Origin of the sequence: Streptomyces tibetensis (genome assembly GCF_007655005.1) — a bacterium.
GTDB classification, from domain to species: Bacteria; Actinomycetota; Actinomycetes; order Streptomycetales; family Streptomycetaceae; genus Streptomyces; species Streptomyces tibetensis.
Window position 1 is genome coordinate 1 of the sequence record NZ_SZVW01000003.1, and the last position, 230,686, is coordinate 230,686.

201 protein-coding genes, 1 tRNA gene, 1 rRNA gene and 5 pseudogenes (1 of these 208 cut by a window edge) are annotated in these 230,686 nt (G+C 71.9%); 127 read left to right on the forward strand and 81 right to left on the reverse strand.

Annotated features, from left to right (window positions below; genetic code table 11):
- Positions 1-140: 140 nt before the first annotated feature.
- The 3 genes and pseudogenes from rrf (at position 141) to FDO69_RS04875 (ending at position 2,965) form a co-directional block, all read left to right on the forward strand.
- Positions 141-257, forward strand: a 5S ribosomal RNA gene (rrf, locus tag FDO69_RS04860).
- A 281-nt stretch (positions 258-538) separates the two neighbouring features.
- Positions 539-1,333 (forward strand): annotated as a pseudogene (locus tag FDO69_RS43225) (tetratricopeptide repeat protein); the annotation flags it as partial.
- Between the two features lie 780 nt (positions 1,334-2,113).
- Complete coding sequence (locus FDO69_RS04875) at positions 2,114-2,965, forward strand: tetratricopeptide repeat protein (protein ID WP_170320850.1); 852 nt, start codon at positions 2,114-2,116, stop codon at positions 2,963-2,965.
- 170 nt (positions 2,966-3,135) lie between these two features.
- Here FDO69_RS04875 and FDO69_RS04880 read toward each other — a convergent pair whose 3' ends face one another.
- Entirely contained in the window at positions 3,136-4,428 is a 1,293-nt protein-coding gene (locus FDO69_RS04880) for a DUF1015 domain-containing protein (RefSeq protein WP_104778512.1), read from the reverse strand.
- A 72-nt stretch (positions 4,429-4,500) separates the two neighbouring features.
- Between FDO69_RS04880 and FDO69_RS04885 the strand changes: the two genes are divergently transcribed.
- From FDO69_RS04885 to FDO69_RS04900, 4 genes are all read left to right on the forward strand, one after another.
- The gene (locus tag FDO69_RS04885) at positions 4,501-5,532 is read left to right on the forward strand and encodes an HAD hydrolase-like protein (RefSeq protein WP_104778513.1); all 1,032 of its coding nucleotides are present in this window, start codon (positions 4,501-4,503) and stop codon (positions 5,530-5,532) included.
- A gap of 86 nt (positions 5,533-5,618) precedes the next feature.
- On the forward strand, positions 5,619-6,662 hold the full coding sequence (locus tag FDO69_RS04890; RefSeq protein ID WP_104778514.1) for a FecCD family ABC transporter permease: 1,044 nt from the start codon (positions 5,619-5,621) through the stop codon (positions 6,660-6,662).
- On the forward strand, positions 6,659-7,696 hold the full coding sequence (locus tag FDO69_RS04895) for a FecCD family ABC transporter permease (RefSeq protein WP_104778515.1): 1,038 nt from the start codon (positions 6,659-6,661) through the stop codon (positions 7,694-7,696). Before FDO69_RS04890 ends, FDO69_RS04895 begins: the two co-directional genes overlap by 4 nt.
- Before the next feature lie 8 nt (positions 7,697-7,704).
- Positions 7,705-8,601: an ABC transporter ATP-binding protein gene (locus FDO69_RS04900; RefSeq protein ID WP_104778516.1), complete on the forward strand. Its 897-nt coding sequence runs from the start codon at positions 7,705-7,707 to the stop codon at positions 8,599-8,601.
- Here FDO69_RS04900 and FDO69_RS04905 read toward each other — a convergent pair.
- Positions 8,585-8,932 (reverse strand): SCP2 sterol-binding domain-containing protein, encoded by a 348-nt coding sequence (locus FDO69_RS04905; RefSeq protein ID WP_104778517.1) that lies wholly within the window; start codon positions 8,930-8,932, stop codon positions 8,585-8,587. The genes FDO69_RS04900 and FDO69_RS04905 overlap by 17 nt on opposite strands.
- Positions 8,933-8,974: 42 nt before the next feature.
- Between FDO69_RS04905 and FDO69_RS04910 the strand changes: the two genes are divergently transcribed.
- The 5 genes from FDO69_RS04910 (at position 8,975) to FDO69_RS04930 (ending at position 14,321) form a co-directional block, all read left to right on the forward strand.
- A complete protein-coding gene (locus FDO69_RS04910; protein WP_104778518.1) occupies positions 8,975-9,274 on the forward strand; it encodes a hypothetical protein in 300 nt (99 codons plus the stop codon).
- Positions 9,275-9,305: 31 nt separating this feature from the next.
- Positions 9,306-10,121, forward strand: coding sequence for a TlyA family RNA methyltransferase (locus tag FDO69_RS04915; RefSeq protein WP_104778519.1), 816 nt, complete (start codon positions 9,306-9,308; stop codon positions 10,119-10,121).
- Complete coding sequence (locus FDO69_RS04920) at positions 10,118-11,023, forward strand: NAD kinase (RefSeq protein ID WP_104778520.1); 906 nt, start codon at positions 10,118-10,120, stop codon at positions 11,021-11,023. The genes FDO69_RS04915 and FDO69_RS04920 overlap by 4 nt, the downstream gene beginning before the upstream one ends.
- Before the next feature lie 171 nt (positions 11,024-11,194).
- A complete protein-coding gene (gene recN, locus FDO69_RS04925) occupies positions 11,195-12,913 on the forward strand; it encodes a DNA repair protein RecN (protein WP_104778521.1) in 1,719 nt (572 codons plus the stop codon).
- Between the two features lie 265 nt (positions 12,914-13,178).
- A complete protein-coding gene (locus tag FDO69_RS04930) occupies positions 13,179-14,321 on the forward strand; it encodes a glycosyltransferase family 4 protein (protein ID WP_104778522.1) in 1,143 nt (380 codons plus the stop codon).
- A gap of 4 nt (positions 14,322-14,325) precedes the next feature.
- Here the strand turns inward: FDO69_RS04930 and FDO69_RS04935 are convergent, their stop codons facing one another.
- On the reverse strand, positions 14,326-15,972 hold the full coding sequence (locus FDO69_RS04935) for a PucR family transcriptional regulator (protein ID WP_104778523.1): 1,647 nt from the start codon (positions 15,970-15,972) through the stop codon (positions 14,326-14,328).
- Positions 15,973-16,097: 125 nt separating this feature from the next.
- Here FDO69_RS04935 and FDO69_RS04940 point away from each other — a divergent pair, with 125 nt between their 5' ends.
- Positions 16,098-17,054, forward strand: a complete 957-nt coding sequence (locus tag FDO69_RS04940; RefSeq protein WP_104778524.1) for an LLM class F420-dependent oxidoreductase — start codon at positions 16,098-16,100, stop codon at positions 17,052-17,054.
- Between the two features lie 185 nt (positions 17,055-17,239).
- On the opposite strand, the gene FDO69_RS04945 is transcribed toward FDO69_RS04940, so the two are convergent.
- On the reverse strand, positions 17,240-19,042 hold the full coding sequence (locus FDO69_RS04945) for a glycoside hydrolase family 15 protein (protein WP_104778525.1): 1,803 nt from the start codon (positions 19,040-19,042) through the stop codon (positions 17,240-17,242).
- Between the two features lie 528 nt (positions 19,043-19,570).
- Here FDO69_RS04945 and FDO69_RS04955 point away from each other — a divergent pair.
- The 11 genes from FDO69_RS04955 (at position 19,571) to FDO69_RS05005 (ending at position 32,834) form a co-directional block, all read left to right on the forward strand.
- A complete protein-coding gene (locus FDO69_RS04955; RefSeq protein ID WP_104778526.1) occupies positions 19,571-21,229 on the forward strand; it encodes a CTP synthase in 1,659 nt (552 codons plus the stop codon).
- A gap of 94 nt (positions 21,230-21,323) precedes the next feature.
- The gene (locus FDO69_RS04960; RefSeq protein ID WP_104778527.1) at positions 21,324-21,950 is read left to right on the forward strand and encodes an NUDIX domain-containing protein; all 627 of its coding nucleotides are present in this window, start codon (positions 21,324-21,326) and stop codon (positions 21,948-21,950) included.
- 340 nt (positions 21,951-22,290) lie between these two features.
- Positions 22,291-24,330 (forward strand): tetratricopeptide repeat protein, encoded by a 2,040-nt coding sequence (locus FDO69_RS04965; RefSeq protein ID WP_104778528.1) that lies wholly within the window; start codon positions 22,291-22,293, stop codon positions 24,328-24,330.
- Positions 24,331-24,468: 138 nt separating this feature from the next.
- A complete protein-coding gene (gene ald / locus FDO69_RS04970) occupies positions 24,469-25,593 on the forward strand; it encodes an alanine dehydrogenase (protein WP_167526526.1) in 1,125 nt (374 codons plus the stop codon).
- Between the two features lie 425 nt (positions 25,594-26,018).
- On the forward strand, positions 26,019-27,146 hold the full coding sequence (locus tag FDO69_RS04975) for a ParA family protein (RefSeq protein WP_078615342.1): 1,128 nt from the start codon (positions 26,019-26,021) through the stop codon (positions 27,144-27,146).
- Positions 27,131-27,718 carry a hypothetical protein gene (locus tag FDO69_RS04980; protein ID WP_104778529.1) on the forward strand — a complete coding sequence of 196 codons (588 nt, stop codon included), beginning with the start codon at positions 27,131-27,133 and terminating at the stop codon, positions 27,716-27,718. Before FDO69_RS04975 ends, FDO69_RS04980 begins: the two co-directional genes overlap by 16 nt.
- A 543-nt stretch (positions 27,719-28,261) precedes the next feature.
- Positions 28,262-29,197, forward strand: a complete 936-nt coding sequence (locus FDO69_RS41775; protein ID WP_234387859.1) for a segregation and condensation protein A — start codon at positions 28,262-28,264, stop codon at positions 29,195-29,197.
- Complete coding sequence (gene scpB / locus FDO69_RS04990; RefSeq protein WP_104778531.1) at positions 29,194-29,877, forward strand: SMC-Scp complex subunit ScpB; 684 nt, start codon at positions 29,194-29,196, stop codon at positions 29,875-29,877. The genes FDO69_RS41775 and scpB overlap by 4 nt, the downstream gene beginning before the upstream one ends.
- A complete protein-coding gene (locus tag FDO69_RS04995) occupies positions 29,877-30,995 on the forward strand; it encodes a pseudouridine synthase (RefSeq protein WP_104778532.1) in 1,119 nt (372 codons plus the stop codon). The genes scpB and FDO69_RS04995 overlap by 1 nt, the downstream gene beginning before the upstream one ends.
- A 103-nt stretch (positions 30,996-31,098) precedes the next feature.
- Positions 31,099-31,818 carry an NUDIX hydrolase gene (locus FDO69_RS05000; RefSeq protein ID WP_104778533.1) on the forward strand — a complete coding sequence of 240 codons (720 nt, stop codon included), beginning with the start codon at positions 31,099-31,101 and terminating at the stop codon, positions 31,816-31,818.
- The gene (locus FDO69_RS05005; protein WP_104778534.1) at positions 31,815-32,834 is read left to right on the forward strand and encodes an ADP-ribosylglycohydrolase family protein; all 1,020 of its coding nucleotides are present in this window, start codon (positions 31,815-31,817) and stop codon (positions 32,832-32,834) included. The genes FDO69_RS05000 and FDO69_RS05005 overlap by 4 nt, the downstream gene beginning before the upstream one ends.
- 24 nt (positions 32,835-32,858) lie before the next feature.
- On the opposite strand, the gene FDO69_RS05010 is transcribed toward FDO69_RS05005, so the two are convergent.
- Positions 32,859-33,299, reverse strand: coding sequence for a Rieske (2Fe-2S) protein (locus tag FDO69_RS05010; RefSeq protein ID WP_104778535.1), 441 nt, complete (start codon positions 33,297-33,299; stop codon positions 32,859-32,861).
- A 179-nt stretch (positions 33,300-33,478) separates the two neighbouring features.
- Between FDO69_RS05010 and aroH the strand changes: the two genes are divergently transcribed.
- The 5 genes from aroH (at position 33,479) to der (ending at position 38,197) form a co-directional block, all read left to right on the forward strand.
- On the forward strand, positions 33,479-33,841 hold the full coding sequence (gene aroH, locus FDO69_RS05015; protein ID WP_104778536.1) for a chorismate mutase: 363 nt from the start codon (positions 33,479-33,481) through the stop codon (positions 33,839-33,841).
- The gene (locus tag FDO69_RS05020; protein ID WP_104778537.1) at positions 33,838-34,923 is read left to right on the forward strand and encodes a prephenate dehydrogenase; all 1,086 of its coding nucleotides are present in this window, start codon (positions 33,838-33,840) and stop codon (positions 34,921-34,923) included. The genes aroH and FDO69_RS05020 overlap by 4 nt, the downstream gene beginning before the upstream one ends.
- A 395-nt stretch (positions 34,924-35,318) precedes the next feature.
- A complete protein-coding gene (gene cmk, locus FDO69_RS05025) occupies positions 35,319-35,981 on the forward strand; it encodes a (d)CMP kinase (RefSeq protein WP_389969151.1) in 663 nt (220 codons plus the stop codon).
- Positions 35,978-36,625 carry a lysophospholipid acyltransferase family protein gene (locus FDO69_RS05030; RefSeq protein WP_104778539.1) on the forward strand — a complete coding sequence of 216 codons (648 nt, stop codon included), beginning with the start codon at positions 35,978-35,980 and terminating at the stop codon, positions 36,623-36,625. The genes cmk and FDO69_RS05030 overlap by 4 nt, the downstream gene beginning before the upstream one ends.
- 78 nt (positions 36,626-36,703) lie before the next feature.
- Positions 36,704-38,197 (forward strand): ribosome biogenesis GTPase Der, encoded by a 1,494-nt coding sequence (gene der / locus FDO69_RS05035; protein ID WP_104778540.1) that lies wholly within the window; start codon positions 36,704-36,706, stop codon positions 38,195-38,197.
- A 61-nt stretch (positions 38,198-38,258) separates the two neighbouring features.
- On the opposite strand, the gene FDO69_RS05040 is transcribed toward der, so the two are convergent.
- Together FDO69_RS05040 and FDO69_RS05045 are read right to left on the reverse strand one after the other, a co-directional pair.
- A complete protein-coding gene (locus FDO69_RS05040) occupies positions 38,259-38,723 on the reverse strand; it encodes a hypothetical protein (protein ID WP_104778541.1) in 465 nt (154 codons plus the stop codon).
- An 85-nt stretch (positions 38,724-38,808) separates the two neighbouring features.
- On the reverse strand, positions 38,809-39,591 hold the full coding sequence (locus FDO69_RS05045; protein ID WP_104778542.1) for a hypothetical protein: 783 nt from the start codon (positions 39,589-39,591) through the stop codon (positions 38,809-38,811).
- A gap of 543 nt (positions 39,592-40,134) precedes the next feature.
- On the opposite strand from FDO69_RS05045, the gene FDO69_RS05050 reads away from it, so the two are divergent.
- Positions 40,135-40,767 carry a LysM peptidoglycan-binding domain-containing protein gene (locus tag FDO69_RS05050; protein WP_104778543.1) on the forward strand — a complete coding sequence of 211 codons (633 nt, stop codon included), beginning with the start codon at positions 40,135-40,137 and terminating at the stop codon, positions 40,765-40,767.
- A gap of 269 nt (positions 40,768-41,036) precedes the next feature.
- Here FDO69_RS05050 and FDO69_RS05055 read toward each other — a convergent pair whose 3' ends face one another.
- The 3 genes from FDO69_RS05055 to FDO69_RS05065 are packed head-to-tail and all read right to left on the reverse strand — an operon-like array spanning position 41,037 to position 44,943.
- Positions 41,037-41,678 (reverse strand): ATP-binding cassette domain-containing protein, encoded by a 642-nt coding sequence (locus FDO69_RS05055; RefSeq protein ID WP_104778544.1) that lies wholly within the window; start codon positions 41,676-41,678, stop codon positions 41,037-41,039.
- The gene (locus FDO69_RS05060; protein ID WP_104778545.1) at positions 41,675-44,467 is read right to left on the reverse strand and encodes an ABC transporter permease subunit; all 2,793 of its coding nucleotides are present in this window, start codon (positions 44,465-44,467) and stop codon (positions 41,675-41,677) included. The genes FDO69_RS05055 and FDO69_RS05060 overlap by 4 nt, the downstream gene beginning before the upstream one ends.
- Positions 44,467-44,943, reverse strand: a complete 477-nt coding sequence (locus FDO69_RS05065; protein ID WP_104778546.1) for a hypothetical protein — start codon at positions 44,941-44,943, stop codon at positions 44,467-44,469. Before FDO69_RS05065 ends, FDO69_RS05060 begins: the two co-directional genes overlap by 1 nt.
- Before the next feature lie 145 nt (positions 44,944-45,088).
- On the opposite strand from FDO69_RS05065, the gene FDO69_RS05070 reads away from it, so the two are divergent.
- The 3 genes from FDO69_RS05070 to FDO69_RS05080 are packed head-to-tail and all read left to right on the forward strand — an operon-like array spanning position 45,089 to position 47,992.
- Positions 45,089-45,652, forward strand: a complete 564-nt coding sequence (locus FDO69_RS05070; RefSeq protein WP_170320842.1) for an MTB12 C-terminal domain-containing protein — start codon at positions 45,089-45,091, stop codon at positions 45,650-45,652.
- On the forward strand, positions 45,627-46,913 hold the full coding sequence (locus FDO69_RS05075; RefSeq protein ID WP_104778547.1) for an ABC transporter substrate-binding protein: 1,287 nt from the start codon (positions 45,627-45,629) through the stop codon (positions 46,911-46,913). Before FDO69_RS05070 ends, FDO69_RS05075 begins: the two co-directional genes overlap by 26 nt.
- Before the next feature lie 38 nt (positions 46,914-46,951).
- A complete protein-coding gene (locus FDO69_RS05080; RefSeq protein WP_107502204.1) occupies positions 46,952-47,992 on the forward strand; it encodes a helix-turn-helix transcriptional regulator in 1,041 nt (346 codons plus the stop codon).
- On the opposite strand, the pseudogene ctaD reads toward FDO69_RS05080, so the two are convergent.
- Positions 47,991-49,562, reverse strand: a pseudogene (gene ctaD / locus FDO69_RS05085) (aa3-type cytochrome oxidase subunit I); the annotation flags it as partial. The gene FDO69_RS05080 and the pseudogene ctaD overlap by 2 nt on opposite strands.
- A 446-nt stretch (positions 49,563-50,008) precedes the next feature.
- On the opposite strand from ctaD, the gene FDO69_RS05090 reads away from it, so the two are divergent.
- Positions 50,009-50,224 carry an I78 family peptidase inhibitor gene (locus tag FDO69_RS05090; RefSeq protein ID WP_104778549.1) on the forward strand — a complete coding sequence of 72 codons (216 nt, stop codon included), beginning with the start codon at positions 50,009-50,011 and terminating at the stop codon, positions 50,222-50,224.
- 76 nt (positions 50,225-50,300) lie between these two features.
- Here the strand turns inward: FDO69_RS05090 and FDO69_RS05095 are convergent, their stop codons facing one another.
- Positions 50,301-51,293 (reverse strand): phosphatase PAP2 family protein, encoded by a 993-nt coding sequence (locus tag FDO69_RS05095; RefSeq protein ID WP_104778550.1) that lies wholly within the window; start codon positions 51,291-51,293, stop codon positions 50,301-50,303.
- A gap of 227 nt (positions 51,294-51,520) precedes the next feature.
- Complete coding sequence (locus tag FDO69_RS05100; RefSeq protein WP_104778551.1) at positions 51,521-52,708, reverse strand: glycosyltransferase family protein; 1,188 nt, start codon at positions 52,706-52,708, stop codon at positions 51,521-51,523.
- Positions 52,709-52,971: 263 nt separating this feature from the next.
- Here FDO69_RS05100 and FDO69_RS05105 point away from each other — a divergent pair, with 263 nt between their 5' ends.
- Entirely contained in the window at positions 52,972-54,573 is a 1,602-nt protein-coding gene (locus FDO69_RS05105; protein ID WP_104778552.1) for an MFS transporter, read from the forward strand.
- Between the two features lie 301 nt (positions 54,574-54,874).
- A complete protein-coding gene (locus FDO69_RS05110) occupies positions 54,875-56,065 on the forward strand; it encodes an acyl-CoA dehydrogenase family protein (protein WP_104778885.1) in 1,191 nt (396 codons plus the stop codon).
- Positions 56,066-56,114: 49 nt separating this feature from the next.
- Here FDO69_RS05110 and FDO69_RS05115 read toward each other — a convergent pair whose 3' ends face one another.
- Positions 56,115-56,555, reverse strand: coding sequence for a cell division protein SepF (locus FDO69_RS05115; RefSeq protein WP_053672325.1), 441 nt, complete (start codon positions 56,553-56,555; stop codon positions 56,115-56,117).
- A 290-nt stretch (positions 56,556-56,845) separates the two neighbouring features.
- On the opposite strand from FDO69_RS05115, the gene FDO69_RS05120 reads away from it, so the two are divergent.
- From FDO69_RS05120 to FDO69_RS05135, 4 genes are all read left to right on the forward strand, one after another.
- Entirely contained in the window at positions 56,846-58,117 is a 1,272-nt protein-coding gene (locus FDO69_RS05120; RefSeq protein ID WP_170320843.1) for a DUF5685 family protein, read from the forward strand.
- 27 nt (positions 58,118-58,144) lie between these two features.
- A complete protein-coding gene (locus FDO69_RS05125; RefSeq protein WP_104778554.1) occupies positions 58,145-58,927 on the forward strand; it encodes a DUF1684 domain-containing protein in 783 nt (260 codons plus the stop codon).
- Positions 58,928-59,153: 226 nt separating this feature from the next.
- Positions 59,154-60,059 carry a S1 family peptidase gene (locus FDO69_RS05130; protein ID WP_104778555.1) on the forward strand — a complete coding sequence of 302 codons (906 nt, stop codon included), beginning with the start codon at positions 59,154-59,156 and terminating at the stop codon, positions 60,057-60,059.
- A 416-nt stretch (positions 60,060-60,475) separates the two neighbouring features.
- Positions 60,476-61,558 carry a S1 family peptidase gene (locus tag FDO69_RS05135; protein ID WP_104778556.1) on the forward strand — a complete coding sequence of 361 codons (1,083 nt, stop codon included), beginning with the start codon at positions 60,476-60,478 and terminating at the stop codon, positions 61,556-61,558.
- A gap of 243 nt (positions 61,559-61,801) precedes the next feature.
- Here the strand turns inward: FDO69_RS05135 and FDO69_RS05140 are convergent, their stop codons facing one another.
- On the reverse strand, positions 61,802-62,824 hold the full coding sequence (locus tag FDO69_RS05140; protein WP_104778557.1) for a DUF3533 domain-containing protein: 1,023 nt from the start codon (positions 62,822-62,824) through the stop codon (positions 61,802-61,804).
- A 154-nt stretch (positions 62,825-62,978) separates the two neighbouring features.
- On the opposite strand from FDO69_RS05140, the gene FDO69_RS05145 reads away from it, so the two are divergent.
- Together FDO69_RS05145 and FDO69_RS05150 are read left to right on the forward strand one after the other, a co-directional pair.
- Positions 62,979-66,527, forward strand: coding sequence for a DNA polymerase III subunit alpha (locus FDO69_RS05145; RefSeq protein ID WP_104778558.1), 3,549 nt, complete (start codon positions 62,979-62,981; stop codon positions 66,525-66,527).
- A complete protein-coding gene (locus FDO69_RS05150) occupies positions 66,524-67,522 on the forward strand; it encodes a DNA polymerase Y family protein (protein ID WP_104778559.1) in 999 nt (332 codons plus the stop codon). The genes FDO69_RS05145 and FDO69_RS05150 overlap by 4 nt, the downstream gene beginning before the upstream one ends.
- Positions 67,523-67,609: 87 nt before the next feature.
- Here the strand turns inward: FDO69_RS05150 and FDO69_RS05155 are convergent, their stop codons facing one another.
- Complete coding sequence (locus FDO69_RS05155; protein WP_104778560.1) at positions 67,610-67,984, reverse strand: cupin domain-containing protein; 375 nt, start codon at positions 67,982-67,984, stop codon at positions 67,610-67,612.
- Positions 67,985-68,063: 79 nt separating this feature from the next.
- Here FDO69_RS05155 and FDO69_RS05160 point away from each other — a divergent pair, with 79 nt between their 5' ends.
- Together FDO69_RS05160 and FDO69_RS05165 are read left to right on the forward strand one after the other, a co-directional pair.
- Positions 68,064-68,510: a MarR family winged helix-turn-helix transcriptional regulator gene (locus FDO69_RS05160; protein ID WP_104778561.1), complete on the forward strand. Its 447-nt coding sequence runs from the start codon at positions 68,064-68,066 to the stop codon at positions 68,508-68,510.
- 172 nt (positions 68,511-68,682) lie between these two features.
- A complete protein-coding gene (locus tag FDO69_RS05165) occupies positions 68,683-69,543 on the forward strand; it encodes an esterase/lipase family protein (RefSeq protein WP_104778562.1) in 861 nt (286 codons plus the stop codon).
- Between the two features lie 176 nt (positions 69,544-69,719).
- Here FDO69_RS05165 and FDO69_RS05170 read toward each other — a convergent pair whose 3' ends face one another.
- Positions 69,720-70,724, reverse strand: a complete 1,005-nt coding sequence (locus tag FDO69_RS05170) for a lytic polysaccharide monooxygenase auxiliary activity family 9 protein (protein WP_104778563.1) — start codon at positions 70,722-70,724, stop codon at positions 69,720-69,722.
- A 181-nt stretch (positions 70,725-70,905) separates the two neighbouring features.
- Here FDO69_RS05170 and FDO69_RS05175 point away from each other — a divergent pair, with 181 nt between their 5' ends.
- A complete protein-coding gene (locus tag FDO69_RS05175) occupies positions 70,906-71,355 on the forward strand; it encodes a GNAT family N-acetyltransferase (protein WP_104778564.1) in 450 nt (149 codons plus the stop codon).
- Between the two features lie 30 nt (positions 71,356-71,385).
- Here FDO69_RS05175 and FDO69_RS42650 read toward each other — a convergent pair whose 3' ends face one another.
- The gene (locus tag FDO69_RS42650) at positions 71,386-71,520 is read right to left on the reverse strand and encodes a hypothetical protein (RefSeq protein ID WP_104778565.1); all 135 of its coding nucleotides are present in this window, start codon (positions 71,518-71,520) and stop codon (positions 71,386-71,388) included.
- 139 nt (positions 71,521-71,659) lie between these two features.
- Between FDO69_RS42650 and FDO69_RS05185 the strand changes: the two genes are divergently transcribed.
- On the forward strand, positions 71,660-72,292 hold the full coding sequence (locus FDO69_RS05185) for a class I SAM-dependent methyltransferase (protein ID WP_104778566.1): 633 nt from the start codon (positions 71,660-71,662) through the stop codon (positions 72,290-72,292).
- On the opposite strand, the gene FDO69_RS05190 is transcribed toward FDO69_RS05185, so the two are convergent.
- Both FDO69_RS05190 and FDO69_RS05195 read right to left on the reverse strand, forming a co-directional pair.
- Positions 72,251-72,772: a ribonuclease FAU-1 family protein gene (locus FDO69_RS05190; RefSeq protein WP_104778567.1), complete on the reverse strand. Its 522-nt coding sequence runs from the start codon at positions 72,770-72,772 to the stop codon at positions 72,251-72,253. The genes FDO69_RS05185 and FDO69_RS05190 overlap by 42 nt on opposite strands.
- A complete protein-coding gene (locus FDO69_RS05195) occupies positions 72,753-73,682 on the reverse strand; it encodes a GNAT family N-acetyltransferase (protein WP_104778568.1) in 930 nt (309 codons plus the stop codon). Before FDO69_RS05195 ends, FDO69_RS05190 begins: the two co-directional genes overlap by 20 nt.
- A gap of 71 nt (positions 73,683-73,753) precedes the next feature.
- Here FDO69_RS05195 and FDO69_RS05200 point away from each other — a divergent pair, with 71 nt between their 5' ends.
- Positions 73,754-74,131 carry a GntR family transcriptional regulator gene (locus tag FDO69_RS05200; RefSeq protein WP_170320844.1) on the forward strand — a complete coding sequence of 126 codons (378 nt, stop codon included), beginning with the start codon at positions 73,754-73,756 and terminating at the stop codon, positions 74,129-74,131.
- A gap of 131 nt (positions 74,132-74,262) precedes the next feature.
- On the opposite strand, the pseudogene FDO69_RS05205 reads toward FDO69_RS05200, so the two are convergent.
- From FDO69_RS05205 to FDO69_RS05235, 7 genes and pseudogenes are all read right to left on the reverse strand, one after another.
- Positions 74,263-75,027: pseudogene (locus FDO69_RS05205) on the reverse strand (DUF72 domain-containing protein); the annotation flags it as partial.
- 25 nt (positions 75,028-75,052) lie between these two features.
- Positions 75,053-75,448, reverse strand: a complete 396-nt coding sequence (locus FDO69_RS05210; protein WP_104778570.1) for a hypothetical protein — start codon at positions 75,446-75,448, stop codon at positions 75,053-75,055.
- Between the two features lie 161 nt (positions 75,449-75,609).
- The gene (locus FDO69_RS05215; protein ID WP_104778887.1) at positions 75,610-76,704 is read right to left on the reverse strand and encodes a DUF5925 domain-containing protein; all 1,095 of its coding nucleotides are present in this window, start codon (positions 76,702-76,704) and stop codon (positions 75,610-75,612) included.
- 76 nt (positions 76,705-76,780) lie between these two features.
- Positions 76,781-77,581 carry a polysaccharide deacetylase family protein gene (locus FDO69_RS05220; RefSeq protein WP_234387848.1) on the reverse strand — a complete coding sequence of 267 codons (801 nt, stop codon included), beginning with the start codon at positions 77,579-77,581 and terminating at the stop codon, positions 76,781-76,783.
- Positions 77,574-78,590, reverse strand: a complete 1,017-nt coding sequence (locus FDO69_RS05225; RefSeq protein ID WP_104778571.1) for a glycosyltransferase family 2 protein — start codon at positions 78,588-78,590, stop codon at positions 77,574-77,576. The genes FDO69_RS05220 and FDO69_RS05225 overlap by 8 nt, the downstream gene beginning before the upstream one ends.
- Entirely contained in the window at positions 78,587-79,408 is an 822-nt protein-coding gene (locus tag FDO69_RS05230) for a glycosyltransferase family 2 protein (RefSeq protein ID WP_104778572.1), read from the reverse strand. Before FDO69_RS05230 ends, FDO69_RS05225 begins: the two co-directional genes overlap by 4 nt.
- Positions 79,409-79,902: 494 nt before the next feature.
- Entirely contained in the window at positions 79,903-81,108 is a 1,206-nt protein-coding gene (locus FDO69_RS05235; protein ID WP_104778573.1) for a S8 family peptidase, read from the reverse strand.
- A 337-nt stretch (positions 81,109-81,445) separates the two neighbouring features.
- Between FDO69_RS05235 and FDO69_RS05240 the strand changes: the two genes are divergently transcribed.
- The gene (locus FDO69_RS05240; protein ID WP_104778574.1) at positions 81,446-82,252 is read left to right on the forward strand and encodes an SGNH/GDSL hydrolase family protein; all 807 of its coding nucleotides are present in this window, start codon (positions 81,446-81,448) and stop codon (positions 82,250-82,252) included.
- 4 nt (positions 82,253-82,256) lie between these two features.
- On the opposite strand, the gene FDO69_RS05245 is transcribed toward FDO69_RS05240, so the two are convergent.
- From FDO69_RS05245 to FDO69_RS05260, 4 genes are all read right to left on the reverse strand, one after another.
- The gene (locus FDO69_RS05245) at positions 82,257-83,906 is read right to left on the reverse strand and encodes a serine/threonine-protein kinase (protein ID WP_234387849.1); all 1,650 of its coding nucleotides are present in this window, start codon (positions 83,904-83,906) and stop codon (positions 82,257-82,259) included.
- Between the two features lie 114 nt (positions 83,907-84,020).
- Positions 84,021-85,643 carry a nickel transporter gene (locus FDO69_RS05250; protein WP_104778575.1) on the reverse strand — a complete coding sequence of 541 codons (1,623 nt, stop codon included), beginning with the start codon at positions 85,641-85,643 and terminating at the stop codon, positions 84,021-84,023.
- The gene (locus FDO69_RS05255; RefSeq protein WP_104778890.1) at positions 85,640-87,223 is read right to left on the reverse strand and encodes a tetratricopeptide repeat protein; all 1,584 of its coding nucleotides are present in this window, start codon (positions 87,221-87,223) and stop codon (positions 85,640-85,642) included. Before FDO69_RS05255 ends, FDO69_RS05250 begins: the two co-directional genes overlap by 4 nt.
- A 101-nt stretch (positions 87,224-87,324) precedes the next feature.
- Entirely contained in the window at positions 87,325-88,857 is a 1,533-nt protein-coding gene (locus tag FDO69_RS05260; protein WP_104778576.1) for a DUF4331 domain-containing protein, read from the reverse strand.
- 227 nt (positions 88,858-89,084) lie between these two features.
- Here FDO69_RS05260 and FDO69_RS05265 point away from each other — a divergent pair, with 227 nt between their 5' ends.
- The 3 genes from FDO69_RS05265 to FDO69_RS05275 all read left to right on the forward strand — a co-directional run bounded on the left by FDO69_RS05265 (position 89,085) and on the right by FDO69_RS05275 (position 90,838).
- Entirely contained in the window at positions 89,085-89,627 is a 543-nt protein-coding gene (locus FDO69_RS05265) for a sigma-70 family RNA polymerase sigma factor (RefSeq protein WP_104778577.1), read from the forward strand.
- Complete coding sequence (locus tag FDO69_RS05270; RefSeq protein ID WP_104778578.1) at positions 89,624-90,445, forward strand: anti-sigma factor; 822 nt, start codon at positions 89,624-89,626, stop codon at positions 90,443-90,445. The genes FDO69_RS05265 and FDO69_RS05270 overlap by 4 nt, the downstream gene beginning before the upstream one ends.
- Positions 90,446-90,571: 126 nt before the next feature.
- Positions 90,572-90,838, forward strand: a complete 267-nt coding sequence (locus FDO69_RS05275; protein WP_033312817.1) for a hypothetical protein — start codon at positions 90,572-90,574, stop codon at positions 90,836-90,838.
- 177 nt (positions 90,839-91,015) lie between these two features.
- On the opposite strand, the gene FDO69_RS05280 is transcribed toward FDO69_RS05275, so the two are convergent.
- On the reverse strand, positions 91,016-91,798 hold the full coding sequence (locus FDO69_RS05280) for an ABC transporter permease (protein ID WP_104778579.1): 783 nt from the start codon (positions 91,796-91,798) through the stop codon (positions 91,016-91,018).
- Entirely contained in the window at positions 91,795-92,781 is a 987-nt protein-coding gene (locus FDO69_RS05285; RefSeq protein ID WP_104778580.1) for an ATP-binding cassette domain-containing protein, read from the reverse strand. The genes FDO69_RS05280 and FDO69_RS05285 overlap by 4 nt, the downstream gene beginning before the upstream one ends.
- A 63-nt stretch (positions 92,782-92,844) precedes the next feature.
- Here FDO69_RS05285 and FDO69_RS05290 point away from each other — a divergent pair, with 63 nt between their 5' ends.
- Positions 92,845-93,561, forward strand: a complete 717-nt coding sequence (locus tag FDO69_RS05290) for a TetR/AcrR family transcriptional regulator (protein ID WP_104778581.1) — start codon at positions 92,845-92,847, stop codon at positions 93,559-93,561.
- Between the two features lie 21 nt (positions 93,562-93,582).
- Here FDO69_RS05290 and FDO69_RS05295 read toward each other — a convergent pair whose 3' ends face one another.
- The 3 genes from FDO69_RS05295 to hmgA all read right to left on the reverse strand — a co-directional run bounded on the left by FDO69_RS05295 (position 93,583) and on the right by hmgA (position 97,009).
- A complete protein-coding gene (locus FDO69_RS05295) occupies positions 93,583-94,737 on the reverse strand; it encodes a type ISP restriction/modification enzyme (RefSeq protein ID WP_104778582.1) in 1,155 nt (384 codons plus the stop codon).
- Positions 94,738-94,831: 94 nt separating this feature from the next.
- Entirely contained in the window at positions 94,832-95,581 is a 750-nt protein-coding gene (locus FDO69_RS05300; RefSeq protein WP_104778583.1) for a GntR family transcriptional regulator, read from the reverse strand.
- A gap of 81 nt (positions 95,582-95,662) precedes the next feature.
- A complete protein-coding gene (hmgA, locus tag FDO69_RS05305) occupies positions 95,663-97,009 on the reverse strand; it encodes a homogentisate 1,2-dioxygenase (RefSeq protein ID WP_104778584.1) in 1,347 nt (448 codons plus the stop codon).
- 154 nt (positions 97,010-97,163) lie between these two features.
- Here hmgA and FDO69_RS05310 point away from each other — a divergent pair, with 154 nt between their 5' ends.
- The 7 genes from FDO69_RS05310 to FDO69_RS42655 all read left to right on the forward strand — a co-directional run bounded on the left by FDO69_RS05310 (position 97,164) and on the right by FDO69_RS42655 (position 107,313).
- Positions 97,164-97,838, forward strand: a complete 675-nt coding sequence (locus tag FDO69_RS05310) for a hypothetical protein (protein WP_104778585.1) — start codon at positions 97,164-97,166, stop codon at positions 97,836-97,838.
- Positions 97,835-98,455 (forward strand): TetR/AcrR family transcriptional regulator, encoded by a 621-nt coding sequence (locus tag FDO69_RS05315; RefSeq protein ID WP_104778586.1) that lies wholly within the window; start codon positions 97,835-97,837, stop codon positions 98,453-98,455. Before FDO69_RS05310 ends, FDO69_RS05315 begins: the two co-directional genes overlap by 4 nt.
- A 94-nt stretch (positions 98,456-98,549) precedes the next feature.
- Positions 98,550-100,817 (forward strand): molybdopterin oxidoreductase family protein, encoded by a 2,268-nt coding sequence (locus tag FDO69_RS05320; RefSeq protein WP_104778587.1) that lies wholly within the window; start codon positions 98,550-98,552, stop codon positions 100,815-100,817.
- A gap of 99 nt (positions 100,818-100,916) precedes the next feature.
- The gene (locus FDO69_RS05325; RefSeq protein WP_324826345.1) at positions 100,917-102,395 is read left to right on the forward strand and encodes a CitMHS family transporter; all 1,479 of its coding nucleotides are present in this window, start codon (positions 100,917-100,919) and stop codon (positions 102,393-102,395) included.
- Positions 102,396-102,418: 23 nt separating this feature from the next.
- A complete protein-coding gene (locus FDO69_RS05330; RefSeq protein ID WP_234387850.1) occupies positions 102,419-103,768 on the forward strand; it encodes an MFS transporter in 1,350 nt (449 codons plus the stop codon).
- A gap of 100 nt (positions 103,769-103,868) precedes the next feature.
- The gene (locus FDO69_RS05335; protein ID WP_167526527.1) at positions 103,869-104,456 is read left to right on the forward strand and encodes a hypothetical protein; all 588 of its coding nucleotides are present in this window, start codon (positions 103,869-103,871) and stop codon (positions 104,454-104,456) included.
- 868 nt (positions 104,457-105,324) lie between these two features.
- A complete protein-coding gene (locus FDO69_RS42655) occupies positions 105,325-107,313 on the forward strand; it encodes a class F sortase (RefSeq protein ID WP_104778590.1) in 1,989 nt (662 codons plus the stop codon).
- 73 nt (positions 107,314-107,386) lie between these two features.
- Here FDO69_RS42655 and FDO69_RS05345 read toward each other — a convergent pair whose 3' ends face one another.
- Complete coding sequence (locus tag FDO69_RS05345; RefSeq protein WP_138430058.1) at positions 107,387-108,373, reverse strand: hypothetical protein; 987 nt, start codon at positions 108,371-108,373, stop codon at positions 107,387-107,389.
- A 148-nt stretch (positions 108,374-108,521) separates the two neighbouring features.
- Here FDO69_RS05345 and FDO69_RS05350 point away from each other — a divergent pair, with 148 nt between their 5' ends.
- The 4 genes from FDO69_RS05350 to FDO69_RS05365 all read left to right on the forward strand — a co-directional run bounded on the left by FDO69_RS05350 (position 108,522) and on the right by FDO69_RS05365 (position 114,119).
- The gene (locus tag FDO69_RS05350) at positions 108,522-109,865 is read left to right on the forward strand and encodes an ABC transporter ATP-binding protein (RefSeq protein WP_104778592.1); all 1,344 of its coding nucleotides are present in this window, start codon (positions 108,522-108,524) and stop codon (positions 109,863-109,865) included.
- 152 nt (positions 109,866-110,017) lie between these two features.
- A complete protein-coding gene (locus FDO69_RS05355; protein WP_104778593.1) occupies positions 110,018-111,406 on the forward strand; it encodes an aldehyde dehydrogenase family protein in 1,389 nt (462 codons plus the stop codon).
- Between the two features lie 20 nt (positions 111,407-111,426).
- A complete protein-coding gene (locus FDO69_RS05360) occupies positions 111,427-112,509 on the forward strand; it encodes a Zn-dependent alcohol dehydrogenase (protein WP_104778594.1) in 1,083 nt (360 codons plus the stop codon).
- 194 nt (positions 112,510-112,703) lie between these two features.
- Positions 112,704-114,119 (forward strand): MFS transporter, encoded by a 1,416-nt coding sequence (locus tag FDO69_RS05365; RefSeq protein ID WP_104778595.1) that lies wholly within the window; start codon positions 112,704-112,706, stop codon positions 114,117-114,119.
- Here FDO69_RS05365 and FDO69_RS05370 read toward each other — a convergent pair.
- The 3 genes from FDO69_RS05370 to FDO69_RS05380 form a co-directional block, all read right to left on the reverse strand.
- Positions 114,108-115,076, reverse strand: coding sequence for a DMT family transporter (locus FDO69_RS05370; RefSeq protein ID WP_167526535.1), 969 nt, complete (start codon positions 115,074-115,076; stop codon positions 114,108-114,110). The genes FDO69_RS05365 and FDO69_RS05370 overlap by 12 nt on opposite strands.
- A gap of 174 nt (positions 115,077-115,250) precedes the next feature.
- A complete protein-coding gene (locus FDO69_RS05375) occupies positions 115,251-115,973 on the reverse strand; it encodes an ArsR/SmtB family transcription factor (RefSeq protein ID WP_170320845.1) in 723 nt (240 codons plus the stop codon).
- A 35-nt stretch (positions 115,974-116,008) separates the two neighbouring features.
- Entirely contained in the window at positions 116,009-116,650 is a 642-nt protein-coding gene (locus FDO69_RS05380) for a TetR/AcrR family transcriptional regulator (protein ID WP_104778597.1), read from the reverse strand.
- Between the two features lie 82 nt (positions 116,651-116,732).
- On the opposite strand from FDO69_RS05380, the gene FDO69_RS05385 reads away from it, so the two are divergent.
- From FDO69_RS05385 to FDO69_RS05395, 3 genes are all read left to right on the forward strand, one after another.
- Positions 116,733-117,884 (forward strand): acyl-CoA dehydrogenase family protein, encoded by a 1,152-nt coding sequence (locus FDO69_RS05385; RefSeq protein WP_104778892.1) that lies wholly within the window; start codon positions 116,733-116,735, stop codon positions 117,882-117,884.
- A gap of 59 nt (positions 117,885-117,943) precedes the next feature.
- A complete protein-coding gene (locus FDO69_RS05390; protein ID WP_104778598.1) occupies positions 117,944-118,189 on the forward strand; it encodes a YiaA/YiaB family inner membrane protein in 246 nt (81 codons plus the stop codon).
- A gap of 70 nt (positions 118,190-118,259) precedes the next feature.
- Complete coding sequence (locus FDO69_RS05395; protein ID WP_104778599.1) at positions 118,260-118,895, forward strand: TetR/AcrR family transcriptional regulator; 636 nt, start codon at positions 118,260-118,262, stop codon at positions 118,893-118,895.
- An 18-nt stretch (positions 118,896-118,913) separates the two neighbouring features.
- Here the strand turns inward: FDO69_RS05395 and FDO69_RS05400 are convergent, their stop codons facing one another.
- Positions 118,914-119,375, reverse strand: coding sequence for a MaoC family dehydratase (locus tag FDO69_RS05400; RefSeq protein WP_104778600.1), 462 nt, complete (start codon positions 119,373-119,375; stop codon positions 118,914-118,916).
- Positions 119,376-119,484: 109 nt separating this feature from the next.
- Here FDO69_RS05400 and soxR point away from each other — a divergent pair, with 109 nt between their 5' ends.
- Entirely contained in the window at positions 119,485-119,952 is a 468-nt protein-coding gene (gene soxR / locus FDO69_RS05405; protein ID WP_104778601.1) for a redox-sensitive transcriptional activator SoxR, read from the forward strand.
- A gap of 28 nt (positions 119,953-119,980) precedes the next feature.
- Here the strand turns inward: soxR and FDO69_RS05410 are convergent, their stop codons facing one another.
- Together FDO69_RS05410 and FDO69_RS05415 are read right to left on the reverse strand one after the other, a co-directional pair.
- Positions 119,981-120,772: a 3-keto-5-aminohexanoate cleavage protein gene (locus FDO69_RS05410; RefSeq protein WP_167526536.1), complete on the reverse strand. Its 792-nt coding sequence runs from the start codon at positions 120,770-120,772 to the stop codon at positions 119,981-119,983.
- 75 nt (positions 120,773-120,847) lie between these two features.
- Complete coding sequence (locus FDO69_RS05415) at positions 120,848-121,450, reverse strand: hypothetical protein (protein ID WP_104778602.1); 603 nt, start codon at positions 121,448-121,450, stop codon at positions 120,848-120,850.
- 264 nt (positions 121,451-121,714) lie between these two features.
- Here FDO69_RS05415 and FDO69_RS05420 point away from each other — a divergent pair, with 264 nt between their 5' ends.
- The gene (locus FDO69_RS05420; protein ID WP_104778603.1) at positions 121,715-124,513 is read left to right on the forward strand and encodes a penicillin acylase family protein; all 2,799 of its coding nucleotides are present in this window, start codon (positions 121,715-121,717) and stop codon (positions 124,511-124,513) included.
- 20 nt (positions 124,514-124,533) lie between these two features.
- On the opposite strand, the gene FDO69_RS05425 is transcribed toward FDO69_RS05420, so the two are convergent.
- Together FDO69_RS05425 and FDO69_RS05430 are read right to left on the reverse strand one after the other, a co-directional pair.
- Positions 124,534-125,850 (reverse strand): serine-threonine protein kinase, encoded by a 1,317-nt coding sequence (locus FDO69_RS05425; protein ID WP_104778604.1) that lies wholly within the window; start codon positions 125,848-125,850, stop codon positions 124,534-124,536.
- Positions 125,851-126,011: 161 nt separating this feature from the next.
- Entirely contained in the window at positions 126,012-127,247 is a 1,236-nt protein-coding gene (locus FDO69_RS05430; RefSeq protein ID WP_104778605.1) for an exo-beta-N-acetylmuramidase NamZ family protein, read from the reverse strand.
- A gap of 223 nt (positions 127,248-127,470) precedes the next feature.
- On the opposite strand from FDO69_RS05430, the gene FDO69_RS05435 reads away from it, so the two are divergent.
- Genes FDO69_RS05435 through FDO69_RS05445 form a run of 3 tightly spaced genes read left to right on the forward strand, consistent with a single transcriptional unit; the run spans position 127,471 to position 130,524 of the window.
- The gene (locus FDO69_RS05435) at positions 127,471-128,241 is read left to right on the forward strand and encodes an SDR family oxidoreductase (protein ID WP_104778606.1); all 771 of its coding nucleotides are present in this window, start codon (positions 127,471-127,473) and stop codon (positions 128,239-128,241) included.
- Positions 128,238-129,902, forward strand: a complete 1,665-nt coding sequence (locus FDO69_RS05440) for a class I adenylate-forming enzyme family protein (RefSeq protein WP_104778607.1) — start codon at positions 128,238-128,240, stop codon at positions 129,900-129,902. Before FDO69_RS05435 ends, FDO69_RS05440 begins: the two co-directional genes overlap by 4 nt.
- A gap of 28 nt (positions 129,903-129,930) precedes the next feature.
- A complete protein-coding gene (locus tag FDO69_RS05445) occupies positions 129,931-130,524 on the forward strand; it encodes a TetR/AcrR family transcriptional regulator (RefSeq protein ID WP_104778894.1) in 594 nt (197 codons plus the stop codon).
- 138 nt (positions 130,525-130,662) lie between these two features.
- Here FDO69_RS05445 and FDO69_RS05450 read toward each other — a convergent pair whose 3' ends face one another.
- The 3 genes from FDO69_RS05450 to FDO69_RS05460 are packed head-to-tail and all read right to left on the reverse strand — an operon-like array spanning position 130,663 to position 133,127.
- Complete coding sequence (locus tag FDO69_RS05450) at positions 130,663-131,877, reverse strand: acyl-CoA dehydrogenase (protein ID WP_104778608.1); 1,215 nt, start codon at positions 131,875-131,877, stop codon at positions 130,663-130,665.
- 5 nt (positions 131,878-131,882) lie between these two features.
- The gene (locus tag FDO69_RS05455) at positions 131,883-132,917 is read right to left on the reverse strand and encodes a phosphotransferase family protein (RefSeq protein WP_104778609.1); all 1,035 of its coding nucleotides are present in this window, start codon (positions 132,915-132,917) and stop codon (positions 131,883-131,885) included.
- 9 nt (positions 132,918-132,926) lie between these two features.
- A complete protein-coding gene (locus FDO69_RS05460) occupies positions 132,927-133,127 on the reverse strand; it encodes a hypothetical protein (protein ID WP_138430061.1) in 201 nt (66 codons plus the stop codon).
- Between FDO69_RS05460 and FDO69_RS05465 the strand changes: the two genes are divergently transcribed.
- Positions 133,117-134,061 (forward strand): NADP-dependent oxidoreductase, encoded by a 945-nt coding sequence (locus FDO69_RS05465; protein ID WP_104778610.1) that lies wholly within the window; start codon positions 133,117-133,119, stop codon positions 134,059-134,061. The two genes, FDO69_RS05460 and FDO69_RS05465, sit on opposite strands and share 11 nt — an antisense overlap.
- Before the next feature lie 141 nt (positions 134,062-134,202).
- Here the strand turns inward: FDO69_RS05465 and FDO69_RS05470 are convergent, their stop codons facing one another.
- The 4 genes from FDO69_RS05470 to FDO69_RS05485 are packed head-to-tail and all read right to left on the reverse strand — an operon-like array spanning position 134,203 to position 136,431.
- On the reverse strand, positions 134,203-134,538 hold the full coding sequence (locus tag FDO69_RS05470; RefSeq protein ID WP_104778611.1) for a DUF202 domain-containing protein: 336 nt from the start codon (positions 134,536-134,538) through the stop codon (positions 134,203-134,205).
- Positions 134,535-134,927 carry a YidH family protein gene (locus tag FDO69_RS05475; protein ID WP_104778612.1) on the reverse strand — a complete coding sequence of 131 codons (393 nt, stop codon included), beginning with the start codon at positions 134,925-134,927 and terminating at the stop codon, positions 134,535-134,537. The genes FDO69_RS05470 and FDO69_RS05475 overlap by 4 nt, the downstream gene beginning before the upstream one ends.
- A 37-nt stretch (positions 134,928-134,964) precedes the next feature.
- Complete coding sequence (locus FDO69_RS05480) at positions 134,965-135,480, reverse strand: NUDIX hydrolase (protein WP_104778613.1); 516 nt, start codon at positions 135,478-135,480, stop codon at positions 134,965-134,967.
- Between the two features lie 45 nt (positions 135,481-135,525).
- Positions 135,526-136,431 (reverse strand): DMT family transporter, encoded by a 906-nt coding sequence (locus FDO69_RS05485; protein ID WP_104778614.1) that lies wholly within the window; start codon positions 136,429-136,431, stop codon positions 135,526-135,528.
- Positions 136,432-136,795: 364 nt separating this feature from the next.
- On the opposite strand from FDO69_RS05485, the gene FDO69_RS05490 reads away from it, so the two are divergent.
- The 4 genes from FDO69_RS05490 (at position 136,796) to FDO69_RS05505 (ending at position 140,764) form a co-directional block, all read left to right on the forward strand.
- A complete protein-coding gene (locus tag FDO69_RS05490) occupies positions 136,796-137,746 on the forward strand; it encodes a hypothetical protein (protein ID WP_104778615.1) in 951 nt (316 codons plus the stop codon).
- A 38-nt stretch (positions 137,747-137,784) separates the two neighbouring features.
- On the forward strand, positions 137,785-139,320 hold the full coding sequence (locus tag FDO69_RS05495; protein ID WP_104778616.1) for an APC family permease: 1,536 nt from the start codon (positions 137,785-137,787) through the stop codon (positions 139,318-139,320).
- Positions 139,321-139,431: 111 nt separating this feature from the next.
- On the forward strand, positions 139,432-140,157 hold the full coding sequence (locus FDO69_RS05500; RefSeq protein ID WP_104778895.1) for a molybdopterin-dependent oxidoreductase: 726 nt from the start codon (positions 139,432-139,434) through the stop codon (positions 140,155-140,157).
- Positions 140,141-140,764: a cytochrome b/b6 domain-containing protein gene (locus FDO69_RS05505; protein ID WP_104778617.1), complete on the forward strand. Its 624-nt coding sequence runs from the start codon at positions 140,141-140,143 to the stop codon at positions 140,762-140,764. The genes FDO69_RS05500 and FDO69_RS05505 overlap by 17 nt, the downstream gene beginning before the upstream one ends.
- A 363-nt stretch (positions 140,765-141,127) precedes the next feature.
- Here the strand turns inward: FDO69_RS05505 and FDO69_RS05510 are convergent, their stop codons facing one another.
- The 4 genes from FDO69_RS05510 to FDO69_RS05525 are packed head-to-tail and all read right to left on the reverse strand — an operon-like array spanning position 141,128 to position 144,919.
- Complete coding sequence (locus FDO69_RS05510) at positions 141,128-142,159, reverse strand: L-idonate 5-dehydrogenase (RefSeq protein ID WP_104778896.1); 1,032 nt, start codon at positions 142,157-142,159, stop codon at positions 141,128-141,130.
- Between the two features lie 17 nt (positions 142,160-142,176).
- Positions 142,177-142,941 carry an SDR family oxidoreductase gene (locus FDO69_RS05515; RefSeq protein ID WP_104778618.1) on the reverse strand — a complete coding sequence of 255 codons (765 nt, stop codon included), beginning with the start codon at positions 142,939-142,941 and terminating at the stop codon, positions 142,177-142,179.
- Between the two features lie 10 nt (positions 142,942-142,951).
- The gene (locus FDO69_RS05520) at positions 142,952-144,349 is read right to left on the reverse strand and encodes a GntP family permease (RefSeq protein ID WP_104778619.1); all 1,398 of its coding nucleotides are present in this window, start codon (positions 144,347-144,349) and stop codon (positions 142,952-142,954) included.
- Positions 144,350-144,400: 51 nt separating this feature from the next.
- Positions 144,401-144,919: a gluconokinase gene (locus tag FDO69_RS05525; protein ID WP_104778620.1), complete on the reverse strand. Its 519-nt coding sequence runs from the start codon at positions 144,917-144,919 to the stop codon at positions 144,401-144,403.
- Positions 144,920-145,057: 138 nt separating this feature from the next.
- Between FDO69_RS05525 and FDO69_RS05530 the strand changes: the two genes are divergently transcribed.
- Complete coding sequence (locus tag FDO69_RS05530) at positions 145,058-145,759, forward strand: FadR/GntR family transcriptional regulator (RefSeq protein WP_104778621.1); 702 nt, start codon at positions 145,058-145,060, stop codon at positions 145,757-145,759.
- An 83-nt stretch (positions 145,760-145,842) separates the two neighbouring features.
- Here FDO69_RS05530 and FDO69_RS05535 read toward each other — a convergent pair whose 3' ends face one another.
- On the reverse strand, positions 145,843-146,217 hold the full coding sequence (locus FDO69_RS05535; protein WP_104778622.1) for a YchJ family protein: 375 nt from the start codon (positions 146,215-146,217) through the stop codon (positions 145,843-145,845).
- A 63-nt stretch (positions 146,218-146,280) separates the two neighbouring features.
- Positions 146,281-146,365 (reverse strand) — tRNA-Leu (locus tag FDO69_RS05540).
- A gap of 196 nt (positions 146,366-146,561) precedes the next feature.
- On the opposite strand from FDO69_RS05540, the gene FDO69_RS05545 reads away from it, so the two are divergent.
- The 3 genes from FDO69_RS05545 to FDO69_RS41575 all read left to right on the forward strand — a co-directional run bounded on the left by FDO69_RS05545 (position 146,562) and on the right by FDO69_RS41575 (position 149,307).
- A complete protein-coding gene (locus tag FDO69_RS05545) occupies positions 146,562-147,887 on the forward strand; it encodes a M20/M25/M40 family metallo-hydrolase (RefSeq protein ID WP_104778623.1) in 1,326 nt (441 codons plus the stop codon).
- A 149-nt stretch (positions 147,888-148,036) separates the two neighbouring features.
- Positions 148,037-148,270, forward strand: coding sequence for a chaplin ChpH (chpH, locus tag FDO69_RS05550; protein WP_030608446.1), 234 nt, complete (start codon positions 148,037-148,039; stop codon positions 148,268-148,270).
- 131 nt (positions 148,271-148,401) lie between these two features.
- Positions 148,402-149,307: a chaplin gene (locus FDO69_RS41575; protein ID WP_167526528.1), complete on the forward strand. Its 906-nt coding sequence runs from the start codon at positions 148,402-148,404 to the stop codon at positions 149,305-149,307.
- A gap of 76 nt (positions 149,308-149,383) precedes the next feature.
- Here FDO69_RS41575 and FDO69_RS05560 read toward each other — a convergent pair whose 3' ends face one another.
- Positions 149,384-149,572: a DUF5703 family protein gene (locus tag FDO69_RS05560; protein ID WP_010045410.1), complete on the reverse strand. Its 189-nt coding sequence runs from the start codon at positions 149,570-149,572 to the stop codon at positions 149,384-149,386.
- Between the two features lie 47 nt (positions 149,573-149,619).
- Between FDO69_RS05560 and FDO69_RS05565 the strand changes: the two genes are divergently transcribed.
- Positions 149,620-150,327 carry a hypothetical protein gene (locus FDO69_RS05565; RefSeq protein WP_104778625.1) on the forward strand — a complete coding sequence of 236 codons (708 nt, stop codon included), beginning with the start codon at positions 149,620-149,622 and terminating at the stop codon, positions 150,325-150,327.
- Between the two features lie 63 nt (positions 150,328-150,390).
- Here FDO69_RS05565 and FDO69_RS05570 read toward each other — a convergent pair whose 3' ends face one another.
- The 3 genes and pseudogenes from FDO69_RS05570 to FDO69_RS05580 form a co-directional block, all read right to left on the reverse strand.
- Entirely contained in the window at positions 150,391-153,012 is a 2,622-nt protein-coding gene (locus tag FDO69_RS05570) for a helix-hairpin-helix domain-containing protein (protein WP_167526529.1), read from the reverse strand.
- Entirely contained in the window at positions 153,009-153,995 is a 987-nt protein-coding gene (locus tag FDO69_RS05575) for an aldo/keto reductase (protein WP_104778626.1), read from the reverse strand. The genes FDO69_RS05570 and FDO69_RS05575 overlap by 4 nt, the downstream gene beginning before the upstream one ends.
- Before the next feature lie 145 nt (positions 153,996-154,140).
- A pseudogene (locus tag FDO69_RS05580) lies at positions 154,141-155,241 on the reverse strand (pectate lyase family protein); the annotation flags it as partial.
- Positions 155,242-155,451: 210 nt separating this feature from the next.
- Here FDO69_RS05580 and FDO69_RS05585 point away from each other — a divergent pair.
- Positions 155,452-156,507 carry an LLM class F420-dependent oxidoreductase gene (locus FDO69_RS05585; RefSeq protein WP_053673940.1) on the forward strand — a complete coding sequence of 352 codons (1,056 nt, stop codon included), beginning with the start codon at positions 155,452-155,454 and terminating at the stop codon, positions 156,505-156,507.
- A 264-nt stretch (positions 156,508-156,771) separates the two neighbouring features.
- On the forward strand, positions 156,772-157,560 hold the full coding sequence (locus tag FDO69_RS05590; RefSeq protein WP_104778628.1) for a hypothetical protein: 789 nt from the start codon (positions 156,772-156,774) through the stop codon (positions 157,558-157,560).
- Positions 157,561-157,570: 10 nt separating this feature from the next.
- Here the strand turns inward: FDO69_RS05590 and FDO69_RS05595 are convergent, their stop codons facing one another.
- Positions 157,571-158,566 carry a magnesium and cobalt transport protein CorA gene (locus FDO69_RS05595; RefSeq protein ID WP_104778629.1) on the reverse strand — a complete coding sequence of 332 codons (996 nt, stop codon included), beginning with the start codon at positions 158,564-158,566 and terminating at the stop codon, positions 157,571-157,573.
- A gap of 61 nt (positions 158,567-158,627) precedes the next feature.
- Here FDO69_RS05595 and FDO69_RS05600 point away from each other — a divergent pair, with 61 nt between their 5' ends.
- From FDO69_RS05600 to mshC, 4 genes are all read left to right on the forward strand, one after another.
- The gene (locus tag FDO69_RS05600; RefSeq protein ID WP_104778630.1) at positions 158,628-159,314 is read left to right on the forward strand and encodes a histidine phosphatase family protein; all 687 of its coding nucleotides are present in this window, start codon (positions 158,628-158,630) and stop codon (positions 159,312-159,314) included.
- A gap of 78 nt (positions 159,315-159,392) precedes the next feature.
- Complete coding sequence (locus FDO69_RS05605) at positions 159,393-159,980, forward strand: DUF3090 domain-containing protein (RefSeq protein ID WP_104778631.1); 588 nt, start codon at positions 159,393-159,395, stop codon at positions 159,978-159,980.
- Positions 159,944-160,774 (forward strand): SCO1664 family protein, encoded by an 831-nt coding sequence (locus FDO69_RS05610; protein ID WP_170320846.1) that lies wholly within the window; start codon positions 159,944-159,946, stop codon positions 160,772-160,774. The genes FDO69_RS05605 and FDO69_RS05610 overlap by 37 nt, the downstream gene beginning before the upstream one ends.
- Before the next feature lie 95 nt (positions 160,775-160,869).
- Positions 160,870-162,099, forward strand: a complete 1,230-nt coding sequence (gene mshC, locus FDO69_RS05615) for a cysteine--1-D-myo-inosityl 2-amino-2-deoxy-alpha-D-glucopyranoside ligase (protein WP_104778633.1) — start codon at positions 160,870-160,872, stop codon at positions 162,097-162,099.
- A gap of 76 nt (positions 162,100-162,175) precedes the next feature.
- Here the strand turns inward: mshC and FDO69_RS05620 are convergent, their stop codons facing one another.
- From FDO69_RS05620 to FDO69_RS05645, 6 genes are all read right to left on the reverse strand, one after another.
- Positions 162,176-163,159, reverse strand: coding sequence for a PAC2 family protein (locus tag FDO69_RS05620; protein ID WP_104778634.1), 984 nt, complete (start codon positions 163,157-163,159; stop codon positions 162,176-162,178).
- A 158-nt stretch (positions 163,160-163,317) separates the two neighbouring features.
- Entirely contained in the window at positions 163,318-163,989 is a 672-nt protein-coding gene (locus FDO69_RS05625; RefSeq protein ID WP_104778635.1) for a FadR/GntR family transcriptional regulator, read from the reverse strand.
- Positions 163,990-164,118: 129 nt separating this feature from the next.
- Positions 164,119-165,735, reverse strand: coding sequence for a glycerol-3-phosphate dehydrogenase/oxidase (locus FDO69_RS05630; protein ID WP_104778636.1), 1,617 nt, complete (start codon positions 165,733-165,735; stop codon positions 164,119-164,121).
- An 8-nt stretch (positions 165,736-165,743) separates the two neighbouring features.
- A complete protein-coding gene (gene glpK / locus FDO69_RS05635) occupies positions 165,744-167,282 on the reverse strand; it encodes a glycerol kinase GlpK (RefSeq protein WP_104778637.1) in 1,539 nt (512 codons plus the stop codon).
- An 83-nt stretch (positions 167,283-167,365) separates the two neighbouring features.
- Positions 167,366-168,160, reverse strand: a complete 795-nt coding sequence (locus tag FDO69_RS05640; protein ID WP_104778638.1) for an MIP/aquaporin family protein — start codon at positions 168,158-168,160, stop codon at positions 167,366-167,368.
- A 262-nt stretch (positions 168,161-168,422) separates the two neighbouring features.
- Positions 168,423-169,196, reverse strand: a complete 774-nt coding sequence (locus FDO69_RS05645) for an IclR family transcriptional regulator (RefSeq protein WP_104778639.1) — start codon at positions 169,194-169,196, stop codon at positions 168,423-168,425.
- A gap of 304 nt (positions 169,197-169,500) precedes the next feature.
- Between FDO69_RS05645 and metH the strand changes: the two genes are divergently transcribed.
- The 4 genes from metH to FDO69_RS05665 all read left to right on the forward strand — a co-directional run bounded on the left by metH (position 169,501) and on the right by FDO69_RS05665 (position 177,593).
- The gene (gene metH, locus FDO69_RS05650) at positions 169,501-173,016 is read left to right on the forward strand and encodes a methionine synthase (RefSeq protein WP_104778640.1); all 3,516 of its coding nucleotides are present in this window, start codon (positions 169,501-169,503) and stop codon (positions 173,014-173,016) included.
- A 170-nt stretch (positions 173,017-173,186) separates the two neighbouring features.
- Positions 173,187-173,888, forward strand: a complete 702-nt coding sequence (locus FDO69_RS05655; RefSeq protein WP_104778641.1) for an HAD family hydrolase — start codon at positions 173,187-173,189, stop codon at positions 173,886-173,888.
- Positions 173,889-174,297: 409 nt separating this feature from the next.
- Positions 174,298-175,902 carry an ABC transporter substrate-binding protein gene (locus tag FDO69_RS05660; RefSeq protein WP_104778642.1) on the forward strand — a complete coding sequence of 535 codons (1,605 nt, stop codon included), beginning with the start codon at positions 174,298-174,300 and terminating at the stop codon, positions 175,900-175,902.
- Positions 175,903-176,009: 107 nt separating this feature from the next.
- A complete protein-coding gene (locus FDO69_RS05665) occupies positions 176,010-177,593 on the forward strand; it encodes an ABC transporter substrate-binding protein (RefSeq protein WP_104778643.1) in 1,584 nt (527 codons plus the stop codon).
- A 70-nt stretch (positions 177,594-177,663) separates the two neighbouring features.
- On the opposite strand, the gene FDO69_RS05670 is transcribed toward FDO69_RS05665, so the two are convergent.
- Together FDO69_RS05670 and FDO69_RS05675 are read right to left on the reverse strand one after the other, a co-directional pair.
- The gene (locus tag FDO69_RS05670) at positions 177,664-178,335 is read right to left on the reverse strand and encodes a response regulator (protein ID WP_104778644.1); all 672 of its coding nucleotides are present in this window, start codon (positions 178,333-178,335) and stop codon (positions 177,664-177,666) included.
- Between the two features lie 14 nt (positions 178,336-178,349).
- Positions 178,350-179,295, reverse strand: a pseudogene (locus FDO69_RS05675) (RecB family exonuclease).
- A 419-nt stretch (positions 179,296-179,714) separates the two neighbouring features.
- Here FDO69_RS05675 and FDO69_RS05680 point away from each other — a divergent pair.
- From FDO69_RS05680 to FDO69_RS05690, 3 genes are all read left to right on the forward strand, one after another.
- On the forward strand, positions 179,715-181,607 hold the full coding sequence (locus FDO69_RS05680; protein ID WP_104778645.1) for a site-2 protease family protein: 1,893 nt from the start codon (positions 179,715-179,717) through the stop codon (positions 181,605-181,607).
- Positions 181,608-181,646: 39 nt separating this feature from the next.
- The gene (locus FDO69_RS05685) at positions 181,647-182,549 is read left to right on the forward strand and encodes a tRNA (adenine-N1)-methyltransferase (protein ID WP_104778646.1); all 903 of its coding nucleotides are present in this window, start codon (positions 181,647-181,649) and stop codon (positions 182,547-182,549) included.
- A 328-nt stretch (positions 182,550-182,877) separates the two neighbouring features.
- Complete coding sequence (locus tag FDO69_RS05690; RefSeq protein WP_104778647.1) at positions 182,878-183,456, forward strand: hypothetical protein; 579 nt, start codon at positions 182,878-182,880, stop codon at positions 183,454-183,456.
- A gap of 59 nt (positions 183,457-183,515) precedes the next feature.
- On the opposite strand, the gene FDO69_RS05695 is transcribed toward FDO69_RS05690, so the two are convergent.
- Positions 183,516-183,821 (reverse strand): ferredoxin, encoded by a 306-nt coding sequence (locus tag FDO69_RS05695; RefSeq protein ID WP_104778648.1) that lies wholly within the window; start codon positions 183,819-183,821, stop codon positions 183,516-183,518.
- 245 nt (positions 183,822-184,066) lie between these two features.
- On the opposite strand from FDO69_RS05695, the gene arc reads away from it, so the two are divergent.
- The 5 genes from arc (at position 184,067) to prcA (ending at position 189,969) form a co-directional block, all read left to right on the forward strand.
- A complete protein-coding gene (gene arc, locus FDO69_RS05705; protein ID WP_104778650.1) occupies positions 184,067-185,833 on the forward strand; it encodes a proteasome ATPase in 1,767 nt (588 codons plus the stop codon).
- A 234-nt stretch (positions 185,834-186,067) separates the two neighbouring features.
- Complete coding sequence (dop, locus tag FDO69_RS05710; protein WP_338105734.1) at positions 186,068-187,579, forward strand: depupylase/deamidase Dop; 1,512 nt, start codon at positions 186,068-186,070, stop codon at positions 187,577-187,579.
- A gap of 178 nt (positions 187,580-187,757) precedes the next feature.
- Positions 187,758-187,976 (forward strand): ubiquitin-like protein Pup, encoded by a 219-nt coding sequence (locus FDO69_RS05715; RefSeq protein WP_019757212.1) that lies wholly within the window; start codon positions 187,758-187,760, stop codon positions 187,974-187,976.
- 336 nt (positions 187,977-188,312) lie between these two features.
- Entirely contained in the window at positions 188,313-189,158 is an 846-nt protein-coding gene (gene prcB, locus FDO69_RS05720) for a proteasome subunit beta (RefSeq protein WP_104778652.1), read from the forward strand.
- 67 nt (positions 189,159-189,225) lie between these two features.
- The gene (prcA, locus tag FDO69_RS05725) at positions 189,226-189,969 is read left to right on the forward strand and encodes a proteasome subunit alpha (protein ID WP_104778653.1); all 744 of its coding nucleotides are present in this window, start codon (positions 189,226-189,228) and stop codon (positions 189,967-189,969) included.
- A gap of 99 nt (positions 189,970-190,068) precedes the next feature.
- On the opposite strand, the gene FDO69_RS05730 is transcribed toward prcA, so the two are convergent.
- Entirely contained in the window at positions 190,069-191,121 is a 1,053-nt protein-coding gene (locus FDO69_RS05730; protein ID WP_104778654.1) for a LacI family DNA-binding transcriptional regulator, read from the reverse strand.
- Positions 191,122-191,167: 46 nt separating this feature from the next.
- On the opposite strand from FDO69_RS05730, the gene FDO69_RS05735 reads away from it, so the two are divergent.
- From FDO69_RS05735 to FDO69_RS05820, 17 genes are all read left to right on the forward strand, one after another.
- Positions 191,168-192,427 carry an MFS transporter gene (locus tag FDO69_RS05735; protein ID WP_104778655.1) on the forward strand — a complete coding sequence of 420 codons (1,260 nt, stop codon included), beginning with the start codon at positions 191,168-191,170 and terminating at the stop codon, positions 192,425-192,427.
- A 9-nt stretch (positions 192,428-192,436) separates the two neighbouring features.
- Entirely contained in the window at positions 192,437-193,798 is a 1,362-nt protein-coding gene (gene pafA, locus FDO69_RS05740) for a Pup--protein ligase (RefSeq protein ID WP_104778656.1), read from the forward strand.
- 190 nt (positions 193,799-193,988) lie between these two features.
- Positions 193,989-194,969 carry an FKBP-type peptidyl-prolyl cis-trans isomerase gene (locus tag FDO69_RS05745; RefSeq protein ID WP_104778657.1) on the forward strand — a complete coding sequence of 327 codons (981 nt, stop codon included), beginning with the start codon at positions 193,989-193,991 and terminating at the stop codon, positions 194,967-194,969.
- A 56-nt stretch (positions 194,970-195,025) separates the two neighbouring features.
- Entirely contained in the window at positions 195,026-195,397 is a 372-nt protein-coding gene (locus FDO69_RS05750) for an FKBP-type peptidyl-prolyl cis-trans isomerase (protein WP_030848632.1), read from the forward strand.
- Between the two features lie 128 nt (positions 195,398-195,525).
- The gene (locus FDO69_RS05755) at positions 195,526-196,503 is read left to right on the forward strand and encodes a helix-turn-helix transcriptional regulator (protein WP_104778658.1); all 978 of its coding nucleotides are present in this window, start codon (positions 195,526-195,528) and stop codon (positions 196,501-196,503) included.
- Positions 196,504-196,520: 17 nt separating this feature from the next.
- Positions 196,521-197,594: a helix-turn-helix transcriptional regulator gene (locus FDO69_RS05760; RefSeq protein ID WP_234387852.1), complete on the forward strand. Its 1,074-nt coding sequence runs from the start codon at positions 196,521-196,523 to the stop codon at positions 197,592-197,594.
- Between the two features lie 100 nt (positions 197,595-197,694).
- A complete protein-coding gene (locus FDO69_RS05765; RefSeq protein WP_104778660.1) occupies positions 197,695-197,991 on the forward strand; it encodes a hypothetical protein in 297 nt (98 codons plus the stop codon).
- A gap of 57 nt (positions 197,992-198,048) precedes the next feature.
- Complete coding sequence (locus FDO69_RS05770) at positions 198,049-198,243, forward strand: hypothetical protein (protein WP_104778661.1); 195 nt, start codon at positions 198,049-198,051, stop codon at positions 198,241-198,243.
- A gap of 259 nt (positions 198,244-198,502) precedes the next feature.
- The gene (gene tatA / locus FDO69_RS05775; protein ID WP_104778662.1) at positions 198,503-198,784 is read left to right on the forward strand and encodes a Sec-independent protein translocase subunit TatA; all 282 of its coding nucleotides are present in this window, start codon (positions 198,503-198,505) and stop codon (positions 198,782-198,784) included.
- A gap of 47 nt (positions 198,785-198,831) precedes the next feature.
- Positions 198,832-199,794, forward strand: coding sequence for a twin-arginine translocase subunit TatC (gene tatC / locus FDO69_RS05780; protein ID WP_104778663.1), 963 nt, complete (start codon positions 198,832-198,834; stop codon positions 199,792-199,794).
- 31 nt (positions 199,795-199,825) lie between these two features.
- On the forward strand, positions 199,826-200,716 hold the full coding sequence (locus FDO69_RS05785) for a diacylglycerol kinase (protein ID WP_104778664.1): 891 nt from the start codon (positions 199,826-199,828) through the stop codon (positions 200,714-200,716).
- A gap of 40 nt (positions 200,717-200,756) precedes the next feature.
- On the forward strand, positions 200,757-203,606 hold the full coding sequence (locus FDO69_RS05790) for a DEAD/DEAH box helicase (protein WP_104778665.1): 2,850 nt from the start codon (positions 200,757-200,759) through the stop codon (positions 203,604-203,606).
- A gap of 373 nt (positions 203,607-203,979) precedes the next feature.
- Positions 203,980-205,623, forward strand: coding sequence for a sensor histidine kinase (locus FDO69_RS05800; RefSeq protein ID WP_104778666.1), 1,644 nt, complete (start codon positions 203,980-203,982; stop codon positions 205,621-205,623).
- Positions 205,620-206,027 carry a roadblock/LC7 domain-containing protein gene (locus FDO69_RS05805; protein WP_104778667.1) on the forward strand — a complete coding sequence of 136 codons (408 nt, stop codon included), beginning with the start codon at positions 205,620-205,622 and terminating at the stop codon, positions 206,025-206,027. The genes FDO69_RS05800 and FDO69_RS05805 overlap by 4 nt, the downstream gene beginning before the upstream one ends.
- Positions 206,024-206,422, forward strand: coding sequence for a DUF742 domain-containing protein (locus FDO69_RS05810; protein ID WP_104778668.1), 399 nt, complete (start codon positions 206,024-206,026; stop codon positions 206,420-206,422). Before FDO69_RS05805 ends, FDO69_RS05810 begins: the two co-directional genes overlap by 4 nt.
- Complete coding sequence (locus FDO69_RS05815) at positions 206,403-207,023, forward strand: GTP-binding protein (protein ID WP_104778669.1); 621 nt, start codon at positions 206,403-206,405, stop codon at positions 207,021-207,023. The genes FDO69_RS05810 and FDO69_RS05815 overlap by 20 nt, the downstream gene beginning before the upstream one ends.
- Positions 207,024-207,091: 68 nt before the next feature.
- Entirely contained in the window at positions 207,092-208,621 is a 1,530-nt protein-coding gene (locus tag FDO69_RS05820) for a cytochrome P450 (RefSeq protein WP_104778670.1), read from the forward strand.
- Here FDO69_RS05820 and FDO69_RS05825 read toward each other — a convergent pair.
- Entirely contained in the window at positions 208,615-209,619 is a 1,005-nt protein-coding gene (locus FDO69_RS05825; RefSeq protein WP_104778671.1) for an RluA family pseudouridine synthase, read from the reverse strand. The two genes, FDO69_RS05820 and FDO69_RS05825, sit on opposite strands and share 7 nt — an antisense overlap.
- 80 nt (positions 209,620-209,699) lie before the next feature.
- Between FDO69_RS05825 and FDO69_RS05830 the strand changes: the two genes are divergently transcribed.
- Complete coding sequence (locus FDO69_RS05830; RefSeq protein ID WP_104778672.1) at positions 209,700-210,281, forward strand: GNAT family N-acetyltransferase; 582 nt, start codon at positions 209,700-209,702, stop codon at positions 210,279-210,281.
- 126 nt (positions 210,282-210,407) lie between these two features.
- Here FDO69_RS05830 and FDO69_RS05835 read toward each other — a convergent pair whose 3' ends face one another.
- Both FDO69_RS05835 and FDO69_RS05840 read right to left on the reverse strand, forming a co-directional pair.
- Entirely contained in the window at positions 210,408-211,250 is an 843-nt protein-coding gene (locus FDO69_RS05835; RefSeq protein WP_104778673.1) for a siderophore-interacting protein, read from the reverse strand.
- Between the two features lie 114 nt (positions 211,251-211,364).
- The gene (locus tag FDO69_RS05840; RefSeq protein ID WP_234387861.1) at positions 211,365-212,294 is read right to left on the reverse strand and encodes a 5'-3' exonuclease; all 930 of its coding nucleotides are present in this window, start codon (positions 212,292-212,294) and stop codon (positions 211,365-211,367) included.
- Positions 212,295-212,490: 196 nt separating this feature from the next.
- Here FDO69_RS05840 and FDO69_RS05845 point away from each other — a divergent pair, with 196 nt between their 5' ends.
- The 4 genes from FDO69_RS05845 (at position 212,491) to FDO69_RS05860 (ending at position 217,809) form a co-directional block, all read left to right on the forward strand.
- Complete coding sequence (locus tag FDO69_RS05845; protein ID WP_104778900.1) at positions 212,491-213,582, forward strand: quaternary amine ABC transporter ATP-binding protein; 1,092 nt, start codon at positions 212,491-212,493, stop codon at positions 213,580-213,582.
- Complete coding sequence (locus FDO69_RS05850; protein WP_104778674.1) at positions 213,575-216,193, forward strand: ABC transporter permease/substrate binding protein; 2,619 nt, start codon at positions 213,575-213,577, stop codon at positions 216,191-216,193. The genes FDO69_RS05845 and FDO69_RS05850 overlap by 8 nt, the downstream gene beginning before the upstream one ends.
- A 330-nt stretch (positions 216,194-216,523) precedes the next feature.
- A complete protein-coding gene (locus FDO69_RS05855) occupies positions 216,524-217,093 on the forward strand; it encodes a helix-turn-helix domain-containing protein (RefSeq protein ID WP_104778675.1) in 570 nt (189 codons plus the stop codon).
- Entirely contained in the window at positions 217,090-217,809 is a 720-nt protein-coding gene (locus FDO69_RS05860; protein WP_104778676.1) for a helical backbone metal receptor, read from the forward strand. The genes FDO69_RS05855 and FDO69_RS05860 overlap by 4 nt, the downstream gene beginning before the upstream one ends.
- On the opposite strand, the gene FDO69_RS05865 is transcribed toward FDO69_RS05860, so the two are convergent.
- Positions 217,721-218,872: a TDT family transporter gene (locus FDO69_RS05865; RefSeq protein WP_104778677.1), complete on the reverse strand. Its 1,152-nt coding sequence runs from the start codon at positions 218,870-218,872 to the stop codon at positions 217,721-217,723. The two genes, FDO69_RS05860 and FDO69_RS05865, sit on opposite strands and share 89 nt — an antisense overlap.
- 70 nt (positions 218,873-218,942) lie before the next feature.
- On the opposite strand from FDO69_RS05865, the gene FDO69_RS05870 reads away from it, so the two are divergent.
- On the forward strand, positions 218,943-219,872 hold the full coding sequence (locus FDO69_RS05870) for a LysR family transcriptional regulator (protein ID WP_104778678.1): 930 nt from the start codon (positions 218,943-218,945) through the stop codon (positions 219,870-219,872).
- A 383-nt stretch (positions 219,873-220,255) separates the two neighbouring features.
- Here FDO69_RS05870 and FDO69_RS05880 read toward each other — a convergent pair whose 3' ends face one another.
- From FDO69_RS05880 to FDO69_RS05890, 3 genes are all read right to left on the reverse strand, one after another.
- Complete coding sequence (locus tag FDO69_RS05880; protein ID WP_167526537.1) at positions 220,256-220,930, reverse strand: gamma-glutamyl-gamma-aminobutyrate hydrolase family protein; 675 nt, start codon at positions 220,928-220,930, stop codon at positions 220,256-220,258.
- A gap of 37 nt (positions 220,931-220,967) precedes the next feature.
- Positions 220,968-222,413, reverse strand: coding sequence for an ethanolamine permease (gene eat / locus FDO69_RS05885; protein ID WP_104778680.1), 1,446 nt, complete (start codon positions 222,411-222,413; stop codon positions 220,968-220,970).
- A 156-nt stretch (positions 222,414-222,569) separates the two neighbouring features.
- On the reverse strand, positions 222,570-223,307 hold the full coding sequence (locus tag FDO69_RS05890; protein ID WP_104778681.1) for a FadR/GntR family transcriptional regulator: 738 nt from the start codon (positions 223,305-223,307) through the stop codon (positions 222,570-222,572).
- A 98-nt stretch (positions 223,308-223,405) separates the two neighbouring features.
- Between FDO69_RS05890 and FDO69_RS05895 the strand changes: the two genes are divergently transcribed.
- From FDO69_RS05895 to FDO69_RS05910, 4 genes are read left to right on the forward strand one after another with little or no spacing between them, the layout of a single operon-like run.
- On the forward strand, positions 223,406-224,770 hold the full coding sequence (locus FDO69_RS05895) for a glutamine synthetase family protein (protein WP_104778682.1): 1,365 nt from the start codon (positions 223,406-223,408) through the stop codon (positions 224,768-224,770).
- A gap of 8 nt (positions 224,771-224,778) precedes the next feature.
- On the forward strand, positions 224,779-226,152 hold the full coding sequence (locus FDO69_RS05900) for an aldehyde dehydrogenase family protein (RefSeq protein WP_104778683.1): 1,374 nt from the start codon (positions 224,779-224,781) through the stop codon (positions 226,150-226,152).
- Entirely contained in the window at positions 226,149-226,934 is a 786-nt protein-coding gene (locus FDO69_RS05905) for a 3-oxoacyl-ACP reductase (protein WP_104778684.1), read from the forward strand. The genes FDO69_RS05900 and FDO69_RS05905 overlap by 4 nt, the downstream gene beginning before the upstream one ends.
- A gap of 47 nt (positions 226,935-226,981) precedes the next feature.
- Complete coding sequence (locus tag FDO69_RS05910) at positions 226,982-227,881, forward strand: DUF2510 domain-containing protein (protein ID WP_104778901.1); 900 nt, start codon at positions 226,982-226,984, stop codon at positions 227,879-227,881.
- A gap of 3 nt (positions 227,882-227,884) precedes the next feature.
- Here FDO69_RS05910 and FDO69_RS05915 read toward each other — a convergent pair whose 3' ends face one another.
- The gene (locus FDO69_RS05915) at positions 227,885-229,087 is read right to left on the reverse strand and encodes an amino acid deaminase/aldolase (protein ID WP_104778685.1); all 1,203 of its coding nucleotides are present in this window, start codon (positions 229,085-229,087) and stop codon (positions 227,885-227,887) included.
- A gap of 849 nt (positions 229,088-229,936) precedes the next feature.
- Between FDO69_RS05915 and FDO69_RS41780 the strand changes: the two genes are divergently transcribed.
- Positions 229,937-230,686: the 5' portion of a hypothetical protein gene (locus tag FDO69_RS41780; protein ID WP_234387853.1), read on the forward strand. 606 nt of this gene lie beyond the right edge of the window; only the first 750 of its 1,356 coding nucleotides appear in the window; it begins with the start codon at positions 229,937-229,939; its stop codon lies off the right edge, out of view.

Here is a 230,686-nt window from a genome sequence, read left to right on the forward strand (position 1 = left end):
GTTGACCGGTACTAATAGGCCGAGGGCTTGTCCTCAGTTGCTCGCGTCCACTGTGTTAGTTCTGAGACAACGAACAGTTGTCGGCTTTGAGCTGAACTCACAATTGAAGAGTGTGCTTGTTCGCTCGAAACCATTAGGGTTTCGGTGGTTATAGCGTAGGGGAAACGCCCGGTTACATTCCGAACCCGGAAGCTAAGCCTTACAGCGCCGATGGTACTGCAGGGGGGACCCTGTGGGAGAGTAGGACGCCGCCGAACAATTTTTGGGAAAACCCCCGCATCTTCGGATGCGGGGGTTTTCTGCGTTTAGGGTCCGGAAGCTAAGCCTTACAGCGCCGATGGTACTGCAGGGGGGACCCTGTGGGAGAGTAGGACGCCGCCGAACAATCTTTGGAAGGACCCTTGGTCCCAGCGTTCAGCTGGGACCAAGGGTCCTTTTTGTTTTTGCAGTGCGCGCTGGGCACCCGGCTGCGCGAGAATGACTTGCGGTACCGAAGACAGGAGTCACCATGTCCACCAACTCTCCCGACGACCGACCGGAGCGCGACCAGCAGCGACGGGAGGGGGACCGGAGCGACCGGAACGACCGCGGCGGTCAGCGCGGGGGCCGCGGAGACCGTGGAGGCTTCCGCCGTGACAACGACCGTGGCGGCAACGACCGTGGAGGGTACGGGCGTCGTGAAGGCGACCGCGGCGATCGTCCCGACCGGGGCGAGCGTCGGGACGACCGTGACCGTGGTGGCTTCCGGCGTGACGACAACCGTGGCGGTGGCTTCGGCCGGCGTGACGACCGTGACCGCGGGCCGCGCAGGGACGATCGTGACCGCGGTGGGTTCCGGCGCGACGACCGGGGGGAGCGTCCGCCCTTCCGCCGTGACGACCGTGACAACCGGGGGGAGCGTCCGCCCTTCCGGCGCGATGACCGTGACAACCGGGGGGAGCGTCCGCCCTTCCGGCGCGATGACCGTGACAACCGGGGCGAGCGTCCAAACGACCGCGACCGTGGCGGTTTCCGGCGTGACGACAACCGTGGCGGTGGCTTCGGCCGGCGTGACGACCGTGACCGCGGGCCGCGCGGGGACGATCGTGCCCGCGGTGGGTTCCGGCGCGACGACCGGGGGGAGCGTCCGCCCTTCCGCCGTGACGACCGTGACAACCGGGGGGAGCGCCCGCCCTTCCGGCGCGATGACCGTGACAAGCGTGGTGAGCGTCCGCCCTTCCGGCGCGACGACCGTGACAACCGGGGCGAGCGTCGAAACGACCGCGACCGTGGCGGCTTCCGGCGTGACGACAACCGTGGCGGGGGCGTCGGCCGGCGTGACGACCGTGACCGCGGGCCGCGCAGGGACGATCGTGACCGGGGTGGGTTCCGTCGCGACGACCGTGGTGAGCGTCCGCCCTTCCGGCGTGACGACCGTGACAACCGTGGTGAGCGTCCGCCCTTCCGGCGCGATGACCGTGACAACCGTGGTGAGCGTCCGCCCTTCCGGCGTGACGACCGTGACAACCGCGGTGAGCGTCCCGCCTTCCGCCGTGACGATCGGCGTGACGACCGCAGGGACGACCGGCGCGACGGCGACCGCGGTGGGTTCCCCCGCCGTGACGACCGGGACCGTGGCGGTTTCCGCCGCGACGACAACCGCGACCGTGGCTTCCGCGGCGACGACCGGGACCGTCCGCGCGACGGCGACCGCGGTGACCGCGGCGGCTTCCGCCGCGACGACCGCGGTGGTTTCCGGGGCCGTGACGAGCGCCGGGACGAGCGCCGCGGGGACGACCGCGGAGAGCGCGGCGGCTTCCGGCGCGACGACGGCGGCCGGGGCGGGCGTCCCGAGTTCCGTCGCGAGGACGGCCCCCGTGGCGAGCGCAGTGACTTCCGCCGGGACGACAACCGGGGCGACCGCGGTGACTTCCGCCGGGACGACAACCGCGGCGACCGCGGTGGTTTCCGGGGCCGTGACGACCGCGGCAGGGGCGGGCCCCGGCGGGACGACCGCGGTGACCGTGGCTTCCGGCGTGACGGCGATCGTGGTGGTTTCCGCGGCCGGGACGACCGGAGTGGCCCCGGCCGGTTCCGTGAGGACCGCGAGCGGGACCGGGAGCCGATCAAGCGGCTGCCGATCCCCGAGGACGTCACGGGTGACGAGATCGACAAGGACGTACGGCAGGAGCTGCAGAGCCTGCCCAAGACGCTCGCGGACGATGTCGCCAGGAACCTCGTGATGGTCGCGCGGCTCCTCGACGAGGACCCCGAGGGCGCCTACGGCTACTCCAGGGTCGCGCTGCGGCTGGCCTCGCGTGTCGCCGCCGTGCGGGAGGCCGCCGGTTTCGCCGCGTACGCCAGCCAGAAGTACAGCGAGGCGCTGGCCGAGTTCCGGGCCGCCAAGCGGATGACCGGAAACGTCGACCTGTGGCCCGTCATGGCCGACTGCGAGCGCGGGCTCGGCCGGCCGGAGAAGGCGCTGGACATGGCCGGGGCCCCCGAGGTGCACAAGCTCGACAAGGCCGGCCAGGTCGAGATGCGGCTCGTCGCGGCCGGTGCCCGGCGGGACATGGGGCAGCTGGACGCGGCCATCGTGACGCTGCAGAGCCCCGAGCTGGCTGCGAACTCCGTGCAGCCGTGGACCGCGCGCCTGCGGTACGCCTACGCCGACGCGCTGCTCGCCGCCGGGCGGGAGAGCGAGGCGCGGGAGTGGTTCGCGAAGGCCGTCGAGGCCGACCGTGACGGCAGCACCGACGCGTCGGACCGGCTCGCCGAGCTGGACGGCGTGGAGTTCGTCGACGCCATGGTCGAGGACGAGGACGACGAGGCTCCGGCCCCGCTGAAGGCGAACGAGGCCGCGGTCGAGAACGAGGCCGAGGCCGAGGCCGAGGTCGAGGTCGAGAGCGAGGTCGAGGTCGAGGTCGAGAGCGAGAACGACGTCGAGAGCGAGAACGACGTCAAGAGCGAGAACGACAAGGACTGACGTCCGTAGGGAAGGACTGATGTTCCTGGGGGAGGACTGACGTCCCTGGGAAAAGACTGACGTCCGTAGAAGAAGGGGCGGGACCCAGGCTGTGAGGCCTCGGGTTCCGCCCCTTCGTCGTGTCGGTGTGTCATGTCGTCGGCGTCGTGTCGGCGCCGGTTTCCGTCCTGTCAGAGGTCCAGCGCCCGCAGGACCAGGCCCGTCGCCGGTTTCGGGCCGAACGACGTCGACTTGCGGGGCATCGTCACGCCCTGGCGGGCCAGCTCGCGGACGACCTCCTCGCGGACCGGGTGCATCAGGACGGCCGTGCCGCCGTCGCGTTCCGCCTTCTCGACCGTCGCCGCCGTGTCGTGGATGTAGGCGATGTGAGCGGGGGAGTCCTCGGAGATGCGCCAGACATGTTCGAGGAGCGTGGCGTGCAGCACCGTCGCGTCCAGGGTGCGCCAGGCCGCGGGGCGGTCGGCGGGGATCGTACGGGCCAGCAGGTCCGGGTCCGGGTGGTCGACGAGGTGGAAGGCGCCGTCGCCGGCCAGCAGGAACGCGTTGCCGGCGCAGGCCGCGTCGGCCAGGGTGTCGAGGGCCTCGGGCAACGACACGTCGAGGCGGCGCACGCGGAAGCGGCCCTCCAGGGCGGCCACGGCGTCGGCGACCGGCAGGTCGTGCAGGAGGCGGTGGATGGCGCGGACCCGGAGGGGGTAGCGGGCCGTGTCGACGAGGAGGACCAGGCCGTGGTCCCACGGGCTGGGGGAGGGGTGCTCCGCGCGGAGGCGGCGGTAGGTCGCCCAGCGGTGGTGGCCGTCGGCGATCAGGGCCTGGTGCCGGCCGAGGTCCGTCTGGATCGTGGCCAGGTCCTCGGGGGCGGTGACCGACCACAGGCGGTGGCGAAAACCGTCCTCCGTGGTGGTGGCCAGGAGCGGCGGCAGGGTCGCGGTGCGCTCGATCAGATCGGCTGTGGAGGTCGTCGAGCCGTCGCCCCGGTAGGTGAGCAGGAGGGGTTCGAGGTTGGCCGAGGTGGCCCGCATGAGGGCCGCGCGGTCGGCGACGACGTGCGGCATGACGTCCTCGTGCGGCAGCACCAGCTGCTCGGCCGGATCCGACACGCGCAGGGCACCGATGATGCCGCGTTGCAGCATGCCGTCGCCGTCCTGCTGCTCGTAGACGTAGAGGCCCGGTTCCGGGTCGGTGGTCAGGACGCCCTCGGACAGCCAGCGGCGCAGGGTGTCGGCGGCCCGTTCGTTGCGGGCGCTGGGTGTGGCGGCCTGGGGGAGGATCAGACGGACGATGTTGTACGGGTCGGCGGACTCGAGGTGGTGCAGGCCGTCGGGGCGCACCACGACGTCGTACGGCGGAGATGTGACGGCGGCAAGGCTGCCGACCCGGTCGGGGTCGTAACGAAGGCCTCGGAACGGGGTGAGTTCCAGGCCTCGGTGCGCCGTTGCCTCCGAGTGACCTGCTGAGTTCATCCCGGCATCGTACGGCTGTCGGTGGCATGGGGGATGATCGGGGGAAAGCCGTCGAACGAGGAGCGATGCGGGATGAGCCGAAGCGTCAGGACGAGGCCCGAGGGCAGTGGGCAGGCCCTGAGCGAGGCGTACGACACGGCGCTGCTCGATCTGGACGGTGTGGTGTACGCGGGCGGGAGCGCGATCGCGCACGCGGTCGAGTCGCTCGCCACGGCCCGGGAGGGCGGGATGCGCCTGGCGTACGTGACGAACAACGCGCTGCGGACCCCCGACACCGTGGCCGGGCACCTGACGGAATTGGGGATACCCACGGACGCGGAGGACGTCATCACCTCGGCGCAGGCGGTCGCGCGGCTGATCAGCGAGCAGGTGCCGCAGGGTGCCCGGGTGCTGGTGATCGGCGGTGAGGGGCTGCGGGTCGCGCTGCGCGAGCGAGGGCTGGTGCCCGTGGAGTCGGCCGACGACGATCCGGCGGCGGTGGTGCAGGGGTTCGGCGGGCCCGATCTGCCGTGGGGCCGGTTCGCCGAGGCCTCCTACGCGGTGGCCCGGGGCGTGCCGTGGTTCGCGTCCAACACCGACCTGACGATTCCGAGCGGGCGCGGGATCGCGCCGGGCAACGGGGCCGCGGTGGAGGTCGTCCGGATCGCCACGGGTGCCGAGCCTCAGGTCGCGGGCAAGCCGTTGCCCCCGATGCACCGCGAGACCATCCTGCGGACCGGGGCGCAGCGGCCGTTGGTGGTCGGGGACCGGCTGGACACGGACATCGAGGGTGCGTTCAACGGGGAGGTCGACTCGCTGCTCGTCCTGACCGGTGTCACCGACGGGGCGCAGCTGCTGGCCGCGCCACCGCAGCACCGGCCGACGTATGTGGACGCCGATCTGCGCGGGATGCTCGCCGGTCAGCCGGAGGTCGTCGCCGCGGGCGAGGGCGGCTTCCGATGCGGTGGCTGGACGGCGACGGCCGGGGCGGACCGGCTGGAGCTCGACGGGGAGGGCGAGGCGCTGGACGGACTGCGCGCGCTGTGTGCCGTGGCGTGGACGGCGGCCGGTGAGGGCGTATGCGAGCTGGACGGGGGGAAGGCGCTGGCGCGGCTGGGCATCTGAGCGCCTGTCAGTGCCCGGGCGGGGTATCCGAGGCGAGGCGGGACGCCGAATCCTGCTCCAATGCGAGGGTAGGCTAACCTAACTGCGTGTTGGTCGAGAGTCCCCCCGAACAGCGCGCGGAGACCGCCCCCGCGCCCCCGACCCGACGGGCGGTTCGAGCCTTCGGGCTCCTCCTGTCCGTCGTGCTCCTCGTGCTCGTCGCGCTGGCGAGTATCGCGATCGGAGCGAAAGAGCTGTCCCTCGGGCAGGTCTGGCACGGCTTGTTCGAGGACTCGGGGACCTACGGCGATGTCGTCGTGGCGGAGCGGCTGTCGCGGACCCTGCTCGGGCTGCTCGCCGGTGCCGCGCTCGGTCTGGCCGGGGCGGTCCTGCAGGCCCTCACGCGCAACCCGCTGGCCGACCCCGGACTGCTCGGCATCAACGCCGGTGCCTCCGCCGCGGTCGTCACGGCCATCACGTACTTCGGGGTCACCTCGCTGACCGGCTACGTCTGGTTCGCGTTCTTCGGCGCCGCCGCGGTCGGGGCGCTGGTCTGGTTCCTCGGCGGGTCCCGGGGTGCGACGCCGGTGCGGCTCGCGCTCGCCGGCACGGCCGTCAGCGCCGCGCTGTACGGCTATCTCCAGGCCGTGATGATCATGGACGAGGCGGCGCTCGGCAAGATGCGCTTCTGGACGGTCGGTTCGCTGGCCTCGGCAACGAACTCGACCATCACGCAGGTCCTGCCGTTCCTGCTGACCGGCACGGTCCTGGCCCTGGCCCTGGCCCGGCCGCTCAACGCGATGGCCATGGGCGACGACACCGCGAAGGCCCTCGGCGCCAACCTCAACCGCACCCGGGCGCTGTCGATGCTGGCCGCGACCGTGCTGTGCGGGGCCGCGACCGCCGCCTGCGGTCCGATCGTGTTCGTCGGGCTGATGGTGCCGCACGTCGTGCGCTCCTTCACCGGACCCGACCTGCGCTGGATCCTGCCGTACGCGGCGATCCTGTCGCCCGTGCTGCTGCTCGGCGCCGATGTCATCGGACGCATCGTGGCCCGGCCCTCGGAGCTCCAGGTGGGCATCGTCACCGCGATCCTCGGCGGACCGGTGTTCATCTTTCTCGTACGACGGCGGAGGACGGCGCAGCTGTGAAGACCACCAACCGTGCCGTGCGGACCGGCGGGCTCTCGATACGCCTGGACGTGCGGGCCCTCACCGTCGTGCTCCTGCTGATCGTCGCGGCGCTCGTGGCGAGTGTCGTGCTCATCGGCACCGGCGACTTCCCGATCCCGGCCGCCGACGTGCTGCGGACGCTGGTCGGCGAGGGCAATCCGGGTCAGGAGTTCATCGTCAACGAGCTGCGGCTGCCGCGGGTCCTGGTCGGGCTGCTGGTCGGCGCCTCGCTGGGACTGGGCGGCGCGCTGTTCCAGGCCATCTCCCGCAACCCGCTGGGCAGTCCGGACGTGCTCGGCCTCGGGCAGGGAGCGACGGCCGGGGCGCTCGTGGTGATCGTGCTGACCTCGGGCAGCGCGGGCCAGGTCGCCGTCGGGGCGCTGGTCGGCGGCCTGGTGACCGGGCTCGCCATCTACCTGCTCGCCTGGAAGCGGGGCGTGCACGGCTATCGGCTGGTCCTGGTCGGCATCGGCGTCTCCGCGATCGTCACGGCGGTCAACGGCTACCTGCTGACCAAGTCCGACATCGTGGACGCCGCCCGCGCGGTCGTGTGGATGACCGGCTCCCTGGACGGCCGGGACTGGGACCAGGTGTGGCCGCTGCTCGCGCTGACCGCCGTGCTCGTGCCGCTCGTCCTGGTCAACGCGCGCGGGCTGCGGATGATGGAGATGGGCGACGACGTGTCGTACGCCCTCGGGGTGCGGGTCGAGCGCGTACGCCTGCTGCTCATGGTGGCGGCCGTGCTGCTCACCGCGTCCGCCACCGCAGCGGCCGGCCCCGTCAGCTTCGTGGCGCTCACCGCGCCGCAGCTGGCCCGGCACCTGACCCGCTCGCCCGGGCCGAACCTGCTGCCCTCGCTGTGCATGGGCGCCACCCTGCTGGTCGTGGCCGACTGGGTCTCGCAGCGGGCCTTCGGCGCCGAGCAGCTGCCCGTGGGCGTGGTCACCGGCGTGCTCGGCGGGGTCTACCTGCTCTGGCTGCTGGTCAGTGAGCGCCGGGCGGGCCGGATATGAGGGCGGGCATGCGCGCCGAGAGCAGTACCAGCAGCGGACTGAACAACCAAGGGAGCACCGTGAACCGCCTGTCCGCCGAGAACGTCACCCTCGCCTACGACCAGCGGGTCATCGCCGAGCAGCTGTCGGTGGAGATACCCGACCAGTCGTTCACGGTGATCGTCGGTCCCAACGCCTGCGGCAAGTCGACGCTGCTGCGGGCGCTGTCGCGGATGCTCAAGCCGAGTGCGGGCCGGGTGCTGCTGGACGGGAACGTCATCCAGTCGATGCCGGCCAAGAAGGTCGCGCGGACCCTCGGTCTGCTGCCCCAGTCGTCCGTGGCGCCCGACGGCATCACCGTCGCCGACCTGGTCGGCCGCGGCCGCTACCCGCACCAGGGCATCCTGCGTCAGTGGTCCACCGAGGACGAGCGGGTCGTCAAGGAGTCCATGCGGCAGACCGGCGTCGCCGAGCTCGGCGACCGCTACGTCGACGAACTCTCGGGCGGCCAGTGTCAGCGCGTGTGGATCGCCATGGCCCTCGCCCAGCAGACGCCGTTGCTGCTGCTCGACGAGCCGACGACGTTCCTGGACATTCAGCACCAGATCGATGTCCTGGACCTGTGCGCGGAGCTGCACGAGGAGCAGGGGCGCACGCTCGTCGCCGTGCTGCACGACCTGAACCACGCCGCCCGGTACGCCACCCACCTCATCGCGCTGCGCGAGGGCCGGGTCATCGCCGAGGGCGCGCCGAAGGACATCGTCACGGCCGAGCTGGTCGAGGAGGTATTCGGGCTGCGCTGCCAGGTCATCGACGACCCGGAGACGGGCACACCGCTGGTCGTGCCGGCGGCCCGCAAGGCCCGCGTTCCGAGCACGGCCGGGCAGGGGACGGCCCGGAAGGCCGCGGCTACAGAAGCTTCCTGAGCTGGAGCAGGTCACGCACACCGGCGTGCAGCTTCACCCGGCCCGAGCCCCAGGCCTTGGCGAAGTGCAGCTCGCCGCCGACCAGGGCCACCAGGTCGTCGCCGGTCATGGCGAGTCTGATCTCGGCCTTGGCGGGCGGGGGCCCCTGCACGGTGTCGTGCACCTCGATCCGCCCGCCGCGCATCCGGCCGGTGAAGGTGACGTCGAGGTCCGTGATGTGGCAGCTCACCGAGCGGTCCAGGGCCGCGGCGTCGCGGACGTCCCCTTCGGCGCGCTGCATGTTGTCCGAGAGCTTGTCGAGTGCGCTGCGGCACTCCTCGATCGTGGCCATCGCGGTCGACGGTACCGCAGCGGTTCGCGGTAGCGTCGGGGCATGGACGACGCAGTTCCCGAGCTCCCGCCGGCGGCGGAGGAAGAGCCGGCGTACGACCCCGCCGGCCCCGCTCCCCTGAACGTGCCCCGCACGCCCACCGGTGCCGCCGAGGTGGACGCCGCCCTGGGCCGGCTCGGCGACGCGGACCACCTCGCCACGGACGGGCATCTCGAGGTGTACGAGGATGTACACCGGGGGCTGCGCGACGCGCTCACCGCGCTCGACGTACGCCCGGGACCTCCGGTTCCCGCCCGTCACCCGACCACCCCTCAACGAGACCCTTCGGGTCGCCCCCTCTGATCGCCGCACGCACCTAGGAGCTGAACCGAACGTGGCAGGAGTCGCACGTCGCCGTCTGGACGCGGAGCTGGTCCGCCGGAAACTCGCGCGCTCGCGTGAGCACGCCGCGCAGCTGATCGCCGCGGGGCGGGTCTCCGTCGGCAAAACCGTCGCGACCAAACCCGCCACACAGGTGGAGACCGCGGCCGCGATCCTGGTGGCCCAGGACGACAGCGACCCCGACTACGTCTCGCGCGGCGGTCACAAGCTGGCCGGCGCGCTCGCGGTGTTCGGGCCGCAGGGGCTGGCCGTCGAGGGGCGCTGGGCGCTCGACGCGGGCGCGTCCACCGGCGGTTTCACCGACGTCCTGCTCCGGGCGGGCGCCGCCCATGTCGTCGCCGTGGACGTCGGATACGGACAACTCGCGTGGTCCCTCCAGAAGGATGAACGCGTCACCGTCAAGGACCGTACGAACGTACGCGAGTTGACGCTTGAAGCGATCGATGGGGAGCCAGTGGATCTTGTCGTGGGGGATTTGTCCTTCATCCCGCTCGGGCTGGTCCTGCCCGCCCTGGTGCGGTGCGTGAAACCGGATGCCGACCTGGTGATGATGGTCAAACCGCAGTTCGAGGTCGGTAAGGAGCGCCTCGGCAGCGGGGGAGTGGTACGCAGCACCCAGCTGCGGGCCGAAGCGGTACGGGGGGTGGCCGAGAAGGCCTGGGGGCTGGGGCTCGGGGTGAAGGGCGTGACGGCCAGTCCGCTGCCCGGGCCGTCGGGCAATGTCGAATACTTTCTGTGGCTGCGGTCCGGGGCACCGGCACTGGACCCGGCCGAGGCAGACCGTGCAGTGGCGGAGGGGCCGCGTTGACCGAGAACCGAGCTCGTACTGTTTTCCTGCTGGCCCACACGGGCCGGCCCGCGGCCGTGCGCAGTGCCGAGCTCGTCGTGAAGGGGCTGCTGCGCTCCGGTCTCGGTGTGCGCGTCCTGGAGGCCGAGGCGCGCGACCTGCCGCTGCCGTCGGAGGTGGAGCTGGTCAGGGAGGCCACTCCGCAGTGCCTCGACGGGTGTGAGCTGCTGATCGTGCTGGGCGGCGACGGCACGCTGCTGCGTGGTGCCGAGTTCGCCCGGGCCTCGGGTGTGCCGATGCTCGGCGTCAACCTCGGGCGGGTCGGGTTCCTCGCGGAGGCCGAGCGGGACGACCTCGACAAGGTCGTCGACCGGGTGGTGACCAAGGCGTACGAGGTCGAGGAGCGGATGACCGTCGACGTCGTGGTGCATCAGAACGGCGACATCGTGCACACGGACTGGGCGCTGAACGAGGCGGCCGTGCAGAAGGTGTCCGCCGAGCGGATGCTGGAGATCGTCCTGGAGATCGACGGACGGCCGGTCACGGGCTTCGGCTGCGACGGGATCGTCTGTGCCACGCCCACGGGGTCGACGGCGTACGCCTTCTCGGCGGGCGGGCCGGTGGTGTGGCCGGAGGTCGAGGCGCTGCTCATGGTGCCGATCTCCGCGCACGCGCTGTTTGCGAAGCCGCTCGTGACGTCGCCGGATTCTGTGTTGGCTGTGGAGGTTCTGCCCCACATTCCGCCCGGGGTGCTGTGGTGCGACGGGCGGCGGACGGTGGAATTGCCCGCCGGGGCGCGGGTGGAGGTGCGGCGCGGGGCCGTGCCGGTGCGGCTGGCCCGGCTGCATCACGCGTCCTTCACGGACCGGCTGGTGGCCAAGTTCGCGCTGCCTGTTTCCGGGTGGCGGGGGGCTCCTCACTAGCGTTTTGTGGGGATGGTTTCGCTTCGTCGGCGGGTGCGGGGAGTCTGTGGCTTGTCGCGCAGTTCCCCGCGCCCCTGAAAAACAGGGCGTCGCCACTCTCGTGGGTGACAAGGGCAGGCCAGTCGCAATCCCTGGCCCGGACCTCGTAAGGTCGTGTCCGTGTTGGAGGAGATGCGGATACGGTCGCTGGGCGTGATCGACGACGCCGTCGTCGAGCTGTCGCCCGGGTTCACCGCGGTCACCGGTGAGACGGGTGCGGGCAAGACCATGGTGGTCACCAGCCTGGGGTTGCTGCTGGGCGGGCGGGCCGACCCCGCGCTCGTGCGGATCGGGGCCGGCAAGGCCGTCGTGGAGGGGCGGATCACCGTTGCCCGCGACGCCACGGCCGCGGTGCGCGCCGAGGAGGCCGGGGCCGAGCTGGACGACGGGGCCCTGCTGATCAGCCGCACCGTCTCCGCCGAGGGGCGCTCGCGGGCGCACCTGGGCGGGCGCAGCGTGCCCGTGGGCGTGCTCGCCGAGCTCGCCGACGAGCTGGTGGCCGTGCACGGGCAGACCGACCAGCAGGGGCTGCTCAAGCTGTCCCGGCAGCGGCAGGCGCTCGACCGGTACGCGGGCGACGCGGTCGCCGGGCCGCTGGCCAAGTACGGCGAGGCGTACAAGCGGCTGCGGGCCGTGGCCACCGAGCTCGACGAGATCACCACCCGGGCGCGGGAACGGGCCCAGGAGGCCGACCTGCTGCGCTTCGGGCTCGACGAGATCGCCGCCGTCGAGCCCCGGGCCGGTGAGGACGTGGAGCTGGCCGAGGAGGCCGAGCGGCTCGGGCACGCCGAAGCGCTGGCATCCGCCGCGGCGGCCGCGCACGCCGCCCTCGCGGGCAACCCGGAGGATCCGGAGGGCATCGACGCCGGAACCCTCGTCGCGGGCGCCCAGCGGGCCCTGGACGCCGTACGGTCGCACGACTCGGCGCTGGCCGCGCTCGCCGACCGCGTCGGGGAGATCGGGATCCTGCTGCGCGACGCGGCGGGCGACCTGGCGGGGTACGCCGACGACCTGGACGCCGATCCGCTGCGGCTCGCGGCCGTCGAGGAGCGGCGGGCCGCGCTCACCGGGCTGACCCGGAAGTACGGCGAGGACATCGCCACCGTGCTGGCCTGGGCCGAGCAGAGCGCCGCGCGGCTCACCGAACTCGACGGCGACGACGAGCGGATCGGGGAGCTGACGGCCGAGCGGGACGCGCTGCGGTCGGAACTGGGCGGGCTGGCGCAGGCGTTGACGGACGCCCGGACGGAGGCCGCCGAGCGGTTCGCCGCCGCCGTGACCGCCGAGCTGGCCTCGCTCGCCATGCCGCACGCGCGCGTGTCCTTCGACATCCGGCAGACCGAGGACCCCGACGGCGTCGAGGTCGGCGGCCGTCCGGTCGCCTACGGCCCCGCGGGCGCCGACGAGGTGGAGCTGCTGCTGGCCCCGCACCCGGGCGCCCCGCCCCGGCCGATCGCCAAGGGCGCGTCCGGCGGCGAGCTGTCGCGGGTGATGCTGGCCGTGGAGGTCGTGTTCGCGGGGACGGACCCCGTGCCGACGTACCTCTTCGACGAGGTCGACGCCGGGGTCGGCGGCAAGGCGGCGGTCGAGATCGGCCGGCGGCTCGCGCGGCTGGCGAAGACCGCGCAGGTCGTGGTCGTGACGCATCTGCCGCAGGTGGCCGCCTTCGCCGACCGGCAGTTGCTGGTCGAGAAGACCAACGACGGGTCCGTGACCCGCTCCGGCGTCAAGGTCCTCGAGGGCGAGGAACGGGTCCGGGAGCTGTCCCGCATGCTCGCCGGCCAGGAGGACTCCGAGACGGCCCGGGCGCACGCGGAGGAGCTGCTCGCGGCGGCCAGGGCGGACGCTTAGGCCATGTCGTTGGGATCATGTCGGCGGCGCGGGGCCCTGACCGGGAGCGGCGCCACCGGCGGTGGTGCGGCCAAGGCCGGGCGGGTCGCCCGATTTCACTCGTGTGGGTGACCCGGCCCGGCGCACACCCCCGTTGCCGCGCCCCCGCTGTCGCGTAGTGGGGGCTCCGGCGTTCCCGGAACCCCCGTACGTCCTGGCATCCTTGGCGGAGTACGCGTGCGAAACCGCGTCGTGACCGCCCGACCCGAACCAGGAGCCCGGCCACGTGACCCCCGTGAGCAGCCACTCACCGCACGGCCAATTGCCGCTGCGCACCGTGCAGGTGCTGGGCGGAGGCAATGCCGCCAGCAGTGCGCATGTGCGCTCGCTGGCCGCGGGGCTCGTCGCGCGGGGCGTGAAAGTCACGGTGTGCGCCCCTTACGAGGCCGATCGCGCCTATGACTTCAGCGGAGCCGGTGCCGATCACGTGCACGTGCCGCGCAGCAGCGACCCGGTGTCGGTGGCGGCCCTGCGCGCGGCCTGCGCCCACGCCGATCTGGTGCACGCGCATGGCCTGCACGCCTCCTTCCGTGCCGTCCTCGCCCTCAGCGGGCGGCGCGTGCGCACACCGCTGGTGGTGACGTGGCACGACCGGGCGCACGCCGACGGGGCCCGTGCCCACATGCTGCGGGTGCTGGAGCGCAGGGTCGTGAAGGCGGCCACCGTCGTGCTGGGCACGACCTCGCCGCTCGTGGACCGGGCCCGGCTCACCGGCGCGCGGGACGCCCGGCTCGCGGCCGTCGCACTGCCCGGTCCCCGCAGCCCCCGCGAGCCCGACGACCCCGACCGGCTGCGGCCCAAGGTGCGAGCCGAACTCGGCGCCATCGGCAGGCCGTTGCTGATGGCCGTCGGCTCCCTGGAACGGCACCGAGGGTACGACGTGCTGCTGGACGCCGCGCGCGCCTGGCGCCGGCTCGATCCCGTGCCGCTGGTCGTGATCGCCGGGGAGGGGCCGCTGCGCGGTGAACTCCAGAGCCGGATCGAGGAGGAGGGGCTGCCGGTCCGGCTCATCGGGCGGCGCGAGGACATCACCGACCTGCTCGCCGCCGCCGACCTCGCCCTGCTGCCGAGCCGCTGGGAGGCACGCTCCGTCCTCGCCCAGGAGGCCCTCCACGCGCGCGTGCCGCTCGTCGCGACGGAGGTCGGCGGCATCCCCGAACTCGTCGGCGACGCGGCCGAACTCGTCCCGTACGGCGACGCCAAGGCCCTCGCCGACGCCGTCGTACGGCTGCTCGACGACCCGGCGCGCCGGGAACTGCTGACGGCCAGGGGCGCCCGGCAGGCCGCCACCTGGCCCACCGAGGACGAGACGGTCGCCCAGGTGCTGAGCGTGTACGACGAGCTGACGCAGCCCCGCCCCCTCGCGTAGAGCGCTACGGGACGTGCCTGCGGGCCCGCAGGGCCAGGCTCAGGGCCAGGACCGTCTGCGGGTCGTCGAGGTCCGTGCCGAGCAACTCCCCGATGCGGGCCAGGCGGTTGTACAGGGTCTGCCGGTTCAGGTGCAGCTCCCGGGCCGTCTCCGCCTTGCGTCCCGCGTGGGCCAGGTAGGTCGTCAACGTGGGCAGCAGCGGCGGCCGGGATCGGCGGTCGTGTTCCAGCAGCGGGCCGAGGGCGCGGTCGACGAAGGCCGCCAGGTCCGGATGGTCGCGCAGCCGCCACAGCAGCAAGTCGATGTCGAGCCGGCGGGCGTCGTACCAGGGCCGGTCCGCGAGCCCCTGGGCCGCCGTGGCCGTCTCGGCCGCGTGCCGCAGGCCCGCTGCCGCCGCCGGCCAGCCGCCGGCCGTCCCCACGACCACCACGGGAGGCTGCCCGCCCGGCCGCGGTATCCCGGCCCGGCCCACACCCGCCCGCAGCGCCGCCGCGACCCGGTCCGCGACCGCCGCCCGCTCCGACTCCGCGCGCAGCCCGAGCAGCACCAGCACGCGGCCCTCCAGCGGCCGCACGCCGAGCAGCACCGGCACGCCCACCGAGGCCAGCTCCTCCGAGATCGCCCGGGCCGGCACGGCCCAGCCTCCCCCGCCCGGGGACAGGGCTTCCCCGAGCCGCATGACCACCGGCAGCAGCGGCCCCTCGCCCGGCCGGAAGCCCAGCACGCGGGCCTGAGCCGGGGCGTCCTCGGCCGTCACCCGGCCCTCGGCGAGGTCGGTGAGGAAGTCGCCCCGCCCGCGCGCCGCCAGCTCTTCCTCCTGGCGCGCCTGCATCAGCACCACGGCCAGGATGCCCGCGGCCCGTTCGGCCGCCATCCGGTGCACCGGCGCCGGCGCGGTGCGCACCGGCAGCAGGACGAGACGCGCCCGGACGCCCCCGCTGCCGGGCCCGCCGCCCGGCACGTCCACCAGCACCGACCCCGCGAGCGGCGGCTCGTCCTTGTGCTGGCCGCGCAGCCCCTCCCACACCTGGAGCGGGTCCGCGCCCTCGGGACCGGACCCGGCGGCGTACAGCAACTGCCCGTCCGCCGTCTCCAGGAACACGGGGTTGCCGGCGAAGTCGGCCAGGATGCCGAGGACCTGCGGCACGCCGCCACCGCCCAGCACGGCCTGCGTGCAGCGCCGGTGCACCTCCTCGGCCCGCTGCAGCAGGGCGTAGTGGCCGTTGACGATCTCGGTGTGCACCTCCTCCGTGACCGTGACGAACGCCACCTCGCGGTGCAGCTGGACCAGCGGCAGCCCGGCCGCGCGCGCCGTGTCGACGAGGGCGGCGGGCAGCCGGGTGAAGCGCGGGCCGAGCTCCACGACCAGGGCCGCGATGCCGCGCTCGGCCAGGGTGCGTACGAACGCCCGCTGTTCGGCGGGCCGGGTGCCGAGACCGTAGCCCGTGGTCAGCAGCAGCTCTCCGCCCTTGAGCAGCGAGGCGATGTGCGGCACCTCGCCCGCGTGCACCCAGCGCACGGTCCGCCCGAGCCGCTCGGCGCCCGCCAGTACCTCCGGCAGCCCGCTGCGCAGCCCCGGCAGCTCCAGCGCCCGCCGCACGGTGATCCCGGCGCCCTGGGTGTCGTGCGCGCTGTCCGTCCCGCTGTCCATGTGCCGGACGCTACCCGCGCGGGTGCCTCGCGGACATCTCCGGAGGGGCAGCGGGACGATCAGCGACCGGATCCCGTCGTGGAGCGCCCCGGATTACGGGGTGATCGGCCGGGTAGGGCGCCGTCATGGACATGAGCGTGGTGGCGGTGGGGCGGGAGGACGACAGTCCGGTCGAGGAGCCCTTGCGGGTCGCGGTGCTCGCCGACCGGCTCGGGTACCGGGAGGTGTGGGCGGGCGAGGGGCCCACGTGGGACTCGTTCGTCCTGGCCGCGGCGATCGGCGCGGCCACCGAGCAGGTCGCGCTGACCGCCGGGCCCGTGCCGGTGTCGGTGCGGGACCCGCTCACGATCGTGCGGGGCGCCGCCTCGACCGCGGCCGTCACCGGCCGGCCCGTCGGGGTGGCCCTGGGCACTTCCAGCAAGCGCGTCGTCCAGGGTGTGCACGGCCGACCGCGCACCCGGCCCGCCGCCGCCCTCGCGGAGTCGGCGGCCGCCGTGCGGACGCTGATGCACAGCGTGCCCGGCGAGCCGATCGTGCCCGGCAGCGGCTTACTCCGCCGGCTCCCGCCGCCCGGAGGCACGGTCACCGTCGCCGCGTTCGGGGAGCGGACGGTGGCCGCGGCCGTCGCGCACGCCGACCGGATGCTGCTCGACCTCGTCTCGCCCGGGCAGGTCCGCATGCTGCGGGCCAGGATGCTCGCCGCCGCCGAGAAGGCGGGCCGTACACCGCCGCGGCTGGCCGCCTGGCTGCCCGCCGCCGTCGACCCGGAGCCGGAGTCGCTCACGCAGGTCCTGCGCAGCGTCGTGGGCTACCTCGCCGTGCCGGGCTACAGCGACATGTTCGTCGACGCGGGGTTCGCCCCCGTCGTCGAGCTGGCCGCCAAGGGCGCCGACCCGGACACCCTGCTGTGGGCCCTGCCGCCCGAGGCCGCCGGCACCGTCGCCCTGGTCGGCGACCCGGACACCGTCCGCGCCCGCATCGCCGCCTACGCCGAGGCCGGACTCGACGAGATCGCCCTCGTCCCGGCCACGGCCGGCGACCCCGCGGGGGAGCGCACGCTCACGGCCCTCAGGCCCGAGTGACACCCCGGTGCCACTCGGCCCTCAGACCGTGGTGGCACTCCGGCTGAACGCTGGGCCCTCAGATCGCGGTGACACGCCTGCTGCACACCCGGCCCTCAGGCCCCGGTGGCACTCCGGGTGCACGCTCGCGGCCCTTCGAGCAGCAGTGACGCCCCCCGAGGCACCCCCCGAGGCAGCCGCCCCGCTCAGCCGCCGTACGCGCCCGAAGCGGTCAGGCGCAGTGCCGTGTCGATCAGCGGCACGTGGCTGAACGCCTGCGGGAAGTTGCCCACCTGGCGCTGCAGGCGCGGGTCCCACTCCTCGGCCAGCAGACCGAGGTCGTTGCGCAGCGACAGCAGCTTCTCGAACAGCTTGCGGGCCTCGTCCACGCGGCCGATCATCGCCAGATCGTCGGCCATCCAGAACGAGCAGGCCAGGAAGGCTCCTTCGTCGCCGGGCAGGCCGTCGACGTTCTCGTCGCCGCTGGTGGTCGGGTAGCGCAGGATGAAGCCGTCCGACGTGGACAGCTCACGCTGGATCGCCTCGATCGTGCCGATGACCCGCTTGTCGTCCGGCGGCAGGAAGCCCATCTGCGGGATCAGCAGCAGGGAGGCGTCCAGCTCCTTCGAGCCGTACGACTGCGTGAAGGTGTTGCGCTCCTTGTCGTAGCCCCGCTCGCACACGTCCCGGTGGATGTCGTCGCGCAGCTCCCGCCAGCGCTCCAGCGGGCCGTCCGCGTCGCCCGACTCGATCAGCTTGATCGTGCGGTCGACCGCGACCCAGGCCATCACCTTGGAGTGCACGAAGTGGCGGCGCGGGCCGCGCACCTCCCAGATGCCTTCGTCCGGGTTCTGCCAGTGGTCCTCCAGGTAGCGGATCAGCTTCAGCTGGAGCAGGGAGGCGTAGTCGTTGCGGGCGAGGCCCGTCATGTGGGCCAGGTGCAGGGCCTCGGTGACCTCGCCGTAGACGTCCAGCTGGAGCTGGTGGGCCGCGCCGTTGCCGACCCGGACCGGGGTGGAGTTCTCGTAGCCCGGCAGCCAGTCCAGCTCCGCCTCACCGAGCTCGCGCTCACCGGCGATGCCGTACATGATCTGCAGGTTCTCCGGGTCGCCGGCCACCGCGCGCAGCAGCCACTCGCGCCATGCGCGGGCCTCCTCGCGGTATCCGGTGCGCAGCAGCGAGGACAGGGTGATCGCCGCGTCGCGCAGCCAGGTGTAGCGGTAGTCCCAGTTGCGGACGCCGCCGATGTCCTCCGGCAGGGAGGTGGTCGGCGCGGCGACGATGCCGCCGGTCGGGGCGTACGTCAGGGCCTTCAGCGTGATCAGGGAGCGGACCACGGCCTCCCGGTAGGGCCCGTGGTACGTGCAGTGGTCGACCCACTCGCGCCAGAAGTCCTCCGTCGCCTCCAGCGACTGCTCCGGCTCGGGCAGCGGCGGCGGCTCCTTGTGCGAGGGCTGCCAGGAGATCGTGAACGCGATCCGGTCACCCGGCGCGACCGTGAAGTCCGCGTACGTCGTCAGCGACTTGCCGTAGGTCTCCGCGGATGTGTCGAACCACACGGAGTCGGGACCCGCGACGGCCACCGTGCGCCCCTCGTGCTTGTGCACCCACGGCACCACCCGTCCGTAGGAGAACCGCATCCTGAGCGCCGAGCGCATCGGCACCCGGCCGGAGACGCCCTCCACGATCCGGATCAGCTGCGGGGCACCGTCACGCGGCGGCATGAAGTCGGTCACCCGGACCGTGCCCCGCTGGGTGTCCCACTCGGACTCCAGGATCAGCGAGTCGCCCCGGTAGCTGCGCCGCGCGGCGGTGGGGGGCTCCTGGTCGGAGGCGTAGGCGGGCCCGAGCCGCCAGAAGCCGTGCTCCTCGTTGCCCAGCAGGCCGGCGAAGATGGCGTGCGAGTCGAAGCGGGGCAGGCACAGCCAGTCGACTGTGCCGTCCCGGCAGACCAGGGCAGCGGTCTGCATGTCTCCGATGAGTGCGTAGTCTTCGATGCGCCCGGCCACGTGCAACTCCAGTCGAACGGCCACGTCACCCCACGAGGGGGCTGTCGCTAGTGCGGTCAAGGGGAATTTCTGCAGGTCTTGCAATGCGTCATTGAGCGATGAAGCAAAACAGGTCGCTCAGCCGTGATGCAAAGCGCCAATTGTTGCTCAACGAACTGACGAGCTCACGTTGTTCCGGTGGTTACGGGCGGGGGGTGGTGCCGTGGGGCCGGACGGGCTCGGCAGCGAGTGTCCGAGCAGGATACGACGCACGCAGATGATCCGGGTGCCCGTCCAGGCAAGGTGGGTACGCCGAACGAGTGAGCAACGGGTGAGGGACCCGTGACGGTGGTCGCCTCCGTGTCGGGATGTGTGCGGAGCGTGGCCGGAAGCCATCGCCTCGCGGCGCTGATACGCTGGTAGCCCGTGGACCGGTGGGCCCCTGCCCGGCAGGAAACCCCCGAACCGCAGCGACGGCACCCCGGAGATCTCCGGCGGGCAGCCGCACTCGCACCCCCAGACCGCGACCACGGGAGCCCCGTCTTGGCCATGCCGCCCGCCGCATTTCGTAATTCGACGACCAAGCACATCTTCGTCACCGGGGGTGTCGCCTCCTCGCTCGGCAAGGGCCTGACGGCCTCCAGCCTCGGCATGCTGCTCAAGGCCCGCGGTCTGCGTGTCGTGATGCAGAAGCTCGACCCGTATCTGAACGTGGACCCGGGCACGATGAACCCCTTCCAGCACGGTGAGGTGTTCGTCACCAACGACGGCGCCGAGACCGACCTGGACATCGGCCACTACGAGCGTTTCCTCGACCGCGACCTCGACGGCTCCGCGAACGTCACCACCGGCCAGGTCTACAACACCGTGATCGCCAAGGAGCGGCGCGGTGAGTACCTGGGCGACACCGTGCAGGTCATCCCGCACATCACCAACGAGATCAAGCACCGCATCCGCCGCATGGCGACGGACGAGGTCGACGTCGTGATCACCGAGGTCGGCGGCACGGTCGGCGACATCGAGTCGCTGCCGTTCCTGGAGACCGTCCGCCAGGTCCGTCACGAGGTCGGCCGGGACAACGTCTTCGTCGTCCATATCTCGCTCCTGCCGTACATCGGCCCCTCGGGTGAGCTGAAGACGAAGCCCACCCAGCACTCGGTTGCGGCCCTGCGCAACATCGGTATCCAGCCGGACGCGATCGTGCTGCGCTGCGACCGCGAGGTGCCCACCGCGATCAAGCGGAAGATCTCGCTGATGTGCGACGTCGACGAGGCCGCCGTCGTGGCCTGCCCCGACGCCCGCTCGATCTACGACATCCCGAAGACCGTGCACGGCGAGGGCCTGGACGCCTATGTGGTCCGCAAGCTGGACCTGCCGTTCCGCGACGTCGACTGGACGACCTGGGACGACCTGCTCGACCGCGTCCACAACCCCGACCACGAGATCACCCTCGCGCTGGTCGGCAAGTACATCGACCTGCCCGACGCCTACCTGTCGGTCACCGAGGCGCTGCGCGCCGGCGGTTTCGCCAACCGGGCCCGCGTGAAGATCAAGTGGGTCACCTCCGACGACTGCAAGACCCCGGCCGGTGCCGCCCAGCAGCTCGGCGACGTCGACGGCATCTGCATCCCCGGCGGCTTCGGCGACCGCGGTGTGCTCGGCAAGGTCGGTGCGATCAAGTACGCCCGCGAGAACAAGATCCCGCTGCTCGGCCTCTGTCTCGGCCTGCAGTGCATCGTGATCGAGGCCGCGCGCAACCTGGCCGACATCACCGACGCCAACTCCACCGAGTTCGACCCGGCCACCGGCCACCCCGTCATCTCCACGATGGCCGAGCAGCTCGACATCGTCGCCGGTGAGGGTGACATGGGCGGCACCATGCGGCTCGGCATGTACCCGGCGAAGCTGGCCGAGGGGTCGATCGTGCGCGAGGTGTACGACGACAAGGAGTACGTCGAGGAGCGGCACCGGCACCGCTACGAGGTGAACAACGCGTACCGCGCCGAGCTGGAGAAGAAGACGGGCATCCAGTTCTCCGGCACCTCCCCGGACGGCAAGCTCGTCGAGTACGTCGAGTACCCGCGCGACGTCCACCCGTACCTGGTCGCGACGCAGGCCCACCCGGAGCTGCGCTCCCGGCCGACGCGTCCGCACCCGCTGTTCGCCGGGCTCGTCAAGGCCTCGGTCGAGCGGAAGACTTCGAAGTAACACACCAGTTGTACGGTGGCCGGGGTGCATCCCTTCAAAGGGTGTGCACCCCGGTTTCGTTTCAGCAGGTCGTGTGGCACGTGGAAGGACAGGCATGACGATCAAGGACACCCCGCAGGAGTGGGAGATCCGGGCGACGGCGACCCCCTTCACGGGCAACAAGACCTCCGTCCGCACCGACGACGTGGTCATGCCCGACGGCACCGTGGTCGGCCGTGACTACCAGGTCCACCCCGGCTCCGTGGCCGTCCTCGCCCTCGACGAGGCCGACCGTGTGCTGGTGCTGCGCCAGTACCGGCACCCCGTGCGCCACAAGCTGTGGGAGATCCCGGCCGGCCTGCTCGACGTGCCCGGCGAGAACCCGCTGCACGCCGCGCAGCGCGAGCTGTACGAGGAGGCCCACGTCAAGGCCGAGGACTGGCGGGTGCTGACCGACGTCTACACCACGCCCGGCGGCTGCGACGAGGCCGTCCGGATCTTCCTCGCGCGGGACCTGTCCGAGGCCGAGGGGGAGCGCTTCGCGGTTGCGGAGGAAGAGGCCGACATGGAACTCGACCGGGTGCCGGTCGAGGACCTCGTGCGGGGTGTGCTGGCCGGTGAGCTCCACAACAACTGCCTCGCCGTGGGCGTGCTGTCTCTGGTCGCCGCGCGGACCGGTGATGGGCTGGACGCCCTGCGTCCGGCCCAGGCGCCGTGGCCGGCCCGCCCGTTCGAGGCGTAGCGCTCCGCTGGGGGTGCCGGGACGGGTGGGGTGCCGCAGAGGTCGTCGGGTCGGGTGCGGCCGTCGTCGTGGCTGGACGCGCCGTTCTCCGCGCCCCTGTCGGACGGGGTCGTCGGTCGGGTGCGGCCGTCGTCGTGGCTGTTCGCCCCGTTCCCCTCGCCTCCTTTCAGGGGCGATCGTGACGTCCTCAGTCCTACGATCTGCTGATCCGATCGGGGGAAGTGGCCGTCCCCCCGCCGTGCTCCACCCGGACCGTTGCAGAGCGTGAACTAGGCTCTGGGGCACGCCCGAACCGGAGTCCCGGCGGGCTTGCGTGTGCGGTGGGACGGGAGTGTGGCCCGTGACGGATCAGGTCGTGGAGACAGGCGACGTGCGGCCGGCCGGGTCCGCTGCCGGGGCGAGCGAGTTCCTCGGCCGCACACGGGAGTTGAAGGAACTGCGCGCCGACATCGAGCGCGCCGGACTGGACACCCTGGCCGGACGCAAGGCACCCCGCGCACGCGTGCTGCTCATCGCCGGCCGGCCCGGCTCGGGCCGCACCGCACTCGCCGAGGAACTCGTCCGGCAGGTCGCTGACCGTTACCCCGACGGAGTCCTGCGCGCCCGCCTCACCGACCCCGACGGCACCCCCGTACCCGTCGGACGAGTTGCCCGGGACCTCCTCACCGCCCTGGACGAGCAGGCTCCCGCCGGGGCCTGCGAGGACGACCTCACCGACGCCCTGCGCACCGCCCTGGCCGACCGCCGCACCCTGCTGCTGCTGGACGACGCGGCCGACGCCGAGCAGGTCGACGCCCTGCTGCCCGACACCCCCGACTGCCTCGTCGTCGCGGTCTCCGAGGGCCCGCTGACCGGCATCTCCGACGTCCGCCCCTGCACCCTGGGCGGCCTCGACGCCAAGTCCGGAGTGGAACTGCTGACCCGGCACACCGGCTCGGTCCGCATCACCGTCGATCCCCGGGCCGCCGAGGGCCTCGCCGAGGAGTGCCAGGGGCAGCCCGCCGCACTGATGCTGGCGGGCGGCTGGCTCGCGGCCCGACCCAAGGCCGCCGTCTCCGACCTGGCCAAGCAGCTGCGCGCCGACGACTCCGAGGGCACCGCCCTGACCCGGGTCCTCCGGTTCGCCCATGCCGCCCTGACCACGACCGCCGCCCGGATGCTGCGGCTGCTCGCCCTCGCCCCGGCCGGCCTCGTCGACCCGCAGACCGCCTCCGCGCTCGTCGGCTGCTCGGTCGACAGCGCCCGCAGCACCCTCGAGGACTTCGTCGCCCTGGGCTTCCTGCACGCGGTGGACTCCCCGCTGCCGCAGTACGAGGTGCCCGGCTGTCTGCACCCGCAGCTGCGGATCCTCGCCGAGCACCACGAACGCCCGGCCGATCTCCAGCTGGCCCGCGCCCGCATGCTGGAGCGCACCGTCCGGCTGCTCCAGGCCTGCCGGGCGATCACCGAGACCGACAGCCCGCAGGCCCGCCAGAAACTCCTCGACATGCCACGCGCGCTGCGCTTCCCCACTCCGCGGGCGGCCGCCGACTGGCTCCGACTGACCCGGCCCGCCCTGCTGGCCTCGGCCCGGCTCGCGGTCGCCGACGGGGAGCTGGACACCCTGGCCCGACGGCTGATGTCCCAACTGGTCCGGGCGATGGCGGCGCACATCGGCACCCGGGCCGCCGCCCCCGACCTCTACGAGATCCACGACATGGTCCTCGATGTCGCCGAGCGCCGGAACCTGTCCCGCGAGCGGGCCGCCGCCTTGCTGAACCTCGGCGACCTGGACGCCCGCACCGGCCGCACGACCGACGCCCTGACGCGCTACCGGGCCGCGCTGGACGCCGGGCGTGAGGTGAACGACCCGTACGCGACCGGCCGCGCGATGGAATCCGTAGGCGGCGCGCACCAGGAGCTCGGCGACTTCGACCGGGCCGCCGACTGGTTCGGCCGTGCCCTGGTCGAACGGCTCGCCCGGGGTGAGCGCGCCGAGGCCGCCCGGCTCTACGGGCGCATCGCCGCCGCCCACACGCTCGCCGGCCGCTACGGCGAGGCCCTGCGGAACTGGCGCGCGGCGATCGCCGGTCACCGCAAGAACGGCGACGTGGCCGCCCAGGCGCGGGCCCTGAGCGAGCTGGCACGGGTCCAGGAGTACGCGGGCCGCCCCGAGGAGTCGCTGCGCACCTGCCGGGAGGCCGTCGAGTGGGCGCGCCGCGCCGAGGACCCGCGGCTGCAGGCGGCCCTGCACCTGCGGGTCGCCGACGCCCTCGAACGCCTGGGCGATCCCGCGTCGGCGGGGCTGCACCGGGGCGCCGCCGAGGGGCTTCTCGGCGACTCAAACCTTCAAAATGACCCTGACGCCTGCGAAATCCGTACCGCATCAGCTGAAGATTGATGCAATGAAAGGCTAGACAGCGAGAACACCTTCATTAGACTGGCTCTGCCGCACGTTCTCCTGCGGTCTCTCCCGGTGTGCCCGTGCGTGCCCGGGTATGTCTAAGTAAGACCCCCCATACCCTCTGAGCCAAGGACCGTGATCGACGTGAAGGTCGGCATCCCCCGCGAGGTCAAGAACAACGAGTTCCGGGTGGCCATCACCCCCGCCGGCGTGCACGAGCTGGTGCGCCACGGCCACCAGGTCGTCATCGAGCGCGACGCCGGCGTCGGCTCCTCGATCACGAACGAGGAGTACGTCGCCGCGGGTGCGCAGATCCTGGGCACCGCGGACGAGGTGTGGGCCGCCGCCGACCTGCTGCTGAAGGTCAAGGAGCCCATCGCCGAGGAGTACCACCGCCTCCGCAAGGACCAGACGCTCTTCACCTACCTGCACCTGGCCGCCTCCAAGGAGTGCACGGACGCCCTGCTGGAGTCCGGCACCACGGCCATCGCCTACGAGACCGTCGAGCTGCCGAGCCGCGCGCTCCCGCTGCTCGCCCCCATGTCCGAGGTCGCGGGCCGGCTGGCCCCGCAGGTCGGCGCCTACCACCTGATGCGTGCCAACGGCGGCCGCGGTGTGCTGCCCGGCGGCGTCCCCGGCGTGCTGGCCGGCCGAGCCGTCGTGATCGGCGGCGGCGTCTCCGGCTGGAACGCCGCGCAGATCGCCATCGGCATGGGCTTCCACGTGACCCTGCTCGACAAGGACATCAACAAGCTCCGCGAGGCCGACAAGGTCTTCGGCACGAAGATCCAGACCGTCGTCTCGAACGCCTTCGAGCTGGAGAAGGCCTGCCTGGAGGCCGACCTCGTCATCGGCGCGGTGCTGATCCCCGGCGCCAAGGCCCCGAAGCTGGTCACCAACGAGCTCGTCTCGCGCATGAAGCCCGGAAGTGTCCTTGTCGACATCGCGATCGACCAGGGCGGCTGCTTCGAGGACTCCCGCCCGACCACCCACGCCGAGCCGGCCTTCCGGGTCCACAACTCGGTCTTCTACTGCGTCGCCAACATGCCCGGAGCGGTGCCGAACACCTCCACCTACGCGCTGACCAACGCCACGCTGCCGTACATCGTCGAGCTGGCCAACCATGGCTGGGCGGACGCGCTGCGCCGCGACCCGGCGCTGGCCAAGGGTCTCAACACCCATGACGGCAAGGTCGTTTACCGCGAGGTCGCCGAGGCGCACGGCGTGGAGCACGTGGAGCTGGCCTCGCTGCTCGGCTGAGCCGCCGACCGACACCCGTCGGCCGCTAAGTCGGCTAACCAACCAACCGGCAAAGGCGATACGTCAACACGCGTCGTCAACGCCACGCACCAGGCCGGACCTTGCCCGACAAGGTCCGGCCGGATGTGTGTATGGTCACTTCGCGATTCTCGCGCAACTCGCCTCGAACGTAACCCTTCAACCGATTCGCACACCGGTGAAACCTGCCGTGCGACGGCCGTACGCCCTTGACAGCGGGATGTTTCATTGCCGACACATCGGGCCGGGTCCGGCGGATTGTGTTGCTGCGGACGCCCGACACGCCATAGAGTCGCCAGCTGTCGGCATGGTGCCACGCTGACCTGTCTAGAAGTTTCCTGGTCACCAAGGAGGTAAGACGACTTGTGAATGAGTCGACATTTACTCCCGGGGGTGGCCAACCAGGAATGCCTGCACGGGACCAGGAGCCCGCGGGATTCGCGGCTGTCGGCTCCGTCGCTGTGCGCACCTTCGCAGCCCACCAGAGTCAGCAGGCGACTCACACAGCACACCAGAAGATGGATGGCCATCACGTGAACGCCATGGCCGGCGACGGAAGTGGCGCGCCCCACAACCACTTCGCCGACTACGACGAACTGCCCGAGGGGCACTTCTACGACCCCGACGCGGAGTACGAGCCCGACCCCGAGTACGCGGCCACTCTCGCGCCCGACGCGGCCAGACAGCGCCGCGAGCGCGTCGGCCCGACCGGGCGCCCGCTGCCGTACTTCCCGATCCCGGGCCCGCTGCCCGACCACGGACCCGCGAAGATCATCGCGATGTGCAACCAGAAGGGCGGCGTCGGCAAGACCACGTCGACCATCAACCTGGGTGCCGCGCTCGCGGAGTACGGACGCCGGGTCCTGCTCGTGGACTTCGACCCGCAGGGCGCGCTGTCGGTCGGACTCGGCGTCAACCCGATGGAACTCGACCTCACCGTCTACAACCTGCTCATGGAGCGGGGGATGGCGGCCGACGAGGTGCTGCTGAAGACGGCGGTCCCCAACATGGACCTGCTGCCCAGCAACATCGACCTGTCGGCGGCCGAGGTCCAGCTGGTCTCCGAGGTCGCCCGCGAGTCGACGCTGCAGCGCGCCCTGAAGCCGCTGCTGCCCGACTACGACTTCATCGTCATCGACTGCCAGCCTTCGCTCGGACTGCTCACGGTGAACGCCCTGACGGCCGCGCACAAGGTGATAGTGCCGCTGGAGTGCGAGTTCTTCGCGCTGCGCGGTGTGGCCCTGCTGACGGAGACCATCGAGAAGGTCCAGGAACGGCTCAACCCGGAGCTGGAGCTCGACGGCATCCTCGCCACGATGTACGACTCGCGCACGGTGCACAGCCGTGAGGTGCTCGCGCGGGTGGTCGAGGCCTTCGACGACCACGTCTACCACACGGTCATCGGGCGCACGGTCCGCTTCCCGGAGACCACGGTCGCCGGTGAGCCGATCACCACCTACGCCTCCAACTCCGTCGGCGCCGCCGCCTACCGCCAGCTCGCCAGGGAGGTGCTCGCCCGGTGTCACGCCGAGTGAGTCTGCCGGGGGCCGACGAACTCTTCCGTACGACAGGGGGGATGGCGCTTCAGTCGTCCCAGCCCAGGCGTCAGGCGGGCGGCGACGCCCGGGTGCCCGCTCCGGCGGGGGAGGGCGACGCGGCGGCCGCCGCTGCGGAGGACGCGCCGCAGGCGGTGCCCGCGCAGGGCGGTGACGGCGAGGGTCCGGAGCATGTCGCGGCGGACGCGGAGCCGGCCGAGGCCGGGGAGGGCCACAGCCGTTCCGCGGCCGCCGAGCGCTCCGGCGCCGCCCGCCGGCAGGCGGCGCAGGAAGGTTCTGCCGCCGGTGCGGCAGCGGCCGCGCCCCGCAAGCGCGGGCGGAACCCCTCGCGCCGCCCCAGCGGCCGTGAGCGGCACGACGAGAAGATCACGGTGTACGTGTCGGCCGAGGAGCTCATGGACCTCGAGCACGCCCGTCTCGTCCTCCGTGGTGAGCACGGTCTGGCCGTGGACCGCGGGCGCATCGTCCGCGAGGCGGTCGCGGTGGTCCTCGCCGACCTGGAGACCCGCGGGGACGCCAGCATCCTCGTACGACGACTGCGCGGGCGGTAGCGGTAGCCTGCGGGGGCCATGACCTCGAACGCTTCCCCACCTCCCCCCGGCGGCCCGGCCGGCCGCCGGCGTGCGCTGGGGAGGGGGCCGGGGTCTTCGCCGGCTGAACGGCCGGAGGTCGATCCGCCCCCTGCGCCGGAGGAGGCCGGTCCCGCCGCTCCGTCGGCCGAGCGGCCCGGGGCCGAGGCGGCCGAGTCGCCCATGCCTCCCGCGGAGAGTGACGGGACGGCCCCGGCGGTGGAGCTGCGGGCGGAGACGGTCCAGTACGGAGCGTCGCCTGCGAGCGAGGCGCCCGCGCATGCGGGGCCCGCCGCCCCGGTGGCCGTGCCGGGCTTCTCCCCCCACAGCGCCGGGCCCGCGGCTTCATGGGCAGAATCCCTGAAAACCGGGGTCCGCGAGCTGGTGGACACGGTCGAGGCCACGACACCGCCAGCGGACGCGGCCGGGCCGGTGATCGTGGCCGAATCCCTGAAAACCGGGGCCAGCGAGCTGGTGGACACGGTCGAGGCCACGACACCGCCAGCCGACGCGGCCGGGCCGGTGATGGTGGGTGAGCCGAGCGGCACTGCTACCGAGACGCGGCCCGCGGATGCGGCGACCGCATCCGGGAGGCCTTCCGCGCCCGTTCCGGGCCCCCAGGCCCCGGCCGGCGACGTCGAGTCCGCCGGCGACGGGGTCTTCAAAGTCCGGCTCGCCAACTTCGAGGGGCCCTTCGATCTGCTGTTGCAGTTGATCTCGCGGCACAAGCTGGATGTCACCGAGGTCGCGCTGTCGAAGGTGACCGACGAGTTCATGGCGTACATCCGGGCGATGGGGCCGGACTGGGACCTGGACGAGACGACCGAGTTCCTGGTCGTCGCCGCCACCCTGCTCGACCTGAAGGCCGCGCGGCTGCTGCCCGCAGCCGAGGTGGAGGACGAGGGCGATCTCGCGCTGCTCGAAGCACGGGACCTGCTGTTCGCACGGCTGCTGCAGTACCGCGCGTACAAGCAGATCGCCGACATCTTCAGCGGGCGGCTCGACGACGAGGCCCGGCGCTACCCCCGGACCGTCGGCCTCGAAGCGCACCACGCCGAGCTGCTGCCCGACGTCGTCATCAGCATCGGCGCGGAGGGCTTCGCCAAGCTCGCCGTGAAGGCGATGCAGCCGCGGCCCAAGCCGCAGGTCTACGTGGACCACATCCACGCCCCGCTGGTCAGCGTGCAGGAGCAGGCGCAGATCGTCGTGGCCCGGCTCAGGGAGCTCGGCGAGGCCAGCTTCCGGTCCCTGGTGGCGGACACCGATGACACCCTGACCGTCGTGGCGAGGTTCCTCGCCCTGCTGGAGCTGTACCGCGAGAAAGCCGTGGCCCTGGAGCAGGAGACCGCGCTCGGGGACCTGCGGGTGCGGTGGACCGGCGGCGACGGGGACGAGACACCGACCGTCACCGACGAGTTCGACCGGCCGCCCGAGCCGCCGAAGGAGGAGAAGAAGGCGTGAGCGAGCCAACCACCGACCTGCCGGCCGGGCAGCGTACCGTCGCCGATCTCGACCTCAAGCCCGCCTTGGAGGCCGTCCTCATGGTCGTGGACGAGCCCGCGACCGAGGAGCACCTCGCGAAGATACTGGAGCGGCCGAGGCGCCAGATCGCGGACGCGCTGCGTGAGCTGGCCGACGAGTACACCGTCCAGGGCCGCGGTTTCGAGCTGCGCTACGTCGCGAACGGCTGGCGTTTCTACACCCGGGCCGCCTTCGCGCCGGCCGTGGAACGCTTCGTCCTGGACGGCCAGCAGGCCCGCCTCACCCAGGCCGCCCTGGAGACCCTGGCCGTCGTCGCCTACCGCCAGCCGGTCAGCCGCAGCAGGGTCTCGGCGGTGCGCGGGGTGAACTGCGACGGCGTCATGCGCACCCTCCTCCAGCGCGGACTGATAGAGGAGGCGGGCACGGAACCCGAAACAGGTGCGATCCTGTACAGGACGACGAACTACTTCCTGGAGCGGATGGGCCTGCGCGGTCTGGACGAGCTCCCGGAGCTCGCGCCCTTCCTCCCGGAGGCGGAGGCGATCGAGGCCGAGACCCAGGAGGGCGTACCGTCGTTCGACCCGGACGCGCCCGACGACGCGCCGGGCCGCCCGGTGAGCCGGGGGACCCACGACGAAGACGACCAGACGGAACTTTGATGCGAAGCAGCAGCGGCAGGAACAGCAGCGGAAACAACGGCGGGAGCCGTGGTGGCAACAGCGGCGGCCGCGGCGGGAGTGGTGGTGGTCGCGGCAACTTCCGCGGCGCCGGCAACGACCGCGACGACAAGCAGGGCAGTGGCCGTCCGAAGAAGCCGCGCCCCGAGGAGCGCCGCTACGACGTGGGCCCCGGGGCGACCAAGGACGGCCCCAAGGCCGGACGTGGCGGCGCGGCCCGGGGTGGTGCCAAGGGCGGGCCCAAGCAGCCCCAGCGGCAGGGGCGTACGGCCCCGGCGCGCCCCCGGGAGTACGAGGCGCAGGTCGAGGAGCGCAACCGCGACCGGTACGCCGGGAAGAAGGAGGTCAAGCTTCCGAAGACCTTCCCCGGCGCGGAGCAGGAGGGCGAGCGGCTGCAGAAGGTCCTCGCCCGCGCGGGCTTCGGCTCCCGGCGTTCCTGTGAGGAGCTGATCGAGCAGGCCCGGGTCGAGATCAACGGCGAGATCGTCCTGGAGCAGGGGCGGCGCGTCGACCCGGAGAAGGACGAGATCAAGGTCGACGGCCTGACCGTCGCCACACAGAGCTACCAGTTCTTCTCGCTCAACAAGCCCGCCGGGGTCGTGTCGACGATGGAGGACCCCGAGGGCCGGCAGTGCCTCGGTGACTACGTCACCAACCGCGAGACGCGGCTCTTCCACGTCGGCCGGCTCGACACCGAGACCGAGGGCGTCATCCTGCTCACCAACCACGGCGAGCTGGCCCACCGGCTGACGCACCCGAAGTACGGCGTGAAGAAGACCTACCTCGCGCACATCGTCGGGCCCATCCCGCGCGACCTGGGCAAGCAGCTCAAGGACGGCATCCAGCTGGAGGACGGCTACGCCCGCGCGGACCACTTCCGCGTCGTCCAGCAGACCGGCAAGAACTACCTCGTCGAGGTCACCCTCCACGAGGGCCGCAAGCACATCGTGCGCCGGATGCTCGCGGAGGCCGGCTTCCCGGTCGACAAGCTGGTCCGGGTCGCCTTCGGGCCGATCACCCTGGGCGACCAGAAGTCGGGCTGGCTGCGGCGGCTGTCCAACACGGAGGTCGGGATGCTGATGCAGGAGGTCGACCTCTAGAGATCGCGTCCCTCCCAGGCATGTGAGCGGCGAGGGCTTGTGAGCGAACCGCACCCCCTTTTATAGTCGTGCTGACTATAAAAGGGGGTGTTCGGTGTCCGCCATGAACGGCTACGACAAGTACGCCCATGAACCCTTCGCCGTCACCGTCGACCTCGCGGTGTTCACCGTGCGGGAGGGCACGCTGCACGTGCTGCTCGTCGAGCGCGGGCAGGAGCCGTACGCCGGGCGCTGGGCCCTGCCCGGCGGGTTCGTGCAGCCGGACGAGTCCGCGGAGACGGCCGCCCGGCGCGAACTCGCCGAGGAGACCGGCCTGTCCGACGTCTCCGGGCTGCATCTGGAGCAGCTGCGGACCTACAGCGAGCCCGGCCGCGACCCCCGGATGCGGGTCGTGTCGGTCGCCTTCACCGCGCTGCTGCCCGACGCACCCGAGGCGCACGGCGGCAGCGACGCCGCGCAGGCCCGCTGGGTGCCGTACGGGACGGCCGGGCCGCTCGCCTTCGACCACGACCGCATCCTGGCCGACGCCCACGAGCGCGTCGGCGCCAAGTTCGAGTACACCTGCCTCGCCACCGCCTTCTGTCCGCCCGAGTTCACCCTCGGCGAGCTCCAGCAGGTCTACGAGACCGTGTGGGGCACCGAGCTCGACCGGCCCAACTTCCGGCGCAAGGTGCTCGCCACACCCGGCTTCGTCGAAGCCGTCCCGGGCGCCGCGCGACTGACCGGCGGCCGCGGCAAGCCCGCCGCGCTGTACCGCGCCGGAACCGCCGCCGCCCTCCATCCACCCCTCCTCCGGCCCACCCGGGAAGGACGCCCCGCATGACCATGCTCGTCCACAAGCAGGCCGCCACCGGAACGCTCACGGGTCTCGCCCTCGGGGATGCGCTGGGCTTCCCGACCGAGTTCAACGATGTCCCCTCGATCCTCGCCAAGTGCGGGCCGTGGCGGCAGATGGAGCTACCGAGGCGCGCCTTCGTCTCGGACGACACCCAGATGACCCTGGCGCTCGGCCGGGCGGTACGGACGGCGATGGACCGGGGGCTGCTCACCCCGCTGCGGCTGGCCCGGCCCCTGCGGGAGGAGTTCGTGGACTGGTACCAGTCCCCCGAGAACAACCGGGCTCCCGGCCGTACCTGTATGAAGGCCTGCTACCTGCTGAAGGACGAATCCCGCCCCTGGCAGGAGGCCAGCCAGGTCGAATCCAAGGGCTGCGGCGCGAACATGCGCGTCGCGCCCCTGGGCCTGGTCTCCGGCCTCAGTGACGAACAGCGCGCGGGTGCCGCCCAGTTGCAGTCCGCCCTCACCCACGGGCACCCCACCGCGCTCGCCGCGTCCGACCTCACCGCGCACGCCGTACGCCTGCTCGCGCAGGGCGCCGAGCCGACCGGGCTGATCGGCCTGCTCCGCTCGTACGCCCTGGAGAACCGCAGTCACTACCACGAGCGCTGGCTCGGTGACCTGTGGCGGCGGGCCGGGGATCCGAGCCCCGGGCAGTTCATCGCCCGCGGCTGGGACGAGTGCCTGGAGGCCCTCGAACGGCTCCGGCACGCCGTGCGCACCGTCTCGCCGGAGACCGACCCCTGCCTGGCCACCGGTGAGGGCTGGATCGCCGAGGAGGCCCTGTCGACCGGGCTGTTGTGCTTCCTGCTCTTCGTCGACGAGCCGGTGACGGCCCTGCGCCGCGCCGCCTGCACCGCCGGCGACTCGGACTCGATCGCCTGCCTGACGGGCGCCTTCGCGGGCGCGTACCTGGGCGCCAAGGCCTGGCCCACCGAGTGGGCCGACCGCGTCGAGTACCGGAGCGACCTGCTCACCCTCGGGGCGCTCTGGGACGCGTGACGACCCGGTGCCGGGCGCGGGCCCTCAGGCCAAACGGATCGAGTTACCCTCCACGGTGATCTGCTCGGCGGGCAGCGGCTGGGTCGCCGGGCCGTGGGCCACCGCGCCGTCGGCGATCTTGAACTTGCTGCCGTGGCAGGGGCAGTTGATGGTGCCGTCGGAGACGGACCCCACCAGGCACTGCATATGGGTGCAGATCGCCGAGAAGGCCTTGAGCCGGCCCTGCTCCGGCTGGGTCACCACGACCTTCTCGTCCGCGAAGATCTTGCCGCCGCCGACCGGGATCTCGTCGAGGTCGGCCAGGACCTGCCCGGCGGGGCCGCGCGTCGTGGCCTGGCCGGTGGGGGAGCCCGTCGACGCGGAACCGCCGTCGTCGCCGCCCCCGCCGCAGGCCCCGACGAGTGCCGCCGCACCCGTGGCGCCGGTGGCGAGGAGCATCGTGCGGCGCGTGGTCTCGTAGGTCATGTCGTCACTCCGAACGTGCCAAAGGGGGTAAATCGGAATTTGCGTCGCCTTAAGCACTGAACTTACCCAAAGGTGACGTTCCTGGCGTCTCGCCGGGCGGGCGCCGCGCACCCGGGTCGCGCGGGCTGACTAGGCTGGTCGGAGGTAGAGCGACACGCACGTCAGCAAGGAGCATCGCCGTGGCGGTACGAGCGGTCCGGGGCGCCGTCCAACTGGAACGGGACGAGGCCGGGCACATGGACGAGCAGGTCGGAGCCCTGCTCACGGAGATCCTGGAGCGCAACGATCTCGCCGCCGACGACCTGATCAGCATCTGGTTCACGGCCACGCCCGATCTGCACAGCGACTTCCCGGCCGCGGCCGCCCGCAAGCTGGGCATCGTCGACGTGCCGTTGATCTGCGCTCAGGAACTGGACATCGAGGGCGCCATGCCCCGGGTCGTCCGCGTCCTCGCGCACATCGAGTCCGACCGGCCCCGGGCCGGCATCGCCCACGTCTACCTCGGTGCCGCCGCCACCCTGCGCAAGGACATCGCCCAGTGAGGACCGCACTCGTCATCGGCACCGGCCTCATCGGCACGTCCGCCGCCCTGGCCCTGTCCCAGCGGGGCGTCACCGTGCACCTCGCCGACCCGGACCCCGAGCAGGCCCGTACGGCGGCCGCGCTCGGCGCCGGCACGGACGAGGCGCCGGACGGGCCCGTCGACCTCGTGATCGTCGCAGCCCCGCCCGCACACGTGGCCGACGTGCTCGCCGACGCGCTGCGCCGCGGTGCGGGACGCGGCTACCTGGACGTCGCCAGCGTCAAGGGCGGGCCGCGCCGCGAGCTGGAGGCACGCGGCCTCGACCTGTCCGCTTACATCGGCTCGCACCCCATGTCGGGCCGGGAGAAGTCCGGCCCGCTGGCCGCGACCGGCGACCTCTTCGAGGGCCGTCCCTGGGTGCTCACCCCGACCCGGGACACCGACACCGAGGTGCTGAACCTCGCCCTGGAGCTCGTCTCGCACTGCCGCGCCGTGCCGGTGGTGATGGACGCCGACGCCCACGACCGTGCCGTCGCCCTCGTCTCGCACATGCCCCACCTGGTCTCCAGCCTGGTCGCCGCGCGCCTGGAGCACGCCGAGGAGGCCGCCGTACGGCTGTGCGGGCAGGGCATCCGGGATGTGACGAGGATCGCCGCCTCCGACCCCCGGATGTGGATCGACATCCTCTCCGCGAACCCCGCGCCGGTCGCCGACCTGCTCACGGACGTCGCCGCGGACCTGGAGGAGACCGTCCGGGCCTTGCGTGCCCTGCAGTCGTCCGACGACCACAAGCGCCGCGAGGGCGCCGGCGGGGTCGAAAACCTGCTGCGGCGCGGCAACGCCGGCCAGGTCCGCGTCCCCGGCAAGCACGGGTCCGCGCCGCGCGCCTACGAGGTCGTGGCCGTGCTCATCGACGACCAGCCGGGGCAGCTGGCCCGGATCTTCGCCGACGCGGGCCTGGCCGGCGTCAACATCGAGGACGTACGCATCGAGCATGCGACGGGGCAGCAGGCCGGTCTGGTGCAGCTGATGGTGGAGCCGAAGGCGGCCCCGGTGCTGAGTGCCGCGCTGCGGGAGAGGGGCTGGGCTCTCCGGCAGTAGGGGTGAGGTCGGCGGGCCGGTCGAGGGTGCCGCCGCCCGGCCGGTTCCCGGGACCGCCGCCCCGGGCCCCCGCGTCGGCCTGAACGGCCTCGTCCTCAAGCGCCGGACGGGCTGGGTGGGCTGGGCGCCGTGGTCGGCTGTGCCGGACGGGCTGGGTGGGGCTGGGCGCCGTGGTCGGGCGCGCCGGTGGAGTGGATCGGCTGACGCCGCGTGCCGGCCGCGGTCTGTGGCCTGGCGGGCCGGTGGGCCGGGCGCCGTCGGCAGTCCCGCGCGGCCGCCCCGGACGCGCGGCCGGACGAGTGACGCGCACCCAGTAACCTTGTGCGGGGCACTCGCGCCCTCACCCCCGCCGAGCCCGGTTCAGGAAGGTCCCCACTGTGGAAAGCGCCACGCCAGTGATTGTCGCCATCGACGGCCCCGCCGGCACCGGCAAGTCGAGCACCTCGAAGGCCGTGGCGGCCCAGCTCGGGCTGAGCTATCTGGACACCGGCGCCCAGTACCGGGCGATCACCTGGTGGATGGTGAGCAACGGCATCGACATAGACGACCCGTCCGCCATCGCCGCCGTGGCGGGCAAGCCCGAGATCGTCTCCGGCACCGACCCGGAGGGGCCTGCCATCACGGTCGACGGTGTGGACGTCTCGGCTCCGATCCGCACCCAGGAGGTGTCCTCCAAGGTCAGCGCGGTCAGCGCGGTGCCCGAGGTGCGCGCCCGGATCACCGAACTGCAGCGCTCGATCGCCGCCTCCGCCGAGAAGGGCATCGTCGTCGAGGGCCGGGACATCGGCACGACCGTGCTGCCCGACGCCGACCTCAAGATCTTCCTCACCGCCTCCCCGGAGGCGCGCGCCGCCCGCCGCAGCGGTGAGCTGAAGGGCTCCGACGTCCACAGCACCCGCGAGGCCCTGATCAAGCGGGACGCCGCCGACTCCAGCCGCAAGACCTCCCCGCTCGCCAAGGCGGACGACGCCGTCGAGGTGGACACCACCGAGCTCACGCTGGCCCAGGTCATCGAGTGCGTCGTCACCCTCGTCGAGGAGAAGCGGGCCGGAAAGTGACCGAACTGCCTTCGGCGCGGGGCGCCGAGGTCGGGCGGCGCATCGGCGTCGGCCTGATGTACGGGCTGTGGAAGCCGCGGGTGCTCGGCGCCTGGCGGGTGCCCGCGAGCGGCCCGGTGATCCTCGCCGTCAACCACTCCCACAACATCGACGGCCCGATGGTCATGGGCGTGGCGCCCCGGCCGACGCACTTCCTGATCAAGAAGGAAGCCTTCATCGGTCCGCTGGACCCCTTCCTGCTCGGCATCGGGCAGGTCAAGGTCGACCGCGACACCACCGACCGCACGGCGATCACCGGGGCGCTGGGCGTCCTGGACAGCGGCGGCGTGCTCGGCATCTTCCCGGAGGGCACCCGGGGCGAGGGCGACTTCGCCTCGCTGCGCGCCGGCCTGGCGTACTTCGCGGTGCGCAGCGGCGCCCCGATCGTCCCGGTGGCCGTGCTGGGAAGTTCCGAGAAGCCCGGACGGTTGATAAAGGCGCTGCCTCCGCTTCGCTCCCGCGTCGACGTCGTCTTCGGAGAGCCCTTCGAGGCGGGCGACGGCAGCGGCCGCCGGACGCGCAAGGCGCTGGACGAGGCGACCGGGCGCATCCAGAAGCAGCTCGCGGCTCACCTGGAAAACGCCAGGCGCCTCACCGGGCGCTAGACGACACTGAGTAGTGGATCAGCCCGCAACAGCGGGTACTCCACCGACCACCACGATGAACGACGAGGTACGGACTTCATGAACGACCACATCCAGCCCGACGGCTCGGACGCGTCCGAGGGCGCGCTCGAGCATGACCACGGGGCGCTCGGCGACGCCGAGTTCGCGGAGTTCATGGAGCTCGCCGCGGAGGAGGGCTTCGACCTCGAGGACGTCGAGGGCGCCATCGAGGAGGCGGGTCACGGCCCGCTTCCCGTGCTCGCCGTCGTCGGCCGCCCCAATGTCGGCAAGTCGACCCTGGTGAACCGCATCATCGGGCGCCGTGAGGCGGTCGTCGAGGACAAGCCCGGAGTGACCCGCGACCGGGTGACCTACGAGGCCGAGTGGGCGGGCCGCCGCTTCAAGGTCGTCGACACCGGCGGCTGGGAGCAGGACGTCCTCGGTATCGACGCCTCCGTCGCCGCCCAGGCCGAGTACGCCATCGAGGCCGCCGACGCGGTCGTCTTCGTCGTCGACGCCAAGGTCGGCGCCACCGACACCGACGAGGCCGTCGTCCGGCTGCTGCGCAAGGCCGGCAAGCCGGTCGTGCTCTGTGCGAACAAGGTGGACGGCCCGAGCGGCGAGGCCGACGCGTCCTACCTGTGGGCACTGGGCCTGGGGGAGCCGCACCCGGTCTCCGCGCTGCACGGCCGGGGCACCGGCGACATGCTCGACCAGGTCCTGGAGGTGCTCCCCGACGCGCCGCGGCAGACCTTCGGCGGGGGCGGCCTCGGCGGCCCGCGGCGCATCGCCCTGATCGGCCGCCCGAACGTCGGCAAGTCCTCCCTGCTGAACAAGGTGGCGGGCGAGGAGCGCGTCGTCGTCAACGAGCTGGCGGGCACCACCCGCGACCCCGTCGACGAGTTGATCGAACTCGGCGGCGTCACCTGGAAGTTCGTCGACACGGCGGGCATCCGCAAGCGCGTCCACCTCCAGCAGGGCGCCGACTACTACGCCTCGCTGCGCACCGCCGCCGCCGTCGAGAAGGCAGAGGTCGCGGTCATCCTGATCGACGGCTCCGAGTCCATCTCGGTGCAGGACCAGCGGATCGTCACCATGGCCGTCGAGGCGGGCCGCGCGATCGTCCTCGCGTACAACAAGTGGGACACCCTCGACGAGGAGCGCCGCTACTACCTGGAGCGGGAGATCGAGACGGAGCTCGGCCAGGTGGCGTGGGCGCCGCGGGTCAACGTCTCGGCGCGCACCGGCCGGCACATGGAGAAGCTGGTCCCGGCGATCGAGACCGCCCTGGCGGGCTGGGAGACCCGGGTCCCGACGGGACGGCTGAACGCCTTCCTCGGTGAGCTGGTCGCCGCCCACCCGCACCCGGTCCGGGGCGGCAAGCAGCCGCGCATCCTGTTCGGCACGCAGGCGGGCACCAAGCCGCCGCGGTTCGTGCTGTTCGCCTCCGGCTTCATCGAGGCGGGCTACCGGCGCTTCATCGAGCGCCGCCTGCGCGAGGAGTTCGGCTTCGACGGGACGCCGATCCACATCTCCGTGCGGGTGCGCGAGAAGCGCGGCAAGAAGAAGTAGCGCGAAGCACCGGAAAGGGCGGCCCCGACCGGGGCCGCCCTTTCCGGTGTCCGGTGCTCGCTCAGCTGCCGCCGCGCCGTCCCGGCGGCAGCGCGGCCGGGACGTAGTGCATCCCCGTGCCGTACGTGCCCGTGCCGTACGTGCCCGTGCCGTACGCGCCGGTGCCGTACGCGCCCGCGCCATACGTGCCCGTGCCGTGCGTGCCGACGGTCCCGACGCGCTGCCACTGCGGCTGCTGCCCGGCGGCGTGGCGGGCGCTCTGGGCGCCCGCGCTGTAGGCGCTGTACGAGCTGCCGTACGCCCCTGCGTACGAGCCCGAACCGTACGGCGTGTTCCCGAAGGCGGTGAAGCCCAGCTTCTCCTCGCCGCTGCGGTCGCCTGGCAGTGCGCGGAAGGACTTGACGTACTCGGCGTAGAGCGCGTCGTAGATCGGCGTGGCCGATGGGCCGCACTGGGAGTCCTGAGCCGATCGCGCGGACGGGATCGGCGAGAAGGACTGGCGGCGGGGAACGTCGTATGCGTGCACGTATGTCCAAACGACCCCGCGGGTCAAGGGATGCGGCCCGGGTACGGCTTTCGCAGGTGGACGGCGTGGACGGGTGACGTGCGGCTCAGGTACCGGCCAGCGGCAGCGCCGAGGCGACCAGCTGTCCGTTCGCCGCCGCCTTGTCCAGCGCGTCCCGCAGCAGGTCCTCGCGGGGCTGGCGGCCGATCGAGCCGGCCGGCGCGGCGAACATCAGCACCTGCTGGTGCTTGTTGGCGGCCGCGCGCCACCCCTCGGTCACCTGGAGCGGCTGGTGCGCCTGCCACCAGGCCACCGGCTGGCCGCCGCCCGCGCCCGGCTGGAGCACCGCGTGCAGCTGGCCCACGGCGAGCAGCACCGACCAGCCGTGCAGCACCGGCGGTACGGCGGACAGCTCCGTCAGCGGCATGAAGCCCTGCTCGATGAGCAGCGGCAGGAATTCGTCGCCGCCGCCGGTCGTGCCGGGCCGGGCGATGGCCCCGGTCGGCTCGACCACCAGGGCCGGGTGCAGCTCTCCGCCGATCAGGACGAGCCCACTGGTCACGCCGAGCACCGCCTGCTCGGGCACCACCTTGTCGGGCTCCAGGTCGACCGTGTCGCCGGTGATGGACTTCACGGCGCCCCGCAGCTGCTCCTCGGTGACCTGCACGACCTGCGAGGGCAGGCAGCCGGCGTGGGCGAAGGCGAGGACGGCGGTCTCGTCCCCGATGAACAGGACGGTGCTGGTGCGCTCCTGCGCGGAGTCGCCCGGAGTGCGGCAGGACGTGCAGTCGTAACTGCCCGGGGCGGTCTCTCCGGCGAGCAGGCGGTCTGCTTCTTCGTCGCCGATCTCGGCGCGTACCTCGTCGCTGACGTCGAGCATGCGCGGCACGGGTGGCTCCCTCGGGGATGCGGTGCGTGGCAAAGCCGGGTGGCTCCCGGCCCGTGGTCCGGGTAGGTCCCGGCTCATGCAGAAGACAACGGGCGATCTGTGGCGGGAGTCACGCCCCAGGGCGAACGGAATCGAACCATCCAGCGCACGGAGTCACGCTTCGCGCGGAATCGCGCACTCACCGTCAACTCGCCGTGCTGTAAAGGGCGTTGAGTGGGTGAAGTGGGTCACAGATCGTCAGGGCGGGTGGTCGACAAATCCGGAAATCCGCGAATGAAGTGGGTGTCCGGAAATCGCCGTTACCCGAGGTATCGGTGAACTGGCCTGCCCGGACGGGCGGCTGGTTGATGCCGGGCGCCCACCTCCTTAGATTCCTCCGCCGTGTGCAACGAGCACCGCTCGGGTACGTCCACCGGCCGCCGGGTTCCCAGGAACCGGGCACGGCACCGCTCCGGTGGACGGGGCGAGCGCGGCCCTCGCGCCCCATGGCGCGGGAGCAGCGCTCCGCCTTGGGGGATCCCGGGTGTTTCGAAAGGGACCTACATGTCCGAATGTGCCGATACCACTCGCTCCAACGCCCGGAAGCACCAGGTTCGTACGACGGCGGTCCTCGCCGGGGCGGCACTGCTCGCGCCCCTCGGACTGCTGGCCGCGACCGGAAACGCCGCGGCGGCCGACAGCGGAGTGTGGGACCGCATCGCCCAGTGCGAGAGCGGCGGCGACTGGCACATCAACACCGGCAACGGCTACTACGGCGGACTCCAGTTCGCCCCCTCCACCTGGAACGCCTACGGCGGCACGGCCCACGCGCCCACCGCCGACCGGGCGAGCAGGTCCCAGCAGATCGCCGTCGCCACCAAGGTCCAGCGCGCCCAGGGATGGGGCGCCTGGCCCGTCTGCTCGGCACGCGCCGGGGCGAGCGGCGGCGCACCCGCCGCCGACCCGGGCACGTCCACCGAGCCCTCGGCGGCGAAGCCGTCGAAGGCCCCCGCCCGCGCGGCGGAACACGCGGACCGCGGCGCCTCCCGCGGTGACCACACCGTCCGCCCTGGCGACACACTGAGCGGCGTCGCCGCCCGGCACGGCACCACCTGGCAGCGCCTCTACGCCGCCAACAAGACCGCCATCGGGGCGAACCCCGACGTGATCGTGCCCGGCCTGCGCCTCAGGTTCTGAGCCGCTGCTCCCCCTCGCCGGGACACGGGCCCCGTCCGGTCGGCCGAACGGACGGGGTTCAGACGTGGTGCCGTCCGCCCGGCCGAACGGACGGGGTTCAGACGTGGTGCCGTCCGCCCGGCCGACCGGACGGGGTTCAGACGTGATGCCGCCCGGCCGACTGGACAAGGTCTGGGCCTGATGCCCTCCGCCCGGCAGACCGGACAAGGTCCGGGTCTGGTGCCATCCGCCCGACCGTGCCACGACGCCGGGCACGCGGGCGTCCCGGATCAGCCCGCGAGCTCACCCGCCTCCCCTGCGAACACGACCGCCCCGCGGCGCAGTTCGTAGACGACGGCCGGCCGCCCCCGCAGGGCGGGCGGCAACCGCTGCTCGGCGATCACCACACAGGCGTCGAGCGCGCCCAGCAGCTCGTACGTCCGGGCCGCGACCGAGGGGGACATGCCCTGGGCGGGCTCGTCGACGAGCACCACGCGCGCGCGTGCGAGCAGCGCCCGGGAGAGGGCGAGCATGCGCTGCTCCCCGCCGGAGAGGGTGCCGGCGCGCCGCTCCAGCAGTGGTCGCAGCTGCGGGTAGGCGTCCAGGGCCACGGTGTGGTCGCGTGCGGCGAGTTCGAGGTTCTCGCGCACGGTGAGCGAGCCGAAGACGGCCTGCCGCGCCGGCACCAGGCACATCCCGCGCCGGGCGCGTTCGTACGCCGGGACGCGGGTCACGTCCGTGCCGTCCCACACCACCGTGCCGCCCGACAGGGGCAGCGTGCCGGCCAGGGCGTCGAGGGCGGTGGTGCGGCCGGAGCCGTTGCGGCCCAGCAGCACGGTGAGGCCCGGGCCGTGAGCGGCGAGGGTGATGCCGTGCAGGGCCTCCAAGGGGCCGTAGCGCACGCGTGCGTGGCGCAGGGAGAGCGTCGTCATGGGCCGGTCCCTTGCTCCAGGATGTCCAGGGCGTCCAGGATGTGCCCGGGCGGACCGGAGGCGACGATGCGGCCCGCGGTCATCACCTGCACGACGTCCGCGAGACCGGCCACCAGGTCCAGATCGTGCTCGACGACGAGGAGGGCCGTGCCGTCGGCTGCCAGGGCCTTCAGGACCCGGGCCAGGGCTGCCACTTCGGCGGTGTCCAGACCGGCGGCGGGCTCGTCCAGGAGGAGGACGCGGGGGCTGCCCGCGAGGAGCCGGGCCAGCTCCACGCGGCGCAGCGTCCCGGTGGGCAGTGAGGTGGCGGGCCGTGAGCGGACGGGTCCGTCGAGCCCGAACAGCCTGAGGGTGCGCTCGACCGCGCTCGGGTCGGCCACCCGGCCCTGCTCGGCGCCCACCCACACGTTCTCGGCCACGGTCAGCGAGGGGAAGACGGCCAGCTGCTGGAAGGTCCGTGCGACACCGAGGCGGGTGCGGGCCTGGGCGGGCAGCGCGGTGATGTCCCGCCCGCCGAGCCGCACGGTCCCGCGCGCGGGCCGCAGCGTCCCGGCCAGACAGTGGAACAGGGTGCTCTTCCCGGCCCCGTTGGGCCCGACGACCGCGGTGATCCGGCCGGGGGAGAGGTCCAGGTCCACCCCGCCGAGGGCGGTGAAGCCGCCGTAACGGACGTGGAGGTCCCGGGCGGTGAGGAGGGGCGCGGCAGCGGGGGCCGTGGCCATCGGGCGGCCTTCCGGACCGCCCTCGCCGTCTCGGGGTTTGCCGCCTCGAGGTTCGTCGTTCCGGGGTTTGCCCTCTCGGGGTTCGTCGTTCCGGGGTTCGTCGTCTCGGGGTTCGCGCACACCGACGGATCCCGCCGCTCCCGCCTCCTTCGCCCTGCGCGCCACGCCCGTCGCCCCCGTCGACACCGGTGCCCTCCGTGCCGGTCGCGGATCTGCCGGGTGCAGCAGCGCGCGGGCCCGCATGCCCGCCTCCATCAGCGCCGGGGTACGGCGCAGCCGCAGGTGTTCCACCGTCGTGCGCAGCGCCTCGTACGGGCCGCCCGGGAAGCGGCCCACCAGGATCGCCAGGATGCCGACGAGGGCCGCCGCGACCCCGCCGCGGGTGCCCGCGTCCAGCCCGACCAGGAGGGCCGCGGCGGCGAGGGCGCCGAGCGTGCTGTCGGCGCCCAGCACCACCACCGCCGCGAACCACAGCAGGCCCCGCACCGGGTCGTAGGCGCCCGCGTCGAAGGCACGCAGCCCCATGCCGAGCATGGCGCCGCCCAGCGCGGCCAGCGCGGCGCCCGCGACGAACGCCAGCAGCTTCAGGGACGGCACCCGCACGCCCGCCGCCTGCGCGCCCCGCTCGTGATCCCGCATGGCGGCGAGGGCCCGGCCCGTCCGCCCCCGGCGCAGCGCGTGTGTCGCCAGCAGGGCGACGGCCAGCAGGAGCAGCTCCAGGACGTAGTACGCCCGGTCGCCGTCGAAGCCCGCCGGGCGGCCGAGGGCGAGGCCCGCCGTGGCGTACGGCTGGGCGAAGACGAAGCGGCTCACCCCCACACCGACCGCGAACGTCGCCAGTGCCAGGGCCAGGCCCCGGCGGCTGATCGCCGGCCAGCCCGTCAGCAGGCCGAGCGGCGCCACCAGCACGACCGCCACCGCGAGGGCCGCCAGTTCCGGCAGACGGGGCAGGCCCGGGAAGCGGCCCGACGCCAGCAGCGCCGTGAACAGGGCGCCCAGCCCCGCGTACGCCGCCTGCCCCAGGGAGATCTGGCCGCCGCGTCCGGTGACCACCACCAGGGACAGCAGGATCACGGCCAGCGCCGGTACCTGGACCGAGGTGTGCAGATCCCGGCCCGCCAGCCCCAGCGGCAGCAGGAACAGCACCAGCACCACGAGCCAGGCACCCGGCGGGGTCGGCACCCGCGCCGTGGCCGTGCGCGGCAGCACGTCCCGCTCCCCGACGCCCGGCAGGACCAGCGCCGCGACCAGCAGCGTGACGACGAACAGGTTCGTGCCCACCGCCTGGAGCAACGGTTCCGCCCAGCCCGAGGGATGCAGCCGCGTCAGCTGGCTCTGCGCCACACCGATGCCCAGCGCCACCACCACCGCGACCGGCAGGCTCCGCATCCGGGCGGCCACCGCGACCGCCACGACCTCCATCACGAGCAGCGAGAGACCGTACGGGTCGAGCCGCACGTACGGCGCCAGCAGCACACCCGTCACACCGGCCGTGAACGAGCCGAACGCCCAGCCGGTGGCCGCGACCCGGTCCGCGTCGATGCCGCCCAGCACCGCGAGCCGCCGGTCGTCCACCACGGCCCGCAGCTCCCGCCCGAACCGCGTCCGGCGGACCACCACCGCGACCCCGCCGGCCAGCACCAGCACCACCGCCAGCTGCCCCCACGGCTCGTCCGGCACCAGCACCGGGACGTCGTCGCGTGCCCCCTGCCCCCACAGCAGCGCCGCCCCGCCCACCAGCAGCACGAACACCCCGATGGACGCCACCAGCGTCTGCGCGGGATCGCCGCCCAGGACCGCCAGAGGCCGGAAGACGAACCGTTCCAGGACCACCCCCAGCCCCGGCGCCAGCACCAGCAGCGTCACCGCGGCCCCGAGCCACAGCGGCCAGCCCCACTCGACCACGCACTGGCGCAGCACGTACGCGCACACCATCGCGATCGCGCCGTGCGCGAAGTTCAGCACCCCCGTCGCGCGGTACGTCACGATCAGGCCGATCCCGGTGAGCGCCGCCGCGCTGCCGACCGAGAGCCCGGCGAGCGTGAGGTCGTACGTCAGCGAGGACATCAGTCGGTTTCTTCGGCCGGCTCGCAGATCGGGCAGGGGTCCAGCTCACCGCTCGCCACCAGCTTGGAGTCCACCGGGACCGCCTCCGCCTTGCCCGCGACCAGCGGGCAGTCCGAGCGGTGCCACAGCGTGCCGCCCGGCACCATCAGCAGGTCGCCGCTGACCGCGAGGGGCGCGAGCGCCGCCCGGCCGGTCGCCTCCGGCTCGGCCGGCTCGGCCGCCACCAGCAGGCCGTACAGCTCCTCCACGCGCGCGGCGGCGACCGAACCCCTGCCCTGGGCCAGCAGCACCGCCCCGGCGATGATCAGCGCCGCCCCGGGGATGGTGCAGGAGGCGAGGTAGGGCAGCTGCCGTTCGGCGTACCGCTCGCCGGAGACTCCGTACCAGCCCACGGCGCACAGCACCGCGCCGGCGGCCAGGGCGGCCCAGCCGGCCCACAGGACGGGATGCACGGTCCGCAGTCGGCTGGTCCGCATCGCTGGCTCCCACACGTCGGATTCGGCTGTGCGTGCGTCGGGCTGCCTGTTCAAGTCCGCCGATCGCTTGCACTATGCCCTGTGGAAGCTGACCCTGAAAGCACCGGGCGCACATGGCCCGGACCGACACCCGGTGGTGAGCCAGATGGTTCTCGGCAGCGACCTCAGGCGGGGGAACGCGACGGGGGGTCCACGCACCGCGGGACGGGGAACGGCGATCGCGGCCGCCCTGGTCCTGGCCCTCGCCCCGGCCCTCGCGGCATGCAGCGACGACTACGGCGGCGGCAGCGCGAGCACCCCGTCCACACCGACCGCGGAGCGCACCACGAGCGCACCGGCCAGTGCACCGGCGGACCGGGCCGCGGCCGAGACGGAGATCAAGCAGAACTGGGAGAAGTTCTTCGACCCGAAGACCCTGCCCGAGGACAAGCTGGCCGTCCTGGAGAACGGCGAGCGGATGGCACCCGTCCTCAAGGCCTTCAGCGGTGACGCGCGTGGCGGGCAGGTCGAGGCGAAGGTCACCAAGGTCCAGTTCACCTCGGCGACCGGGGCGGACGTGACGTACACGCTCACCCTCAAGGGCGCCACCGCCCTGCCGGACGCCTCCGGTACGGCCGTCGAACAGGACGGCGTGTGGAAGGTGTCCGTCAAGACGCTGTGCTCGCTGGTGCAGATGAGCGGTAATGGGTCGCCGGTCCCGGGTTGCTGAGATTCTCACCGCGGTCCTGTTGTTCTCCCTGAGCGCGGCCTGCGGCAGCCGGCTCCCGGAGAGCGACTTCCGGCACGACGACCGCACCCCGCCGCCCCGCGAGTCCGCACCCCTGCGGGTCGGCATCATCACCAGCGCCACCAGCCCCGTCGGCGGCAGTGCCTTCACCGGCCCGCGCGACGGCGCGGTGGCCTTCTTCGAGCGGCTCGACGCGCGCGGCGGCATCGACGGGCGCCGCATCGAGGTGCGCCGTTGCGACGACGGCGGCAGCGGCGTCGGCAACAACGAGTGTGTGCACAAGCTCGTCGAGGAGGACGAGGTCGTCGCCCTGGTCGCCACCACCGCCCTCGACTACGCGGGCGCCTCCCGCGTCTCCCGCGCGGGCGTGCCCGACATCGGCGGCCAGCCCGTCGGCGCCGCCTACGACACCTACCCGCACCTCTACGGCATCTACGGCAGCCTCGCGCCTCGCGACGGCACCCCCGGCTGGGACGGCAGGCTGTACGGCGGCACCGAGGTCTACCGCTACTTCAAACGCGAGCACGGCGCCCGCACCGCCGCCGTCGTCTCCTACAACCAGTCCGCCTCGGCCGCCTACGCCCGGCTGGTCGAGCGGGGCCTGCGCGCCGAGGGCTACAAGGTCGTCACCGAGCAGGTCGACTTCGCCCTGCCCAACTTCCGCGCCGTCGCCGCCGATCTGAAGGAGCAGGGCGCCGACCTGGTGTTCGACGCCATCGACGGGCACGGCAACGCACAGCTCTGCCAGGCCATGGACGAGGCCGGCGCCCACGTCACCGCCAAGGTGACCAACGTGCAGAACTGGACGTCCACCGTCACCGACGACTACAAGGACGCCCCGCGCTGCCGCAACGCCCTCTGGGCGACGGGCGCCAGCCGCAACTTCGAGGACACCGGCGACGCGGCCGTACGCGAGTTCCGCGAGGCGACGAAGGACCTGAAGACACACTCCCAGTGGCAGCTGGAGGGGTGGGCGGCCGCACGGTGGTTCACGGACGCGGCGAAGTCCTGCGCGGCGACGGGCATCACGCGCGCGTGCGTCGACTCGTACATGAACCGCAGCCAGGGCTACACCGCCCAAGGGCTGCTGCTCCCCGTCCGATTCGAACGCCTCCCCGCGCCGCCGACGACGAGCAGGACCTGTCTGTCGGTGGCCCGCTGGCAGGACGGCAGGGGCTGGGTGGGCCAGGGGGACATGAACCGCACCTGCTTCACCGTCCCGCAACTGGCCTACGAGCCTTGAGGACAGTGGCTGTCCGCAAGGCCTGGCAGACTCGCCCCATGTTGGAGACCTCGGCCCGTCTGCTGCGTCTGCTGTCCCTGCTCCAGGCCCACCGCGAGTGGTCCGGCGCCGACCTGGCCGGCCGGCTCGGCGTCAGCGCCCGCACCCTGCGCCGGGACGTCGACCGGTTGCGCGAACTCGGCTACCCGGTCAACGCCAGCCCCGGCACCGGCGGCGGCTACCAGCTCGGCGCCGGCGCCGAACTGCCACCGCTGCTCCTGGACGACGACGAGGCGGTCGCCGTGGCGGTCGGACTGCGCACGGCCGCCGGGCAGGGCATCGACGGCATCGGGGAGACCTCGGTCCGGGCCCTCGCCAAGCTGGAACAGGTGCTGCCGAGCCGGCTCCGCCGCCGGGTGAGCGCCCTGAACGCCGTCACCGTGCCGATGCTGCGCAGCACGCTGCCCTCCTCGGTCGACCCGGCCGTGCTCACCGAACTCGCCCATCTGTGCCGGGACGCCGAGCGGCTGCGCTTCGAGTACCGCGGCCACGACGGCACCCCCTCCCGACGCACCGTCGAACCGCACCGGCTGGTGTGCACCGAGCGCCGCTGGTACCTGGTCGCCTGGGACCTCGACCGGGAGGACTGGCGCACGTTCCGCGTGGACCGTGTCACGCCCAAGCCGCCGCACGGCCCGCGCTTCACTCCTCGCAAGCCCCCCGCGGAGGACCTCGCCGCCTACGTCTCCCAGGGCGTCTCCACGCGCGCGTACGCCACCCACGCCGTCGTGCGGCTCCTGGTACCACTGGAGGAGGCCGCCGAGCACATCTCGCCCTCGGCCGGGGTGCTGGAGGCCGAGGGCCCGGACAGCTGCCTGCTGCGCTGCGGCGCCGGCAGCCTCGATGTGATGGTCATCCACGTGATGATGCTGGGCTTCGACTTCGAGGTGCTGGAGCCGGTCGAGCTGATCGAGGCGATCAGGAGGACTCGGGACCGGCTTGATGGCGCTCTGGCTCGGGCTGCGCAGTCACCGCCGCGTACTGCGGATGGTGCAGGTCGAACGCCGGAGACTCGGAGCGGATCCGGGGCAGCGTCGTGAAGTTGTGCCGCGGCGGCGGACACGAGGTCGCCCACTCCAGGGAGCGGCCGTAGCCCCAGGGGTCGTCGACCTCGACCTTCTCGCCGTACTTGGCGGTCTTCCACACGTTGTAGAGGAACGGCAGCGTCGACATGCCGAGCAGGAAGGCGCCGATCGTCGACACCGTGTTGAGCGCCGTGAACCCGTCAGCGGCGAGGTAGTCCGCGTACCGGCGGGGCATGCCCTCGGCGCCCAGCCAGTGCTGCACCAGGAACGTGGTGTGGAAGCCGACGAAGAGCGTCCAGAACTGGATCTTGCCCAGCCGTTCGTCGAGCATCTTCCCGGTGAACTTCGGCCACCAGAAGGAGAAGCCGGCGAAGACCGCGAAGACGACCGTGCCGAAGACGACGTAGTGGAAGTGCGCGACCACGAAGTACGAGTCCGTCACATGGAAGTCCATCGGCGGCGACGCGAGGATCACCCCGGTCAGCCCGCCGAACAGGAACGTCACCAGGAAGCCCGTCGCCCACAGCATCGGCGTCTCGAACGACAGCGACCCCTTGAGCATGGTGCCGGCCCAGTTGAAGAACTTCACGCCCGTCGGCACCGCGATCAGGAAGCTCATGAAGGAGAAGAACGGCAGCAGCACCGCACCCGTGGCGAACATGTGGTGCGCCCACACGATCATCGACAGACCGGTGATCGCCATCGTCGCGCCGACCAGCGTCAGATAGCCGAACAACGGCTTGCGGCTGAAGACCGGGATGATCTCCGTGATGATCCCGAAGAACGGCAGCGCGATGATGTACACCTCGGGATGGCCGAAGAACCAGAACAGGTGCTGCCACAGGATCGCGCCGCCGTTGGCCGCGTCGAAGACCTGCGCACCGAACCGCCGGTCCGCCTCCAGCACCAGCAGCGCCGCCGCCAGCACCGGGAACGCCATCAGGATCAGGATCGACGTGAACAGGGTGTTCCACACGAAGATCGGCATCCGGAACATCGTCATGCCCGGGGCACGCATCCCGATGATCGTGGTGATGAAGTTGACCGCGCCGAGGATCGTGCCGAAGCCGGCCAGGGCGAGCCCCATGATCCACAGATCGGGTCCGAGTCCCGGCGAACGCTCCGCGCTGTTGAGCGGCGCGTAGGCGAACCAGCCGAAGTCGGCGGGCCCGGAGGGCACGAGCAGCGAGCCGAGCACGATCAGCCCGCCGAACAGGAACAGCCAGTACGAGAACATGTTCAGCCGTGGGAAGGCGACGTCGGGCGCCCCGATCTGCAGCGGCATCAGCTCGTTGGCGAAGCCCGCGAAGCTCGGCGTCGCGAAGAGCAGCAGCATGATCGTGCCGTGCATCGTGAACGCCTGGTTGAACTGTTCGTTGTCGATGATCTGCAGGCCCGGCCGGGCGAGCTCCGCGCGCATCAGCAGCGCCATCATCCCGGCGATCAGGAAGAACAGGAACGAGGTGACCAGGTAGAGGTGGCCGATCTTCTTGTGGTCCGTCGTCGTCAGCCAGTCGACCACCACCCGCCCGTGCCGGGTGCGCGGCTCGGGCGGCGTCACCGCCTGTACGGTCTGCGTCCCCATCGCTCGCTCGCCCCTTCGCTCATCGCGTACCGGGCCGCCGTAGCCCGCGCCTGACGTCCTCGCGAGCTCACGCCATGATGCTCGCGCCACCGCCGCTTCGACAGGGGGCGTACCGGCCTCTCTGTGCCGGAGCCATGCATTTCCTGTATCGCGCCGACTTCACCGGGCCGGTCCGGCAGCGGAAAGGAGCGGAGCTCGGAAGGCACTTCTCCCGGAACTTTCCGCCGGGCTTTTCCATGAGCTCATGGGACACGCGGGAATTACGATCGAATGCCTGCGGAAGGCGTACGGAACCGCTCGTCCGTGTGACGGACAGCTCCCCAAACGCCTGTCGTGATCTTGTGACAGAAGCGTGACGGGAGGCGGACAGTGACCGGCCGCGACCCGGACTGGCGCGGTCGCCGCCCGGGCTTCCGCGGTCGCCGGGCAGGACATAGCGTGGCGGCATGGCACCGACTCCGACACCTTCCGCCGAACCCGACGACAGCCCGGACACCTATGTCGGCCTGGAGGCCGGCCGGGCCGAACGCCTCGCGCGTGAGCGCGGCTGGTCGACGGTGCGCGCGCTGCCACCAGGGGCGATCATCACGATGGAGTACCGCGTGGGCCGGCTGAACTTCGAGGTCAAGGGCGGCCGGGTGGCGCGGGCCTGGAAGGGCTGAGATCCGGGGAAGGCCCCGGTTCCGCTCCGGAACCGGGGCCTTCCCCGTGCCGGGTGGGTTGCGTACCGGCCGGTGGTCAGCCGCCCGTCACGGGCCGGGCCGACGAGGCGGAACCCCGTGGGTGGCGCTCGGCGTGCGGTGGCCGGCGGCTGCCGGCCGGGGTGACCGGCGAGCGCTCCGAGCGGACCGTGTGCGGGCCGGGCGCCAGATGGACCGGGGCCCGCGACGAGCTGGCAGCGACGTCGTCACGGTCGGGCAAGGGCGTGACCACGACGGGCGGCGTGCCGACCGGAACCGCCGAGGTACGGCGCCTGCGGGCCCGCAGACGGTCGCGCAGGTCGAAGATCGCGTCCTCGGCGCGGGCGATCAGCGGCTCGAACCACGGCAGGCCGAGCAGGATCAGCAGACCCGCGGTCCAGCCGAGGAGCACATCGCTCAGCCAGTGCGTACCGAGGTAGACGGTGGCCATCCCGACGCCGAGCGACGTCACCGCGGACACGGCGGACAGCCAGCGCTGCGCTCTGGCGCCGGAGGCCAGATAGGCCAGGATTCCCCAGGTCACCACGGCATTGGCGGTGTGACCGCTCGGAAATATATCGCCGCCGAGCCACATCTCGTTCGAGCCGATGATGGTCGCGTAGTGCGGTCCGAGGCGGCCCATGCCGTACTTGGCGGCGCCGACGGTGATGTTCAGCAGCAGCAGCGAGACGCCGAGCGCGAGCAGGGGCCGCAGGGTGTGCTGCCGCCAGGAGCGCCAGCCCAGCCAGGCCGCGACCATCACGGCGGTCGGGCCGCGCTGTCCGAGGACCACGTAGTAGTCGACGAACCAGTGGATCTCCGACCACTGCTGGTAGGGGCGGAAGAACATGACCTGCCAGTCGAGCCGGACCAGCCAGGACGTGATCACCACGGCCCACACGATCGCGCCGTAGAAGGCCAGGGTCGCCGCGAAGAGCACGATGCGGTGCCTGCTCATCTTCGGCACATCGATGTGGGCCGGTCGTTCCGGCTCACGGTCCAGCCGGGCGAAGACCCGGTCCAGACGGGTGAGCTTCGGTTCGGTACGCACCCAATCGACGTTACAGCGAGTGAGCTGAGATCCCGGGCGAATCAACGGCTTTGTGATGACGATGTGATGTGGGATTCCTCTCAGGAGGAGGTTTATTTCCAGTGAATCTGCAATCGACGGGCGTTGTGGCCTTCAATTCCTTTGATCATTTCGGATGCGGGTTTTATTGCGCTTTTGAATTCGTTCACCCTGGCATGGCCCCGAATTCCCCCGACGCTCACAGCGGGTCAGGGCGGGCCGGAGCCGTTCAGCCAGAACGCCCCGTACACCGCGGAGGCCACCGCCACGCACCCCAGTGCAGCCGCTGACCTGCGGATACGCGTCCTGGCCAAGGCCACGGCGAGGGGCAGCAGCAGGGGGAAGGCGGGCAGCAGCAGCCGAGGTTTCGAGCCGAAGTAGCTCGACGCGCACAGGGCGAGCGCGGTCACGACCCCGGTGTAGACCAGCAGCGGCAGCGGCTGGCGCTGACGTACTCCGGTCACATACAGCCAGACGACTGACGCGACCCCGAGGATCAGCCCCACGCCGGCCAGGACGGCCGGGAACGACGTGAACTTTTCGGCGACGAACCGAGCGAAGGCGTACCCGCCGTCGAAGCCGTTGCGCCATCCGGCCTGGACGTCCAGATACCCCAGCGGCCCCCTGCCCGTGTGGTGGCCGACCCAGAAGACGTAGCCGGCGGCCCCCAGGGGGGACAAAAGTATGGCGAGGACGCGCCGGGTCCGGGTCCTGTCGTCGGCCGGGGTGCCCGTGACGTCCGGACCGGCCGTGCGCCCCTCCCGCAGGAAGGCGGCCGCCGCCGACACCCATACCGCCGCCACCACGGCCAGGCCCACCGGGCGGGTCAGTCCCGCGAGCAGGGCCAGCGTGCCCGCCGTCACCCACCGGCCGGTCAGCACCGCGTACAGCGACCAGGCCGCGAGCGCCGTGAACAGGGACTCGCTGTACGCCATCGACTGCACGATCCCGACCGGCAGGACGGCCCACAGCAACACCGCGCACACGCCCGCCCGGCGGCCGTACACATGGTCCGCGACCGCGAAGATCCCCCACGCGGCAGCCGGCGAGGCGAGCAGGCTGACGAGGAACCCCCCGTCCGCGTACGACAGCGGCGAGACCGCCGCCACCAGCCGCTCCAGCCAGGGCAGCAGCGGGAAGAACGCCAGGTCCGAGTGCACGTCCCCGTTCGCGAGGCGCACCTCGTAGCCGTAACCGAGCTCGGCGACCCTGGCGTACCAGAGCGCGTCCCAGCGGGCGGTCAGCAGCGTGTACGCGTTCTTGTCCCGCGCCTCGCTCCACAGGAACAGGGCGAGCAGGCCCAGGACGCGGACGGCCGCGTACCCGGCGAGCGCCGGGGCCGCCCGGTGCAGCGCCCCGGCGCGGGACGGGGCCGCGCGCGTCTCGAGATCGGTCACCCGCCCGATTATCGACCCAGGGCGGAACCACCCGGTCGGCCGACGCGTCGACGACACGGGAGGACGTGGCGTACGCCACATCCATCCGCCGGAGGTGTGAGAGGTCCGCCACTGGCCTCCGCCGGGGACTCGCGTACGCTGACGTGTCACTCGCTTTTCGTTTGCGCCGACCGGAGACCGCCGCTCCTCTCCGGCCGAGTCGCGGGGGCGTCCCCCACCCCGTGAGCCCGCCGATCGCGAGGGAACATCTGGGAGGTACGTACATGTCCGGGACGACCACGGCCGCCGCTGCGCTGCGCCGTCGGGCGGCCGGGGCCGGTGCCAACCGCTGGGTGGTCCTCGTCGTCCTCTGCGTCAGCCTGCTGCTGGTCGCCGTCGACGCCACCGTGCTGCACGTGGCGGTCCCCGCCGTCACCGAGGACCTCAAGCCCGGCGGGATGGAGCTGCTCTGGATCGTCGACGTCTACCCGCTGGTCTGCGCCTCGCTGCTGATCCTGTTCGGCACACTGGGCGACCGCGTCGGCCGCCGGAGAGTCCTGCTCCTCGGATACGCGTTGTTCGGTGTCGCCTCCGGCCTCGCGGCCCTGGCCGACACCGCCCAGGTACTGATCGTGGCGCGGGCGCTGCTCGGCGTGGGCGGCGCGATGATCATGCCCGCCACCCTGTCGATCCTTCGGCAGGTCTTTCCCGACCGGCGCGAGCGGGCGCTCGCGATAGGCATCTGGAGTGCCGTGGCCGCGGTGGGCGCGGCGGTCGGTCCGCTGCTCGGCGGCTTCCTGCTGGAGCACTTCTGGTGGGGCTCGGTGTTCCTCGTCAACATTCCGTTGATGCTGGTCAGTCTCCCGGTGGGACGGCTGCTGCTGCCCGAGTCGAAGGGGGACGGCAAGGGTCCCTGGGACGTGGTGGGCGCGCTGATGGCCGCGGCCGGACTGTTCGGTGTCGTGCTGGGCGTGAAGCGGCTCGGCAGCGGGGGGTCGCTGGGCAGCCTGCTCACCGTGCTGCCGCTGGTGGTGGGCGCCGCGCTGCTGGTCGGCTTCGTACGACGGCAGCGGCGGCGGAGGTATCCGCTGGTGGACCTCACGATGTTCGCGCGGCCGGCGTTCAGCACGTCCGTCGGGTGCATCGTGCTGGCGATGCTCGCGCTGGTGGGTCTGGAACTGATCGCCGCGCAGTATCTGCAGCTGGTGCTCGGGCTGTCGCCGCTGGAGACCGGACTGCGGTTGCTGCCACTGACGCTCGCGGCGATGGCGGCCGGGCTGGCCGGGGCGCGGATGCTGCGGCGGTTCGGGCCGCGCCGGATGGTGTGCGCCGGGTTCTGCCTCACGGCGTTCGCCGTGGTGCTGCTGACGGCGCTGGGGCGGACGGACGACTGGGCGCTGATGCTGAGCGGGTTCGTGCTGCTCGGCTTCGGGCTGGAGACGACGCTGTTCGGGGCGTACGAGTCGATGCTGAGCGAGGCGCCGCAGGAGCAGGCCGGTGGGGCGGCGGCGATCGGGGAGACGTCGTACCAGCTCGGGGCGGGCATAGGCATCGCGCTGCTCGGCACCGTGATGAACGCGGCCTATACGCCCGGACTGTCGGGTGTGCCGGGGGTCCCGGCGGCGGCATCCGCGTCGGCGGGGCATTCGCTGGGGGAGGCGTACGAGGTTGCCGCGCAGCTGGGCGGGTCCGCCGGTGCCGCTCTGCGGCATGCCGCCCGGGACGCGTTCGTGCACGGGCTGCATGTGACGTTGCTGGTGAGCGCGGGGTTGTTGCTGCTCGGGGCGGCGATGGCGTTGCGGCTGCCGCGGGTGATGCAGTGTGAGCCGGAGAAGGTTGACCTGCCCGCCCCCAGGGACGCGGCGGAGTCACGCGTCTCGGTGTGATTCCCCTTTGCCCACCCACGCGGGTGACTGTCGACCGAGAAGTCGGGGCCGTGGGGGTACCGCGCTGTCGGCGGCATGCGGTGGGAGGGCTGCGGGGGGCGGGTCGTCCGCCGCGCGCTGCGGCTGGGGAGCCGGGGTCGGGCCGCACGCAGGGGAAGCTGGGGGAGCGGCGTTCCTGGTGTGGTGGTGGCCACGGGTGAGTTCCGCTTTCAGTCGGCGGTTACGGGTGGTGCGTCGGTGGGCCGGCGTCGTAGCGTCTTGATTAGCAGTGCTAGTTAAAGAGCTTCGGAGGGTGTCGATCATGTCCGGTTCATCCAAGCTGCCTCCCTTCGATCCCGGCGATCCCCTCGGTCTGGACGACCTGCTGGAGCCCGAGGACCTCGGGATCAGGGACACCGTGCGGGCCTGGGCCGCGGACCGGGTGCTGCCGTACGTCGCCGAGTGGTACGAGAAGGGGGAGCTGCCGGGGATCCGGGAGCTGGCCAAGGAGCTCGGCGGCATCGGAGCCCTCGGGATGTCCCTGGACGGGTACGGCTGTGCCGGTGCGTCCGCGGTGCAGTACGGGCTCGCCTGCCTGGAGCTGGAGGCCGCCGACTCCGGCATCCGTTCCCTCGTCTCCGTGCAGGGCTCCCTCGCCATGTACGCGATCCACCGCTTCGGCAGCGAGGAGCAGAAGCAGCAGTGGCTGCCACGTATGGCCGCCGGCGAGGTCATCGGCTGCTTCGGGCTCACCGAGCCCGACCACGGCTCCGACCCCGCCGCCATGCGGACGTACGCCAAGCGCGACGGCTCCGACTGGATCCTCAACGGCCGCAAGATGTGGATCACCAACGGGTCGGTCGCCGGTGTCGCGGTCGTATGGGCGCAGACCGAGGAGGGGATCCGCGGCTTCGCGGTGCCCACCGACAGCGGCGGGTTCTCCGCTCCCGAGATCAAGCACAAGTGGTCCCTCAGGGCCTCCGTCACCAGCGAGCTCGTCCTCGACGACGTGCGGCTGCCCGCCGACGCCGTCCTCCCGGAGGTCACCGGCCTGCGCGGGCCCCTCAGCTGTCTGTCGCACGCCCGGTACGGAATCGTCTGGGGCGCCATGGGCGCGGCCCGCGCCAGTTTCGAGGCCGCGGTCGACTACGCGAAGTCGCGGGAGCAGTTCGGGCGGCCCATCGGCGGCTTCCAGCTCACCCAGGCCAAACTCGCCGACATGGCGGTCGAACTGCACAAGGGGATTCTGCTCGCCCATCATCTGGGGCGGCGTATGGATGCCGGCCGCCTGCGTCCCGAGCAGGTCAGCTTCGGCAAGCTCAACAACGTCCGGGAGGCGATCGAGATCTGCCGCACGGCCCGGACGATTCTCGGGGCCAACGGGATCTCGCTCGAATATCCCGTGATGCGACACGCGACCAACCTCGAGTCGGTGCTCACCTATGAGGGCACCGTCGAGATGCACCAGCTCGTGCTGGGCAAGGCGCTCACCGGACTCGATGCCTTCCGGTAGGCCGGTCCGGTAACCCTGCGCGGGGGCAGGGCCGGTGAGCGGCCCTGCCTCAGCTCTGGTTGAAGAAGCCGTCCGTGCGATGTCCGGCCGGGTCGCCGTTGACGATCTCCGTGTGGGCCGGGGTCAGCAGGAACACGCGGGTCGAGACTCTCTCGATCGAACCGCGCAGGCCGAAGATCAGCCCGGCCGCGAAGTCCACCACGCGCTTGGCGTCGGAGGCCTCCATGGCCGTGAGGTTCATGATGACCGGCACGCCCTCGCGGAACAGCTCGCCGATGGCGCGTGCGTCCCGGAAGCTGTCCGGGGTCACCGTGCCGATGCGGCGGCCCTTCTCCTCGGCGACGTCCGAGGCCACCTTGACGCGCGGATCGGTGACCCAGGCCTCCCCGGGCTCGTTTCCGTCGGAGTAGTCGTCGTCGTCGTAGTAACGCTCGTCTTCGTTGTCGTCGACGAGGCCAAGCCAGGCACTTGCCTTGCGTACCGATCCCATGGACGCCTCCTCTCACAGCGGTCTTTCTGCTTTCCGCATCCCTATGGTCGTCCATGATGCGGATGGCGCGCCAAGTGGATAGACGCCGCACGGGGGGTTTGTGACGGTACTGGTGCACAGCGATTCCGTCGAGAGTCCGTGTGTCCCAAGGGCCGTTTCCCAAACGGCTGCTGACTGTGAGTGAAATATGATTCTTCCCGGCGTACGGGTGATGGCCGGGGCGTACGGGTGAATGCCGGGGTCGGTACGATGCCGCAGCTCAGCGGCGTCACGAAGTTCGGGGGAGCGTTGTGTTCGGAATCGTCAGGCCGTGCAGACACCGGCTCGGAGACAGGCTCGCCGGTCAGTGGATGGCGCATTTGTGCGGGCTCTGCCTCGCTCTGCGCGGTGACCACGGGCAGTTCGCCCGGATAGTCACGAATTATGACGGGCTGCTTCTCTCGGTTCTGACGGAGGCTCAGACGGAGAGCGGGGCCGGGGCGGGCCGGCGTACGGCCGGACCGTGCCCGTTGCGCGGCATGCGCACCGCCTCCGTCGCGGACGGCGAGGGAGCCCGGCTCGCGGCGGCCGTTTCCCTGGTGCTGGCCTCGGCGAAGGTGCGCGATCACGTCACCGACGGTGACGGGCTGTTGGCCCGCAGGCCGGTGGCGCGTGCCGCGCGACGGGTCGCCGCGAGCTGGGACACGGCCGGTGCCCGGAGCGGCACCGCTGTGGGATTCGACACCTCGCTCCTGGTCGACGCGGTGGACCGGCAGGTCGGGATCGAGCTACTGGCCGGGCCCGGGACGCCGATCCTGACGGTCACCGAGCCGACCGAGACCGCCACCGCCGCCGCCTTCGCGCACACGGCGGTCCTCGCCGGCCGGCCGCGCAACGCCGGACCGCTCTGTGAGGCCGGGCGGCTCTTCGGACGCCTCGCTCACCTGCTGGACGCCGTGGAGGACCTGCACACTGACGCCGCGTCAGGCGCCTGGAACCCGATCGCCGCGACCGGCACCTCCCTGGAGGAGGCCAGGCGGCTCGCCGACGACGCGGTGCACGGAGTGCGGCTCGCGCTGCGCGACGCCGAGTTCACCGACGGGCAGCTGGTGCATCTGCTGCTGGTGCACGAACTGCGGCGCTCGGTGGACCGGGCGTTCGGCACGGTGCCGGTGTGCGCCTCCCACCAGGGCGGCGGGCCCTACGGACCGCAGGGACCCCACGGACAGCAGCCGCCGGGGCCCTACGGCTCCCCGCAGCACCCGAGCGCGGGCGGTGGCGCACACCCGTACACGGGCGGTGGTGCACACCCGTACGCCGGTGGCGGCGGGCCGTACGGCGGGGACGGATTCGGCGGCGGCTTCGGTGGGGGCGGTTTCGGCGGGGGCGCTCCGGTGCCGCAGCCGCCCCGCCGGCGTGGGTTCTGGGCCGGCTGCGGGATGTTCTGGCTGCTGTGCTGCACCTGCAAGCTGTGCTGTGCCAAGGAGTACGAGGGGCCGTGGTCCCGCAAGAAGCGCGAGGGCGTCTGCCGGGACTGCGACGACTGCGACGGGTGCGACTGCTGCTGCCCCTGCGACGGCTGACCCGCCCCGTGTGGCAGGGTCGTCCGTATGACGACCGACGCATCCGGGGACTGGCAGCGGTGGCACGAGCGGCGCGTCGCGGCGGTGTCGGCGCCGTACGGGCCGCTCGCGCTCACCGGCACGTACTGGCTTGAGGACTATCCGGACGGTCTACTTCCGGACATCCCCGGGTCCTGGCGGGCCGACGGTGACGCGGTCGTGCTGACCGCCGCCGAGCCGGACGGTCTCACCGTGGACGGGCGGCCCTTCGGCGGTGAGGTGCGGCTCGCGGCCGACCCGGGCCCTGCGAGCGCGGCCAGGGTGGCGTACGGCGAGCGGCGCCAGGTCGTGCTGGTGCGCGAGGGGGCGTGGGGCGTGCGGGACTTCGACCCGGAATCCTCCACGCGCCGGGCGTTCGGTGGTCTGCGCGTCACGCCGTACGACCCGCGCTGGGCGGTGCCGGGGCGCTTCACGCCGTACGACACCGGCCGTACCGTCCGGGTGCCGAACGCCGATGGACGGGAGCGCGGGCTCGGGCTCGGCGGGGAACTGGCCTTCGCACTGGAAGGGCGGGAACTGACCCTTCAGGTGACGCTCCGGGAGGACGGCTCGCTGTGGGCCGTCTTCGCCGACGCCACCAGCGGGAACGGCAGTTACCGCTTCCGGTTCCTGTATCCGGCGGCGCCGGACGCCGAGGGGATCACCACGGTCGACTTCAACCGGGCGCTGCTGCCGCCGTGCGCCTTCGCCGACCACTTCGTCTGCCCCTTCCCGCCGCCGGGGAACACGCTGGACATCGAGGTCGCGGCGGGGGAGCGCACGCTGGTGTGAGGTGCGGCCGGGGGTGAAAGGCGCCGCTGCGGCACTTCGTAAAGATCCATCAAAGGCGGGAGTCCGAAAGGCACTCTTGCGCCGACCGGCCGTTCGGCCGAATACTCCCCCTCAGCGCTTGTCAGGGGCACGGCGTGTTCGGAATCCGGACGGCCGGTCCCAGGCTGCGCCTCACGGGCCTGAAACCCCACGAGGGCCCCCGACTTCCTTTGTGGAGGAACGAAAAGTGAGGATCAAGCGCACCACCCCCCGCAGTGGCATTTCGAGACGGACCCGGCTGATCGCCGTTTCCACCGGCCTCGTTGCCGCCGCAGCGATCGCGATCCCCAGCGCGAACGCCTCCGACGCCCCCACCACCTTCAGCGCCGCCGAGCTCAAGAGCGCCAGCGGCTCGCTGCTGAAGGCCGACATCCCGGGCACCGCCTGGGCCGTCGACAGCAAGAACAACCGGGTGCTCCTGACCGTGGACAGCACGGTCACGCAGGCCGAGATAGCGAAGATCAAGCAGCAGGCCGGCGGCAACGCCGACGCGCTCACGATCAAGCGCACCCCCGGCAAGTTCAACAAGCTCATCCAGGGCGGCGACGCCATCTATGCGAGTAGCTGGCGCTGCTCCCTCGGCTTCAACGTCCAGAACAGCAGCGGCCAGCAGTTCTTCCTGACCGCCGGTCACTGCACCGACGGCGCGGGCACCTGGTACTCCAACTCCGGCCGCACCACGGTCATCGGCTCGACCGCCGGCTCCAGCTTCCCGGGCAACGACTACGGCCTCGTGCGCTACAGCGGGTCCGTCAGCCGCCCCGGCACCGCCAACGGCGTGGACATCACGCGTGCGGCCACCCCGAGCGTGGGCACCACCGTCATCCGCGACGGTTCCACGACCGGTACGCACAGCGGCCGTGTCACCGCCCTCAACGCCACCGTCAACTACGGCGGCGGGGACATCGTCTCCGGCCTGATCCAGACCACCGTCTGCGCCGAGCCCGGCGACTCCGGCGGTTCGCTCTACGGCAGCAACGGCACGGCGTACGGTCTGACCTCGGGCGGCAGCGGCAACTGCTCCTCCGGTGGTACGACGTTCTTCCAGCCCGTCACGGAGGCCCTGAGCGCCTACGGCGTCAGCGTCTACTAGGCCCCGGCGGCACGTTCGCGGCACCTGTCTTCGCAGCACTTCTCGTGGCCCCCGCGCGCATCGCGTGCGGGGGCTTCGTGCTGTGTGCGGGTCGCACGCGGCCTCCCTGCGGGCCCCTCGGGGCCTCTCTCCGAACCGCCCGTGGGAGGGGCGAAATTCGGCCACGTGTAGACGTCACAGAGTGGGCACACATTACTCACGCGTAATGTTTGCACTGTGAACGCACGGGAGTTGGGTCCGATTTGATCGTGGACGGTCAAAATGGGGAGGCGTGCGAAGCGCTGTCTACGCGCGTCTCGAACTCACCCTTGTGTGCTCCCCGTCGTCCTCGGAATAGTGGGCGCTCGTCAACGAAGCCTTCCGGCTCGTGAGGTCCCCACAACCTCTCGTGCCGACCCCCCACAGGAGGACGAAAGTTGAAGCACCGACGCATACCCAAGCGGCGTGCAGCCGTGGCAGGTGCGGGCATCGCCGCGCTGGTCGCCGCGGGAGTGACGTTCCAGACCGCGAACGCCAGTGAGACCCCTGAGACGTCCGCACCCCGGACCCTGTCGGTCACCGCGGCCGGAAAGCTCGCCTCGTCGCTGGCCGAGGACCTGGGCGGCGACGCGGCCGGGACGTACTACGACACCAAGAGCAAGAGCCTCGTGGTGAACGTGCTCGACGAGAGTGCCGCGCAGGCCGTGGAGAAGGCCGGCGCCAAGGCGAGAGTCGTGGCGAACTCCCTCGCCGAACTCAAGAGCGCCCGCGGCACGCTGAAGAAGGACGCGACGATCCCCGGCACCGCCTGGGTGACCGACCCGACGACGAACAAGGTCGTCGTGACCGCCGACCGTACGGTCTCCAAGGCCGAGTGGGCGACGCTGACGAAGGTCGTGGACGGGCTCGGGGCGAAGGCCGAACTCAAGCGGTCCAAGGGGGAGTACAAGCCCTTCGTCGCCGGTGGCGACGCGATCACCGGTGGCAGCGGGCGCTGCTCGCTGGGCTTCAACGTGGTCAAGGGCGGTGAGCCGTTCTTCCTGACCGCGGGTCACTGCACCGAGGGCATCTCCACGTGGTCGGACTCCAGCGGCAAGGAGATCGGCACCAACGCGGACTCCAGCTTCCCGGACAACGACTACGGGCTGGTCAAGTACACCGCGGAGGTCGACCACCCGAGCGAGGTGAACCTGTACAACGGGTCCGCCCAGAAGATCTCGGGCGCCGCGGACGCGACCGTCGGCATGGCGGTCACCCGGAGCGGGTCGACCACGCAGGTGCACGACGGCAAGGTCACGGGGCTGGACGCCACCGTGAACTACGGCAACGGCGACATCGTGAACGGGCTGATCCAGACCGACGTGTGCGCGGAGCCGGGTGACAGTGGCGGGTCGCTGTTCTCCGGGGACAAGGCGGTCGGCCTCACGTCCGGCGGCAGCGGTGACTGCACCTCGGGCGGGGAGACGTTCTTCCAGCCGGTGACCGAGGCGCTGTCGGCGACCGGGACCGAGATCGGCTGACGCTCGGAGTTTGTGGAGCCTCGCCCCTTTTGTGGGGGCGGGGCTCTTCGCTGTGTGCGGCCGCGTTCGCTTTGCCTTCGCTCGGGGTGGGTCGGGGCCGCGCCGGGGGGTGTCCGTCCTCGGAACGGCGCGATGGACCCACTTACCGACTGACTGGGGTCGACGCGCCAACCGCTGCGGGCGGACACCCCCCGACACGGCCCCTTCTCGCCGTACGCGAGTGCGGGTCGGCTCCGGCGGGGGTCACGGCGGCTGCGTTGCGGTCGCGCGCTTTCGTACCGTGGCCGCCGCCAGGGTGATCGCTGTTCCTGCCACCGCCCATGCCGACAGGACCAGGAGGGGGCCGGTCATCGCGTTGTCGTCGAAGTAGGCGATGGAGCGCGTCGACCAGGTGCCGGCGCCGGGGGGCAGGGCCGGGCCGATCGCCTTCCAGAAGGGCGGGAGGAGGGGTGGGGGCAGGGCGCCGCCCGCGCTGGGGTTGCCGAGGATGACCACCAGCAGGATGACCAGGCCGATGCCGACCGTGCCGAAGACGCCCTGAAGAGCGAGGGTGGCCGCGCCCACGGCGAAGATGATCAGGGTGCCCAGGCCCCAGAGGGCCGCGGTGCCGCCCGGCAGGGCGTCCAGGATCGGCCCGGCGATGAGGGCTCCGCCGAGACCGCCGATGATCGCGACCAGGGCCATGACCGCGAGGCGGATCGCGGCGCGTGTGGGGTTGGAGGGTTTCGCCCCGGCGCTGATGGCGAGGGCCGCGGCGCCCAGGTAACCGCCGACGCACCAGCCGATCACCAGGTAGAAGGACGAGAGCCTGTTGGGGTCGTGGGGTGCGGACGGGATCACGTCGATCGTCCGGATGGTGCGCCGCTCGGACTTCTCCAGGGTGGTGACGAGGGCCGTCAGCGTGGTGGAGAGGACCCTGCCGCCCCCGGAGGCGACCAGGAGGGTGTCGGTGCTGCCCCGGGGGTCGATGATCAGGGCCGCGTCGATGTCGCGGTGGGCGAGCCGGGTGCGGGCCGCTGCCGCGTTCGGCAGTGCGCGGGGGTCCAGGGGGGAGCCGGGGAGCTGTTCCAGTCGGCCGACCGCCTGGCCGGCCGCGGCCTGTGGGGCGACCACGCCGAAGGGCACGTCCCTGGGCTTCGGGTCGTGCAGTGCTCCCACGTACGAGGCGATGAACAGCAGCTGGAGCGCGATCACGCCGACGACGAGCAGGGTGGCCCGCGGTGTGACGGCGTCTCTCACCTCGGCGAGGAAGGAGCTGTGCGGCATGCCTCCACCGTCGGGGGATTCGGGGTGTTTTCGCAGGTGGGGCGGGGCCGAACGGATGTCGCACATACATTCGAGGATGGGGGTATGGTGGGGGTGAGGTAGCTGGGAACAGATGTTCGAGAGCTGGTGTGGCTCACGAGTGCGGGAGGTGCGTGTGCCGGGGTTCACGCATCTGCACACCGTCTCCGGATTCTCGTTGCGTCATGGAGCCTCGCACCCGGAGCGGCTGGCCGAGCGTGCCTCCGAGCGGGGGATGGACGCCCTTGCGCTGACCGATCGCGACACGCTCGCCGGCGCGGTCCGGTTCTCGAAGGCCTGCGGGAAGGCGGGGGTCCGGCCGCTGTTCGGGGTCGATCTGGCGGTGGGGAGTGCGGAGCCCGGGGCCGAACGGCGGGGGCGGCGGCGGACCCCGGTGCGGGGTGGTGCCTTTGTCGACGAGTCGGCTCCTCGGGTGACCTTTCTCGCCCGGGACGGTGCACGGGGGTGGGGCGGGCTGTGCCGGCTCGTCTCGGCCGCCCATGAGGGGGAGGGGGCGCCCCTGCTGCCCTGGGAGCGCAATCATGCCCAGGGGGTGACCGTGCTGCTCGGGCCCGCGTCGGACGTCGGGCGTGCCCTGGCCGCGGGGCGGCCCGACCGTGCGGCGCGGCTGCTCGCGCCCTGGCGGGACGCCTACGGCGACGACCTGCGACTGGAGGCCGTCTGGCACGGCCGGGAGGGTACGGGGCCGGGGTCGCTGCGGCTGGCCGCCCGTACCGTCGGGTTCGCCGCCGAGCAGCGCATCCGGCCCGTGCTCACCAACGCCGTACGGTACGCCGACCCGGGTCTCGGGCCGGTCGCCGACGTGCTGGACGCCGCCCGGCGGCTGGTGCCCATCGACCCGGCCAAGGGGCTGGACTCCGGCGAGGCCTGGCTCAAGGGCGCCGGGGACATGGCCGGGGTGGCGGAGCGGATCGTGGAGGCGGCGGGATTCCGGCGGGAGACCGCTCACCGGCTGGTGGAGCAGACGCAGGCCACGGCCGCCGAATGCCTGGTCGACCCCGAGGACGACCTCGGGATCGGTACCGTCCACTTTCCCGAGCCGCATCTGGTCGGCGCCGGACACCGCACCGCCCAGCGGACGCTGGCCTCGCGGGCGGTGGCCGGGATGGTGCTGCACGGGTACGACCGGCGGCGGGAGTACTGGGAGCGGATGCACCAGGAACTGGACATCATCGCCCACCACGGGTTCGCCTCCTATTTCCTGACCGTCGCCCAGGTCGTGGACGACGTCCGGAAAATGGGCGTCCGGGTCGCCGCCCGGGGGTCCGGGGCCGGGTCGCTCGTCAATCACCTGCTCGGTATCGCGCACGCCGATCCGATCGAGCACCGGCTGCTGATGGAGCGGTTCCTGTCGAAGGAGCGGGTCGTGCTGCCCGACATCGACATCGACGTGGAGTCCGCGCGCCGGCTGGAGGTCTACCGCGCGATCATCGACCGGTTCGGCACCGAGCGGGTCGCGACGGTGGCGATGCCGGAGACGTATCGCGTACGGCACGCCATCCGTGACGTGGGGGCCGCCCTGTCCATGGACCCGGCCGAGATCGACCGGGTCGCCAAGTCCTTTCCTCATATCCGGGCACGAGACGCCCGTGCGGCACTGGAGGAGCTGCCCGAGCTGCGCGCGCTGGCCGGGGAGAGGGAGAAGTACGGAAGGCTGTGGGAGCTGGTCGAGGCGCTGGACGCCCTGCCGCGCGGCGTGGCCATGCACCCGTGCGGGGTGTTGCTGTCGGATGCCTCGCTGCTCGCGCGTACCCCGGTCATGCCGACCAGTGGCGAGGGCTTTCCGATGTCCCAGTTCGACAAGGACGACGTCGAGGACCTCGGGCTGCTGAAGCTCGACGTGCTGGGCGTGCGGATGCAGTCGGCCATGGCGCACGCGGTGGAGGAGGTGCGGCGGGTGTCGGGCGCCCGGGTGGACCTGGACGCCCTGGCGCCGGAGGATCCGGAGACGTACCGGCTGATTCGGTCCACCGAGACGCTCGGATGCTTCCAGATCGAGTCACCCGGCCAGCGGGACCTGGTCGGGCGGCTCCAGCCGGCCGGCTTCCACGATCTCGTCGTCGACATCTCGCTGTTCCGGCCCGGGCCGGTCGCCGCCGACATGGTGCGGCCGTTCATCGAGGCGCGGCACGGGCGGGCGCCGATCCGGTATCCGCACCCGGACCTGGAGGGGCCGCTGAAGGAGACCTACGGGGTCGTCGTCTTCCACGAGCAGATCATCGACATCGTCGACATCATGACCGGCTGCGGGCGCGGCGAGGCCGACCGGGTGCGGCGCGGGCTGTCGGACCCGGAGTCGCAGGCGCGGATCAAGGTGTGGTTCGCCCGGCACGCGGCGGCGAACGGCTATGACGCGGAAACCATCCAGCGGACCTGGGAGATCGTCGAGGCCTTCGGGTCGTACGGCTTCTGCAAGGCGCACGCGGTCGCCTTCGCCGTGCCGACCTACCAGTCGGCGTGGCTGAAAACGCATCATCCGGCCGCCTTTTACGCCGGGCTGCTCACGCACGATCCCGGGATGTATCCGAAGCGGCTGCTGCTGGCGGACGCGCGGCGTCGTGGAGTGCCCGTGCTGCCGTTGGATGTGAACACGTCGGGGGTCGCACACCGTATCGAACTGGTGTCCGGTAAGTGGGGGCTGCGGCTGGCTCTCTCCGATGTGCACGGCATCAGCGAGGCCGAGGCGGCGCGGATCGCCGAGGGGCAGCCGTACGCCTCGCTGGTCGACTTCTGGGAGCGGGGCAGGCCCAGCCGTCCGGTGGCCCAGCGGCTCGCACAGGTGGGAGCGCTGGACGCGTTCGGCGCCAACCGCCGTGATCTGCAACTGCATCTGACCGAGCTGCACCGGGGCGCCCGGGGCTCGGGCGGAGGTCAATTGCCGTTGGCCGGGGGGCGGAAGACCGCACCGGCCGGGCTGCCCGACCTCACCTCCTCTGAGCGGCTCAGCGCCGAGCTGGGCGTGCTGTCCATGGACGCCTCACGCAATCTGATGGACGATCACCGGCAGTTCCTCGACGAGCTGGGCGTGGTGTCGGCGCGGCGGCTGCGGGAGGCGAGGCACGGGGAGACGGTGCTGGTCGCGGGCGCCAAGGCGGCCACCCAGACGCCGCCGATCCGCTCCGGCAGGCGCGTCATCTTCTCCACCCTGGACGACGGCACGGGCCTGGTCGACCTCGCCTTCTTCGACGACTCCCACGACGCCTGCGCCCACACCGTCTTCCACTCCTGGCTGCTGCTGGTGCGCGGGGTGGTGCAGCGCCGCGGCCCGCGCAGCCTCAGCGTGGTGGGAGCCGCCGCCTGGAACCTCGCGGACCTGCTCGAAGTGCGCCGGGAGGAGGGGCTGGAGGGGGTCGCGGCCCGGCTGGCCGACTCCCGCCCCGGTGGGTCCGGCGAAGGCGGTCCCGGCGAGAAGGATTCGGGCGGCGACGCTTCCGGTGGCGACGGTTCCGGCGACGACGGTGAGGGGCCCGCGCGGCGGCGGCTCGCCGGGTCGGACGGCGTGCCCGCGCCGACCGGTTCCGCGGCCAGGGATCCGATGGAGCAACGGAAGATCCGTATGTCCACGGGGTACGAGATGCACCCCTGGGCCGATCTGCGTCCGGCGGGCGAAGAGCCCGCGAACACAAGGAAGTTGTGGCACCAGAGTCCGGGGAGTGCGGGATGACCATCCTCTGCGTACGTTTCCAGCTGCCTCCGACGAGCGAGGCGGACCTGCCCCGTCTGCTCGGGATGCTCGAGGAGTTCACCCCCGTCGTCCAGGCCCTGCCACCGGACGGGGCGCTGGCCGACCTGCGCGGCGCCGAGCGGTACTTCGGGCGGGACGCCGTCGAACTGGCCTCGGTGATCCGGGTGCGGTCGCTCGCACTCCACGGCGTCGACTGCGTGATCGGAGCCGGACCCGGGCCGATGCTGGCCCGGATGGCACTGCGCGAGGCCGTGCCCGGGGTGACGCGTGCGGTGCCCGACGAGCCGGACGCCGTCGCGGAGTTCCTCGCGGACCAGCCCGTCGCCGCGCTGCCCGGTGTGGGCACCGCGACCGCCCGCACCCTGGGCGACTACGGGCTCGACACCCTCGGCCGGGTCGCCGCCGCACCGCTGTCCACGCTGCAGCGGCTGATCGGCGCGAAGGCCGGCCGTGAGCTGCGGGAGAAGGCCAACGGCCTCGACCGCGGCCGGGTCGTGCCGAACGCCGTCTCCCGGTCCCTGGCGACGGAACGCCCCTTCGGGCGCGACGAACTGGACCCCGACCGGCACCGACGGGCGCTGCTGTCGGCCGCCGAGGAGATCGGCGCCCGGCTGCGCGCCCTGGAGAAGGTCTGCCGCACGCTCACCCTCACCGTGCGCTACGCCGACCGGTCCGCCACCACCCGCAGCCGCACCCTGACCGAACCGACCGCGCACTCCCCGGCACTGACCAGGGCCGCCTACGGGATGTACGAGGCGCTCGGGCTGCAGCGGGCCAGGGTGCGGGCGATCGCCCTGCGCGCCGAGGGGCTCGACCCCGCCGACCAGGCCTCCCACCAGCTGACCTTCGACCCGGTGGACGAGAAGGTCCGCCGCATCGAGGAGGTCGCGGACCGGGCACGGGCGAAGTTCGGGCCGCGGGCGGTGATGCCCGGGGGACTAGGGGGAGCCCGCCGTGGGGGGCGGGCGGCGTAGGCCCTTCCGCATGACGGCGCCTTCCGTATGGCGTCAGCCCTCCGTATGGCGTCGGCCTTCCGTATGGCGTCGGCCTTCCGCGTGACGTCAGTTGGCCCACGGCGGCACGATGCGGGTGCCGTCGGCCAGCCGCGCCTCCAGGCCGATCGAGGTGGTGACCCAGGAGTACGCGGTCCGGTCGGTCGGGTTCTCGACGGTCAGGGTGGCGCCGGGATTGATGATCACCGTGTCGCCCGCCGCGATCCGCTCGGTGCGGCCGTCGAGAGTGATCAGCAGCTCGCCTTCGAGCAGATGGAAGATCTCCTCCCGGCTGACCGTGTGCGCGGGTGCCTTGAGGCCGGCCGGGATCTCACCGCGCCAGGCGCACAGTTCCTTGCTGCCGCTGCCCGGGGTGGCGTACGAGACGAAACGGGCGCCGTGGATCTCGTGGGTGACGGCTTCGGACGATCGGACGACGGGCATGAGGCCTCCAGGTGGTCAAGTAGCTTGACTATATGGTCAAGCTACTTGACCGTCGCGTCAAGGGTGTTTCAATGCATGCGTGCAGAACTCCGAGGCCATGGCCCTGTCCGCCGCCCTGCTCGCCGTCGCCGGCGGGCTCACGCAGCGCATCAACGACGGCGTGATCGCTCGCGGCTTCGAAGGGGTGCGGCCCGCGCACGGGTTCGCCTTCGCCCGGCTCGCCCCGGACGGGGCGACGGTCACCGACCTCGCCGTCCACCTCGGGGTGACCAAGCAGGCCGCGAGCCAACTCGTCGACGAGCTGGTGCGCAAGGGGTACGCCGAGCGGCGGCCGCATCCCGAGGACGCGCGGGCGCGGCTGGTCGTGCTGACCGAGCGAGGGTGGGCTTGCACCCGGGCCGCGGAGGAGGCGGCCGCGGAAGCCGTGCGGGAATGGAGTGACCTGCTGGGGGAGCGCGAAGTGCGGTCGCTGCGGGAACAGTTGCTGCGCATCGCTCCGCACGGGCCCCTCAAGCCCGCCTGGTGACGGGGGGTCGGCCGGTGGGCGCGGCGCCGGCTGCGCGGCGAGTTTTTACTGACGCGTAACTTCCCAGTTCGGCTACTCGCTCGTAACTTGACGAGTGAACAGCATCCTCGTGATCCGGATCACAGGGCCCCGTGCCGTCGCACCTCCCCCTGAGCCGCAAGGAGATCACCCGATGCTGCCCTGGAATCGAGCGCTCAGACCTCTGGCCGCGCTGCTGCTGACCGCCGCCGCCGTCACCGTCCCCGCCACCACGGCCCAGGCCGCGGGCGCCCCGGGTTCCGGCTGGAACGACTACTCCTGCAAGCCGTCCGCCGCCCACCCCCGCCCCGTCGTCCTCGTCCACGGCACCCTCGGGAACTCCGTCGACAACTGGCTGGGCCTCGCCCCCTATCTGAAGGTCCGCGGCTACTGCGTCTTCTCCCTCGACTACGGCCAGTTGGAGGGAGTCCCCTTCTTCCACGGCCTCGGACCCGTCGAGAAGTCCGCCGCACAGCTGAAGGACTTCGTGGACAAGGTGCTCGCGGCCACCGGCGCCGACGAGACCGACGTCGTCGGGCACTCGCAGGGCGGCATGATGCCCCGCTACTACCTCAAGTTCCTCGGTGGCGCCGCCGAGGTGCACGCCCTGGTCGGCATCGCGCCCAGCAACCACGGCACCGACCTGAACGGCTTCACCCACCTGCTGCCGTACTTCCCCGGCGCCGGTGACCTGCTCTCGAAGAACACTCCCGCCCTCGCCGACCAGGTCACCGGCTCCGCCTTCCTCACCAAGCTCAACGCGGGCGGCGACACCGTGCCCGGCGTGCGCTACACCGTCATCGCCACCCGGTACGACGAGGTGGTCACGCCGTGGCGCAGCCAGTACCTGAGCGGACCGGACGTGCGCAACGTCCTGCTCCAGGACCTGTGCCCCGTCGACCTGTCCGAGCACGTGGCCGTGGGGCTGCTCGACCGGGTCGTCTTCCACGAGGTGGCCAACGCCCTCGATCCGGGCCGGGCCACGCCCACCACCTGCGCATCGGCCTTCGAATGACACGTGTCACCGATTGACACGTGCAACCGATCGACACGTGCAACCGATCGACACGTGCAACCGATCGACATGTGCAACCGGTTGACACGTGTTATCGGTTGCACGCGTCGGAGGAACGTTTCGGGGCCTGTCCGGCCTGAGCCGCCGGACAGGCCCCGAAGCGTGGGGCGGTGGGGTCAGCGGTCGTGCCGGCCGCCGCTCACCGTCCGGCGCCGGGCGGACAGGAACAGGGCCGAGGCGCCCAGCGCCAGCGCTGCCGCACCACCGATCGCGAGGTACGGGGTGGTGGCGTCACCGCCGGTCTCGGCGAGGTTCTCCGTGGCACCGGCCGCCTTCGGCCGGTTCGGCGCCGGTGCGGCGGCCCTCGCCCGGTCCGCAGTGGCCTTCTTCTTGGGAGCCGCGGCCGGCGCCGCGGAGGTGCGGGGGTCGTCGTCGCCGTGCCCGTGGTGCTCGATGGTCGACCTGTCGTTGCCGTCCTCGATCTGCTTCTCGCTGGGAGCGGAGGCGGACGGGGCCGGAGCCGCGCCGCCCGCCGCGCCGCCACCGCCGCCGAAGCTGACGTCCGAGCAGGAGTAGAACGCCTCCGGACTGTCCGACCGCTGCCAGACCGCGTACAGCAGGTGCTTGCCGGAGCGCTGGGGCAGTTTGCCGGAGAAAGTGTAGAAACCGCCGGTGGCGGCCGGGTCGGTGGACGTCGCGACCGGGTGCGCGAGATCCAGGTCCTTCCAGGCGAGCGGCTTGGCCGGGTCGTAGCCGGGCTTGGTGAGGTACACCTTGAACGTGCCCTTGTGCGGGGCCGTCACGCGGTACTTGAAGGTGTGCGGGCCGCTGCGGACGGCGGTCGCGGGCCAGTCGGCGCGAGGGAGGTCGAGGCCCTTGAACTCCGCGCTGTTCGCGCTGCAGAGCTTGCCGTCCGGTATGAGCTGCCGGTGCCGGCCGCCCGCGTCGCCGATGCGGATGCCGTTCCAGTCGTAGAGGGCCTGGGTGCCGCCCGCCGCGACCGCCGCCTTGCACGCGGCCGACTTCGGGCTCTCGGGGCCCTCGGCGTAGCACTGCGAGACCCGGCTGACCGGGGCGCCCATCGAACCGTGCGCGGCGGCCGGGGCGGCGGTCAGCGCGGTCAGGGCGAGCGGGAGGCTGCCGAGGGCGGCGACGGAGGCGACCTTGCGGCGTGCGGGCATGCGGGAACTCCTCGAAACGGTGCATGGGGCAGGTCCGGGCCGACGCGGTCCGGAATCCCGTGGGGTGCTTCGAAGCTAGCCCCTGAGAACCGTGAAATCGCCTGCTGAGGGCGGGTGGAGGAGATCCTTATGGCCCGCTTAAGGGAGTGTTCGGACTGGCATCAGGTATTACCGTCGCGTCATGGCAGACGAGGAGATCCGACCGGCCCGCGCCGCCGACGTACCGGTCGTCGCGGAGGTGGTCGACGCGGCCTTCCGCCCCTACATCGAGCGCATCGGGCGGGTGCCCCAGCCCATGGAGGAGGACCACGCGGCGAACGTGGCCGCGGGCAAGGTGTTCGTGACGGGCGATCCGGTGACCGGGCTCGTCGTGGTCGAGGCGTTCGACGACCACCTCTTCCTCGACACCATCGCCGTCCGCCCCGCCGCGCACGGCAGGGGAGTGGGGCGGCGACTGCTCCGGTTCGTGGACGCACACGCGCGTACGCTCGGCCTGCCCGAGGTGAGGCTCTACACGAACGCACTGATGTGGGAGAACCAGCGGATCTATCCGAAGTACGGCTACGAACTCGTGGAGCGCCGCGTGGACGGGCCCTACGACCGCGTCCACTACCGCAAACGGCTGCTCTGAGCGTTGCGTCTCATGACCGGCACCGGCCGCTCAGGCGTCCGGCCACCAGGTGCGTGCGATGTCCTTGCGGACCTCCGGGCGCCCGGCGGGACGCTCGTCGGCCTCCTCGCGGACCCGGCGGACGTCCGACTTCTTCAGGGGCTTCTGCACGGTCACACGGCGCATGACTGCCTCCTTAAGGGGCTACCGGGTTCCGCGTTCTCACGGAGGTAGACCTTTCGGGGGAGGGTTACTCATCGCTCCTGGTCTGTCAGTGGCGGCCGTCACGATTCGGTTGTCAGTGGCGGGTGTCACTCTGGGGTCCATGACGAACGTGGACTGGGACGCCGAGGCCGCCTCCTTCGACGAGGAGCCGGACCACGGCCTGCGCGACCCCGTGGTGCGTCGCGCCTGGGACGGGCGGCTGCGCGACTGGCTGCCGGGGCGCGCGGGCGACGTACTCGATCTCGGCTGCGGCACCGGCAGTCTGTCACTCCTCGCGTCCGAGCAGGGGCATCGCGTGACGGGCGTGGACCTCTCCCCGGCGATGGTGACGCTCGCCCGGGAAAAACTCGCCGGGCGCGACGCCGTGTTCCTCGTCGGTGACGCCGCGGCGCCGCCGGTCGGGGAGCAGCGCTTCGACGCCGTGCTCGTCCGGCACGTCCTGTGGGCCCTGCCCGACCCCGCCCGCGCCCTCGGGCACTGGCGCGGACTGCTGCGGCCGGGCGGGCGGCTGGTGCTGGTCGAGGGCGTGTGGGGGAGCATCGAGCCGGTCGGCATACCCGTCGGGCGGCTCACCGGCCTGCTCGCCCCGCTCGCCGGGCAGGTGCGTGTGCAGCGGCTCTCGGACGATCCGCTGCTGTGGGGCGGGCCGGTGACGGACGAGCGGTACGCGGTGGTCGCGGAGACCGGCGGCTCAGGCCAGGAGGGCCGCGAAGCCGTCGCCGCGGGCCAGTGACTCCAGTTCGTCGAGCGCGGCCAGCGCGGCGGACGCCGCCTCCGGGTCCGACTCGCCGAGGCCGCTCTCGGCGAACTCGTCCTCGTCCAGGCGCCGCACGTCCGTGCCGTCAGCCGAGCGCCACAGGTCGAGGTCGAGATCCTCCACCACCAGCTCCGGGCCGGAGCGCCGGGCGGGGCGGGTGACGTCGCAGTACCAGCCCTTCAGCGCGCCCGTGCCGGAGCGGACCTCCTTCACCGCGTACCACCGGTCGCGCCAGTAGTACTCCGTGAAGACGTCACCGGGCTCGAAGCGGACGAACCCGAAGTCGCGGACACCGGAGCCCGCCCACGCGGCGCGGACCGCCACGCGCGTGCCGTCGTCCGCCAGCAGCTCGCCGCTGTAACGGATCTTCGTGCGGCCCGCCTTGACGAGGACGACGTCCAGCTGCGGGTTCCTGTCGGCCGGCTGCGGGTTCCGGTCAGCCGAGTTCGCGGACATAACGCACTTCCTTCGCGCAGATCTCATAGCCGAACCACTTGTTGATGGCGATCATCGGCTCGTTCCCCGTGTCGTTGCCGGTGAACGCCTCCGTGCACCCCGCCGCGCGGGCGCGGTGCAGCGAGTCGTTCTTGGCGAGCTTCGCCAGACCTCGGCCGCGGAACTCCCGGGCGGTGCCGGTCATCGCGGTGGCGTAGCGGGAGTCGCCGTCCGTGTAGGCCACGCTGAAGGCGGCGGGCCGGCCGTCGACGAGCGCGACGGTGGTCAGGTCGCGGTTCAGTAGCGGGTGCTTCCAGTGTTCCTCGAGCCAGGCCTCGTAGTCCGTGAACTCCACGTCGATGTCGCTCGGTTCGTCGGACGACGTCGCCGCGTCCAGTTCGAACACGGGGCGCGGGTCGTCCGCGAAGTCGGCGGCCGTGCGCAACTCGACGCCGGACGGTGGCTCCTGCCGGGGCGGGAGCGTGCCGCCCGCCAGGTCCAGTCGCAGGAACCAGGCGGAGCGGCTGGCCCGGAAGCCGTGGCGCTCGGCGAAGGCGCGGTTGTCCGGCTCGTCCAGGACCCAGGCGAAGAGCTTCGTGACGCCCAGGCGGCCCAGGCGCTCCTGCGCCGTACGCAGCAGCAGCGAACCGGCGCCGCGGTTCCTGCGGTCGGGGCGTACATAGATGTTGGCCGAGCCCTGGCCGGGTTCCGGGCTGTCGTGGGCGACGCTGACCTGGGCGGTGCCGATGATCTCGCCGTCCTCCTCGGCGATGAGCTGCCCGAAATGGGCGTCCGGGTGGACGTGCGTCAGGGTGTGCACCACCGATTCGGGGGTGGACAACATGTAGGGCAGGGCGAGGCGGCGGGTGTCGGAGAACCCCTCGGCATCGGCTCGGACGTCGGGACGCAGGTCGCGCACGATCACGGTCATGAGGGCGCACGCTACGCGTGGAGCCGTCCGGGGTGCCTCTCATTTTCCGCCCGGTGCGCGACAATCGGCCTGTGACCTTGAAGATCGACATCGACGACAGTGCCCCGCCCTACGAGCAGGTGAGGGCGCGGATCTCCGAGCAGGCGCGGTCCGGTGCGCTGCCCGTGGGCTACCGGCTGCCGACCGTGCGGGGGCTGGCCGAGTCGCTGGGCCTCGCCGCGAACACGGTCGCCAAGGCGTACCGGGCGCTGGAGGCGGACGGGGTGATCGAGACGCGGGGCCGCAACGGCACGTTCGTCGCCGCGGCCGGATCGGCGGCGGACCGCGAGCTGGCCTCGGCCGCACAGGTCTATGTGGAGCGGGCCAGGCGGCTCGGGCTGGGCGAGGAGGTCGCGCTCGCCGCGATCCGGGACGCCCTGCGGGCGGCCTACGGGGACCAGATGCAGTGATCACGAGCGTCGCCGACGCCGGTGGGGCTTGATCCGCACGGCAGGCCGGCTCCGGGCGCTCGCCGGGGGCTGCGGGAGTCCGTCTGCCCGCTCGCGTCCCGCGAGGCCTGGCGAGTGCCCCGACCCGACGGCCGCGTCAGTCGCTCCGGGGTGCGTGTGATGTCCAGCCCCGCCGACCTGCCCGCCCGTGCGAACGCCGTCGCGTCCGCCACCGCCGCGCCGCCCGGGTCGTTGTTGAAGTACGCGTAGACGTCCTCGCCGTCGGTCCAGGTCGTGGCGATGCGGTCGAGCCAGGTGGCCAGCGAGCGCCGGCCGTAGCGCGGCCAGGGCTCGGCGCGGCCCTGGTGGAAGCGGACGTAGCCCCAGTCGGCGGTGCGCCACAGCGGCGTCGCCGGGCGGGCCAGGATGTCGGCCCAGCACAGGGCGGCGCGTCGGGACTCCAGGACGCGGCGGACCTCCGGTGTCCACCAGGAGTCGTGGCGCGGCTCGACCGCGACCCGGGTCGTGGCCGGGAAGCAGGCCAGGCAAGCGTCCAGCAGGCCCGGGTCGGCGCGCAGCGTGGGCGGGAGCTGGAGCAGGACCGGACCGAGGCGGTCGCCGAGGCCCGCCGCGTGGCTCATCAGGCGGTGCACCGGCTCCTCGGGTTCCTTCAGCCGCTTGATGTGGGTCAGATAGCGACTCGCCTTGACCGCGACGACGAAGTCACCGGGCACCCTCCGCCGCCAGTCCTCGAACGTCTCCCGGGCCGGCAGCCGGTAGAAGGCGTTGTTGATCTCGACGGTGGCGAAGTGCCCCGTGTACTCCTCCAGCCACAGCCGCATCGGCAGCCCGGACGGGTACAGGACGTCCCGCCAGTCCTTGTACTGCCACCCGGACGTGCCGACGAACAGGGTCATACCCCTATCAAAGCACCGGGCCCCGCTACGCGTCGGCGCGCGTGTGGAAGCGGTAGAACAACAGCAGGAAGACGGCCGCCGTGACCAGCACCGATGTGATGACCACGGGACGGACGTCGTCGCCGGTCTGGCTGTAGAGGAAGCCCAGTGCGGTACCGGCGAACGCGGCCCGGAGCAGGGCGTGCAGGGCGTGCAGGTCGCGCCTGAGACGCCGGGTCGCCTGGACCACGGCGATGCAGAGGGCCATGAAGGCGAGCGCGCTCCACACACCCGACGCCACGTCCGGCCCGGTGATCGGACCGCCGTGACGCCGGTTCACCGCGACCCAGTTGCCGTAGACGACACCGAGCACGACGGGCAGGACCCATCGCGCGAGACGGTGGGCGGGTTCGCTGAACACGGTGGGCGCCGGGTGCGCCATCAGAGCCTCCCTGGTCCATGCGGAGCTCGGCGTCGCTCCGCCGCACACCTTGGCACGCCTGGGTAACAGGCGGGTGAGAGGCGGTTGTGACCGGAACCGACGGGGGACCCCGCTACGGATCCCGGCGGTCGACCCGCCACAGACCCCGGCGGTTGACGCCGCTACAGATAAAGCCCCGCGTCCACGCCCCCGCGCGGCTCCGGCAGGGACGTCGGGGACGTGCCCCGGCGCAGCGCGTACAGCTCCGCCAGCGTCGCGCCCTCACGGCCGACGCCGTCCTCCTGGCCCAGCCAGTTCACCGCCTCGGAGCGGGTCAGCGGGCCGACCTCGATCCGGGCGAGGCAGCGGCCCGGACGGACCACGGCCGGGTGCAGGCGCTCCAGGTCCTCGTTGGTCGTGACGCCGACCAGGACGTTGCGGCCCTGGCCGAGCAGGCCGTCCGTCAGGTTCAGCAGCCTCGACAGGGCCTGGCCGGCCGTGTGCTTGGCCTCGCCGCGGATCAGCTCGTCGCAGTCCTCCAGGAGCAGCAGCCGCCAGCGGCCCTTGCCCGTCGCGTCCTCCTCGCCGATGGCGATGTCCATGAGATAGCCGACGTCGGAGAAGAGCCGCTCGGGGTCCAGGACGCAGTCCACCTGACACCAGTCGCGCCAGGAGCGGGCCAGGGTGCGCAGCGCCGAGGTCTTGCCGGTGCCCGGCGGGCCGTGCAGCAGGAGCAGCCGGCCCGCGATGTCCTCCGGGGTCGTCTTCATCAGGCGGTCCATGGCGTCCGCCACCGGCGCGGTGTAGTTGGGCCGGACCTCGTCCCAGGTGCCCGCCGCGATCTGGCGGGTGGTGCGATGCGGGCCGCGGCGCGGGGAGACGTACCAGAAGCCCATCGTGACGTTCTCCGGCTGCGGTTCGGGTTCGTCCGCCGCGCCGTCCGTGGCCTGGTCGAGGATCTTCTTCGCGAGCTCCTCGCCGGTCGCCGTGACGGTGACGTCGGCGCCCCGGTTCCAGCGGGAGACCAGCAGCGTCCAGCCGTCGCCCTCGGCGAGGGTCGCGCTGCGGTCGTCGTCCCGGGCGACGCGCAGCACCCGGGCACCCGGTGGCATCAGCGTCGCCCCGGACCGCACGCGGTCGATGTTCACCGCGTGGGAGTACGGCTGCTCGCCCGTCGCGAAGCGGCCGAGGAACAGCGCGTCGACGACGTCGGACGGGGAGTCGGAGTCGTCGACGTTGAGCCGGATCGGCAGCGCCTCGTGCGGGTTTCCAGACATGCCCGCCATGATCCGGCACGGGGACGCCGCGTGCACCCGGTTTCCGCGTGCACGCGGCATGTCGGCCCTGTGCTGGTCAGGCCCCGGCGCGGGAGACCAGCCGGCGCGCCCGCCGGGCCCGGCGGACCACGGCGTACCCCTTGGTCAGGGCACGGTCCGCGGCGAACGTACGGGCGATCGCGCGCCCGTCGATCATCCGCTCGAACTCCTCGATTCCCGTGCTGCGGCGCACCGTCACCCGTCGCAGCGCGTACGGCCCCTGCGCGCGCCGCGCGAGGCCGTTGCCGACGGCGAGGGCCTGGGCCCAGCCCGTCTCGCGCACCGCCTGCCGGACCCGGCGGCTGGAGTAGCCGTAGGGGTAGGCGAAAGAGGCGGGTACGGAGCCCAGTTGGTCCGAGACGATCTCCTTGGAGTGGATCAGCTCGAACCGCAGGGTGGCGTCGGATACCTGGTCGAGCTGCGGGTGGCTGTGGCTGTGCCCGCCGATCTCGACTCCGGCCGCCGCGAGTGCGCGGACCTGGCCCCAGTCCAGCATGGTGTCCAGGCCGCCGCCGGTGTCGTACGGCCCCTTGAGCCACCCGGTCGAGACGAACAGGGTGGCCGGGAAGCCGTGCTTGGCGAGCGCGGGGAGGGCGTGCCGGTGCACGCCCTCGTAGCCGTCGTCGAAGGTGATCAGGACCGGCCGCTCGGGCAGCGCGCGGCCGGAGCGCCAGCACGCCGCCAGTGCGGCCGTGGTGAGCGGTGTGAGCCCCCGGTCGTCGAGCACCGCCATCTGCTCGGCGAACGCCTCCGGGGTCACGGACAGGGCGCGCGTCTCCTCGTTCGGGTCGGTCGCGACCGCGTGGTACATGAGGATCGGGACGCGGGCGTCACTCACGGGCCGTCACCTCCACTTCGGGCACCCGGAACGTGGTCCCGCCCCGGCGCGCCCGGACGCTGCCGACGACGTAACCGCCCGCCGCAGTCAGCACCCCGGCCACGATCGCGCCGGCCCGTCCCGCACCGCCCGACCGGGCCAGCAGGGCGTCCCGCAGGCCCCGGGCCACTCCGGCGGGCAGGACCCGCGTGGCGTACCGGCGCTCCGACTCCAGCCCCTTCTCCGCCCCGACGCTCCGGGCCACCAGGGCCTTGGACAGGCCCTCGGCCCAGGCGCGGCTGCGGAAGTACCGGAAGTGCTCGCGGACCTCGGGCACCCGGTGGTGGATGACCGCCCGGTCGTCGATCAGCAGGACCGCGTCCGGCCGGGCCCGGGACAGCCGGATGCACAGTTCCGTCTCCTCGCAGCCCAGCGGGCGTTTGTCGCCGTCCCTGCCGATGCCGGTGGCGAAACCGCCCGCCGCGTCGAAGGCGCTGCGCCGGAACGAGGCGTTGCCGCCGAGTACGTTGCGCACCCGGACCCGGCCGCGCGGCAGGCCCCGGTAGGTGCAGCCCACGACCCAGTCGAACTCCTCCGGGAACCAGTCGGGCCGCCGTCCGGACGCCCAGACCGGCTCCGTGCGCCCGCCGACCGCCATCACCCGCGGGTCGGTGTACGCCTCGGCGAAGTGCCGCAGCCAGTCGCGCTCGGCGACGGCGTCGTCGTCGAGGAAGGCCACGACCTCGCCCCGGGCCGCGGCGATGCCGGTGTTGCGGCCGGCGGACAGGCCGCGGGGGCCCGCGTTGGCGAGCACCCGCACCACGGCACCGTCGGCGGTCTCCGTGTGCTCCTGGTGTTCCTTGTACTCCTTGGCCAGACGCTCCCGGAGCGTGTCGTTGTGATCGACGACCAGCAGCGTCTCCAGGGCCGGCCGCGACTGCGCGCGGACCGAGGAGACCGCCGCGAGGATGTCCTCCCAGCGGTCCTCGGTGTACGCGCAGATCACGACGGAGATGCCGGGACCGCTCAAGACACCTCTCCCCGCATCGCGGCCGGCATCGACGACCGGGGCGAACGGCGGCGCAGCGCACGGCGGTTGGAGCGTTCCTGAAGGATCACCTTCAGCACGCGCAGCCCGTCCCGCACGGCCCGCAGATTGCTCACGCCGTGGATGCGCAGGTACTCGTGGCTCGGGATCTCCTGCACCTTGAGGCCGGCCTTGACGACCCGGATGTTCATCAGGGTCTCGACCTCGAAGCCGGTGCAGTCGAGGTCGATCTTGTCGAGGCAGTGCCGCCAGAACGCGTTGTAGCCGTAGCACAGGTCGGTGTAGCGGGCTCCGAACTTGCGGTTGACGGCCGTGCACAGCGCCCAGTTGCCCATCTTGCGGATGAAGGTCATGTCGTCGGTGCCGCCGCCGTTGGCGAAGCGGGAGCCCTTGGCGAAGTCCGCGCCGGAGAGCAGGGCGGAGACGTAGCTGAGGATCTCCCCGCCGTCCGCCGAGCCGTCCGCGTCGACCATCACGATGATGTCGCCGGTGCAGGCCTGGAACCCGGTGATCAGGGCGTCGCCCTTGCCCTTGCCGCGCTGCTCGACGACCTTCACCTCGGGCCACAGCTCGCGGGCCACCTCGACGGTGTTGTCGGTGGAGTTGCCGTCGACCAGGACCACTTCATGTATCCAGTCGGGCAGGGTCTTGAAGACGTACGGCAGGTTCTCCGCCTCGTTCATCGCCGGGATGACCACGCTCACCGGCGGCGCGATGGCCAGGTGAGAGGAGACGGGCCGGTACTTGGAGGCGGTCGGCGGACGCTGCTGCGTCGCGGCCGGCTGCAGAACTGAGCTCATGAGTCTGGTCCCTCTCGTCCGGTGGACCGCCCCCCCAGGGCAGTCCGGATCCAGTCCGGTTCGAAAGGGGGGTTCTCACCCGAGGCACGCCGAGATGGCGAGGCAGGCCGGGATGACGCTCCGGCACGCCGGGTGAGCTGGCAAAGCTGGCCGGCCGCAAAAACGGCAGCCGACCGCGCGGCACGGCCCGGAGACCATTGCGGTCACCGAGCACGGCACCCCCCTACCGCGCCCCGCGCCGGTTCGTCGCGGTCCTTGAGCCCTCCCCTAGAGCCGCGTACTACGGACCGATGCGGGTGAGATGTATGACGGTATTGACGATTGAACCCGTATGGCAAGACCTGGAACGGCCTCTCACGTTTTTGTTGGTTTGGTCGTTGCGAGGGACCGCTCGTGCGACGCAAGTTGCACGTTCCCGTCGTATAAACATGCGTTCCCCGGAAGCGATCAGGGCCTCCGGGGAACGTGTGTTCAGGTGCTGATGCGGGCGTTCGTCACGGGACGATCTGCAGCAGGCGGTTCGGCGAACCGGACCCCGCGCTGGTGACCTTGCCGGTGACGGCGCCGTTCACCAGGGCCGTCGCGACCTGCGCCGGGGTCGACGAGGTGTGACCCGCCAGGTAGACCGCCGCCGCGCCCGCGACGTGCGGGGTCGCCATCGAGGTGCCGGAGATGGTGTTGGTCGCGGTGTCGCTGGTGTGCCAGCCGGCCGTGATCGACGAGCCGGGCGCGAAGATGTCCAGGGCGGAGCCGTAGTTGGAGTAGCTCGCCTTGGCGTCCGTGCTGGTGGTGGCGCCGACCGTGATGGCCTCGGCGACCCGGGCCGGGGAGGACGAGGAGGCGGAGGTGCTGCTGTTGCCCGCGGCGACGGCGTACGTGACACCGCCGGCTATGGAGTTGCGGACCGCCGTGTCCAGGGTCGCGGAGGCGCCGCCGCCGAGCGACATGTTGGCGACCGAGGGGCCGGAGTGGTTCTTCGTCACCCAGTCGATGCCCGCGATCACGCCGGCCGTGGTGCCGGAGCCGCTGTTGTTCAGCACGCGCACACCCACGATCTTCGCCTTCTTGGCCACGCCGTAGGTCGAGCCCGCGATCGTGGTGGCGACGTGGGTGCCGTGGCCGTTGCCGTCGGAGGCGTCGTTGTCACCGTCGACGGCGTCGTAGCCGTGTGAGGCACGGCCGCTGATCTGCTGGTGGGTGATGCGCACGCCGGTGTCGATCACATAGACCGTCACACCGCTGCCCGCGCTGTCCGGGTAGGTGTAGGTGCCGGACAGCGGCAGCGAGGCCTGGTCGATGCGGTCCAGGCCCCACGGGGCGTTGGTCTGGGTGGCGGCGAGCGTGACGCGCTGGTTCTGCTCGACGGAGGCCACCGCAGGGTCGGCGGCCAGCCGCCGGGCCTCGGTGGCGGAGAGGGTGGCGGACCAGCCGTTCAGCGCCGTGCCGAACGTCTTGTCGACCGAGCCGCCGTACTCCTTCACCAGGCCCTTGCCCGCGGCCGAGGACGCCTTGAGGCCCGCGCTCTTCTTGAGCGTGACGAGGTAGCTGTCCTTGATCGCGGTCGGGGAGTCCGCGGCGAGCACCCGCCCCTCGGCGGGTGCGGCCTGGGCGGGAAGGGTGGTGAGCCCGCCCACGAGGGCGGCGGTCGCCAGCGAGGTGAGTGCGGCGAACCCGAGTCTCTTGCTACGCAGTTGTGCCATTACGAGGGAGTCCTCCTCTAGGCGGCGCGCGCCAGGGTGGGACGCGCGTCATGTGGGGGGTGTGCGCGTGTCCGCGCACACGAGCCGAGGAGCGTCGCGTTCCGCTCCCGGCCGGAGTAAAGCGTCGACCAACTACCGGCGTAGAACAAGAGAGTTGAGCATCAGTCAACAAATCTGTCATGGGCACGTAACAAGAGAGGTCCGGCGCGTAACACGAGCCGTGGTGAACGCGCCAGGCATCCGGGGAGAGGCCGAAAAGACTTGGCATGGACACTTCCTGTCAACACGCGTAGCTGCTACGACGGTTATGGCAGAGATCCTGCTAAAGGGAGGTTCCATGAGACGTTCCCGACTTGTCGTCCTCGTGAGCTCGCTCCTCCTCGCCGTCGGCACCGCCCTCACCGGGGCAGCGACGGCGCAGGCGTCCTCACTCGCCGCAACGGGCGGCTATGTGGCCCTCGGTGACTCCTACTCCTCCGGAGTCGGAGCCGGCAGCTACATCAGCTCCAGCGGCGACTGCAAGCGCAGCACCAAGGCGTACCCCTACCTCTGGGCCGCCGCCCACTCACCCTCGAGCTTCGACTTCACCGCCTGCTCGGGCGCCCGAACGAGTGATGTTCTGGCGAGTCAGCTCACTCCGCTCAGCGCCTCCACCGCCCTCGTCTCGATCACTGTCGGGGGCAACGACGCCGGCTTCGCCGACGTCATGACGACCTGTGTGACCCAGTCCGACAGCGCCTGCGTCTCGCGTATCAACACCGCCCGGGCGTACGTCGACTCCACGCTGCCCGGCAAGCTCGACAGCGTGTACTCGGCGATCCGCTCCAAGGCACCCGCCGCCCGGGTCGTCGTCCTCGGCTACCCCCGCTTCTACCAGCTCGGCACCACCTGTCTCGGCCTGTCCGAGACCAAGCGCAAGGCCATCAACGACGCCTCCGACTACCTCGACACCGCCGTCGCCAAGCGCGCCGCGGACCACGGCTTCGCCTTCGGTGACGTCCGCGCCACCTTCACCGGCCACGAGATCTGCTCCGGCGACTCCTGGCTGCACAGCGTCAGCTGGCTCAACATCGGCGAGTCGTACCACCCGAAGGCCCCCGGCCAGTCCGGCGGCTATCTGCCCGTGCTCAACAGCAACGACTGACCGCTCAGCCGGAGTCCGAGTCCGCGTCCGAGTCCGACCCCGGATTCGAGCCGGTCTGCGCGTCCGGATCCGTGCCGGAAGGAGAAGGGGAGGCCCCGCCCGTCGGGGTCTCCGTCTCGCACGTCACCGAGAAGGGCACCGACTCGGACGTCTCCCGTACCGGCTCCCGCACCTCGACGCTGATCTCGTTCTCGAACGTCCCGGTCTCCTCCCGCGTCGTCACCCGCACCGTGTCCCGCTTCGAACGGGCGCCGCCCTCCGTGAACGACAGCGTCTTCCAGCCCCCGTCGAGCACCTGGCCGTCCTGCGTCACCCAGCGGTAGCTGACCTCGGCCGGGAGCCGCCCCACCGTGAGCGTCGCCGTGAACTCGGGCGCCTGGGCGTTCGGCGGCGGACACGGGCCCGAGTAATCCGTGCGCCGTCCCTGCAGGGCGACCCGCACCGACTGCGGCGGCGGACTGCTTTCCTTCGACTCGCTCGGGGGCGGCGACGGGCTGGACTTCTCCTGCCCGGTGCTGCGCGGCGGGCTCTTGGTCGCCGCGGGCGTACCGTCCCCGGCCCCCTGGTCGTTGCCGTCGGAACCGTCCCCGTTGTTGAGCAGTGCGTACGTCAGCCCGCCCACCGCGAGCGCCAGCGCGATCACGCCCGCCACCAGCACCCGGCCGGCCCGGCGGTCCCGGTCCCGGCCCGTGGCCGTCGTGGTGGCACCCGCACCGGATGCCGCCGACCGACCCGGGTACGGCATCGGCGGTGTGGGCGCGGGCTCGGGGTGACCCACGACCGTCGGCGGCACCGGAACCGCCCGCGTGGTGTCCGCACGCGGTGAGCCGCCCGCGGCGACGACCCGCAGATCCTCCTCGGCCCGCTCGGGCGGCAGCCGCTGCTCGGGATCCTTGCGCAGCAGCCCCTCGATCACCGGGGCGAGCGGACCGGCGCGGTACGGCGGCGGCAGCTCCTCGTCGACGATCGCCCGCAGGGTGCTCAGCGGGGTGTCGTGCCGGAAGGGGGAGTGGCCCTCGACCGCCGCGTACAACAGCACGCCCAGCGACCAGAGGTCGGACTCAGGGCCCGGCGTACGGCCGAGCGCCCGCTCCGGGGCGAGGAATTCGGGCGAGCCGATGACCTCGCCGGTCATGGTCAGTGCCGAACTGCCCTCGACCATGGCGATGCCGAAGTCGGTGAGCACGATCCGGCCGTCGTTCGAGATCAGCACGTTGGCCGGCTTCACGTCGCGGTGCAGCACCCCGGCCTCGTGCGCGGACCGCAGCGCGGCCAGCACCTCGGCGCCGACGTGTGCGGCACGCTGTGGCGCCATCGGGCCCTCGGCGTCCAGGACCTCGGCGAGGGAGAGACCGCGGACCAGCTCCATGACGATCCACGGGCGCCCGTCGTCCGTCGCCACGTCGTACACCGTCACCACGTTGCGGTTGGCGACCCGGGCCGCCGCCCACGCCTCCCGCTCCAGCCGCGCGTACATCCGCTGTACGTCGTCGCCCGCCAGTCCGGACGGGGCGCGGACCTCCTTGACGGCGACCTCGCGGTGCAGGATCTCGTCGCGGGCGCGCCACACCGTCCCCATACCGCCCTCGCCGAGCGGTGCGAGGAGCCGGTAGCGGTCGGCGATCACACGCTCATGGCCCGGTTCTTCGAACACGGTGCCCCCATTCGCAGCCGGGCGAAATCTCCATGGGGTGTGTCTTCCCCACGCGGTCGGTTTTCCTCACGACGTCCGCTTTTCTCCGGACATCCGATGCCTCACGAACGTAACTCAGCCGAGTGCGGATGCCGCCCCCTTGAACACCAGTCCGGCCCCGAGAACCAGTACGGCGAAGGCCGAACCGAGCGGGGCGGTCCGGCGCACCAGGGCCGCCATCGGGCCCGCCGACCAGCGCGGGCGGCGGTCCAGGAGCCGGGTCATACCGCTGCCCGCCTTGACGACCGCGTACCCGGCGGCCGTGAGGGTGAGGGCCAGCCCGACGCCGTAGGCGACGACGAGCAGCAGACCGAACCAGGCCTGCCCGAGCGCGGCGGCGCCGACCAGCACCACCACGGCGGACGGGCTGGGCACGAGGCCGCCCGCGAAGCCCATGAGGATCGTGCCGCGGAGGGTGGGGGCGGCGGGGTGGGAGTGGGTGAAGCCGCCGTGGGTGTGCTCGATCGTGTGGGGGTGGGAGTGCGGGTGGGCGTGATCGTGCGGGTGGTCGTGGTCGTGGTCGTGGTCGTGGGGGTGGTGATCCTTGTCGTCGTGCGAGTGACCATGGTGGTCGCCGTCGTGGTCGTGGGTGGGGTCGTGGGTGTGGCTTCCGTGGCCGTGATGGTGGCCGTGATGATGACCGTGCGGGTGGTGGGTGTGCGCGCGGTTGCGCAGGGCGCGGCGGACCAGGCTCGCGCCCGCCAGGGTCACCAGCAGGCCGCTGGCGACACCGAGCCAGGCGATCACCGAGGGTGCCGCCGCCGAGCCGGCCGTGACCAGCATGCCCAGGGCGACCACGCCGAGGGTGTGCGTGACGGTCACCGAGGCGGCCATGGGCAGGACGTCCCTCATCCGGGCCTGGCCGCCCCGGGCCGCCGCCGTCGCGGCCATGATGGTCTTCCCGTGGCCCGGGGCGAGTGCGTGCATGGCACCGAGGACGACGGCGATGAGGAGAGCCAGCGCCGCGAAGCCGGCGGTGAGGTCCTGCCGGGCCACCAGGTCGTCCAGGGCGCGTGTCCAGCGGTCGGCGCCGCGCGGGAGCACGGAGGCCGCGGGCGCGTCGGACTCCTCGTCGGCCAGGGCGGCGCCGCCGGGGCGCACCCGCAGGGCGGCCGACGCGGTGTCGGCCGGGGAGGACAGCAACTCCTCCGGGTAGCTGGTGAGTTCGTCCGATACCGACTTCTCCGGCACGTCCGACGCGGCGAGTGTCATACGGTCGCCCCGCGCGGTGATCTCCCGCCAGCCCGGTCCGGTGGAGGCACCAGCGCCGCGGAAGCCGAGGGACAGGGTCTTCTCGTCCGACGGGAGGGGCGCGGTCAGCTCGCACTCCACACGGAGGGTGTCGAGTCCCGCCTGCCCTGGCCGCACGCGCGCGTGGCTGCGCTCGGTGGTGAGGGCGACCGCGCGTCCGTCGACGGACGCGCGGCTGTCCTCGGCGGCCGTGGCGCACCGCTCGCGGGCCCACATGGCGATGCCCAGCCGTTCGATGTCCGGCCCCGCCTGGGTCGCCGGGATCTCCGCGAGGTCCTCCACGTGGTGGACGCGCAGTTCACCGGGGGCGGCGACGAGGCCGTCGTAGCGGTTGACGGTGAAGTTGCCCAGCGGGTGGGCGCTCGCCGTGGCGGCGGGCAGCAGGGTGAGCGCGCAGGCGGCCGTGAGGACGGCGGCACCGGACGCGAACAGCCGGCGCAGGGTCACCGGTTCCCCTCCAGGTCCTCGAGTGCGGTACGGGCCTCGCGTGCGCCGAGCGGCGAGAAGCCGGGGTTCAGGTCCAGCGCGGCCTTCAGATGCGTGCGGGCCCCGCGGTCGTCGCCGGTGGCACGCTCGATGACGCCGCGGTGGTAGAGGAAGACGGCGCTGCGGTAGCCGGTGGCCGTGGCCCGGCGGGCGTACGGCAGGGCCTCCTCGTCGCGGCCGTTGACGTGCAGGGCCCAGGCGAGGGCGTCGGCGGTGTGCACGCTGTGCCGGCGGTCCCACTCGGCGCGGGCGGCGCGCAGGGCCTCCTTCTTGTCGCCGTGATCGGCGGCGGCCATGGCCGTTTCGAGGTCGGTGTTGGCGCCGCCGGCGCGGGCGAGGGCCGTCCAGGCGTCGACGAGGGCGTACTGGTCGCCGGCCTTCGCCCGGTCGCCGTCGGCGCCGCGGTCCTCGTACAGCTCGCCGAGGGCGACGAGCGGGCCGGGCAGCGGGAACCGGGCGACGACCTGCTCCAGCCCCCGTACGGCGGCCTTCCGGTCGCCGCTCGCGGCCTGGGCGCGGGCGCGGCCCTCCAGAGCGGGCAGGTACGCGTCGTCGGCGGCGAGGGCCCGGGCGTAGTGGCCGAGGGCCCTCTTGTACTCACCCTGGTTCCAGGCGAGCTGCCCGAGGGCGGTGGCGACGTAGGCGACGTCTGCGGGCGCGTCGGCCGAGCTCAGGGCGCGCTCCAGTACAGCGCGCGCCGTACGGACGTCGCCGCGCAGCTCGTGCACGTACGCGTACCGCGTGAAGACGGGGATGCCCGGGCGCCTGTCGTCGGCGGTGTCGGCGGCCTTCGCGGCGTCGTCGTACCGGCCGAGTTCGACGAGGGCGTCGATACGGGTGCACAGGGCGCGTTCGTTGTAGGGGTTCTGCTTCAGGGCCCGGCCGGCGTAGGTCAGGGCGCCGGGGAAGTCGTGCCGGGCGGCGGCGAGGGCGGCCTGCCCGGCCAGGGCCTGGTCGTTGCCCGGCTCCAGCCCGAGGGACCGCTTCAGGGCGCGCTCGGCCTGCGGATACCGGGAGGGGTCGCCCTTGGTGCGGGCCTGCTCGACGTAGGCGACTGCGAGGGTGGCCCAACTGCCGAAGTCCCTCGGCTGGGCCCGCAGATGCTTCTGCAGGGACGCGATCCCCGCGTCGAGATCCCCGCGCGCGAGGTCGCCGGGCGACAGCGCGCCGGCCGCCGACACGGCGTCGACCCCGGCCCCCCGGTCCCGCACACCCCCGACCGCGATGGCCCCGCCGGTCACCGCGACCGCCAGCAGCACCGCACACCCCGCGACATGCAGTCCCCGCCACCGCCGCCCCCCGTCGGCGGCCCGCCGCAACGCGGCGACCCGCGGACCGGCGCCCGGCTCGGAGCCGTTCTCGCCCGCGTCTGTTCGGGCGCCGGATGTGACGTCGCTGTCGCCACCGGTGCCGGAGTCGGCCCCCGCTCCGGCGGCAGAACCACCCCGCGGCCCGTCGGGCTCCGGGTGCACCGGGGACGTCGACGGCTCTCGGCCGTCGTCGGGGGGTCCCGGTGTGCTGTCGGTCGTACGCGGAGGCATGACCTCTCCTCGGTCGGGTGTGCTGGTGGGGAAGGAGGCGGCGCGGCCCGCGCCGTGGGGGATGTGGAACGGGCCGCGCCGGTCGGTGGGAGCGGAGCGGGTCAGTACGCCCGGTTCCGCATGCGGCGCCACCACATCAGGGCCGCGCCGATCAGGACGATGCCGCCCGCCCCGGCGCCCGCGGAGGCGGCCATCAGGCCCATGTCGTCCGAACCCTGTGTGCCGGCCGGCTGGAGCGCGTCGCCCAGCTGGCTGCGGACGTCGTTGCCGCCGTCCACGCCCTTGGCGAGCGGGCCGCGCGAGCCCTCCGTCGGCAGAGCCACGTACGGGAAGTACTTCTCGAACTTCTTGTCGTTCTTGTCGACCGCGTCACCGAGGTCGTTCTTCGCACCGAGCAGCTCGCCCTCGACGACCTGGAGCGACGCGTCGATCACGTCGTCGGTGAGGCGACGGCCGTTCGGGAAGCCCGCGTTGTCACCGTCCAGGACACCGAGCCGCTTGGGCTTGGCGGCCGGCTTGATGGACGTGTTGAGCCGCAGCTGCTCCGACGGCGTCACGTGCGGCGGCTGGTTGAGGTCCTTGACGCCCTTGAGGAACACGTCGACCAGGTCGTTGCGCGGCTCGGCGGGCGCCGGGATCTTGTAGATCGCCTCGATGAGCTTCGGCAGCTCCGGGTTGGTGACGTTCTTCAGGAACTGGGCGTCGTCGCGCGGCGTGGACGCGTTGAACGTGTCCTTGTCCTTGATCGGGTTGACGACTTCGTTGACCAGCGGGTTGCCCAGGCGCGAGACCTGCGAGAAGTAGCCCTTGGCGTTCTTGCGCTGCGTCGTCGACCAGACGCCGACGACCGGCTGCTCGTGCGACTCGGTGATGAAGCTGTTGGGGACCTGCAGGGCGATCGAGTTGACGTTGTAGCCCTTGAGGGTGTCGTTGCCGACCTCGGAGAGGTTCCCGCCGTACAGCAGGTCGAAGACGCGCAGGTCCAGGAAGAACGGGTCGTCGGCCTGCCCGGCGAACGTCTGGGCGCCACCGGCGAGTTTGTGGACGGCCTGCTGGCGCAGGGTGTTGTAGTCCGGCATCGACGCCTTGCCGACGTTGGACGGCGCCACCGGAACGTCGTCGGCGACCTTGGTCTTCGACACGGCCTTCAGGTGCTTCAGCTTGATCAGCTCGAGGTCGTACGTCTGCGTGATGTTGAGGTCGGGGTCGTCGAGGCTCTCGACCGGACCCGTGTTGTACAGGAACGTCTTGTCGTTCTTCGTGTGCGTCTTGAACGTGTACCGGAAGAGCAGGTCCTCCTGCGCGTCGCCGTTGCTGTCGATGCGCAGGTCGTACTGGGCGTCCTCGGCGAAGGTGAAGAAGTTGGGCCCGCCGGCCGGTTCCTCGAAGGGGATCCAGTTCGCGACGATGGTCGTCGTGTCCGGCTTGTCCGGGCTGACGAACGCGTACACGTCGGTGTTGTCGTACTGCGGGGTCCCCGAGATCAGCGGGGCCTCGCGGTGGCTGGAGGCGGAGGCCTCCTCGGGTACCAGCGCGGTCACACCGGCGGCTGCGAGCCCGCCGGCGGCCAACGCGCCACAGATCACGGTCGCGATGCTCGCGCGTCCCGCACCGGTCCTGGAGATAGGTGTCATGCCGTCCGTCCTCCGTGCCAACTTGCCTGACACACGCCATTCGGAGCGGTCGGCGAAGCGGATTGGTCGAATCTCAAACGTTCTTACGGCGGATCGGGAAAGTTGTTTCATCGCCGGGCGACCCGCGTTTTCGGCGCGCTGATCCGTAACCCCGTCCGGAGGTGTGTGCGTTGCGAGTGCCTCGTGCGAGAGGACAGGCCCGGTGCGGGCTCGGAGAGGGGGACCGAGTGGAGGCGGACGAACTGCTGCTGCTCGTGGCGGGAGGGGACCAGAAGGCCTTCGAGGACTTGTACGGACTGGTGTCCGGCCCGGTGTTCGGTCTCGTACGGCGTGTGGTGCGCGACCCCGCCCAGTCGGAGGAGGTGGCTCAGGAAGTGCTGCTCGAACTGTGGCGGTCCGCAGCGAGGTTCGACCCGGGCCGGGGCAGCGCCATGTCGTGGATCCTCACCCTCGCCCACCGCCGCGCCGTCGACCGGGTCCGCAGTGCCCGGGCGGCCGGGGAACGCGAGCAGCGCGAGGCGCTGCGCGCGAACCAGCCCGCCTTCGACCAGGTCACCGAGGAGGTCGAGGCCGGACTCGAACGGGAATGGGTGCGCCGCTGCCTCGACCGGCTCACCGTCCTGCAGCGCCAGTCGGTCACCCTCGCCTACTACGAGGGCTACACGTACCGTGAGGTGGCCGAGCAGCTGTCCCTGCCGCTGGGCACCGTCAAGACCCGGATGCGGGACGGGCTGACCCGTATGCGCGAGTGCCTGGGAGGTGTGGCATGAGCCTCTTCCGCCGCGAGGATCTGCACTCGCTCGCCGCGCCCTACGCGCTGGACGCCCTGGAGCCCCCGGAGCGCGTCCGCTTCCAGAAGCACCTCAGGGAGTGCGACCGCTGCGCCGCCGAGGTGCGCGCCCTGACCGAGGACGCCGTGCGGCTCGCCTGGTCCACGACCGCCCCGCCCCCCGCCGCGATGCGTGACCGGGTCATGCTCGCCGTGCGGACCACTGCGCAGGACCCGGCACCCCAGGGGGCGGCGGCACGGGAGCCGGCACGGGCGCGGGCGGCGCAGCTGCCCCCGCACGTGTGGGGCGCCCAGCCGCCGCCGCGGCAGCGGAAACGGCGCCGGATCCCGCTGTTCGTGCCCTTCGCCACCGCCACCGCCGCCGCGGCCCTCGTCGTCGCCTCGCTGTTCGCCGTGCAGGCGAACCGGGCCCAGGAGAGACTGACCGCCGAGCAAGATCGGTCACGTGAGATCGCCCACGTTCTGGCGGCTCCCGACGCCCGTGCGGGCAGAGGCCGGGACGTGCGAGGCCGCACCCTCGGAGTGATCGCTTCCGCCACGGAGGGGAGTGCGGTGGTCACCCTCGGCGGATACGGCGCCCCGTCGGGCGGCCGCGTGCACCAGTTGTGGCTCATGCGCCCGGGCGCACAACCACGCTCCCTCGGCCTCTTCGAGGGCGACACGCCCCTGGTCGCAACGGGTTTGGGCACTTCCGTGACGTCACTGGCCGTGACCGTCGAGCCCGCCGGGGGATCGCCGCAGCCCACTACCCAGCCGATCGTCCAACTCGCCCTGAAATCTGTTGGATTCGGAGAGTAATCGGAGATACATCGTCAACCCCCTTATGGGGAAGGTGAATCCTGTGACCGCGATACACGAGTGCCCGGACAGGGCGATAGGGTTAACCTGCCCGGGCCGGGTGGACTCGTACGGGTGGGGAGTGACATGGAACAGATAACAGTGCGCAGCAGGGCCAGGGTCCCTGCGATCACCTGCGGGAGCAGCGCGACCAGTTCGCGCCTCGACCGCCACCTCTCGGTGCTGGGCGGCCCCGCCGTCCCCCAGCGGGAGACGGTCGAGGCGACCTCGCTGATGCGGGAACTGACCGCACGTCAGCCGCACGACCGCAGTGGCAGGGGTGCGCGCGTGCGTCGCGTCTCGCTCTTCGCGCCGCTGCGCCGACTGCGCCGCTCCCTGTTCGGCAGCAGGTAGGGGTCCGCGCTCGCGCGGTCACACCGCCTCCGGCGCAGCGCTGCGACACCCGTCGTCCGTCATCCCCGCGGCACGCAGCGGCGCCAGGTGTGGCCCCGAGCGCGGCACGCCCCCTGTCGGTGCCTCATCCCCGCCCGGCAGTGACCGGGGGCGACGTCCGCGGTCACTGCCGCCCGTTCACTGCTCCCCGTGCGCGTACTGACGCACGGCCAGCGGCACGAACACCCCGAGCAGTACGACGCACCACAGGATCGACCCCGCGACGGGATGGGCCACCGGCCAGGCCGCTCCGTCGGGCACCGGTGCGTTGCCGAAGAGGTCCCGCAGGGCCGTCGCCAGCGCGCTGATCGGATTCCACTCGGCGACCGTGCGCAGCCAGCCCGGCAGTCCGCTGGTCGGAATGTACGCGCTGGACAGCAGCGGCAGCAGGAACGTCGCCCCGCCCAGCTGACCGGCCGCCTCCTCGTTGCGGGTGAGCAGGCCGAGGTGGATCCCGGCCCAGGTGCAGGCGAAGCGGAACAACATCAGCAGCGCGAGCGCGCCCACCGCTTCGAGCAGGCTCCCCTCGACACGCCAGCCGACCGCGAGGCCCACGAGCAGGAACGGCACGGTCCCGAGGGCGGTGGCCACCAGATCCGCGGCGGCCTGCCCCAGCGGTACGGCCGCCCGGCTCATCGGCAGTGTGCGGAAGCGGTTCGTCACGCCCCGGTGCGTGTCCTGGGCGGCCTGGAACATGCCGGCCATGATCCCGCCCGAGGCGGTCGCCACCAGCAGGCCCGGCACGAGGAACGACCGGTACTCCTCGCCCGGCACCGCCAGCGCGCTGCCGAAGACGTAGCCGAAGAACAGCAGCATGCTGATCGGCATGGTCTGGGTGAGGATCAGCAGTCCCGGGTTGTTCCGCAGTCGCAGCAACTGGCGGCCCAGCATCGCGGTCCCGTCGTACGCCAGCATGCTCATGCGGCACGCTCCCTCTCGTCGGTCGTCCCGGTCGTCTCGGTCGTCTTGGGCGGCGCGGTCTCCGTCAGGCGCAGGAACACGTCGTCGAGGGTCGGCGGGCGCAGGCTCACGTCGAGCAGCGGTACGCCCGCCGTGTCGAGGGCACGCACCAGCAGCGGGATCGTGAGCGTCGGGTCCTTGCTGACCGCGCCGACGGCGTTGCGCTCGTGGTCGAACGACGGCTGCGCGCCCGTCAGCCGGTCGAGCACGGCCGCCGCCTCCGCCAGGGTGTCCGCGTCCGGCACGACGACCTCGGCATGCGCCCCGACCAGCGACTTGAGCTGCGCCGGAGACCCGGTGTGCGTGACCCGGCCCCGGTCCACCAGGGCGATGTCGTCGGCCAGTTGGTCGGCCTCCTCCAGGTACTGCGTGGTGAGCAGCACGGTCGTGCCCTCGGCGGTCAGGTCGCGCACCACGTCCCGGATGAGGGTGCGGCTGACCGGGTCGAGGCCGGTCGTCGGCTCGTCCAGGAACAGCACGTCGGGGCGGCGGACCAGGCTCGCCGCGAGGTCCAGGCGGCGGCGCATGCCGCCGGACCAGGTGGACGCGGGGCGGTCGGCGGCCTCGGTCAGACCGAAGCGGTCCAGGAGTTCCGCACTCCGGCCGGCGGGCCCGCGCACCCGGTACAGCCGGCCGAACAGCTGAAGGTTCTGGCGTCCGGTGAGGTCCCCGTCGATCGAGGTGTCCTGGCCGGTGACGCTGATCCTCTTGCGTACGGCGGCGGCCTCGCGGACGAGGTCGTGCCCCGCGACCCGGGCGGAGCCGGCGTCAGGCCGCAGCAGCGTGGTCAACAGCCGTACCGCCGTCGTCTTCCCCGCCCCGTTCGGCCCGAGGATCCCGCAGACCGTCCCCTGGGGGACCGCGAGTTCCAGCCCGCGCAGGGCACGGACCTCCCCGAAGCGCTTCTCCAGACCTTCACTAAGTACAGCGTACGTAGAAGTCATGGCATGACCATAGCGCACTACGTACGCTGTACGTAACTAGGATGGTGGCCGAGGTGATGATCGATGGCGGGCCGAGCGGCCGTACCCGAAGTGATCTGGGCGCGCCCCGAGCGCACCGGCCGTGGGCCGAAACCGGCGTTCACCCGCGCCGACATCGCGGCGGCGGCCGTGCGGATCGCCGACGCGGAGGGGCTGGACGGGGTCACCATGCGGCATGTCGCCGCGGAGCTGGGCTGCGGCACGATGTCGCTGTACAACTACGTCCCCCGCAAGGAGGACCTGTACGAGCTGATGATCGACGCCATCGGCGCCGAGCACGAGATGTTCGAGCCCACGGGCGACTGGCGCGCCGACATGCTGCGCAACGCCGACGAGACACGCGCGATCATGCGCCGCCACACCTGGGTGCCGCGCCTGATGCCGGGGGTGTTCGGCTTCAGCCCCAACACCCTGCGCTACCTGGAGCACTGCCTGGCCTGCCTCGAACCGCTCGACGTGCCGGCCGGCACGAAGACGGAGCTGGTCGCGCTGCTCAACGGCGTCGTGACGACGTACACCGGGAACGAGATCGCGACCGCCGAACGCACCCGCTCCATGCCGTGGACGGCCGAGGAGGAGAACGCCGTCCGCATGGCCTACCTGGGCGGCCAGATCGCCACCGGCGCCTATCCGCGGCTGACCGCGGCCTTCACGGAGCAGAGCGGGCCGGTCGATCTGGAGGCGGTGTTCCGGCGGGCGCTCGAACGCGTCCTGGACGCCTTCGACCCGGAGCTGCGCTAGAGGGTGCCTCCTGGGCTGGTGCTAGAGCAGCGCCAGTTGTCCTTCGGGACCCTCCTCGGGCCCCTCCAGCACCGACGCAGGGCGGCGGGCCCCGCTCGGCACCGGCAGGACGCCCGCCTCGCGCAGCTCCGTCGCCGTGACCGGGTCGGGAAGCTCCGGTGCCTCCAAGGGGCGCAGCTCGGCCAGGAGCGCGAGGACGGTGATCAGCTCCAGCAGCTCCGACGTCCAGGTCTGCGGCCAGGTGGCGGGACGGATCGCCGCCAGCGTGCCCGGCTCGGGGGCGGCGACGCGGGTCGCGAACCACTCCTGCAGGACGCGCACCCCGCCCACCTCGAAGTCCCAGGCCTCCGGCGGCACCGGGGAGATGCGGCCCTCGTCCAGGAACAGGGCCTCCTCGTCCCGGTCGTAGCGCAGCGCCACCGGCCGGGAGGGCAGCGGGGCACGGACGTAGGGCCGGCGCCCGCCGGGGAGCTTCGGGCGTTCGCCGTCGCGGCGCATCAGCCACAGCAGCCGGTGCCCCAGCTCCAGGCCCCGCTCCCACGCGCCGGCGTCCCCGGTGAGCGGGACCGTGAGGTCCGAGCGGGTCGTGGCCGTGACCCAGGCCAGTACGTCCAGCGGCGCCGGCGTGCCGCCCAGGCGGGTGCCGAGGTGGTCCAGCAGGCCCGGGGCCAGATTCGGCTCGCGGCCGCCCGGGCGCCGGAACAGCGGGCGGATCCGGCCGGGGCGCACCAGCGGGAGCAGCGAGGTGACGAGCAGGGGCGGCTCGGCCCCGGGCGTCTCCACCGCGAAGACCTGCGGCTCGTCCGCCACCCGCCACAGCTCGGGGCGGGCCGCGTCGATCAGCCGCTGGTCGGGGATGAGCCACTGCTCGTCGTAGGGCGCGAGCAGGACGCGCACCGGCTCCGGGCAGGGCCCCGAGGGGCGCACCAGCTTCTGCGTGCCGCAGCCGGACCGGCCGGGCAACTGGCCGACCGCCGTGTGCAGCGTGCGCGAGCGGGTCGGCTCGAACAGGGACTCGCGGTCCGGCCCCTCGGCCTTCATCAAGGCGTCCCAGCGGGCCTTCAGGGACGCCGCGTCCGGCGCCGCCGGCCAGCCCCGGCCGAGCCGCGGCGGTGCGACGGACCACGGCATGAGGTCCGCCAGCAGCGGAGCGTCGTCGTGCGTCACGCAGGGCATCGTACGACGTGTCCGGCGCCCGGAAGGGGCGCGGGGAACGGCGCGACCGGCCCCCGCCGGCGCGCGGAACGGCACGGCGCTTCCCGCCCAGCGCTCACGTGGCGTCCAGGGTCACCGTGAAGGAGAACCGGTCCCCGCGGTAGTGGATGACGGCCACGTCCAGGGGCCGCCCGGCGGCGTCGTAGGTCACCCCGGTGTAGTGCAGGATCGGGCTCAGCAGAGGGACTTGGAGCAGCTTCGCGGTCTCCGGGTCGGCCAGCCGCGCCTCCACCGTGTCCGTGATGCGACTGATGTCCGCCCCCACCACGTCCCGCAGCACCTTGGTCATGGGCCACCGGAGAAGGTCGTCCAGGTCGATGCGCGCGGCCAGTTCGGGGCGGACGTAGTTGCGGGCGTGATTCGTCGGCTCGCCGGTCTTCTCGTCGCTGCGCAGCCGGTGGTACGTCGACACCTGACGCACATCGGGGAAGAACTCGGCGAGTTCGCCCGGCACGGGCGCGCTTGCGTGGTCCAGCAGTTCGGTCGTCATGCCGGACTGCTGGGCCACGATCGCGTCCACCGAGCCGAGCAGGCGCACCGGGGAACCCCGGCGCACGTCCGGCTCGATGAACGTGCCCCGCCGGCGGTGGCGCGTGATCAGCCCCTCGTCCTCCAGCTCCTTCAGCGCCTGCCGCATCGTCAGCACGCTCACGCCGTAGTGCCCGGCCAGCTGCTCCTCGGTGGGCAGCCGCAGCGGGTCCTGCGGCGAGCGGCCGAGGATCGAGGCGCGCAGCGACTGCGACACCTGGTACCAGAGCGGCAGCTTGCGGTTCAGGACGATCGAGTCCGGGGCGAAGGAGGTCACGGGTCATCCGTACCGGTAGGAAATGATCAGTGCAAGGGCGTGCCGGGCGTCGCGACGCCGCGGGGATCCGCCAGAAGCCACCTAGGGGCGGAAGTGCCGCTCCAGGCCCCGCCAGACGTCGTCGTAGCGCTGCTGGAGGTGTTCCGCGCGGGCCGCGTGCGGGGTGAGGGTGAGCGGCCAGCGCGTCTCGAACATGAACGCCAGGCCGTCGTCGATCTTCTGCGGCTTCAGCTCGGCGGCGCTCGCCCGGTCGAAGGTCTCCCGGTCCGGGCCGTGCGCCGACATCATGTTGTGCAGCGACCCGCCGCCCGGCACGAAGCCCTCCGCCTTGGCGTCGTACGCGCCCTCGATCAGGCCCATGTACTCGCTCATCACGTTCCGGTGGAAGTACGGCGGCCGGAACGTGTCCTCGCCCACCAGCCAGCGCGGCGCGAACACCACGAAGTCGACACCGGCCAGGCCCGGGGTGTCCGACGGGGACGTCAGCACCGTGAAGATCGACGGGTCCGGGTGGTCGTAGGTGATGGTGCCGAGCGCATTGAAGCGGCGCAGGTCGTAGACGTACGGCACATGGTTGCCGTGCCAGGCGACGACGTCGAGGGGGGAGTGGTCGTAGGTGGCGGTCCACAGGTTGCCGCAGAACTTGTTCACCACCTCCACCGGGCCTTCGACGTCCTCGTAGGCGGCGACGGGCGCGCAAAAGTCCCGGGGGCTCGCGAGCCCGTTGGCGCCGATCGGGCCGAGGTCGGGCAGACGGAAGGGCGCGCCGTAGTTCTCGCACACATAGCCGCGGGCGGACTCGTCGAGCAGTTCCACACGGAAGCGGACCCCACGCGGGATGAGCGCGACATGTCCCGGCTCCACATGGAGCAGACCGAACTCGGTGTGCAGCAGCAGGCCGCCGCGCTCCGGGACGATCAGCAGTTCGCCGTCGGCGTCGCTGAACACCCGGTCCATCGAGGCGTTGGCGGTGTAGAGGTGCACAGCGACGCCGGTGCGCTGGGTGGCATCGCCGTTGCCGCCCAGGGTCCACAGGCCCGCCAGGAAGTCGGTCTCGGGCGCTGGGTCGGGCAGCGGGTTCCAGCGCAGCCGGTTGGGATCGGGCACGGTCTGGGTGAAGGGGGCGGTGCGGATCGTGCCGTTGTGGGTCCGGGTGAACGCCGGGTGCGCGGCCGACGGGCGGATCCGGTACAGCCACGACCGGCGGTTGTGGGCCCGCGGCTCGGTGAACGCCGTACCGCTCAGCTGCTCCGCGTACAGTCCGAGCGGGGCCCGCTGGGGCGAGTTGCGGCCCTCGGGCAGCGCGCCAGGGACGGCCTGCGAGCTGTGCTCGTTGCCGAAGCCGGAGAGGTAGGCCAGCCCTTCGGCGGTCTTCCGCGCTCCGCCGTGCTCGAACGCGCTCGCGCGGGTGGTGCCCCCATCGCCCATGATCGCTGCTCCCTTGCGGTCTGATTCCTATGTAGCACCGTAGGATTGCGATGTCACCGACGCAAGAGGGGCGCGCGCCCTCCTCTTCACGGATGACCGGAACCCGACTTGAGAATGATCCGCAGGGGCGGACGTGTGTTCTACGCTCCCGAACATGTCGTGGACACGGAGACTTTGCGCCGCGCTCGCGGGCTGTGTCCTCCTCCTGGCCGGATCCGCGGGCTGCGGCACCGGTGACGCCCGGGAGGGCGGTGCGTCGCCCGCACCGGTCGGCAAGATCCTCGAGGACCGGGGCCAGGACGGGCAGCCCCTTCGCGAGGTGGCACCCGAGGGCGCCCCCGACGTCGGGATCGAGGTGCAGCCCGACGCGGCCGGCGGCTGGGACGTACGCCTGACCGTACGGAACTTCCGCTTCTCGCCGGCCGGCACGGCAGCCCGCCCGGTGGCCGGGCGCGGCCTCGCGCGCCTCTTCGTCGACGGCCGCCCCGTGACCCGCCTCCGCACCTCCACCTACCGGCTGGACGCCCGTCTCGTGCCGCGCGGCACGCACCACGTCACGGCTCGTCTTCACGCCGACGACGGCACCGTGTGGGCGGTGGAGGGCAAGCCCGTGCAGAGCACGGCCGACATCACCGCGTCGGAGCCGGGCCCGGCGATGACGTCGGACGCCGCCTCCCGGCGCAAGGCCCGGACCCAGGGCGTGGACACCGGGGACCCGGGTTCACCGGACGGCGGCCGGGACGCACCCGGGGGCCGAGGCTCGCCGCCCGGCGGCCCGGGCGCATCCGGGGGCCGAGGTTCACCGGACGGCGGCCGACGGGCATCATGAAGCCCGTGCCCCACGCGACATCGCTCCGACGTGCGCCCGTGCAGCGGCGCAGTGCCGAACGCCTGACCAGGATCCTCGACGCCTGCGCCGACCTCCTCGACGAGGTGGGCTACGACGCCCTGAGCACCCGTGCCGTCGCCCAGCGGGCCTCGGTCCCGATCGGCTCGGTCTACCGCTTCTTCGGCAACAAGCGCCAGATGGCCGACGCCCTGGCCCAGCGCAACCTGGAACGGTACTCCGAGCGTGTCACGCAGCGCCTGCGGGACGCCGGCGAGGGCGACGGCTGGCGCACGGCCATGGACGCCGTGCTCGACGAGTACCTGGACATGAAGCGCACCGCGCCCGGCTTCTCCCTGGTCGACTTCGGCAATCAGATCCCGGTCGGCGCCCGCCAGGCCGAACCCAACCACCGCGTCGCCGACCGCCTCACCGATCTCCTCTCCGGCCATCTCGACCGCGAACCCGACGACGATCTGCGGAGGGTCTTCCTCATAGCGGTCGAGACCGCGGACACCCTCGTGCACCTGGCGTTCCGGGTCGCGCCGGAGGGGGATCAGCGGATCATCGACGAGGCACGAGAGATGCTGCGGGGCTATCTCGCCCGGGTGCTCGACTGACGCCGATCCGGTCAGGAGCCTCCCCACCGTTCATACCGGTCGGTATGCTCGGGCGCGTCAGTGCGTCACCGTAGCCGCCGCCCCGGGAGGACCCGTGTCCCGCACCGCCCTGCGTATCTGCCCCCTGTGTGAGGCCACCTGCGGCCTGACCCTCACCATCGAGGGCACGCGCGTCACTCACGCCCGCGGTGACCGCGACGACGTGTTCAGCCGGGGGTTCATCTGCCCCAAGGGCGCCTCCTTCGGGGCGGTCGACTCCGACCCCGACCGGCTGCGCACGCCGCTCGTGCGCCGGGACGGGGAGCTGTGCGAGGCCACCTGGGAAGAGGCCTTCGACGCGGTCGCCGCCGGTGTCCGGCCCGTCGTGGAGCGCCACGGCCCGAACTCCGTCGGGGTCGTGCTCGGCAACCCCAACGTGCACACCATGGCCGGTGCCCTCTACCCGGCCGTCCTGCTCGCCGGGCTCGGCACCCGCAGCGTCTTCACCGCCTCGACGGTCGACCAGATGCCCAAGCACGTCTCCAGCGGTCTCCTCTTCGGCGACGCGAACGCCATCCCGGTGCCCGACCTCGACCACACCGATCATCTGCTCCTGATCGGCGCCAACCCCCTGGAGTCCAACGGCAGTCTGTGCACCGCCGCCGACTTCCCGGGCAAGCTCAAGGCGCTCAAGGCCCGCGGCGGCACCCTCGTCGTGATCGACCCGCGGCGCACCCGCACCGCGAAGCTCGCCGACCGGCACGTCGCCGTCCGGCCCGGCACCGACGCGCTGCTGCTGGCGGCGATGGCGCGGGTGCTCTTCGACGAGGGCCTCGTCGAGCCGACGCCGCACGTGCAGGGCATCGAGGAACTCTCCGCGATACTCGCGGAGTTCACCCCCGAAGCCGTCGCCGAGGCCTGTGACGTCGACGCCGGCGTCATCCGCACCCTCGCCCGCGACCTGGCCGCCGCCCCGACCGCCGCCGTCTACGGCCGCATCGGCAGCTGCACCGTCCCGCACGGCACCCTCGCCAGCTGGCTCGTCGACGTCCTGAACATCCTCACCGGCAACCTCGACCGGCCCGGCGGTGCCCTCTTCCCGCAGGCCGCCACCGACAAGACCCCGCGTCCCGCCGGACCCGGCCGCGGCTTCGCCCTCGGGCGCTGGCACTCCCGGGTGAGCGGACACCCCGAAGCCAAGGGCGAGCTGCCCCTGTCGGCCCTCGCGGAGGAGATCGACACCCTCACCGAGGAGGGCGAACCGGTCCGCGCGCTGATCGCGGTCGCCGCCAACCCCGTGCTGTCCGCGCCCGACGGCGACCGGCTCGACAAGGCCCTCGACTCGCTGGACTTCATGGTCAGTGTCGACCCCTACCTCAACGAGACCTCACGCCACGCCAACGTCGTTCTGCCCCCGCCCCCGCCCTCCCAGAGCCCCCACCACGACTTCGCCTTCAACACCCTCGCCGTGCGCAACCAGGTCCGCTACACCCGCCCGGCGATCCCCCTGGAGCCCGGCCGCATGGCCGAGACGGAGATCCTGGCCCGGCTGATCCTGGCCGTGACCGGTATGCAGGGGGCCGATCCCGCCGCGGTCGATCAGATGGTCATCGACCAGACCCTCGGCAAGGCGGTGAAGGACCCGCACTCGCCCGTATACGACAGCGACCCGCGCGAGCTGGCCGGCCGGCTCACCGGCGACACCGGCCCGGAGCGCCGGCTCGACATGATGCTGCGCCTCGGCCCCTACGGCGACGGCTTCGGCGCCCGGCCCGACGGACTCGGCCTGGAGCAGCTGCTCGCGCACCCGCACGGCATCGACCTAGGCCCGCTGCGGCCCCGCCTGCCGCAGCCCCTGAAGACCCGCAGCGGCCGGGTGGAGCTGCTGCCCGGCCCGATCGCGGACGACCTGCCCCGGCTGCGCGCCGCCCTGGCCGAACGCCCCGAAGGACTCGTCCTGGTCGGCCGCCGCCATCTGCGCTCGAACAACAGCTGGATGCACAACGTGCCCGCCCTCACCGGCGGCTCCAACCGCTGCACCCTGCACCTCCACCCCGAGGACGCCGAGCGGCTGGGTGTCGAGGACGGGGCCGCCGTGCGCGTGAAGGGCGCCGGGGGAGAGGTCGTCGCACCCGCGGAGGTCACCGACACCGTCCGCCGGGGCGTGGTGAGCCTGCCGCACGGCTGGGGTCACGACCGCCCCGGTACCCGCCTCGGCCACGCCTCCAAGGAGCCCGGCGTCAACGTCAACCAACTCCTCGACGGCCGCCTGCTGGACCCGCTGTCGGGCAACGCGGTTCTCAACGGCGTGCCCGTCGAAGTCGCCCCCGCGAGCACCGCCGAATGTGCTTCCGTGACCGAAAAGCTCACCGCTCTGACCTGAGCAAAGCTGTGACCAGCAGTTTTGCGCTTATTGCTCGCACGTCAACGTCTTGTTAACGCTGCTTGACGGGACCTAACGTCTCGGGAACCGCCGGCCCTGGTGGGATGTTCAAGGGCGAACGTTAGGTATCCACTCATGCTGACCATCCTCGGCTTCGCCATGATCGCGACCTTCCTGGTCCTGATCATGATGAAGAAGATGTCGCCGATCGCGGCGCTCGTGCTGATTCCCGCGCTGTTCTGCGTGTTCGTCGGCAAGGGCGCCAAGCTCGGTGACTACGTCCTCGACGGCGTGACCGACCTCGCCCCCACCGCGGCGATGCTCATGTTCGCGATCGTCTACTTCGGCGTGATGATCGACGTCGGCCTCTTCGACCCGATCGTCCGCGGGATCCTCAAATTCTGTAAAGCCGACCCGATGCGGATCGTCGTCGGCACCGCCGTGCTCGCCGCCATCGTGTCGCTGGACGGCGACGGCTCGACCACCTTCATGATCACCGTCTCGGCGATGTACCCGCTGTACAAGCGCCTGAAGATGAGCCTGGTCGTGATGACCGGTGTCGCCGCCATGGCCAACGGCGTGATGAACACCCTCCCCTGGGGCGGCCCGACCGCCCGCGCCGCGACCGCGCTGAAGCTCGACGCCAGCGACATCTTCGTCCCGATGATCCCGGCGCTCCTGGTGGGCCTGCTCTTCGTCTTCATCCTGTCCTACGTGCTCGGCGTGCGCGAGCGCCGGCGGCTCGGCGTGCTGACGCTGGACGAGGTGCTGGAGGAGGAGAAGGAGACCGAGACGGTCCTCGTCGGCTCCGGTGCCTCCGGCGACGGCAAGGTCTCGATGCGCAAGGGCGGCACGGCCGCCGCGGGCTCCGGCACGGACGCCCCCGCGGGCGGCACGCCCTCCGGCGCCTCCACCGACTCCGGTGACGACGACACCTTCCAGGGCCTCGACCCGAACCGGCCCACCCTGCGCCCCAAGCTGTACTGGTTCAACGCGCTGCTCACGGTCGGTCTGCTCACCGCCATGATCATGGAATGGCTGCCGATCCCGGTGCTGTTCCTGATCGGCGCCGCGCTCGTCCTCTCCGTGAACTTCCCGCACATCCCCGACCAGAAGGCCCGCCTGGCCGCCCACGCCGACAACGTCCTGAACGTCTCCGGCATGGTCTTCGCCGCCGCCGTCTTCACCGGCGTCCTGCAGGGCACCGGCATGGTCGACCACATGGCCAAGTGGATGGTGGACGTCATCCCCGCCAGCATGGGCCCGCACATGGCCCTCGTCACCGGCGTCCTGAGCCTGCCGCTCACCTACTTCATGTCGAACGACGGCTTCTACTTCGGTGTCCTGCCCGTCCTCGCCGAGGCCGGTGCCGCGCACGGCGTCACCCCGCTGGAGATGGCCCGCGCCTCGCTGGTCGGCCAGCCGCTGCACATGTCCAGCCCGCTCGTCCCGGCCGTCTACGTCCTGGTCGGCATGGCCAAGGTCGAGTTCGGCGACCACACCAAGTTCGTCGTGAAGTGGGCCGCCCTCACCTGCCTGGTCATCCTCGGCGCGGGCATGCTGTTCGGGATCATCTGAGCCACTTCATGGAGGACGTCATCGTGAGGCCCGGTGGGAACCGCGGCTGGCTGCTCCGCCTCGTCATCGCCTTCGGCTTCGCGCAGGGGGCGGTGTCGATGGCCCGGCCCGCCGTCTCCTACCGGGCCCTCGCGCTGGGCGCGGACGAGCGCGCCGTCGGTGTCATCGCCGGTGTGTACGCGCTGCTGCCCCTGTTCGCCGCCGTGCCCCTGGGCCGCCGCACCGACCACGGCCGCTGCGCGCCCCTGCTGCCGGTCGGCGTGGTGCTCATAGCCGGCGGCTGCGCCCTCAGCGGCGTGGCCGGCTCCCTGTGGACGATGGCCCTGTGGAGCGGGGTGATGGGCCTCGGGCACCTGTGCTTCGTCATCGGCTCCCAGTCTCTGGTCGCCCGCCAGTCCGCGCCGCACGAACAGGACCGCAACTTCGGCCACTTCACCATCGGCGCCGCCCTCGGCCAGCTGGTCGGCCCCATCGCCGCGGGCGCGCTGATCGGCGGTGAGGACATGGCGGGCAGCAGTGCGCTCGCCCTGATCGTGGCGGGCGCGACCGCGGCTGTGGCGTTCACCTCGCTGTGGCGCATCGAGCATCGCCGCACGGGGTCCTCGTCCGGTGCGGACAAAGGGGCCCGGGTCCCGGTCCGCGGCATCCTGCGCACCCGTGGGGTGCCCGCGGGCATTCTCATCAGCCTGGCCGTGCTGTCCGCGACCGACATCCTGACCGCCTACCTTCCGGTGGTCGGCGAGCACCGGGGCATCGCGCCGTCGGTGATCGGCGTCCTGCTCAGTCTGCGTGCCGCGGCGACGATCGCCTGCCGCCTGGTGCTGACGCCCCTGCTGCGGATCCTCGGCCGGCCCCGGCTGCTGACGCTCACCTGTCTGCTGGCGGCCCTGCTGTGCGCGGGCGTCGCCCTGCCGGTGCCGGTGTGGGCGCTCGGACTGCTGCTGGTCGCGCTCGGCTTCTGCCTCGGGGTCGGACAGCCGCTGTCCATGACGACGGTCGTCCAGGCCGCCCCCGACGACGCCCGTTCCACGGCCCTGGCCCTGCGCCTGACCGGCAACCGGCTCGGCCAGGTCGCCGCGCCCGCCGCGGCCGGGCTGATCGCCGGCGTCGCGGGTGTGGCTGCGCCGTTCGTGATGCTGGGGGTGTTGTTGCTGCTGTCCTCCGGAGTCGCCGTGCGGTCGCCGCGGGAGCCGGATGCACCGGTTGAACCCGATGAGTCGGTTGAACCGGTTGAACCGGATGAGCCGGGCGAGCTGGGTGACCGGGACGTGCCGGACAGGGCGGATGGGCCGGAGGAGTCGGAGGGTGAGGGCCGTGGAGGGCGGAGGGACCTCGGGCGCGGGGTGCCGCTGCGCCGGAAGAGCGATATCTGACGCGTCGTAGGGCGGTGCTGCGGTCTTTTCGGCGGTGAGGTGCCAGAAAGTCAGGTGACGAGGTGTTTGTATGTAAATCATCTGACTTGGAGGCATGTTCATGCCCGTCGTACCCCTCGCGCGTCGCGCCGGCGCCCGCACCGCCGTCCTCGCCGCCCTCACCCTCGCAGGGACCACCCTGAGCGGGGTGTCCGCCGTCGCCGCTCCCATCCCGGGGGACAACGGAGACGTAAAGATCCATGCCAGCACGACGGCCGCGGTCAACCAGCGCAACGACCCGAAGGTCTGCGACTTCTACCTCGCCGCGTTCAACTTCGACGCGGGTGAGCAGATCAACTGGACCATCCAGACCCAGCCCGAGGTCCCGGGCGGCGCCACGCGCACGGGCAGCTTCGTCGCCGACCCGACCGGCATGGGCCGTACCGAGGCCGTCGATCTGCCCAACGGGCAGTACAAGCTGACGTGGCTCACCGACCAGGCCCACGGCGCCGGCAAGTTCAAGGTGTTCAAGGTCGACTGCCCCACCTCCAAGCCGGCGACGCCGGTCGGCGGCCCGCCGGCGGGCGGCGGCGGCATTGCCCGCAGCGAGGCGTTCACGCCGGTCACCGGCGCGGCCGCGGTCGGTCTGGCCGCCGTCGCCGGGACGGTCTGGTTCCGGCTCCGTCGCCGCCCCCATGGCGCCGCGTAGGCCGGGTTCCGCGGATGGCTCCGCCCCGCTGGGCCGGGGCGGGGGCCCGCTCGGGTCCGACGCCGGGGCGTCGAGGCGGCGAGGAGGCGGTGCCGGGTTCGAGGCCGGAGCGTCGAGGCGGCGACGTGGCGGTGCCGGGTTCGATGCCGGGGCGTCGAGGCGGCGAGGAGGTGCTGCCGGGTCCGACGCCGGGGCGTCGAGGCGGCGAGGAGGCGGTGCCGGGTTCGAGGCAGGAGCGTCGAGGCGGCGACGTGGCGGTGCCGGGTTCGATGCCGGGGCGTCGAGGCGGCGAGGAGGTGCTGCCGGGTCCGACGCCGGGGCGTCGAGGCGGCGAGGAGGCGGTGCCGGGTTCGATGCCGGGGCGGTGAGGCGGCAGGGGGGCGGTGCTGAGTCCGGCGCCGCCTCGGCGGCTCGGCGTGGGGCCGGTTCCGGTTCCGTCGATGTGCCGTGGGGTCGGCGTGGGGCTGGTTCCGGTTCCGTCGACGTGCCGTCGGGGCGGCGTGGGGGCGGTACCGGGTCCGGAGGTGCTCCGGGGAGCCGGAGGGGCTCCGGCGACGGCCTCGGAGCCCGGTCCGGCTCCGGGCCTGCCGGTGCTCCGGTCGTGCGGCGCAGGGGCGGGGCAGGCAGCCCCGCTCGAGTGCCGTCGGGGCGGCGCGGACGGGGGACCGGCCATGGCGATGTCCGAGAGTTTCGGCGCGGGGCAGGGCGTGCCGCGGCGCCGGTGGACCGGCGTGGTTCCGGCTCGGGTACCGGCGCCGTTCCGGCGAGACGGTACGCGGCGCCATCCGGCGTGCCCTGGAGGCGGCCCCGGCGGTCGCGCAGGCCCTGGTACCGGACACGTGCCTTCCGGCTGACGCGGACGATCGCGATGGCCGTCTCGCTGCTGGTGGTGGCCGGGGTGTGCTGGGACCGGGGCGAAGAGCCCGGCGCGACGACGGCCACGGCCCTGCCGCCCGACTTCACCACGGCCGCCCACCCGGCCGGCTCCGGCACGGCCGACCGGCCGTCGGGCGCGGGCCCGGGTACCGCCACAGGCGAAGGCCCGGGCACGAGTGCCCGCCAGGTCGGCCCTGGCAAGGGCGAGGCCGCCCTGCCGGGCACGTCCCCCACGGGCAAGGCCGCCCTGCCGGGCACCTCCGGCACGGGCAGGACCGCCGTGCCCGGAGCCCCCGGCACCGCTGCCCTCCCGGCCGGCCCCGCCAACCCCACCCCCGGTCGCCGCACCGGCCCGGCCGAGGCCCCCGCATCCGCCACGACACCGGCTCGCACCCCCGGGGCCCGCACTCCCGGGTCCCGCACTGGGTCGCGCACCCCCGGCTCCGCCACCCCCGGCTCCGCCACCCCCGGCTCCGCCACCCCCGGCTCCGCCACCCCCGGCTCCGCCACCCCCGGCTCCGCCACCCCCGGCTCCGCCACCCCCGGCTCCGCCACCCCCGGCTCCGCCACCCCCGGCTCCGCCACCCCCGGCTCCGCCACCCCCGGCTCCGCCACCCCCGGCTCCGCCACCCCCGGCTCCGCCACCCCCGGCTCCGCCACCCCCGGCTCCGCCACCCCCGGCTCCGCCACCCCCGGCTCCGCCACCCCCGGCTCCGCCACCCCCGGCTCCGCCACCCCCGGCTCCGCCACCCCCGGCTCCGCCACCCCCGGCTCCGCCACCCCCGGCTCCGCCACCCCCGGCTCCGCCACCCCCGGCTCCGCCACCCCCGGCTCCGCCACCCCCGGCTCCGCCACCCCCGGCTCCGCCACCCCCGGCTCCGCCACCCCCGGCTCCGCCACCCCCGGCTCCGCCACCCCCGGCTCCGCCACCCCCGGCTCCGCCACCCCCGGCTCCGCCACCCCCGGCTCCGCCACCCCCGGCTCCGCCACCCCCGGCTCCGCCACCCCCGGCTCCGCCACCCCCGGCTCCGCCACCCCCGGCTCCGCCACCCCCGGCTCCGCCACCCCCGGCTCCGCCACCCCCGGCTCCGCCACCCCCGGCTCCGCCACCCCCGGCTCCGCCACCCCCGGCTCCGCCACCCCCGGCTCCGCCACCCCCGGCTCCGCCACCCCCGGCTCCGCCACCCCCGGCTCCGCCACCCCCGGCTCCGCCACCCCCGGCTCCGCCACCCCCGGCTCCGCCACCCCCGGCTCCGCCACCCCCGGCTCCGCCACCCCCGGCTCCGCCACCCCCGGCTCCGCCACCCCCGGCTCCGCCACCCCCGGGGCCCGCGCCCCGGGTCCCGCCCCCTCCGGGGCCGGCGCCCCAGGGGCCCCCGCCCCGGGCGTCGGCACCCCAGGGCTCCGCGGAGCCAAGCCCGCCACGCCCCCCGGCCGATCCGCGGCCGCCACCCCGCGCCCCGCTCCCAAGCCCGGCGCCCCCGCCGTCCGCAAGCCCCGCCCGTCGGCCGGTCTTCGCCCCCTGCCCCGTTCCCGGGCCACTCGCCTCCTCATCCCCTACCTCGACCTCGACGCGCCGGTCATGGACCTGGGCCTCGACCGCGACCGCCGCCTCACCGCCCCGCCGGACGACGACCCCAAGCTCGTCGGCTGGTACCGGCACGGCGCCTCGCCCGGCGAGCAGGGCACCGCCGTGGCCGTGGGGCACCTGGACACGGACCGCGGGCCCGCCGTCTTCGCGGGGCTGACCGAGCTGAAGCGGGGCCGGATCATCAAGGCCCGGCGCGCCGACGGGCGTATCGCCGTCTACACGGTCGACAGGATCAAGTCGTACGAGAAGGCGCACTTCCCGAGCCGGGAGGTGTACGGCGCCCGGGGCCGCCCCGAGCTGCGGCTGATCACCTGCGGCGGCAACTACGACCGCAGGAAGGGCTACTCCGGGAACCTCGTCGTCTTCGCCCATCTCACCGGCATCCGCTGACCCGGCCCGCCCCGCCCGACGACCGATCGGCCGTCCGCCTCCTCGCCGGATGGACGGAAGCCCTCGATCCGCCTCACGACCGGATCGGCCCGTCCGCCTTCTCACCAGATGGACGGAAGCCCTCGATCCGCCTCACGACCGGATCGGCCGTCCGCCTTCCGTCCGCCTCCTCGCCGGATGGGCGGAAGCCCTCGATCCGCCTCACGACCGGATCGGCCGTCCGCCTTCCGTCCGCCTCCTCGCCGGATGGGCGGAAGCCCTCGATCCGCCTCACGACCGGATCGGCCGTCCGCCTTCCGTCCGCCTCCTCGCCGGATGGGCGGAAGCCCTCGATCCGCCTCACGACCGGATCGGCCGTCCGCCTTCCGTCCGCCTCCTCGCCGGATGGGCGGAAGCCCTCGATCCGCCTCACGACCGGATCGGCCGTCCGCCTTCCGTCCGCCTCCTCGCCGGATGGGCGGAAGCCCTCGATCCGCCTCACGACCGGATCGGCCGTCCGCCTTCCGTCCGCCTCCTCGCCGGATGGGCGGAAGCCCTCGATCCGCCTCACGACCGGATCGGCCGTCCGCCTTCCGTCCGCCTCCTCGCCGGATGGGCGGAAGCCCTCGATCCGCCTCACGACCGGATCGGCCGTCCGCCTTCCGTCCGCCTCCTCGCCGGATGGGCGGAAGCCCTCGATCCGCCTCACGACCGGATCGGCCGTCCGCCTTCCGTCCGCCTCCTCGCCGGATGGGCGGAAGCCCTCGATCCGCCTCACGACCGGATCGGCCGTCCGCCTTCCGTCCGCCTCCTCGCCGGATGGGCGGAAGCCCTCGATCCGCCTCACGACCGGATCGGCCGTCCGCCTTCCGTCCGCCTCCTCGCCGGATGGGCGGAAGCCCTCGATCCGCCTCACGACCGGATCGGCCGTCCGCCTTCCGTCCGCCTCCTCGCCGGATGGGCGGAAGCCCTCGATCCGCCTCACGACCGGATCGGCCGTCCGCCTTCCGTCCGCCTCCTCGCCGGATGGGCGGAAGCCCTCGATCCGCCTCACGACCGGATCGGCCGTCCGCCTTCTCACCAGATGGACGGAAGCCCCCGATCTCGCCCGATGTCTTCCCCTGGCCGCGCACATTCCGTTAACTTCCGTGACCCACAGCCCCGTACGACCCGCACGGGGCTTCCGACCGCGGAGCACCATCGCCCTGATGACCCCTCGGGGGCCCCTCATGACACGCGCCATCTCCCTGCAGGACGTGAGCAAGACCTACCCGCGGGGTCCTCGCGTGGTGGACCGGCTGACGCTGGACATCACGCCCGGCGAGTTCCTCGTGCTGCTCGGCCCGTCCGGCTGCGGCAAGTCGACCGTGCTCAGGATGATCGCCGGACTGGAGGAGATCGACGAGGGCCGGCTGCTGCTCGACGGCCAGTACGCCAACGACCTGCCGCCCTCCGGCCGGGACATGGCGATGGTCTTCCAGAACTTCGCCCTCTACCCGAACATGACCACCCGCGACAACATCGGCTTCCCGCTGCGCATCGGGTCCCCGGGCGTGGATCACCGCCCCCGGGTGGACGCCACCGCCCGCATGCTCGGCATCGAGGACCTCCTCGACCGCCTGCCCGGGCAGCTGTCCGGCGGTGAGCGCCAGCGGGTCGCGATGGGCCGGGCCATCTCCCGCCACCCCTCCGCCTTCCTGATGGACGAGCCGCTGTCCAACCTCGACGCCAAGCTCCGCACCCATCTGCGGGCCGAGATCTCCCGCCTCACCCAGGAGCTGGGCGTCACCACGATCTACGTCACCCACGACCAGGCGGAGGCCATGTCGCTCGGTGACCGGGTCGCGGTGCTGCGCGGCGGTGTGCTCCAGCAGGTCGACAGCCCCCGTGTGGTCTACGCGCTGCCCAGCAACGTCTTCGTCGCCGCGTTCATCGGCACCCCGCGCATCAACCTGCTGCGCGGCCTGGTGCGCGCCCCGCTCGACGGGGCGATGACCATCAGCCTGGGCAAGCAGTTCCTGCGCCTGCCGGAGCCGCTCTCCCTCGACCACCAGCTGCTGCGCGTCCAGCAGGGCCGCGAGGTCATCGTCGGCCTGCGTTCGGAGGCCGTCCGGATCGCCCACCACAGCGCTGCCCGCCCCGGCGAGGTGCCGATCACCGGCCTGGTCGAGCACGTGGAGTTCCAGGGGCACGAGATCCTCGTCCACTTCGACACCGGCTCCAGCCCGGCCGTCGTCCCCGAACTGGAGGCCCCGCGCCCCCGCCCCGGCCGCCCCGCCCGGCGGCGCCGCGACGGCTCGGTCCTCACGCGGCTGCGGGAGCGGTCCGGAGCCGTACCGGCCGGACGGGCCGGACCCGTGCTCACCCTGGACCACCCCGAGGACCCGCAGGGGGCCGCGACCGCCGACGCCCGCCTGCCCGGGGACCTGATCGTCCGCACCACCCCGGACCTGGCCCTGCGCCACGGCATGCAGGTGCCGCTCCTCGTGGACCTCGCCCACCTCTTCGTGTTCGACCGGCACGGTGACCGCATCTGTCCGCATCCGGCGCGGCAGCCCGACCTGGGGGAGTGAGGAGCCGCACCGTCGGAAGGGGCCCGCGCCGTGCTGTGATGGCCCGGCGGCGTCCGGATCCTGGGCCTCACGTCCCGGGACGTCTGGCGTCAGAAAACTATCGCCGCTAGTTTATGTGTCGGACGACGACGCCCCGCCCCGGAGGAAGCGCGATGAAGGCACACGACGGCATGTACATCGACGGCGCCTGGCGCCCCGCCGCCGGCCAGGACGTGATCGAGGTCGTGAACCCGGTCGACGGGCAGGTCATCGCCACCGTCCCCGCGGGCACGGCCGAGGACGTCGACACCGCCGTACGGGCCGCCCGAGCCGCCCTCGCGGACTGGGCCGCGACCCCGCCCGCCGAGCGGGCGGCGCGGCTGGCCGCCCTGCGGGACGTGCTCGTGGCCCGCGCCGACGAGATCGCCGAGACGGTCACGGCCGAACTCGGCTCGCCGCTGAAGTTCTCGCAGGCCGTTCACGCGGGCGTGCCGATCGCGGTGGCGGGCTCGTACGCGGAGCTGGCGGCGACGTACGCCTTCGAGGAGAAGACCGGCAATTCGGTCGTGCACCACGAGCCGGTCGGTGTCGTGGCCGCGATCACGCCCTGGAACTACCCGCTGCACCAGATCGTCGCCAAGGTCGCCCCGGCCCTCGCGGCGGGCTGCACGATCGTGGTGAAGCCCGCCGAGGACACCCCACTGGTGGCCCGGCTCTTCGCGGACGCCGTGCACGAGGCGGGCATCCCAGCCGGTGTCTTCAACCTGGTCACCGGACTCGGCCCGGTCGCCGGCCAGGCCCTCGCCGAGCACCCCGGTGTCGACCTCGTCTCCTTCACCGGCTCCACCGCCGTCGGCCGGCAGCTCGCCGGGATCGCGGCCGGGCAGGTCAAGAAGGTCGCCCTCGAACTGGGCGGCAAGTCCGCCAACGTCATCCTCCCGAGCGCCGACCTGGCCAAGGCGGTCAACGTCGGGGTCGCCAACGTCATGTCCAACTCCGGGCAGACGTGCAGCGCCTGGACCCGGATGCTGGTCCACCGCGACCGGTACGACGAGGCCGTCGAGCTCGCGGAGGCCGCCGCCGCCAAGTACGGCGAGCGCATCGGCCCCGTCGTCAACGCCAAGCAGCAGGCACGGGTCCGCGGTTACATCGAGAAGGGCGTCGCGGAGGGTGCCCGACTGGTCGCCGGCGGCCCCGAAGCCCCGCGCGCGGAGGGTTACTTCGTCAGCCCGACCGTCTTCGCCGATGTCACCGAGGACATGACCATCGCGCAGGAGGAGATCTTCGGCCCGGTCCTGTCGATCCTGAAGTACGAGGACGAGGAGGACGCCCTGCGCATCGCCAACGGCACCGTGTACGGCCTGGCCGGCGCCGTGTGGGCCGGTGACGAGGCCGAGGCGGTGGCCTTCGCGCGCCGGATGGAGACCGGCCAGGTCGACATCAACGGCGGCCGCTTCAACCCGCTCGCCCCCTTCGGCGGCTACAAGCAGTCCGGCGTGGGCCGCGAACTCGGCGTGCACGGCCTGGCCGAGTACCTCCAGACCAAGTCCCTCCAGTTCTAGCCCAGGGGAGTCCCTCCGTCATGGCTGTCCGCGCCGCCGTCCTTCCCGCCGTCGGCTCCCCGCTTCGGATCACCGGCATCGACCTGCCCGACCCCGGACCCGGCCAGGTCCGGGTCCGGCTCGCCGCCGCCGGGGTCTGCCACTCCGACCTGTCCCTGTCCGACGGCACCATGCGCGTGCCCGTCCCGGCCGTCCTCGGGCACGAGGGCGCCGGCACGGTCGTCGCCGTCGGTGAGGGGGTCGGCCATGTCGCGCCCGGCGACGGTGTCGTCCTCAACTGGGCCCCGTCCTGCGGCGCCTGCCACGCCTGCTCGCTCGGCGAGGTGTGGCTGTGCGCCAACGCCCTCAGCGGCGCCGCCGACGTCTACGCCCGCACCACCGAGGGCACCGACCTCCACCCCGGCCTGAACGTCGCCGCGTTCGCCGAGGAGACGGTCGTCTCCGCGTCCTGTGTCCTGCCGGTCCCGGACGGCGTCCCGCTCACCGACGCGGCCCTCCTCGGCTGCGCCGTCCTCACCGGTTACGGCGCCGTCCACCACGCGGCCCGGGTCCGGCAGGGCGAGACGGTCGCGGTGTTCGGCGTCGGGGGAGTGGGCCTCTCCGCCCTCCAGGCCGCCCGGATCGCGGGTGCCTCGAAGATCGTCGCGGTGGACGTGTCCGCCGAGAAGGAGGAGCTGGCCAGGGCGGCCGGCGCCACCGACTACGTCGTCGCCTCCGACACCACCGCCCGCGAGATCCGCGGCCTCACCGGCAAGCAGGGCGTCGACGTCGCCGTGGAGTGCGCCGGACGCGCCGTCAGCATCCGCGCGGCCTGGGACTCCACCCGCCGCGGCGGCCGCACCACGGTCGTCGGCATCGGCGGCAAGGACCAGCAGGTCACCTTCAACGCCCTGGAGATCTTCCACTGGGGCCGCACCCTCTCCGGCTGCGTCTACGGCAACTCCGACCCGGCTGAGGACCTCCCGGTCCTGGCCGAACACATCCGGGCGGGCCGCCTCGACCTGAACGCGCTGGTCACGGAACGCATCTCCCTGGACGGCATTCCGGCGGCCTTCGAGAACATGCTGGCGGGCAAGGGCGGCCGGGCCCTGGTCGTGTTCTAGCCCCGAGTTCCCGGTGCCCCGGCTTCCTCGCGAGGCCGGGGTCTTCGGCGTGTCCGGGCCCGTGTTCCATGCCAAGTACAGGCAAAACTCCTGGTGCACGACCCGTTGACGTCCATACCGTCCGGTCAGTACGTTCCCCGGAACTCGAGCCACCCCCCGTTCCGTCCCCCTCGCACCCCCGGAGCGTGCACCGCATGGACACGGCACCTTCCGCTCAGCCCGTCACCACCACCCCCGCCGTCGGCAACCGACGCCGGGTCGCCACCGCGGCGGCGCTCGCCTCGGCCGTCGAGTGGTACGACTACTTCGTCTTCGGCATCGCCGCCGCCCTCGTGCTCGGCGACCTCTACTTCCCCGCCGGAAGCGCCACGGCAGGCGTTCTCGCCTCGTTCGCGACCTTCGCCGTCGGCTTCCTCGCCCGGCCCATCGGCGGCATCGTCGCCGGTCACCTCGGCGACAAGCGCGGCCGCAAGCCGATGCTGGTCCTCGCCCTCACCCTGATGGGCGTGTCCACGACCGCGATCGGCCTGCTGCCGACGTACGACACGATCGGCGTGGCCGCCCCGATCCTGCTCGTCCTGCTCCGGGTCGCGCAGGGCGTCGCCGTCGGCGCCCAGTGGGGCGGCGCGATGCTCCTGGCCACCGAGTACGCCCCGGAGGGCAAGCGCGGTGTCTACGGCAGTGTCGTCCAGCTCGGCGTCCCCATCGGCGTGGTCACCGCCAACACCGTCTTCCTGCTGGCCGGAGCCCTCACCACCGACTCGGCGTTCGCCGCCTGGGGCTGGCGGGTGCCGTTCCTGGTAGGCCTGCTGGTGCTCGCCCTCGCCTGGTACATCCACAAGCGTGTCGAGGAGACCCCGGCGTTCCGCGAGGCCGAGCGGGCGCTCGCCGAGAAGGAGAAGACCGAGCAGAACTCGCCGCTGCGCACGATCCTGCGCGGCCACCTCGGCACCGTGTTCCTGGCCGGCGGCTCCTTCGCCGTGAACACCGCCACCTTCTACATCCTCATCACCGGCGTCCTCGACTACACGACCCGGGAACTGGACATGAAGAAGGGCCCGGTGCTCATGGTCTCGCTCTGTGTCAGCCTCACCCAGCTGGTGCTGATCCCGGCCGCCGCGGCCCTCTCCGACCGTCTGGGCCGCATCCGGATCTACGCCTTCGGGGCGGTCGGCATCGCCCTGTGGGCCGTGCCGCTCTTCCTGCTGATCGACACCGGCTCGCTGCTGTGGCTCGCCGTCGGCACGTTCGTCGCCAGCTGCTTCCTGAGCATCATGTACGGCCCACAGGCCGCCCTGTTCGCCGAGCTGTTCACGCCCGAGATGCGCTACACCGGCGCCTCCCTCGGCTACCAGATCGCGGCCGTGGCGGGCGGTGGGCTCGCGCCCTTCATGATGGTGCTGCTGCTGGAGGCGACCGGCACCTCGATGGCCGTGTCCGGCTACATCGTGGTGCTCTCGGTGATCGCCCTGGTGTCGATCAGGATCCTCGCGGCCCGGGCGCGCGGCGCAGAAGCGCAGAAGGCGCCGGAGACGCAGGCCGAGCCGGCGACCCAGGCCGTGCCGGAGACCCAGGCCGAGCCGGAGACCCAGGCCGAGTCAGCGGGCTGAGTCCCCGGCCTCCTCGGGCAGTGGCTCCGGAACCGCTCCCGGAGTCACCGCCCGGGCCGCCGCCCGTGACCGGGACCGGGACACCGCCACGCCCGCCAGGCACAGCACACCGCCCACCAGCGTGAGCAGCCCCGGCACCTCGCCGAGGAACAGCCAGGACATCAGCACGACCAGCGCGGGCGCCGCGTACGTCGTCGCGCCCATCCGGCTCGCGGTCGTCCGGGACAGGGCGTACGCCCAGGTCGTGAAGGCGAGGGCGGTCGGGAAGACGCCCAGATACACCATGTTCAGCGTCGCGGCGGCGGGCGCCGCGGCGGCCTCGTGCACGAGCTGCCCGGCGAACGGCAGGCACAGCACCGCGCCGACCAGGCACCCGAACGTCGTCACCTGCAACGGGCTCGCGGTGCCCAGCGCAGGCTTCTGCGCCACGACACCGGCGGCGTACGTGATCGCCGCCAGCAGGCACAGCACCACACCCAGCACCGAGGAACCGCCCTCGCCCGACATCGACAGACCCACCGTCACGGCACCGGCGAACGACACGGCCATCCCCGCCAGCAGCCGCGGCGGCATCGGGTCGCCGAGCAGCCGGGCACCGAGCAGCGCGATGAGGATCGGCCCGGTGTTCACGACCAGGGCGGCCGTTCCCGCGTCGACCTGCTGCTCGCCCCAGTTCAGGACGACCATGTAGCAGCCGAACCACAGCACGCCCGAGATCGCGATCCCGCGCCAGGCCGAGCGCGGCGGCAGCCCCTCCCGCCGCAGCAGACAGATCACCCCCAGCGTCAGCGCCCCGGCCAGCAGTCGTCCGAGCGCCAGCGCACCCGGTGCATACGCCTCACCCGCGCTGCGGATCGAGACGAAGGCGGAGGCCCACAGCACGACGGTCACCGCGGCCGCACCGGCGGCGAGCAGATCCGCGCGGCGGGCGGAAGGGGACGGGGAGGTGTTCGACATCATGCTCCAGAGGCTAGGAGGGGGAGGGGCCTGAAGGCTCGCGGATTTCGGACGGGACACCGCGCGAGGTAGAGACGCCGTGCGCGATCGGAGGGGGTGTCGTGCCGGGTCGGACGGGGCGCCGTGCGGTCGGAGGGGGTGTCGTGCCGGGGTCGGCCCGGGCGCCGTGCGCACCTACCGCAGCGCCGCCGCCTGTACGCCCAGCAGGTCGGAGAGGGCGCGCTCACCGGCCGCCGTCACCTTCACGGCCCGCTCGGAGCCGATGCGCACGCACCACCCCGTGTCCAGGGCATGCCGGCACAGCGCGGCGCCCGCCACGCCCGCGAGATGGGGGCGGCGCTCGGTCCAGTCCAGGCATCCCCGGGCCAACGGCCGCCGCCCCCGGCGTTCGAGGCCGATCCCGGCCGACGCGAACCACGCCAGCCCCGCGTCGGTGAGCGCGAACCCCGTTTCCTGCTCCAGCAGGCCGCGCGCCGTCAGCGCGTCGGTGACCGCGATGCCGAGCCGCCCGGCGAGATGGTCGTAGCAGGTGCGGCCCCGGGCCATCGCCGAGCCGGCGCTCGACTCCCGCAGGGTGCGCGGGCGTACGGTCGAGCCGGGCGCGACCTGCGCGGCCAGGTCCTCCAGCAGTTGCGCGACCCGCGCGTCGGCCAGCCGGACGTACCGGTGCCTGCCCTGCCGTTCCTCGGCGAGCAGTCCGCCCCCGACGAGCCGGCCCAGGTGCTCGCTCAGCGTCGACGCGGCGACTCCCGCGTGCCGCGCCAGCTCACTCGCGGTCCAGGCCCGTCCGTCGAGCAGCGCCAGCAGGCACGCGGCCCGGGTCTCGTCCGCGAACAGCGCGGCGAGCCGTGCCAGGGCCGTCGCCTGCGGATCCCTCGTCGTCATGCCGTCCAGCATGGAACACGGACGGTTCGGCCGGCGCCGAAGCGTCGCTACGCCGGGCGCCGCACCTGCTCGTACTGCCGCGCCAGCCCGTCCAGCAGGGCCGTCAGCCCGGTCTCGAAGGCCCTCTCGTCGATCTTCTCCTGTTGTTCGGCGAGGAGGTGCGCCTGCTGGAGGTGGGGGTAGTCGGCGGGGTCGTACGCGCTCGCGTCGTCCACGAAGCCCCCGGCGAAGGAGCCGAGCGCGGAGCCCATCACGAAGTACCGCATCAGCGCGCCGATCGACGTGGCCTGCGCCGGCGGCCAGCCCGCGGCGACCATCGCGCCGTAGACGGCGTCCGCGAGGCGCAGCCCGGCCGGGCGGCGGCCGGGGCCGCGGGCCAGCACCGGGACGATGTTGGGGTGGTCGCGCAGCGCGGCCCGGTAGGAGACGGCCCAGTCGTGCAGCGCGGTCCGCCAGTCCCGGCCGTCCTGGAACATCGACAGGTCCACCTGGCCGCTCACCGAGTCGGCGACCGCCTCCAGGATCTCGTCCTTGGTGCGGAAGTGGTTGTACAGCGAGGGCCCGCTGACCCCCAGTTCGGCGGCGAGCCGCCGCGTGGAGACGGCGGCCAGCCCCTCCGCGTCCACGAGCGCACGGGCCGTCTCGACGATCCGGTCGGTGCTGAGCAAGGGCTTGCGCGGTCGGGCCATGGCGCACATAGTAGGGCTGCACCAAGAAACTAGCAGTGCTAATTTAAATCTACACTTACGGCTTTCAGTGGGGTGACCTGTGGTGAATCTGGAGCTCAGCGAGGAGCAGAGCGCGGTCCGGCAGCTCGCGCGGGACTTCGTGGAGCGCGAGATCACCCCGCACGTCGTCGCCTGGGACCGCGCCGAGGCGGTCGACCGGGGCATCGTCGACAAGCTCGGGGAGGTCGGCTTCCTGGGTCTGACGATCGACGAGGAGTACGGCGGCTCCGGCGGCGACCATCTCGCGTACTGCCTGGTCACGGAGGAGCTGGGCCGGGGCGACTCGTCCGTGCGCGGCATCGTCTCCGTCTCCCTCGGACTCGTCGCCAAGACCGTCGCCGCCTTCGGGAGCGAGGAGCAGAAGCGGCTCTGGCTGCCCGGTCTGACCTCCGGCGCTGCGGTCGGCTGCTTCGGCCTCACCGAACCGGGCACCGGCTCGGACGCGGGCAGTCTGGTGACCCGGGCGGTGCGGGACGGCGACGACTACGTCCTCAACGGCACCAAGATGTTCATCACCAACGGCACCTGGGCCGACGTCGTCCTGCTCTTCGCCCGCTCCACGGACGCCCCCGGTCACAAGGGCGTCTCCGCCTTCCTCGTCCCCACCGACACACCCGGCCTGACCCGCCGCACCATCCACGGCAAGCTCGGGCTGCGCGGCCAGGCCACCGCCGAGCTCGTCCTGGACGACGTGCGCGTACCGGCCTCCGCCCTGCTCGGGGAGGAGGGCAAGGGCTTCTCGATCGCCATGTCGGCCCTCGCCAAGGGCCGGATGTCCGTCGCCGCGGGCTGCGTCGGCATAGCCCAGGCGGCCCTCGACGCGGCCGTGCGGTACGCGGGGGAGCGGGAGCAGTTCGGCAGGACCATCGCCCACCACCAGCTCGTCCAGGAGCTGCTCAGCGACATCGCCCTGGACGTCGACGCCGCCCGGCTGCTCACCTGGCGGGTCGCCGACCTGATCGACCGGGGGCGGCCGTTCGCCGTGGAGTCGTCCAAGGCCAAGCTGTTCGCCTCGGAGGCCGCCGTCCGCGCCGCGAACAACGCGCTCCAGGTCTTCGGCGGCTACGGCTACATCGACGAGTACCCGGTGGGCAAGCTGCTGCGGGACGCCCGGGTGATGACCCTCTACGAGGGCACCAGCCAGATCCAGAAGCTGGTCATCGGGCGGGCGCTGACAGGCGTCTCGGCGTTCTGAGTACGTGTCTGAGTACCTCGGCGGATGTGGCGCGGGCCACGTCCGCCGATGCTTTCCCCATGAGTGACACACCGGGCAAGCAGCAGAACACGGCCGCCTTCTACGGCCAGGCCGTCGCCTCCTTCGCCGTCGCCATGGCGGCCACGGCCATCGGCATCTACCAGTTGAGCGCCGACGCCTGGGTGCGGGCCTTCCTCGCCATCGCCGTCCTCTACCTGGTCACGTCCTCCTTCACCCTGGCCAAGGTGATCCGGGACCGGCAGGAGGGGGCGGCTCCCTCGTACACCCCCTTCGAAAAGCGCTGAGCGGCCACACTAAGCGCTCGCTCACCTTCGGCGGTATGGTGTTGCTCCTGCCAGTGGAGAGGGGCGAGCGATGAGTACGGCGGAGGAGACAGCCGGCGGCGAGGCGCAGGCGTGGGGCGAGGTCACGCCCGACGCGGCGCGGCGGCTGCTGGTCGCCGCGGTGGAGGCCTTCGCCGAGCGTGGCTACCACGCCACGACGACCCGCGACATCGCGGGCCGCGCCGGGATGAGCCCGGCCGCCCTCTACATCCACTACAAGACCAAGGAAGAACTGCTGCACCGCATCAGCAGGATCGGGCACGAGAAGGCCCTGGAGATCCTGCAGGTGGCGTCCCGGCGGGAGGGCACCCCCACCGAGCGGCTCGCCGGCGCGGTCAGTTCCTTCGTGCGCTGGCACGCGGGCGGCCGTACCACCGCCCGCGTCGTGCAGTACGAACTCGAATCGCTGGGTCCCGACGCCCGAGCCGAGATCCTCGCGCTGCGCCGCGAGGTCGACGGCGAGGTGCGCGGGATCATCGAGGAGGGCGTGCGGTCGGGCGAGTTCGACGTCGTCGACGTGCACGGCACGACGCTGGCCGTGCTGTCCCTCTGCATCGACGTGGCGCGGTGGTTCAACGTCGGCGGGCCCCGGACACCGGAGGAGGTCGGCGAGCTGTACGCCGACCTCGTGCTGCGGATGGTCGGAGCCCAGGGACCGACGGCCTGAGGGGCGCCTCGCCCCGGCTCAGAAGTAGTAGCGCGCCACCGACTCGGCGACGCAGACCGGCTTGTCGCCGCCCTCGCGCTCCACGCTGAAGGCGACGGCCACCTGGACGCCGCCGGGCACCTCGTCGACGCCGCTGATCGTCGCGGTGGCGCGCAGCCGGGAGCCCACGGGGACCGGGGCGGGGAAGCGCACCTTGTTCGTGCCGTAGTTGACGCCCATCTTCACGCCCTCGACGGCGATCAGCTGCGGCCCGAAGAGGGGCAGCAGGGACAGGGTCAGGTAGCCGTGCGCGATGGTGGTGCCGAACGGGCCCGCGGCGGCCTTCTCCGCGTCGACATGGATCCACTGGTGATCACCGGTGGCCTCCGCGAAGAGGTCGATCCGCTTCTGGTCGATGTCGAGCCAGTCGGTGTACCCCAGTTGTTCGCCCACCGCCGACTTCAGGTCGTCGACGGACGTGAAGATCCTCGGCTCTGCCATGTCTTCCAGGCCTCTCGTGTGCAGGGAGTCTGCGCGCTCACATGTCTAAGCGACTGCTTAGCATGGTCGGCCGCGGTGGCTGTGTCAACGGACTCGGTAGGGTCGCGGGGTGCACCGGATTCCAGAGAAGATCCACGAGCTCACGGTCGGCCAGCTCGCGGCGCGCAGCGGCGCCGCCGTCTCCGCCCTGCACTTCTACGAGTCCAAGGGTCTGATCAGCAGCCGTCGGACCTCGGGCAACCAGCGCCGCTACTCCCGTGACACGCTGCGCCGGGTCGCGTTCATCAGGGCCGCGCAGCGGGTCGGCATCCCCCTGGCGACGATTCGCGAGGCGCTCGCGGAACTCCCCGAGGAGCGCACGCCCACCCGGGAGGACTGGGCGCACCTCTCCGAAGTCTGGCGCACCGAACTGGAAGAACGCATCAAGCAGCTGAACCGCCTGAGGGATCACCTCGCCGACTGCATCGGCTGCGGCTGCCTCTCCCTGGACACCTGCGTTCTGTCCAACCCGGACGACGTCTTCGGCGAGCGGCTCACGGGGTCCCGCCTGATGGCCGACAAGGGCCGCCGCGGATAGCCGCCGCTCCGGCTCGCCCTGTGCCCGGTCAGGCCGAAGGCGGGTCCTGCGGCGTGCTCGGGCCCCCGCTTCGGTGCCCGGCCGGTAACCCTCCGTTCGGCCCCCGACCCGCCCCGTACTCCGTCAGCCCGGCCGCCACCAACTGCGCGTTGGATTGCGCCCGTCGGCCGTCCGGCAGGAGGAGGACGTCCTCCAGCCCGATCCGTGTGGCCAGCCCCAGCCGGCCCGCGAGGCGCAGCACCGGCCAGGCGCCGCCGTCCTCGCCGTGCAGCAGCACGAGACGGCCGTGCGCGGGCCCCAGGTCGGACAGCAGTCTCCGTGCCGAGGCGGCCGCGCTCACCGGGTCCGGGTTCGTCACCTCGGCCAGGACCCGCAGCACCCTCGGCCCCAGCGCCGACGCCGCGAACCGCTCCGCCCCGTCCGTGCCGGACCAGATGCCGGCCTCCACGCCCACCCCGAGCTCCATGAGCAGCGCGGCCGTCTCCTCCGCCCCCGGCTCGTGCCAGTTGACCGAGGCGTGGTCGGGCAGCACGGTCCAGCCGCGTATCCGCTCCAGCCGGGCGGCCGGGTCGGGTTCAGCCCACGCGCCCGTGGTCACACCCACCGGCACCGCCACTCGCGCCCGGATCGCCGACAGCGTCGTCGCGAGCACTCGCGGCGAGAACGTGTCCCGTCCGCAGGGCGTCTTGGGATGGACATGGAGGTCCGTCGCCCCGGCGGCCACGGCCCCGGCGGCCGAGTCGGCCAGCGACTCGGGTGTCAGCGGCACGGCCACGCCGTCAGCGGCCGTCCGCGATCCGTTCAGGCACCCCTGCATCATGCCGTCGATGGTGCCAGTCACCGTCGACAGTGGGGGTGCGGCATCCCCGGCGCACCCCCCGCGCACCCGCATCCGTCAAGCCGACACCAACAACCTGGTCCGCCTGGCGTAGGCCAGGGCCTCGCGCGTGAGCACGGGACGCGGCACCAGGATTCCGCAGTCCGCGCAGACCGGACCGGACGAGGGTTCGTGGTCCAGGTCGTACCTCCAGTAGAGCTGCTCACCGCCGCACACCGGGCACGCCGAGCCCGGCTCGCGCTCCAGCGCGGCGATCAGCCGGCGCAGCACCTCGGCCAGCGGTTCACGGGGATGGACCGCCGGGTCGTCGCACCAGGCCACGCCGAAACCGCCCCAGGTCAGCCGGTGCCAGTCGTCCACACTGCCCGGCCTGCGCAGTCCGTCGTGCTTCTCCTTCTTGCGGCGCTCGGCGAACTCGACCTCGTAGGCCAGCCAGACCGCCCGCGCCTCCTCCAGCTCGTCCAGTGCGGCCATGAGCCGCACCGGATCGGGGGAGCGGTCCTCCGGGCCGAACCCCGCCCGGGAGCAGAGATGGTCCCAGGTCGCTCTGTGCCCGTAAGGGGCGAACCTCTCAAGGCACTTACGCAGCGAATAGCGCCGCAGGGCCAGATCGCACCGCGGATCGCGGACCTGTCTCGCCAGACTCCGGAAACCGGCCATCGTCCTGCACCTCCGTCACACCTGCACCTGTAATCCGGTCACTTCGGCGTCGTCGTACGGACGTCGCCGAATAGACGTATCGACAAGCGAATCGGCTCCATCCGATTTCAAATGGCCTCCATAAGCGGCCCGAAGAGGCTCGCCGGTCGACTGCCGTGATCCGTGTGTCTGTTGTGCCGACTTCAAAAAGTGACGCCTGTTCATCTTCAAGCCGGGGGATACCGGCGGTAACATCCCGCCCACCCCCGTCGGGAGGAGCCCCCCATGCCACGGCGTGCCCCACGCACCGTTCTCGACAGAATGAGAACTCCCAGCGGAATCCCCGGGTTCCTGAAGACAGCATCCGTATGCACCCTGATCGCAGGTCTCTTGTCGCCGCTTGCCCCGGCTGCCGCATCGGAAACAGCGACCGCGCAGGCCACCGCCGCGGCGAACGATCACTGCGGCAACCAGTGTTCGGACATCCTCCCGCCCGGCCAGAACGGCAACGCCACCCTCGCTCAGATCCTCCTCAACCAGGCATTCGGCACCCAGCCCGAGCACGCCGAGGACCAGCTCGGCCCCTACGCCAACCTCGCCAAGGGCTACCCCGCCCTCACCAACGACAAGATCAACACCTTCTTCAACGACGCCTCCTTCGGGGTCCCCGCCGACCAGGTCGCCTCCAGCGTCAAACCCGCCGGACGCAGTGACGTGACGATCGTCCGGGACAAGAAGACCGGTGTGCCGCACATCACCGGGACCACCCGATACGGCACGGAGTTCGGCGCCGGATATGCGGCAGCGCAGGACCGGCTGTGGCTGATGGACGTCTTCCGGCACGTCGGTCGCGGTCAGCTGACCTCCTTCGCGGGCGGTGCGCCCTCCAACCAGGGCCTCGAGCAGCAGTTCTGGCGGCACGCCCCCTACAGCGAGGCCGATCTGCAGGCGCAGATCGACAACGCCGTCGCCACCAACGGCGAGCGCGGACAGCAGGCCCTCGCCGACGTCAAGGCCTACCTCGACGGCATCAACTCCTACATCGACGCCTCCGACAAGGGCCGCACCTTCCCCGGTGAATACGTACTCACCGGGCACAAGGACTCAGTCACCAACGCCGGCACGATCGAACACTTCAAGATCACCGACATGGTCGCGCTGGCCTCCGTCATCGGCGCGCTGTTCGGCTCGGGCGGAGGCGGTGAGGTGAACAACGCCCTCTCGCTCATGGCCGCCCAGGAGAAGTACGGCGTCACCGAGGGCACCAGGGTCTGGGAGTCCTTCCGGATGCGCAACGACCCGGAGGCCGTCCTCACCCAGCACGACGGCAGCTTCCCCTACGGCGCCAAGCCGGCCGACCCGCAGGGCACGGCCCTGCCCGACGCCGGTTCGGTGCAGCCGGAGCCGCTCGTGTACGACCGCACCGGCACCGCCACCACGGCCAGTGCGACCGGCGCGTCCGGTCGAGCCGCGAAAACCGCCACGTCGTCCGCCAGGCGCGGCATGTCCAACGCCCTCGTGGTCAGCGGCAAGCACACGGCCAGTGGCCACCCCGTCGCCGTGTTCGGCCCGCAGACCGGCTACTTCGCCCCCCAGTTGCTGCTGCTCCAGGAGATCCAGGGCCCGGGCATCAGCGCCCGCGGCGCCTCCTTCGCCGGCCTGAGCATGTACGTCGAACTCGGCCGCGGCCAGGACTACGCCTGGAGCGCCACGACCTCCGGCCAGGACATCATCGACACCTACGCGGTCGAGCTGTGCCAGGACGACTACCACTACCTGTACCGCGGCACCTGCACCCCCATGGAGAAGATCGAGCAGAAGAACGCCTGGAAGCCCACGACCGCCGACGGCACCGCGGCCGGCTCGTACACCATGCGGGTCTGGCGCACGAAGTACGGACCCGTCGAGTACCGCGCCACGGTCGGCGGCAAGAAGGTCGCCTACACCACCCTGCGCTCGTCCTTCCTGCACGAGGCCGACTCCATCATCGGCTTCCAGATGCTGAACGACCCGGACTACGTCAAGGGCCCGGACTCCTTCCAGAAGGCCGTCCAGCACATCAACTACACCTTCAACTGGTTCTACGCCGACTCCGAGCACACCGCGTACTACAACAGCGGCGACAACCCGGTGCGCGCGACCGGCGTCGACTCCGAGTTCCCGGCATGGGCCCGGCCGGCCTACGAGTGGCGCGGCTGGGACCCGGCGACCAACACGGCCGACTACACCCCGCCCTCCGCCCACCCGAACTCCATCGACCAGGACTACTACGTCTCCTGGAACAACAAGCAGGCCAGGGACTACACGACCGCGCCCTGGGGCAACGGCTCGGTGCACCGCGGCAACCTCCTGGAGGACCGGGTGAGGAAGCTGGTCCAGCAGGGCGGGGTGACCCGCGCCGCCCTGGTGAAGGCCATGGCCGACGCCGGGCTTGCGGACCTCCGGGCCGAGGACGTCCTGCCCGATCTCCTGAAGGCCGTCACCAGCACACCCGTCACCGACCCGGCCGCCGCGGCCGCCGTGAGCAAGCTCCAGGCCTGGGTCGCCGCGGGCGGCAAGCGCACGGAGACCGCGGCAGGGTCGAAGAAGTACGCCGACGCCGACGCGATCCGCATCCTGGACGCCTGGTGGCCGCTGCTGGTCAAGGCCGAGTTCGAACCGGGCCTCGGCAGCGAGCTGTACGAAGCGGTCACGGCCAACCTCCCCGTCGACGAGTCCCCGTCGGCGGCGCACGGCCCGACCGGCTCGCACGCCGGGAGCTCCTTCCAGTACGGCTGGTGGAGCTATGTCGACAAGGACGTCCGCGCGGTGCTCGGCGAGCAGGTGAAGGGGCCGCTCGCGAGGAAGTACTGCGGCGACGGCAGCCTCGGCGCCTGCCGCGACGCCCTCGTCAGCACCCTGAAGGAGGCGGCCGGCAGGACCGCGGCCCAGGTCTACCCCGGCGACGACGTGTGCTCGGCCGGCGACCAGTGGTGCGCCGACTCGATCAACCACCGCACCCTCGGCGGCATCAAGCACGGCAAGATCAGCTGGCAGAACCGGCCGACCTACCAGCAGGTCGTGGAGTTCACCTCACACCGGTGAGGCACCGTCCTGGCGGTGGGTCAGCGAACGCGGCCCGCCGCCAGGACCAGCCGGGCCAGCTCCGCGTGCAGGATGTCGCTGTGCGCACCGGCCGGCGGCCCGCCCCGTCTGACCACGGCCGCCGCGTCGACGTTCACGCACCCCGAGGCAGGCAGTCGCGCACGCAGGGCTTCGGCGAGGGTGTACGCGCGCGTGCCCGGCACCGCCTGCACCCCGTCGTGCCCCATCGCGCCCCACGTGGCGCCCAGAGCCCGCCCCAGGGCCGACTGGGCGGCCGACCGGCTGTCGCCCGCCATCCGCGAGGCCAGCGGGTACATCGTGCCCAGGGCCGCGTCATGCCGGGAGTGGCAGCACACCAAGGGCCCGTCGACACGGTTCTGCTGCCCCTGGAGCACCCCTCCGGCCCGGGCGTCGTGCGGCAGCCGGGCCGCGAACGCGTAGTGCGAGAACGCCCCTTGGAGCAGCGTCACCGACTTCACCGTGCGCACGCCCTCGGGAAGGCCCCGCAGCGCGAACGACACCAGCCGTGCGCCGAAGCTGTGCCCGACCAGGTGCACCCGCACTCCCGGGGCCGCCTCCGCGAGCTGCCCGACGACCCGGCCGAGCCCCCGCTCACCGACGGTCCCCGCGCGCCGCTTCATCGCGTAGTACGTCGCCTGCCGCAGCAGTTCGTGCGCGCCGTCCCAGGGGTTGGGGAAGCTGAACCCCTGCGGTGACCCGGACGCCTCGAACTCCGTCAGCGCCCGGGCGAACTCCTCGCAGGCCGCCGCCGACGATCCGGCGAACATCCCCGGTTCGCTCTGCGGCACGCCCTCCGCCACCGTGTCCGCCGCGAACAACGCCTGCGGCCCCGGCGCCACCACCTCCACCAGCGTCCGCACCAGCCGCCCGAACTCCTCCAGTTCGGCCTCCTGTGGCGGCTGCTGCTCCAGCAGCCGGGCGATCTGGTCGACCAGGATCGCCCGGCCCGGGAAGGTCTCCAGCAGCGCGTGCCGGGTGTCCTTGTCCAGCACCGGGCGCCCCGGCGGATCGGCCGACACGGCCCGCGGGAAGTCAGGGATCGGCTCGTCGGCGAACCGCATCGCCGGCCACAGCACCCCGGCGTACCCGATCCGCGCCGCCGGGGCCAGCCGTGGCACGGGCGCGAAGAAGCGGTCGTAGAGGCGCGTCGCCCCGGAGCGGTCGTTGTTCCAGCCGTGCGCGAAGACGATCAGATCGCGCACGCCCCGCTCGGTCACTCCGGCGAGGAGCCGGTCGCGCCGACGGCCGTCCGGGTCCCCGTCCGCGTCGAAGGCCAGCTCCCAGTAGGGAGTCACACTCATCGCCGGATCCGCCATGACAGGCCCCCTGACCCCCGGGTGACGCCACGATGTGGGCGCATCGTCCTGCCAACGGGGGAGCTTGGCCATACGTCACGGGCACATTGGTCCTGGCAGAACCGGCCGGTGTTCGTCGCTCGCGGAAGCGGCCGGCGGTGTTCGTCGCTCGCGGGCCCGGGTCAGCGGTAGAGGAGGTAGGCGCGCCTCGTCCTGCGGAACGCCGCCAGGTCCTCCTGCCACCCGGCCACCACCTCCTCGGTGCCGGCACCCGCGTCGATCATCGTCCGCACACGCGCGGAGCCGGTGAGTTTGTCGATCCAGTTGTCCGGGCGCCAGGCGAAACCGCTCCAGACCTGCTTGGCGGTGACGAGCAGGGCGATCCCCGTGCGGACCGGATCGAAGGCGGCCCGGTCGTGCACATGGACCTGCACACCGCCGATCGTCTTCCCCTGGAACTTCGAGAAGGTGGGCGCGAAGTACGCCTCCCTGAACCGCACGCCGGGCAGGGCGAGTTCGTTCGCCGCTGCCGCCCAGCGCCGGTCGACGCCCTCCGCGCCCAGCAGCTCGAACGGCCGGGTCGTGCCACGCCCCTCGGACAGGTTCGTGCCCTCGAACAGGCACGTTCCCGAGTACACCAGGGCCGTCTCCGGCGTCGGCATGTTCGGGCTGGGCGGCACCCAGGGCAGCCCGGAGGCATCGTAGAACTGCGAGCGCCGCCAGCCCGACATCGTCACCGTCCGAAGCGGCACGGGGTCGGTCAGGAACTCCCCGTTGAACAGCCGCGCCAGTTCGGCGACGGTCATCCCGTGGGCCTGGGCGATGGGCTGCCGCCCGACGAACGTGGCGAACTCCCTGTGCAGGACCGGGCCGAGGGCCGCCCGGCCGGTCACCGGGTTCGGCCGGTCCAGCACGACGAACCGCTTGCCGGCGATCCGGGCGGCCTCCATGCAGTCGTAGAGCGTCCAGATGTACGTGTAGAAGCGGGCGCCGACGTCCTGGATGTCGAAGACGACCGTGTCGACGCCGGACGCGGTGAAGACGTCGGCGAGGGGCCGGCCGCTCTTGAGGTAGGTGTCGTAGACGGGCAGGCCGGTCGCGGGGTCGTCGTAGCGGCCCTCGGAGCCGCCGGCCTGGGCGGTGCCGCGAAAGCCGTGCTCCGGGCCGAAGACGGCGGTCAGCTCGACGCGGTCGTCGGCGTGCATGACGTCGACGATGTGCCGGGCGTCGCGGGTGATGCCGGTGGGGTTGGTGACGATGCCGGCCTTCTGGCCGTCGAGCAGGGCGTAGCCGTCGCGGGCGAGGCGTTCGAAGCCGGTGCGCAGGTGCCCGCGGTGCTGGGCGGCGGATGCGGTGGAGGTCGCCGCCACGGCTGCCGCCGTGGCGGTGGTGATGACGGCTCGTCTGGAAGGGCGCATGCGGTGACCTCCTGGAGCGGGGACGGTCGGCATGGGCACGGTATGCGCTCCCGTGGGCCGTGGGGAGGCTGCGGGCCGTCCGGCATCGAGCGCGGCCCGCGGCGGAGCCGCCCGATCGGACAGCCCTCGGCCCCTTTCAGGGGGCGTTGTCGGTCGACCCTTCCCTGGTACATACCGACCGGTTAGTCTGGCGCCATTGCAGAGCCGCGACTGAGGAGACCGAGTGGGAGCCTTTCAAGACGCCGGAGTCGTTGTCACGGGGGCCGGCGGCGGAATCGGGGCAGCGCTGGCCCGGCGGTTCGCTTCCCAAGGAGCCCGGGTCGTGGTCAACGACCTGGACGCCGAGCGGGCCAAGCGGGTCGCGGACGAGGTCGGTGGCATCGCCGTGCCCGGTGACGCCTCCGCGATCGCCCGGGACGCCCGGGACGCACTCGGCGGCACCGTCGACGTCTACTGCGCCAACGCCGGTGTCGCCTTCGAGGGCGGAGCCGCCGACGGGCCGCTGGACGAGACGGCCTGGGCCGCCTCCTGGGACGTGAACGTGATGGCGCACGTCCGCGCCGCCCATGCGCTGCTGCCCGGCTGGCTGGAGCGCGGCAGCGGACGGTTCGTCTCCACCGTGTCCGCCGCCGGTCTGCTCACCATGATCGGGGCCGCCCCCTACGCCGTCACCAAGCACGGCGCGCTCGCCTTCGCCGAGTGGCTGTCGCTGACGTACCGGCACCGGGGTGTGAAGGTCCACGCCATCTGCCCCCAGGGCGTGCGCACCGACATGCTCGCCGCCACCGGCAGCGCGGGCGACCTCGTGCTCCAGCCGACCGCCATCGAGCCGGACACCGTGGCGGACGCCCTGCTGAAGGGCATCGAGGAGGACAGGTTCCTGATCCTGCCGCACCCCGAGGTCGCCGCCTACCATCAGGCCCGGGCCGGCGACCCCGACCGGTGGCTGTCCGGCATGAACCGCATCCAGCAGCAGTGGGAGGAGGCCCGGTGACCGACTCCCGTTACGCCGCCAAGCCCTGGCTCGCCCTGCTCAGCGACGCGCAGAAGGGCGCGATCAGCCCCGCGGACTCCCTCGTGCACGCCCTGCGCCGGGCCGTGGCCGAGACACCGGGGAGCGACTTCCTGGCCTACTTCGACGGCCGGCTGACCTACCGGGACGTCGACGAGCTCAGCGACTCCGTCGCCGGGCACCTCGCGGCGCGCGGTCTTCGGCGCGGCGACCGGGTCGCGGTGCTGCTGCAGAACTCCCCGCACTTCGTGCTCGCCCTGCTGGGCGCGTGGAAGGCGGGCGCGGTCGTCGTGCCGGTCAACCCGATGTACAAGTCGGGCGAGGTGGCGCACGTCCTGCGGGACGGCGAGGTCGCCGCGCTGATCTGCTCGGACCGGGCCTGGGAGTCGTATCTGCGCGAGACGGCGTCGGACTCGCCCGTGCGGATCGTGCTCACCGGATGCGAGCTGGACTTCCAGAGCCGCGGCGACGCGCGCGTGCTGACCTTCGAGCGCCTGCCGCAGGCCCCGGACGCCGACGACCTGGTGACCGTGGCGCGGGCCGGCCACAAGGCGCCCGAAGACCGGGATCCCGGCCCCTCGGACATCGCGCTGATCAGCTACACCTCGGGCACGAGCGGCACGCCCAAGGGCGCAACCAACACGCACGGCAACATCATGTACAACGCCGAGCGGCAGCGCACCGGCCTCGGACTGCCAAAGCGGCCCGTCTACTTCGGGCTGGCGCCGCTGTTCCACATCACCGGCATGGTGTGCCAGTTCGGCGCCTGTCTGACCAGCGGTGGCACGCTCGTGCTGGCGTACCGCTTCGAGTCGGGCGTGGTGCTGGACGCGTTCGCCGAGCACCGTCCGCACTACACGGTGGGGCCGTCCACGGCCTTCATGGCGCTGGCCGCCCACCCCTCCGTCACCCGCGACCACTTCTCCTCCTTCCGGGTGATCTCCTCCGGCGGCGCCCCGCTGCCGCCCGCGCTGGTGGAGAAGTTCCGGGCCGGATTCGGGCCGTACATTCGCAACGGCTACGGGCTGACCGAGTGCACCGCGCCCTGCGCCTCGGTGCCGCCCGGCCTGAAGGCGCCGGTCGACCCGGTGTCCGGGACCCTCGCCGTGGGGCTGCCCGGCCCCGACACGGTCGTGCGGATCGTCGACGACGCCGGTGCGGAGGTGCCCTTCGGCGAGCAGGGCGAGATCGTCGTCAGCGGCCCGCAGGTCGTGCCCGGCTACTGGCGCCGCCCCGACGCCACCGCCGCCACGTTCCCCGGTGGCGAACTGCGCACCGGCGACATCGGCTTCATGGACGAGCAGGGCTGGCTGTACGTCGTCGACCGCAAGAAGGACATGATCAACGCGTCCGGCTTCAAGGTGTGGCCGCGCGAGGTCGAGGACGTCCTCTACACACACCCGGCGGTGCGCGAGGCCGCCGTCGTCGGGGTGCCCGACGGGTATCGCGGGGAGACCGTCAAGGCCTACATCAGCCTGCGCCCGGACGCCGACACGGACCCGGATGCACTCGCCGCCTACTGCAAGGAGAGACTGGCCGCCTACAAATATCCGCGCCAGGTGGAGATCCTGCCGGACTTGCCGAAGACGGCCAGTGGGAAGATCCTCCGGCGGGAACTGCGTTCCCGTACGCAAGGCAACTGACAGCAGAACGGAAAGGCAGGTGGCGGCAGTGCCCAGGACCACGGACTCGGACGGCACGCCCGTGCCTCAGCGGCTCCTGGCCGCCGCCACCCGGCTCTTCGCCGAGCAGGGCTACGACCGCACCTCGGTGCAGGAGATCGTCGAGGCGGCCGGTGTCACCAAGGGAGCGCTGTACCACTACTTCGGCTCCAAGGACGACCTGCTGCACGAGGTGTACGCGCGCGTGCTGCGCATCCAGCAGGAGCGGCTGGACGCCGTGGCCGGTGCCGACGAGCCGGTGGAGAAGCGGCTGCGGGCCGCCGCCGCGGACGTCGTGGTGACGACCATCGAGAGCCTCGACGACGCGATGATCTTCTGGCGCTCCATGCACCACCTCAGCCCCGAGAAGAACAAGCAGGTCCGCTCCGAGCGCCGCCGCTACCACGAACGCTTCCGCGCGCTCGTGGAGGAGGGCCAGGAGTCGGGCGTCTTCTCCAAGGCGACCCCGGCGGATCTCGTGGTCGACTACCACTTCGGCTCGGTCCACCACCTGTCGACGTGGTACCGACCCGACGGCCCCCTCACGCCCCAGCAGGTCGCCGACCACCTGGCCGATCTGCTGCTGCGCGCCCTGCGCCCGTAGCAGCCGATCGGCCTCTCGGGGTCAGGGGCGGGGGGTGAGCGCGGCGCGCCCGGCGTCGAGCAGCCGGCAGGCGCGGGGGACCTCGGCCCGTGTGCAGCGAGCAGAGCGGCGGGGGCGGGCCCCCGCCGCACGCGGCCGTCACACGTACCGCTTGAGCTCCCGCCGCGCCAGCGACCGCTGATGCACCTCGTCCGGACCGTCCGCGATCATCAGCGTCCGCGCCCCCGCGTACAGCTCCGCCAGCGGGAAGTCCTGGCTCACCCCGCCGGCACCGTGCAACTGGATCGCCCGGTCGAGGATGTCCACCACGGCCCGGGGCGTGGCGATCTTGATGGACTGGATCTCGGTGTGCGCACCGCGGTTGCCCACGGTGTCCATCAGCCACGCGGTCTTCAGCACCAGCAGCCGCAGCTGCTCCACCGTCACCCGCGCGTCCGCGATCCAGTTGTGCACCACGCCCTGCTGCGCCAGCGCCTTCCCGAACGCGGTGCGGGACACGGCCCGCCGGCACATCAGCTCGATCGCCCGCTCGGCCATGCCGATCAGCCGCATGCAGTGGTGGATCCGCCCGGGGCCGAGCCGTGCCTGCGCGATGGCGAAACCGCCGCCCTCCTCGCCGACCAGGTTCGACGCAGGCACACGCGCCCGGTCGAAGATCACTTCGGCGTGACCGCCGTGGTAGTGGTCCTCGTACCCGAACACCTGCATGGCCCGCTTGATGGTGACGCCGGGGGTGTCGCGCGGCACCAGCACCATCGACTGCTGGCGGCGGATGTCCTCCCCGTCCGGGTCGGTCTTGCCCATCACGATGAAGATCTTGCAGTCGGGGTGCATCGCCCCGGAGATGTACCACTTGCGCCCGGTGATGACGTACTCGTCGCCGTCGCGCTCGATGTGCGTGGTGATGTTGGTGGCGTCCGAGGAGGCCACGTCCGGCTCGGTCATCGCGAACGCCGAGCGGATCTCGCCGGCCAGCAGCGGCTCCAGCCACTGCTTGCGCTGCTGTTCGTCGCCGAACTGGGTGAGCACCTCCATGTTCCCGGTGTCGGGCGCCGCACAGTTCGTCACGGTCGGCGCCAGCTGCGGGGAGCGGCCCATGATCTCGGCGAGCGGCGCGTACTGGAGGTTGGTGAGCCCCGCCCCGTACTCGGAGTCCGGCAGGAAGAGGTTCCACAGACCCTGCCTGCGGGCCTCGGCCTTGAGCTCCTCCACCACGGGCACGGTCTCCCAGGGCGAGGCGAGCCGCTCGCGCTGCTCGTGCGCGACGGCCTCGGCCGGGTAGACGTACTCGTCCATGAAGGCGAGGAGCTTGGCGCGCAGCTCTTCGGTGCGCGCGTCGAAAGCGAAGTCCATGTGGATCAGCCCTCCTGGAGGCCTTCGTGGAGCGTGGTCAGTCCGTGCCGGACGAAGACGGGGACGAGGTCGCCGATGCGGTCGAAGCCGCGTCCGACCGTCTGGCCCAGCGTGTAGCGGTAGTGGATGCCCTCGAGGATCACGGCGAGCTTGAACCAGGCGAACGCCGTGTACCAGGAGACCGCGGAGACGTCGCGCCCCGAGCGCGCGGCGTACCGCTCGATGAGTTCCGACGGCGCCGGATGCCCGGGCGCCTCGGCGGTCGTGGAGACGGGGGAGTCGGGCATGCCGAGCGGCATGCTGTACATCACCAGCAGGCCGAGGTCGGTGAGCGGATCGCCCAGCGTCGACATCTCCCAGTCGAGGATGGCCCTGATCCGGTCGTCCTCGCCGATGAGGACGTTGTCGAGCCGGTAGTCGCCGTGCACGACGGCCGGGGCGGGGGAGTGGGGCAGGTCGCGCCCGAGGGCGGCGTGCAGCTCGTCGATGCCGTCCAGGTCCCGGTTGCGGGAGGCGTCCAGCTGCTTGCCCCAGCGCCGCAGCTGCCGGTCCAGGAAGCCCTCGGGCCGGCCGAAGTCCGCCAGACCCACTTCGCCCGGGTCGACCGCGTGCAGCTCCACCAGCGTGTCGACGAGGTTGAGCACCGCGCCCCGGGTCCGCTCCGCGCCGATCTGGGCGAGCTCGCCGGCGGTGCGGTAGGGCGTGCCGTCGACGAACTCCATGACGTAGAACGGCGACCCGAGCACCTCCTCGTCCTCGCACAGCAGCACCGGCCGCGGAACGGGCACGGCGGTCGGGTGCAGGGCGCTGATCACCCGGTGCTCGCGCTTCATGTCGTGCGCGGTGGCCAGGACATGCCCGAGCGGGGGCCGTCTCACGACCCAGCGGGACGCGCCGTCGGAGACCGCGTAGGTGAGGTTGGACCGTCCGCCCTCGATCAGCCGGCCGGACAGCGGGCCGTTCACCAGGCCGGGCCGCTCGCGGTCGAGCAGGTCGCGCAACCGTTCGAGATCCAGTCCGGGCGGATGGTCGGGGCTCATGCGTCGCTCCTACGGGCAGGTGAACAGTTCCCGACTCATGATGCCGACCGGTCGGTATGTCGTCCAGAGCGGGACCGAAACGTGATCGGAGCCACGATAGGCCGACGGCTCCTCCCGCGCGGCGGCCGGGGAGGTTTCGGCCGGTTCGTTCAGGTCATCCGGCTTGCGCGCCGCCCGGCGAGCCCGGAAGGTCAAAGCCATGAAGGCCATCAGCTACTCACGGTACGGCGGTCCCGAGGTGCTGGCGTTCGGGGAGGTGCGCGACCCGAAGGTCGGTCCCGACGCGGTGCTGGTCAAGGTGCGGGCGGCGGCCGTCAACCCCGTCGACTGGAAGGCCCGCGAGGGCTACCTCGACGGCATCCTCGCCCCCGTCTTCCCCGTGGTGCCCGGCTGGGACGTCTCGGGCGTCGTCGTGCGGCCGGGCGCGGCCGTCTCGGAGTTCGACGTCGGTGACGAGGTGATCGGATACGTGCGCGAGGACTTCCTCTCCCGCGGCACCTTCGCCGAGTACGTGGCCGCGCCCCTGCGCACTCTCGCGCGCAAGCCGCGCAACCTCTCCTTCGAGGAGGCGGCCGGGCTGCCGCTGGCCGGTCTCACCGCCCACCAGGTGCTGGTCAAGGTGCTCCAGGTGAAGCGGGGCGAGACAGTGCTCGTGCATGCCGCGGCCGGCGGCGTCGGCTCGATCGCCGTCCAGCTCGGCGTCCACCTCGGCGCCCGGGTGATCGGTACGGCGAGCGAGCCGAACCACGACTTCGTGCGGGGCCTGGGCGGGGAGCCGGTGGTGTACGGCGAGGGCCTGGGCGAGCGGGTGCGCGGACTGGCCCCGGAGGGTGTGGACGCGGTGTTCGACACCGTTGGCGGAGACGCTCTGAAGGTCTCGGCGAACCTGCTGGCGCCCGAGGGCCGCCTGGCGTCGATCGCCGACAACGACGTCGTGACCTACGGCGGCCGCTACTACTTCGTCCGCCCCGACGCCCAGGACCTCCAGCGCCTGGCCGACCTGGCGGAGCAGGGCGTCGTCAGCGTGCACGTCGACGAGACGTTCCCCCTGGAGCGGGCCGCCGACGCGCACCGGCTGAGCCAGGAGGGCCGCACGCGCGGCAAGATCGTCGTGACGGTGGACTGGGAGAGCGAGCAGGAATGAGGGGTTGAACCGCGGAGTGGAAACAGGACGAGGGCCTGAACCTCGGAGGCGCACAGGACGAGGGCCTACTTCGGATTGTGCCCAGGACGAGGGCCTGAACCTCGGAGTGCAAGCAGGGCGAGGACCTGCACCTCGGAGGCCTTACAGGACGAGGGCCGCGCCGCACACCGCCATCGCCACCGTGCAGAGCACCGCGGCTGCCGCGTGCCGGGGCGCGAACGCCGCGGGGCTCGCGGCGACCGCGAGAGCGCGGATACGCCGGTGCGCGATGCTCAGGAAGCCCAGCCAGAGCACACAGCACGCGGCGCAGGCGACGACGCCGGCCGCGGAGGCCCCGCCGTGCAGCACGGTCTTCACCGCGAGCACGGCGACGACCGTGCCCGACAGCGTCGTGCGCCGCCACGCGAGCCGGGTCCGCTCCGGCTGGAGCCCGGGATCGCGGTCGGGGTCCCGCTGCCGGGCGGCCGGCCCACTCACCCCTCCCACCCCACCAGCACCACCACGACCATGGCCACGGCCACGACCGCGACGACCAGGCTCAGCAGCGCCGGGAACCGGGACACCGGCAGGTCCTCGCCGCGGCGCATGGCCCGCTCGCAGCGCACCCAGTGGTTGACCGCCCGCAGGGAGCACAGCACGCCCGCGGCCAGCAGCGCGAGCGCGAGCCCGACCCGCCATCCCCAGCGCAGGTCCGGCAGGAACTGGTCCACCGCGAAACCGCCGCCGATCAGTGCGAGCGCGGTGCGCAGCCAGGCGAGGAAGGTGCGTTCGTTGGCCAGCGAGAACCGGTAGTCGGGCGTCTCGCCGTCCTCCCTGACCTCCGCGGGCGCGAACCACAACCGGACGTTCCGTACGAACTCGATCACGTGAGCGACCCTACCCGGGAGCCGCGCCGGGCCGTCTTCAGCCGGACGCCCACAACACCTTGAGCCGCTCGTACGCCGCGAGCCCGTCCGGCACCCACTCCCAGTCGGCCAGGCGCCGCTCTACCTCGGCCTCGGGCAGGAAGTCGTGCCAGGCCACCTCCTCGGCCTGAGGGTGTACCGGAAGCGCGCAGCGGACCTCGTAGACCGCCGACCACCAGGTCCGGCCGGAGCCGTTGTCGTACAGGAACGTGAAGAGGTGCCGCGGCTGCGGCAGGCCGGTCACGCCGAGTTCCTCCTCGGCCTCCCGCACGGCCGCGGCGTCGTAGGACTCGCCCGCGCCGACGACTCCGCCGACGAACATGTCGTGCAGGGAGGGGAAGACCAGCTTGGTCGGGGTCCGCCGGTGCACGAAGATCCGGTCCTCGGCGTCCCGGGCCAGGACGAAGACGCAACGATGGCGCAGGCCCAGGGCGTAGGCCTCGCCGCGCGGGGACTGTCCGACGACCTGGTCGTTCTCGTCGACGATGTCGAGCATCTCGTCAGCAGCGCTCATGCCCTCATCCAAGCAGGACACGCGCCCCGGGCGGTGCGAGGCCCGTCAGGGCGAGGCCGGACTGACCGCGGGAGCGGCCACGCGGGCCCGTTCCGGTGCCCCGTGCGGCATCGCCGGATGCATGCCCAGCAGCACGATCCCGGCGACGACGGCCAGCAGGCCACCGGCCTCCCAGCTCAGGGCCACCGCGTCGGTGCGCAGTCGGTCGCCCAGGAAGCCGACGCCGCAGAGGATCCCGGCGAGCGGCTGGGCCGCGGTCAGGGCGGGCAGCGACTTGCGCAGGGACGCGGTCTCGAACGCGCTCTGCACGAGGACCAGCCCCGTGACCCCGAGCGCGAGCACCGCGTACGGCTCCCAGCCGGTGAGCAACCCGGCGAAGCCGCCGTCGGAGACCTTCTGCCCGCTGATCCTGGTCAGCGCGTCCTGCACGCCGTACAGCAGCCCGGCGGCCAGGGCCAGCAGCACCGGGCCCGAGCTCAGCCGGGACCGCTTGCCGCGCGTCGTGAGCAGCAGGGCGAGCCCGATCATGATCCCGATGATCAGCCACTGCCGCACCGGATCGGCCGTCGCCGCGCCACCCTCCGGCCGGCCCGCCACGATGAACGCGGTCACCCCGCCGGCCAGCAGGAAGAGGCCCGCCCAGCCCTGGCGGCCCAGCGGCTGCCGGCTCTGTTTGCGGGAGAGCGCCAGCGCGAAGAGGAGGTTCGTCGCCAGCAGCGGTTCCACCAGTGACAGCTCGCCCTGCCCCAGCGCGGCGGCGCCCAGGCCCATGCCGACCACCATCAGCGCGATGCCGCCGAGCCAGCGGGGCACCTTCACGAGGTCGAGCAGCAGCCGGAAGGAGAGGAAATCGCTCAGCGGGGCCCGTTGGGCCGCGTTCTGCTGGAGGACGAAGCCGAAGCCGAGACAGCAGGCGGCACCCAGGGCGAGCGCCAGGACTAGAACCGACACGCGGTGTACCTCGATCGTCAGGTCGGGTCACGGTTGCGTAGGGGCCGACTGTACCGGCCGGCTCCACCCGGCGCGCCCGTACGTCATGCCATCGTCGGGGGCGGCGGCAGCTCACGCTATGACGTACGTCACGCGGGACGTAAGGGAAAAAACGGATGCGGACCACGCCTGTCCCTCTGGTCTCCAGGATCACAAGAAGCTCACGAGTAACGGCAGTTGACGCGTGTAAGGCCCTGGCGGCCCTTGACGCCGACCGTTGGCTGGGGGTTGGCTGTGCGTGATCAGCCCATGGCGATGCGCACATACGCGCTCCTTCTGTCGCCGTGAGCCGAAACACCAGAAGAGCGCGTGAGGAAGTTCCGCGGTGTCCCCACCCCCGCCTCCCCTCGGCCGTGGCCGCAGACGTGCGGCGCAGGCCTTCGACGAGGCCCTCGACGACGCCGATCTCGTGGCCGCGCGCGCCGCACTGGCGCAGGGCCGCTGGCAGAACGCCCGTTCCCTGCTGGTGCACACCGGGGACGACTGGGACCGGCGCGGCCACCGCGTCACCGTCCTCGCCCGGGAGTCCTCCTGCGCCGCGTGGGCCAAGGAGTGGCTCCTCGCCGAACCGGAGTCCGCCGACGCCTCCGTGCTGCTCGCCCTCGCCCAGGTCCGGCGCGCACTGCACGGCAAGACCACACCCGACCGCGCCCGTGAGGCGTGCAGGACCGCCGCGGCCCGGGTCCCCGCCGACCCCACCCCCTGGCTGGGCCTGCTCATGCTGGAGTGCGCGCTCGGGAGCGACGAGGACGCCGTCCGCAGCTTCGAGGCGGTCCGCGGCCGGTACACCGACCACCACCACGCCCACCATCTGATCCTCGCCCGGCTCGCCTCCCGCCGCACCGAGGCCGGCCCGGACCCGCTGCACGAGGTCTACGACTTCGCCAACTGGGCCGCCGAACAGGCACCCGCCGACTCCCCGCTCGCGATCCTGCCGGTGATCGCGCACGCGGAGCGCTACCGCGTGCTGGCCGCCGCCGGACACCAACCCGCCGACCCGGCCGCCTCCGGCCACTGGACGGGCCGCCGCGCCCGGCAGGTCATGAAGGCCGCCTTCGACTGGTGGCTGGAATGGGAGCTGGAGGGGCACCCGCGGCGGCTGATCGACCTGAACTTCCTCGCCCACGCCAAGTTCTGCGAGGGGCGGGGAGCCGAGGCCGCCGCCCTCTTCCACCGGATCGGCCGGCACGCCACACCGGCTCCCTGGTCGTACCCGGACCGGGACCCGCACACCGCCTTCGCCGCCGCCCGCGCCGCCGCGCTCGGCACGGCCTGACACCCCCCCCCGACCCGAAGAGTGAGGACGTTCCCCCGATGACCACGGACAGTCCGGACACGAACACCTCCGCCCCCGGCGGCATCAGTACGTTCAAGGGGCAGGAGCGCGCCCTGCGGGCCGACCGGCTCGGCACCGGGGGACTGCTGCTCTCCGTCCTCGCGGCGACCGCCCCGCTCATGGTCGTCGCGGGTGTCATGCCCACCACATTCGCGGTGATGGGCATCGTCGGCCAGCCGCTGCTCTTCGTCGTCCTCGGCGTCGTCCTGATCCTGTTCAGCGTCGGATACGCCGAGATGAGCCGCCACGTCCACAACGCGGGCGCCTTCTACGCCTACATCCGCCGGGGCCTGGGCGCCACCGCGGGCGCGAGCGCCGCCCTGGTGGCCCTCGTCGCCTACAACGCGCTCCAGGTCGGCATCTACGGCATCTTCGGCTTCGAGGTCTCGGGGCTCCTCGCCACCTACGCCGACGTGCAGATCGCCTGGTGGATACCCGCGCTCGTGGCCGCGCTCGCCGTCGGGCTGCTGGGCTGGCTCAAGATCGACGTCAATGCCCGCGTGCTCGGTGTGCTGCTGGTCATCGAGGTGCTCCTGGTCGTCGTCTTCGACGTGGCCGCCCTCGCCGACCCCGGCAAGGACGGCCTGTCGCTGCACGCCTTCAACCCCGACACCCTCACCGGAGCCGGTGTCGGCACCGCGCTGTGCTTCTGCATCGCCGCGTTCCTCGGCTTCGAGCAGGCCCCCGTCTACGCCGAGGAGACCAGCCGCCCGCACGTCCTGGTGCCGCGCGTGATGTTCCTCGCCGTCGGCGGGGTCGCCGTCTTCTTCGCCCTCAGCAGCTGGGCCCTCACCGTCGCCACCGGACCCGCCGCCATCGTCGGCACGGCCCAGAAGCAGAGCGCCGGGCTGCTGTTCTTCCTCACCGAGTCCCGCCTCGGCGGCACCTTCACCGACGTCCTGCACGTCCTGTTCGTCACCGGCATGTTCGCCGCGCTGCTCAGCTTCCACAACGTCGTCGCCCGCTACGCCTTCGCCATGGGCCGCGAGGGCCTGCTGCCCGCCGCCTTCGGCCGCACCAGCGGCAGCAGCGGCGCCCCCGGCACCGGCTCGCTGCTCCAGACCGTCGTGGCCGTGGTGGTCGTGGCCGCCTTCGCGGTCGCCGACGACAAGCCGGTCGGCGACCCCACCGCGCCCGTCCTGCAGCTGTTCACCTGGTTCGGCAACGTCGGCGCCCTCGGCGTGATCGTGCTGATGGCGGCGGCGTCCCTGTCCGTCGTCGTCTTCTTCGTCCGCCGCGGCGCCGCGGGGGCCCAGGCCTGGCGGCTGGTCACGTCCGCCTTGGCGGGCATCGCCCTGCTGGTGATCGCCGGCTACACGGTGAAGGACTTCGAGGTGCTGGTCGGCGCCGGCCCCGACTCCTCGCTGAGCTGGGTGCTGCCCGGCATCATCGGCCTGGCCGCGCTGGTCGGCGTGGCCCTCGGCCTGGTGCTGCGCGCCCGCGCCCCCGAGAAGCACGCCCGGATCGGCCTCGGCAACGAGGCGTTCCAGCTGGACAAGGCCGCCTCCTCCTGAGGCGGCTCCCGTAAGAAGTGGTTACGGAAGTCTGACGAGCACCCGCGCTCCCTGTCGTACCGGGGCCGCGGGTGTTCGAATGAGTACGTGAACCAGGACGTACCCAAGGGTGTGAGCGACGAACACCCCGAAGAACGGGGCACCCCGATCGGCCGCCGCGTCTTCCTCGGCACCCTCGCCCTGGGCGCCGTCGGCGTGGTCGCGGCCCCACCACTGCAACGCGGCCTGGAGGGCTTCCTCGGCGGCGCGGCCGACAAGGACCCCACCGGACTGACCGGCCTGCTCCCGAACGGCGGCGGCTTCCGCTACTACTCGGTCGCCTCGTCCGTCCCGCGCAAGAACGCCGGCACCTACCGCCTCACCGTGGACGGCCTGGTCGACCGCCCCGCGACCTACACCCTCGACGACCTGAGGGCCCTGCCCCAGACCCGCATGGTCCGCGACGTCCAGTGCGTCACGGGCTGGCGCGTCCCCGACACCCCCTTCGAGGGCGTACGCCTCTCCCGGCTCCTGGACGCCGCGCGGGTACGCCCCACGGCCAAGGCCATCCGCTTCACCTGCTTCGACGGCACGTACACCGAGAGCCTCACCCTCGACCAGGCCCGCCGCGCGGACGTCCTGGTCGCCCTGCGCATGCAGGACAAGGACATCGGCCACTCCCACGGCGGCCCGGTCCGCCTCTACGTGGCGCCCATGTACTTCTACAAGTCCGCCAAGTGGCTCTCCGGCATCACCGTCACCGACGAGGTCCGGCCGGGCTACTGGGAGGAGCGCGGCTACGACGTCGACGCCTGGGTGGGCCGCTCGAACGGACGCGACGATGACCCTACGAGCTGACACGCCACCGGCCACGGCCCGTGTGCGCCGCTTCACCCCATTGCAGCGCTGGATCCACCGCACGACGGCCGCGCTGATGGGCGTCTGCGTCGTCACGGCGGCCTGCCTCTACATCCCCCAGCTCGCCGAACTCGTCGGCCGCCGCGCTCTGGTCGTCACCCTGCACGAGTGGGCCGGTCTCGCCCTGCCCGTCCCCGTCCTGGCCGCGCTGGCCTCCCGCGTCTTCCGTGCCGACCTCGGCCGCCTCAACCGCTTCGGCCCGCACGACCGCACCTGGCTGCGCGCCGCCCTGCACCGCGACAAACGCCGGTCGTCCCGCCCCGCGGCCAAGTTCAACGCCGGCCAGAAGCTCTACGCCTCCTGGATCGCCGGCGCCACACTGGTCATGCTCGCCACGGGCCTGATGATGTGGTTCACCCACCTCACCCCCCTGCTCTGGCGCACCAGCGCCACCTTCGTCCACGACTGGCTGGCCCTCACCATCGGCATCGTCCTGGCCGGCCACATCGGCATGGCCCTGGCGGACCCGGAGTCCAGAAGAGGCATGCGCACAGGCAAGGTGACCAGAGAGTGGGCGAAACGAGAGCACCCCCTATGGCGCCCTTAGTCCTTCCGCCCCAGGGGCCCGGGGAGCGGCGCGATCAACCACACCGCACCCGCACCGGTTGAGCCGCCGGCAGTTCCTCGCCTCAGGGGCGCGGGGCACGGCGCGATCAACCACACCGCTCCCGCACCGGTTGAGCCGCCGGCAGGTCCTCGCCTCAGGGGCGCGGGGCACGGCGCGATCAACCACACCGCTCCCGCACCGGTTGAGCCGCCGGCAGGTCCTCGCCTCAGGGGCGCGGGGCACGGCGCGATCAACCACACCGCTCCCGCACCGGTTGAGCCGCCGGCAGTTCCTCGCCTCAGGGGCGCGGGGAACGGCGCGATCAACCACACCGCACCCGCACCCACCCGACGACGCACACCCCTACGACGAAGCCGCGAAATCCAACAGCACCTTGCACGACCGACTCCGATCAGCGGCCAGGGCAAAAGCCGACTCGGCCTCCCCCACGGGAACCACCGCACTGATCAGCCCGTCGAACGCCCGCTCCCCGGCCAGCAGAGCCAACGCGTCATCGAACTCACCGTCGAAGCGAAACGCCCCCCGCAGCTCGATCTCCCGGCTCACCACCAGGTTCCCGGCGAACGGACTGTGCCCCGCCGGCAGCATCCCCAGCTGCACGACGACCCCACCCCGCCGCACCCGCCGCAGACACGCGTCCAGCCCCGCTGCCACCCCGGACGCCTCGACGGCCACATCGACCTCGTCCGGCCACCCACGGTCATCGGGATCGTCGGCCCGTACGGCACTCCCGGCCCCGGCGATCCGCCCGTACTCCAACGCCTCGGGCAGCAGGTCCGAGACCGTCACGTGCGCGGCCCCGGCCGCCTTCGCCGCCGCGACCACCAGACACCCGATGGGCCCGGCACCCGTCACCAGCACACGCCGCCCCGCCACCTCCCCGGCTCGCCGCACCGCGTGCAGAGCGACCGCCAAGGGCTCGGCCAGCGCCGCCCGCCGCAGCTCCAGCCCGTCGGGCAGCGCCCGCACCTGCCCGGAGGGCACGACCACCTGACCCGCGAAAGCCCCCTGCACATGGGGAAACCGCGCCGCACTCCCGAGATACCGGGTGTCCCGGCAGACGTTGCGCCGCCCGGCCGCGCACTCCGGGCACACCCCGCACGGAGTGGCCGGATGCACGGCGACCGCGGTACCCGGAGCCGGACCGGCACCGCCGGGGCCGTACTCCACCACCGTCCCGACGACCTCGTGCCCGAGCACCATCGGCTCCCGCAACCGGAAGTCACCGACCCCGCCGTGCCGCCAGTAGTGCAGATCGGACCCGCACACCCCGCCGTACCGCACGGCGATCAGCGCCTGCCCCGGCCCGGGCTCCGGCACCGGCAGCTCAGCCACCCGCAGATCGCCCTGACCGTGGATCACACAACCCCGCATCGAAGCCTCCCGGCAGGTCACAGCACGCTCGTCATACCGCCGTCGACATACAGCACCTGCCCGCTGACGAAGTCCGCCGCGGGGGAGGCGAGGAACAGCACCCCGCCCACCAGGTCCTGCGTACGCCCCCAGCGCCCGGCCGGGGTGCGCCGCCGCACCCAGGCGCTGAACTCCTCGTCCTCCACCAGCGGCCGGGTCAGCTCGGTCTCGATGTAGCCCGGGCCCAGCCCGTTGACCTGCACCCCGTACGGCCCCCAATCCGCGCACATGCCCTTGGTGAGCATCTTCAGCGCACCCTTGGTGGCGGCGTACGGCGCGATCCCGGGCCGCACCACCTCGCTCTGCAGCGAGCAGATGTTGATGATCTTCCCGTGGCCGCGCTCCGTCATCCGGCGCGCCGCCTCCCGGCCGACCAGGAACGCACTGGTCAGATTCGTGTCCAGGATCCGGTGCCAGTCGGACTCCCCGAACTCCAGCAACGGGGCGCGCAGTTGCATGCCCGCGTTGTTGACGAGGATGTCGAGCGGGCCCACCCGCTCCTCGACCTCGGCGACCCCCGAGGCCACCGATGATCCGTCGGTCACGTCGAACGCGGCCGTGTGCACCCGGTCGCCGGGCAGCCCCGCGGCGGCCTCGGCGAGCCGGTCCTCGTCGCGTCCGTTCAGCACGACCGTGCAGCCGGCCTCCGCCAGACCGCGCGCGAGGGCGAGTCCGATGCCCCGGCTGGAACCGGTGACCAGGGCCGTACGGCCGCCGATGTCGAAAAGGGGGTGAGCCGTCATCGCCGCACCCCTAGATCACGAGGGACAACAGCAGGACCAGACCGCCGGCGACCACCGAGATGATCGTCTCCATGACGGACCAGGTCTTGATGTTCTGGCCGACACTCAGCCCGAAGTACTCCTTCACCATCCAGAACCCGGCGTCGTTGACGTGGCTGAAGAAGAGCGAGCCGGCGCCGATGGCGAGGACGAGCAGGGCGGCGTGCGTGGTCGACATGTCGGCCGCGAGCGGGGCGACCAGACCGGCCGCCGAGACCGTGGCCACCGTCGCCGAACCCGTCGCCAGGCGGATCACCACCGCGATCAGCCAGGCCAGCAGCAGCGCGGGGATGGCCCAGTCCTCGGAGATGTCCAGGACCATCTGGCCCACACCGGTGTCGATCAGCGTCTGCTTGAAGCCACCGCCCGCGCCGACGATCAGCAGGATGCCCGCGATCGGCATGAGGCCCTTCTCCACGAGCGGCGAGATCCGCTCCTTGGAGAAGCCGGCGGGTCGCAGCAGCGTGAAGATGCCGACCAGCACCGAGGCGAGCAGGGCGATCATCGGGGCGCCGATGACGTCGAAGACGCGCTGCACCGGGTTCCCGGGGTCGTCCACGACGATGTCGACCAGCGCCTTGGCGAGCATGAGGAGCACGGGAAGCAGCACGGTGAAGAGCGTGGCACCGAAGCCGGGGCGCTTGTCGAGCTCCTCGGAGGGGCGCTGCGGGATCATCTTCTCGGGGGCCTGGACGTCGACCCAGCGGGCCGCGTACTTCGAGAACACCGGGCCGGCGATGATCACGGTGGGTATGGCGACGAGGACACCGAGCGCCAGCGTCACACCGAGGTCGGCCCCGACGGCGTCGATCGCGACCAGCGGACCGGGGTGCGGCGGCACCAGGCCGTGCATCACGGACAGGCCTGCGAGCGCCGGGATCCCGATGCGCATCAGCGAGTAGTTGCCGCGCTTGGCGACCATCAGCACGACCGGGATCAGCAGCACGATGCCGACCTCGAAGAACAGCGGCAGTCCGATCACGGAGGCGATCAGCACCATCGCCCACGGCATCGACCGCCCGCCGGCCTTCTCCAGGATGGTGTCGACGATCTGGTCGGCGCCTCCGGAGTCGGCGAGCATCTTGCCGAGGATCGCCCCGAGGGCGATCAGCACACCGACACCGGCGACCGTGGTGCCGAGGCCGGCGCTGAAGCTGGTGAGCACCTTGTCCAGCGGCGCCCCGGCGATCGCGCCGAGCGCCAGCGACCCGAGGGTCAGTGACAGGAAGGCGTGCAGCTTGAACTTGGTGATGAGCAGGACGATGACGGCGATGCCCGCCAGGACGGCGATGCCCAGCTGAGCGTGGCCGGCCGAGGTGATCGGCTCGGGTGCGTCCGCTGCCAGCATCTCGACGCTGAGTCTGGTCACGGGGTGGGTTCCCTTGCGTTGGGGGAGTAGGGGGGAAGCGGCCGCCAGGGGCTACTGGACGGGTTCGGGGAGGTTCTCCAGGGCGAGCACCGCCCGCCGGGTGATCTCCTCCGGACTGCCCGAGACGTTCACCTCGACCCCCGCCTCGTCCGCCTCCAGGGGCTGGAGCGTGGCGAACTGGGAGTCGAGCAGCGCCGTGGGCATGAAGTGCCCCTGCCGGTGTGACATCCGGTCCTCGATCAGCGCGCGGTCACCGGCGAGGTGCACGAAGACCACGCCGGGTGCGGCGGCCCGCAGCCGGTCGCGGTAGGACCGCTTCAGCGCCGAGCAGCTGACCACCCCGCCGACCCCGGCCCGCCCGTGCGCCCACGCGCCGATGGCGTCGAGCCACGGCAGGCGGTCCTCGTCGGTGAGCGGGGTACCGGCCGACATCTTGGCGATGTTGGCCTCGGGGTGGAAGTCGTCGCCCTCGGCGTAGGGAACGCCGGTCCGGGCCGCGAGCAGGGGACCGATGGTGGTCTTGCCGGTGCCCGCTACGCCCATGACCACGACGACGTGGGGGGTGTTCATCGCTGCCTCACTGTCTGCTGTCCGAGGTCGACACGTGATGTCGACGCAACTGAAACCCATTAGGTACGACGAATTCAAGAGCTCGTCATCAATAAGTCTGACTTTTTGTCTCCGTGATCTACCCCGTACGCTGAGTGCATGACCACACCGGGCCGGGGGCTGCACGGCCATGTACTGGACACCCTCGGCCCCGAGATCACGGCGGGTGAGTACCCGCCGGGCAGCGTCCTGCGCACCGACGAGCTCGCCCAGCGTTTCGACGTGTCGCGCTCCGTGATGCGCGAGGCGGTCCGCGTCCTGGAATCCATGTACCTGGTCGAGTCCCGCCGCCGTGTCGGCGTCACGGTCCGCCCGAAGTCCGAGTGGAACGTCTACGACCCGCAGGTCATCCGCTGGCGCCTGGCCGGCGCGGACCGGCCCCGGCAGCTGCGGTCCCTCACGGTGCTGCGCTCGGCCGTCGAACCGATCGCGGCCGGCCTCGCCGCCCGGCACGCCACGGCCGAGCAGTGCGCCGAACTCACCGAGTGCGCCCTCGGCATGGTCGCCCACTCACGCGGCCACAAGCTGGAGGGCTACCTCCTGCACGACGTCGCCTTCCACCGCGTCGTCCTGGAGGCCTCCGGCAACGAGATGTTCGCCCGCCTCGGCGACGTCGTCGCCGAGGTCCTGACCGGCCGCACCCAGCACGACGTGATGTTCGAGGACCCCGACCCGGCCGCCGTCACCCTGCACGTCCAGGTCGCCGAGGCGGTCCGCGCGGGCGACGCCGCCCGCGCGGAGGCACTGACCCGCGAGATCACGGTCGGTGCCCTCCAGGAACTCGACATCCTGGCGCCGTAGCCCCGGCTCCGCCTCGAACTCCGCTTCGTCCCGCCGTCGCCCCCGCTGTGCCGGGAACGCCCCGCCGTCCCGCCGCCGCTCCGCTACGCGGGGAACTCCCCGTCGACGTACACCCAGGCCCCGTCGACCCGCTCGAACCGGCTCCGCTCGTGCAGCGACCCGCCCCGGTACGACGCCCGGAACTCCACGGTCCCGGTGGTGTGGAACGCCGAGCCGCCGCTCGTGCCCAGGATCTCCAGTCCGGTCCACCGCATCCCCGGATCCAGCTCCGGCGTCCCGGGCCGCGTCCGCGGATGCCAGGTCCGCAGCAGATACGCCACGTCTCCCTGCACGAAGGCGCAGTACCGCGACCGCATCAACGCCTCGGCGGTCGGCGCGGCAGCGGCCCCGGAGTGAAACCGCCCGCAGCACGTCTCGTACGCCTCGGGAAGCCCGCACGGGCAGGAACGCCTGGTCATGGTCACCTTTCCGCGGAAACGCCTGAGGGCCGTGACCTCGCGGTCACGGCCCTCAGGCTCATGTGTCCGAGGGGGGACTTGAACCCCCACGCCCGATAAAGGGCACTAGCACCTCAAGCTAGCGCGTCTGCCATTCCGCCACCCGGACAAGGTGTCTGTCGCGTGGGTTTTCCCCGCGGCGACGACGTAAACATTACCAGGCTTTCCGGGGTGGCCGATCACCCCCTGTCCGCACCCCGGTGAGGCGTGAACGGCGTGTGACGGGCCGGGAGCGCTCTTGGGGTGCGGGCGCGGGAGAGAGAGGATGAGGGGGACCCACCAGCAGTGACACCGGGAGGAAGCACGTGAGCGAGACGGACACGGCCAGGAGCGTCACCGGCGAGGACGAGGTCGTGGACCTCTGCCGCGAGCTGATCCAGATCGACACCAGCAACTACGGCGACCACTCGGGTCCGGGCGAGCGCAAGGCGGCGGAGTACGTCGCCGAGAAGCTCGCCGAGGTCGGACTCGAACCGCAGATCTTCGAGTCCCACCCGGGCCGCGCCTCCACGGTGGCCCGCATCGAGGGCGAGGACCCCTCCCGGCCCGCGCTCCTCATCCACGGCCACACCGACGTCGTACCGGCCAACGCCGACGACTGGACCCACCACCCCTTCTCCGGCGAGGTCGCCGACGGCTGTGTGTGGGGCCGCGGGGCCGTCGACATGAAGGACATGGACGCGATGACCCTCGCGGTCGTCCGCGACCGGCTGCGCAGCGGGCGCAAGCCCCCGCGCGACATCGTCCTGGCCTTCCTCGCCGACGAGGAGGCCGGCGGTACCTACGGCGCCAAGCACCTCGTGCGCAAGCACCCCGAGCTGTTCGAGGGCGTCACCGAGGCGATCAGCGAGGTGGGCGGGTTCTCGTTCACCGTCAACGAACAGCGGCGGCTCTACATGATCCAGACGGCCGAGAAGGGCATGCACTGGATGAAGCTCACCGTGGCCGGCACCGCCGGGCACGGATCGATGATCCACCGGGACAACGCGATCACCGAGCTGTCGGAGGCCGTCGCGCGGCTCGGGCGGCACAAGTTCCCGGTGCGGGTCACCAAGACCACCCGCGCCTTCCTCGACGAACTCGGCGACGCGCTCGGCACCGAACTCGACCCGGAGGACATGGAGTCGACCCTCGTCAGGCTCGGAGGCATCGCCAAGTTCATCGGCGCGACCCTGAGCAACACGGCCAACCCGACGCAGCTCGGCGCCGGTTACAAGGTCAACGTCATTCCGGGCGAGGCGACCGCCCACGTCGACGGACGGTTCCTGCCCGGCCACGAGGAGGAGTTCCTCGCCGACCTCGACCGGATCCTCGGCCCGAACGTGCGCCGCGAGGACGTCCACGCCGACAAGGCCGTCGAGACCACCTTCGACGGGGCGCTGGTGGGGGCGATGCAGTCCGCGCTGCTGGCCGAGGACCCGACCGCCAAGGCGATCCCCTACATGCTCTCGGGCGGGACGGACGCCAAGTCCTTCGACGACCTGGGCATCCGGGGCTTCGGCTTCGTGCCGCTGAAGCTGCCGCCGGAGCTGGACTTCGCCGGCATGTTCCACGGCGTGGACGAGCGGGTGCCGGTGGAGGGCCTGCAGTTCGGCGTGCGGGTGCTCGACCGCTTCATCGACCTGTCCTGAACCGGCCCCGCGGAACGGTGGTATTCGGTCGCGCGTACGGAATCGACTGGGAAGAGTGAATGCGACCATAAGCTCGTAGCCTCATTACTCCCTCCTCGTTACAGGTAATGCGATCGCACGATGGGTCGCTTTGCCAACTAGGAGGAATAATGATCAAGAAGGTCGTCGCTGCTGCGGCTGCCACCGGTGGGCTGGTTCTCGCGGGCGCGGGCCTGGCCGTCGCCGACTCGGGTGCTCAGGGTGCCGCCGTGCACTCCCCGGGCGTCCTGTCCGGCAACGTTGTCCAGGTGCCCGTTCACGTCCCGGTGAACGTCTGTGGCAACACGGTCTCCGTGATCGGGCTGCTGAACCCCGCCTTCGGCAACACCTGCATCAACAAGTGATGCTTCCCCCTCTCTGAGGGGAGTCCAAAGCCATCGGTCCCGGAGCGCGTGCCATGCGCTCCGGGACCGAACGCTTCTTTCGGGGAATTCGAGAAGAATTCGATACAGGGTCGAAGGCAGGTATTCAGTAAATGCGACAGGTCACCCGCAAGGGTCTGATGACCGTGGCGGCCGCGACCGGCGTGATCGCCGCCGCGGGCGGCGCCGCGCACGCCGACTCGGGCGCCCAGGGTTCCGCGTCGGGCTCGCCCGGTGTGCTCTCCGGAAACTCGGTGCAGGCGCCGGTGTACGCGCCGGTCAACGTGTGCGGGAACACCGTCAACGTCGTGGGTGTGCTCAACCCGTCGGTGGGCAACTCGTGCGCCAACAAGGGCGGTGGATCGCCGTCGGGCAGCCACGGCGGGCACGGTGGCCATGGCGGCTCCCACGCCGACGGGCACGCCACCGACTCGCCCGGCGTGGGGTCGGGCAACCACGTCCAGGCGCCGATCCACGTGCCGGTGAACGTCTGCGGCAACAGTGTCGACGTCATCGGCGTCGCCAACCCCAGCACGGGCAACGACTGCTCGAACGGTGGCGGCGGCCACGGAACCCCGGGCCACCCGGGCAACCCTGGGAACCCGGGCAACCCCGGCAACCCCGGCAACCCTGGGAACCCGGGTAACCCCGGCAACCCTGGGAACCCGGGCAACCCTGGGAACCCGGGCAACCCTGGGAACCCGGGCAACCCTGGGAACCCGGGCAACCCTGGGAACCCGGGCAACCCCGGCAACCCTGGTAACCCCGGCAACCCTGGTAACCCCGGCAACCCCGGTCACCCCGGCACTCCGGGCACCCCGCCCTCCACGAGTGGCGAGACCCCGGGCGGCTCCTCGCACGGCAACAAGCCGGGCGGCCGATTCGTCACCCAGCCCCACGGCGAGGCCCAGCTCGCCAGCACCGGCAGCGACCTGCCGCTCGGCCTGGTCCTGCCGGCCGGCGCGGGCGCGCTGCTCGCGGGCGCGGTCCTCTACCGCAAGGCGCGCGCCTCGGCCTGACACCCGCAAACGGAGCGGGCCCCGCAGACGCGGGGCCCGCTCCGTCATGTGCCTTCTTCCCGTGCCCCGTCCTCGCTCACCACGTGGCCCGCACCTGGCGGATGATCCGCCGACGCAACCGCACCTTGCGGCTGCCGTCGCGCAGCAGGCTCAGACGGTGCAACTCCCAGTGTCCGTACTCCGCGTGGTCCGTCAGCAGACGTGCCGTTTCCTTGCGGGAGACCCCGCGCGGTACGTACACGTCGACAAATTCGTATTCCGGCATCGCATCTATTGTGCGGGCTGGGCCCCGGTACGGATAGCGTCTGCACTATGTCTGATGCTGCGCAGCCCACCGCTGCCGAGGTACGCGCCGCCGCCGAGGCGGTCAAGACCGCGCTCGACCGCCACCTGGCCGCGGTCGAACGCAGGTCGGGGGAGGACGACCCGGCCGTGTTCGAGGCGTTCAACCAGCTGGCCGCGGCCGCAGAGGTGTACGACGAACTGCTCTACGACCGCTATGACGAGGTCACACCCTTCGAAATCCCCGGTGCGGAGGACGCGCTGCCCCCGTACACGGGCCCCGAGGAACCCAACGCGCTGAGCGTGCTGATCCGTCGCGACTACGCCGTCTCCGAGCCGCAGCGCCTGCTGGCTCAGGCAGAGCGGATCGAGGCCGCGGAGGGCGATGACGGCTCCCCGGCCTCCGGGACGGTGCACGGCGCGCTCGGGCTGCTGTTCGGCGAGTTCGAGCCCGACGAGATCGCGTCCCGGCACAAGGAGTTCGGGCTGGAGGAGGGCGACTCCACGCTCTGGGTGACGGCGGCGGACGAACCGGCCGATCCCGGCGAGTGGCTGGAGGAGCCCTTCGAGCAGGTCGACCCGCAGCAGGTCGTCTGCCGCTTCGACGTCAGCGCCGTCTTCGACGACGACGTCGACGAGGACGAAGAGGACGAGGACGTCGACGGTCCGGAGGACGAGTTTCGAGGCGACCTGGGTGAGGACGAGGACCTGGAGCCGCTGGACGCGGACCGCCGCTGAGCACACACGTCGGCGACCACGGGGGTGGTGGTCAGGGGCCCGGGCCCCTGACCACCACCCCCGTCACGCGCCGCTGACCTGTGGCGCGAGCAGCACCGGGAGCCGGGTCGTGCGCGGCTTCGCCGGAACCTCGGCAACGGCACGGGGCAGTGCCTGCTCCACCCCGTGCACCACGGACAGATGCCGGTCGGCCCGCCCGAACGCCGTGTACACCCACGGCCGGCTGAGGGACTGCGCCGCATCGCCGGGCAGCACCACGACCACCGCGGGCCACCGGCTCCCCACGGCCTGGTGCGCGGTCAGCGCCCACCCGTGCCGCACCGACTGCTCCACCCGCTCCTTGGGCACGACGACGGTCTCGCCCTCACACGACAGGTGCAGCCCCTCGGCGTCCGCCGTCACCACCCGGCCGGGCATCGCACGCCCCGGCACGGGGGAGTGGACGATCCGGTCACCGGGGTCGAAGCCGCCGAAGCGGCCCGGGCCCGGATTGAGCCGCTCCTTCAGCGCGGCGTTGAGCACCCGCGTCCCGACGGCACCGCCGTGCCCGGGGGTGATCACCTGGGTCTCCTCCGCCGGCACACCGATCGCCCGCGGCACCGAGTCCACGACGAGCTGGACCGCCCGGTGCACGGCCTCGCCCGCATCCCGCACCGGCACGATCACCAGCTCCTTGCCGGGAGCCTCGACCTTGTTCAGCTCGCCGACGCCGATACCGGAGACCAGCTCGCCCAACGGCCCGGGATCCGGCCGCCGCGAGGCCACCTGGGGGCAGATCCGCGCCGCGAGCAGGTCCGCGAACACCCGGCCCGGGCCCACGGACCAGAGCACCGCCGGATCCCCGGCCAGGACCAGCCGTGCCCCGTCCGGCATGGACTCGGTCAGCAGAGCCGCCGTCTCGACATCCAGCTGGGGCGCGTCGAGCACCACGAGCAGATCGAGATCGAGGGCCCCGTCCGCGTCCCGGCCGGGCCCTTCGAGACCGGCGAGCAGTCCGGAGACGGTGGCGACGGGGACGCCGATGCCGGGAGCGTCAGCCGCGGGACGGCCGGGCGCGTCCCCGGCGGCCGCACCGGGCTGCCGGGAGGCGTCGGCCGCTTCCCCCGCCGGCCCGCCGGCCTGCCGCAGCAGAGCCGCGAAACGGTTGCGGCCGATCGGGCCGTGCGTGGCCGCCCAAGCCCGCAGCCCGAGAGACCGCGCGGCGTTCAGCAGGGCCGCGGGCTCGGCCAGGGACGCCTCCCCGCCGGTGTGCAGCACCAGGCCCTGACCGGCCACCGCGCGGATCAGCTCCGCGGTGGACCCCTGGGCCGCGGCGGCGGCCCGCTCCCAGTCCGCGGCCGAACCGTCCTGCTTGGGCGCCGAGTTGACCAGCCGGGCCAGGCCGTCGGCCAGGCTCTCCTCCGCCAGCGCGTACCGCTCCAGCCCGACCAGGACACGGACCGGACGCTCCTCGTCCTCCTCCGCGCCGTCCTCGTCGCTCCGGGCCGCAGTACCGGCCTCCTCCTCCAGGGCGTCCTGGAAGACCAGCGCCTCGCCCTCCGCGATGGCGCCCTGCACGGCGGCGTCGGGTTCCGGCACACCCCGCTGGGCCAGGGCCGCGAGGAGCGCGGGCATCTCCAGGGCGGTGTGCCCGGCCAGCGCCGCCTGCTCCAGGAGCCAGCCGGTGAGGGCCCGGCCGCGCCGCTCGTCGTCCGGGCCGCACCCGGTGCCGAGCAGGGCCCGTGCAAAACCGTCGGCCTGCTCGGGACGCACACCGACGACCCGCAGCAACTGCCAGGGGTCGGCGCGCAGTTGTTCGGCCGCTCTCTCGCCGAGAGCCGCGGCGACCTGCGGTGCGAGCGCTTCCGGCGCACCGCCCTCGCCGAGCACCAGCCGGACGGCCTGAACCGTCTCCGGCGCGGGAGCCGCCGACGCGGCGACGGGCTCGGGAGCCACCGGCTGCGGCCGCCGCTCCGGCTCGGGGGCGGGCCGCCGAGGGGCGGGCCGGGGTTCTTCGAAGACCGTGGCCGCCGGCTTCTCGCCGCTCTCGACTGCTCGTACGGCAGCGAGCAGATCGGCGGCCTTGCCGCGCAGCCTCGTGCCGCTCTCGATCGGCGCCTTCTTCTCGGCCTTGCGCTGCTCGATACGCTCCCGCTCGACCTGCTGGGCCCGAAGCTCGGCCTCCGCCTCGGACACCTGCCCGACGCCGGCGTCACCGCCCCCGGTGCCGGGCTCGGAGCCCGTGTCACCGCCCTCCGCTTCGGAGACCTGCCCGGCGTCCCCGTCACTGCCCCCGGCGCCCGCGTCACCGCCCTCCGCTTCGGACACCTCCCTGGCGTCCCCGTCGCCGCCCCCGGCGCCCGCGTCACCGGCCTCCGCTTCGGACACCTCCCCGGCGCCCCCGTCACCGCCCCCGGCGCCCGCGTCACCGCCCTCCGCTTCGGCGACCTGCCCGGCGCCCCTGTCACTGCCCCCGGCGCCCGCGTCACCGCCCTCCGCTTCGGACATCTCCCTGGCGTCCCCGTCGCCGCCCCCGGCGCCCGCGTCACCGGCCTCCGCTTCGGACATCTCCCCGGCGCCCCCGTCGCCGCTCTCGGTGTCGGGCGCTTGCCCGGTGTCGGCCTCTCCGGCACCGCCGGCCGGTGTGACCTCGGTTCCCGGCGTCCCCGGCTCGGCGTTCTCCGTGGTCTCGGGCTCCGTGCTCACAGCGTGCTCCAGTCGTGATCGGGATAGCGGTGCACGGGCACCGACACATCGTCGAGCGCCCGGCAGATCTCGTCAGGAAGACTAAGGGTCTCCACTGACAATGCCGCCGTGAGCTGCTGCGCGTTGCGCGCGCCGACGATCGGGGCGGCCACGCCGGGCCGGTCGCGCACCCACGCCAGGGCCACCTGGAGCGGCGTCACCGCCAGCCCGTCGGCCGCGGTCGCCACGGCGTCCACGATGCGGCTCGCCGTGTCGTCGAGGTACGGCGCGACGAAGGGCGCGAGGTGCTCCGAGGCGCCACGCGAGTCCGGCGGCACCGTGTCCCCCCGGTACTTGCCCGTCAGCACGCCGCGGCCGAGCGGCGAGGAGGGCAGCAGCCCTATGCCCAGGTCCAGCGCGGCCGGCAGCACCTCCCGCTCCACACCGCGCTGCAGCAGGGAGTACTCCAGCTGCGTACCGGCCAGCCGGGTCCGGGTGCCGGGGGCCGCCAGCTGCCAGGTCGCGGCCTTGGCCAGCTGCCAGCCGCAGAAGTTGGAGACGGCGGCGTACCGGGCACGCCCGCTGGAGACCGCCAGGTCGAGGGCCTGGAGGCTCTCCTCCAGCGGGGTGTCGGGGTCGAAAGCGTGCACGTGCCACAGGTCGACGTGGTCCGTGCCGAGCCGGGCGAGCGAGGCGTCCAGCGCGGAGAGCAGATGACCGCGGGAGCCGTCGAACCGGCGGTCGGGGTCCGGCACGCTGCCGGCCTTGGTGGAGATGACCAGGTCCCGGCGCGGCACCAGCCCTTCCATGAGCCTGCCGAGCAGGTACTCGGCCTCACCGTCCCCGTACACGTCCGCGGTGTCGACGAGGGTCCCGCCCGCTTCCCAGAACGTCTTCATCAGGTCAGCGGCGTCGTGCTCGTCGGTGTCCCGCCCCCAGGTCAGGGTGCCGAGCCCGATGCGGGACACACGAAGGCCGGTGCGGCCGAGATGCCTCTGCTCCATGAACGCCGAGATTACTGGCCAGAACGTACGTGTGGGTGGCCGCGGTCGACGGATTTCCCTGGGCGGCCGGCGGGTCGCCCCGACCCGGCCGCAGCCCGTCGTCCTCGGTCGGTAAGTGCCGGCCGCAGCCCGTCGTCCTCGGTCAGCACGTGCCGTCAGACACCTGAAGCCCCTTGTTCGCGCCCGCAGTCCGGCTCACGACGGCCGGCACGCAGCCCGCCGCGTCGAGACGGTAGGAGTACGGGATCGCGACCGTGGTGGTGGACTTCGGGTCGGGGCCGGCCGGATGGTTCTCGCTGCCCGGGCGGGACCAGGTCACGTTGTCGAAGACGTTGCCGCCGACCTGCCAGGAGCCGGCCTCGTCGGTGTAGAAGGTGCCGAGGACGTCCTTGGAGTCCTCGAAGTAGTTGTTGTCCACCTTGGCGCGGGCGCCGGCCCGGGAGTTGATGCCGGACTCGTTGAGACGCACGTAGTGGTTGTTGTAGAGGTGCGCGATGCCGCCGCGCAGCAGGGGGGCGCGCGAGTCGATGTTCTCGTACCGGTTGTGGTGGTACGTGATGTAGCCGTTCGAGCGGTCGCTCTCGCTGTTGCCGACCAGGCCGCCCCGGCCGGAGTTGCGCAGGACGCTGTAGGACAGGGTCACGTACTGGGTGTTGTCCTTGAGGTCGAACAGGCCGTCGAAGCCCTCCGACTCGCCGCCCGAGGCCTCCAGGGTCGTGTGATCGATCCAGACGTTGCGCACGTTGCGTTCGATGCCGATGGCGTCTCCGCCGTTGGACGTGGGGGAGCCCGACTTCTTGACGTTCCGGACGGTCACGTTCTGGACGATGATGTTCGTCGATTCGCGGATGTGGATGCCCAGTTGGTCGAAGAGGGCGCCGCCGCCGACCCCGACGAGGGTCACGTTGCTGACCTTCTTGAGCTCGATCACGCCGTCCGCGGTGTCGCAGCTGCCGCCCGACACCTTCTTGGTGTTGGCGTGGTTGACGGTCCCGGTGACCTCGATGGTGATCGGGGTGCTCGCGCTCGCCCGGCCGCACAGCGCCTGGTGGATCTCCGTTCCCGTGGTCGCCCGGACCGTCCGGCCTCCGGCGCCGCCGGTGGTCCCGCCGTTCTGGGCCGCGTAGCCGGTGGCGCTGCCGGTCGCGGCCGAGGCCTCGGGCATCGACACGAGCGTGCCCGTCGCCGCCGCCAGGGCCAGTGCGGCCAGGGCCGCCGGGAGTCTCAGGGGGAGTGCTCGCTTCATCCTTGCCTCTCCGTCCGTCGTTGGAAGGTGGGTGCTGGAAAGCGCTTTCCACGGCGAAAGGTAGGAACTTGCTGTGCACGCGTCAATGGTCGCGACCATGATTTCTGTTCACGCATCTGGACAACGCGTCGACGGTGGCCGTGTACCTCCCCCCGGCCCGCGCGCTAAGGTGCCCGCACAGCACGTTACTGATCGGTAAGGGGATGTGGCATGCAGCTCGGTATCAACCTCGGCTACTGGGGTGCCGGAATGGACGCGGACAATCTGGCCGTCGCCCAGGAAGCCGACCGGCTCGGGTACGCCGTCTGCTGGGCCGCCGAGGCCTATGGTTCCGACGCCGCCACCGTACTCAGCTGGGTCGCCGCACAGACCGAGCGCATCGACGTGGGCTCCGCCATCTTCCAGATCCCGGCCCGCCAGCCCGCGATGACGGCCATGACCGCCGCCACCCTCGACTCCCTGTCCGGCGGCCGCTTCCGCCTCGGCCTCGGCGTCTCCGGCCCGCAGGTCTCCGAGGGCTGGTACGGCGTCAAGTTCGACAAGCCGCTCGCCCGCACCCGTGAGTACGTCGAGATCGTCCGCAAGGCCATGACCCGCGAGCGGCTGTCCTACGAGGGGCAGCACTGGACGCTGCCCCTGCCCGGCGGCCCGGGCAAGCCGATCAAGCTGACCGTGCACCCGCAGCGCGAGCACATCCCGCTGTACATCGCCGCGATCGGCCCGAAGAACCTCGAGCAGACCGGCGAGATCGCCGACGGCGCGCTGCTGATCTTCCCGTCCGCCGAGCACCTCGAGGACACCACGATCACGCACCTGCGCGCCGGGCGCGAGAAGGCCGGCAAGACGCTCGACGGGTTCGACGTCTGCCCGACCCTGCCGCTCGCCGTCGGCGACGACAAGGACGTGGCCGCTCTTGCGGACACCTTCCGCCCCTACACCGCGCTGTACGTCGGCGGCATGGGCAGCCCCAAGCAGAACTTCTACAACCAGCTCGCCCAGCGCATGGGCTACGAGCAGGAGGCCGCCGAGATCCAGAGCAAGTACCTCTCCGGCGACAAGCAGGGCGCCGCGGCCGCCGTGCCGCACGACCTGATCGACAAGACGACCCTGCTCGGTTCCGTCGACCGGATCGCGGACCGGATGAAGGCCTACGCCGCGGCCGGGGTCACCACCCTGTCCCTCGCACCGGCGGGCTTCACGCTCGACGAGCGGCTCGCGTCCCTGCGGGCCGGCACGGAGGCCCTGGAGCGCGCCGGGCTCGCCTGAACCCGACCGGGAGTTTCAGCGGCCGTGGTGGGGGCTCGGGGGTCTTCCCCGCCACGGCCGTCACGCGGAACAACGCGCCGGGCCGCCCCCGGTTACGGCACCACGGCCTCTTCTCCGGCCCGGTCGTCGAAGCCCCGCGTCCTCCATTCGGCGGAGTTGTCCCTCACACCTGTTGCAGCGCCCACCTCCCCGCACTTGACTCGTTCTTCGCGGAACCCTGCGGAATGTCGCAGTACGCCCACGCGCGCGGGAGAGGTGCCCACGATGCTTTCGGCCAAGAGTCTGTTCCAGGAGATCCTCGACAACGACGAGTCCTTCGCCCTGTTCTGCTCCATCGCCGCGAGCGGCGAGTCCCAGGGCGGCTGGGAGAACGCCCGCATCGCCGCGCTCGTGCCCGAGGCCGAGCGAGAGCTCGCCCCCAAGATCAGCCGCCACGGCGCCGACGAGGACAAGCACGGCCGGATCTTCAACGCCCTGATGAAGAAGCGCGGCCTCGACCCCGTCCGGGTTCCGCCCGAGACCGACTACACCATGCTCCTGGAGAAGAACGGCATCGGGCTCGCGCACGAGCGGCTGAAGCGCGACGAGCGGCTCGCGGTCCAGGACATCGTCACCTACCTCTCGCACAGCAGGGTCACCGAGCAGCGCGCCTCCGAGCAGATGGACCTTCTCCGCAAACACTTCGCCGACCACCCGGACATCGGCCGCGCGGTCAAGCAGATCTCGGGCGACGAGGACAACCACCTCGCCTACTGCCACGAGGAACTGCTGCGCTTCGCCTACGCGGGCCACGGCCGGGTCATCCAGCGCACCCTGCGCGAGTGCGCGCTCGCCGAGATCCGCATCTACCGCGACGTGAGCCTCGCCGTGATGGCGCACATGGGCCGCATCCTCGGCTGGTCCAAGGCCAAGTCGGCGGTGCTCGCGGCGGGCATCCACGCGATGTACGCGTATGAACGCCTCGGCGGCTGGCGCCGGATGGTCTCACTGGCGCAGCCCGAGCGCCGCGACGCCCTCGGCGGCCCCGCGACCCCGGAACCCGAGTTCGCCTGAGCCGGTCCGGCTACAGCCATCCCCGGCGCTTGAACAGCCGGAAGACCATGACCTCCAGGACGGCCATCAGGGCCATCAGCGCCGGGTAGGACCAGATGTAGTGCAGCTCGGGCATGTGCTCGAAGTTCATGCCGTAGATCCCCGCGAACATCGTGGGGATCGCGGCCATGGCCGCCCATGCGGAGATCTTCCGCATGTCGTCGTTCTGCCGGACGCTCATCTGCGCGAGATGTGCCGAGAGGATGTCCGACACCAGCCGGTCCAGGTTCTCCACGGACTCGTTCACGCGGGTGAGGTGGTCACTGACGTCGCGGAAGAACGGCCGGGCCCGGTCGTCCACGAACGGCACGGTCACGCCGGCCGACGCCGTGCCCGCCAGCCGGCTCATCGGCGGGGCCAGCGGCCCCGTCGCCCGGCGGAACTCCAGCACCTGCCGCTTGAAGTCGTAGATCCGCGACGCCGTGTTCCGGGAGCCCCCGCCGTCCGGCGAGAAGACCTCCGCCTCCAGACCCTCCAGGTCCGTCTGCAACTCGGTCGCCACGTCCAGGTAGTGGTCGACGGTGGCGTCGGCGACCGCGTACAGCACGGCCGTGGGGCCCTTGCCGAGCAGCTCCGGCTCCTGCTCGAGCCGGTGGCGTACGGCCTTGAGCGGGGAGCCCTCGCCGTGCCGGACGGTCACCACGAACGCGTCGCCCAGGAAGATCATGATCTCGCCGGAGGAGACGGTGTCGCTCTGCGGCTCGTACGCCACCGGCTTGAGCACCACGAAGAGCGAGTCGTCGTACACCTCCAGCTTGGGCCGCTGATGGGCCTTGAGGGCGTCCTCGACGGCGAGTGGATGCAGCCCGAACTCCCGGGTCACATGGTCGAACTCGTCCTCCGTCGGCTCGTGCAGCCCGATCCACACGAAGCCGCCCGCCGTGCGGGCGTCCCCCAGGGCGTCGGAGAGGTCCTCTGGCCCCTCCGTCCGTTGTCCGTCGCGATAGATGGCACAGTCGACGATCACGAAGCGAGTCTCCCGTCACTCGAACGACACCACACACGCGCGTGCGCCTACGCTGGAGCGCATGCCCACGCTGATCCTGGTCAGGCACGGACGCTCCACCGCAAACACCGAGGGACTGCTCGCCGGCTGGACGCCCGGTGTCGCCCTCGACGAGCGCGGCGCCGCGCAGGCCGCCGCGCTCCCCGGGCGGCTGGCCGACGTGCCCCTCTCCGAAATCGTCACCAGCCCGCTCCAGCGCTGCCAGGAGACGATCCAGCCCCTGCTCGACGCCCGGCCGCAGCTGAGCCCGCACACCGACGAGCGCATCGGCGAGTGCCACTACGGCGACTGGTCCGGGCGCAAGCTCGCCGAGCTGGGGGACGAGCCGCTGATGGAGGTCGTGCAGGCGCACCCCTCCGCGGCGGCCTTCCCCGGCGGGGAGTCCATGCGGTCCATGCAGACGCGTGCCGCCGAGGCCGTGCGCGAGTGGAACGCGCGCGTGGAGCGCGACCACGGCGCCGACGCCGTCTACCTGATGTGCTCGCACGGCGACATCATCAAGTCGCTCGTCGCGGACGCCCTCGGGCTTCACCTGGACCTCTTCCAGCGAATTTCCGTCGAACCGTGTTCCATCACCGCGATCCGCTACACACGACTGCGGCCGTTTCTCGTACGGCTCGGCGACACCGGTGACTTCGCCTCCCTCGTGCCGCGCGAGGAAGCACCGGGCGGCGAGGCCGAAGTCGGGGGTGGTGCGGGCGCACCGTGATCGTTCACCGCAGTAGGGTGAAGCGGTCGCAGCAGTGCCGTGGTCACACGGTTCCCACGATTCCAATGGAGACAGGACGTGTCCCGTCAGGTGTTCCTCTACGACCATCCGGAGCGCTTCGTGGCCGGTACGGTCGGACTGCCCGGGCGCCGTTCGTTCTTCCTCCAGGCCTCCGCCGGCTCCCGGGTGACCAGCGTGGCCCTGGAGAAGACCCAGGTCGCCGCCCTCGCCGAGCGCATGGACGAACTGCTCGACGAGGTCGTACGCCGGAGCGGCGGCAGCGCCCACGTCCCCGCCGTCGCCCCCTCGGACACCGACACCGCCCCGCTGGACACCCCGATCGAGGAGGAGTTCCGGGTCGGCACCATGGCGCTCGCCTGGGACGGTGACGAGCAGCTCATGATCGTCGAGGCGCAGGCGCTCGTGGAGTTGGACGCGGAATCCGAGGAGGACCTCGCCGAGGCCGAGGAGCGGCTGCTCCAGGACGACGAGAACGGGCCGCCGATGCTGCGGGTCCGGCTCACCGGCACGCAGGCCAGGGCCTTCGCCAAGCGCGCTCTCGACGTCGTCAACGCCGGACGGCCGCCGTGCCCGCTGTGCAGCCTCCCGCTCGACCCGGAAGGACACGTATGTCCGCGCCAGAACGGATACCGCCGCGGAGCGTGACGCCTTCCGCGAACGCCGCCGAGCTGCTCGCCCGGGGCGAACTGACCGTACGCGGACGCATCCGCGAGGCCTCCAACGCGGCCCTGTACTGCACGGTGTCGTACGACGGCGAGGAGGCGGCCTGCGTCTACAAGCCGGTCGCGGGGGAGCGGCCCCTGTGGGACTTCCCGGACGGGACGCTGGCCCAGCGCGAGGTCGCCGCGTACGAGGTCTCCGAGGCGACCGGCTGGAGCCTCGTGCCACCCACCGTGCTGCGCGAGGGCCCCTACGGCGAGGGCATGTGCCAGCTGTGGGTCGAGGTGACGCCCGAGGCCGAACTGCTCGCCCTGGTCGACGGCGAGGAACCCGAGCCGGGCTGGAAGGCGATCGGCTTCGCCGAGGTAGGCGAGGGACGCACCGCGCTGCTCGTGCACGCCGACGACGAACGGCTGCGGCGGCTCGCGGTCCTCGACGCGGTCATCAACAACGCCGACCGCAAGGGCGGTCACCTGCTGCCCACCGGTGAGGGACGGCTCTACGGCATCGACCACGGGGTCACGTTCAACGCCGAGAACAAACTGCGGACCCTGCTGTGGGGCTGGGCGGGGGAGGCCCTCACCGAGGAGGCCGTCGACGTCCTCGAAGGCCTCAGGAAGGGCCTGGCCGAGGGCGGTCCGCTCGCCGCGCGGCTCGAACCGCTGATCACCGACGCCGAGATCGACGCCACCCGCGCGCGGGTCGGCGCCCTGCTCGCCTCGCGCACCCACCCGGAGCCGAGCGGGGAGTGGCCGGCGATTCCCTGGCCACCCGTGTAGCAGCACAGGGACCCGGAACATCGCAAGAGCGCCTTCTCGGCCGTGTGGCCCGCTCCCATTCGTATAGGGAACTTCAGTCCGGTTAGGCTCATGGCATGCATGCCTGGCCCGCTTCCGAGGTCCCCGCCCTGCCTGGTCAGGGCCGCGACCTGAGGATCCACGACACCGCGACCGGCGGCCTCGTCACCCTCGACCCCGGTCCCGTCGCCCGTATCTACGTCTGTGGCATCACCCCGTACGACGCCACGCACCTGGGACACGCGGCGACCTACAACGCGTTCGACCTCGTGCAGCGCGTGTGGCTCGACACCAAGCGCCAGGTTCACTACGTCCAGAACGTCACCGACGTCGACGACCCCCTCCTGGAGCGGGCGCAGCGCGACGGCATCGACTGGGCCGCGCTCGCCGAGAAGGAGACGGTCCTCTTCCGCGAGGACATGACGGCCCTGCGGATGCTGCCGCCGCGGCAGTACATAGGCGCCGTCGAGGCCATACCCGGGATCGTCCCGCTCGTCGAGCGGCTCCGGGACGCCGGCGCGGCCTACGAACTGGAGGGGGACGTCTACTTCTCCGTCGAGTCCGACCCGCACTTCGGCAAGGTCTCCCACCTCGACGCCGCGGCGATGCGGCTGCTGTCCGCCGAGCGCGGCGGCGACCCGGACCGCCCCGGGAAGAAGAACCCGCTCGACCCGATGCTGTGGATGGCGGCCCGTGAGGGCGAGCCCAGCTGGGACGGCGGATCGCTCGGGCGCGGACGGCCCGGCTGGCACATCGAGTGCGTGGCCATCGCCCTCGACCACCTCGGCATGGGCTTCGACATCCAGGGCGGCGGCTCCGACCTCGCCTTCCCGCACCACGAGATGGGCGCCTCGCACGCCCAGGCCCTCACCGGCGAGTTCCCCATGGCCAAGGCGTACGTGCACGCCGGCATGGTCGCCCTGGACGGCGAGAAGATGTCCAAGTCCAAGGGCAACCTGGTCTTCGTCTCCAGGCTCCGGCACGACGGCGTCGACCCGGCCGCCATCCGGCTCGCGCTGCTCGCCCACCACTACCGCGCCGACTGGGAGTACACCGACCAGGTCCTCCAGGACGCCGTCGCACGGCTCGGCCGCTGGCGGGCCGCCGTGTCCCGGCCCGACGGGCCGCCGGCGGAGGCGCTCGTCGACGAGATCCGCGAGGCCCTCTCGAACGACCTGGACGCCCCCGCCGCGCTCGCCGCGGTCGACCGCTGGGTCGCGCTCCAGGAGCAGAGCGGCGGTACGGACATCGGCGCGCCCGGGGTGGTCTCCCGGGCGGTGGACGCGCTGCTGGGTGTGGCGCTGTAGCCCAGAGGCACGCAGAGGGGCGTCTCCCGGCCGGGAGACGCCCCTCCGCGCGTCGTGCGGTGTACCTCGGTCGACCTCAGTCGTCCGACGACTCGTCGTCGTCCGTGCCCGGCTTCGGCGGCTTCGGCGGGCGGGTGCGGCCGCTGGGGTTGTCCCGCAGATACGAGGTGCTGTCGCTGCCGTCGGCCGTGGCGTGGCCGCCGGGCGCGGGCGGCCCGCCGCCGTCGTGACGCCGCAGATAGCGTTCGAACTCCCGGGCGATCGCCTCGCCGGAGGCCTCCGGCAGCTCGGCGGTGTCCCGGGCCTCCTCCAGCGACTGGACGTACTCGGCGACCTCGCTGTCCTCGGCGGCCAGCTGATCCACCCCGACCTGCCAGGCGCGCGCGTCCTCGGGCAGCTCGCCCAGCGGGATGCGCACGTCGATCAGGTCCTCCAGGCGGTTCAGCAGCGCCAGCGTGGCCTTGGGATTCGGCGGCTGCGACACGTAGTGCGGCACCGCGGCCCACAGCGAGACGGCCGGGACACCCGCGTGCGTGCAGGCCTCCTGGAGGACCCCGACGATGCCCGTGGGGCCCTCGTACTTGGTCTCCTCCAGGTCCATGCGGCGGGCCAGGTCCGGGTCGGACGTCGTGCCGCTGATCGGAACCGGACGGGTGTGCGGGGTGTCGCCGAGCAGGGCGCCCAGGACGACCACCAGTTCCACCCCCAGTTCGTGCGCGAAGCCCAGCAGTTCGTTGCAGAACGACCGCCACCGCATGGACGGTTCGATGCCCCTCACGAGGACGAGGTCGCGCGGCTTCTCACCACCGATCCGGACCACCGACAGCCTGGTCGTGGGCCAGGTGATCTTGCGGACGCCCGCTTCCATGAACACCGTCGGGCGGTTGACCTGGAAGTCGTAGTAGTCCTCGGCGTCCAGCGCCGCGAACACCTCGCCCTTCCATTCCCGGTTCAGATGCGCGACCGCGGTGGAGGCGGCGTCGCCGGCATCGTTCCAGCCCTCGAACGCGGCCACCATGACCGGGTCGACCAGCTCGGGAACCCCCTCGAGCTCGATCACCCAGCGCCTCCTTCCGACGTGCCCTCGCTTGACCACCCAACCTTACGGCGTGCCGCGGGGGCGCCCGCAGCCCCCTCGCAGGGGGAGTGACCCCATCACTGCCCCGTGATCCGCCCCTGAACACCCCGGATTCATCCGAGCAGTCCGTGAGGCCCCGGTCACAGCGTGGAGCGCAGCCACTGCTCCACACTGGCGACGTGGACGGTCGCCCACGAGCGCGCCGCCTCGGGGTCCCGGTCGCGCAGGGCCGCCAGGATCGCGCGGTGCTCGCGCAGGGTGCGGGCGACGGCGTCCTCCTGGGTGAGACCGCGCCAGATCCGGGCCCGGGTCGTGGGGCCTGACAGACCGTCGAGCAGCGAGCACAGCACGGAGTTGCCCGAACTCTGCACGATGCCCCGGTGGAACTCCAGGTCGCAGGCGACGAGATCCTCCACGGGCGGGGTGTCGCCGAGCTTGTCCAGCTGGGCGCCGAGCGCGTCCAGCTGCTGCTCGCTGATCCGCAGCGCCGCCATGGCGGTCGCCGCCGGCTCCAGGATGCGGCGTACGGCCAGGAACTCCAGGACCGTGTCGTCGCGGTGGAAGTCGACGACGAAGCTCATCGCCTCCAGCAGGAGTTGCGGGTCGAGGCTGGTGACGTACGTGCCGTCGCCCTGCCGTACGTCGAGGATCCGGATCAGCGACAGGGCGCGCACGGCCTCCCGCAAAGAGTTGCGCGACAACCCCAGGTCGGCGGCGAGTTCGCTCTCCTTGGGCAGTCGGTCGCCCGGGCGCAGCGCGCCGGAGACGATCATCCCCTTGATCTTCTCGATCGCCTCGTCGGTGACTGCCATGGCGGCCTCCCTGTGTGCTCAAGACCTCCGACGTATCAGGTCATTATGGGGGTACGGGAACGCGGCAGGGGCGGCTCCGTCGGCGTGGAGCCGCCCCTGCCGGGATGGGGTCCCCCCCGTACCTCGTGCCTACTTCTTGTCGAGCACGTCCTGCACCTTGGCGCGGACGTCGTCCGTGGCGAGGCCGCGGATCGTCAGCGTCGTGCGGCGGCGCAGCACGTCGTCCTGCGTCTCGGCCCACTCGTGGTCGCGGGCCCAGACGACCTGCGCCCAGATCTCCGGGGCGTCGGGGTGGACGCGCTCGGCGAGCTCGGGGCTCTCGTTGGCCAGGCGGGCGATGTCGAACGCCAGCGAGCCGTAGTGCGTGGCCAGGTGCTTGGCCGTGTCGGCCGCCATGCGCGGGCCGGGCGCCGGCCGGTCGGTGAGCAGCCGGTGGGCGACCGCGCGCGGGTTGGCGATGCCGGGCAGCGGCAGCTTCTTCGGCAGCGCGCTGATCGGCTCGAAGTCGTCGCCCAGCGGGTGGCCCGGCAGCGCCTCCAGCTTCTTCATGATGGTCCGGCCGATGTGGCGGAACGTGGTCCACTTGCCGCCCGCGACGGACAGCATGCCGCCCTTGCCCTCGGTGACGACCGTCTCGCGCTTTGCCTTGGAGGTGTCGCCGGGGCCGCCCGGGAGCACCCGCAGGCCCGCGAAGGCGTAGGTGATCAGGTCGCGGTCCAGCTGCTGGTCACGGACCGAGAAGGCGGCCTCGTCGAGGATCTGGGCTATGTCCTTCTCGGTGACCGAGACGTCCGCCGGGTCGCCCTCGAACTCCTCGTCGGTGGTGCCGAGCAGCAGCATGTCCTCCCAGGGGAGGGCGAAGGTGATGCGGTACTTGTCGATCGGGGTCGCGAGCGCGGCCTTCCAGGGGGAGGTGCGCTTGAGGACCAGGTGCGCGCCCTTCGACAGGCGGATGGAGGGCGCCGCGTTCGGGTTCTCCATCTTGCGCAGGTGGTCGACCCACGGGCCGGTCGCATTCAGCACCAGCCGGGCGCTGACGCCGAACTCGTCGCCGGACAGGCGGTCCTTCAGCTCGGCGCCCGTGACACGGCCCTGGGTGAAGCGCAGGCCCGTCACCTCGGCGTGGTTCAGAACGACCGCGCCCGCCTCGACGGCCCCGCGCACCGTCATCAGCGCCATGCGCGCGTCGTTCATCTGGTCGTCGCCGTAGACGGCCACGGCCTTGAGGTTCTCGGTGCGCAGCTCGGGAACGTCCTGCGCGGCCTTGGCCGGCGACAGCAGGTGCCCGACGCCGTCACCGAAGGCGGAGAGCGCGGAGTAGGCGAAGACGCCCGCTCCGAGCTTCGCAGCGCCGTGCGGCCCGCCCTTGTACACGGGGAGGTAGAACGTGAGCGGGTTCGCCAGGTGGGGAGCCACCTGGCGGGAGACCGCACGGCGCTCGAAGTGGTTCTCCGCCACCAGCTTCACCGCGCCGGTCTGCAGGTAGCGCAAGCCCCCGTGGAGCAGCTTGGAGGAGGCGGAGGACGTGGCGCCGGCGAAGTCGCCGGCGTCCACCAGAGCCACCCTGAGGCCGGACTGCGCGGCGTGCCAGGCGGTGGAGATGCCCAGAATGCCGCCGCCGATCACGAGAAGGTCGTACGACGCCTTGGAGAGCTGCTCCCTGGTCTCGGCTCGGCTCGGGTTCGAGCCGGAGGCCGGGTGCGTCCCCAGGGCAGGCACGGACTGCAGGGTGGACTTGGTGGTCATGCTGTTTCTTACTCCTCGTCCTCGAGCCAGCCCATGGTCCGCTCGACGGCCTTGAGCCAGCTCTTGTACTCACGGGCGCGGGTCTCCGCGTCCATGCGGGGGGTCCACTCGGCGGCCCGCCGCCAGTTGGCGCGCAGGTCGTCGGTGCTGTTCCAGAAGCCGACGGCGAGACCGGCGGCGTAGGCGGCGCCGAGGCAGGTGGTCTCGGCGACCATAGGGCGCACCACGGGGGCGTCCACGAAGTCGGCGAGGGTCTGCATCAGCAGGTTGTTGGAGGTCATGCCGCCGTCGACCTTGAGGGCGGCCAGCTCCACGCCGGAGTCCTTCGTCATGGCGTCGGCGATCTCCCGCGTCTGCCAGGCGGTCGCCTCCAGGACGGCGCGCGCGAGGTGCGCCTTGGTGACGTACCGGGTGAGGCCGGCGATCACACCGCGGGCGTCGGAGCGCCAGTACGGGGCGAACAGGCCGGAGAAGGCCGGCACGAAGTAGGCGCCGCCGTTGTCCTCGACCGACAGGGCGAGGGTCTCGATCTCGGCGGCGGTGGAGATCAGGCCCATCTGGTCGCGCATCCACTGCACCAGCGAACCGGTGACCGCGATCGAGCCCTCCAGGGCGTAGACCGTCTTCTGGTCGCCGATCTTGTAGCCGACCGTCGTCAGCAGGCCGCTGTAGGAGTTGATGATCTTGTCACCGGTGTTCATCACCATGAAGGTGCCGGTGCCGTAGGTCGACTTGGTCTCGCCCTCGGCGAAACAGGTCTGGCCGAACAGGGCCGCCTGCTGGTCGCCGAGCGCCGAGGCGACCGGGATGCCGCCGAGCAGGTCGCCCAGCTTCCCGCCGGTGATCTCGCCGTAGACCTCGGCGGAGGAGCGGATCTCGGGAAGGATCTGCTGCGGGACGCCGATGGACTCGCAGATCTTCTCGTCCCACTGCATGGTGTGCAGGTTCATGAGCATCGTGCGGGAGGCGTTGGTGACGTCGGTGACGTGCTTGCCGCCGTCGGTACCACCGGTCAGGTTCCAGATGACCCAGGTGTCCATGGTGCCGAAGAGGATGTCGCCCGCCTCGGCGCGCTCCTTCAGGCCGTCGACGTTGTCGAGCAGCCAGCGGGCCTTGGGGCCGGCGAAGTAGGAGGCGAGCGGCAGGCCCGTCTCGCGGCGGAAGCGGTCCTGGCCGACGTTGCGGCCGAGCTCGCGGCACAGGGCGTCGGTGCGGGTGTCCTGCCAGACGATGGCGTTGTGGACGGGCTCACCGGTGTTCTTGTCCCACAGCACGGTCGTCTCGCGCTGGTTGGTGATGCCGATGGCCTTGATGTCGTCGCGGGTGATGCCGGCCTTCTCGATGGCCCCGGCGACGACCTCCTGGACGTTCGTCCAGATCTCGGTGGCGTTGTGCTCGACCCATCCCGGCTTCGGGAAGATCTGCTCGTGCTCCTTCTGGTCGACGGAGACGATCCGGCCGTCGCGGTCGAAGACGATGCAGCGGCTGGAGGTCGTGCCCTGGTCGATGGCGGCGATGAAAGGGCCGGCGGTGTGCGCGTCGGTCACTGTGTGCTCCTGGTAATTCCGGGTTTATGGGGCTTTACGTACGGCGCGTGCTGGAAGTTTCCCGACAGGGCGGGGAATCGCTCCTAGGCGAACGCGACGTTGTAGATGCCCGCCGCGATGGCGCCGCCGATGAGCGGACCCACCACGGGGACCCAGGCGTAGCCCCAGTCGGAGCCGCCCTTGTTGGGCAGTGGCAGCAGGGCGTGCACGATGCGCGGACCGAGGTCACGGGCCGGGTTGATCGCGTACCCCGTCGGGCCGCCGAGGGACAGGCCGATGGAGACCACGACGAGCGCGGTGATCAGGGCGCCCAGGTTGCCCAGGCCGTTGCCCTTGTCGTTCAGGCCCTGGGTGAGCACGGCGAGCACCAGCACGATGGTGCCGATGACCTCCGTCGCGATGTTCTGCCAGGCGACCCGGACCTCGGGGCCGGTGGAGAAGACGCCCAGCACGGGGCCGGCGCCCTTCTCCTGGGCCTCGACGGCCTTGACCTTGGTGGCCTGCGCACCCGGACCGCCGACTATCTCGCGGTCGGTGAGGTGCGCGTGGAACTGACCGTAGTAAGCGATCCAGACCAGAGCGGCACCGATCATGGCGCCGAGGAGCTGTCCGGCCCAGTAGACCGGGACGTTCTTCCAGTCGCCGTCCTTGATGGCGATGGCCAGCGTCACGGCCGGGTTCAGATGGGCGCCGGACAGCGGCGCCGAGGTGTATACGGCCGTGAGCACCGCGAAGCCCCACCCGAAGGTGATGGCGAGCCAGCCGGCGTTGCGTGCCTTGGAGGCCTTCAGCGTGACGGCGGCACAGACGCCGCCGCCGAGGAGGATGAGTATGGCGGTACCGATGGTCTCGCCGATGAAGATGTCGGAGCTGGACACCCGCGACTCCTTTGTCCTACGTCCAGGGAAGTTCGATACCGGCCTGGCGTTGTCACACTCTAGCGCGTATTGCCGGTAGCTGTTCGACAATGTCGACCGATGGACGGGAGTCTTGCTTCGGCGTTACGAGCACGTCAAGGGCTGTGGACTCGAAAATCTGATCGTTACTGATCGCCGCGGACTCAGTGATCTTTGCCGCAGGTGAGCGCGGACATGCCGAGGACCGGAACGCCGTACGACGCCCCGGTCCGCTCGTGTGCCCTCAGAACCGCCCGGCGCCCAGGTCTCTCGAGACCGCGCGGGCGCAGTCCCGTACGGCCGCGATGAGCTCCGGCCGCAGCGCTCCGTCGTCGTCGGGCCGGCACAGCCGCTCCACGGCGCCCGTGATGCCCACCGAGCCGACCGGCATGCGCCGCCGGTCGTGGATGGGGGCGGCGATGGACGCCACGCCCTCCCAGGTCTCCTCCACGTCCGCCGCGTACCCACGCGCGCGCGTGACGTCGAGGATGTGCTCGAAGCCCTCCGGCTCGCACACCGTCTTGTCGGTGAACGCCTTGCGGTCGGCCTCCAGGGCCTCGCTGTGCGCCACCGGGTCGTAGGCGGACAGCACCTTGCCCAGGGCCGTGGAGTGCAGCGGCTGCATGGCCCCGATCTCCAGGACCTGCCGGCTGTCGTCGGGCCGGAAGACGTGGTGCACGATCAGCACGCCCTGCTGGTGCAGGACCCCCAGGTAGACGCTCTCGCCGCTGGACCGGGCCAGGTCGTCCGCCCACACCAGGGCGCGCGCCCGCAGCTCGTGCACATCCAGGTAGGTGGTGCCCAGGCGCAGCAGCTCCGCGCCCAGCTGATAGCGCCCGGAGGCGTCGTCCTGCTCCACGAAGCCCTCCTGCTGGAGGGTGCGCAGGATGCCGTGGGCGGTGCCTTTGGCCAGGCCCAGCGACGAGGCGATGTCCGACAGGCCGAGCCGCCGCTCGCCGCCCGCGAGCAGCCGCAGCATCGCGGCCGCCCGTTCGAGCGACTGGATGTTCCGTGCCATCGCCGTACTGCCTCCGTCCCCTTCGACCGCCGACGAGCGTCACCACAGCCCTCGTTCGGCAATGTCGAACACTACCGGTCGATGTCGACCTCTCGCTAATGGCTGGGCGCCATTTGTTGCGCCGCATCGACCGACACATCACCCGGACGGCCGTTCCGATGCCACCGGAGTCCGCCCCGTGGACGCGCTGCCCATCCAAGCCCACTCCCGGTTACGCTGGCGCGGTGCGCCCTTCCCCGGATGCCCCCTGGCTGTCCGGGAAGCCGCAAAGCCGACAGCCGTCGCATCCGAGGGAGCCTTTTTCATGGCCGCGTTGCCGCCGACCCCTTCCGCAGACAGCCGGGCCCGTGTGTCCGCGCTCCGAGAAGCCCTGGCCACCCGAGTGGTCGTGGCCGACGGAGCCATGGGCACCATGCTCCAGGCGCAGGACCCCACACTCGAGGACTTCGAGAACCTCGAAGGCTGCAACGAGATCCTCAACCTGACACGGCCGGACATCGTCCGTTCGGTCCACTCCGAATACTTCGCCGTCGGTGTGGACTGCGTGGAGACCAACACCTTCGGCGCCAACCTCACCGCCCTCGGCGAGTACGACATCCCCGAGCGCGTCACCGAGCTGTCCGAGGCCGGCGCCCGGATCGCCCGCGAGGTGGCCGACGAGTTCACCCGCAGCACCGGGCAGCAGCGCTGGGTGCTCGGCTCGATGGGACCCGGCACCAAGCTGCCCACCCTCGGCCACACCACCTTCGGCGCCATCCGGGACGCCTACCAGCAGAACGCCGAGGGCCTGCTCGCGGGCGGCGCGGACGCGCTGCTCGTGGAGACCACCCAGGACCTCCTCCAGACCAAGGCCTCCGTCATCGCCGCCCGCCGGGCCATGGAGGCCACCGGCCAGTCCGTACCGCTGATCGTCTCGGTCACCGTCGAGACGACCGGCACCATGCTGCTCGGCTCCGAGATCGGCGCGGCCCTGACCGCGCTGGAGCCGCTCGGCATCGACATGATCGGCCTGAACTGCGCCACCGGCCCGGCCGAGATGAGCGAGCACCTGCGCTTCCTGTCCCGGCACTCGCGCATCCCGCTGTCCTGCATGCCGAACGCGGGCCTGCCGGTACTGACCAAGGACGGCGCGCACTACCCGCTGACCGCGCCCGAGCTGGCCGAGGCGCAGGACACCTTCGTCCGGGACTACGGCCTCTCCCTCGTCGGCGGCTGCTGCGGCACCACCCCCGAGCACCTGCGTCAGCTGGTCGAGCGTGTCCGGGACGTCGCTCCGACCGAGCGCAGCGCGCAGCCCGAGCCGGGCGCGGCCTCCCTGTACCAGTCCGTGCCGTTCCGGCAGGACACCTCCTACCTGGCCATCGGCGAGCGCACCAACGCCAACGGCTCGAAGAAGTTCCGCGAGGCCATGCTGGAGGGCCGCTGGGACGACTGTGTGGAGATGGCCCGCGACCAGATCCGCGAGGGCGCGCACATGCTCGACCTGTGCGTGGACTACGTCGGCCGCGACGGCGTCGCCGACATGGAGGAACTGGCCGGCCGCTTCGCCACCGCCTCCACCCTGCCGATCGTCCTGGACTCCACCGAGGTCGACGTCATCCGGGCCGGCCTGGAGAAGCTCGGCGGCCGCGCGGTCATCAACTCGGTCAACTACGAGGACGGCGACGGCCCCGAGTCCCGCTTCGCCAAGGTCACCGCCCTCGCCCAGGAGCACGGCGCCGCCCTCATCGCGCTCACCATCGATGAGGAGGGCCAGGCCCGCACCGCCGAGAAGAAGGTCGAGATCGCCGAACGGCTCATCGACGACCTGACCGGCAACTGGGGCATCCACGAGGAGGACATCCTCGTCGACTGCCTGACCTTCACCATCTGCACCGGCCAGGAGGAGTCCCGGGGGGACGGCGTCGCCACCATCGAGGGCATCCGCGAGCTCAAGCGGCGCCACCCGAAGGTGCAGACCACGCTCGGCCTGTCCAACATCTCCTTCGGCCTCAACCCGGCCGCCCGCATCCTGCTGAACTCCGTCTTCCTCGACGAGTGCGTCAAGGCGGGCCTGGACTCGGCGATCGTGCACGCGTCGAAGATCCTTCCGATCGCCCGCTTCAGCGAGGAGGAGGTCCAGACCGCCCTGGACCTCATCCACGACCGCCGCGCCGAGGGCTACGACCCTCTGCAGAAGCTCATGCAGCTCTTCGAGGGCGCCACCGCCAAGTCCCTCAAGGCCGGCAAGGCCGAGGAGCTGGCCGCCCTGCCGCTGGACGAGCGCCTGAAGCGGCGCATCATCGACGGCGAGAAGAACGGCCTCGAAGCGGACCTCGACGCGGCCCTCCAGGAGCGGCCCGCGCTCGACATCGTCAACGAGACCCTGCTGGACGGCATGAAGGTCGTCGGCGAGCTGTTCGGCTCCGGCCAGATGCAGCTGCCGTTCGTCCTGCAGTCCGCCGAGGTCATGAAGACGGCCGTCGCCCACCTCGAACCGCACATGGAGAAGACCGACGAGGCCGGCAAGGGCACCATCGTGCTCGCCACCGTGCGCGGCGACGTGCACGACATCGGCAAGAACCTCGTCGACATCATCCTGTCCAACAACGGCTACAACGTCGTCAACCTCGGCATCAAGCAGCCGGTCTCCGCGATCCTGGAAGCCGCCGAGGAGCACAGGGCCGACGTCATCGGCATGTCCGGACTGCTGGTGAAGTCCACGGTGATCATGAAGGAGAACCTGGAGGAGCTCAACCAGCGCGGCCTGGCCTCCGGCTACCCGGTCATCCTGGGCGGCGCCGCCCTCACCCGCGCCTACGTCGAGCAGGACCTGCACGAGATCTACGAGGGCGAGGTCCGCTACGCCCGCGACGCCTTCGAGGGCCTGCGCCTGATGGACGCACTGATCGGCGTCAAGCGGGGCGTACCCGGTGCCAAGCTGCCCGAGCTCAAGCAGCGCAGGGTGCGGGCCGCCGCCCCGGCCGCCGTCGAGGAGCGCCCCGAGGAGGGGCACGTCCGCTCCGACGTCGCCACCGACAACCCCGTGCCCACCCCGCCCTTCCGCGGCACCCGCGTGATCAAGGGCATCCAGCTCAAGGAGTACGCGAGCTGGCTCGACGAGGGCGCCTTGTTCAAGGGCCAGTGGGGCCTGAAGCAGGCCCGCACCGGCGAGGGCCCGTCGTACGAGGAGCTCGTCGAGAACGAGGGCCGGCCCCGGCTGCGCGGCCTGCTGGACCGGCTCCAGACGGAGAACCTGCTGGAGGCGGCCGTGGTCTACGGCTACTTCCCGTGCGTCTCCAAGGACGACGACCTGATCATCCTGGACGAGCAGGGCAACGAGCGCACCCGCTTCACCTTCCCGCGCCAGCGCCGGGGCCGCCGCCTGTGCCTGGCCGACTTCTTCCGCCCGGAGGAGTCCGGCGAGACCGACGTCGTCGGCTTCCAGGTCGTCACCGTCGGCTCGCGCATCGGCGAGGAGACCGCGCGGCTCTTCGAGGCCAACGCCTACCGGGACTACCTCGAACTGCACGGGCTGTCCGTGCAGCTGGCCGAGGCGCTCGCCGAGTACTGGCACGCGCGCGTGCGCTCCGAACTCGGCTTCGCCGGCGAGGACCCGGACGAGATGCAGGGCATGTTCGAGCTGAAGTACCGGGGGGCCCGCTTCTCCCTCGGCTACGGCGCCTGCCCCGACCTGGAGGACCGGGCCAAGATCGCCGACCTGCTCGAACCGGAGCGCATCGGCGTCCAGCTGTCCGAGGAGTTCCAGCTGCACCCCGAGCAGTCCACGGACGCCATCGTGATCCACCACCCGGAGGCGAAGTACTTCAACGCCCGCTGAGCGGCCCGTCTCGTGCACGTCACGGCGGCCCTGGGCGTATCCACGGTGTGCCCGGGGGCACAGCCGCTGAACGAGGCACTTCGCTCACGGACAACGTAGACTGGTCGGTCCACCGCAGGCCGGTTCCCTTCGTGGGAGCCGGCCTGACCGTCCCTCAAGGAGGTACGTGGATGACCAGTACGGTCCCCGCACTCGGTACCCGGTCCGCCGAAGGGTCGGCCCTGCAGGCCGTGCTCCTCGACATGGACGGCACGCTCGTGGACTCGGAGGGCTTCTGGTGGGACGTCGAGGTCGAGGTCTTCGCCTCCCTCGGCCACACGCTCGACGAGTCCTGGCGCCACGTCGTGGTCGGCGGCCCCATGACCCGCAGCGCCGGGTTCCTCATCGAGGCCACCGGGGCCGACATCCCCCTCGACGAGCTCACCGTGCTCCTGAACGACGGCTTCGAGGACCGCATCGGCCGCGCCCTGCCGCTGATGCCGGGCGCCGGGCGGCTCCTCGCCGAGCTGTACGAGTACGAGATCCCCACAGCCCTGGTCTCCGCCTCGCACCGGCGCATCATCGACCGGGTGCTCACCTCGCTCGGCGCCCACCACTTCAGCCTGACGGTGGCCGGTGACGAGGTGCCGCGCACCAAGCCCCACCCCGATCCGTACCTGGCCGCCGCCGCCGGACTGGGCGCGGACCCGGCCCGGTGCGCCGTCATCGAGGACACCGCGACCGGGGTCGCCGCCGCCGAGGCCGCGGGCTGCCAGGTCGTGGCCGTGCCCTCCGTGGCCCCCATCGCCCCCGCCCTGCGCCGTACGGTCGTCACCTCCCTCGAAGAGGTCGACCTGACATTTCTGCACGGCTTGATGACGGAAATGCGCTAGGTGTTCACCCAGCGTGCAGCGGCGTTAGGACGGCAATTCCGAAGGTGAATTCGAAGCTCTCCGGGCGATCGAATTCCCGTACCTTCGAACCCGTTTACGCGTGTGACGTTCCCCACGCATTCGGGGGTCGACAGTGGATCCGGCGTGTGCTGCGCGCCCCCTCCAGGGGGCTGTCGGCGTGCCCTTGTGTCCCGATTGATGGAACGCTGCACCAAAGCTTCCGCTGTCGGGTATTCGGTCTGTCCGCGCCCGGTTCCACAGCGTGATGGGTGCTCAACTCCGGTGGCTGCGAACCCTCCTGCCGGCCCGGACTAACCTCGTCGCGAGAACATCGCCCCACCCCCGTGATCCGCTGCGCCACCCCTGCATGCCGGGTACACGGAGTCGACAGCTCTGGAGAAACTCGAGCATGAACCGCAAGACTTTGGTGCTGCCGGCCGTGATCGGCTTGCTCGCGCCGGTGCTCGCCGCCTGCGGCGGGTCCGACAGCGGGAGCGGCGACAGCGACGCGATCGTTGTCGGCACCACGGACCGGTTCACCGCCTCGAAGGACGCCCCGGCGCCCCTCGACCCGGCCTACGCCTACGACGTCGGCACCTGGAACATCCTGCGCCAGACCGTGCAGACCCTGATGATCCAGCCGCGCGGCGAGGGCGAGCCGGTACCGGAGGCCGCCGAGCGGTGCGGCTTCACCGACACCGGCAACGAGCGCTACGCCTGCACCCTGCGCGACGGCCTGAAGTTCTCCAACGGCAACGCTGTCACCGCGGCCGACGTGAAGTACTCCATCGACCGCGCCCGCTCCCTCAAGGCCGACAGCGGCGTGTTCGCGCTGCTGTCCACCATCGACACCATCGAGACCCAGGGCGACCGCGAGGTCATCTTCCACCTCAAGACCGCCGACGCGACCTTCCCGTACAAGCTGTCGACCCCGGTCGCCGGCATCGTCGACCCCGACGACTACCCGAAGAACAAGCTGCGCGACGGTTTCGACCTGGCGGGCTCCGGCCCGTACACCCTCAAGGCCGACGTCGAGAACAACGAGCTGGTCAAGGCCGAGTTCACCAGGAACCCCGACTACAAGGGGACCCTCAAGGTGAACAACGACAAGGTCGACATGGTGTCCTTCAAGGACGCCGACGCCATGGGCAAGGCACTGGACAAGGGCGACATCGACCTGATGACCCGCGCCATGTCGCCGGATCAGATCCGCAAGCTCTCGGGCGACGCCGACACCGACGTCGACCTCGTCGAGATGCCCGGCCTGGAGATCCGCTACCTGGGCTTCAACACCGACGCCCCGACGGTGAAGTCCAAGGCCGTACGCCAGGCGATGGCCCAGATCGTCAACCGCAGCGCGCTGGTCTCCAAGGTCTACGGCTCCCAGGCCGAGCCGCTGTACTCGCTGGTCCCGGCCAGCGTCACCGGCCACTCCAACTCGTTCTTCAACAAGTACGGCGAGCCGAGCGTCACCAAGGCCCGTGCCCTGCTCAGCCAGGCGAACATCACCACCCCGGTGAAGCTGACGCTGCACTACACCACCGACCACTACGGCCCGGCCACCAAGAAGGAGTTCGAGGTCCTGCGCGACCAGCTGAACTCCAGCGGCCTGTTCGACGTCGGCATCAAGGGCACCCCCTGGGACACGTTCCGCCCGGCCGAGAAGAAGGGCGACTACGACGTCTACGGCATGGGCTGGTTCCCGGACTTCCCGGACGCCGACAACTTCCTCGCGCCGTTCCTCGACGCCGACAACACGCTCGGCTCGCCGTACGCCAACAACCAGATCCGCAACACCCTGATCCCGGAGTCCCGCCGTGAGGCGGACCGGCTGTCCGCCTCCACCAGCCTGACGGACATTCAGGACATCGTCGCCGGCGACGTGCCGGTGCTGCCGCTGTGGCAGGGCAAGCAGTACGTCGCCGCCCGCGACGACGTCACGGGTACCGCGTACGCGCTCAACTCCGCCTCGACGCTCCAGCTGTGGGAGCTCGGGCGGGGCGTGAGCGGCTGACGGACCCGCAGGATCCCCGGGGCCCCTGACCGCGGCCCCGGGGAGCCGTGCCCCGGAGCCGGGGACAGGCTCCGGGAGTTCTCGAGAACCGACGACAAGGCACACACGTGAACCTACGCAACCAGTGGCCGGTCCTGCCCATCGTGGCGGGGCTCGCCTCCGGACTGCTGACCGGCTGTGGCACGGAGAGCGGAGACTCCGCGGGGGACGGCTCCAACGTGGTGGTGGGGATGTCCGACGACGTCCTGGCCACGGACCCGGCCTCCGGCTACGACCCCGGCTCCTGGCTGTTGTTCAACAACGTCTTCCAGTCCCTGCTGAGCTTCCCCAAGGGCGCCACGGAACCCCAGCCGGAGGCCGCCGAGAGCTGCGCCTTCAGCGACACGCAGACCCGGGTCTACAGGTGCACGCTGAAGGACGGCCTCAAGTTCAGCAACGGTGACGCGCTCACCTCCGAGGACGTGAAGTTCTCCTTCGACCGCATGCTGAAGATCAACGACCCCGACGGGCCCGCGATCATGTTCCCCACGCTCGACAAGGTCGAGACGCCGGACGAGAAGACGGTCGTCTTCCAGCTGAACACGGCCGACGCCACCTTCCCCAGCAAGGTCGCCTCCGGCGCCGGTTCCATCGTCGACCACAAGGAGTACGACGCGGGCAAGCTCCGCAAGGACGGCCAGGCCGTCGGCTCCGGCCCGTACAAGCTCGACTCCTTCGACGACGGCCAGGCCGTCTTCTCGGTCAACGAGAACTACGAGGGCACCGCCAAGGTCAAGAACACCGGCGTCACGCTGAAGTTCTTCGACGGCGACCAGACCGCCCTGAAGCAGGCCATCCAGAACGAGGAGGTCGACATCGCCTACCGCGGTCTCACCGCGGGCGACGTCGCCGACATGGAGAAGGCCGACGACGGCACCGGCACCGAGGTCGTCGAGGGCAGCAGCGCCGAGGTCCAGCACCTCGTGTTCAACATGGACGACCCGGTCGCCGGAAAGCTCGGCGTCCGCAAGGCCATCGCCCACCTGCTCGACCGCGAAGCCGTCATCAAGGACGTCTACCAGGGCACCGCCACACCGCTGTACTCGATCATCCCGGCCGGTATCGCGGGCCACAACACGGCCTTCTTCGACACCTACGGCGCCCGGCCCTCCAGGGCCAAGGCCCAGGCCGCGCTGCGCGAGGACGGCATCACGGACAGGGTGAAGCTCACCCTCTGGTCGACCCCGTCCCGCTACGGCCCCGCCACAGACCAGGAGCTGGAGGCCATCGCCGGCCAGCTCAACGCCAGCGGCCTGTTCGACGCGAGCGTCAAGTCGGTCCCCTTCGGCCAGTACGAGAAGGACATCGCCGCGGGCAAGTACGGCGTCTACGTGAAGGGCTGGGTGCCGGACTACCCGGACGCCGACAACTTCACGGCCCCCTTCTTCGGCGAGGGCAACGTGCTGAGCAACAACTACGACAACGGCACGATCACCGGCTCGCTCATCCCGCGCACCGCCGCCCTGACCAACCGGGCCTCCACGGACAAGGAGTTCGGGGAGCTGCAGGACATCGTCGCCGACGAACTCCCCGTTCTGCCGGTGTGGCAGGCCAAGCAGTACGCGGTCGTCCGCGACGGCGTCTACGGCCTCGAGTACTGCCTCGACGCGTCGACGGTGTTCCGCTTCTGGGAGCTCAGCAAGGACGCCTGACGCACCGATGTGAAGAAGGGCGCCTCCCGCTCGGCGGGGGCGCCCTTCCTCGTTTGCCGGCTCGCCCTGGCTACTGCGCGCCCGGGCGCACCAGCCCGCTCTCGTACGCGTACACCGCCGCCTGTACCCGGTCGCGCAGGCCCAGCTTCGTCAGCACATGCCCGACGTGTGTCTTGACGGTGGTCTCGCTGACGAACAGGTCGGCGGCGATCTCCGCGTTGGACAGCCCGCGCGCCACCAGCTTCAGCACCTCGACCTCGCGGTCGGTGAGCGTGTGCAGCGTGTTCGGCACCGGCTCGTCCCCCGACGGCAGATGCGTGGCGTACTTGTCGAGCAGCCGGCGCGTGATGCTCGGCGCGAGCATCGCCTCGCCCCCTGCGACGACCCGGATGGCCTGCACCAGTTCGTTGGCCGGCGCGTCCTTGAGCAGGAACCCGCTGGCACCGGCGCGCAGCGCCTCCACCACGTACTCGTCGAGGTCGAAGGTGGTCAGCACCAGCACCTTCGCCGGGCCGTCCCGCTCCGGCCCGGTGATCTGCCGGGTCGCCTCCACACCGTCCATCCGCGGCATGCGGATGTCCATCAGAACCACATCGGGCTGTAGCGCACGCACCTGGTCGAGTGCCTGCAGTCCGTCACCGGCCTCCCCGACGACCGCGATGTCCTGCTCGGCCTCCAGGATCATCCGGAAGCCGGTACGGAGCAGTGGTTGGTCGTCGACCAGTAGGACGCGGATGGCCACGTAAGTCTCCTTCGCTAGTCCGGCCCCATTCTGCCCTGCGCGGGCCCGCCGGACTCAGGCGCCCTCACCGGCGACGGGCTGCACCGCAAGCTCCGCCGCGCGCACCGGCAGCGGATACGGCGGGGGAGTGCCCCCGAACTCCGGGCAGTGCGCCCGGTGGTCGCACCAGCCGCACAACTTCGTGGGCCGCGGCCGCCAGTCGCCCGTCTCGGTGGCGAGCCGGATCGCCTCCCACAGCGCCAGCAGCTTGCGCTCCACCCGCTCCAGGTCGGCGAGGACCGGGTCGTACGTCAGCACCTGGCCGCTGCCGAGGTAGACCAGCTGGAGCCGCCGGGGGACCACGTTCTTCAGCCGCCACACCACCAGGGCGTAGAACTTCATCTGGAACAGGGCGCCCTCGGAGTACTCCGGCCTGGGTGCCTTGCCCGTCTTGTAGTCGACGATCCGGACCTCGCCCGTGGGCGCCACGTCGACCCGGTCGATGATGCCGCGCAGCCGCAGCCCGGACTCCAGCTCCGCCTCGACGAACAGCTCCCGCTCGGCCGGCTCCAGACGGCTGGGGTCCTCCAGGGTGAACCAGCGCTCGACGAGCTGCTCCGCCTCGCTCAGCCAGCGCGCCAGCCGCTCACCCTCGGGGTCGTCGGCGAACAGCTCCCCGACCTCCGGACGGGTCTCGCGCAGCCGGTCCCACTGGCCGGGGATCAGGGACTTCGCCCGCGGCGCCGTGCGCTCGGCGGCCGGGGCGTCGAAGAGCCGCTCCAGGACCGCGTGCACCAGGGTGCCCCGGGTCGCGGCCTCGCTCGGCTTCTCCGGCAGCCGGTCGATCACCCGGAAGCGGTAGAGCAGCGGGCACTGCATGAAGTCACTGGCACGCGAGGGGGACAGCGAGGCGGGCGGTATGGCGGCGGACCCGGTCACCAGGGCGCTCACGGCGGCGGTCTCGGCCGCCGCCTCGGCCACCGGCTGGGCCTCGGCCTCCGTCTGTGCCTCTGCCGCCACCGGCTGGGCTTCGGCCTCCGCCTCTGCCGCCACCGGCTGGGCTTCGGCCTCCGCCTCTGCCGCCACCGGCTGGGCTTCGGCCGCTGTCCGTGCTTCTGCCGCCGTCTCCGCGGGCCCGGCCGGGACCGGCGGATCCACCGCCGCGGCCGGGCTGCTGTCGGGCTGCGCCGCGCCCTCGGTGCTCGTCTCCATGCCCCAGACCTTACGGCCCGCCACTGACAGTGACCCGGCCGTGTTCCGTGGGGGAAGCCGGGAGAGGAGGTCGACGTACGGGAAACACAGGGGTGCCGGGGCGAAACGCACCACGACGGACGCATACCATCGACTCGAGACCCTCCCGTCCGGCAGGCGCGGGAGACGCTTCGATCGAGGGGACACCGGTGGACGAGAGCGGCGGGCGCGGGCGGCCGCGGTCCGGCAACGACGAGTCGGCCGAGCGCCACACGGGGCGTCCGGACCGGGCCACCGACCCGTTCCCCACCGGCGAACAGCCCACGGACGAGCCCCGCCTGACCCCCGAGCAGCCCACGCCGGCGCCGGCGCCGGCCGGCCCGACGACGCCTGCCGATACCCCGGCCGGCCCGACGACGCCTGCCGATACCCCGGCCGGCCCGACGACGCCTGCCGATACCCCGGCCGGCCCGACGACGCCCGCCGATACCCCGGCCGGCCCGACGACGCCCGCCGATACCCCGGCCGGCCCGACGACGCCCGCCGATACCCCGGCCGCCCCGACGACGCCCGCCGGCACCCCGGCCGGCCCCGCGGACGACTCTGCAGCGGATCAGGGCCCCACGGGCGACGCTTCGCCGGACCCGCGGACTCCGGATGACGCCGCCCCCGCAGAGCGCGACACGACCGGCCCGGCCGAGGGTGACACGCCCCATCCGCCCGAGGGCGACACGCACCCCGATCGCGCCTACGCCGACGGCACGCACGCGGCGGCATCCGCCGGCCGGCCCGAGAGGGACCGCCTGCACCAGGCCCCGGCCCCGGGTTCGGACGATCCGGACCGCCGGCATCCCGCGGCCCCCGCCCCGGAGCCCGGCCACTCGTCCCACCACGGCGACCGCCCCCTCGCGCACTCCGCCGATGGCAAGGGCCCCGCCCCCCAGCGGCCGGAGCCCCGAGGCGGGCTGCTCATGGGGCGGCCCTTCGGGGTGCCCGTGTACGTCGCGCCGAGCTGGTTCCTCGTCGCCGCGCTGATCACCTGGGTGTTCGGCGGCCAGCTGGAGCGCGTGCTGCCCGAGCTCGGCGCCGCCCGCTACCTGGTCTCCCTCTTCTTCGCGGTCGCCTTCTACGCCTCCGTGCTCGTCCACGAACTGGCCCACACGGTCGCCGCCCTCCGCTTCAAACTCCCGGTCCGCCGCATCCAGCTGCAGTTCTTCGGCGGCGTCTCCGAGATCGAGAAGGAGGCCGAGACCCCCGGTCGCGAGTTCGTCCTGGCCTTCGTCGGGCCCCTGCTCTCCCTGGTCCTCTCCGGCGTCTTCTACGCCGCCCTGCTGGCCGTGGAACCCGGCACCGTCCCGGGCGTCCTGCTCGCCGGCCTGATGATCTCCAACCTCATCGTGGCCGCGTTCAACCTCCTGCCGGGCCTGCCCCTCGACGGCGGCCGCATGCTCCGGGCCGTCGTCTGGAAGATCACCGGCAAGCCGATGACGGGCACCATCGCCGCCGCCTGGGTCGGCCGCGCCCTCGCCGTCTCCGTCCTCATCGGACTGCCGCTGCTGACCCAGTCCGGCGCCCTCGGCACCGACGCCGTCGACAACGTCGGCATGGACACCGTCCTCGACGCCCTGCTCGCCGCCATCCTCGCCGCGATCATCTGGACCGGCGCCGGCAACAGCCTGCGCATGGCCCGCCTGCTGGAGCACCTCCCCGAACTGCGCGCCCGGGCCCTCACCCGCCGCGCGGTCCCCGTCGAGATCGACACCCCGCTCTCGGAGGCCCTGCGCCGCGCCAACGCCGCCGGGGCCCGCGCTCTGGTCGTCGTCGACGCCGACGGGCAGCCCCTCTCCCTCGTCCGCGAGGCCGCCATCGTCGGCGTACCCGAGCACCGCCGCCCCTGGGTCGCCGTCAGCGGCCTCGCCCAGGACCTCACCGACGGCATGCGCGTCTCGGCGGAACTGTCGGGCGAGGAACTCCTGGACGCGCTCCGGGCGGCCCCCGCGACCGAGTACCTGGTCGTGGAGGAGACGGGAGAGATCTACGGCGTGCTGTCGGCGGCCGACGTGGAACGGGCCTTCGTGAAGGCGATGGCCAGGCCCAGCTGAGTGGTCGGAGCCCCCCTCGGGGACCGGTAGGCTGGTCACATGTCCGAACCGACCGGTGCCGCCCGCAGGCGCGGGCCCTTCAAGGTCGGGGACCAGGTTCAGCTGACCGACCCCAAGGGCCGCCACTACACGTTCACGCTCGAGGCCGGGAAGAACTTCCACACCCACAAGGGTTCCTTCCCCCACGACGAACTGATCGGCGCTCCCGAGGGCAGCGTTGTCCGCACCACGGGGAACGTCGCCTACCTCGCGCTGCGCCCCCTGCTCCCCGACTACGTCCTGTCCATGCCCCGCGGCGCCGCCGTGGTCTACCCCAAGGACGCGGGGCAGATCCTGGCCTTCGCCGACATCTTCCCCGGCGCGCGCGTCGTGGAGGCGGGCGTAGGCTCCGGCTCGCTCAGCAGCTTCCTGCTGCGGGCCATCGGCGACCAGGGCATGCTGCACAGCTACGAGCGTCGCGCCGACTTCGCCGAGATCGCCCAGGCGAACGTGGAGCGCTACTTCGGCGGCCCGCACCCCGCCTGGCAGCTCACCGTCGGCGATCTCCAGGACAACCTGTCCGACGCCGACGTCGACCGCGTCATCCTCGACATGCTCGCCCCCTGGGAGTGCCTGGAGGCCGTCTCCAAGGCGCTCGTCCCCGGCGGCATCCTGTGCTGCTACGTGGCGACCACCACCCAGCTCGCCCGGACCGTGGAGTCCATCCGCGAGATCGGCTGCTTCAACGAGCCGACCTCCTGGGAGACGATGATCCGCAACTGGCACATCGAGGGCCTGGCCGTCCGCCCGGACCACCGGATGATCGGCCACACCGGCTTCCTGCTCACCGCCCGCCGCCTCGCCGACGGCGTCGAGCCGCCCATGCGCCGCCGCCGCCCCGCCAAGGGCGCCTACGGCGAGGACTACGAGGGGCCCAACGCCGACGGCGGCACCGCCCGCTGAAGCGGCCCGTCACCGCGCGCAACGCATCGGCGCCGTGGCGGAGTTCCCGGATCCGTACCGGAACTCCGCCACGGCGCCCTTTCGTTGCCGCCCGGGGTGAACCCTCGCCCGACGCTGTTGACCTGCCGCACAGGCCCTGACGGCCCAGGGCTCGCGGTGGGAGGGCGTGGCAGGGGCGCTGCCCCACGGGCTCGCTGACACAGCGGCAGGAATCGCAACCCTTCAGACTTCCCCGGCACAGGACATGCACACCCCGCCGTTCCCTCGGACTGTGACGTGTGGCACCATGCTGGCCACCCCACCGGCACAGCCTCAGGAGACCCTCCTAGTGCAGTCTTCCGCCGTCCCGGAGCTCGCCCACACCCACACCCGCCCCATCCACTGGCTCGCCACGGCCACGGCCGTCGCCGGCGTCGTGGCCTTCTCCTCGATCCTGCAGCCCGGCGCGGCGACGGCGGCTCAGCCGGCCGCACCCGAGACCAAGAGCGCTCCGGCGCACCTGACTCCGCCCGACCCGGCCGCGGTGGCGTTCCCGATCGAGTGCGGCCCGGTGAAGGCCGTGGTGCGGAAACGGGCTTCCGGGGACCTCGACGGCGACGGCCGGCCCGAGACGGTGGCCGTGGTCCATTGCGACTCCCCGATGGGCACCCCGCCGGACGGCGTGTACGTCGTGACGCGCGACGCCGACGGCGGCACGCCACGCGTCGTGGCCACCCTGCTCGACCCCAAGGACGGCACCACCGTCACCGACTTCGCCGTGCGCGACGGCGCCGTGACGGCCACGCTCCTCGGCTACTCGTCGACCGACGTGCCGCGTTGCTGTCCCGACGTGAAGAGCGACGCGAAATGGCGTTGGCAGGGCGGCTCGTTCGTCCGCTCCACGCCCGCCGGAGCCCGCAGCGTGTGAGGCATGTGCGACGGCCCGTGTGAGATATCAGACAGCAGTGACGGAACGTAGAGAAGCAGTCACTCCGCGTCCGGACCGTAGACCTCGGCCCTGTCCGAAACTCGACGTACGTGGATGCACTCGCCCGGACACTCCTTCGCGGAGTCGATCACGTCCGTGAGGAGCGGCAGCGGAACGGGCGTTGTCGCTCCCTTGTCCTGGAGCAACTCCTCGTCGGCGCTCTTCACATAGGCCAGACCGTCGATGTCCAGCTCGAACACCTCGGGCGCGTACTGGGCGCAGATGCCGTCGCCGGTACACAGGTCCTGGTCGATCCAGACCTCCAGCTCCTCGCCTTCCGCCCCGGCCACCTGCTGCACGCTCATCTCTCCTGCCGTTTCTCCGCCGAGCCGTGTCGGGAATCCGGCCAGCTCCGGCGGGTGTTGAACAGTTCGACCCTACCTTCGCCTGGGTTCCAATCATGTTCGCTGGGTATTCCCCTGGCGTGAGGGAGAGCGCAAGGGTGAAGATCGGACACACCCCGACCGTCTTTGTGATCTAGGGGTTTCAATCGACACCCGCCCAGGTAGGGTCTGGAAGCGTCCAGCTCCCCTTGGAGGAGGTGAGGACCGTGGCAGCCCACGACGACGACATGAACCGCGGCATCCGCCCGGGACGCGGGTCCGACGACCCGGCCGGGCAGATCGCTTACCTTGAGCAGGAAATCGCCGTCCTGCGGCGCAAGCTCGCCGACTCTCCGCGACACACGAGGATTCTCGAAGAGCGGATCGTCGAGCTGCAGACCAATCTGGCCGGCGTGTCCGCGCAGAACGAGAGACTCGCCAACACGCTCCGTGAGGCCCGTGACCAGATCGTGGCCCTCAAGGAGGAGGTCGACCGGCTCGCGCAGCCGCCGGCCGGCTTCGGGGTCTTCCTGACGGCGAACGAGGACGGCACCGCCGACATCTTCACCGGCGGCCGCAAGCTCAGGGTGAACGTCAGCCCCAGCGTCGAGCTCGAGGAGCTCCGGCGCGGCCAGGAAGTAATGCTCAACGAAGCGCTCAACGTGGTCGAGGCCATGGAGTACGAGCGCGTCGGTGACATCGTCACCCTCAAGGAGATCCTCGAGGACGGCGAGCGGGCCCTCGTGCTCGGGCACACCGACGAGGAGCGGGTGGTACGGCTCGCCGAGCCGCTGCTGGACGTGAACATCCGGCCCGGTGACGCTCTGCTGCTCGAACCCCGCTCGGGCTACGTCTACGAGATCGTTCCGAAGAGCGAGGTCGAGGAACTCGTCCTCGAAGAGGTCCCCGACATCGGCTACGAGCAGATCGGTGGTCTCGGCGGCCAGATCGAGGCCATCCGGGACGCCGTCGAGCTCCCCTACCTCTACCCGGACCTGTTCAAGGAGCACGAACTGCGGCCGCCGAAGGGTGTCCTGCTGTACGGGCCCCCCGGATGCGGCAAGACGCTCATCGCCAAGGCCGTGGCCAACTCGCTGGCCAAGAAGGTCGCCGAGGTGACCGGCCAGGCCGCCGGCAAGAGCTTCTTCCTCAACATCAAGGGCCCCGAGCTCCTGAACAAGTACGTCGGTGAGACGGAGCGGCAGATCCGCCTCGTCTTCCAGCGGGCCCGTGAGAAGGCCAGCGAGGGCACGCCCGTCATCGTCTTCTTCGACGAGATGGAGTCCCTCTTCCGCACCCGTGGCTCCGGTGTCAGCTCGGACGTGGAGAACACCATCGTCCCCCAGCTGCTCGCCGAGATCGACGGTGTGGAGGGCCTGCAGAACGTGGTCGTGATCGGCGCCTCCAACCGTGAGGACATGATCGACCCCGCCATCCTGCGGCCCGGCCGGCTCGACGTGAAGATCAAGATCGAGCGTCCGGACGCCGAGGCGGCCAAGGACATCTTCGGCAAGTACCTCACCGAGCGCCTCCCGCTGCACGGCGACGACCTCGCCGAGCACAGCGGCTCCAAGGCCACCACGGTCCAGAGCATGATCCAGACGGCTGTGGAACACATGTACACCGAGTCCGAGGAGAACCGCTTCCTGGAGGTCACCTACGCCAATGGTGACAAGGAAGTCCTCTACTTCAAGGACTTCAACTCCGGCGCCATGATCGAGAACATCGTCGGCCGCGCCAAGAAGATGGCGATCAAGGACTTCCTCGAGAAGAACCAGAAGGGCCTCCGCGTCTCCCACCTCCTCCAGGCCTGCGTGGACGAGTTCAAGGAGAACGAGGACCTGCCGAACACCACCAACCCGGACGACTGGGCCCGGATCTCCGGAAAGAAGGGCGAACGGATCGTGTACATCCGTACGCTCATCACTGGAAAGCAGGGTGCGGACACCGGACGCTCCATCGACACGGTGGCGAACACCGGTCAGTACCTGTAAAAGGCAGGGCGGCTGCGGGTGCCCTCGGCGGGTACCCGCAGCCGACTGTTTTTCAGGCCACGGCTGGAGCAACGCAATGACGCAAATGATCTCCCCACCAGCGCAAAGGCGTTCTAGGCTCTTGCGTACCGCCGAGTCGCGCAGTGCGGGGACGGGCACCGCACACGCAACCGAGCGCCAGCGGTATCTGAGTGGCGCCCACGACCGAGGGTGCCGCCGGGCAAGGAGGGCCGCATGACCGTACGGCGAGTAATGGGCATCGAGACGGAGTACGGGATCTCCGTCCCCGGCCACCCCAACGCCAATGCCATGCTCACCTCGTCCCAGATCGTGAACGCCTACGCGGCGGCGATGCACCGGGCCCGCCGGGCTCGCTGGGACTTCGAGGAGGAGAACCCGCTGCGGGACGCGCGAGGCTTCGACCTCGCCCGCGAGGCCGCCGACTCCAGCCAGCTCACCGACGAGGACATCGGCCTGGCCAACGTGATCCTCACCAACGGGGCACGGCTCTACGTCGACCACGCACACCCCGAGTACAGCTCCCCGGAGGTGACCAACCCCCGGGACGCCGTCCTCTGGGACAAGGCCGGCGAGCGGATCATGGCGGAGGCCGCGGAACGGGCCGCGCAGCTGCCCGGTGCCCAGCCCATCCACCTGTACAAGAACAACACCGACAACAAGGGCGCGTCCTACGGCACGCACGAGAACTACCTGATGAAGCGGGAGACCCCCTTCTCGGACATCGTGCGGCACCTGACGCCGTTCTTCGTCTCCCGTCAGGTCTTCGCCGGAGCGGGCCGCGTCGGCATCGGCCAGGACGGGCACGAGCACGGCTTCCAGCTCAGCCAGCGGGCCGACTACTTCGAGGTCGAGGTCGGCCTCGAGACGACGCTCAAGCGCCCGATCATCAACACCCGCGACGAGCCGCACGCGGACGCCGAGAAGTACCGGCGCCTGCACGTGATCATCGGCGACGCGAACCTGTCGGAGATCTCGACCTACCTCAAGCTGGGCACGACCTCGCTGGTGCTGTCGATGATCGAGGACGGTTTCATCGCCGTCGACCTGGCCGTCGACCAGCCCGTCCGCACCCTCCACCAGGTCTCGCACGACCCGTCGCTGAAGCGCCTGATCACACTCCGCAGCGGCCGTACGCTCACGGCGGTCCAGCTGCAGATGGAGTACTACGAGCTGGCGCGCAAGTACGTGGAGGAGCGGTTCGGAGCGGACGCCGACGACCAGACCAAGGACGTCCTGTCGCGCTGGGAGGACACCCTCACCCGTCTGGAGCACGACCCGATGAGTCTGGCCGGAGAGCTGGACTGGGTCGCCAAGCGGGAGCTCATGGAGGGCTACCGGCGCCGGGACAGCCTCGACTGGGACGCGGCGCGGCTGCACCTGGTCGACCTCCAGTACGCCGACGTACGGCCCGAGAAGGGCCTGTACAACCGTCTGGTGGCCCGCGGGCGCATGAAGCGGCTGCTGACCGACGCGGACGTGGAGCGGGCCCGTACGGTGCCGCCGGAGGACACCCGGGCCTACTTCCGCGGCCGCTGCCTGGAGCAGTACGCGGACGACGTCGCGGCGGCCTCCTGGGACTCGGTGATCTTCGACCTGCCGGGCCGGGATTCGCTGCAGCGGGTCCCAACCCTGGAACCGCTTCGCGGAACGCGTAATCACGTCAAGGAGCTCCTGGACCGCTGCCGCACCGCGGAAGACCTGGTCAGGGTCCTGTCGGGCGGGTGACCGCTTGAAGCGGGTACTCGTCGGGAACCGGCCGGACAGGGTGGAAAATCCCTGGTCCGGGAATCATCGAGGTGGCCCCCGTACGTTGGAGCAACTGCGGGGCCATTGTCAGACCCGGCGAGTAGGGTCTGATCTTGACCGAGCAACTGTGTCGGGCGAACCGAGCGGGGTGAGGGATATGGCGACCAAGGACACCGGCGGCGGACAGCAGAAGGCCACCCGGTCCACCGAGGAGGTCGAGGAGCAGGCGGCGGAGACGCAGGCTTCCGAGGACCTCAAGGAGCGTCAGGAGAAGCTGAGCGACGACGTGGACTCGGTTCTGGACGAGATCGACGACGTACTCGAGGAGAACGCGGAGGACTTCGTGCGGTCCTTCGTTCAAAAGGGCGGCCAGTAAGACCCTGGAGCCTTCGTTCTGAAGGTGAGCGGAGTGCGTGGGCGAGGGACGAGCCGAGCGCGGAGCGCTGCGCGCGGGGCACCGCATGACGGGCTGCCCCCTGTGCGCGGCGCTCCGGGCGTCGGTGGCTTTCCGAACCCCGTGCCCGCCCGGTGTGCGCGGCGGGCAAGTGCGGCGTCGCTCCGGCGGAGTTGGTCCCGCCGGGCATGTGGATCACCGCCGAAGGACGGGTAGGGTCCGAGGCATACCGAGCCCCCGGTGGCAACCGGACCGGGGTTGTTCCAAGGATCGGCCCGACGTCACAGGGCGGGCTGTCGCATACGTGGAAGGAATCGCGTGGAAGCCAACACTCGTAGCACCGGGCGTCTACCAGCTGCCTTCCTGACGCCAGGGTCTTCCTCCTTCATGGACTTCCTGTCCGAGCACCAGCCGGAGATCCTGCCCGGCAACCGGCAGCTGCCTCCCACCCAGGGCGTGATCGAGGCACCGCACGGGACGACGATCGTCTCCGTGACGTTCCCCGGCGGTGTGGTCCTCGCCGGTGACCGGCGGGCCACCATGGGCAACGTCATCGCGCAGCGGGACATCGAGAAGGTCTTCCCGGCCGACGAGTACTCGGCGGTGGGCATCGCCGGCACGGCGGGCCTGGCCGTGGAGATGGTGAAGCTGTTCCAGCTGGAGCTGGAGCACTTCGAGAAGGTCGAGGGCGCGCAGCTGTCCCTGGAGGGCAAGGCGAACCGGCTGTCGACGATGATCCGCTCCAACCTCGGCATGGCCATGCAGGGCCTGGCCGTGGTGCCGCTGTTCGCCGGGTACGACGTGGACCGCGGCAAGGGCCGGATCTTCTCCTACGACGTCACCGGCGGCCGCTCCGAGGAGCACAACTACGCCGCCACCGGTTCCGGGTCGATCTTCGCGCGCGGTGCGATGAAGAAGCTCTTCCGGGACGACCTCAGCGAGGCCGAGGCCACGACGCTCGTGATCCAGGCCCTCTACGACGCGGCAGACGACGACTCGGCGACCGGTGGTCCCGATGTCGCCCGCCGGATCTATCCCATCGTCACCGTGATCACCGACGACGGCTTCCGCCGGCTCACCGAGACCGAGGCCTCCGAGATCGCGCGCTCGATTCTCGAGCGGCGGCTGGAGCAGCCCGACGGGCCGCGGGCCGCGCTGCTGTAGCGGCGATCGTCTTCGTGAAGGTGGTCCAGTGAACCGACGGAATCTTCAAGAGAGGGACGGATAACCGGTGTCGACGCCGTTCTATGTCTCACCCCAGCAGGCCATGGCCGACCGGGCGGAGTACGCCCGCAAGGGCATCGCCCGTGGTCGCAGCCTGGTCGTGCTGCAGTTCGCCGACGGCATCGTGTTCGTCGGCGAGAACCCGTCCCGTGCGCTGCACAAGTTCAGCGAGATCTACGACCGGATCGGCTTCGCGGCCGCCGGCAAGTACAACGAGTACGAGAACCTGCGGATCGGTGGCGTGCGCTACGCCGACCTGCGGGGCTACACCTACGACCGGGCCGACGTGACCGCCCGGGGCCTGGCCAACGTGTACGCGCAGACGCTGGGCACGATCTTCTCCAGCGCCGCCGAGAAGCCCTACGAGGTGGAGCTGGTCGTCGCCGAGGTCGGGGAGACCCCCGAGGGCGACCAGATCTACCGGCTGCCGCACGACGGCTCCATCGTCGACGAGCACGGCTCGGTCGCGGTGGGCGGCAACGCCGAGCAGATCAGCAGCTATCTGGACCAGCGCCACGAGGAAGGCATGACGCTGGCGGAGGCGCTGAAGCTGGCGGTCCAGGCGCTGTCCCGCGACACCAACGGCAGCGAGCGGGAGATCCCCGCGGAGCGACTGGAAGTCGCCGTGCTGGACCGCACGCGCCCGCAGAAGCGCAAGTTCAAGCGGATCAGCGGACGTCAGCTGTCCCGGCTCCTGGGTGCGGACGCCGGCGCCGCGCAGGAGGCGGCGGCGGAGGACGACGCCGAGTAGCACCGACGAGGTTGCCGCACGCCCCGGTCGCTCTGCGGTCGGGGCGTGCGGTCGTCGTGCCGGTCGCTCTGCGGTCGGGGCGTGCGGTCGTCGTGCCCGTCAACCGGCCCTGGCTGTGGAACCTCGCAGCACCAGCCGCACCGGGATGTCCCCGCTCTCGGGTGCACGGCCCTCCAGTACGGCCAGCAGCGCCCGCATGCCCCGCTCGCCGAACAACTCCGCGTTCAGGTGGACCGTCGTCAGTTCCGGGTCCATGGCCGTGGCCAGGGCCAGGTCGTCGACGCCCGTGACCGACAGGTCGTCCGGGATGCGCAGCCCCAGACGGCGGGCCGCCTTGTAGGTGCCGGCCGCGAGCTGGTCGTCGTCGCAGATCACGGCGGTGGGGCGGTCCCCGGGGGCGGCGAGGGCGGCCTGGGCGGCGGTCACCGCCCCTTCGATGGAGATCGGGGAGCGGGCCGTGCGCACCGTCGTGCCGGGCACCTCGTCCAGCCGCGCCGCCAGTTCCCGCGCGCGTACCTCGAAGGTCCAGGAGGGGACGTCCGCCGCCAGGTGGAGGAAGCGGCGGTGGCCCAGGGACAGCAGGTGCTCCGCGGCCTGCCGGATGCCGTCGGCGATGTCCAGGTTCACCGTCGCCGCCCCCAGGCTGCCGTCCGGGTCGCTGTCCAGCATCACCAGCGGCAGCGCCTCGCCACGGATGGCGGTCAGGGCGTCCGCTGCCATGGACGAGGCGATCACGCCGTCCAGCGCGGACTGCGCGGAGGCGAAGGGGTCCCGGGCCGGGCCGATGCCCTCGGGGGAGGGGTAGAGGACCACGCCGAAGCCGTGCTCGGCGGCGATGCGGGCGGCGCCCGTGTAGACGCCGGCGAAGAACTCCGTGGTGAGGGCCGGGACGACCAGCAGGACCGTGCGGGTGCGTCCCAGGCGCAGGTTGCGGGCGGCCAGGTTCGGGCGGTAGCCCAGGTCGCGGGCGGCCTCCCGGACGCGTTCCGCCGTGGCCTGTGAGACCCGGCCGCGCCACTTGTCGCCGAGGACCAGGGACACGGCCGCCTGGGAGACGCCGGCGGCCTGGGCGACGTCCCGGCTCGTGGGTCGGGTGCTGCCTCGTGCCACCGTCGGCCTGCTCCTTCGTCTGGACTCGTGAACAGCGGACATGGTACGTATGAGATTCGACGTTATACGTAAAACCTAGGGGCGGGACATGGCCACGGGATACCTGGAGATCCTCCGGGCGCGACACGCCGCCCGGCTGCTCGTCGGCACGCTGGTGGGCCGGCTGCCCTGCGCCACGGCCCCCATCGCGATCGTGCTGTTCGTCCGGGCCGAGGGCGGTACCTACAGCCTGGCGGGGGCGCTGGCGGCCGTCTACGGCGTCGCCAACGCCGTCGGGCAGCCCGTGCTGGGCAGGATCGTGGACCTGCGGGGACAGCCGCGTGTGCAGCTGCCCGCGGCCGTCCTCTCCGGACTCGCGATGGCCGGGTTCGCCTTCGCCGGCATCGGGTCGCTGCCGCTCGCGTACGCCGCCGTGGCAGGCGCCGGGCTCTTCACACCGCCCCTGGAGGGCGGGCTGCGGGCACTGTGGCCCTCCGTGCTGCGCAGGGAGGACCAGGTGCACACGGCGTACGCCATGGACGCCGTGGCCCAGGAGGTGATGTTCACCGTCGGGCCGCTGCTCGTGACGCTGTGCGTGTCCCTGTGGTCGACCCAGGCCGCGCTGCTCGTGCTCAACGTGGTCGGCGTGCTGGGGGCGCTGTCCGTGGTGGTCTCGGAGCCCTCGCGCACCTGGCGGTCGGCGCCGCGCGAGGCGCACTGGCTCGGCGCGCTGCGCTCGGCCGGGCTGCTCGCGCTGCTGGCGGCCTTCCTGTTCATCGGGATGGCGCTCGGGTCCATCACCGTCGCCTCGGTGCCCTACGCCGACGAGCACGGCGGGGACGCCGTGTACGGCTGGCTGATGGCCGCCCTGGGCTTCGGCGCACTGGTCGGCGGCACCGTGTACGGCGCCCGGCAGTGGGCCGGTGAGCCCGCTCGGCGACTGCGGGTGCTGGTGGCCCTTCTGGTGGTGTGTTACCTGCCGCTGATGCTGATGCCGGACGCGGTTCCCATGGTCGCGCTGACCGCGCTCGCCGGGGTCTTCCTCGCCCCCGCCATCGCCTGTGCGTTCGTCCTGGTCGACCGGCACGCCCCGCGCGGCACGGTCACCGAGGCGTTCTCCTGGCTGGTGACGACGTTCACCGTGGGCCACTCGGTCGGAACGGGCCTCGCGGGGCCCGTCGTCGAGGCGGGCGGGGCCTTGTGGGGCTTCGCCGTGCCGGCCGTCGCAGGTGGCGTATCCCTGCTGGTTTTGAGCGCCACAGGACGGGTAGTCGCAGCTCCCGGCCAGGGAGCGGTTGTTGCGACCGGTTCGGAAAATGATCCGAACCGTGCCGTCGAACCCCGTTTCAGTTCAGGGGATCGGGCGTAATGTTCCCTCATGGACCGCCGCATTTTCGGGCTGGAGAACGAGTACGGCGTCACGTGCACGTTCAGGGGACAGCGCCGCCTGTCTCCTGACGAGGTGGCGCGGTACCTCTTCCGCCGTGTCGTGTCATGGGGCCGAAGCAGCAACGTCTTTCTGCGAAACGGCGCCCGCCTCTATCTCGACGTGGGATCGCATCCGGAATACGCGACACCGGAATGCGACAACGTGACCGAACTGGTCACCCACGACAAAGCGGGCGAGCGCATTCTCGAAGGACTCCTGGTGGACGCCGAACGACGCCTGCACGAGGAGGGAATCGCGGGCGACGTCTACCTCTTCAAGAACAACACCGACTCGGCGGGCAACTCCTACGGCTGCCATGAGAACTATCTGGTAGCCCGGCACGGGGAGTTCTCCCGACTCGCGGACATTCTCATTCCGTTCCTGGTCACCCGCCAGCTGCTGTGCGGCGCGGGCAAGGTGCTGCAGACACCGCGCGGCGCCGTGTACTGCGTCAGCCAGCGCGCCGAGCACATCTGGGAGGGCGTCTCCTCGGCGACGACCCGTTCCCGGCCCATCATCAACACGCGTGACGAGCCGCACGCGGACGCCGAGCGCTACCGTCGCCTGCACGTCATCGTGGGCGACTCCAACATGTCCGAGACGACCATGCTGCTCAAGGTCGGTGCGACCGACCTGGTGCTGCGCATGATCGAGGCGGGCACGGTGATGCGGGACCTCACCCTGGAGAACCCGATCCGGGCGATCCGCGAGGTCAGCCACGACATCACCGGCCGCCGCAAGGTACGCCTGGCCAGCGGACGCGAGGCCTCCGCCCTGGAGGTGCAGCGCGAGTACTACGAGAAGGCCCTGGACTTCTGCGAGCGCCGGGGCATCCGCACCGGCACCGTCGAGCAGGTCCTGGAGCTGTGGGGCCGCACACTGGACGCGATCGAGTCCGAGGACCTCGACCGCATCGGCACCGAGATCGACTGGGTCATGAAGTACAAGCTCATCGAGCGGTACCGCGCCAAGCACAACATGACCATGTCGCACCCGAGGGTCGCGCAGATAGACCTCGCCTACCACGACATCCACCGCCGTCGTGGCCTGTACTACCTGCTCGAGAAGAAGGGCCAGGCGGCCCGTATCTGCAACGACCTGAAGATCTTCGAGGGCAAGTCCGTCCCGCCGCAGACCACGCGCGCCCGGCTGCGCGGCGACTTCATCCGGCGGGCCCAGGAACAGCGCCGTGACTTCACGGTCGACTGGGTCCACCTCAAGCTCAACGATCAGGCTCAGCGGACCGTGCTGTGCAAGGACCCGTTCCGTTCCGTGGACGACCGGGTGGAAAAGTTGATCGCCGGAATGTGAGCCGCATCCGGCCGTCCGGGAAGCCGGTGCCCGAAGGTTTTCGCCGCCTTCGGGCACCGGCCTTTTCCCGCCGGTTCCGCCCATGAAGGAGCGGCCGGGGCGGTGTCGTGTCGCGCGGTGTGAGGAGTGCGGAGCGGCCACGCCGTAGAGTGGCGGGCATTGCCCCCCACCTCCGATCCCAGTTGGACTGATGAACTACAACACGAAACGACTCGTGGCCGCGCTGCTGGCCGTTCCCGCCCTGTTGTTCACCGCCGCGTGCGGATCGGACGACGGGAACAACGGCGATACGGCGGGAGGCGTCGCCGAGGTCAAGGGGAAAGTCGGGGCGAAGCCCGAGATCTCCGTGCCCAAGGACGGCAAGCCGTCCGACAAGACCGTGGTCAAGACGCTCTCGGCGGGCACCGGAACCCCGATCAAGGGCTCGGACTTCGTCCGCCTGGACTGGACCGTCGAGAAGTGGGGCGGCGACCAGGAGCTCGGCGGCACCTGGGCCGCGGGGTCGACGGGTGACAAGGCGCCGCGGCGGCAGTCCATCGAGCAGATCGGCAAGCAGAGCCAGCAGCTCCCCGCGAAGGTCCTCGACGCGGTGAAGGGCAAGAAGCCCGGCAGCCGTGTCCTGGTGCAGGGCACCGCGGGTGATCTGATCGGCCAGAGCCTGAACACGTCCTCCGGGATCTCCGCGAAGGACGTGCTGATCTGGGTGGTCGACCCGGTCGGTGCCGCGAGCGTCGACGCCAAGGCCGAGGCCAAGGGCGAGCAGGCGCCCTCCGAGCCGGGCATGCCCGAGGTGAAGTCGCCCTCGCAGAAGGCCGCGGTCATCACCGTCCCCAAGGGCGAAAAGGCTCCCAAGGACCTCAAGGAACAGGTGCTGATCAAGGGCGACGGCAAGAAGGTCGAGGCCGGCCAGGGCCTCATCGCCCAGTACACCGGGGTCAAGTGGGAGGACGGCAAGAAGTTCGACTCCTCCTGGGACCACGGCGGTGCCACCGCCTTCCAGATCGGCAACGGCTCCGTGGTGGCAGGCTGGGACAAGGGCCTCGTCGGCAAGCACGTGGGCGACCGCGTGCTGCTGGTGATCCCGCCCTCGCTCGGCTACGGCGCGAGCCCTCAGAGTGAGCTGGCCAAGAACACACTGGTCTTCACGGTGGACATCCTCGGCACGGTCTGACCCGGCCGGTCTGTGAGACTGTCCCCGACGCAGGTCACGTAACAAGGAGAGATGAAGTGAGCATCGACAAGCCCGAGATCGACTTCCCGGGCGGCGAGCCCCCGGCGGACCTCGAGATCAAGGACATCTGGGAGGGCGACGGCCCGGTCGCGCAGGCCGGCCAGACCGTCACCGTGCACTACGTGGGTGTCTCCTTCAGCACCGGCGAGGAGTTCGACGCGAGCTGGAACCGCGGCACCCCGTTCCGCTTCCCGCTGGGCGGCGGCCGGGTCATCAAGGGCTGGGACCAGGGCGTGCAGGGCATGAAGGTCGGCGGCCGCCGCCAGCTGACCATCCCCGCGCACCTCGCCTACGGCAACCAGAGCCCGTCGCCTCTGATCAAGGCCGGCGAGACGCTGATCTTCGTGGTCGACCTGCTCGGGGTCTGAGCAAGCTCCGACAGATTCGATCATGTGGGGCCCATGCCTGTTCGGGCATGGGCCCTCGGCTTTTGCCGTGCCACCGTGTGGCGGTACGGTCATCGCTCGTAAGCACCATAGGGAGGCGAAGCGCGTCGATGGCCATTGCCAAGGCAGAGCGGCTGATGAATCTGGCGCTGTGTCTGCTCGGGACGCGGCGCCCGCTCAGCAAGCGTGAGCTGCGCGACTCCATCGAGGCCTACGTCGAGGCCTTCGGGCCCGGCAACGGCACGACCGGCTCCGATGATTCGTTCAACCGCATGTTCGAGCGAGACAAGGACGACCTGCGCGAACTGGGGCTGGTCATCGAGACCGTCGAGAGCCTCGACGGCGAGATCGGTTACATGGCCCGCCGTGACAGCAACCGCCTCCCGCCCATCACCCTGGACGCCGAGGAGGCCGCCGCCCTCGGGCTGGCCGCCAAGGTGTGGCAGCAGGCCCGGCTGGCCGGAGCGGCCAGCGGTGCCCTGCAGAAGCTGCGCGCGGCCGGGCTCCCCGAGGACGTCGACCCCTACGGGTCGCACGGCGCCCTGGAGCCGCGCATCCCGGTGCACGAGGCCGCGTTCGAGCCGCTGATGCTGGCCTGCCGGGACCGCAGGCCCGTCGCCTTCGACTACCGAAAGGCCACCGCCGCCCACCCGGAGCAGCGGCACGTGGAGCCGTGGGCGCTGGAGTGCTGGCGGGGCCACTGGTACCTGGCGGGCTGGGACCGGGACCGCGGCGCCGAGCGGGTCTTCCGGCTGTCCCGGATCACCGGCAAGGTCCGCTCGCGCGGCGGCCGCTACACCGCCGACGTGCCGGACGTCGTCACCGTCCGGGAGACCGTCGCGAGCTGGGCCGGGGAGGTCGCCGACCGCTCGGCGCGGATCCGGCTGCGCGCGGGGGCGGGCTACCCCCTTCGGGCGAAGGCCACCTCCGTGCGGGAACTCGGCGACGGTTGGGACGAGTTGGAGATTCCGTACGGTCACGGGCTGGATGCCTGGCTGGTGGAGTTTGGGCCGGACGTGGTCGTCCTGGAGCCCGCCGAGCTGCGGGCCGACGTGGTGGACCGGCTGCGGGCCGTGGCCAAGGGCTGAGGGGGAGCGGAAAGACAGTGGCAGGCAAACCGGTCAGGCCCGTGAACGCCATCGACCAGACCCGGCGGATGCTCTCGCTGGTGACGTATCTGAAAGAGCGTCCCGGGGCCCGGGTCGAGGACGTCGCGCGTGCCTTCGGCATCAGCGAGGACGAGCTGGTCTCCGACCTGGACGTGCTGCCCATGTGCGGCACCAGCTTCCGCGGCGGCGACCTGCTCGACATCGACACCGACGGCGAGCGCATCTGGTGGCACAACCCGGCGGCGCTCGCTGCGGAGGCCGCCGAGCCGCTCAGACTCGCCGCCGACGAGGCCACCGCGCTGCTCGTCGCCGCCCGGGCGGTGTCCACGCTTCCCGGCCTGCGCGAGAGCGACCGGCAGGCGCTGCTGCGGGCGACGGCCAAGGTGGAGACCGCGGCCGGCGAGGCGGCGGGTGCCAGCTCGCGCCTGTCGGTGACCTTCGAGTCCGAGGGCGGCGTCTTCGCGGACGTCGACCGCGCGATCGCCGAGCGCCGCCGGCTGTGGATCCGCTACTACTCGCCCGCGCGCGACGAGGTCACCGAGCGGGAGATCGACCCCATCCGCCTGGTCAGCGTCGGGCACACCTATGTCGAGGCCTGGTGCCGCCGCTCCGAGGCGCGCCGCACCTTCCGGCTCGACCGGGTCGCCGAGATCAAGATCCTCGACGAGCCGTCGGCGCCGCCCGAGATCGAGCTGCGCGACCTCTCGGAGGCGCTGGTGCAGCCGGCGGCCGAGGACCCGGAGGTCGTGATCGAGGTCGGGCCCGGTGGCCGCTGGGTCGCGGAGTACTACCCGCACGACAGTGCGGATGAGCTCCCGGACGGTGGGCTGCGTATCACTTTGCGGACCCCCGACCCGGCGTCGCTCCGGCGCCTGGCGCTGCGGCTGGGGCGGGAGGGCCGGATCGTCTCGCCGCCGGAGCTCGCCGACAGTGCCCGGCAGGCGGCCCGGGAGGCACTGGCGGCGTACGACGGGATGGAGGCGGCGCGGACGGCCGGCGTCGCGGAGGACGTGCGCGGACCGCACGCGGTGCGGGTGGTTCCGGACGGGCCGGGCGAAGGACCGGCGTGAGCCACGGACGCCCCTCGGGGTTCTCGGCCGGGCCGTGGCCGGACCGCGACACCGGTCGTACGCCCCGAAGGCGTACGACCCCAGGAAGAGGAGCGAGGGCTTGAGCGAGTCGGTGACGTCCGGTGGTGTCGGGGGCATGACGGTGGAGTCCGCGTTCGCGGGGATGAGAAGCGTGACCCCGGTCGTGTTCCGGGCGGGCTGTCCCGACTGCCGCGAGCACTGTGAGCTCGCCGCTGGCGCGCTGCGTCTGGCCATCGGCGCCACGAGCCGCACCACCTTCTACTCCTTCACCTGCCCGGAGTGCGGCGCGTCCGTCCGCAAGCCCGCGGGGGAGCGGATCGTGGAGCTGCTCACCGGCGGCGGCGTGCGGACCCTGCGGCTGCACTCCACCGTCTAGCGAGTCATCCGGTGGGCCGAGGAATCCGGCTGTTCACAAAGGTCTAGGCTCGACGTCATGTTCTGGCCGATGTTCGCGGTTGCGGTGGGTTTCGTGGGTCTCGTCGTGCTCGGGGTGCTCGGCGTGCGGGTCTTCGTGGAGGCACAGCGCCTGGGCAGGCAGGTCACGGACTCGGCGCGCCGTATCAACCGGGCCGCCGAGGACCTGGAGCGGTCGGCGCAGAGCGCGGCCCGCTCCGTCGACGCTCTGTGAGCTGTCCGGCGGACGGCTGTGAGTTGCGTTTCGGGACACTTCGCCCTGTCACCTCGGCGGTTCGTGCAGGTACTCTGCTGGTCGCGGCCCGGTTAACGAGGCACTGGCCGCGGACGGGAGTACGCACAGGGGATGCAGAGGGATTGCCTCGCGTTTACCCCCGAGCGTTACGATCGCTGCCGACACGACTGGTCGGACATGTGTCCGACCGGTCGGACAGCACCCCACCACAGCCGCCTCGGTGAGAAGGTAAAGACTTATGTTCGGAAGGCTCGGAGCCCCCGAGATCATTCTCATCCTCGTCGTCATCATCCTGCTGTTCGGCGCGAAGAAGCTTCCGGACATGGCTCGGTCGCTCGGCAAGTCCGCCCGCATCCTCAAGAGCGAGGCCAAGGCGATGAAGGACGAGAGCAAGTCGTCCACCACCCCGGCGGGCCCGCCCAACACCGACGAGGCCTCGCAGCGCACCATCCAGGCAGCGCCCGGTGACGTGACCAGCTCGCGCCCGGTCAGCGAGCCCACGGACACGACCAAGCGCTGACGCAGGGCCGGTGACCTCCGGCCCGCCGCACGAGATGGGAACGTGGGTTGCTGAAGTCTGCCCGCAAGCAGGAGAGGGATCCCGAGGGGCGCATGCCCCTCGCGGAGCACCTTCGCGAGCTCCGCAACCGGCTCGCCAAGGCGATGCTGGCGATCGTCGTCGTCACGGTCTTCGCCGCCTTCTTCTACAACGACATCATCAACTTGATCACCAAGCCGATCCTCGACTCGGTCGGCTGTGACAAGACCTTCGCGGAGCTGGCCAGGTCCCAGCCCGGCGCGAAGCCCTGTGCACAGATCACCATCAACGGCCTGCTCACCCCCTTCACGCTGGCGCTGAAGGTCTCCCTGATGGCCGGCGTCGTCCTGGCCTCCCCGGTCTGGCTCTACCAGCTGTGGGCCTTCGTCGCGCCGGGCCTGCACCGGCACGAGAAGAAGTACGCCTACGGTTTCGTCGCCACCGGTGCCCCGCTGTTCATCGTCGGCGCCTACTTCGCGTACACGGTCCTGCCGACCACGGCGAAGGTGCTCCTCGAGTTCACCCCGGGCGGCACGTCCAACCTTCTGCCGCTGGACGACCTGCTCGACCTGGTCATGCGGATGGTGCTGGTCTTCGGCCTCTCCTTCGAGCTGCCCCTGCTGCTGGTCATGCTCAACCTCACCGGGGTACTGACCGGCAAGCGCATGCTCGGCTGGTGGCGCGGCATGATCATGGGCATCACGGTCTTCGCGGCCATCGCCACCCCCAGCACCGACCCGCTGACCATGCTGGCGCTGGCGGCGCCGATCTGGATCCTGTACTTCGCAGCCGTCGCCTTCTCCCTGCTCAATGACCGCCGCAAGGCCCGGCGCGAGGCCCTCGGCCCCGCCGACGACGAGGCCTCCGAACTGGACCTCACCCCCGAGGACATCGGCGAGATCGAGCCCGTGACGACCAGCCGCGCGGCGCTGCCCGAGCAGGCGAGCTCGGAGCGCACGGACCGGGTCAACGGTTATGACGACGTGACCTGAAGATCGGCGGACAGCTCGTAGGGTCGGTCCCGTGACCAGCGAGATCACCCTCTTCGTCAACCCCACCGCGGGCCGCGGCCGGGGCGCCTGCGCGGCGCAGCCGGCCGCTTCCGCGTTGCGGGCGGCCGGCTTCTCGGTCCGGACCGTCCTCGGGGAGGACGCCGCGGACGCCCTCGTCCGCGCGCGTGCGGCCGTCGAGTCCGGCACGGGGGCGTTGATCGCCGTCGGCGGCGACGGGATGGCGGGCCTCGCGCTCCAGGCACTCGCCGGCACCCGCACGCCGCTCGGCCTGGTCGCGGTCGGCACCGGCAACGACTTCGCCCGCGCCCTCGGCCTGCCCGTCCGGGAGCCCGCCGCCGCGGGCCGCATGATCGCCGACGCCCTCAAGTGCGGCCGGATCCGCGACATCGACCTCGGGCAGGTCGGCGACCGCTGGTTCGGCACCGTCCTCGCCTCCGGCTTCGACTCCCGCGTCAACGACCGCGGCAACCGCATGCGATGGCCCACCGGCCGCCTGAAGTACGACCTGGCGATGATCGCCGAACTCGCCGGGTTCCGGCCCGTCCCGTACCGGATCCGGCTCGACGACGGCGAGGCCCGTGAGGTCGAGGCGACCCTCGTGGCCGTCGGCAACGGCTCGTCGTACGGCGGTGGCATGCGGATCTGCCCCGGCGCCGACCTGACCGACGGGCTGTTCGACGTGACGGTGGTCGGCGACTGCAGCCGCAGCACGCTGCTGCGGGTGTTCCCGCGGGTGTACCGGGGGACGCACGTCGAGCATCCGAAGGTGACCGTGCTGCGGGCGACGCGGGTCGAGATCGCCGCCGAGTCAGTCACCGGCTACGCCGACGGGGAGCCGCTCGGCCCGCTGCCGCTGAGCGCGCGCTGCGTGCGCGGGGGCGTGCGGGTCGTCGGCCCCTGAGCTGCGCGGATCCGAGGTCTCACAGAAACGGATCCGGATAATGATCGTCCTGTTGTCAGTGCGGCCCGGTACGCTCGAAAGCACGATGACAGAGGATCTCTCCCCGGCCGAGCGGTACGCGGCAGCCCGCAAGCGCGCTGCCGAGCAGGCCACCGCGCTCGCCTCCTTCCGCGAGATGTACGACTTCGGCCTCGACCCCTTCCAGATCGAGTCCTGCCAGGCGCTCGAGGCGGGAAAGGGCGTGCTCGTCGCCGCGCCCACCGGCTCCGGCAAGACGATCGTCGGCGAGTTCGCCGTCCACCTCGCCCTCCAGCAGGGCAAGAAGTGCTTCTACACGACACCCATCAAGGCCCTGTCGAACCAGAAGTACGCCGACCTGTGCCGCCGCTACGGCACGGACAAGGTGGGCCTGCTGACCGGTGACAACAGCGTCAACTCCGAAGCGCCGGTGGTGGTGATGACCACCGAGGTGCTGAGGAACATGCTGTACGCCGGGTCCCAGACCCTCCTCGGCCTCGGCTACGTGGTGATGGACGAGGTGCACTACCTCTCCGACCGGTTCCGCGGGGCCGTATGGGAGGAAGTGATCATTCACCTCCCCGAGTCGGTCACGCTCGTCTCGCTCTCGGCGACCGTGTCCAACGCCGAGGAGTTCGGCGACTGGCTGGACACGGTCCGCGGGGACACCGAAGTGATCGTCTCCGAGCACCGGCCCGTCCCGCTGTTCCAGCACGTGCTGGCCGGGCGGCGGATGTACGACCTGTTCGAGGAGGGCGAGGGCAACAGGAAGGCCGTCAACCCCGATCTCACGCGCATGGCGCGCATGGAGGCGAGCCGGCCGTCGTACCAGGACCGCCGGCGCGGCCGGTCCATGCGCGAGGCCGACCGTGAGCGCGAGCGCCGCCAGCGGTCCCGGATCTGGACGCCGAGCCGGCCCGAGGTCATCGAGCGGCTCGACGCCGAGGGGCTGTTGCCCGCCATCACCTTCATCTTCAGCCGCGCCGCCTGCGAGGCCGCCGTCCAGCAGTGCCTGTACGCGGGGCTCAGGCTCAACGACGACGAGGCGCGCGAGCGGGTCCGCGCCCTGGTCGAGGAGCGTACGGCGTCCATCCCGAGGGAAGACCTGCACGTCCTCGGCTACTACGAGTGGCTGGAGGGCCTGGAGCGCGGCATCGCGGCCCACCACGCGGGCATGCTGCCGACCTTCAAGGAGGTCGTCGAGGAGCTGTTCGTGCGGAACCTGGTCAAGGCCGTGTTCGCGACCGAGACCCTCGCCCTCGGCATCAACATGCCCGCCCGATCGGTGGTGCTGGAAAAGCTCGTCAAGTGGAACGGCGAGCAGCACGCGGACATCACCGCGGGCGAGTTCACCCAGCTCACGGGCCGGGCCGGGCGGCGTGGCATCGACGTCGAGGGCCACGCCGTGGTGCTCTGGCAGCGCGGCATGAGCCCCGAGCACCTCGCGGGCCTGGCCGGCACGCGCACGTACCCGCTGCGCTCCAGCTTCAAGCCGTCGTACAACATGGCGGTCAACCTGGTCGAGCAGTTCGGGCGGCACCGCTCGCGCGAGTTGCTGGAGACGTCGTTCGCGCAGTTCCAGGCGGACAAGTCGGTGGTCGGCATCTCCCGGCAGGTGCAGCGCAACGAGGAGGGTCTCGAGGGCTACAAGGCCTCCATGACCTGTCACCTCGGCGACTTCGAGGAGTACGCGCGGCTGCGCCGCGAACTGAAGGACCGGGAGAACGAGATCGCCCGGCAGGGCGTGGCGCAGCGGCGTGCGGAGGCCGCCGTCGCGCTGGAGAAGCTGAAGCCCGGTGACGTCATCCACGTCCCCACCGGCAAGTACGCGGGCCTGGCGCTGGTGCTGGACCCGGGCCTGCCGGCGGGCCGTTCGAACGGTCACCGCGGCTTCGAGCACCACGACGGGCCGCGCCCGCTGGTGCTGACCGCCGAGCGGCAGGTGAAGCGGTTGGCCTCGATGGACTTCCCGGTGCCGGTCGAGCCGCTGGAGCGGATGCGGATCCCGAAGTCCTTCAACCCCCGCTCCCCGCAGTCCCGTCGGGACCTCGCGTCCGCGCTGCGCACCAAGGCCGGGCACATCCCGGCCGACAAGCACCGCAAGCGGCGCTCCCAGGCGGCCGACGACCGCGAGATCTCCCGGCTGCGGACCGCGCTGCGTGCGCACCCCTGCCACGGTTGCAACGACCGTGAGGATCACGCCCGTTGGGCCGAGCGGTACCACCGGCTGCTGCGTGACACCTCACAGCTGGAGCGGCGGATCGAGGGCCGTACGAACACGATCGCCCGGACGTTCGACCGCATCGTGGCGCTGCTGACCGAGCTGGACTATCTGCGCGCCGACGAGGTCACCGAGCACGGCAGGCGGCTCGCGCGGCTGTACGGCGAGCTGGACCTGCTCGCCAGCGAGTGCCTGCGCGAGGGTGTCTGGGAGGGCCTCGGCCCGGCGGAACTGGCCGCCTGCGTCTCGGCGTTGGTGTACGAGTCACGTGTCGCCGATGACGCCATGGCCCCGAAGGTGCCGTCCGGGAAGGCCAAGGCCGCGCTGGGCGAGATGGTGCGGATCTGGGGGCGGCTGGACGCGCTGGAGGAGGAGTTCCGCATCACCCAGACCGAGGGGGTCGGGCAGCGCGAGCCGGATCTCGGCTTCGCCTGGGCCGCGTACGAGTGGGCCTCCGGGAAGGGGCTCGACGAGGTGCTGCGTGAGGCGGAGATGCCGGCGGGGGACTTCGTGCGGTGGTGCAAGCAGGTCATCGACGTGCTCGGGCAGATCGCGGCGGCGGCTCCGCAGGGGTCTTCCGTGGTGAAGAACGCCCGTAAGGCCGTGGATCTGTTGCTGCGGGGAGTGGTCGCCTACTCGTCGGTGGGGTGATCGTTTGCTGCGCGGGTGCCGGCTCGTCGTGGTTGCTCGCGCAGTTCCCCGCGCCCCTTGAGAGCGTCGTACTGAAGCCCATTCACCCATCACGGTGAGTGGGCTTTCGTATGCCTGTTCGCCACTACGCGCAGTATTCGAACGATGTCGCAGCGTGTAAATGACCGAGCGTACTATCCCTTCGCGTCCGGTTTCCGGCAGTCGCTGAATATGACACAGCGATGATCCGGTCGGACTAAGCTCGCCCGCAGCGCACCGTCTTGAGATGAATTCGTGCGCTTGTTCCCCAATGTGTGGAAGATCCCGACAGCTTCATGACATACCCCCCTGCAAGTCCCCCCGAACCTCAGTCGACTCCTGTCAGAAGGCCCACATGGTGAGTGTTCAATCCCCGCCCGGTCGTCGTGAACTCCCCTACGCGCGCGTGCTGTTGCTCCCGGCCATAGTCATGGCCGCGGCAACCGGAGCCGCCGTCGCGCTGGTGACGGAGCCGGCCCGGGGCGCCGTCGGCTGGTGCGGCGGCATCGCCACCGCGCTGGTGCTCGCGACGGCGGCCGAGGCGGTGCGCCGCGGCCGTGCGCTGCGCAACCAGCGTGCCGAGCACGCCCGGTACAGCGCACACCTGGAACAGCGGATCGCGGCCCACGAGAACGAGCTGGTCCGCTTCTCGAGGGAGATCATCCCCGCCGCGCTCGACCTGCTGCGGACCGGAGAATCCCCCAGGGAGGTGATCCGCAAGCTCGGTCTCGCCGACCCGGCGTTCCGTGACCTGCCGGAACCGCAGGCGGAGACGCTGCTGAGGGTGCTCAAGATCGTCGACTACGAAGTGACGATGCGCGACGCCGCCGCGCGCTCCTTCGTCAGTGTCGCCCGCCGCGTCCAGGCGATCATCCACCAGCAGGCCGAAGAACTCCGGGAGATGGAGGAGGACCACGGCCGCAACCCCGAGGTCTTCGACGACCTCCTGCGCATCGACCACGGCAACGCCCTGATCGGCCGCCTGGCCGACTCCGTCTCCGTCCTCGGCGGCGGCCGCCCCGGACGGCAGTGGCCCGCTCCGGTGTCCCTGTACAGCACCCTGCGCGGCGCCATGTCCCGCATCCTGGAGTACCGCCGCATCCAGCTGTCCTCCATCGCGAAGATCAGCGTCAAGGGCATCTACGTCGAGCCGGTCATCCACGCCGCCGCCGAGCTCCTCGACAACGCCACGCGCTACTCGCCGCCGCAGACCAAGGTGCACGTCACCGCCACCGAGGTGCAGACCGGCGTCTGCATCGAGATCGAGGACGGCGGTGTCAACCTCAACGAGGAGGCACGCGCCCGCATCGAGGGCATGCTGGAGGCCGCCAAGGCGGGCGTGGACCTCCAGGACATCGGCGAGCACCCGCGCCTCGGCCTCGCGGTCGTGGGCCGTCTGTGCACGGCGTACAACATGCAGGTCTCGCTGCGCGCCTCCGCGTACGGCGGCGTCCGCGCCATCCTCATCGTGCCGAGCGAGATGGTCACCCACGAGCCCGGCGTCGGACTCGCCCACGGCATCGGTGCCACCGGCATCCCGATGACGGTCGGCATCCCCGAGGGCCCCAAGCGCGCGCCCAAGCGGCGCCGCCCCACCAGCCCGAAGATCCCCGCCACGGTCTCCCTGGAGGACGACGACGTCCCCGAGGTCACCGAGTGGACCGCGAACGGCCTGCCGCAGCGCCGCAGCAAGGTGAAGATGCCGCTCGCCGAGCGCCTCGCCCAGCAGGCCGCCAACGAGAAGGCGGACCGGGAAGCGGCCGAACGGGGCGAGTACAACCCCTGGGCGGCCACGCAGGAGCCCGAGACCAAGCCCTTGCGCGACATGTCGGCGCCCGACGCCCCCGGCAAGGGCCTGGAGGCCTTCTGGGAGGGGCTCAAGCAGGGCATCGAGCCCGGCACCCACCCGACCGACTTCATCCGGAACCCGCACAAGTACCTGCACCTGATCAACGACCCGGCCCCGACCGAGGCCGACGACGAGGGGGACCTCAAGTGATCCAGCAGCGAGGCAACTTCGACTGGATGCTCAAGCAACTCGCCGACGGCGTGCCGGGCATCGAGATGATCGTGGTGCTCTCGGCCGACGGTCTGCGCATCGCCCGCTACGGCGGCGAGCCGGACGCGGCCGACCGGGTCGCCGCGGCCTGCGCCGGCCTGCAGTCCCTCGCGGGCAGCGTGTGTCAGGAACTCACCGTGGGCGACGGCGAGATGAAGCTCGTCATGATCGAGATCGACCAGGGTTACTTCTACCTCATGGACGCCGGTGCCAACGCCTTCCTCGCGGTGCTCTCCGACGTCCGGTGCGAACCCGGCCGGATGAGCGCCATGATGCGCGACCTGGTCGTCCGGATCGGTGGCCATCTCACCAGTCCGCCCCGGCGGAACGGGCAGATCGTATGACGCCTCCGCAACGCCAGAGGCGCGACCTCGTCCCGGAGCCGCCCACGCCCCAGGCGGGCGAGGACAAACCCGGGAACCCGGAGCGGATGTACGTGGTGGCCGGCCCGGACGGTGAACGGGCCGAGCTCGACCTGGTGACGTTGATCGTGGCGCGTGCCACGGACCCGCCGCCCTCCGCCTCTCCCGAGCAGGCGGCGCTGCTCCGGCTCTGCGCCGCCCCCCTGTCCGTGGCCGAGCTGTCGGCCTACCTCCACCTGCCGTTCAGCGCGATGGGCGTACTGCTCACCGAGCTGCTGACGGCGGATCTGGTACAGGCGCGCGCCCCGATCGTCCGCAAGGCGCGCTCCGACCGTTCCCTCCTCGAAGCGGTGATGAATGGACTTCAACGGCTCTGACACCATCCCGGGCCCCCGGGCCGAGGACCAGCTGCCCCACACGGCACAGGCCGCGGCCAAGATCGTGATCGTGGGTGGCTTCGGCGTCGGCAAGACGACCATGGTCGGCTCGGTCAGCGAGATCACACCGCTGACCACCGAGGAGACCATGACGCAGGCCGGCATCGGTGTCGACGACAACTTCGGCTCCGCGTCCAAGACGGCCACCACCGTCGCCATGGACTTCGGCCGGATCAGCATCACCGACCAGCTCGTGCTGTACCTCTTCGGCACGCCCGGCCAGCAGCGCTTCTGGTTCCTGTGGAACGGCCTGTTCGAGGGCGCGCTCGGCGCGGTGGTGCTGGTCGACACCCGGCGGCTGGAGGTCAGCTTCGACGTCATGGGGCGCCTGGAGGAACGCGGCGTACCGTTCGTGGTCGCCATCAACTCCTTCCCCGACGCCCCCCGTTACGCCATCGAGGAGCTGCGCACCGCCCTCGACCTCACGCCGGACATCCCGATCATGGAGTGCGACGCGCGGCGCCGGGCCTCCAGCCGCGACGTGCTGATGACCCTCATGCGCTTCCTGCACTCGCTCGCCATGACGGGCTCCCGCGCCTGACCCGTGTCACCCATTGCCACACCTTCCCCCCAGACCCCTGGAACCACCTCAGTTTCGGAGCGATCACTGTGACGCCTGAATCCCACGCCCCGACCAGCACGGACGACCTCCCGACCGGCCCGCCCCCCGGCTGCCCCGCGCACGGCCTCGGGCCCGGGGGACTGCACCGACTGCACGAGGCGGAGGACCTGGGAGCGCTGTACGAGCAACTGCGGGACCAGCACGGTCCCGTGGCGCCCGTGCTGCTCCACGACGACGTGCCGATGTGGATCGTCCTCGGCCACGGCGAGAACCTGCACATGGTGCGCTCGCCCTCGCAGTTCTGCCGGGACAGCCGTATCTGGACCCCGCTCAGGGAGGGCCTCGTCAAGCCCGACCACCCGCTGATGCCGCACATCGCCTGGCAGCCCATCGCCTCGCACGCCGAGGGCGACGAGCACAAGCGGCTGCGCGGCGCGGTCATGGGAGCCATCTCCACCATCGACTTCCGCAGCCTGCGCCGCTACATCAACCGCAGCACGCAGGTGATCGTCAACCGGTTCTGCGAGGCGGGTGAGGCGGACCTCGTCGGCCAGTTCACCGAGCACCTGCCGATGGCGGTGATGTGCGAGATCCTCGGCATGCCCGACGAGTACAGCGACCGGCTCGTCGAGGCGGCCCGCGACGCCCTCAAGGGCACCGACACCTCGCTCGCCAGCCACTCCTTCGTCATGGACGCCCTGAGCCGGCTCACCGCCATCCGCCGAGCCCGGCCGGAGGAGGATCTCGCAAGCTACCTGATCACGCACCCGGCCCGGCTGAGCGACGACGAGGTCCGCGAGCACCTGCGCCTGGTGCTCTTCGCCGCCTACGAGGCCACCACCAACCTGCTGTCCAACGTGCTGCTCACGGTGCTGATCGACCCGCGTTTCCGGGCCCAGCTCAACGGCGGCCAGATGACGGTGCCGGAGGCGGTGGAACAGTCCCTGTGGAACGAGCCGCCGTTCAGCACGGTCTTCGCGTACTTCGCCAAGCAGGAGACCGAGCTGGGCGGGCAGCGCATCCGCCGAGGTGACGGACTGCTCTTCGCGCCGCTGCCGGCCAACGTAGACCCGCGGGTGCGGCCGGACCTGAAGGCCAGCATGCAGGGCAACCGTTCCCACCTCGCCTTCGGCGGCGGCCCGCACGAGTGCCCAGGGCAGGACATCGGCCGCTCCATCGCCGACGTGGGCGTCGACGCGCTGCTGATGCGGCTGCCGGACGTCGAACTCGACTGCGACAAGGAGGAGCTGCGCTGGACGGCGTCCATCGCGTCCCGGCACCTGGTGGAACTGCCGGTGCAGTTCGCGCCCAGGCCGCCGCAGGACGTGCAGGAGGTGCCGAACCACAAGCCGGTCGCCGCGCAGCGCTCGGACTGGCAGATCGGCATCACGCAGCCGCAGGTCGGCGCACCGGGCGTGGCGCAGTCGCAGCCGGTCGCCGCGCAGCCCCAGCCGGCCCAGGTGCAGCCCCAGCCTCAGCCCCAGCCGGTGCCCGTTCCTGTGCAGCCGACCGTCGCGGAAGCACCCCGCCGCCGGGGCGTCTGGCAGCGGTTGCTGAGCTGGTGGCGCGGCTACTGACCGTCTGACGGGCCGTCGTACGACCCGGCGGCCCACCGGTCGTACGACGTCCAGGCCGCGAGCGTCCGGCCGCTGCGGAACCGGTGCTCCTCGCCCGTGACCGGGTCGGTGAACTCCAGCGACCGCGCCAGCAGTTGCAGCGGCCGGCGGAAGTCGCCGGCCGGCACGGGGGCGGTCACCTCCGGGTAGAGCGGGTCGCCGAGGATCGGCACACCCAGCGCGGTCATGTGGACGCGCAGCTGGTGCGTCTGCCCGGTGGCGGGCGCGAGCCGGTACCGGGCGAGCCCGCCGGGGCCGCCGCCCTGCCCGCCGGGCCGGTCGCGGTGCTCGACGAGCTCGACACGGCTCACGGCGTTGGGCTCGCCCGGGACCTCCCGGGCGGTGAGCACTCCGCGCTCCTTCACGATCCGGCTGCGAACCGTCCGGGGCAGGACGAGGCCGGCGTCGAAGGGGGCCACGGCCTCGTACTCCTTGCGGACCCGGCGGTCACGGAACAGCGTCTGGTACGCGCCGCGTTCCTCGGGGCGCACGGTGAACAGCACCAGCCCCGCCGTGAGCCGGTCCAGCCGGTGCGCGGCGCTGAGCGCCGGGAGGTCCAGCTCGCGGCGGAGCCGGGCCAGCGCGGTCTCGGCGACATGGCCGCCGCGCGGAGTGGTGGCGAGGAAGTGGGGCTTGTCGGCCACGACGATGTGCTCGTCCCGGTGCACGACCTTCAGCGGGAAGGGCACCGGCACCTCGTCGGGCAGGTCCCGGTGGAACCACACGAACATCCCGGGCTCGAAGGGGGCGTCCGCCGCGACGGGCCGTCCGTCCGCCCCGACGATCCGGCCCGCGTCGAACATGCCCTCGACGACTCCGGCGCCCGCCCCCGAGAGCCGCTCCACGAGATGTTCGCGCACCGTCCCCCAGGTCCCCGTGGCGGGCAGCCGCACCCGCACCGGATCCACGCCGTGGCGCTGCGGCAGGGGAGAGGGCGGGATGCGGGTCTTGCGTCTCATCGCGGCCCAGCGTACGAGGCCGGGGCGGTGGGGCGGAAAACCACTGGGACCGCCCGGCGGGCGCTTGCCAGGATGTGGGCATGCCGTTTCTCATCAGCCCTGTCCTGACCGCGGGGGCCCTCGCGTGCCGCCCCCAGCCGACGCTCCCCGCCGACGGCGGACTCATCCTGCGCCCCTGGCGGGAGGGGGACGCGCCCGCGGTGTACGAGGTCTTCCAGGACCCGTTGATGCACCAGTGGCACGCCCGCTCGGCCGACTCCGTGGCGGAGGTGGGTGACTGGATCCGCACGTGGCGCCAGGCGTGGGAGGCGGAGCGGGAGGCGCACTGGGCCGTGGCCGACGCGGTGTCCGGCGCGCTGCTGGGCCGGGTGGCGCTCCGCGAGCTCCGGCTCGACGACGGGACGGCCGAGGTGGCGTACTGGACCGTTCCCGAGGCCCGGGGCCGGGGCGTGGCAGCCCGCGCCACCACCGCTCTCACTCACTGGGCCTTCGACGAGAGCGGATTCCACCGCCTGGAGCTCCTGCACGCCGTGCGCAACGAGGCGTCCTGCCGCGTCGCCGCCAGGACCGGCTTCGGCCTGGAGGGCACCAAGCGCAGTGCGATCATGCAGCCGGACGGATGGCACGACATGCATCTGCACGCCCGGGTACGGGGTGACTGAGGCGGCGTCCGGCCGGGGTGACCGGGGCGTCGTCCGGCGGGGGCTGAGGTGGCCTCGGGCGGTGACCGAGGCGGCGTCCAGCGGGGGGACCGAAGCGGCGTCCGCGTCCTGGTGGGCCGGGCGGCCTCAGGCCGCCGACACGCTCTCCTGCTCCGCCTCGATCCGGGCGTTCCACTCGCGCTTCGACGCCTGCCAGCCGTCCTCGTTGTGGCCGCGGCGCCAGTAACCGGAGATCGAGAGGGCCTCGCGGGGGACCTGGCGCTCGACGCGGAGCAGATGGCGCAGCTGCTTGACGAAGTGCGCCTCGCCGTGGACGAAGGCGTGCACACGGCCCTCGGGGAACTCCAGGTCCCGCACGGCGGCGACCAGCGCCTCGCCGAGGGGCCGGGCTCCGCGGTGCAGCCAGACGACCTCCACGTCCGCATCGATCTTCTGCTCCTCCTCGGGGCCGGAGACCTCCACGAAGGCGTACGCCCGGGCGCCGCGCGGCAGCGCCTCCAGAGCGCAGGCGATCGCGGGCAGCGCGCTCTCGTCCCCCACGAGCAGATGCCAGTCCGCGCCGGGATCGGGTGCGTACGCCCCACCGGGCCCCATGAAGTGCACGGTCTCGCCCGGCTGGACGCGCACGGCCCACGGACCGGCCAGGCCCTCGTCACCGTGGATGACGAAGTCCAGCGTCAGCTCGCGGTGCTCGGCGTCCCACTGGCGGACCGTGTAGGTCCGGGTCACCGGCCACTGTTCGCGCGGCAGCTCGGCCCGCACGCGCTCCAGGTCGAAGGGTTCCGGATAGGTGACGCCCACCGGCGGGAACAGCAGCTTCACATAGTGGTCGGTGCACGTACCCGCCGCGAAGTCGGCGAGGCCCTCGCCGCCGAGCACCACGCGCTGCATGTGCGGGGTCAGCCGCTCGGTGCGGACGACCTGGGCGGAGTGGAGCCTGCGCGGCTGGCGTCCCGGTCGCTCTGCCATGAGGACCTCCCTGTCTCGCATAGTTAGGGTTACCTAAGTTAGCACCTTGTTCTCACTTCACACCTCTCGTGCGGGAAGGTCCCGTCGTTCTCGTACGAACTCTTGAGAAAAGGATCAGGTCGCTAGCGTCGTCAGCAGTCGCTCCAGGGACCCGCCCAGTCCCCAGCGGGCCGCCAGCGCCTCCAGGGCCGCCGGGTCGCGCGGTGTGCGCGGCAGCGCCGTGGAGACCTCCGGCAGGGGGACGTCGTCCGCGACCCGGACCACCTTCGGAGCGACGGCGAGGTACGGACGGGCCTCATCGAGCCGCCTGCGCTGCGTCGGCGTCAGCTTCGACCCACGGTCCTCCACCGCCGCCATGATCCCGGCCAGGTCCCCGAACTGGGCCAGCAGCTTGGCGGCCGTCTTCTCGCCGATGCCCGGCACGCCCGGCAGGCCGTCGCTGGGGTCGCCGCGCAGCAGGGCCAGATCCGCGTACCCGCTGCCGTCCACCCCATACTTCTCCCGCAGCACCGCCTCATCGGTGTGCTGCAGCGTGCCCACGCCCTTGAGCGGGTACAGCACGCGCACCCCGCGGGCGTCGTCCACCAGCTGGTACAGGTCGCGGTCGCCCGTCACGATGTCGACCGGGCCCGTCGCCCGCGCGGAGAAGGTGCCGATCACGTCGTCCGCCTCGTAGCCCGCGACGCCGACGCGCGCGATGCCCACCGCGTCCAGCACCGCCTCGATCACCGGCACCTGCGGCGACAGGGTGTCGGGCACCTCCTCCTCGTCCGGGCCGGCCGCGTGCTCCTCGGCGACGCGGTGGGCCTTGTAGGACGGGATGAGCTCCACCCGCCACTGCGGCCGCCAGTCGGCGTCCATGCACGCCACCAGGAGGTCCGGCCGGTGGTCCTTGACCAGACGGTCGATGAAGTCGAGCAGTCCGCGCACGGCGTTCACCGGCGTGCCGTCCGGAGCCCGGACCGAGTCCGGGACGCCGAAGTAGGCGCGGAAGTACAGGGAAGCGGTGTCGAGGAGCATCAGTCGTCCGGTCACGCCACGCATCATGCCGTACCGCACCGACAGCCTCTCGACGCAGCGCAACGCGTTGCGCCCTGCGCGTCCACTGTGAAGCGCCCCACTCTTCCGTTTGCTTTCCGGGATCAGGGGGAGGTGCCGCCCCGGAGCGAGGCTGGTTGCGCATTTCAACTGTTGCGCCCTGTCCTCGCTCTCTCCTGTTGCCAAGGAAACAGAGGTGCACGTGTCAGCGACGCTGGAAGCGACGAGTCTGTACAAGGTATTCGGCAGAAGACCAAACCGGGCCGTCGAGCGGCTGCGCGGCGGAGCCGACCGGGAGGAACTGCGGGCAGAAGGCACGACCGCAGCCGTGATCGACGCCTCCTTCACCGTCGAGCCCGGCCAGATCTTCGTGGTCATGGGCCTGTCCGGCTCCGGCAAGTCCACCTTGCTGCGCATGCTGAACGGCCTGCTCGAACCGACCGCCGGACAGGTGCGCTTCGACGGCCAGGACCTGACCGCGCTGTCCGACCGTGAACTGCGCCAGGTCCGCTCCCGCAAGATCAGCATGGTGTTCCAGCACTTCGCGCTCTTCCCGCACCGCAGTGTGCGCGAGAACGCCGCCTACGGTCTGGAAGTGCAGGGCGTGCCCCGCGCCGAGCGCGCACGCCGCGCCGACGAGGCGCTCGCCCTGTGCGGCCTGGCCGGCTGGGAGAAGTCCTGGCCCGACGAACTCTCCGGCGGCATGCAGCAGCGCGTCGGTCTGGCCCGCGCGCTCGCCACCGACGCCGACCTGCTGCTGATGGACGAGTCCTTCAGCGCCCTGGACCCGCTGATCCGGCGTGACATGCAGGACCAGTTGCTGGAGCTCCAGCAGAAGCTCAAGAAGACGATCGTCTTCATCACCCACGACCTGAACGAGGCCATGCGCCTGGGCGACCGCATCGCCGTCATGCGCGACGGCCGCATCGTCCAGAACGGCACCGCCCAGGACATCCTGCTGCGGCCGGAGAACGACTACGTCGCCTCCTTCACCCAGGACGTCGACCGCTCCCGCGTCCTGACAGCCGGCGAGCTCATGGAGACCTCGGTCACCGGCGACGCCCCCGGCTGCCACTGCGAGACCGCGACGCCCGACACCCCCTTCACGGAACTGTGCGCGATCAGCGCCCGGCTCTCCCACCCGGTCTCGGTCGTGGACAAGGAAGGCAAGCTGGTCGGCATCGTGCCCCGGCAGCGTCTGGTCGGCTTCCTCGGCGACGAGCAGGACGCCACCCCGCAGCCCTGCGACTCCCCGCGGGACAAGGGCGCAGAGAAGGTGACCGCCCGTGCCTAGGATTCAGCTCGGCAGCTGGGTCAACGACGGGGTCGACTGGCTCACCACCCACATGGCGTGGCTCTTCGACTTCTGCAAGACCGTCTTCCTCGGCCTCTACGACGGCATCAACGCCGTCCTCCAGGCACCCGAACCGCTGCTCCTCGCGGGCATCTTCGCCGTGATCGCCTTCTGGCTGCGCGGCACCCTCGCGGGCGTCCTCACCTTCGCCGGGTTCGCCTTCATCGACTCCCTCGAACTGTGGGAGAACGCGATGATCACCCTGGCGCTCGTCCTCGTGGCGACCGTCATCGCGCTGGTGATCTCCCTGCCGGTGGGCATCTGGGCGGCCCGCTCGGACCGCGTCAGCTCACTGGTCCGGCCCGTCCTGGACTTCATGCAGACGCTGCCCGCGATGATCTACCTCATCCCGGCGATCCTGTTCTTCGGCACCGGCGCCCCCGCCGGCATCGTCGCCACCCTGATCTTCGCGCTCGCACCCGGCGTGCGCATGACCGAGCTGGGCATCCGGCAGGTCGACAAGGAACTGGTCGAGGCGGCCGAGGCGTTCGGCACCTCGCCCCGCAACACCCTGCTGCGCGTCCAGCTCCCGCTCGCCCTGCCCACCGTGATGGCCGGCGTCAACCAGGTCATCATGCTCGGCCTGTCCATGGCCGCGATCGCCGGCATGGTCGGCACCGGCGGTCTCGGCGGCGACGTCAACGAGGCCATCGGCCAGCTCAACGTCGGCCTCGGCTCCGAGGCCGGGGTCGCGATCGTGATCCTCGCGATCTACCTCGACCGCATGACCAGCGCCCTGGGCACCCAGGTCTCCCCGCTCGGCCGCCGCGCCGCCGCCAAACTGCGCGCCGCCCAGGGGCTGAAGATCTGGTCGTACCGGCCGCGCCCGGCGGTCGCCGTGATCGGCGTGGTCGTCCTCGCCCTCACCGCGGGCGGTATGGGCGTCCTCGGGGGCGGCAAGACGGGCGGCGAGGCCGTGGCGGACGGCAAGGACATCGGCCAGGGCAAGAAGATCACCATCGGCTACATCCCCTGGGACGAGGGCGTCGCCTCCACCTTCCTGTGGAAGGAGATCCTGGAGCAGCGCGGGTACGAGGTCGAGGCCAAGCAGTTCGACGCGGGCCCGCTGTACACCTCCCTCTCCCAAGGCGACGTCGACTTCCAGACGGACGCCTGGCTGCCCACCACGCACGCCCAGTACTGGAAGAAGTACGGCAAGCAGCTCGACGACCTCGGCGCCTGGTACGACAAGACGTCCCTCGAGCTCACGGTGCCCGCCTACATGAAGGGCATCGACTCCCTGGCGGACCTCAAGGGCAAGGCCTCCGAGTTCGGCGGGAAGATCACCGGCATCGAGTCCAGCGCCGGCGAGATGGCCCTGCTGAAGAGCAAGGTCCTCAAGGAGTACGGCCTCGACAAGGAGTACAAGGTCGTCGACAGCTCCACGCCGGCGATGCTGGCCGAGCTGAAGCGCGCCTACGCCCAGAAGAAGCCGATCGTCACCACGCTCTGGTCGCCGCACTGGGCGTACAACGACTACGACCTCAAGAAGCTCAAGGACCCCAAGGGCGCCTGGGGCGAGGGCGACGGCGTGCACAGCCTCTCCCGCAAGGGCTTCGCGGACGACGACCCCACGGTCGCCGGGTGGCTGAAGAAGTTCGAGATGAGCGAGAAGCAGCTCACCAGCCTCGAAGCCGAGATCAACGAGGCGGGCAAGGGCAGCCAGCAGGACGCCGTCCGCGCCTGGCTCAAGCAGAACCCCGACGTCGTCGACAAGCTCGCCCCGGTGCGGAACTCCGGTGGCGGCACGCCCGCCGAGGCGAAGCAGCCCCTGGACGTCGCCTGGTTCCCCTGGGACGAGGACATCGCCGTCACCTACCTGTGGAAGAACGTCCTGGAGCGGCGCGGCTACCAGCTGAACCTCAAGCAGATGGACGTAGGCCCGGTCTACACAGGTCTGGCCTCGGGTGACCTCGACCTCAACTTCGACGCCTGGCTGCCCTACGCCCAGAAGAACTACTGGGACAAGAACAAGGACCGGCTCGAGGACCTCGGCACCTGGTACGAACCGACCTCCCTGGAGATCGCCGTACCGTCCTACGTGAAGGGCGTCGACTCCCTGGAGGACCTCAAGGGCAAGTCCTCCACCTTCAAGGGGAAGATCATCGGCATCGAGCCCGGCACCGGCGAGATGGACCTGCTGAAGAACAAGGTTCTTCCCGGCTACGGCCTGGACAAGGAGTACGAGGTCGTCGACGGCTCCACGCCCGCGATGCTCGCCGAGCTGAAGCGCGCGTACGCCAAGAAGGAGCCGATCGCCGTATCCCTCTGGTCGCCGCACTGGGCGTACAGCGACTACGAGCTGACCAAGCTGAAGGACCCCAAGAAGGCCTTCGGCGAGGGCAACACGATCCGCACCATCTCCAACGAGAAGTTCCCCGGGGAGTACCCGCAGCTCACCAAGTGGATCAAGAACTTCAGGATGAGCGAGGAGGAGCTCGGCAGCCTGGAGAGCGAGATCAAGGACCGCGGCCAGGGGCATGAGGAGGAGGCCGTGGCCGACTGGCTCCGGCAGCACCCGGACATGGTGCGGAGGATGACTCCGCAGTAGGGTTCCGGGGTGGGACGCGCGACACGCCGCGTCCCGCCCCGGCCCGATCTCACGAGCCGGATCCGGACAACCACAGAGCGCTACGCCACCCCCTGAACCCCCTCTTTCCGCCTGCTCCCCCAGCGGGTGGGCGACCTGCCCCGTCCCCTTCGGCGGCGGATCGCCTGGCGCGAAATGTGAGGTGTCGCGCTGTCCCGTATGACAGCGATGTGACGGCCGCCTGAAACGGTTTGCCGAACATGCGTAGGGTGCAGACAACTCAACAGAAGCAGTGCGCGGGACACCGCCGCACGGGGAGCGGATCGACGGGCGAAGGAGGGAGCCGGAGCGATGGGCGACCACAAAGAGCAACACCTCCGGGTGGGCGCGGCCGTGCGCCGGCGGCGCCGCGCCCTGGAGCTCACCCTCGCCGTCGTGGCCGCGCGCAGCGGTCTGTCGGTCCCCTTCCTGAGCCAGATCGAGAACGACCGGGCGCGGCCCAGCACCAGCTCCCTGGAGAAGGTCGCCGACGCCCTGCGCACCACCGCCGTGGAGCTCCTCGCCGCGGCCGACCCCGCGTGCAGCGTGGACGTCGTCCGAGGCGACGGCACCGAGCCGCAAGCCCTGCCCCGGTCCCGCTCCCTGGTCCGCGGCCACCACCAGATGCACGCCTCCGAGTTCACCGGCGACCATGACGCCGGCCGTGAATTCCAGTACCGCAACGACCAGTTGATGTACGTCGCCGACGGCGCGGTGGAGATCGAGGCGGAAGGCCGCGCCTACCGCCTGGGCCGTGGCGACACGCTGTACCTGACCGGCGGTGTACGGCATCGCTGGCGGGCGGCGGAGTCGGACACCCGCGTGATCGTCGTGGCCGTGGCGGAGCACATCGAGGCGGTCCGGGACCGGCCACGCCGGTGAGGGTCGTCTCGCTGGTCCCCTCGCTGACCGAGGCCGTGGTCCGGTCCGCGCCGGGAACCCTGGCCGGCGCGACCGACTGGTGCACACACCCCCCGGACCTGGACGTCGTACGCGTCGGCGGCACCAAGAACCCGAAGACCGACCGGATCCTCTCCCTCGCCCCCGATCTCGTGATCGCCAACGAGGAGGAGAACCGCGCACCCGACCTGGCGGCCCTGCGTGCGGCGGGCGTCGGCGTCCTGGTGACGGAGATCCGCGACGTGCCGCAGGCCTTCCGGGAACTGGCCCGGGTGCTGGACGCCTGCGGAGTGACGTCCCGCCCGCGCTGGCTGGACGACGCGGAGCAGACCTGGGCGGCCCTGCCGGAGCCCGGGACGCGGCTGACGGCCGTCGTGCCGATCTGGCGTCGCCCGTGGATGGTCCTCGGCCGCGACACCTTCGCGGGGGACGTCCTCGCCCGCCTCGGCGTGGACCACGTGCACGCGACGCACCCGGACCGCTACCCGCGCGTCCCGCTGGAGGAACTCCGCGCCGCGGCACCCGACGTGGTGGTGTTGCCGGACGAGCCGTACCGTTTCACCGCGGACGACGGCCCCGAGGCCTTCCCCGGCCTGCCCTGCGCGCTCGTCAGCGGACGGCACCTGACGTGGTACGGACCGTCACTGGCCGAGGCGCCGCGGGTGCTGGAGCGGGCACTGCGAGCAGCTCGCCCCTGAGCAGCGCGCGCAGGGTGCCGGCCACGGCCGTCCCCCACGCCGCGACCAGCACCGCGTACAGCAGCACCGCCGGACCCGCGTAGGCGGCGAGCCCGGTGTGCCGGCCCAGCGCCTCGGCGCCCGTGACACAGGTCCCGACCGGGAAGGTGAACGACCACCAGGTCATCGAGAACCGCATCCCGTGCCGCCGGGCGCGCAGCACATGGGCGGCGGCCAGGCAGGCCCACAGCAGTGCGAACCCCATCACGGGCACGCCGTAGAGCACGGCGAGCACCCCGAACCCCGCGCTGTACGGCTCCGGTACGACCCCGGGCGCGACGTCCGCGAAGGCGCCGACGGCCGTGGTGGACTGCCCGAGCGGGCCGAGCACCAGGAACAGGGTCGGGGTGAGGGCGAGGGGCAGCGGCCCGCCGGTGAGCGTCCGGGCGAAGACCAGGGGCAGCATGAGCAGGGTCGCGAGCAGACTGAGCCCGAACAGCGCGAAGCAGACGAGGAGCAGCGTCTTTCGGGGCTGACCGGGCGGCAGGTGCGGCACCAGCTGCGGTCCGACGGCGGCCGACACCATGGGCGCGACGACCGGCAGCAGCCAGACCGGCGTGGCCCGTTCCGGCTCGACGCGATGGCGTACGGCCATCAGATACGGCACCGCGACGGCCGCGGTGAGACCGGTCAGGGTGCCCGCGGTGAACAGCACCGCGTCGAGCGTGACGGCCGCCCGCAGGCCGATCCAGTCCCGGCCGACGGTGAGGGCGCCGCCGCCCACGGCCAGCAGGGCCATGGCGAGGCAGCCGTAGAAGGGTGCCGTCGCCGGGTCGAGGAGGTGGGCGCGGGTCTGGTCCCGGTGCCGTGCCCAGTGCACGGCCCGGCCTGTGAGCAGTGCCAGGAGCAGGACCAGGGAGAGGGCCCACACCCCGGTGAGCACCCCGCGCAGCCCCGGTACCTGTGGCGCGAGGGCGGCCCCGGCGGTGGCGACGACGGCGGTGCCCATCACGGTGGCGTACCAGTTGGGTCCGAGATGACGGACGGAGAGCGGGTACACGAGGGGCTGGGCTGCGGTGACCATGGCTCCACGATGGTTCCGGGCACCGCGCACCACCAGGGACCATGCCTCTATGGCGACATAAGCTGGGTTTATGAGCAACGCGGATGAGCAGGCCGGGCCGGCGGTCACCGGGCCCCTGGCGCACCGGGTACCGGATCTGGGCGCCCTGGAGCTGCTGCTGGCGGTGGCGCGGCTCGGCAGCCTCGGCGGTGCGGCGCGGGAGCTCGGCATCACCCAGCCCGCGGCCAGCAGCCGCATCCGGTCGATGGAACGGCAGCTCGGCGTGGCGCTGGTCGACCGGTCGCCCCGCGGGTCCCGGCTCACGGACGCCGGAGCCCTGGTGACGGACTGGGCGCGGCGGATCGTGGCGGCGGCGGAGGCGTTCGACGTGGGGGTGCAGGCGCTGCGCGTCCGCCGCGACTCCCGGCTGCGGGTGGCCGCGAGCATGACGATCGCGGAGTATCTGCTGCCCGGCTGGCTGCTCGCGCTGCGCGCGCAGCGGCCCGACACGGCGGTGTCGCTGCACGCGGGGAACTCGACGGTGGTGGCGGAGCGACTGCTCGCGGACGAGGCGGATCTGGGGTTCGTGGAGGGGCTGTCGGTGCCGGCCGGACTCGACTCCGCGGTGATCGCCCATGACCGGCTGATAGTGGTGACCGCGCCGGGGCACGCGTGGGCCCGGCGGCGCCGGTCGCTGGCGGCGGGGGAGCTGGCGTCGACGCCGTTGATCCTCCGCGAGAAGGGGTCGGGGACGCGGCAGGTGCTGGACGCGGCGCTGGGCGGGCTGGCCCGGCCGCTGATCGAGTTGTCGTCGACGACGGCGGTCAAGGCGGCGGCGGTGAGCGGTGCGGGCCCGGCGGTGCTGAGCGAACTGGCGGTGGGGGAGGAGCTGTCGATGCGACGGCTGGTGCCGGTGCCGGTGGAGGGGGTCGCCCTGACGCGGGACCTGAGAGCGGTATGGCCGACGGGGCATCGCCCTACCGGGCCGGCACGGGACCTGCTGTCGCTGACGCGGGGATAGCGGCGCGCCGTGACCAGGGCCAGCCGGACCCGGAGACGGTGGCGGCCCGGCTCGACCGGAGGCTGGCGGTGGACTCCGCGGGCGACCCGCACGCCGAGCTGTTCGCGACGGCGGTGCTGCTGGACTTCTCCGCCGATGCCCGGATCGTGGCGTGCGGTCAGGGGCTCCGGCCCCTGGACCCCCGGCCCGGGCTCACCCACCACCCGACTCAGTCAGTCAGGAAGCCCGGCTCCCGGGGGCCACCCGACTCAGTCGGTCAGGAAGCCCGGCTCGCGGGGGCCACCCGACTCAGTCGGTCGGGAAGCCCGGCTCGTGGGGGCCACCCGACTCAGTCGGTCAGGAAGCCCGGCTCGTGGGGCATGGGACCGAAGGCCTCCGGAAGGTCAACCGCCGGAAGCCGCCTCCACCAACGCCCCCATCACCCGCACGTCCTCCCCCATCTCCGGATGCCACTGCACCCCCAGCACCCAGTCGGCCGACGGCAGTTCCAGCGCCTCCACCGTGCCGTCCGTCGCGTACGCCGACGGGACCAGGCCCTCACCCAGGCGGTCCACGGCCTGGTGGTGGTACGTCGGGACGAACGTCTCCTCGGGCACCACACCGGCGTACAGACTCCCCGGCACCGGCTTCACCGCATGCCCGCCGAAGACGCCCACGACCTCCGCGTGCCCCTCGATGTGCTGCAGCAGCGTCCCGCCGAGAGCGACGTTCAGCAGCTGCATGCCACGGCAGATCCCCAGCAGTGGCAGCCCCGCCGCCAGCGCGGCCTCGATCAGCGCCAGCTCCCACGCGTCCCGCTCCGGCGCCGGCGGGCCCGTCCGCGGCTCGCGCTCGGCCCCGTACCGCACCGGCTCCACATCCGGACCGCCCGCGATGACCAGTCCGTCCAGCCGGGCCACGGCGGCCGCGGCGTGCCGGGGGTCGTCCGGCGGCAGCATCGCGGCCAGCCCGCCCGCCCGCTGCACCAGGCGCGGGTAGCCGACCGGCAGCAGCGCGGCCTCCAGCTCCCACACGCCCCAGCGCGCACCCGACTCCAGGTAGGTGCTGACACCGATCAACGGCCTGGTCACGACAACTCCCTCACGCTTCGACCACTCAGTCCCTTGCCAACTCTGCCTCGGCGGCCGCCAGCGCCGCGAACTCCTCCTCCGGCGCCTTCGCCACCAGGTGCCTGCGGCTGTACAGGCCGAAGTAGGCGACGGCCACGGCGTACACCAGCAGGGCGATCAGCGCCGCCGTCACGTCCACCAGGAACGTCGCCACCAGCGCGGCGCACGCCAGCACCAGGGCGACCGACGACGTCAGCACCCCGCCCGGCGTGCGGTACGGCCGTTCCAGCTCCGGCTCCCTGCGGCGCAGGACGATGTGCGACAGGGACATCAGCGCGTAGGAGATGGTCGCCCCGAAGACGGCGATGTTCAGCATCCGCGCGCCGTTGCCGGACACCGCCGCCAGCAGGAAGCCGATCGTGCCGGGCACCAGCAGCCCCAGGTACGGCGCCTTGCGGCGGCTGGTGAGCGACAGGAAGCGGGGCAGATAGCCCGCGCGTGACAGGGCGAACAGCTGGCGCGAGCCCGCGTAGATCAGGGAGAAGAAGGACGCCACCAGGCCTGCGAGGCCCGCGTAGTTGACGATCCGGCTCAGGGTGGTCGCCTTGCCGTTCGGCTGGAGCGCCTCGACCAGCGGGTTGCCCGCCTCCTGGATCGCGGCGGAACCGCGTGCCCCGGCAGCCGCGAAGAACGTGACCACCGCCAGCACCACCAGGATGCCCATCGACCAGCGGATGGCCTTCGGCAGCGTACGGGCGGGGTCCTTCGTCTCCTCCGCGGCCAGCGGCACGCCCTCGACGCCGAGGAAGAACCACATGCCGAAGGGGAACGCCGCCCAGATGCCCAGCAGGCCGAACGGCAGCCAGGAGCTCGACCCCGCGGCGGAGGCGTCGACCGGGATGTCGTCCAGCGACGCGAGGGAGAAGTCGGGCAGCGCCGCCAGCGCGAACACGATCAGGGCCACCACGGCGATGCCGGTGACGACGAAGCTGAAGCGCAGCGCCTCGCCCACGCCCCACAGGTGAATGCCGAGGAAGATCACGAAGCAGACCAGGTACACCGGCCAGCCGGACTCCAGGCCGAACAGGCCGAGCGACTCGACGTAGTCGCCGATGAAGATGACGATGGCGGCGGGCGCGAGGACGTACTCGATCAGGATCGCCGTGCCGGTCAGGAAGCCGCCCCAGGGGCCGAGTGCCCGCCGGGCGAAGCCGTAGCCGCCGCCCGCCGTGGGCAGGATCGAGGACAGCTCGGCGAGGGCGAAGACCATGCACGCGTACATCGCGCCCATGAGCACCATGGCGATCGCCAGGCCACCGAAGCCGCCCTCGGCCAGGCCGAAGTTCCAGCCCGAGTAGTCGCCGGAGACGACGTAGGCGACGCCGAGGCCGGTCAGCAGCACCCAGCCGGCGCTGCCGCGGCGCAGTGCTCTGCGCTCCAGATAGTCGTCGCCCTCCGGGGCGGCGGGTGTGACGGTGGGTTCCTGGGACATGGGCAGACTCCCGACGGGGCGGCGGCGGTCAGGGGATCGAGCGGGCTCCGACTCAATGGAATGGAGCCATACCTTTGCGGTGCCGAACCGAGGATGGCAAGACCCGTGCGTTAATCGCCCGTAAATCCTCACCAGGCGACGACACCGCCGCCCGGCTCAGCCGAGGAAGCCCCGCAACAGCGCCGCCGTGCCCCCGCAGTGCTCGCGCATGATCTCCCGCGCCTGGTCGGCCTCGCCCTCGATCACCGCCTCCACCAGGGCGGTGTGCTGCCGCTGGGAGTGCTCCAGGTTGCGCACCAGCAGCGGGATGCAGTCGAGCAGGTCGTTGACCGTCGCACGGACGGCCGCGTACTGCGCGGTGAGCGTGGGGGAGCCGGAAAGCTCGGCGATCGTGAGGTGCAGCAGCGTGTCCAGGCGCCGGTACTCGGAGAGCGGCGCGTCGTGCGTGCGCCCCAGCGCCTCGCGCAGCCGGTCCGCCTGCTTCTCCTCCAGCCCGTGCGCCGCGCACAACCCCGCCGCGCCCACCTCCAGCACCTCCCGGAACCGCAGCACGTCCTCGATGTCCACCTCGGCGACCCGTCGCCGCAGCTCGTCCTCGCCGACCGCGTCGGCGCGCGGCAGCACGAACGTCCCGCCGTAACGGCCGCGCCGCGACTCGACCAGGCCCTGGTCCTGGAGCACCTTCAGTACCTCACGCAGCGTTACCCGGCTGATCCCCAGCCGCTCCGCCAGCTCCCGCTCGGCCGGCAGCCGCTCGCCCCCCGGCACCAGACCCAGCCGTACGACCTGGAGGATCTGCTCCAGCGCCTCCTCGAAGCCGTTGCCCGCGCGCACCGGCCGCAGCACCGGCGTCAGCCCGTCCCGCACCTCGCCGCCCCCAGCTTCCTCCGGCATGTGGCCGTACCCCCTTCCCAAGAAATGGTTCTCCGCAATACCTTATGGCTCCCGGCGGATCCAAGGCAGCGGATCCAAGGAGCCTAGGAGGCCTTCCCGTGGCAGACCGCACACCCCCGCTGAGCGTCGAGGAACTGCACACCCTCGTCGCCGGCGGTGAGATCGACACTGTCGTCCTGGCCTTCCCCGACATGCAAGGGCGGCTCCAGGGCAAGCGGTTCGCCGCACGCTTCTTCCTCGACGAGGTCCTCCAGCACGGCACCGAGGGCTGCAACTACCTGCTCGCCGTCGACACCGAGATGAACACGGTCGACGGCTACGCGATGTCCTCCTGGGACCGCGGCTACGGCGACTTCGCCATGCACCCCGACCTCACCACTCTGCGCCGCGTCCCCTGGAACGCGGGCACGGCCATGCTCCACGCCGACCTCGCCTGGAGCGACGGCTCCCCGGTCGTCGCCGCCCCCCGCCAGATCCTGCGCCGCCAGCTGGAGCGCCTGGCCGAACTCGGCTACACCGCCCAGGTCGGCACCGAGCTGGAGTTCATCGTCTTCAAGGACACCTACGAACAGGCCTGGGACGCCGGCTACAAGGGCCTGACCCCGGCCAACCAGTACAACATCGACTACTCGGTCCTCGGCACCGGCCGCATCGAGCCCCTGCTGCGCCGCATCCGCAACGAGATGGCCGGCGCCGGTCTCACCGTCGAGTCCGCCAAGGGCGAGTGCAACCCCGGCCAGCACGAGATCGCCTTCCGCTACGACGAGGCCCTGATCACCTGCGACCAGCACTCCGTCTACAAGACCGGCGCCAAGGAGATCGCCGCCCAGGAGGGCATGTCGATCACCTTCATGGCCAAGTACAACGAGCGCGAGGGCAACTCCTGCCACATCCACCTCTCGCTCGCCGACGCCGACGGCACCAACGCCATGGCCGGTGCCCTCGAAGGCGGCATGTCCGAGGTCATGCGCCACTTCCTCGCCGGCCAGCTCGCCGCCCTGCGCGACTTCTCCCTCCTCTACGCCCCCAACATCAACTCCTACAAGCGGTTCCAGCCCGGCTCCTTCGCCCCGACCGCCGTCGCCTGGGGCCAGGACAACCGCACCTGCGCGCTCAGGGTCGTCGGCCACGGCCGTTCCCTGCGCTTCGAGAATCGCCTGCCCGGCGGCGACGTCAACCCCTACCTCGCCGTCGCCGGACTCGTCGCGGCCGGACTGCACGGCATCGAGCAGAAACTGGAGCTGCCCGAACCCTGTCCCGGCAACGCCTACGCCGCCGACCTGGACCACGTCCCCACCACCCTGCGCGAGGCCGCCGAACTCTGGGAGAACAGCCCCATCGCCAAGGCCGCCTTCGGCGACGAGGTCGTCGCGCACTACCGCAACATGGCGCGCGTCGAACTGGACGCCTACGACGCCGCGGTGACCGACTGGGAGCTGCGCCGCTCCTTCGAACGCATGTGAGGTCCCTTGTGTCTTCCGAGCACCTTCTGGAAGTACTGAACCCCGCGACCGAGGAGGTCGTCGCCGCCGTCGCCGGGGCGAGCCCGGCGGACGTCGACGCGGCCGTCACCCACGCCGCCAGGGCCCAGCGGATCTGGGCCGCCCTGGCCCCCGCGGACCGTGCCCGGCTGCTGCGCCGTTTCGCGGCCACCGTCGACGAGCACCTGGAGGAGCTGGCCCGCCTGGAGGTCCGCGAGGCCGGCCACCTCATCGGCAACGCCCGCTGGGAGGCCGGCAACGTCCGGGACCTGCTGGACTACGCGGCCGGGGGAGTGGAGCGGCTCACCGGCCGTCAGATCCCGGTGCCCGGCGGCCTGAACGTCACGATCCTCGAACCGCTCGGCGTCGTCGGCGTGATCGCGCCCTGGAACTTCCCCATGCCGATCGCCGCCTGGGGTGCCGCCCCCGCCCTCGCGGCCGGCAACGCCGTCATCCTCAAGCCCGCCGAGACCACCCCGCTCACCGCCCTGCGCCTGGCCCAACTCGCCCTGGAGGCCGGGCTTCCGGAGCACCTCTTCCAGGTTCTGCCGGGGCGCGGCGACATCACGGGCGACGCCCTGGTCCGGCACCCCGGAGTCGCCAAGATCGTCTTCACGGGCTCCACCCGGACCGGGACCCGCGTCGCGGCCCTCGGCGCCGAACAGGTCAAGCCCGTCACCCTCGAACTCGGCGGCAAGAGCCCCAACGTCGTCTTCGCCGACGCCGACCTCAAGACGGCCGTCGACCCCTTCTCCTTCCTCGACAACTCCGGCCAGGACTGCTGCGCCCGCACCCGCGTGCTGGTGCAGGAGTCCGTGTACGACGAGGTCCGCGAGCTGCTCGCCGAGGCGCTGTCCGCCGTGGTGGTGGGCGACCCGGCCGACGAGAAGACCCAGATGGGCCCGCTGATCTCCCGGCAGCAGCTCGACCGCGTCCGCGCCTTCGTGCCCGACGACGCCCCGGCCCTGCGCGGCAGCGCCCCCGAGGGTCCCGGCTTCTGGTTCCCGCCGACCGTCCTCACCGGGGAGAGCCCCGACTCGGCGGCCGCCTGCGAGGAGATCTTCGGCCCCGTGGCCGTCCTGCTGCCCTTCACCGACGAGCAGGACGCGATCCGGCTGGCCAACGACACCCCCTACGGCCTCTCCGGCTCCATCTGGACCCGCGACGTCGGCCGCGCCCTGCGCGTCTCCCAGGCCGTCCGCGCCGGCAACCTGTCGGTCAACTCCCACGCCAGCGTCCGCTACTGGACCCCGTTCGGCGGCTACAAGCAGTCCGGCGTCGGGCGCGAGCTCGGCCCCGACGCCCTGGCCGCCTTCACCGAAACCAAGAACGTCTTCATCAGCACGGAGGGCCCTGCACAGTGACTGCCCAGGAGAACATCTGCCGCCGCCTGGTCGGCCGTACCGCCGTCGTCACGGGAGCCGGCAGCGGCATCGGCCTCGCCGCCGCCCGCCGTCTCGCCTCCGAGGGCGCCCACGTCGTCTGCGGCGACGTGGACGACGCCCGTGGCAAGGCCGCCGCCGAGGAGGTCGGCGGCACCTTCGTGAAGGTCGACGTGACCGACCCCGAGCAGGTCGAGGCCCTCTTCAAGACCGCCTACGACACCTACGGCAGCGTCGACATCGCCTTCAACAACGCCGGCATCTCCCCGCCCGACGACGACTCCATCCTGGAGACCGGCCTGGAGGCCTGGAAGCGCGTCCAGGAGGTCAACCTCACCTCCGTCTACCTGTGCTGCAAGGCCGCCATCCCCTACATGCGGCGCCAGGGCCGGGGCTCGATCATCAACACCGCGTCCTTCGTCGCCCGGATGGGCGCGGCCACCTCCCAGATCTCCTACACCGCCTCCAAGGGCGGCGTCCTCGCCATGTCCCGCGAACTGGGCGTGCAGTTCGCCCGCGAGGGCATCCGCGTGAACGCCCTGTGCCCCGGCCCGGTCAACACCCCCCTCCTGCAGGAGCTGTTCGCCAAGGACCCGGAGCGGGCCGCGCGCCGCCTGGTGCACATCCCGCTGGGCCGGTTCGCCGAGGCCGAGGAGATCGCCGCCGCGGTCGCCTTCCTGGCCAGCGACGACTCCTCCTTCGTGAACGCCACCGACTTCCTGGTCGACGGCGGGATCGCGGGGGCGTACGTCACACCCGTGTAAGGCCTGACCGGGGGGCCGGGATCTCGCCCTACAGTGCCGGGATGAGCATGACGCCGCCGCCCGGCTGGTATCCCGACCCGCACGCCCCGCACCAGCAGCGCTGGTGGGACGGCACGGCCTGGACCGAACACCGCCGCCCGCCCGAGGCCCTCGCCGCCCCGCCGCCGGGCGACGGCACAGGCCGGACGAAGGCGGTCGCCCTGACCGCCGTCGGAGCCGTCCTGCTCGCGGCGATCGTCACCGGAGCCGTCGCCCTCAGCGGGGGCGACGGCTCCGGCACGGAGAGCCGGACGGCGCCCTCGTCCGCACCCCGTGCCACGGCCGACCCGCCGGAGCCCACCCCCGAGTCGTCCACGTCGGAGCCGTCCGCCGACGACCCCGCGCTCGTCGAGGACCAGCTCAACGGCATCACGTTCCCGCTGCTCGACGGCTGGGTCCGCCCGCAGTACGTCGCCCAGGACGATGTCGTCATGACGACCGACGGCACCTACGACTGCCCCGGCGGCGTGGGCCTGTGCCGCCACGGCATGGTCTTCTCCCGCACGGTGACCGAGAACGACGAGAAGTCCCCCGAGGTCCTCGCCAAGGCCGACATCTCCGAGGCGGCCGACGAGGCCTATGACCGCGACAGCCTCGGCCGCGAGCTCCACGGCGGCATGAAGTCGCACCGGGTCGTCAAGTCAGGGCCGGTCGCGGTGGCGGGCCGCGCCGGGTACCTGGTGCGCTGGCGCGTCACGACCGCCAAGGGGCCCGGCGGATACGTCCAGTCGCTGGTCTTCCCCTCCAGCGTCGGCACCGAGTCGCCGGTCCTCGTCCGGTACGTCTTCGACGCCGGCGAGGACGGTCCGCCGCTCACCGACCTGGACCGCATCACCCGGGGCATCCGCCCCTTCGGTGACGCGGACACGGGCGGCGGCGTGGGCAGCAGCATCGAACCGGCCGGCTGACGCCTACAGGAACGTGTGACCCTCGCCGCGGTAGGTGGGCACGGTCGCGGTCACCGTGTCGCCCTCGATCAGGTGCAGCCGGTCGAACCGCTCGCACAGCTCACCGGCCTTCGCGTGCCGGAACCACACCTTGTCGCCGATCAGCAGATCGTCGGCGGGCGAGCCCAGCAGCGGAGTCTGCACCTCACCGGCGCCCTCCTGCGGGTCGTAGCGCAGCCCCTCGGGCAGATACGGCACCGGCGACCGGTCGGCACCGGCCGCACCCGAGGCCGGATACCCACCGCCCAGGACCGTCACGACACCCACGCCGGGCCGCCGTACGACGGGCTGGGCGAAGAGGGCCGACGGACGGCCGCTGAACGACGTGTAGTTGTCGAACAGGCGCGGCACGTACAGACCCGATCCGGCGGCGATCTCGGTCACCGCCTCCTCGGCCGCCGTGTGCTGCACCGAGCCGGTACCCCCGCCGTTGACGAACTCCAGTCCCGGCACGACGGCCCGCACCGCGCGCACCACCTCCGCACGCCGCTCGGCCAGTTCACGCTTGGCGGCGGCCTGCATCAACCGGACGGCGCGGGACCGCAGCGGTCGCCCTTTCACCGCGTCACCGACACCGGCGACATGCCCCTCGTAGGCCATGATCCCCACGACCTCGAAGCCGGGCCGCCGGGCCACCGCCCGCGCCACCTCGGCGACCTCGGCGGGGGAGTGCAGCGGCGAACGCCGGGCCCCGACCCGCACCCGTCCGCCGAGCAGCTTCAACGAGGTGTCCAACTCCAGGCACACCCGCACCACTTCACGCCCGCCACCCCGGGAGGCGTCGATCAGATCCAGCTGGGCGACATCGTCGACCATGACGGTCACGGCGGCGGCGAGCTTGGGATCCCCCGCGAGTTCGGCGTAGGCGGCACGGTCGGCGGACGGATAGGCGAGCAGCACGTCGTCGAACCCCGACCGGGCCAGCCACAGCGACTCGGCCAGGGTGAACGACATGATCCCGGCGAAACCGTCCCGGGCCAGGACGCGTTCCAGCAGGGCCCGGCAGCGCACGGACTTGCTGGCGACCCGGACGGGTTTGCCTCCGGCGCGGCGCACCAGGTCGGCGGCGTTGGCGTCGAAGGCCTCCAGGTCCACGATCGCGAGAGGGGCGTCGAGATGGGCGGTGGCCCGGTCGTAACGGGCCCGGTCGGCGGCGCGCGCAGTCATGGACGCAGCCTGCCAGACTGGATTACCGCAGGGTAGGGGGACGTTCCGGGCAGATGCCCCGGCCTCGCGGACTGGTTCCCGTTCGCCCAGGAACAAGCCGTAGAGTGACGCGCACGTACGGCGGACGACGCCGGCCGGGGATCCGCGCCGGGATGACGCTCCCTCCGTACGTGTAGGTGTGCCCGGGACGACTGTGTGCCGGGCTCGGGCAGGACGACACCGGCCCGCGCGAGACGAGCGGCCCGGGCATGCGGAAACGGGGGGTGCATGAGCACGGAAGCGCAACGCGCCTCTTTCCCCACACGCCCCACGGCCCCGCCCCGCCCGTCACACCCGCCGGCCGCGCCGCAGGACCCGGCGACAAACACGCTGACGGATGCACCGCAGGATCGGCCGAAGGGTTCGCCGAAGGGCGAGCGGGAGACCCCGGGCACGTCCTCCGATCCCGCCGCGGGACCGGAAGCCACCGCTCCCGGGAGCGGGGCAGGGCCGAAACCGTCCGACGGGGGCGGCCCTCGCTTCCCGAGCCTCGGTGCCCCGGTCCTCGGCGCCACCGCCCCCCAGCGCACCGGTTCCGCCTCACCGCCCCCGCCTCGCGCCTCCACGCGCTTCCCGGACGAGCCGCCCAGCGTCGGCCGCGAGGCACGCCCCGAATCCGGAGCACCTCAGCCCCCGTCGCGCCGGCGTCACCTCCCCACGCAGGACTCCTCCGGCGGGGGAGGGAGTTGGGGCACCCAGGACGGGACCATGTCGCAGTCCTCCGGCCGGGCAGTGAGTCCGGGCACCCGGGACGGGGCCTCGTCGCAGTCCTCCGGCCGGGCAGCGAGTCCGGGCACCCAGGACGGGAACATGTCGCAGTCCTCCGGCCGGGCAGCGGGTTCGGGCACCCGGGACGGGGCCTCGTCGCAGTCCTCCGGCCGGCCCTTCCGTCTCTCCGCGTCCGGCCGTACCGACGCCGCGGGCGGCGCGGCTCCGGAGTCGAGCGGCCGGCCGTTCCGCCTGCCCCCGCCCCGCCGTCCCGGCGCCCCCGGCGACCACGCGTCCGAGACGACCGCACGCCTGCGCCCCGTCCCCGCGGACCCGGCACCGGACGAGCCCGCCGGGCCCTTCGGCAGCCCTGCCGCGCACACCACCACGGCGACCCGCCCCGGGTCCGCGCGCCCCACCACCCCACCGCGCCCCGCACACGAGCCGCCGATACCGGCCGGAACCGGCACCCACGCCGGCCGCCCCGCACACGAGCCGCCGATACCGGCCGGCACCGGCGCCGGGCGGGACCTGCGTGTGCCCCCGGCGCCCACCCGGCGGCCCGCCCCCTCCGCACCGCCACCCCGCAACACCATCCCCGTCTCTCCCGACCCCGCGCTCTCCTGGAGCGCCACGCGCCCCGTGGTCTCCTTCGGTGAGCCCGAGGGCTACGACGGCGACGCACGGCCCCGGCCGCTCGGCCGGCGCGGAGCGTCCCGGGCCGCCGCGGCCGCCGCCTGCCTCGTGCTCGGGCTGGGGCTCATCTCGGGAGCCGTCACCGGCAGCTGGCTCGTCGGAGGCTCCGGCGACGAGGGCTCGCCCAGCACCTTCGCCGCGGCCCAGAACCTCTGG

Bases quoted from the DNA above. Each gene is read 5' to 3' on its own strand.
- FDO69_RS05630 (WP_104778636.1), bottom strand. From the start codon at position 165,735: ATGACCACCAAGTCCACCCTGCAGTCCGTGCCTGCCCTGGGGACGCAC.
- FDO69_RS05505 (WP_104778617.1), top strand. From the start codon at position 140,141: ATGACCCTACGAGCTGACACGCCACCGGCCACGGCCCGTGTGCGCCGC.
- FDO69_RS05840 (WP_234387861.1), bottom strand. From the start codon at position 212,294: ATGCGTGGCGTGACCGGACGACTGATGCTCCTCGACACCGCTTCCCTG.
- FDO69_RS05815 (WP_104778669.1), top strand. From the start codon at position 206,403: ATGGACTTCAACGGCTCTGACACCATCCCGGGCCCCCGGGCCGAGGAC.
- FDO69_RS05525 (WP_104778620.1), bottom strand. From the start codon at position 144,919: ATGAACACCCCCCACGTCGTCGTGGTCATGGGCGTAGCGGGCACCGGC.
- FDO69_RS05695 (WP_104778648.1), bottom strand. From the start codon at position 183,821: ATGAGCGTGCAGCAGGTGGCCGGGGCGGAAGGCGAGGAGCTGGAGGTC.
- FDO69_RS05125 (WP_104778554.1), top strand. From the start codon at position 58,145: ATGACGACCGACGCATCCGGGGACTGGCAGCGGTGGCACGAGCGGCGC.
- FDO69_RS05715 (WP_019757212.1), top strand. From the start codon at position 187,758: ATGGCGACCAAGGACACCGGCGGCGGACAGCAGAAGGCCACCCGGTCC.
- pafA (WP_104778656.1), top strand. From the start codon at position 192,437: ATGGACCGCCGCATTTTCGGGCTGGAGAACGAGTACGGCGTCACGTGC.
- FDO69_RS05745 (WP_104778657.1), top strand. From the start codon at position 193,989: ATGAACTACAACACGAAACGACTCGTGGCCGCGCTGCTGGCCGTTCCC.
- FDO69_RS05415 (WP_104778602.1), bottom strand. From the start codon at position 121,450: ATGGCCGGTTTCCGGAGTCTGGCGAGACAGGTCCGCGATCCGCGGTGC.
- FDO69_RS05350 (WP_104778592.1), top strand. From the start codon at position 108,522: ATGACACGCGCCATCTCCCTGCAGGACGTGAGCAAGACCTACCCGCGG.
- FDO69_RS05395 (WP_104778599.1), top strand. From the start codon at position 118,260: ATGAGTACGGCGGAGGAGACAGCCGGCGGCGAGGCGCAGGCGTGGGGC.
- FDO69_RS05515 (WP_104778618.1), bottom strand. From the start codon at position 142,941: ATGACGGCTCACCCCCTTTTCGACATCGGCGGCCGTACGGCCCTGGTC.
- FDO69_RS05185 (WP_104778566.1), top strand. From the start codon at position 71,660: ATGACGAACGTGGACTGGGACGCCGAGGCCGCCTCCTTCGACGAGGAG.
- hmgA (WP_104778584.1), bottom strand. From the start codon at position 97,009: ATGGGCGATGGGGGCACCACCCGCGCGAGCGCGTTCGAGCACGGCGGA.
- eat (WP_104778680.1), bottom strand. From the start codon at position 222,413: ATGTCCCAGGAACCCACCGTCACACCCGCCGCCCCGGAGGGCGACGAC.
- FDO69_RS04880 (WP_104778512.1), bottom strand. From the start codon at position 4,428: ATGAACTCAGCAGGTCACTCGGAGGCAACGGCGCACCGAGGCCTGGAA.
- FDO69_RS42650 (WP_104778565.1), bottom strand. From the start codon at position 71,520: ATGCGCCGTGTGACCGTGCAGAAGCCCCTGAAGAAGTCGGACGTCCGC.
- FDO69_RS05010 (WP_104778535.1), bottom strand. From the start codon at position 33,299: ATGACCTACGAGACCACGCGCCGCACGATGCTCCTCGCCACCGGCGCC.
- FDO69_RS05380 (WP_104778597.1), bottom strand. From the start codon at position 116,650: ATGGCCCGACCGCGCAAGCCCTTGCTCAGCACCGACCGGATCGTCGAG.
- FDO69_RS05280 (WP_104778579.1), bottom strand. From the start codon at position 91,798: ATGAGCATGCTGGCGTACGACGGGACCGCGATGCTGGGCCGCCAGTTG.
- FDO69_RS05755 (WP_104778658.1), top strand. From the start codon at position 195,526: ATGGCCATTGCCAAGGCAGAGCGGCTGATGAATCTGGCGCTGTGTCTG.
- FDO69_RS04995 (WP_104778532.1), top strand. From the start codon at position 29,877: ATGCGAAGCAGCAGCGGCAGGAACAGCAGCGGAAACAACGGCGGGAGC.
- tatA (WP_104778662.1), top strand. From the start codon at position 198,503: ATGTTCGGAAGGCTCGGAGCCCCCGAGATCATTCTCATCCTCGTCGTC.
- FDO69_RS05430 (WP_104778605.1), bottom strand. From the start codon at position 127,247: ATGCGCCCTTCCAGACGAGCCGTCATCACCACCGCCACGGCGGCAGCC.
- FDO69_RS05080 (WP_107502204.1), top strand. From the start codon at position 46,952: ATGTTGGAGACCTCGGCCCGTCTGCTGCGTCTGCTGTCCCTGCTCCAG.
- FDO69_RS05210 (WP_104778570.1), bottom strand. From the start codon at position 75,448: ATGGCGCACCCGGCGCCCACCGTGTTCAGCGAACCCGCCCACCGTCTC.
- FDO69_RS05190 (WP_104778567.1), bottom strand. From the start codon at position 72,772: ATGTCCGCGAACTCGGCTGACCGGAACCCGCAGCCGGCCGACAGGAAC.
- FDO69_RS05090 (WP_104778549.1), top strand. From the start codon at position 50,009: ATGGCACCGACTCCGACACCTTCCGCCGAACCCGACGACAGCCCGGAC.
- FDO69_RS05290 (WP_104778581.1), top strand. From the start codon at position 92,845: ATGGCGGGCCGAGCGGCCGTACCCGAAGTGATCTGGGCGCGCCCCGAG.
- FDO69_RS05480 (WP_104778613.1), bottom strand. From the start codon at position 135,480: ATGAGCGCTGCTGACGAGATGCTCGACATCGTCGACGAGAACGACCAG.
- FDO69_RS05155 (WP_104778560.1), bottom strand. From the start codon at position 67,984: ATGCCCGTCGTCCGATCGTCCGAAGCCGTCACCCACGAGATCCACGGC.
- recN (WP_104778521.1), top strand. From the start codon at position 11,195: ATGCGGATACGGTCGCTGGGCGTGATCGACGACGCCGTCGTCGAGCTG.
- FDO69_RS05770 (WP_104778661.1), top strand. From the start codon at position 198,049: ATGTTCTGGCCGATGTTCGCGGTTGCGGTGGGTTTCGTGGGTCTCGTC.
- FDO69_RS05495 (WP_104778616.1), top strand. From the start codon at position 137,785: ATGACCACGGACAGTCCGGACACGAACACCTCCGCCCCCGGCGGCATC.
- FDO69_RS05215 (WP_104778887.1), bottom strand. From the start codon at position 76,704: ATGTCTGGAAACCCGCACGAGGCGCTGCCGATCCGGCTCAACGTCGAC.
- FDO69_RS05460 (WP_138430061.1), bottom strand. From the start codon at position 133,127: ATGGCCTTCATGGCTTTGACCTTCCGGGCTCGCCGGGCGGCGCGCAAG.
- FDO69_RS05655 (WP_104778641.1), top strand. From the start codon at position 173,187: ATGACCAGTACGGTCCCCGCACTCGGTACCCGGTCCGCCGAAGGGTCG.
- FDO69_RS05355 (WP_104778593.1), top strand. From the start codon at position 110,018: ATGAAGGCACACGACGGCATGTACATCGACGGCGCCTGGCGCCCCGCC.
- FDO69_RS05835 (WP_104778673.1), bottom strand. From the start codon at position 211,250: ATGGCAGAGCGACCGGGACGCCAGCCGCGCAGGCTCCACTCCGCCCAG.
- FDO69_RS05890 (WP_104778681.1), bottom strand. From the start codon at position 223,307: ATGCCGGAGGAAGCTGGGGGCGGCGAGGTGCGGGACGGGCTGACGCCG.
- FDO69_RS05560 (WP_010045410.1), bottom strand. From the start codon at position 149,572: ATGCCGGAATACGAATTTGTCGACGTGTACGTACCGCGCGGGGTCTCC.
- FDO69_RS05830 (WP_104778672.1), top strand. From the start codon at position 209,700: ATGCCGTTTCTCATCAGCCCTGTCCTGACCGCGGGGGCCCTCGCGTGC.
- FDO69_RS05055 (WP_104778544.1), bottom strand. From the start codon at position 41,678: ATGACGACGCTCTCCCTGCGCCACGCACGCGTGCGCTACGGCCCCTTG.
- FDO69_RS05455 (WP_104778609.1), bottom strand. From the start codon at position 132,917: ATGAGCCCCGACCATCCGCCCGGACTGGATCTCGAACGGTTGCGCGAC.
- FDO69_RS04975 (WP_078615342.1), top strand. From the start codon at position 26,019: ATGCCTGCACGGGACCAGGAGCCCGCGGGATTCGCGGCTGTCGGCTCC.
- FDO69_RS04905 (WP_104778517.1), bottom strand. From the start codon at position 8,932: ATGGCCACGATCGAGGAGTGCCGCAGCGCACTCGACAAGCTCTCGGAC.
- FDO69_RS05915 (WP_104778685.1), bottom strand. From the start codon at position 229,087: ATGACTGCGCGCGCCGCCGACCGGGCCCGTTACGACCGGGCCACCGCC.
- FDO69_RS04900 (WP_104778516.1), top strand. From the start codon at position 7,705: ATGCGCGCCGAGAGCAGTACCAGCAGCGGACTGAACAACCAAGGGAGC.
- mshC (WP_104778633.1), top strand. From the start codon at position 160,870: ATGCATGCCTGGCCCGCTTCCGAGGTCCCCGCCCTGCCTGGTCAGGGC.
- FDO69_RS05730 (WP_104778654.1), bottom strand. From the start codon at position 191,121: ATGTCCGCTGTTCACGAGTCCAGACGAAGGAGCAGGCCGACGGTGGCA.
- FDO69_RS05530 (WP_104778621.1), top strand. From the start codon at position 145,058: ATGACCACACCGGGCCGGGGGCTGCACGGCCATGTACTGGACACCCTC.
- FDO69_RS05285 (WP_104778580.1), bottom strand. From the start codon at position 92,781: ATGACTTCTACGTACGCTGTACTTAGTGAAGGTCTGGAGAAGCGCTTC.
- FDO69_RS04955 (WP_104778526.1), top strand. From the start codon at position 19,571: ATGCCGCCCGCCGCATTTCGTAATTCGACGACCAAGCACATCTTCGTC.
- FDO69_RS05310 (WP_104778585.1), top strand. From the start codon at position 97,164: ATGTCGTGGACACGGAGACTTTGCGCCGCGCTCGCGGGCTGTGTCCTC.
- FDO69_RS04885 (WP_104778513.1), top strand. From the start codon at position 4,501: ATGAGCCGAAGCGTCAGGACGAGGCCCGAGGGCAGTGGGCAGGCCCTG.
- FDO69_RS05685 (WP_104778646.1), top strand. From the start codon at position 181,647: ATGTCCGAACCGACCGGTGCCGCCCGCAGGCGCGGGCCCTTCAAGGTC.
- FDO69_RS05855 (WP_104778675.1), top strand. From the start codon at position 216,524: ATGGGCGACCACAAAGAGCAACACCTCCGGGTGGGCGCGGCCGTGCGC.
- FDO69_RS05585 (WP_053673940.1), top strand. From the start codon at position 155,452: ATGCAGCTCGGTATCAACCTCGGCTACTGGGGTGCCGGAATGGACGCG.
- FDO69_RS04940 (WP_104778524.1), top strand. From the start codon at position 16,098: ATGGACATGAGCGTGGTGGCGGTGGGGCGGGAGGACGACAGTCCGGTC.
- FDO69_RS05275 (WP_033312817.1), top strand. From the start codon at position 90,572: ATGGAACAGATAACAGTGCGCAGCAGGGCCAGGGTCCCTGCGATCACC.
- FDO69_RS05600 (WP_104778630.1), top strand. From the start codon at position 158,628: ATGCCCACGCTGATCCTGGTCAGGCACGGACGCTCCACCGCAAACACC.
- FDO69_RS05175 (WP_104778564.1), top strand. From the start codon at position 70,906: ATGGCAGACGAGGAGATCCGACCGGCCCGCGCCGCCGACGTACCGGTC.
- FDO69_RS05000 (WP_104778533.1), top strand. From the start codon at position 31,099: ATGAACGGCTACGACAAGTACGCCCATGAACCCTTCGCCGTCACCGTC.
- FDO69_RS05425 (WP_104778604.1), bottom strand. From the start codon at position 125,850: ATGGCGGATCCGGCGATGAGTGTGACTCCCTACTGGGAGCTGGCCTTC.
- FDO69_RS05400 (WP_104778600.1), bottom strand. From the start codon at position 119,375: ATGGCAGAGCCGAGGATCTTCACGTCCGTCGACGACCTGAAGTCGGCG.
- dop (WP_338105734.1), top strand. From the start codon at position 186,068: ATGACCGTACGGCGAGTAATGGGCATCGAGACGGAGTACGGGATCTCC.
- FDO69_RS04935 (WP_104778523.1), bottom strand. From the start codon at position 15,972: ATGGACAGCGGGACGGACAGCGCGCACGACACCCAGGGCGCCGGGATC.
- FDO69_RS05295 (WP_104778582.1), bottom strand. From the start codon at position 94,737: ATGCCCTGCGTGACGCACGACGACGCTCCGCTGCTGGCGGACCTCATG.
- FDO69_RS05375 (WP_170320845.1), bottom strand. From the start codon at position 115,973: ATGCTGGACGGCATGACGACGAGGGATCCGCAGGCGACGGCCCTGGCA.
- FDO69_RS05610 (WP_170320846.1), top strand. From the start codon at position 159,944: ATGTCCGCGCCAGAACGGATACCGCCGCGGAGCGTGACGCCTTCCGCG.
- FDO69_RS05810 (WP_104778668.1), top strand. From the start codon at position 206,024: ATGACGCCTCCGCAACGCCAGAGGCGCGACCTCGTCCCGGAGCCGCCC.
- FDO69_RS05510 (WP_104778896.1), bottom strand. From the start codon at position 142,159: ATGCGGGGTTGTGTGATCCACGGTCAGGGCGATCTGCGGGTGGCTGAG.
- FDO69_RS05420 (WP_104778603.1), top strand. From the start codon at position 121,715: ATGCCACGGCGTGCCCCACGCACCGTTCTCGACAGAATGAGAACTCCC.
- FDO69_RS05365 (WP_104778595.1), top strand. From the start codon at position 112,704: ATGGACACGGCACCTTCCGCTCAGCCCGTCACCACCACCCCCGCCGTC.
- FDO69_RS05870 (WP_104778678.1), top strand. From the start codon at position 218,943: ATGAGCAACGCGGATGAGCAGGCCGGGCCGGCGGTCACCGGGCCCCTG.
- FDO69_RS05070 (WP_170320842.1), top strand. From the start codon at position 45,089: ATGGTTCTCGGCAGCGACCTCAGGCGGGGGAACGCGACGGGGGGTCCA.
- FDO69_RS05450 (WP_104778608.1), bottom strand. From the start codon at position 131,877: ATGGACTTCGCTTTCGACGCGCGCACCGAAGAGCTGCGCGCCAAGCTC.
- FDO69_RS05060 (WP_104778545.1), bottom strand. From the start codon at position 44,467: ATGTCCTCGCTGACGTACGACCTCACGCTCGCCGGGCTCTCGGTCGGC.
- FDO69_RS05535 (WP_104778622.1), bottom strand. From the start codon at position 146,217: ATGACCAGGCGTTCCTGCCCGTGCGGGCTTCCCGAGGCGTACGAGACG.
- FDO69_RS05315 (WP_104778586.1), top strand. From the start codon at position 97,835: ATGAAGCCCGTGCCCCACGCGACATCGCTCCGACGTGCGCCCGTGCAG.
- FDO69_RS05240 (WP_104778574.1), top strand. From the start codon at position 81,446: ATGAGACGTTCCCGACTTGTCGTCCTCGTGAGCTCGCTCCTCCTCGCC.
- FDO69_RS05565 (WP_104778625.1), top strand. From the start codon at position 149,620: ATGTCTGATGCTGCGCAGCCCACCGCTGCCGAGGTACGCGCCGCCGCC.
- FDO69_RS42655 (WP_104778590.1), top strand. From the start codon at position 105,325: ATGGCCGTCTCGCTGCTGGTGGTGGCCGGGGTGTGCTGGGACCGGGGC.
- FDO69_RS05865 (WP_104778677.1), bottom strand. From the start codon at position 218,872: ATGGTCACCGCAGCCCAGCCCCTCGTGTACCCGCTCTCCGTCCGTCAT.
- FDO69_RS05360 (WP_104778594.1), top strand. From the start codon at position 111,427: ATGGCTGTCCGCGCCGCCGTCCTTCCCGCCGTCGGCTCCCCGCTTCGG.
- FDO69_RS05005 (WP_104778534.1), top strand. From the start codon at position 31,815: ATGACCATGCTCGTCCACAAGCAGGCCGCCACCGGAACGCTCACGGGT.
- FDO69_RS05625 (WP_104778635.1), bottom strand. From the start codon at position 163,989: ATGGCAGTCACCGACGAGGCGATCGAGAAGATCAAGGGGATGATCGTC.
- FDO69_RS05050 (WP_104778543.1), top strand. From the start codon at position 40,135: ATGTCCGAATGTGCCGATACCACTCGCTCCAACGCCCGGAAGCACCAG.
- FDO69_RS05270 (WP_104778578.1), top strand. From the start codon at position 89,624: ATGAGCCTCTTCCGCCGCGAGGATCTGCACTCGCTCGCCGCGCCCTAC.
- FDO69_RS05255 (WP_104778890.1), bottom strand. From the start codon at position 87,223: ATGCCTCCGCGTACGACCGACAGCACACCGGGACCCCCCGACGACGGC.
- FDO69_RS05150 (WP_104778559.1), top strand. From the start codon at position 66,524: ATGACCATCCTCTGCGTACGTTTCCAGCTGCCTCCGACGAGCGAGGCG.
- FDO69_RS05410 (WP_167526536.1), bottom strand. From the start codon at position 120,772: ATGATGCAGGGGTGCCTGAACGGATCGCGGACGGCCGCTGACGGCGTG.
- FDO69_RS05575 (WP_104778626.1), bottom strand. From the start codon at position 153,995: ATGGAGCAGAGGCATCTCGGCCGCACCGGCCTTCGTGTGTCCCGCATC.
- FDO69_RS05370 (WP_167526535.1), bottom strand. From the start codon at position 115,076: ATGTCGAACACCTCCCCGTCCCCTTCCGCCCGCCGCGCGGATCTGCTC.
- FDO69_RS05390 (WP_104778598.1), top strand. From the start codon at position 117,944: ATGAGTGACACACCGGGCAAGCAGCAGAACACGGCCGCCTTCTACGGC.
- FDO69_RS41775 (WP_234387859.1), top strand. From the start codon at position 28,262: ATGGTGGGTGAGCCGAGCGGCACTGCTACCGAGACGCGGCCCGCGGAT.
- FDO69_RS05590 (WP_104778628.1), top strand. From the start codon at position 156,772: ATGCTTTCGGCCAAGAGTCTGTTCCAGGAGATCCTCGACAACGACGAG.
- FDO69_RS05140 (WP_104778557.1), bottom strand. From the start codon at position 62,824: ATGCCGCACAGCTCCTTCCTCGCCGAGGTGAGAGACGCCGTCACACCG.
- FDO69_RS05065 (WP_104778546.1), bottom strand. From the start codon at position 44,943: ATGCGGACCAGCCGACTGCGGACCGTGCATCCCGTCCTGTGGGCCGGC.
- FDO69_RS05645 (WP_104778639.1), bottom strand. From the start codon at position 169,196: ATGGCACGGAACATCCAGTCGCTCGAACGGGCGGCCGCGATGCTGCGG.
- metH (WP_104778640.1), top strand. From the start codon at position 169,501: ATGGCCGCGTTGCCGCCGACCCCTTCCGCAGACAGCCGGGCCCGTGTG.
- FDO69_RS05170 (WP_104778563.1), bottom strand. From the start codon at position 70,724: ATGCCCGCACGCCGCAAGGTCGCCTCCGTCGCCGCCCTCGGCAGCCTC.
- FDO69_RS05800 (WP_104778666.1), top strand. From the start codon at position 203,980: ATGGTGAGTGTTCAATCCCCGCCCGGTCGTCGTGAACTCCCCTACGCG.
- FDO69_RS41575 (WP_167526528.1), top strand. From the start codon at position 148,402: ATGCGACAGGTCACCCGCAAGGGTCTGATGACCGTGGCGGCCGCGACC.
- FDO69_RS05790 (WP_104778665.1), top strand. From the start codon at position 200,757: ATGATCGTCCTGTTGTCAGTGCGGCCCGGTACGCTCGAAAGCACGATG.
- chpH (WP_030608446.1), top strand. From the start codon at position 148,037: ATGATCAAGAAGGTCGTCGCTGCTGCGGCTGCCACCGGTGGGCTGGTT.
- FDO69_RS05335 (WP_167526527.1), top strand. From the start codon at position 103,869: ATGCCCGTCGTACCCCTCGCGCGTCGCGCCGGCGCCCGCACCGCCGTC.
- FDO69_RS05660 (WP_104778642.1), top strand. From the start codon at position 174,298: ATGAACCGCAAGACTTTGGTGCTGCCGGCCGTGATCGGCTTGCTCGCG.
- FDO69_RS05260 (WP_104778576.1), bottom strand. From the start codon at position 88,857: ATGACACCTATCTCCAGGACCGGTGCGGGACGCGCGAGCATCGCGACC.
- FDO69_RS04910 (WP_104778518.1), top strand. From the start codon at position 8,975: ATGGACGACGCAGTTCCCGAGCTCCCGCCGGCGGCGGAGGAAGAGCCG.
- FDO69_RS05115 (WP_053672325.1), bottom strand. From the start codon at position 56,555: ATGGGATCGGTACGCAAGGCAAGTGCCTGGCTTGGCCTCGTCGACGAC.
- FDO69_RS05910 (WP_104778901.1), top strand. From the start codon at position 226,982: ATGACGCCGCCGCCCGGCTGGTATCCCGACCCGCACGCCCCGCACCAG.
- FDO69_RS05825 (WP_104778671.1), bottom strand. From the start codon at position 209,619: ATGAGACGCAAGACCCGCATCCCGCCCTCTCCCCTGCCGCAGCGCCAC.
- FDO69_RS05235 (WP_104778573.1), bottom strand. From the start codon at position 81,108: ATGGCACAACTGCGTAGCAAGAGACTCGGGTTCGCCGCACTCACCTCG.
- FDO69_RS05165 (WP_104778562.1), top strand. From the start codon at position 68,683: ATGCTGCCCTGGAATCGAGCGCTCAGACCTCTGGCCGCGCTGCTGCTG.
- der (WP_104778540.1), top strand. From the start codon at position 36,704: ATGAACGACCACATCCAGCCCGACGGCTCGGACGCGTCCGAGGGCGCG.
- FDO69_RS05735 (WP_104778655.1), top strand. From the start codon at position 191,168: ATGGCCACGGGATACCTGGAGATCCTCCGGGCGCGACACGCCGCCCGG.
- FDO69_RS05230 (WP_104778572.1), bottom strand. From the start codon at position 79,408: ATGAGCTCAGTTCTGCAGCCGGCCGCGACGCAGCAGCGTCCGCCGACC.
- FDO69_RS05105 (WP_104778552.1), top strand. From the start codon at position 52,972: ATGTCCGGGACGACCACGGCCGCCGCTGCGCTGCGCCGTCGGGCGGCC.
- FDO69_RS04960 (WP_104778527.1), top strand. From the start codon at position 21,324: ATGACGATCAAGGACACCCCGCAGGAGTGGGAGATCCGGGCGACGGCG.
- FDO69_RS05195 (WP_104778568.1), bottom strand. From the start codon at position 73,682: ATGACCGTGATCGTGCGCGACCTGCGTCCCGACGTCCGAGCCGATGCC.
- FDO69_RS05110 (WP_104778885.1), top strand. From the start codon at position 54,875: ATGTCCGGTTCATCCAAGCTGCCTCCCTTCGATCCCGGCGATCCCCTC.
- FDO69_RS05465 (WP_104778610.1), top strand. From the start codon at position 133,117: ATGAAGGCCATCAGCTACTCACGGTACGGCGGTCCCGAGGTGCTGGCG.
- FDO69_RS05075 (WP_104778547.1), top strand. From the start codon at position 45,627: ATGGGTCGCCGGTCCCGGGTTGCTGAGATTCTCACCGCGGTCCTGTTG.